Origin of the sequence: Amycolatopsis sp. lyj-112, assembly GCF_046549055.1 — a bacterium.
Classification (GTDB): Bacteria; Actinomycetota; Actinomycetes; order Mycobacteriales; family Pseudonocardiaceae; genus Amycolatopsis.
Window position 1 is genome coordinate 169,766 of sequence record NZ_JAJPWS010000001.1, and the last position, 225,571, is coordinate 395,336.

Annotated in this window: 205 protein-coding genes, 1 tRNA gene, 5 pseudogenes and 1 riboswitch (1 of these 212 only partly in view); of the genes and pseudogenes, 113 read left to right on the forward strand and 98 right to left on the reverse strand. The window is 68.7% G+C overall.

The genetic code is table 11. The features are described from left to right. Nucleotides 1-163: 163 nt before the first annotated feature. The 3 genes from ACLJRL_RS00790 to ACLJRL_RS00800 are packed head-to-tail and all read right to left on the reverse strand — an operon-like array spanning nt 164 to nt 2,166. Nucleotides 164-406, reverse strand: a complete 243-nt coding sequence (locus ACLJRL_RS00790) for a helix-turn-helix transcriptional regulator (protein ID WP_410654019.1) — start codon at nt 404-406, stop codon at nt 164-166. 3 nt (nt 407-409) lie between these two features. Then, entirely contained in the window at nt 410-1,261 is an 852-nt protein-coding gene (locus ACLJRL_RS00795) for an ABC transporter permease (RefSeq protein ID WP_410654020.1), read from the reverse strand. Next, on the reverse strand, nt 1,258-2,166 hold the full coding sequence (locus tag ACLJRL_RS00800) for an ABC transporter ATP-binding protein (RefSeq protein ID WP_410654021.1): 909 nt from the start codon (nt 2,164-2,166) through the stop codon (nt 1,258-1,260). The genes ACLJRL_RS00795 and ACLJRL_RS00800 overlap by 4 nt, the downstream gene beginning before the upstream one ends. A 98-nt stretch (nt 2,167-2,264) precedes the next feature. Between ACLJRL_RS00800 and ACLJRL_RS00805 the strand changes: the two genes are divergently transcribed. The 3 genes from ACLJRL_RS00805 to ACLJRL_RS00815 are packed head-to-tail and all read left to right on the forward strand — an operon-like array spanning nt 2,265 to nt 5,487. Then, the gene (locus ACLJRL_RS00805; RefSeq protein WP_410654022.1) at nt 2,265-3,365 is read left to right on the forward strand and encodes a precorrin-3B synthase; all 1,101 of its coding nucleotides are present in this window, start codon (nt 2,265-2,267) and stop codon (nt 3,363-3,365) included. Continuing rightward, complete coding sequence (locus ACLJRL_RS00810) at nt 3,362-3,985, forward strand: precorrin-8X methylmutase (RefSeq protein WP_410654023.1); 624 nt, start codon at nt 3,362-3,364, stop codon at nt 3,983-3,985. The genes ACLJRL_RS00805 and ACLJRL_RS00810 overlap by 4 nt, the downstream gene beginning before the upstream one ends. Continuing rightward, nucleotides 3,982-5,487: a precorrin-2 C(20)-methyltransferase gene (locus tag ACLJRL_RS00815; protein WP_410654024.1), complete on the forward strand. Its 1,506-nt coding sequence runs from the start codon at nt 3,982-3,984 to the stop codon at nt 5,485-5,487. The genes ACLJRL_RS00810 and ACLJRL_RS00815 overlap by 4 nt, the downstream gene beginning before the upstream one ends. Before the next feature lie 70 nt (nt 5,488-5,557). Here ACLJRL_RS00815 and ACLJRL_RS00820 read toward each other — a convergent pair whose 3' ends face one another. The 6 genes from ACLJRL_RS00820 to cbiE form a co-directional block, all read right to left on the reverse strand. Beyond that, entirely contained in the window at nt 5,558-6,547 is a 990-nt protein-coding gene (locus tag ACLJRL_RS00820; RefSeq protein ID WP_410654025.1) for a hypothetical protein, read from the reverse strand. Nucleotides 6,548-6,719: 172 nt separating this feature from the next. Beyond that, complete coding sequence (locus tag ACLJRL_RS00825) at nt 6,720-9,851, reverse strand: arabinosyltransferase domain-containing protein (protein ID WP_410654026.1); 3,132 nt, start codon at nt 9,849-9,851, stop codon at nt 6,720-6,722. Nucleotides 9,852-9,884: 33 nt separating this feature from the next. After that, a complete protein-coding gene (locus ACLJRL_RS00830) occupies nt 9,885-10,631 on the reverse strand; it encodes a cobalt-precorrin-6A reductase (protein ID WP_410654027.1) in 747 nt (248 codons plus the stop codon). Then, nucleotides 10,628-11,623, reverse strand: coding sequence for a Gfo/Idh/MocA family protein (locus ACLJRL_RS00835; RefSeq protein ID WP_410654028.1), 996 nt, complete (start codon nt 11,621-11,623; stop codon nt 10,628-10,630). The genes ACLJRL_RS00830 and ACLJRL_RS00835 overlap by 4 nt, the downstream gene beginning before the upstream one ends. 13 nt (nt 11,624-11,636) lie before the next feature. Continuing rightward, nucleotides 11,637-12,398, reverse strand: coding sequence for a precorrin-4 C(11)-methyltransferase (gene cobM / locus ACLJRL_RS00840; protein ID WP_410654029.1), 762 nt, complete (start codon nt 12,396-12,398; stop codon nt 11,637-11,639). Continuing rightward, nucleotides 12,395-13,546 carry a precorrin-6y C5,15-methyltransferase (decarboxylating) subunit CbiE gene (cbiE, locus tag ACLJRL_RS00845; protein ID WP_410654030.1) on the reverse strand — a complete coding sequence of 384 codons (1,152 nt, stop codon included), beginning with the start codon at nt 13,544-13,546 and terminating at the stop codon, nt 12,395-12,397. The genes cobM and cbiE overlap by 4 nt, the downstream gene beginning before the upstream one ends. A 61-nt stretch (nt 13,547-13,607) precedes the next feature. Here cbiE and ACLJRL_RS00850 point away from each other — a divergent pair, with 61 nt between their 5' ends. From ACLJRL_RS00850 to cobC, 4 genes are read left to right on the forward strand one after another with little or no spacing between them, the layout of a single operon-like run. Continuing rightward, entirely contained in the window at nt 13,608-15,575 is a 1,968-nt protein-coding gene (locus tag ACLJRL_RS00850; protein WP_410654031.1) for a putative cobaltochelatase, read from the forward strand. Further along, nucleotides 15,575-16,189 (forward strand): cob(I)yrinic acid a,c-diamide adenosyltransferase, encoded by a 615-nt coding sequence (gene cobO, locus ACLJRL_RS00855; protein WP_410654032.1) that lies wholly within the window; start codon nt 15,575-15,577, stop codon nt 16,187-16,189. The genes ACLJRL_RS00850 and cobO overlap by 1 nt, the downstream gene beginning before the upstream one ends. Nucleotides 16,190-16,194: 5 nt before the next feature. Then, nucleotides 16,195-17,517 carry a cobyrinate a,c-diamide synthase gene (locus ACLJRL_RS00860; protein WP_410654033.1) on the forward strand — a complete coding sequence of 441 codons (1,323 nt, stop codon included), beginning with the start codon at nt 16,195-16,197 and terminating at the stop codon, nt 17,515-17,517. Beyond that, nucleotides 17,510-18,517, forward strand: a complete 1,008-nt coding sequence (cobC, locus tag ACLJRL_RS00865) for an Rv2231c family pyridoxal phosphate-dependent protein CobC (RefSeq protein ID WP_410654034.1) — start codon at nt 17,510-17,512, stop codon at nt 18,515-18,517. The genes ACLJRL_RS00860 and cobC overlap by 8 nt, the downstream gene beginning before the upstream one ends. Nucleotides 18,518-18,708: 191 nt before the next feature. Here cobC and ACLJRL_RS00870 read toward each other — a convergent pair whose 3' ends face one another. Then, entirely contained in the window at nt 18,709-19,794 is a 1,086-nt protein-coding gene (locus ACLJRL_RS00870; protein WP_410655116.1) for a DUF222 domain-containing protein, read from the reverse strand. A 485-nt stretch (nt 19,795-20,279) separates the two neighbouring features. Here ACLJRL_RS00870 and ACLJRL_RS00875 point away from each other — a divergent pair, with 485 nt between their 5' ends. Next, nucleotides 20,280-20,912: a hypothetical protein gene (locus ACLJRL_RS00875; RefSeq protein WP_410654035.1), complete on the forward strand. Its 633-nt coding sequence runs from the start codon at nt 20,280-20,282 to the stop codon at nt 20,910-20,912. Here ACLJRL_RS00875 and ACLJRL_RS00880 read toward each other — a convergent pair. From ACLJRL_RS00880 to ACLJRL_RS00895, 4 genes are read right to left on the reverse strand one after another with little or no spacing between them, the layout of a single operon-like run. Then, nucleotides 20,893-21,201 carry a hypothetical protein gene (locus ACLJRL_RS00880; RefSeq protein ID WP_410654036.1) on the reverse strand — a complete coding sequence of 103 codons (309 nt, stop codon included), beginning with the start codon at nt 21,199-21,201 and terminating at the stop codon, nt 20,893-20,895. The two genes, ACLJRL_RS00875 and ACLJRL_RS00880, sit on opposite strands and share 20 nt — an antisense overlap. Before the next feature lie 51 nt (nt 21,202-21,252). Beyond that, entirely contained in the window at nt 21,253-21,999 is a 747-nt protein-coding gene (locus ACLJRL_RS00885; RefSeq protein ID WP_410654037.1) for an adenosylcobinamide-GDP ribazoletransferase, read from the reverse strand. After that, the gene (gene cobT, locus ACLJRL_RS00890) at nt 21,996-23,015 is read right to left on the reverse strand and encodes a nicotinate-nucleotide--dimethylbenzimidazole phosphoribosyltransferase (RefSeq protein WP_410654038.1); all 1,020 of its coding nucleotides are present in this window, start codon (nt 23,013-23,015) and stop codon (nt 21,996-21,998) included. Before cobT ends, ACLJRL_RS00885 begins: the two co-directional genes overlap by 4 nt. Nucleotides 23,016-23,023: 8 nt before the next feature. Beyond that, nucleotides 23,024-23,629, reverse strand: coding sequence for a bifunctional adenosylcobinamide kinase/adenosylcobinamide-phosphate guanylyltransferase (locus ACLJRL_RS00895; protein ID WP_410654039.1), 606 nt, complete (start codon nt 23,627-23,629; stop codon nt 23,024-23,026). A gap of 36 nt (nt 23,630-23,665) precedes the next feature. Here ACLJRL_RS00895 and ACLJRL_RS00900 point away from each other — a divergent pair, with 36 nt between their 5' ends. Both ACLJRL_RS00900 and ACLJRL_RS00905 read left to right on the forward strand, forming a co-directional pair. Next, nucleotides 23,666-24,598, forward strand: a complete 933-nt coding sequence (locus ACLJRL_RS00900; RefSeq protein WP_410654040.1) for a cobalamin biosynthesis protein — start codon at nt 23,666-23,668, stop codon at nt 24,596-24,598. Next, entirely contained in the window at nt 24,595-26,052 is a 1,458-nt protein-coding gene (locus ACLJRL_RS00905; RefSeq protein ID WP_410654041.1) for a cobyric acid synthase, read from the forward strand. The genes ACLJRL_RS00900 and ACLJRL_RS00905 overlap by 4 nt, the downstream gene beginning before the upstream one ends. Nucleotides 26,053-26,085: 33 nt before the next feature. On the opposite strand, the pseudogene ACLJRL_RS00910 reads toward ACLJRL_RS00905, so the two are convergent. After that, nucleotides 26,086-26,655: pseudogene (locus ACLJRL_RS00910) on the reverse strand (TetR/AcrR family transcriptional regulator); the annotation flags it as partial. Nucleotides 26,656-26,705: 50 nt separating this feature from the next. Here ACLJRL_RS00910 and ACLJRL_RS00915 point away from each other — a divergent pair. Next, a complete protein-coding gene (locus ACLJRL_RS00915) occupies nt 26,706-27,515 on the forward strand; it encodes an SDR family NAD(P)-dependent oxidoreductase (RefSeq protein WP_410654042.1) in 810 nt (269 codons plus the stop codon). 148 nt (nt 27,516-27,663) lie between these two features. Here the strand turns inward: ACLJRL_RS00915 and ACLJRL_RS00920 are convergent, their stop codons facing one another. Together ACLJRL_RS00920 and ACLJRL_RS00925 are read right to left on the reverse strand one after the other, a co-directional pair. Then, nucleotides 27,664-28,443 carry a CbtA family protein gene (locus ACLJRL_RS00920; protein ID WP_410654043.1) on the reverse strand — a complete coding sequence of 260 codons (780 nt, stop codon included), beginning with the start codon at nt 28,441-28,443 and terminating at the stop codon, nt 27,664-27,666. 14 nt (nt 28,444-28,457) lie between these two features. Continuing rightward, complete coding sequence (locus tag ACLJRL_RS00925; RefSeq protein WP_410654044.1) at nt 28,458-28,664, reverse strand: CbtB domain-containing protein; 207 nt, start codon at nt 28,662-28,664, stop codon at nt 28,458-28,460. 207 nt (nt 28,665-28,871) lie between these two features. Here ACLJRL_RS00925 and ACLJRL_RS00930 point away from each other — a divergent pair, with 207 nt between their 5' ends. After that, nucleotides 28,872-29,765, forward strand: coding sequence for an ROK family protein (locus ACLJRL_RS00930; protein ID WP_410655117.1), 894 nt, complete (start codon nt 28,872-28,874; stop codon nt 29,763-29,765). Here the strand turns inward: ACLJRL_RS00930 and ACLJRL_RS00935 are convergent. The 4 genes from ACLJRL_RS00935 to gltB all read right to left on the reverse strand — a co-directional run bounded on the left by ACLJRL_RS00935 (nt 29,755) and on the right by gltB (nt 38,514). Next, nucleotides 29,755-30,540, reverse strand: coding sequence for a DeoR/GlpR family DNA-binding transcription regulator (locus ACLJRL_RS00935; protein WP_410654045.1), 786 nt, complete (start codon nt 30,538-30,540; stop codon nt 29,755-29,757). The genes ACLJRL_RS00930 and ACLJRL_RS00935 overlap by 11 nt on opposite strands. Nucleotides 30,541-30,840: 300 nt before the next feature. Beyond that, nucleotides 30,841-32,244, reverse strand: a complete 1,404-nt coding sequence (locus ACLJRL_RS00940) for a Dyp-type peroxidase (protein ID WP_410654046.1) — start codon at nt 32,242-32,244, stop codon at nt 30,841-30,843. Between the two features lie 284 nt (nt 32,245-32,528). Next, nucleotides 32,529-33,980 carry a glutamate synthase subunit beta gene (locus ACLJRL_RS00945; protein ID WP_410654047.1) on the reverse strand — a complete coding sequence of 484 codons (1,452 nt, stop codon included), beginning with the start codon at nt 33,978-33,980 and terminating at the stop codon, nt 32,529-32,531. Beyond that, nucleotides 33,973-38,514, reverse strand: coding sequence for a glutamate synthase large subunit (gltB, locus tag ACLJRL_RS00950; protein ID WP_410654048.1), 4,542 nt, complete (start codon nt 38,512-38,514; stop codon nt 33,973-33,975). The genes ACLJRL_RS00945 and gltB overlap by 8 nt, the downstream gene beginning before the upstream one ends. Nucleotides 38,515-39,064: 550 nt before the next feature. On the opposite strand from gltB, the gene ACLJRL_RS00955 reads away from it, so the two are divergent. Then, the gene (locus ACLJRL_RS00955) at nt 39,065-39,694 is read left to right on the forward strand and encodes a YigZ family protein (protein ID WP_410654049.1); all 630 of its coding nucleotides are present in this window, start codon (nt 39,065-39,067) and stop codon (nt 39,692-39,694) included. Between the two features lie 126 nt (nt 39,695-39,820). Here the strand turns inward: ACLJRL_RS00955 and ACLJRL_RS00960 are convergent, their stop codons facing one another. From ACLJRL_RS00960 to ACLJRL_RS00970, 3 genes are all read right to left on the reverse strand, one after another. Continuing rightward, nucleotides 39,821-40,387: a GNAT family N-acetyltransferase gene (locus tag ACLJRL_RS00960; RefSeq protein ID WP_410654050.1), complete on the reverse strand. Its 567-nt coding sequence runs from the start codon at nt 40,385-40,387 to the stop codon at nt 39,821-39,823. Nucleotides 40,388-40,427: 40 nt separating this feature from the next. Further along, a complete protein-coding gene (locus ACLJRL_RS00965; protein ID WP_410654051.1) occupies nt 40,428-40,694 on the reverse strand; it encodes a hypothetical protein in 267 nt (88 codons plus the stop codon). Between the two features lie 141 nt (nt 40,695-40,835). Beyond that, on the reverse strand, nt 40,836-41,315 hold the full coding sequence (locus ACLJRL_RS00970; RefSeq protein ID WP_410654052.1) for an Lrp/AsnC family transcriptional regulator: 480 nt from the start codon (nt 41,313-41,315) through the stop codon (nt 40,836-40,838). 111 nt (nt 41,316-41,426) lie between these two features. Between ACLJRL_RS00970 and ACLJRL_RS00975 the strand changes: the two genes are divergently transcribed. Then, complete coding sequence (locus ACLJRL_RS00975; protein WP_410654053.1) at nt 41,427-42,500, forward strand: Glu/Leu/Phe/Val dehydrogenase dimerization domain-containing protein; 1,074 nt, start codon at nt 41,427-41,429, stop codon at nt 42,498-42,500. On the opposite strand, the gene ACLJRL_RS00980 is transcribed toward ACLJRL_RS00975, so the two are convergent. From ACLJRL_RS00980 to ACLJRL_RS01015, 8 genes are all read right to left on the reverse strand, one after another. Then, on the reverse strand, nt 42,442-43,692 hold the full coding sequence (locus tag ACLJRL_RS00980) for an ABC transporter substrate-binding protein (RefSeq protein WP_410654054.1): 1,251 nt from the start codon (nt 43,690-43,692) through the stop codon (nt 42,442-42,444). The genes ACLJRL_RS00975 and ACLJRL_RS00980 overlap by 59 nt on opposite strands. Then, complete coding sequence (locus tag ACLJRL_RS00985) at nt 43,689-44,858, reverse strand: branched-chain amino acid ABC transporter permease (RefSeq protein WP_410654055.1); 1,170 nt, start codon at nt 44,856-44,858, stop codon at nt 43,689-43,691. Before ACLJRL_RS00985 ends, ACLJRL_RS00980 begins: the two co-directional genes overlap by 4 nt. Then, entirely contained in the window at nt 44,851-45,729 is an 879-nt protein-coding gene (locus ACLJRL_RS00990; RefSeq protein WP_410654056.1) for a branched-chain amino acid ABC transporter permease, read from the reverse strand. Before ACLJRL_RS00990 ends, ACLJRL_RS00985 begins: the two co-directional genes overlap by 8 nt. Next, nucleotides 45,726-46,502: an ABC transporter ATP-binding protein gene (locus ACLJRL_RS00995; protein WP_410654057.1), complete on the reverse strand. Its 777-nt coding sequence runs from the start codon at nt 46,500-46,502 to the stop codon at nt 45,726-45,728. Before ACLJRL_RS00995 ends, ACLJRL_RS00990 begins: the two co-directional genes overlap by 4 nt. After that, a complete protein-coding gene (locus ACLJRL_RS01000; protein WP_410654058.1) occupies nt 46,499-47,308 on the reverse strand; it encodes an ABC transporter ATP-binding protein in 810 nt (269 codons plus the stop codon). The genes ACLJRL_RS00995 and ACLJRL_RS01000 overlap by 4 nt, the downstream gene beginning before the upstream one ends. Nucleotides 47,309-47,499: 191 nt before the next feature. Continuing rightward, complete coding sequence (locus ACLJRL_RS01005; RefSeq protein WP_410654059.1) at nt 47,500-48,270, reverse strand: lytic polysaccharide monooxygenase; 771 nt, start codon at nt 48,268-48,270, stop codon at nt 47,500-47,502. Between the two features lie 32 nt (nt 48,271-48,302). Then, a complete protein-coding gene (locus ACLJRL_RS01010; RefSeq protein ID WP_410654060.1) occupies nt 48,303-48,929 on the reverse strand; it encodes a response regulator in 627 nt (208 codons plus the stop codon). Continuing rightward, entirely contained in the window at nt 48,914-50,098 is a 1,185-nt protein-coding gene (locus ACLJRL_RS01015; RefSeq protein WP_410654061.1) for a GAF domain-containing protein, read from the reverse strand. Before ACLJRL_RS01015 ends, ACLJRL_RS01010 begins: the two co-directional genes overlap by 16 nt. Before the next feature lie 94 nt (nt 50,099-50,192). On the opposite strand from ACLJRL_RS01015, the gene ACLJRL_RS01020 reads away from it, so the two are divergent. Next, nucleotides 50,193-52,958 (forward strand): FAD-binding and (Fe-S)-binding domain-containing protein, encoded by a 2,766-nt coding sequence (locus ACLJRL_RS01020; RefSeq protein ID WP_410654062.1) that lies wholly within the window; start codon nt 50,193-50,195, stop codon nt 52,956-52,958. Here the strand turns inward: ACLJRL_RS01020 and ACLJRL_RS01025 are convergent. Beyond that, nucleotides 52,955-53,767, reverse strand: a complete 813-nt coding sequence (locus tag ACLJRL_RS01025; protein WP_410654063.1) for a helix-turn-helix domain-containing protein — start codon at nt 53,765-53,767, stop codon at nt 52,955-52,957. The genes ACLJRL_RS01020 and ACLJRL_RS01025 overlap by 4 nt on opposite strands. Before the next feature lie 170 nt (nt 53,768-53,937). On the opposite strand from ACLJRL_RS01025, the gene ACLJRL_RS01030 reads away from it, so the two are divergent. Next, nucleotides 53,938-54,957, forward strand: coding sequence for a serine hydrolase domain-containing protein (locus tag ACLJRL_RS01030; protein WP_410654064.1), 1,020 nt, complete (start codon nt 53,938-53,940; stop codon nt 54,955-54,957). On the opposite strand, the gene ACLJRL_RS01035 is transcribed toward ACLJRL_RS01030, so the two are convergent. Next, nucleotides 54,926-55,486, reverse strand: a complete 561-nt coding sequence (locus tag ACLJRL_RS01035; RefSeq protein WP_410654065.1) for a hypothetical protein — start codon at nt 55,484-55,486, stop codon at nt 54,926-54,928. The two genes, ACLJRL_RS01030 and ACLJRL_RS01035, sit on opposite strands and share 32 nt — an antisense overlap. A 51-nt stretch (nt 55,487-55,537) precedes the next feature. Here ACLJRL_RS01035 and ACLJRL_RS01040 point away from each other — a divergent pair, with 51 nt between their 5' ends. Both ACLJRL_RS01040 and ACLJRL_RS01045 read left to right on the forward strand, forming a co-directional pair. Continuing rightward, nucleotides 55,538-56,113 (forward strand): TetR/AcrR family transcriptional regulator, encoded by a 576-nt coding sequence (locus ACLJRL_RS01040; protein WP_410654066.1) that lies wholly within the window; start codon nt 55,538-55,540, stop codon nt 56,111-56,113. Nucleotides 56,114-56,225: 112 nt separating this feature from the next. Continuing rightward, entirely contained in the window at nt 56,226-57,431 is a 1,206-nt protein-coding gene (locus ACLJRL_RS01045) for a cytochrome P450 (protein WP_410654067.1), read from the forward strand. Nucleotides 57,432-57,467: 36 nt separating this feature from the next. Here the strand turns inward: ACLJRL_RS01045 and ACLJRL_RS01050 are convergent. Continuing rightward, nucleotides 57,468-57,926 (reverse strand): annotated as a pseudogene (locus tag ACLJRL_RS01050) (aminoglycoside phosphotransferase family protein); the annotation flags it as partial. A gap of 71 nt (nt 57,927-57,997) precedes the next feature. Then, nucleotides 57,998-58,564 (reverse strand): TetR family transcriptional regulator, encoded by a 567-nt coding sequence (locus ACLJRL_RS01055; RefSeq protein ID WP_410654068.1) that lies wholly within the window; start codon nt 58,562-58,564, stop codon nt 57,998-58,000. Nucleotides 58,565-58,689: 125 nt separating this feature from the next. Here ACLJRL_RS01055 and ACLJRL_RS01060 point away from each other — a divergent pair, with 125 nt between their 5' ends. The 3 genes from ACLJRL_RS01060 to ACLJRL_RS01070 are packed head-to-tail and all read left to right on the forward strand — an operon-like array spanning nt 58,690 to nt 61,371. Continuing rightward, entirely contained in the window at nt 58,690-59,880 is a 1,191-nt protein-coding gene (locus ACLJRL_RS01060; protein WP_410654069.1) for a cytochrome P450, read from the forward strand. Between the two features lie 2 nt (nt 59,881-59,882). Then, on the forward strand, nt 59,883-60,098 hold the full coding sequence (locus tag ACLJRL_RS01065; RefSeq protein ID WP_410654070.1) for a ferredoxin: 216 nt from the start codon (nt 59,883-59,885) through the stop codon (nt 60,096-60,098). A 52-nt stretch (nt 60,099-60,150) separates the two neighbouring features. After that, on the forward strand, nt 60,151-61,371 hold the full coding sequence (locus tag ACLJRL_RS01070) for a GNAT family N-acetyltransferase (protein ID WP_410654071.1): 1,221 nt from the start codon (nt 60,151-60,153) through the stop codon (nt 61,369-61,371). A gap of 143 nt (nt 61,372-61,514) precedes the next feature. On the opposite strand, the gene mtnA is transcribed toward ACLJRL_RS01070, so the two are convergent. Beyond that, a complete protein-coding gene (gene mtnA / locus ACLJRL_RS01075) occupies nt 61,515-62,486 on the reverse strand; it encodes an S-methyl-5-thioribose-1-phosphate isomerase (RefSeq protein WP_410654072.1) in 972 nt (323 codons plus the stop codon). Nucleotides 62,487-62,539: 53 nt separating this feature from the next. Here mtnA and ACLJRL_RS01080 point away from each other — a divergent pair, with 53 nt between their 5' ends. Beyond that, the gene (locus tag ACLJRL_RS01080) at nt 62,540-62,947 is read left to right on the forward strand and encodes a RidA family protein (protein ID WP_410655118.1); all 408 of its coding nucleotides are present in this window, start codon (nt 62,540-62,542) and stop codon (nt 62,945-62,947) included. A 51-nt stretch (nt 62,948-62,998) separates the two neighbouring features. On the opposite strand, the gene ACLJRL_RS01085 is transcribed toward ACLJRL_RS01080, so the two are convergent. From ACLJRL_RS01085 to ACLJRL_RS01100, 4 genes are read right to left on the reverse strand one after another with little or no spacing between them, the layout of a single operon-like run. Beyond that, on the reverse strand, nt 62,999-63,466 hold the full coding sequence (locus ACLJRL_RS01085; RefSeq protein ID WP_410654073.1) for a YfbM family protein: 468 nt from the start codon (nt 63,464-63,466) through the stop codon (nt 62,999-63,001). 9 nt (nt 63,467-63,475) lie between these two features. Next, on the reverse strand, nt 63,476-64,270 hold the full coding sequence (locus tag ACLJRL_RS01090; protein ID WP_410654074.1) for a PIG-L family deacetylase: 795 nt from the start codon (nt 64,268-64,270) through the stop codon (nt 63,476-63,478). A gap of 57 nt (nt 64,271-64,327) precedes the next feature. Then, nucleotides 64,328-65,017 (reverse strand): dienelactone hydrolase family protein, encoded by a 690-nt coding sequence (locus ACLJRL_RS01095; RefSeq protein WP_410654075.1) that lies wholly within the window; start codon nt 65,015-65,017, stop codon nt 64,328-64,330. Then, nucleotides 65,014-65,898 carry an arginase family protein gene (locus tag ACLJRL_RS01100; RefSeq protein ID WP_410654076.1) on the reverse strand — a complete coding sequence of 295 codons (885 nt, stop codon included), beginning with the start codon at nt 65,896-65,898 and terminating at the stop codon, nt 65,014-65,016. The genes ACLJRL_RS01095 and ACLJRL_RS01100 overlap by 4 nt, the downstream gene beginning before the upstream one ends. Before the next feature lie 87 nt (nt 65,899-65,985). On the opposite strand from ACLJRL_RS01100, the gene ACLJRL_RS01105 reads away from it, so the two are divergent. Further along, nucleotides 65,986-67,338 carry a TrpB-like pyridoxal phosphate-dependent enzyme gene (locus ACLJRL_RS01105; protein WP_410654077.1) on the forward strand — a complete coding sequence of 451 codons (1,353 nt, stop codon included), beginning with the start codon at nt 65,986-65,988 and terminating at the stop codon, nt 67,336-67,338. A 77-nt stretch (nt 67,339-67,415) separates the two neighbouring features. Here the strand turns inward: ACLJRL_RS01105 and ACLJRL_RS01110 are convergent, their stop codons facing one another. The 4 genes from ACLJRL_RS01110 to araD all read right to left on the reverse strand — a co-directional run bounded on the left by ACLJRL_RS01110 (nt 67,416) and on the right by araD (nt 73,750). Continuing rightward, complete coding sequence (locus ACLJRL_RS01110; protein WP_410654078.1) at nt 67,416-68,630, reverse strand: GGDEF domain-containing protein; 1,215 nt, start codon at nt 68,628-68,630, stop codon at nt 67,416-67,418. Between the two features lie 140 nt (nt 68,631-68,770). Beyond that, nucleotides 68,771-69,988 (reverse strand): MFS transporter, encoded by a 1,218-nt coding sequence (locus ACLJRL_RS01115; RefSeq protein ID WP_410654079.1) that lies wholly within the window; start codon nt 69,986-69,988, stop codon nt 68,771-68,773. A gap of 88 nt (nt 69,989-70,076) precedes the next feature. Next, nucleotides 70,077-71,879, reverse strand: coding sequence for a VanW family protein (locus tag ACLJRL_RS01120; RefSeq protein WP_410654080.1), 1,803 nt, complete (start codon nt 71,877-71,879; stop codon nt 70,077-70,079). Nucleotides 71,880-72,031: 152 nt separating this feature from the next. Beyond that, entirely contained in the window at nt 72,032-73,750 is a 1,719-nt protein-coding gene (gene araD, locus ACLJRL_RS01125) for an L-arabinonate dehydratase (RefSeq protein WP_410654081.1), read from the reverse strand. Between the two features lie 35 nt (nt 73,751-73,785). Here araD and ACLJRL_RS01130 point away from each other — a divergent pair, with 35 nt between their 5' ends. Genes ACLJRL_RS01130 through ACLJRL_RS01140 form a run of 3 tightly spaced genes read left to right on the forward strand, consistent with a single transcriptional unit; the run spans nt 73,786 to nt 75,962 of the window. After that, entirely contained in the window at nt 73,786-74,442 is a 657-nt protein-coding gene (locus ACLJRL_RS01130; RefSeq protein ID WP_410654082.1) for a GntR family transcriptional regulator, read from the forward strand. 2 nt (nt 74,443-74,444) lie between these two features. Further along, complete coding sequence (locus tag ACLJRL_RS01135) at nt 74,445-74,948, forward strand: metallophosphoesterase family protein (RefSeq protein ID WP_410654083.1); 504 nt, start codon at nt 74,445-74,447, stop codon at nt 74,946-74,948. 18 nt (nt 74,949-74,966) lie between these two features. Continuing rightward, nucleotides 74,967-75,962, forward strand: coding sequence for a PHP domain-containing protein (locus tag ACLJRL_RS01140; protein ID WP_410654084.1), 996 nt, complete (start codon nt 74,967-74,969; stop codon nt 75,960-75,962). Nucleotides 75,963-76,055: 93 nt separating this feature from the next. On the opposite strand, the gene ACLJRL_RS01145 is transcribed toward ACLJRL_RS01140, so the two are convergent. From ACLJRL_RS01145 to ACLJRL_RS01155, 3 genes are all read right to left on the reverse strand, one after another. Then, nucleotides 76,056-76,907, reverse strand: coding sequence for a chitosanase (locus ACLJRL_RS01145; RefSeq protein WP_410654085.1), 852 nt, complete (start codon nt 76,905-76,907; stop codon nt 76,056-76,058). 151 nt (nt 76,908-77,058) lie between these two features. Beyond that, on the reverse strand, nt 77,059-78,225 hold the full coding sequence (locus tag ACLJRL_RS01150) for a saccharopine dehydrogenase family protein (protein ID WP_410654086.1): 1,167 nt from the start codon (nt 78,223-78,225) through the stop codon (nt 77,059-77,061). Nucleotides 78,226-78,244: 19 nt separating this feature from the next. Continuing rightward, the gene (locus tag ACLJRL_RS01155; RefSeq protein WP_410654087.1) at nt 78,245-78,886 is read right to left on the reverse strand and encodes a GOLPH3/VPS74 family protein; all 642 of its coding nucleotides are present in this window, start codon (nt 78,884-78,886) and stop codon (nt 78,245-78,247) included. 203 nt (nt 78,887-79,089) lie between these two features. On the opposite strand from ACLJRL_RS01155, the gene ACLJRL_RS01160 reads away from it, so the two are divergent. The 6 genes from ACLJRL_RS01160 to hrpA all read left to right on the forward strand — a co-directional run bounded on the left by ACLJRL_RS01160 (nt 79,090) and on the right by hrpA (nt 87,941). Then, nucleotides 79,090-80,565, forward strand: a complete 1,476-nt coding sequence (locus tag ACLJRL_RS01160; RefSeq protein WP_410654088.1) for an APC family permease — start codon at nt 79,090-79,092, stop codon at nt 80,563-80,565. Next, nucleotides 80,562-81,134 (forward strand): GNAT family N-acetyltransferase, encoded by a 573-nt coding sequence (locus ACLJRL_RS01165; RefSeq protein WP_410654089.1) that lies wholly within the window; start codon nt 80,562-80,564, stop codon nt 81,132-81,134. Before ACLJRL_RS01160 ends, ACLJRL_RS01165 begins: the two co-directional genes overlap by 4 nt. 107 nt (nt 81,135-81,241) lie before the next feature. Next, a complete protein-coding gene (locus tag ACLJRL_RS01170) occupies nt 81,242-81,505 on the forward strand; it encodes a hypothetical protein (RefSeq protein WP_410654090.1) in 264 nt (87 codons plus the stop codon). 42 nt (nt 81,506-81,547) lie between these two features. Beyond that, a complete protein-coding gene (locus ACLJRL_RS01175; protein WP_410654091.1) occupies nt 81,548-82,765 on the forward strand; it encodes a cation:proton antiporter in 1,218 nt (405 codons plus the stop codon). Between the two features lie 13 nt (nt 82,766-82,778). Next, entirely contained in the window at nt 82,779-83,942 is a 1,164-nt protein-coding gene (locus ACLJRL_RS01180) for a lactate 2-monooxygenase (protein ID WP_410654092.1), read from the forward strand. Nucleotides 83,943-84,059: 117 nt separating this feature from the next. Beyond that, nucleotides 84,060-87,941, forward strand: a complete 3,882-nt coding sequence (hrpA, locus tag ACLJRL_RS01185) for an ATP-dependent RNA helicase HrpA (RefSeq protein WP_410654093.1) — start codon at nt 84,060-84,062, stop codon at nt 87,939-87,941. Between the two features lie 133 nt (nt 87,942-88,074). Here the strand turns inward: hrpA and ACLJRL_RS01190 are convergent, their stop codons facing one another. Continuing rightward, a complete protein-coding gene (locus ACLJRL_RS01190) occupies nt 88,075-89,781 on the reverse strand; it encodes a bifunctional 3'-5' exonuclease/DNA polymerase (protein ID WP_410654094.1) in 1,707 nt (568 codons plus the stop codon). Nucleotides 89,782-89,931: 150 nt separating this feature from the next. Between ACLJRL_RS01190 and ACLJRL_RS01195 the strand changes: the two genes are divergently transcribed. Then, nucleotides 89,932-91,569, forward strand: a complete 1,638-nt coding sequence (locus ACLJRL_RS01195) for an acyl-CoA synthetase (RefSeq protein ID WP_410654095.1) — start codon at nt 89,932-89,934, stop codon at nt 91,567-91,569. Here ACLJRL_RS01195 and ACLJRL_RS01200 read toward each other — a convergent pair. Then, on the reverse strand, nt 91,566-92,555 hold the full coding sequence (locus tag ACLJRL_RS01200; RefSeq protein ID WP_410654096.1) for a hypothetical protein: 990 nt from the start codon (nt 92,553-92,555) through the stop codon (nt 91,566-91,568). The genes ACLJRL_RS01195 and ACLJRL_RS01200 overlap by 4 nt on opposite strands. A gap of 257 nt (nt 92,556-92,812) precedes the next feature. Between ACLJRL_RS01200 and ACLJRL_RS01205 the strand changes: the two genes are divergently transcribed. The 5 genes from ACLJRL_RS01205 (at nt 92,813) to ACLJRL_RS01225 (ending at nt 97,536) form a co-directional block, all read left to right on the forward strand. Continuing rightward, nucleotides 92,813-94,042 carry a S8 family peptidase gene (locus tag ACLJRL_RS01205; protein WP_410654097.1) on the forward strand — a complete coding sequence of 410 codons (1,230 nt, stop codon included), beginning with the start codon at nt 92,813-92,815 and terminating at the stop codon, nt 94,040-94,042. 98 nt (nt 94,043-94,140) lie between these two features. Beyond that, nucleotides 94,141-94,893: an SDR family oxidoreductase gene (locus ACLJRL_RS01210; protein ID WP_410654098.1), complete on the forward strand. Its 753-nt coding sequence runs from the start codon at nt 94,141-94,143 to the stop codon at nt 94,891-94,893. Then, nucleotides 94,890-95,954 (forward strand): phosphotransferase family protein, encoded by a 1,065-nt coding sequence (locus ACLJRL_RS01215; RefSeq protein ID WP_410654099.1) that lies wholly within the window; start codon nt 94,890-94,892, stop codon nt 95,952-95,954. The genes ACLJRL_RS01210 and ACLJRL_RS01215 overlap by 4 nt, the downstream gene beginning before the upstream one ends. Further along, nucleotides 95,954-96,610 (forward strand): histidine phosphatase family protein, encoded by a 657-nt coding sequence (locus ACLJRL_RS01220; protein WP_410654100.1) that lies wholly within the window; start codon nt 95,954-95,956, stop codon nt 96,608-96,610. The genes ACLJRL_RS01215 and ACLJRL_RS01220 overlap by 1 nt, the downstream gene beginning before the upstream one ends. 8 nt (nt 96,611-96,618) lie before the next feature. Continuing rightward, a complete protein-coding gene (locus tag ACLJRL_RS01225) occupies nt 96,619-97,536 on the forward strand; it encodes an SMP-30/gluconolactonase/LRE family protein (RefSeq protein WP_410654101.1) in 918 nt (305 codons plus the stop codon). A 10-nt stretch (nt 97,537-97,546) separates the two neighbouring features. Here ACLJRL_RS01225 and ACLJRL_RS01230 read toward each other — a convergent pair whose 3' ends face one another. Then, nucleotides 97,547-98,017 carry a VOC family protein gene (locus tag ACLJRL_RS01230; protein ID WP_410654102.1) on the reverse strand — a complete coding sequence of 157 codons (471 nt, stop codon included), beginning with the start codon at nt 98,015-98,017 and terminating at the stop codon, nt 97,547-97,549. 62 nt (nt 98,018-98,079) lie between these two features. Here ACLJRL_RS01230 and ACLJRL_RS01235 point away from each other — a divergent pair, with 62 nt between their 5' ends. Beyond that, entirely contained in the window at nt 98,080-99,021 is a 942-nt protein-coding gene (locus ACLJRL_RS01235; protein WP_410654103.1) for a helix-turn-helix transcriptional regulator, read from the forward strand. Nucleotides 99,022-99,071: 50 nt separating this feature from the next. Here ACLJRL_RS01235 and ACLJRL_RS01240 read toward each other — a convergent pair whose 3' ends face one another. The 6 genes from ACLJRL_RS01240 to ACLJRL_RS01265 form a co-directional block, all read right to left on the reverse strand. After that, nucleotides 99,072-99,536: a carboxymuconolactone decarboxylase family protein gene (locus ACLJRL_RS01240; protein WP_410654104.1), complete on the reverse strand. Its 465-nt coding sequence runs from the start codon at nt 99,534-99,536 to the stop codon at nt 99,072-99,074. Nucleotides 99,537-99,611: 75 nt separating this feature from the next. Continuing rightward, on the reverse strand, nt 99,612-100,682 hold the full coding sequence (locus ACLJRL_RS01245; RefSeq protein WP_410654105.1) for a glycoside hydrolase family 88 protein: 1,071 nt from the start codon (nt 100,680-100,682) through the stop codon (nt 99,612-99,614). 88 nt (nt 100,683-100,770) lie between these two features. Beyond that, nucleotides 100,771-101,364 (reverse strand): FadR/GntR family transcriptional regulator, encoded by a 594-nt coding sequence (locus tag ACLJRL_RS01250; RefSeq protein ID WP_410654106.1) that lies wholly within the window; start codon nt 101,362-101,364, stop codon nt 100,771-100,773. Beyond that, complete coding sequence (locus ACLJRL_RS01255) at nt 101,361-102,356, reverse strand: ABC transporter permease (RefSeq protein ID WP_410654107.1); 996 nt, start codon at nt 102,354-102,356, stop codon at nt 101,361-101,363. The genes ACLJRL_RS01250 and ACLJRL_RS01255 overlap by 4 nt, the downstream gene beginning before the upstream one ends. Before the next feature lie 38 nt (nt 102,357-102,394). Beyond that, nucleotides 102,395-103,927 (reverse strand): sugar ABC transporter ATP-binding protein, encoded by a 1,533-nt coding sequence (locus ACLJRL_RS01260; RefSeq protein ID WP_410654108.1) that lies wholly within the window; start codon nt 103,925-103,927, stop codon nt 102,395-102,397. Nucleotides 103,928-103,947: 20 nt separating this feature from the next. Beyond that, nucleotides 103,948-104,922: a substrate-binding domain-containing protein gene (locus tag ACLJRL_RS01265; protein ID WP_410654109.1), complete on the reverse strand. Its 975-nt coding sequence runs from the start codon at nt 104,920-104,922 to the stop codon at nt 103,948-103,950. A gap of 342 nt (nt 104,923-105,264) precedes the next feature. On the opposite strand from ACLJRL_RS01265, the gene ACLJRL_RS01270 reads away from it, so the two are divergent. After that, nucleotides 105,265-106,407: a CapA family protein gene (locus ACLJRL_RS01270; protein ID WP_410654110.1), complete on the forward strand. Its 1,143-nt coding sequence runs from the start codon at nt 105,265-105,267 to the stop codon at nt 106,405-106,407. Between the two features lie 153 nt (nt 106,408-106,560). Here ACLJRL_RS01270 and ACLJRL_RS01275 read toward each other — a convergent pair whose 3' ends face one another. Both ACLJRL_RS01275 and ACLJRL_RS01280 read right to left on the reverse strand, forming a co-directional pair. After that, nucleotides 106,561-107,586: a family 2 encapsulin nanocompartment cargo protein polyprenyl transferase gene (locus ACLJRL_RS01275; RefSeq protein ID WP_410654111.1), complete on the reverse strand. Its 1,026-nt coding sequence runs from the start codon at nt 107,584-107,586 to the stop codon at nt 106,561-106,563. Nucleotides 107,587-107,597: 11 nt separating this feature from the next. Further along, entirely contained in the window at nt 107,598-109,013 is a 1,416-nt protein-coding gene (locus ACLJRL_RS01280; RefSeq protein ID WP_410654112.1) for a family 2B encapsulin nanocompartment shell protein, read from the reverse strand. Nucleotides 109,014-109,456: 443 nt separating this feature from the next. Between ACLJRL_RS01280 and ACLJRL_RS01285 the strand changes: the two genes are divergently transcribed. Continuing rightward, nucleotides 109,457-110,221: a hypothetical protein gene (locus ACLJRL_RS01285; RefSeq protein WP_410654113.1), complete on the forward strand. Its 765-nt coding sequence runs from the start codon at nt 109,457-109,459 to the stop codon at nt 110,219-110,221. Nucleotides 110,222-110,225: 4 nt separating this feature from the next. Continuing rightward, on the forward strand, nt 110,226-111,485 hold the full coding sequence (locus tag ACLJRL_RS01290; protein ID WP_410654114.1) for a DUF6923 family protein: 1,260 nt from the start codon (nt 110,226-110,228) through the stop codon (nt 111,483-111,485). Nucleotides 111,486-111,491: 6 nt separating this feature from the next. On the opposite strand, the gene ACLJRL_RS01295 is transcribed toward ACLJRL_RS01290, so the two are convergent. Continuing rightward, on the reverse strand, nt 111,492-112,508 hold the full coding sequence (locus tag ACLJRL_RS01295) for an autoinducer 2 ABC transporter substrate-binding protein (protein WP_410654115.1): 1,017 nt from the start codon (nt 112,506-112,508) through the stop codon (nt 111,492-111,494). 239 nt (nt 112,509-112,747) lie between these two features. Between ACLJRL_RS01295 and ACLJRL_RS01300 the strand changes: the two genes are divergently transcribed. Further along, nucleotides 112,748-112,876, forward strand: coding sequence for a hypothetical protein (locus ACLJRL_RS01300; protein WP_410654116.1), 129 nt, complete (start codon nt 112,748-112,750; stop codon nt 112,874-112,876). Nucleotide 112,877: 1 nt separating this feature from the next. Here the strand turns inward: ACLJRL_RS01300 and ACLJRL_RS01305 are convergent, their stop codons facing one another. The 3 genes from ACLJRL_RS01305 to ACLJRL_RS01315 all read right to left on the reverse strand — a co-directional run bounded on the left by ACLJRL_RS01305 (nt 112,878) and on the right by ACLJRL_RS01315 (nt 118,859). Then, nucleotides 112,878-114,098 (reverse strand): glycoside hydrolase family 88 protein, encoded by a 1,221-nt coding sequence (locus tag ACLJRL_RS01305; protein ID WP_410654117.1) that lies wholly within the window; start codon nt 114,096-114,098, stop codon nt 112,878-112,880. A gap of 445 nt (nt 114,099-114,543) precedes the next feature. Next, nucleotides 114,544-115,770: a hypothetical protein gene (locus tag ACLJRL_RS01310; RefSeq protein WP_410654118.1), complete on the reverse strand. Its 1,227-nt coding sequence runs from the start codon at nt 115,768-115,770 to the stop codon at nt 114,544-114,546. A gap of 122 nt (nt 115,771-115,892) precedes the next feature. Next, a complete protein-coding gene (locus ACLJRL_RS01315) occupies nt 115,893-118,859 on the reverse strand; it encodes an AfsR/SARP family transcriptional regulator (protein ID WP_410654119.1) in 2,967 nt (988 codons plus the stop codon). Nucleotides 118,860-119,001: 142 nt separating this feature from the next. Here ACLJRL_RS01315 and ACLJRL_RS01320 point away from each other — a divergent pair, with 142 nt between their 5' ends. Then, nucleotides 119,002-119,658: an SH3 domain-containing protein gene (locus tag ACLJRL_RS01320; RefSeq protein ID WP_410654120.1), complete on the forward strand. Its 657-nt coding sequence runs from the start codon at nt 119,002-119,004 to the stop codon at nt 119,656-119,658. A 43-nt stretch (nt 119,659-119,701) separates the two neighbouring features. Next, on the forward strand, nt 119,702-121,273 hold the full coding sequence (locus ACLJRL_RS01325) for an alkaline phosphatase D family protein (RefSeq protein WP_410654121.1): 1,572 nt from the start codon (nt 119,702-119,704) through the stop codon (nt 121,271-121,273). A gap of 10 nt (nt 121,274-121,283) precedes the next feature. On the opposite strand, the gene ACLJRL_RS01330 is transcribed toward ACLJRL_RS01325, so the two are convergent. Continuing rightward, nucleotides 121,284-122,288: an ArsR/SmtB family transcription factor gene (locus tag ACLJRL_RS01330; RefSeq protein WP_410654122.1), complete on the reverse strand. Its 1,005-nt coding sequence runs from the start codon at nt 122,286-122,288 to the stop codon at nt 121,284-121,286. A 142-nt stretch (nt 122,289-122,430) separates the two neighbouring features. Then, entirely contained in the window at nt 122,431-123,594 is a 1,164-nt protein-coding gene (locus ACLJRL_RS01335) for a glycoside hydrolase family 105 protein (protein ID WP_410654123.1), read from the reverse strand. 277 nt (nt 123,595-123,871) lie between these two features. Between ACLJRL_RS01335 and folP the strand changes: the two genes are divergently transcribed. After that, the gene (gene folP, locus ACLJRL_RS01340; RefSeq protein ID WP_410654124.1) at nt 123,872-124,738 is read left to right on the forward strand and encodes a dihydropteroate synthase; all 867 of its coding nucleotides are present in this window, start codon (nt 123,872-123,874) and stop codon (nt 124,736-124,738) included. Nucleotides 124,739-124,763: 25 nt separating this feature from the next. On the opposite strand, the gene ACLJRL_RS01345 is transcribed toward folP, so the two are convergent. Continuing rightward, nucleotides 124,764-126,284, reverse strand: coding sequence for a sensor histidine kinase (locus ACLJRL_RS01345; RefSeq protein WP_410655119.1), 1,521 nt, complete (start codon nt 126,282-126,284; stop codon nt 124,764-124,766). 258 nt (nt 126,285-126,542) lie between these two features. Between ACLJRL_RS01345 and ACLJRL_RS01350 the strand changes: the two genes are divergently transcribed. The 4 genes from ACLJRL_RS01350 (at nt 126,543) to ACLJRL_RS01365 (ending at nt 130,299) form a co-directional block, all read left to right on the forward strand. Then, a complete protein-coding gene (locus ACLJRL_RS01350; RefSeq protein ID WP_410654125.1) occupies nt 126,543-127,604 on the forward strand; it encodes an ABC transporter substrate-binding protein in 1,062 nt (353 codons plus the stop codon). Between the two features lie 16 nt (nt 127,605-127,620). Further along, entirely contained in the window at nt 127,621-128,403 is a 783-nt protein-coding gene (locus ACLJRL_RS01355) for an ABC transporter ATP-binding protein (protein ID WP_410654126.1), read from the forward strand. Next, nucleotides 128,390-129,283: an ABC transporter permease gene (locus ACLJRL_RS01360; protein ID WP_410654127.1), complete on the forward strand. Its 894-nt coding sequence runs from the start codon at nt 128,390-128,392 to the stop codon at nt 129,281-129,283. Before ACLJRL_RS01355 ends, ACLJRL_RS01360 begins: the two co-directional genes overlap by 14 nt. An 86-nt stretch (nt 129,284-129,369) precedes the next feature. Continuing rightward, the gene (locus ACLJRL_RS01365) at nt 129,370-130,299 is read left to right on the forward strand and encodes an acyl-ACP desaturase (RefSeq protein ID WP_410654128.1); all 930 of its coding nucleotides are present in this window, start codon (nt 129,370-129,372) and stop codon (nt 130,297-130,299) included. Nucleotides 130,300-130,389: 90 nt separating this feature from the next. Here the strand turns inward: ACLJRL_RS01365 and ACLJRL_RS01370 are convergent, their stop codons facing one another. After that, nucleotides 130,390-132,087 carry a DEAD/DEAH box helicase gene (locus tag ACLJRL_RS01370; RefSeq protein WP_410654129.1) on the reverse strand — a complete coding sequence of 566 codons (1,698 nt, stop codon included), beginning with the start codon at nt 132,085-132,087 and terminating at the stop codon, nt 130,390-130,392. Nucleotides 132,088-132,399: 312 nt separating this feature from the next. On the opposite strand from ACLJRL_RS01370, the gene ACLJRL_RS01375 reads away from it, so the two are divergent. Both ACLJRL_RS01375 and ACLJRL_RS01380 read left to right on the forward strand, forming a co-directional pair. Beyond that, the gene (locus tag ACLJRL_RS01375) at nt 132,400-133,740 is read left to right on the forward strand and encodes a serine hydrolase domain-containing protein (protein ID WP_410654130.1); all 1,341 of its coding nucleotides are present in this window, start codon (nt 132,400-132,402) and stop codon (nt 133,738-133,740) included. Between the two features lie 25 nt (nt 133,741-133,765). Beyond that, nucleotides 133,766-135,496, forward strand: coding sequence for an acyl-CoA dehydrogenase (locus tag ACLJRL_RS01380; protein WP_410654131.1), 1,731 nt, complete (start codon nt 133,766-133,768; stop codon nt 135,494-135,496). 69 nt (nt 135,497-135,565) lie between these two features. Here ACLJRL_RS01380 and ACLJRL_RS01385 read toward each other — a convergent pair whose 3' ends face one another. Beyond that, nucleotides 135,566-137,962: a Tex family protein gene (locus ACLJRL_RS01385; RefSeq protein WP_410654132.1), complete on the reverse strand. Its 2,397-nt coding sequence runs from the start codon at nt 137,960-137,962 to the stop codon at nt 135,566-135,568. Between the two features lie 162 nt (nt 137,963-138,124). On the opposite strand from ACLJRL_RS01385, the gene ACLJRL_RS01390 reads away from it, so the two are divergent. Then, a complete protein-coding gene (locus tag ACLJRL_RS01390; protein ID WP_410654133.1) occupies nt 138,125-139,612 on the forward strand; it encodes a chitinase in 1,488 nt (495 codons plus the stop codon). 280 nt (nt 139,613-139,892) lie between these two features. Then, nucleotides 139,893-141,599: a BTAD domain-containing putative transcriptional regulator gene (locus tag ACLJRL_RS01395; RefSeq protein ID WP_410654134.1), complete on the forward strand. Its 1,707-nt coding sequence runs from the start codon at nt 139,893-139,895 to the stop codon at nt 141,597-141,599. Between the two features lie 89 nt (nt 141,600-141,688). On the opposite strand, the gene ACLJRL_RS01400 is transcribed toward ACLJRL_RS01395, so the two are convergent. The 3 genes from ACLJRL_RS01400 to ACLJRL_RS01410 all read right to left on the reverse strand — a co-directional run bounded on the left by ACLJRL_RS01400 (nt 141,689) and on the right by ACLJRL_RS01410 (nt 146,019). After that, nucleotides 141,689-143,356, reverse strand: coding sequence for an FAD-dependent oxidoreductase (locus tag ACLJRL_RS01400; RefSeq protein WP_410654135.1), 1,668 nt, complete (start codon nt 143,354-143,356; stop codon nt 141,689-141,691). Next, nucleotides 143,353-144,822 (reverse strand): flavin-containing monooxygenase, encoded by a 1,470-nt coding sequence (locus ACLJRL_RS01405; protein WP_410654136.1) that lies wholly within the window; start codon nt 144,820-144,822, stop codon nt 143,353-143,355. The genes ACLJRL_RS01400 and ACLJRL_RS01405 overlap by 4 nt, the downstream gene beginning before the upstream one ends. Before the next feature lie 93 nt (nt 144,823-144,915). After that, a complete protein-coding gene (locus ACLJRL_RS01410; protein ID WP_410654137.1) occupies nt 144,916-146,019 on the reverse strand; it encodes a winged helix DNA-binding domain-containing protein in 1,104 nt (367 codons plus the stop codon). A 77-nt stretch (nt 146,020-146,096) separates the two neighbouring features. Between ACLJRL_RS01410 and ACLJRL_RS01415 the strand changes: the two genes are divergently transcribed. Continuing rightward, a complete protein-coding gene (locus tag ACLJRL_RS01415) occupies nt 146,097-147,125 on the forward strand; it encodes an AraC family transcriptional regulator ligand-binding domain-containing protein (RefSeq protein WP_410654138.1) in 1,029 nt (342 codons plus the stop codon). On the opposite strand, the gene ACLJRL_RS01420 is transcribed toward ACLJRL_RS01415, so the two are convergent. The 3 genes from ACLJRL_RS01420 to ACLJRL_RS01430 are packed head-to-tail and all read right to left on the reverse strand — an operon-like array spanning nt 147,052 to nt 149,470. Further along, complete coding sequence (locus ACLJRL_RS01420) at nt 147,052-147,717, reverse strand: TetR/AcrR family transcriptional regulator (protein WP_410654139.1); 666 nt, start codon at nt 147,715-147,717, stop codon at nt 147,052-147,054. The genes ACLJRL_RS01415 and ACLJRL_RS01420 overlap by 74 nt on opposite strands. A gap of 28 nt (nt 147,718-147,745) precedes the next feature. Further along, the gene (locus ACLJRL_RS01425) at nt 147,746-148,954 is read right to left on the reverse strand and encodes a helix-turn-helix domain-containing protein (RefSeq protein WP_410654140.1); all 1,209 of its coding nucleotides are present in this window, start codon (nt 148,952-148,954) and stop codon (nt 147,746-147,748) included. 18 nt (nt 148,955-148,972) lie between these two features. Then, the gene (locus ACLJRL_RS01430) at nt 148,973-149,470 is read right to left on the reverse strand and encodes an NUDIX domain-containing protein (protein WP_410654141.1); all 498 of its coding nucleotides are present in this window, start codon (nt 149,468-149,470) and stop codon (nt 148,973-148,975) included. Nucleotides 149,471-149,634: 164 nt separating this feature from the next. Between ACLJRL_RS01430 and ACLJRL_RS01435 the strand changes: the two genes are divergently transcribed. The 3 genes from ACLJRL_RS01435 to ACLJRL_RS01445 all read left to right on the forward strand — a co-directional run bounded on the left by ACLJRL_RS01435 (nt 149,635) and on the right by ACLJRL_RS01445 (nt 151,400). Then, nucleotides 149,635-150,111, forward strand: a complete 477-nt coding sequence (locus tag ACLJRL_RS01435) for a glycine-rich domain-containing protein (protein WP_410654142.1) — start codon at nt 149,635-149,637, stop codon at nt 150,109-150,111. A 6-nt stretch (nt 150,112-150,117) separates the two neighbouring features. Further along, nucleotides 150,118-151,023: a phosphotransferase gene (locus ACLJRL_RS01440; RefSeq protein ID WP_410654143.1), complete on the forward strand. Its 906-nt coding sequence runs from the start codon at nt 150,118-150,120 to the stop codon at nt 151,021-151,023. A 98-nt stretch (nt 151,024-151,121) separates the two neighbouring features. Further along, complete coding sequence (locus ACLJRL_RS01445) at nt 151,122-151,400, forward strand: hypothetical protein (protein ID WP_410654144.1); 279 nt, start codon at nt 151,122-151,124, stop codon at nt 151,398-151,400. A gap of 4 nt (nt 151,401-151,404) precedes the next feature. Here ACLJRL_RS01445 and ACLJRL_RS01450 read toward each other — a convergent pair whose 3' ends face one another. Genes ACLJRL_RS01450 through paaI form a run of 3 tightly spaced genes read right to left on the reverse strand, consistent with a single transcriptional unit; the run spans nt 151,405 to nt 153,682 of the window. Beyond that, nucleotides 151,405-151,998, reverse strand: a complete 594-nt coding sequence (locus tag ACLJRL_RS01450) for a TetR/AcrR family transcriptional regulator (RefSeq protein ID WP_410654145.1) — start codon at nt 151,996-151,998, stop codon at nt 151,405-151,407. Then, a complete protein-coding gene (gene paaK / locus ACLJRL_RS01455) occupies nt 151,995-153,278 on the reverse strand; it encodes a phenylacetate--CoA ligase PaaK (protein WP_410654146.1) in 1,284 nt (427 codons plus the stop codon). The genes ACLJRL_RS01450 and paaK overlap by 4 nt, the downstream gene beginning before the upstream one ends. Next, nucleotides 153,275-153,682, reverse strand: coding sequence for a hydroxyphenylacetyl-CoA thioesterase PaaI (paaI, locus tag ACLJRL_RS01460; protein WP_410655120.1), 408 nt, complete (start codon nt 153,680-153,682; stop codon nt 153,275-153,277). Before paaI ends, paaK begins: the two co-directional genes overlap by 4 nt. Before the next feature lie 203 nt (nt 153,683-153,885). Here paaI and paaZ point away from each other — a divergent pair, with 203 nt between their 5' ends. The 6 genes from paaZ to paaE are packed head-to-tail and all read left to right on the forward strand — an operon-like array spanning nt 153,886 to nt 159,618. After that, entirely contained in the window at nt 153,886-155,916 is a 2,031-nt protein-coding gene (gene paaZ, locus ACLJRL_RS01465; protein ID WP_410654147.1) for a phenylacetic acid degradation bifunctional protein PaaZ, read from the forward strand. Next, entirely contained in the window at nt 155,913-156,872 is a 960-nt protein-coding gene (gene paaA, locus ACLJRL_RS01470; protein ID WP_410654148.1) for a 1,2-phenylacetyl-CoA epoxidase subunit PaaA, read from the forward strand. The genes paaZ and paaA overlap by 4 nt, the downstream gene beginning before the upstream one ends. Then, nucleotides 156,869-157,153 (forward strand): 1,2-phenylacetyl-CoA epoxidase subunit PaaB, encoded by a 285-nt coding sequence (gene paaB, locus ACLJRL_RS01475; protein ID WP_410654149.1) that lies wholly within the window; start codon nt 156,869-156,871, stop codon nt 157,151-157,153. Before paaA ends, paaB begins: the two co-directional genes overlap by 4 nt. A gap of 1 nt (nt 157,154) precedes the next feature. Continuing rightward, nucleotides 157,155-158,051: a 1,2-phenylacetyl-CoA epoxidase subunit PaaC gene (gene paaC / locus ACLJRL_RS01480; protein ID WP_410654150.1), complete on the forward strand. Its 897-nt coding sequence runs from the start codon at nt 157,155-157,157 to the stop codon at nt 158,049-158,051. Beyond that, a complete protein-coding gene (paaD, locus tag ACLJRL_RS01485; protein ID WP_410654151.1) occupies nt 158,045-158,533 on the forward strand; it encodes a 1,2-phenylacetyl-CoA epoxidase subunit PaaD in 489 nt (162 codons plus the stop codon). The genes paaC and paaD overlap by 7 nt, the downstream gene beginning before the upstream one ends. A gap of 5 nt (nt 158,534-158,538) precedes the next feature. Beyond that, nucleotides 158,539-159,618, forward strand: a complete 1,080-nt coding sequence (gene paaE, locus ACLJRL_RS01490) for a 1,2-phenylacetyl-CoA epoxidase subunit PaaE (RefSeq protein ID WP_410654152.1) — start codon at nt 158,539-158,541, stop codon at nt 159,616-159,618. A gap of 106 nt (nt 159,619-159,724) precedes the next feature. Here the strand turns inward: paaE and ACLJRL_RS01495 are convergent, their stop codons facing one another. Then, nucleotides 159,725-160,642 carry an ATP-binding cassette domain-containing protein gene (locus tag ACLJRL_RS01495; RefSeq protein WP_410655121.1) on the reverse strand — a complete coding sequence of 306 codons (918 nt, stop codon included), beginning with the start codon at nt 160,640-160,642 and terminating at the stop codon, nt 159,725-159,727. Between the two features lie 150 nt (nt 160,643-160,792). Beyond that, nucleotides 160,793-161,290: pseudogene (locus ACLJRL_RS01500) on the reverse strand (ATP-binding cassette domain-containing protein); the annotation flags it as partial. A 119-nt stretch (nt 161,291-161,409) separates the two neighbouring features. On the opposite strand from ACLJRL_RS01500, the gene ACLJRL_RS01505 reads away from it, so the two are divergent. After that, nucleotides 161,410-162,498, forward strand: a complete 1,089-nt coding sequence (locus ACLJRL_RS01505; RefSeq protein ID WP_410654153.1) for a dihydrofolate reductase family protein — start codon at nt 161,410-161,412, stop codon at nt 162,496-162,498. Between the two features lie 203 nt (nt 162,499-162,701). Here ACLJRL_RS01505 and cobN read toward each other — a convergent pair whose 3' ends face one another. Next, nucleotides 162,702-166,283, reverse strand: a complete 3,582-nt coding sequence (gene cobN, locus ACLJRL_RS01510; protein ID WP_410655122.1) for a cobaltochelatase subunit CobN — start codon at nt 166,281-166,283, stop codon at nt 162,702-162,704. Nucleotides 166,284-166,375: 92 nt separating this feature from the next. Then, a riboswitch (cobalamin riboswitch) is annotated at nt 166,376-166,445 on the reverse strand. Nucleotides 166,446-166,868: 423 nt separating this feature from the next. Here cobN and ACLJRL_RS01515 point away from each other — a divergent pair. The 8 genes and pseudogenes from ACLJRL_RS01515 to ACLJRL_RS01550 all read left to right on the forward strand — a co-directional run bounded on the left by ACLJRL_RS01515 (nt 166,869) and on the right by ACLJRL_RS01550 (nt 173,697). Next, on the forward strand, nt 166,869-167,609 hold the full coding sequence (locus ACLJRL_RS01515; RefSeq protein ID WP_410654154.1) for a class I SAM-dependent methyltransferase: 741 nt from the start codon (nt 166,869-166,871) through the stop codon (nt 167,607-167,609). After that, a complete protein-coding gene (locus ACLJRL_RS01520) occupies nt 167,590-168,684 on the forward strand; it encodes a FecCD family ABC transporter permease (RefSeq protein WP_410654155.1) in 1,095 nt (364 codons plus the stop codon). Before ACLJRL_RS01515 ends, ACLJRL_RS01520 begins: the two co-directional genes overlap by 20 nt. Further along, the gene (locus tag ACLJRL_RS01525; protein ID WP_410654156.1) at nt 168,684-169,472 is read left to right on the forward strand and encodes an ABC transporter ATP-binding protein; all 789 of its coding nucleotides are present in this window, start codon (nt 168,684-168,686) and stop codon (nt 169,470-169,472) included. The genes ACLJRL_RS01520 and ACLJRL_RS01525 overlap by 1 nt, the downstream gene beginning before the upstream one ends. Beyond that, a complete protein-coding gene (locus ACLJRL_RS01530; RefSeq protein WP_410654157.1) occupies nt 169,469-170,452 on the forward strand; it encodes an ABC transporter substrate-binding protein in 984 nt (327 codons plus the stop codon). Before ACLJRL_RS01525 ends, ACLJRL_RS01530 begins: the two co-directional genes overlap by 4 nt. A 5-nt stretch (nt 170,453-170,457) precedes the next feature. Then, complete coding sequence (locus ACLJRL_RS01535) at nt 170,458-171,519, forward strand: cysteine synthase family protein (RefSeq protein WP_410655123.1); 1,062 nt, start codon at nt 170,458-170,460, stop codon at nt 171,517-171,519. Next, the gene (locus ACLJRL_RS01540; RefSeq protein ID WP_410654158.1) at nt 171,516-172,718 is read left to right on the forward strand and encodes an ATP-grasp domain-containing protein; all 1,203 of its coding nucleotides are present in this window, start codon (nt 171,516-171,518) and stop codon (nt 172,716-172,718) included. The genes ACLJRL_RS01535 and ACLJRL_RS01540 overlap by 4 nt, the downstream gene beginning before the upstream one ends. Nucleotides 172,719-172,844: 126 nt before the next feature. Beyond that, nucleotides 172,845-173,045: pseudogene (locus tag ACLJRL_RS01545) on the forward strand (SDR family NAD(P)-dependent oxidoreductase); the annotation flags it as partial. A gap of 61 nt (nt 173,046-173,106) precedes the next feature. Beyond that, on the forward strand, nt 173,107-173,697 hold the full coding sequence (locus ACLJRL_RS01550) for an SDR family NAD(P)-dependent oxidoreductase (RefSeq protein WP_410654159.1): 591 nt from the start codon (nt 173,107-173,109) through the stop codon (nt 173,695-173,697). 1 nt (nt 173,698) lies between these two features. Here ACLJRL_RS01550 and ACLJRL_RS01555 read toward each other — a convergent pair whose 3' ends face one another. The 4 genes from ACLJRL_RS01555 to ACLJRL_RS01570 form a co-directional block, all read right to left on the reverse strand. Next, nucleotides 173,699-174,283, reverse strand: coding sequence for a hypothetical protein (locus ACLJRL_RS01555; RefSeq protein WP_410654160.1), 585 nt, complete (start codon nt 174,281-174,283; stop codon nt 173,699-173,701). Between the two features lie 61 nt (nt 174,284-174,344). Next, nucleotides 174,345-174,722, reverse strand: a complete 378-nt coding sequence (locus ACLJRL_RS01560; RefSeq protein WP_410654161.1) for a RidA family protein — start codon at nt 174,720-174,722, stop codon at nt 174,345-174,347. 49 nt (nt 174,723-174,771) lie between these two features. Next, nucleotides 174,772-175,473: an ankyrin repeat domain-containing protein gene (locus tag ACLJRL_RS01565; RefSeq protein ID WP_410654162.1), complete on the reverse strand. Its 702-nt coding sequence runs from the start codon at nt 175,471-175,473 to the stop codon at nt 174,772-174,774. Beyond that, nucleotides 175,473-176,018 (reverse strand): GlcG/HbpS family heme-binding protein, encoded by a 546-nt coding sequence (locus ACLJRL_RS01570; RefSeq protein WP_410654163.1) that lies wholly within the window; start codon nt 176,016-176,018, stop codon nt 175,473-175,475. Before ACLJRL_RS01570 ends, ACLJRL_RS01565 begins: the two co-directional genes overlap by 1 nt. Before the next feature lie 197 nt (nt 176,019-176,215). Here ACLJRL_RS01570 and ACLJRL_RS01575 point away from each other — a divergent pair, with 197 nt between their 5' ends. Together ACLJRL_RS01575 and ACLJRL_RS01580 are read left to right on the forward strand one after the other, a co-directional pair. Further along, nucleotides 176,216-177,376 carry a sensor histidine kinase gene (locus ACLJRL_RS01575; RefSeq protein WP_410654164.1) on the forward strand — a complete coding sequence of 387 codons (1,161 nt, stop codon included), beginning with the start codon at nt 176,216-176,218 and terminating at the stop codon, nt 177,374-177,376. Further along, on the forward strand, nt 177,373-177,999 hold the full coding sequence (locus ACLJRL_RS01580; protein ID WP_410654165.1) for a response regulator: 627 nt from the start codon (nt 177,373-177,375) through the stop codon (nt 177,997-177,999). Before ACLJRL_RS01575 ends, ACLJRL_RS01580 begins: the two co-directional genes overlap by 4 nt. A 242-nt stretch (nt 178,000-178,241) precedes the next feature. Here the strand turns inward: ACLJRL_RS01580 and ACLJRL_RS01585 are convergent, their stop codons facing one another. From ACLJRL_RS01585 to ACLJRL_RS01600, 4 genes are all read right to left on the reverse strand, one after another. Continuing rightward, on the reverse strand, nt 178,242-178,997 hold the full coding sequence (locus ACLJRL_RS01585; RefSeq protein WP_410654166.1) for a hypothetical protein: 756 nt from the start codon (nt 178,995-178,997) through the stop codon (nt 178,242-178,244). A gap of 29 nt (nt 178,998-179,026) precedes the next feature. Next, nucleotides 179,027-179,152, reverse strand: a complete 126-nt coding sequence (locus ACLJRL_RS01590; RefSeq protein WP_410654167.1) for a hypothetical protein — start codon at nt 179,150-179,152, stop codon at nt 179,027-179,029. A gap of 125 nt (nt 179,153-179,277) precedes the next feature. Then, nucleotides 179,278-179,350, reverse strand: a tRNA-Arg gene (locus tag ACLJRL_RS01595). Between the two features lie 65 nt (nt 179,351-179,415). Beyond that, entirely contained in the window at nt 179,416-179,853 is a 438-nt protein-coding gene (locus tag ACLJRL_RS01600; protein ID WP_410654168.1) for a MarR family winged helix-turn-helix transcriptional regulator, read from the reverse strand. 75 nt (nt 179,854-179,928) lie between these two features. Here ACLJRL_RS01600 and ACLJRL_RS01605 point away from each other — a divergent pair, with 75 nt between their 5' ends. Together ACLJRL_RS01605 and ACLJRL_RS01610 are read left to right on the forward strand one after the other, a co-directional pair. After that, nucleotides 179,929-181,056: an epoxide hydrolase family protein gene (locus ACLJRL_RS01605; protein ID WP_410655124.1), complete on the forward strand. Its 1,128-nt coding sequence runs from the start codon at nt 179,929-179,931 to the stop codon at nt 181,054-181,056. Between the two features lie 151 nt (nt 181,057-181,207). Then, nucleotides 181,208-182,125, forward strand: coding sequence for a cation diffusion facilitator family transporter (locus ACLJRL_RS01610; RefSeq protein ID WP_410654169.1), 918 nt, complete (start codon nt 181,208-181,210; stop codon nt 182,123-182,125). Nucleotides 182,126-182,135: 10 nt separating this feature from the next. Here the strand turns inward: ACLJRL_RS01610 and ACLJRL_RS01615 are convergent, their stop codons facing one another. Both ACLJRL_RS01615 and ACLJRL_RS01620 read right to left on the reverse strand, forming a co-directional pair. Then, nucleotides 182,136-182,852 carry a DUF305 domain-containing protein gene (locus tag ACLJRL_RS01615; protein ID WP_410654170.1) on the reverse strand — a complete coding sequence of 239 codons (717 nt, stop codon included), beginning with the start codon at nt 182,850-182,852 and terminating at the stop codon, nt 182,136-182,138. 8 nt (nt 182,853-182,860) lie between these two features. Beyond that, a complete protein-coding gene (locus ACLJRL_RS01620) occupies nt 182,861-183,652 on the reverse strand; it encodes a DUF3105 domain-containing protein (protein ID WP_410655125.1) in 792 nt (263 codons plus the stop codon). 204 nt (nt 183,653-183,856) lie between these two features. On the opposite strand from ACLJRL_RS01620, the gene argS reads away from it, so the two are divergent. The 7 genes from argS (at nt 183,857) to ACLJRL_RS01655 (ending at nt 193,330) form a co-directional block, all read left to right on the forward strand. Further along, a complete protein-coding gene (gene argS, locus ACLJRL_RS01625) occupies nt 183,857-185,512 on the forward strand; it encodes an arginine--tRNA ligase (protein WP_410654171.1) in 1,656 nt (551 codons plus the stop codon). A gap of 3 nt (nt 185,513-185,515) precedes the next feature. Then, nucleotides 185,516-186,946, forward strand: a complete 1,431-nt coding sequence (gene lysA, locus ACLJRL_RS01630; protein ID WP_410654172.1) for a diaminopimelate decarboxylase — start codon at nt 185,516-185,518, stop codon at nt 186,944-186,946. 3 nt (nt 186,947-186,949) lie between these two features. Continuing rightward, nucleotides 186,950-188,260 carry a homoserine dehydrogenase gene (locus ACLJRL_RS01635; RefSeq protein ID WP_410654173.1) on the forward strand — a complete coding sequence of 437 codons (1,311 nt, stop codon included), beginning with the start codon at nt 186,950-186,952 and terminating at the stop codon, nt 188,258-188,260. Further along, complete coding sequence (thrC, locus tag ACLJRL_RS01640) at nt 188,257-189,318, forward strand: threonine synthase (RefSeq protein ID WP_410654174.1); 1,062 nt, start codon at nt 188,257-188,259, stop codon at nt 189,316-189,318. The genes ACLJRL_RS01635 and thrC overlap by 4 nt, the downstream gene beginning before the upstream one ends. Next, nucleotides 189,315-190,196, forward strand: coding sequence for a homoserine kinase (thrB, locus tag ACLJRL_RS01645; RefSeq protein WP_410654175.1), 882 nt, complete (start codon nt 189,315-189,317; stop codon nt 190,194-190,196). The genes thrC and thrB overlap by 4 nt, the downstream gene beginning before the upstream one ends. A gap of 419 nt (nt 190,197-190,615) precedes the next feature. Further along, entirely contained in the window at nt 190,616-192,724 is a 2,109-nt protein-coding gene (gene rho, locus ACLJRL_RS01650; protein ID WP_410654176.1) for a transcription termination factor Rho, read from the forward strand. A gap of 75 nt (nt 192,725-192,799) precedes the next feature. Continuing rightward, nucleotides 192,800-193,330: an AAA family ATPase gene (locus tag ACLJRL_RS01655; RefSeq protein ID WP_410654177.1), complete on the forward strand. Its 531-nt coding sequence runs from the start codon at nt 192,800-192,802 to the stop codon at nt 193,328-193,330. A gap of 41 nt (nt 193,331-193,371) precedes the next feature. Here the strand turns inward: ACLJRL_RS01655 and ACLJRL_RS01660 are convergent, their stop codons facing one another. Further along, nucleotides 193,372-193,917: a CHAP domain-containing protein gene (locus ACLJRL_RS01660; protein WP_410654178.1), complete on the reverse strand. Its 546-nt coding sequence runs from the start codon at nt 193,915-193,917 to the stop codon at nt 193,372-193,374. 222 nt (nt 193,918-194,139) lie between these two features. Here ACLJRL_RS01660 and rpmE point away from each other — a divergent pair, with 222 nt between their 5' ends. The 3 genes from rpmE to ACLJRL_RS01675 all read left to right on the forward strand — a co-directional run bounded on the left by rpmE (nt 194,140) and on the right by ACLJRL_RS01675 (nt 195,919). Beyond that, a complete protein-coding gene (gene rpmE, locus ACLJRL_RS01665; RefSeq protein ID WP_410654179.1) occupies nt 194,140-194,367 on the forward strand; it encodes a 50S ribosomal protein L31 in 228 nt (75 codons plus the stop codon). 97 nt (nt 194,368-194,464) lie between these two features. Then, on the forward strand, nt 194,465-195,535 hold the full coding sequence (gene prfA / locus ACLJRL_RS01670; RefSeq protein ID WP_410655126.1) for a peptide chain release factor 1: 1,071 nt from the start codon (nt 194,465-194,467) through the stop codon (nt 195,533-195,535). A gap of 6 nt (nt 195,536-195,541) precedes the next feature. Continuing rightward, nucleotides 195,542-195,919 (forward strand): SCO4402 family protein, encoded by a 378-nt coding sequence (locus tag ACLJRL_RS01675; RefSeq protein ID WP_410654180.1) that lies wholly within the window; start codon nt 195,542-195,544, stop codon nt 195,917-195,919. Here the strand turns inward: ACLJRL_RS01675 and ACLJRL_RS01680 are convergent. From ACLJRL_RS01680 to ACLJRL_RS01690, 3 genes are all read right to left on the reverse strand, one after another. Then, nucleotides 195,916-196,653 carry a hypothetical protein gene (locus ACLJRL_RS01680; protein WP_410654181.1) on the reverse strand — a complete coding sequence of 246 codons (738 nt, stop codon included), beginning with the start codon at nt 196,651-196,653 and terminating at the stop codon, nt 195,916-195,918. The genes ACLJRL_RS01675 and ACLJRL_RS01680 overlap by 4 nt on opposite strands. 18 nt (nt 196,654-196,671) lie before the next feature. Next, complete coding sequence (locus ACLJRL_RS01685) at nt 196,672-198,105, reverse strand: hypothetical protein (RefSeq protein WP_410654182.1); 1,434 nt, start codon at nt 198,103-198,105, stop codon at nt 196,672-196,674. Between the two features lie 67 nt (nt 198,106-198,172). Beyond that, entirely contained in the window at nt 198,173-198,943 is a 771-nt protein-coding gene (locus ACLJRL_RS01690) for an alpha/beta fold hydrolase (RefSeq protein ID WP_410654183.1), read from the reverse strand. 59 nt (nt 198,944-199,002) lie between these two features. Between ACLJRL_RS01690 and ACLJRL_RS01695 the strand changes: the two genes are divergently transcribed. The 18 genes from ACLJRL_RS01695 (at nt 199,003) to ACLJRL_RS01780 (ending at nt 215,042) form a co-directional block, all read left to right on the forward strand. After that, nucleotides 199,003-199,350 carry a MerR family transcriptional regulator gene (locus tag ACLJRL_RS01695; protein ID WP_410654184.1) on the forward strand — a complete coding sequence of 116 codons (348 nt, stop codon included), beginning with the start codon at nt 199,003-199,005 and terminating at the stop codon, nt 199,348-199,350. 7 nt (nt 199,351-199,357) lie between these two features. Continuing rightward, a complete protein-coding gene (locus ACLJRL_RS01700; protein WP_410654185.1) occupies nt 199,358-199,906 on the forward strand; it encodes an HD domain-containing protein in 549 nt (182 codons plus the stop codon). Nucleotides 199,907-199,990: 84 nt separating this feature from the next. After that, on the forward strand, nt 199,991-200,857 hold the full coding sequence (gene prmC / locus ACLJRL_RS01705; protein ID WP_410654186.1) for a peptide chain release factor N(5)-glutamine methyltransferase: 867 nt from the start codon (nt 199,991-199,993) through the stop codon (nt 200,855-200,857). A 183-nt stretch (nt 200,858-201,040) separates the two neighbouring features. After that, nucleotides 201,041-203,026, forward strand: a complete 1,986-nt coding sequence (locus tag ACLJRL_RS01710; RefSeq protein ID WP_410654187.1) for a M6 family metalloprotease domain-containing protein — start codon at nt 201,041-201,043, stop codon at nt 203,024-203,026. Between the two features lie 132 nt (nt 203,027-203,158). Beyond that, nucleotides 203,159-203,809 carry an L-threonylcarbamoyladenylate synthase gene (locus ACLJRL_RS01715; RefSeq protein ID WP_410654188.1) on the forward strand — a complete coding sequence of 217 codons (651 nt, stop codon included), beginning with the start codon at nt 203,159-203,161 and terminating at the stop codon, nt 203,807-203,809. Between the two features lie 86 nt (nt 203,810-203,895). Next, the gene (locus ACLJRL_RS01720) at nt 203,896-205,047 is read left to right on the forward strand and encodes a glycosyltransferase family 4 protein (RefSeq protein ID WP_410654189.1); all 1,152 of its coding nucleotides are present in this window, start codon (nt 203,896-203,898) and stop codon (nt 205,045-205,047) included. Between the two features lie 100 nt (nt 205,048-205,147). Then, nucleotides 205,148-205,603, forward strand: coding sequence for a hypothetical protein (locus ACLJRL_RS01725; protein ID WP_410654190.1), 456 nt, complete (start codon nt 205,148-205,150; stop codon nt 205,601-205,603). A gap of 378 nt (nt 205,604-205,981) precedes the next feature. Next, nucleotides 205,982-206,779 carry a F0F1 ATP synthase subunit A gene (gene atpB, locus ACLJRL_RS01730; RefSeq protein WP_410654191.1) on the forward strand — a complete coding sequence of 266 codons (798 nt, stop codon included), beginning with the start codon at nt 205,982-205,984 and terminating at the stop codon, nt 206,777-206,779. 59 nt (nt 206,780-206,838) lie between these two features. Beyond that, nucleotides 206,839-207,093 (forward strand): ATP F0F1 synthase subunit C, encoded by a 255-nt coding sequence (locus ACLJRL_RS01735; RefSeq protein WP_044852450.1) that lies wholly within the window; start codon nt 206,839-206,841, stop codon nt 207,091-207,093. 33 nt (nt 207,094-207,126) lie between these two features. After that, the gene (locus ACLJRL_RS01740; RefSeq protein ID WP_410654192.1) at nt 207,127-207,690 is read left to right on the forward strand and encodes a F0F1 ATP synthase subunit B; all 564 of its coding nucleotides are present in this window, start codon (nt 207,127-207,129) and stop codon (nt 207,688-207,690) included. Between the two features lie 6 nt (nt 207,691-207,696). Continuing rightward, nucleotides 207,697-208,527 (forward strand): F0F1 ATP synthase subunit delta, encoded by an 831-nt coding sequence (locus ACLJRL_RS01745; protein WP_410654193.1) that lies wholly within the window; start codon nt 207,697-207,699, stop codon nt 208,525-208,527. 54 nt (nt 208,528-208,581) lie between these two features. Beyond that, nucleotides 208,582-210,219 (forward strand): F0F1 ATP synthase subunit alpha, encoded by a 1,638-nt coding sequence (atpA, locus tag ACLJRL_RS01750; RefSeq protein WP_410654194.1) that lies wholly within the window; start codon nt 208,582-208,584, stop codon nt 210,217-210,219. Nucleotides 210,220-210,230: 11 nt separating this feature from the next. Then, nucleotides 210,231-211,169 carry a F0F1 ATP synthase subunit gamma gene (locus tag ACLJRL_RS01755; protein WP_410654195.1) on the forward strand — a complete coding sequence of 313 codons (939 nt, stop codon included), beginning with the start codon at nt 210,231-210,233 and terminating at the stop codon, nt 211,167-211,169. Then, nucleotides 211,169-212,596, forward strand: a complete 1,428-nt coding sequence (atpD, locus tag ACLJRL_RS01760) for a F0F1 ATP synthase subunit beta (protein WP_410654196.1) — start codon at nt 211,169-211,171, stop codon at nt 212,594-212,596. Before ACLJRL_RS01755 ends, atpD begins: the two co-directional genes overlap by 1 nt. Nucleotides 212,597-212,710: 114 nt before the next feature. Continuing rightward, complete coding sequence (locus ACLJRL_RS01765; RefSeq protein ID WP_410654197.1) at nt 212,711-213,076, forward strand: F0F1 ATP synthase subunit epsilon; 366 nt, start codon at nt 212,711-212,713, stop codon at nt 213,074-213,076. A 25-nt stretch (nt 213,077-213,101) separates the two neighbouring features. Then, nucleotides 213,102-213,536, forward strand: a complete 435-nt coding sequence (locus ACLJRL_RS01770) for a DUF2550 domain-containing protein (RefSeq protein WP_410654198.1) — start codon at nt 213,102-213,104, stop codon at nt 213,534-213,536. A gap of 42 nt (nt 213,537-213,578) precedes the next feature. Then, the gene (aroA, locus tag ACLJRL_RS01775) at nt 213,579-214,814 is read left to right on the forward strand and encodes a 3-phosphoshikimate 1-carboxyvinyltransferase (RefSeq protein ID WP_410654199.1); all 1,236 of its coding nucleotides are present in this window, start codon (nt 213,579-213,581) and stop codon (nt 214,812-214,814) included. Nucleotides 214,815-214,889: 75 nt separating this feature from the next. Next, complete coding sequence (locus ACLJRL_RS01780; RefSeq protein ID WP_410654200.1) at nt 214,890-215,042, forward strand: hypothetical protein; 153 nt, start codon at nt 214,890-214,892, stop codon at nt 215,040-215,042. A 70-nt stretch (nt 215,043-215,112) separates the two neighbouring features. On the opposite strand, the gene ACLJRL_RS01785 is transcribed toward ACLJRL_RS01780, so the two are convergent. Next, nucleotides 215,113-215,685 carry a cob(I)yrinic acid a,c-diamide adenosyltransferase gene (locus ACLJRL_RS01785; protein ID WP_410654201.1) on the reverse strand — a complete coding sequence of 191 codons (573 nt, stop codon included), beginning with the start codon at nt 215,683-215,685 and terminating at the stop codon, nt 215,113-215,115. A gap of 61 nt (nt 215,686-215,746) precedes the next feature. Between ACLJRL_RS01785 and murA the strand changes: the two genes are divergently transcribed. Continuing rightward, nucleotides 215,747-217,021, forward strand: a complete 1,275-nt coding sequence (murA, locus tag ACLJRL_RS01790; protein ID WP_410654202.1) for a UDP-N-acetylglucosamine 1-carboxyvinyltransferase — start codon at nt 215,747-215,749, stop codon at nt 217,019-217,021. Here murA and ACLJRL_RS01795 read toward each other — a convergent pair. Next, complete coding sequence (locus ACLJRL_RS01795) at nt 217,018-217,644, reverse strand: LysE family translocator (RefSeq protein ID WP_410654203.1); 627 nt, start codon at nt 217,642-217,644, stop codon at nt 217,018-217,020. The genes murA and ACLJRL_RS01795 overlap by 4 nt on opposite strands. 145 nt (nt 217,645-217,789) lie before the next feature. On the opposite strand from ACLJRL_RS01795, the gene ACLJRL_RS01800 reads away from it, so the two are divergent. The 6 genes from ACLJRL_RS01800 (at nt 217,790) to ehuA (ending at nt 223,628) form a co-directional block, all read left to right on the forward strand. Beyond that, nucleotides 217,790-218,368 (forward strand): hypothetical protein, encoded by a 579-nt coding sequence (locus tag ACLJRL_RS01800; protein WP_410654204.1) that lies wholly within the window; start codon nt 217,790-217,792, stop codon nt 218,366-218,368. A 90-nt stretch (nt 218,369-218,458) separates the two neighbouring features. After that, nucleotides 218,459-220,480, forward strand: coding sequence for a protein meaA (locus tag ACLJRL_RS01805; RefSeq protein ID WP_410654205.1), 2,022 nt, complete (start codon nt 218,459-218,461; stop codon nt 220,478-220,480). Nucleotides 220,481-220,597: 117 nt separating this feature from the next. Continuing rightward, nucleotides 220,598-221,491 carry an ectoine/hydroxyectoine ABC transporter substrate-binding protein EhuB gene (gene ehuB, locus ACLJRL_RS01810; protein ID WP_410654206.1) on the forward strand — a complete coding sequence of 298 codons (894 nt, stop codon included), beginning with the start codon at nt 220,598-220,600 and terminating at the stop codon, nt 221,489-221,491. A 13-nt stretch (nt 221,492-221,504) separates the two neighbouring features. Then, nucleotides 221,505-222,200, forward strand: a complete 696-nt coding sequence (gene ehuC / locus ACLJRL_RS01815) for an ectoine/hydroxyectoine ABC transporter permease subunit EhuC (RefSeq protein ID WP_410654207.1) — start codon at nt 221,505-221,507, stop codon at nt 222,198-222,200. After that, nucleotides 222,200-222,856 carry an ectoine/hydroxyectoine ABC transporter permease subunit EhuD gene (gene ehuD, locus ACLJRL_RS01820; RefSeq protein ID WP_410654208.1) on the forward strand — a complete coding sequence of 219 codons (657 nt, stop codon included), beginning with the start codon at nt 222,200-222,202 and terminating at the stop codon, nt 222,854-222,856. The genes ehuC and ehuD overlap by 1 nt, the downstream gene beginning before the upstream one ends. A 7-nt stretch (nt 222,857-222,863) precedes the next feature. Then, on the forward strand, nt 222,864-223,628 hold the full coding sequence (gene ehuA / locus ACLJRL_RS01825) for an ectoine/hydroxyectoine ABC transporter ATP-binding protein EhuA (protein ID WP_410655127.1): 765 nt from the start codon (nt 222,864-222,866) through the stop codon (nt 223,626-223,628). 67 nt (nt 223,629-223,695) lie between these two features. Here ehuA and ACLJRL_RS01830 read toward each other — a convergent pair. After that, a pseudogene (locus ACLJRL_RS01830) lies at nt 223,696-224,040 on the reverse strand (DDE-type integrase/transposase/recombinase); the annotation flags it as partial. 216 nt (nt 224,041-224,256) lie between these two features. Next, a complete protein-coding gene (locus ACLJRL_RS01835) occupies nt 224,257-224,817 on the reverse strand; it encodes a cysteine hydrolase family protein (RefSeq protein ID WP_410654209.1) in 561 nt (186 codons plus the stop codon). A 72-nt stretch (nt 224,818-224,889) separates the two neighbouring features. Here ACLJRL_RS01835 and ACLJRL_RS01840 point away from each other — a divergent pair, with 72 nt between their 5' ends. Further along, nucleotides 224,890-225,571, forward strand: the 5' portion of a protein-coding gene (locus ACLJRL_RS01840) for a GlxA family transcriptional regulator (RefSeq protein ID WP_410654210.1). Its footprint extends 305 nt past the window's final position; only the first 682 of its 987 coding nucleotides appear in the window; its start codon is at nt 224,890-224,892; its stop codon lies off the right edge, out of view.

Sequence of the window (225,571 nt, forward strand, 5' to 3'; positions counted from 1 at the left end):
TTCGGTGTCGCGTACGAACGCGGCCCGAGCGAAGTCCTGCGCGTCGACGGCGGCTTCCTTGCGTCGCTGCTGCTCGGCGAGAGCGCCGAGCAGCAGCTCCTCGTCACCGATCCGGTCCCACCCAACCGCACCGCATGTCCGTGCGCCCGCTCCACAAAACCCGTCAAGCCGATCGCTCCGAAGAATCACCGATCCGCGGAAAAGGAGCGGTGGAGAAGATGATCTCCACCGCCACCTCGAAGAATCCCGCGATCCGCAGTGCGAGGAAGAGGCTCGGGCTGTACTCGCCGCGCTCGAGGTAGCCGATGGTCTGGTAGTGCACGCCCAGCGCATCGGCGAGCTCGCGGCGGGAGATGCCCCGTTCCGCTCGCAGCATCGCGATCCGGTTGTAAACGACTTCGCTCATGAGCTAGCCAATTCGCTGCATCGCCTTTTCTCGTCGTGCCGCCACCGAGGACCCGGACTCGCGCCGCGCCATCCGTCGCAGCACTACCGGGGCCAACGCCAATCCGATCACGGCCCAGGCGGCCAGGACGCCGAGGGTCTCCCAAGGCCGCCAGGACTGCCCGATCTCGATCATCACCGTCGAGTCCGGCAGCAGTGCGGAGCGCATGCCGAGGCCGAGCCAGTACATCGGGAACACCTGGCCGATGCCCTGCAGCCACTCCGGCAGTGCGGTGATCGGATAGAAGATGCCGGAGATCGCGCCGAGGCCCAGGGTGGGCAGCATGATCAGGCCGATACTGCGTGCGTTCGTGGTCAGGGAACCGAAGATCGCGCCGATCGGCATGGTGGCGAGCAGGCCGAGCGCCAGTACCCACAGCAGGCCCAGCCACGACGTCAGCCCGCCCGGCGCGATGCCGTCGAACAGGATCAGGCTGGGGATCAGCACCAGCAGCATCCCGATGACCGTGCCGATGGAGATCGTGACGACCTTGCCGACGAGGTAGCCGACCATGCCGTTCGGAGTGGCCTTGGCGCGCAGGAGCGTGCCGTCCTCGCGCTCGACGGCGAGGACGCCTGCCATGCCGAGCATGCCGCTGAACACGATCGACGCGCCCAGCACGCTCGGCACGGTCGCGGCGCCGAGCGAGAACTCCGTTCCCGGCAGTTTCGCGTCACGCATGAAGAACATGGCGACCACGAAGAGCGCCGGGAAGAGGAAGGTGTTGAACAGGTCCTCGCCGTTGGTCAGGGTCTGGCGCGTCTCGAGCCAGCCTCGTCGCACGCCCAGCCGGACACTGTGCTGGATCGCGTTCATCGCGCGCTCACCTCCACGAGGGGAGACTCGGCCTGGCGTACCAGGGTCATGTAGGTGTCCTCCAGTGATGCCCGGCGGACTTCGAGGTCGCCGATGGCGTCGCCGTGCTGTTTGAACAGTTCGTGCACGTACTTCGTCGATTCCGTCGTCGAGTGCACGAACCGCTGGCCGTCCAGCGTCCAGCGCACTTCGGCCTCGCCGGCGATCTGCCTGCTCAGCGCGTCGGCGGAACCGTCGGCGACGATCCGGCCGTGGTTCAGGATCAGGATCCGGTCGGCCAGCTTCTCGGCCTCGTCGAGGTCGTGGGTGGTCAGCAGGATCGTCGTGTCGTCGTCATCGGTCAGCCGGTGCACGAGTTCGTGGAACTCGCGCCGCGCCTCCGGGTCCAGCCCGGCGGTCGGCTCGTCGAGGAACAGCAGTTCCGGGCGGCCGACGATGCCGATCGCGACGTCGAGACGGCGCCGCTGCCCGCCGGAGAGCATCCGGACCTTCTTGTCCGCGTGCTCGGTCAGCCCGACCGCGGCGACCAGTTCGTCCGGATCCCATGGCCGTTTGATGCGATCCGTGGAGTACGGCGCGTAGTAGCCGCCGAGGTGCTCCAGCAGCTCCCGCACCCGCCATTTCGCGTGGTCACGCCAGGCCTGGAGGACGACCCCCAGCCGCGCCCTCCAGTTTTCGTCCGCGTGCGCCGGGTCGATGCCGAGCACGCTGACCTCGCCCTCCGAACGCATCCGGAAGCCTTCGAGGATTTCGATCGTCGTGGTCTTGCCCGCCCCGTTCGGCCCCAGCAGGCAGATCACTTCGCCCCGGTGTGCGGTGAGGTCGACGCCATGGAGGACGTCGTTGGTCCCGTACCGCATCCGGAGGCCCTTGGCGGAGATCATCACGTCTTGTGGATCTCTCATTGGCCACCCCCATCTCAGTGCTGCGACTGAATGTAGCACACATACTACATTTGATCAGATGGCTGCTCTCGTCAGAGGAGGCCATCTACAGTGAGCCCATGTCCACGAGTGCGCGTGCCCGAGCCGACGCGTGCCCCGGTGTTTTCGCCACGCACGACGCCGCCGACGGCCCGCTCGCCCGGGTCCGCCTTCCCGGCGGCGCGGTGACGTCGGCCCAGCTCACGGCCCTCGCGGACGCCGCCGACGACCTCGGCGACGGGGCTCTGCACCTGACCTCGCGCGGCAACGTCCAGCTCCGCGGCGTTCTCCGCCCCGGCCTCGCGACCAGGCTTTCCGCGGCCGGTCTCCTGCCCGCGCCGTCGCACGAACGCGTCCGCAACATCCTCGCGTCGCCGCTGAGTGGAATCGCCCAAGGTCTCGCGCAGGCGCTCGACAAGGCCCTGTGCGCCGTCCCTGAGCTGGCCGAGCTTCCGGGACGCTTCCTCTTCGCCTTCGACGGTGGAAGCGGCGACGTCGCCGGAGAAGGCGCTGACGTCTGCTGGCGCGACGGTGCGCTCCTGCTCGACGGCACCGACACCGGCCTGCGAATCAGCGAGGAGCACGCCGTCGAGGCCCTGCTCTCGGTCGCGCGCACCTTCCTGCGGATACGGGGGACGGCGTGGCGGGTCGGCGAACTCCCTGACCCGGAACCACTTCTCCGTGGCATATCGGGTGAAACGGTGAAACCGCAAGCCTTCGACACCAAGACCGGCCTGCCCATCGGGCCGATCGGCGACCACGCGATCGGGGTCGCGCCGGTCTTCGGCCGGTTGACCTCCGCTCAAGCGCGAGTGATTGCGAAAGCCGGGAACGCCGTGGTCACGCCCTGGCGATCGATCCTGGTCCTGGGAAAGCTCGACAGGGACGTGGGTCTGGTCGTCGATCCGAGCGCGTCTTCACTCGGCGTGAGTGCCTGTATCGGACGTCCTGGCTGCGCGAAGTCGCGCGCCGATGTCCGCGCCGACGCCGCGCGCATCGGCCGGACCCCTCGCGTGCATGTCTCCGGATGTGAACGGCGGTGCGGAAAACCCGCTCAAGAACACGTCGACGTGCTCGCGGCGGAAGACGGATATCTGGTCGACGGGACGTGGTTCCCGGCCGGCGATTTGGCGAAGGCGTTGGCGGCGAAGGACAGTGCCGAAGTGAAGGGACATCAGTGATCGACTACATCCGGGACGGGGCCGAGATCTACCGGCATTCGTTCGCCACCATCCGCGAGGAGGCGGATCTGGCGATCCTGCCCGACGACGTCGCGGTGCTGGCCGTGCGGATGATCCACGCGTGCGGGATGGTCGACCTGGTCGACGACCTCCGCTACAGCCTCGACGTCGTGGAATCCGGCCGCGTCGCCCTTGAGGCAGGCGCCCCGATCCTCTGTGACGCCAACATGATCGCGTCCGGGGTGACGCGCAAACGTTTGCCCTCGGCCAACGAAGTGCTGTGCACGTTGTCCGATCCGAAGGTGCCCGGACTGGCCGAGCGGATGGGCACCACGCGCTCCGCGGCCGCGCTGGAACTGTGGCGTGACAAGCTCCCCGGCTCCGTCGTGGCGATCGGGAACGCGCCCACCGCGCTGTTCCGGTTGCTGGAACTGCTTGATGAGGGCGTCGGGGCGCCGGCGGCGATCATCGGTGTCCCGGTGGGGTTCGTCGGCGCCGCCGAGTCCAAAGTGGAGCTCGCGCGGCGCGCCCCCGCGCCGTATCTGGTGGTGCACGGACGTCGTGGCGGCAGCGCGATGGCCGTCGCCGCGATCAACGCGATGGCGAGTGAGGTCGAATGAGCGGGCGGGGACGTCTTTGGGGTGTCGGGCTCGGCCCGGGTGACCCGGAACTGATGACGGTCAAGGCCGCGCGGCTGATCGGCGAGGCCGACGTCATCGCCTATCACAGCGCCAGGCACGGCCGGAGTATCGCGCGGTCGGTCGCCGAGCCGTACCTGCGGGACGGCCAGATCGAGGAAAAGCTGGTCTACCCGGTCACCACCGAGACCACCGATCACCCCGGCGGCTACGAGGGCGCGATCGCCGATTTCTACGAGCTGAGCGCGAAACGGCTCGCCGAGCACCTCGACGCCGGCCGCGACGTCGTCGTGCTGTGCGAGGGCGACCCGTTCTTCTACGGCTCGTACATGTACATGCACGAGCGGCTCGCCGACCGCTTCGAGGCGACCGTGGTGCCGGGCGTGACGTCGGTCAGCGCGGCGTCGTCGGTGCTCGGCCGTCCGCTGGTGCAGCGCGATGAGGTCCTCACCATCCTTCCGGGGACGCTGCCCGCGCCGGAACTCGCGCGGCGGCTGGCCGACACGCAGGCCGCCGCGGTGCTCAAGCTCGGCCGCACGTTCGGGAACGTCCGCGAGGCGCTGGCCGAGGCCGGGAAACTGGACGACGCCTTCTACATCGAGCGCGCGACGTGGGAGAAGCAGCGTGTCGAGCGGTTCGCCGACGTCGACCCGGAATCGGTGCCGTACTTCTCGCTGGCACTGCTGCCCAGCCCCGCCTACGCGGCGCGGCTCTCGGGAGAGCCGGAAACCCCCAAGGCCGCGGAAACACGCACCGGTGGCGAGGTCGTGGTCGTCGGGCTCGGGCCCGCCGGGCCGGACTGGCTGACGCCGGAGGCCACCGAGGAACTCGCGGCGGCCGAGCACATCGTCGGCTACGGGCCGTACGTCGCGCGGGTGCCGCAGCGCGCGGGCCAGCAACGGCACGCGTCGGGCAACCGGGTCGAGGCCGAACGCGCCGTCGAGGCGCTGGAACTGGCGTCGCAAGGTGCACGCGTCGCGGTGGTGTCTTCGGGCGATCCGGGGGTCTTCGCGATGGCTTCGGCCGTGCTGGAGCAGGTCTCGGCCGGGAACGGCGCGGGTACGCGGGTGCGGATCGTGCCGGGCGTGACCGCCGCGCAGGCGGCCGCGTCCCGGGTCGGCGCGCCGCTGGGACACGACTACTGCGTCCTGTCGCTGTCCGACCGGCTCAAACCGTGGGAGATCATCGAACGCCGCCTCGACGCCGCGGGTGCCGCGGACCTGGTGCTGGCGCTGTACAACCCGGCGTCCCGCACGAGGACGACGCAGCTCGCTCAGGCGCGTGACGTCCTGCTCCGCCACCGCGCGCCCGAGACGCCGGTCGTGGTGGCGCGCGACGTCGGCGGGCCGGAGGAGGACATCCGCGTCGTCACCCTCGGCACCCTCGATCCGTCTACTGTGGACATGCGGTGCCTGCTGATCGTGGGGTCGTCGAAGACCCGCGCCGAGGACGGCGTCGTCTGGACACCGCGCAGCTACGAATGACGGCCTGAGGAATGCGCGTGAGGGCCACCCTCAGGGACTCAGAGTCCCTCAGGGTGGCCCTCACGTCACGTCAGGCGGCCCTCGCCGCGATCCTGACGGCAGGACGCGGTCGCGCGGCGGCGGTTCGCCGAGCGGCCCGCAACTCTTCCAGCACTCCGGCGGGATCTTTGATGAGCTGGGAAGGCAAGGTCTGCACGACGACGATGCCCGCCTTCGCATACTGGTTGTTGCGTGCCAACGTCCGTCGATAACCATCGCGATAGAAGTGAAAGTCGACCGAGTCGATTTCCCAGGCGAGTGCCACGTCGTCCCACCAAGCGTCCGGACGTCCGACGTAGCCGCCGTCACTGTCGCGAATCTCGGGATTCCAGTGGCTCGGCTCGCTGGCAAGGCGGCGGCTGATGATCTTCGCCCTGGCTTCCGCGACGGAGCGGAGTTCCTTCCACTCGGCGAGAACTCTGCGCGGGATCGCGGTTCCGCGTGTGGTCCCTTCGTCCAGTTCCAGGGCGAGCGCCTCGGGGGTGGAGTGGCCGCTCTGTACGGCTTCGATCAAGAGGCGCCCGATCGGTTCGACCGTCCGAAGACGACGGCACGCATCCGTGGTGGCACGGGTCGGTGGAGCCAGCGGGACCTCATCGCGCGTCCACGCGTTCGGCAGCCTGCGAGTGCGTTCCACGGTCACGAACCCGGTGCTGAGGATTTTGTGTTCATGTGGGACGAGGACATGGATGCCTTGTCCCACAGGGAGTTCTCCAGCGCGCATCCCGTGACGGCGGCACGCCTCTGCTCCGGTTATCCGCGCTTGAGGTCCCGCGTACAGCAACGCGGCGATCACCAGTTCATCCTGAGTGGGCTGTGCTGCGTGAAGGAGAATAATCCCGGGTAGCAGTCGGCGCCATGGTCCGCCGGGCAGACATCTTCGGTAGATGAGCCGGCTGCTCATGTCGAGTGATTCGAGGGTCGCCGCCTTGATGACGCCGTCGCGGCTGCGCTGCTGGAGCAGTTCCGGGTGATCGGCCCACCGGCCACGTTTTTTCATGATCAAAGAATGGGCGGCCACCAGGAGCTCGCGCCAGACCCTCTTTCCTTGCCTGTGGATAACTCACCCCTTGTGGATAACTCCCCGGAATGCGCGTGAGGGCCACCCTCAGGGACTCAGAGTCCCTGAGGGTGGCCCTCACGCGCATTCCGCGAAGCCAAGCGGAGCGAAGTGACTACCAGCGGCGTTGCGACTACCGCGTCGGGTCCTTGCCGTTCGGCTGCCGCGGCCCGGGTCCCGGCGACCACCAGCCCGGCACGACCTTCTCGCGGTGGATGATCGTCGGCGCGATCCCCTCGGTGAACGGTTCCACCTGCAGCAGCTGTCCCCACGACTGGCTCGGCTGGCCGATCAGGTAGCTCGGCACCTCGGGTTCGTCGGCGACCTCTTCGAGCCAGCCGATCGGACCGCCGTTGGTGCTGGACGCCCAGTTCGCCTCGTCGGCGACGGCGCCCGCGGTGATGCGGTAGTCGGGCATCTTCGAGATGCCGTCGTGCGAGGTCACCGGCTGCACGCACGGGTAGACGAACGACGCGGGCCAGTCCACGTAGACCGGTTTCCCGGCGATCTTCTCGGTCAGCGTGGTGAACGTCGGCACGCGCGGCGCGGACGCGGCGATCCAGCCGTCCTCGGTGAGGTCGTTGTCGACGATGTTGATCCGCACCGACGTCGTCTCGGGCGGCAGGTCACGCAGGTTGATCCGGGTGTCGTTCCAGCCGTTGGTGCCCGCGCCCGGTGGAAGCGCGAACTGGCTGCGGAGGACCTTCACGCCTTCGCCGGTGTTCACGCCGTAGTCGAGGCTGACCGACGTCGGACGGCGAGAGGCGCCCGCGGTGGCGACCACGATCTGCCCGTCCCCGGGCTTCTCGGCGAGCGCGTACCAGTCGCTGCGCAGCCTTCCGGCGCGCGTTTCGGGGTCGAGGAAGTTGCTCCACATCGGCACTTCGTCAGGCTTGAACCCGTGCGGCGGCTCGGCGAGCGGGTCCTTGTCGTCCAGCGCGCGGGTGTGGAAGCCGGTCTGGACGCGGCCGTTGTCCTGTTCCGGATCGGGCAGCGGCGGGGTCGTCCCGGCGGGCGGCTCTTCCTTCTCCACCGGCACGGTCCGCTGTTCCGGCTGGGCCCGCAGGATGCTGGTCGCGGCGTCCCGTTCCACCATCACGTGGTCGGAGAGGTTGCAGCTCTTGCCGGACAGATGCCCGAAGTTCGCGGCGCCGAGGCTGTAGGAACCGGCCTGGTTGTGGATCGCCCAAGCCATGCTGACGAACTCACCCGTCGCCATCAGGCCGCAGACGACGACCAGCGAGAGCGACCCGAGCCGCAGCGACCGGCTCCGGCCTTCCTGCGGCCCGGCGGGCAGCCCTGGCCGGTGTGCGCGGACGTTCTCCACGAACGCGTACACGCCGGAGATCGCGGCCGCGACGAGCAGGATCGTCGACAGCGGGATCCCGCCGATCGACGGCGCCACCGCGGTCCACTGCACGCCGAGTTTCGAGACGAACCAGAAGGAGTTGGGCCCGGTCGCGGCCAGCGCGCCGACCACGAGCAGCCCGGCGAGGAACGCCGCCCGGTTGCGTCTCGAGCGCAGCACCGTCGAACTGGTCGCCAGCGCGGTCAACGCCGCCATGGCCGCGCCGACGGCGGCGAACGCGCCGAAGTGGTGCGTCCACTTGGTCGGGGTCAGCGCCAGCAGCAGGAAGAACAGCGCGACCGTGCCGATCAGGCGGCGGCTGGGGCCGAGCGAGGCACCGGGGATCCGGCCGCGGCGCAGCAGCACCACCAGGCAGGTCCCGGTGCACAGCAGCACGAGCAGCACCGGGAACCGGCGTGGCGCCGATCCGTCCGGCAGGCTCTCGAAGAGCAATTGGTAGCGCGCGAGTTCCTGGAACCACGAGAGGTTCGGGCCGACCTGGGTACGGATCCGGGTCGCCTCCTGCACGGTGGCGAAGGTCTGGTCGGCGAACACCACGACCAGCACCAGCAGCCCGGCGGCCAGCACCGGCGCGAGCACCGGCAGCCAGCCCTTCTCGGCGCGCTGGCGGACCAGTTTGAACAGCGGGCGGGCGGCGACCAGGAACGGCGCGACCGCGATCAGCCCGGTCGGTGTCGCGGCCAGCGTGAATCCGGCGGCGGTCAAGCCGAGGCAGAGCGGCAGCAGACGCCGGGTGACCAGCGTGCGCTCGACGGCGCAGATCGCCAGCAGCGAGCCCAGCGCGGCGACCGGTTCCGGACGGACCCCGTTGTTGAACGGCATCCACCAGACCAGGAACACGGCCGCGGCGGCCCAGCCGGCCGCGCGGCTCGTCCGGACCTGGGTGCCGAGGCGGGGCATGACCTCGCGGCTGATCAGCAGCCAGCTCATCACCCCGAGCAGGAACGACGGGAGCCGGATCCACGGCGGCACCGTGCTGACGTGCGACATCAGCTGGAACACGTGGTAGAACCAGCCGAACGGCGCTTCGGCGACGCCGAACCAGCGGTGATAGTTGGTCAGGTAGCCGGTGTCTTCGGCGACTCTCGACATCGTGAGGATGTAGCCGTCGTCCGAGGTGACCGGGCCGATGAAGACCCAGGCGCCGAGCGCGATGATCACCGTCGCGTCGCGGGCGGTCAGCCGCCACCAGCCGACCGGCGCCCAGCGCGGCGCGCGGCGGGCGGAACCGGAGTCCATCCGCCACACCGCGATCAGGCAGCCGATGAAGGCGAGCGCCGCGAGCGCCCCGACGAGGGATTTCCAGACCGTCGGCGAGGTCTGGTAGCGGGTGTCCGGGACGACCGAGACGTGCAGGCCGGTGATGGGGTCCTTGCCCGCGTTGATCGAGGAGTAGATCCCGACCAGCCGCGGCCGGACGTCGCCGTCGGCGTGGAACACGACGGTCTCGGCGACCGACAGCGTCATCTGGTTCGCGTCCGCCACCAGTTTGACGTCGCAGTTGGTCTGTGACGTTGACTGCTGTGACGTCGACTGAGGAGGCAGCGGCTGCTGCGCGATCTGCTGGCCCTGGCTCGAGGCGAGGAGCACGCCGTTGTCGATGCGCAACTGCAGGCCGACGCCCTTGCCCGCGCGCGGGTCGGTGCGGCCGTCGGGCACGGTGGAGAACAGGAGCGCCTGCCCCTGCGAACGCGCGTCCAGCGAACGGATGGCCGTGCACGGCACGTCGACGCGCAGGTCCTGCGCCCAGTACCCGGTCAAGGGCGCGTTGACGGAGCGGGTGTCGCCGCCCGTTGGCCAGACGACCTCCGCTGTGTCCTGCACTACCGGCAGAAAGGGGAAAGCCAACGCGCACAAGGCGGAGAGCAACCCCAGCGTGACAGCGATCAGACGCATCGACGCAACGCTAACGGGTCTGCTCCGAACGGCTTACGCAGGGATGCCCTTGGTCGTGACGCAGAGCCAGCTCAAGGCTTCCTGAACGGTCGATACGCTGGTCGTTCCCGATCTCGGAGGCCGGCGGACGACGATCACCGGGAGGCCGAGTTCACGGGCCGCGGTGAGCTTCGCCGCGGTCATCGCGCCACCGCTGTCCTTGGTGACCAGGACCTGGATGTGGTGCCGCTCCATCAGCCCGCGTTCCTTCGCCGGTTCGTACGGCCCGCGGTCCAGGAGGATCTCGTGCCGCCGGGGGATCGGCGCCTCGGGCGGGTCGACGCAGCGGATGAGGAACCAGAGGTCGTCGAGCCCGGCGAAGGCCGCCAGTCCCTGCCGTCCGCTGGTCAGGAACACACGTTCGCCGAGGCCCGGGAGCAGCCTCGCGGCGTGATCGAGGTCGTCGGCCCAGCGCCAGCTGTCGCCGGGCTGTTCCGTCCAGCCCGGCCTGGCCAGCCTGAGCAGCGGCGTCTTCGTCTCGCGCGCGGCCACGACGGCGTTGGCGCCGATGCGTTCGGCGAACGGATGGGTGGCGTCCACCATCGCGGTGACGTCGTTCTTGGTCAGCCAGCGAGCGAGCCCCTCGGGGCCGCCGAAGCCACCGACGCGGACTTCGCCCTCAGGCAGCTTCGGCCGTGCGACGCGGCCCGCGAGCGACGAGATCACGTGCTCGCCGCGCGCCACCAGTTCCTTCGCCAGTTCCCGGGCTTCGCCGGTGCCGCCGAGGACGAGGACCGTCATCGCGCGACGGCGTCGCGCCAGCGTTCGAGCGTGCGCAGGTTGGCGAGTGTTTCCGCCCAGGTGAGTTCGGGCGCCTGCCGGTCGGCGAGGTGCGTGGCGACGTGGTCGGCTTCGCGGGCGAAGAGGCCCTGCGTCGCCTCGACCTCGATCACCTCGGGCTCGCCACCCTCCGGCGTGAGGATGATCTGCGACGTCTTCGGCTTGCGCAGTTCGTGGATCCACGCCGGCTTCGGCACGTAGAGCTGTCCTTGCGAGCCGTACACACGGATGTGATCGTCCTGGGTCAGCCGGAATCCGCAGGCCAGCTGCGCGAGGATCCCGCCGGGCAGCCGCAGCAGACCGAAGGCGACCTCGTCGACGCCGTTCTCGTCGAGCTTCGCCATCCCGAGCACTTCTTCGGGCTCGACGACGTCTTGCCCGGTCGCCGCCTGCGAGACCAGGCGCGCGAGCGACGTGCAGTAACAACCGACGTCGAAGATCCCGCCGCCGCCCAGCGCCGGATCGGTCAGCCGGGGGACGACGAAGTTGTAGCTGAAGGCGACGTCGACGGCCTGGATCTCGCCGATGGCGCCGCAGGAGATCAGTTCCGCCAGCCGCCGGATCTGCGGGTGCAGCCGGTACATGAACGCCTCCATGAGGAAGACGTCGTTGACGCGGGCCGCTTCGATGACCTTTTCGGCTTCGCTGACCGATACCGTCAGCGGCTTCTCGCACAGGATGTGTTTGCCCGCCTCGGCCGCGCGGATCGCCCATTCGCCGTGCAGCGGATGCGGTGTCGAGATGTAGACCGCGTCGACGTCCGGATCGGCGAGCAGATCCTCGTAAGAGCCGTAGCACTTGGGGATTTCGAAGCGGCTCGCGAACTCGGCCGCCCGATCGCCGGAGCGCGCGGCGACGGCTTCGAGCCGGCCGTGCTTGCTCTCTTCGACGCCCGCCGCGAACTCGGCGGCGATCGTCCCGGCGGCCAGCAGGCCCCAGCGCAGGTTTCTCACAGTGACTCCGTCTTTACAGTGATTCCGGTTGACTAGCGCGATCACGGGTGGCCGAGTACAGGAAACTGTCGGGAAACCCTTCGGCGGCAAGGACTTCGCCGACGAAGATCATCGCCGCCCGGCTGATCCCGGCTTCGCGGGACTGGGCGGCGATGGTGCCGAGTGTCCCACGCAGCACCTGCTCGCCGGGCTGGCTCGCCAGCGCCACCACGGCCGCCGGGCAGTCCTCCTTATAGAAGGGCAGCAATTCGCCGACTACTTGCTCGATGCGGTTGATCGCCAGGTGCAGCGCCAGCGTGGTCCCGGTGCGCGCGAAGTTCGCCAGCGTTTCACCCGATGGCATGGCGGTGGACCGCGCCTGCGCCCGCGTGATGACCAGGCTCTGGCCCACCTCGGGAACGGTCAGTTCGCGGTTGAGGAGCGCGGCCGCGGCGGCGAACGCGGGTACGCCGGGGGTGACGTCGTAGGGCACGCCCGCCGCGTCGAGACGGCGCATCTGCTCGGCGACCGCGCTGTAGATCGAGGGATCGCCGGAGCAGAGCCGCGCGATCTCGTGGCCGTTTCGGTGTGCGTCGACCATGCGCTCGACGATCGCGGGCAGGTCCAGGTTCGCGGTGTCGATGAGCACTGCCTCCGGAGGGCAGTACTCCAGGAGCGCTGTCGGCGTCATGCTGCCGGGGTACAGGCAGGTTTCGCAGCGGGCGAGCAGGTCGCGGCCGCGCACGGTGATGAGGTCGGCGGCACCAGGGCCCGCGCCGATGAAGTGGACTGTCATGGCCTGCTCCCCGGTGTTCTGGTCCACTGCGTGACGACCCGCGCCGGGGTCCAGCCGGTGAATCCGCCCAGCGGGGCGGCCTGCTCGACGCCGACGCGGATCAGCTCGCCACCGTGTTCGGTGTAGGCGCGTGCCAAGGCCTGCTCGGATTCGAGCGTGACGCCGTGCGCCACCAGCCGCGCGCCGGTCGCCAGGCAGGCGTCCAGAACATCCGGAACGGTCAGCCCGCCGCCGAGAAAAATCGCGTGTGGCTTGGTCAGTCCATCGAGTGCTTCCGGCGCGGCACCGATCACCACTTCGAGTTCCGGGACGCCGAGGGTGTGCGCGTTCCGGGTGATCCGCGCCGCCCGCTCCGGTGACCGCTCGATCGCGATCGCCCGGTTCAGCGGATGCACCCGGGACCACTCGATCCCGACGCTGCCCGCGCCCGCGCCGACGTCCCACAGCAGTTCGCCGGGCGACGGCGCGAGCCTGGCCAGCGCGGACGCGCGGAGGTCGCGTTTGGTGAGCTGGCCGTCGTGCTCGAAGGCGTCGTCCGGCAGACCGGTCAGCGGCAGGGCGGGGCCGTCGGCCTCGATGGCGAACACGGTCAGCGAGCCTGGGCCGACCCGCTCGTCGGGGCCGCCGAGGTCGGACAGCGCGGTGACACGGCTTTGGTCGTAGCCGCGGGCTTTGAGCAGGTCACGCAGGTCGTCGGCGCTCGCCCCGAGCACGAGGATCCGGCGGCCCGGCGCCAGCGCACGGCTCACGCGGCCGATGGCGCGGCCGACGACGGTGACCACCTCGGTCTCTTCCGCCGACCAGCCGAGCCTCGCGCGGGCGAGTGTCACCGAGGAGAGCGCGGGCAGGATCTCGACGTCGTAGCCGCGCTGGATGAGCGTCGTGCCGATGCCGGACAGCAGGGGATCGCCGCTGGCCAGCACGCAGATCCGGCCCCTGTCCGCCAGGAAGTCGTCCAGGGTGGGGAGCAGGGGACTGGGCCACGGCTCGGTTTTCACCTCCGAGGGCAGGTACGCGAGTTGTCTCGGCGAGCCCACGACGACGTCCGCGCTCAGCACCGCTTCCCTGGCCTGCCCGGACAGGCCGGGCCAGCCGTCGGCACCGATGCCGACCACGGTGAGGGGTGATTTTTCGCGCACGTTCGTCACGCTAGACGACGGATTTCCTGTGCGATGATCGGCCGGAGGTCGTCGACGATGAGGGAGAGCTGTGAAGCCGTACCCGTTCACCGCCGTTGTGGGGATGCCGGATCTGCGCCTGGCGCTGGTGCTTTCCTCCATTTCTCCGGCCGTCGGCGGGGTGCTGGTGCGCGGTGAGAAGGGCACGGCGAAGTCGACGATGGTCCGGGCGCTCGCCGGCCTTCTGCCCGGTGTCGACGTCGTGGACGCGTGCCGGTTCTCGTGCGATCCCGTCGAGCCCGACCCGGCCTGCCCGGACGGCCCGCACGCCGAGGGCTCGCCCGCCCATCGCCGTCCCGCCCGGCTCGTCGAACTGCCGGTCGGCGCGGCCGAAGACCGCGTGATCGGCTCCCTGAACCTGGAACGTGCGCTGGCCGACGGCGTCACCGACTTCCAGCCCGGCCTGCTGGCCGCCGCGCATCGCGGGCTGCTCTACGTCGACGAGGTCAACCTCCTCCACGATCACCTGGTCGACACCCTGCTCGACGCCGCCGCCATGGGCCGCGCGACCGTCGAGCGCGAAGGCGTCTCGGTGTCGCACGCCGCACGCTTCGTCCTGATCGGCACGATGAACCCCGAGGAAGGCGAACTGCGCCCGCAGCTGCTGGACCGCTTCGGGCTCACCGTCGAGGTCGCCTCCAGCCGCGATCCCGAACTGCGCGTCGAGGTCGTCCGGAGGAGGCTCGCCTACGAGGCGGATCCCGACGGTTTCGCCGGCCAGTACGCCGCGGCAGACGCCGAACAGGCGGCCGACATCGAGGCGGCACAACGACTTCTGCCGACGGTGAAGCTGCCGGACGACGCGTTGCGGCAGATCGCCGAGGTCTGCGCGTCCTTCGAGGTCGACGGGATGCGCGCGGATATCGTGACCGCGCGGACGGCCGTCGCGCACGCCGCCTGGGCCGGGCGTACCGAGGTGACCACCGAGGACGTCCGGGTGGCCGCCCGGCTCGCGCTGCCGCACCGCCGCCGCCGGAATCCCTTTGACGCACCGGGAATTTCCGAGGAGCAGCTGGAGCAGGCGTTGCAGGACGCCCAGCCCGAAGATCCCGGTCCTGACGATGACGGCCCAGGTTCCGGTACCCCTCCTGAGGGTGGCGAGGCTTCGGACCCGCCGCCGTCGCCGTCGGAGGGTGATCAAGAGCCTCCGAACGGCGGTCAGGGCGGTGAGCAGAAGCCGGTCCGCGCCGGAGAAGCCTTTCGTGCCAAGCGTTTCGAGGTGAAGGGCACTGGAGAGGGCGCCGCCGGACGCCGGTCCCGGGCGATCACCGACAACGGGCGGACCATCGGTGTCCAGCCCGCCGGGATCAAGGACGGGCATCCGCATCTGCTGGCCACCGTCCGCGCGGCCGCGCCGCACCAGCGTTCCCGCGGTCGCAGCGGCGCCGGGCTCGTACTGCGTTCGCAGGACCTGCGGTTCGCCCGGCGAGAAGGGCGCGAGGGCAACCTGGTGCTGTTCTGCGTCGACGCGTCCGGGTCGATGGGCGCTCGCCAGCGGATGCGCGAGGTCAAGACGGCCGTGCTGTCCCTGCTGCTCGACGCCTACCAGCGACGGGACAAGGTGGGCCTGGTGACCTTCCGTGCCTCCGGTGCCGAACTCGCCCTGCCGCCGACGATCAGTGTCGACGCCGCGGCGTCCCGTTTGGACGGTCTCACGACCGGCGGCCGGACGCCTCTGGCCGAAGGACTTCTCGAAGCGGCAAGGGTTCTGCGCATCGAAGCCGTACGTGATCCGCAACGTCGTCCGCTGCTCGTCGTCGTCACCGACGGCCGCGCGACCAGCGGCGCCGACGCCGTCAAGCGGGCTCAGCAGGCGGCCGGGCTGCTGGCCGGGAACGTGACGTCGGTCGTGATGGACTGCGAGAGCGGCAAAATGCGGTTGGGGCTCGCCGCCGAACTGGCCGAACACCTGGGCGCGGAACACGTCCCGGTCACCGAGGTCGCCGCCGACACACTCACCGGTGCCGTCCACAGTCGGATTTCAGGAAGGGCAGCGTAATGCCCCAAGGCAAACCGGAAACAGTACCGGCCGACGGACTCACCACGCGTCAGCGCCGGAATCGCCCCTTGCTCGCCGTGCACACCGGTGAGATGAAGGGGAAGTCCACCGCCGCGTTCGGTATGGCGTTGCGGGCGTGGAACCAGGGCTGGTCGATCGGCGTGTTCCAGTTCGTGAAATCGGCGAAATGGAAGGTCGGCGAGGAAGCCGCGTTCCGCGCGCTCGGCAAGCTGCACGACGACACCGGCGAGGGTGGGCCGGTCGAATGGCACAAGATGGGCGAGGGCTGGAGCTGGGCACGCAAGTCCGGTTCCGAAGAGGACCACGCGACCAACGCCCGTGAAGGCTGGGCCGAGATCAAACGCCGCCTCGCCGCCGAGACGCACGACTTCTACGTCCTGGACGAGTTCAGCTACCTGCTCAAATGGGGCTGGCTCGAAGTCGACGACGTCGTCTCGACGCTGACCTCGCGGCCGGGTCACCAGCACGTGGTGATCACCGGGCGGTACGCGCCGCCGGAGCTGATCGAGGCGGCGGACCTGGTCGCCGAGATGACCAAGGTGAAGCATCCGATGGACGCCGGGCAAAAGGGCCAGCGGGGGATCGAGTGGTAGCTCGCGTGGTCATTGCCGCGCCCGGGTCCGGGCACGGCAAGACCACGATCGCCGCGGGGCTGATGGCCGCGCTGCGGGCTCGAGGGCTCGAGGTTTCCGGGCACAAGGTCGGGCCCGACTTCATCGACCCCAGCTATCACGCGCTCGCGACCGGTCGGCCGGCGCGGAACCTCGACCCGTTCCTGCAGGGCGAGGAGCAGCTGATTCCCTTGCTGCTGCACGGTTCCGCCGGAGCCGACGTCGCGGTCATCGAAGGCGTAATGGGCCTGTTCGACGGTGCGCTCGGCACCGAGGGCTATGCCTCGACGGCGCACGTCGCGCGGCTGCTGGACGCCCCGGTCGTGCTGGTGGTGGACGCTTCGGCCGCGTCGCGCAGTGTCGCGGCGACCGTGCTCGGGTTCGCGCAGTACGACACCAGCGTGCGGCTCGCCGGGGTGATCCTCAACAAGCTGGGTTCGCAGCGGCACGCGGACGAGATCGTCACCGCGCTGGAGGCGACCGGGGTTCCGCTGCTGGGAACGTTGTACCGCAACAAAGAGATCCACGCCCCGAGCCGGCACCTCGGTCTGGTCCCGGCGGCCGAACGGGCCGCGGAGTCGGCGCGGCTGCTGCCTGAACTGGCCGGGTGGATCAGCGAGGGCGTCGACCTCGGCGCTGTCATGCAGATCGCGCGCTCGGCTTCCCGCCTGTCGGGTGAGCCTTGGCGGCCAGTGTTTTCTCATGACGGCCCGCGCACCGTGGTCGCCGCCGCGGCCGGTCCGGCGTTCACCTTCCGCTACACCGAGACGGTGGAGTTGCTGACCGCCGCCGGTGTCGATGTCGTCGATGTGGATCCGTTGCACGACAAGGAACTTCCCGAGGGATGCGCCGGGTTGTACTTCGGTGGCGGCTTTCCCGAAGTGCACGCCGAAGAACTCTCGGCGAACGTCCCGCTGCGGACGGCGGTCGCGCGAGCCGTCAACGACGGGATGCCCGTCGTGGCGGAATGCGCCGGGCTGCTCTACCTGTGCCAGGACATCGACGGGATGCCGATGGCCGGCGTCCTCGACGCTTCGGCCCACATGACCAAACGGGGGAAACTCGGCTACCGCAAGGCTTTCTCTCCCGCGGACAACGTCCTGGCCGTCGCCGGTCAGCGCGTCACCGGTCACGAGTTCCACCGCACGGTCCTCGAACCTGGCAGCGGGCCGACCCCGGCCTGGGGCTGGGACCGCACGCCCGATGGCTTCGCTTCGGCGTCGCTGCACGCCTCCTACCTGCATGTGCACTGGGCCGGGTATCCCGAACTCGCCGAGCGGTTCGCCGCCGCGGTGCATGCTCATGGCTGACTACGATCTCTGGCACCACGGCGATCGCGAGGTCGGCGAGGGCTTGGTCGACCTCGCCGTGAACGTACGGCTTCCCGTGCCGCCGTCGTGGCTGCGCGCCGAACTTGCGGCCGCCTTGGACGATCTGGCCGCCTATCCGGACGTCACCGCCGCTGTCACCGCAGTGGCGTCCCGTCATTCGGTTCCGGTGTCCCAGGTTTTGGTGACTTCCGGTGCGGCCGAGGCTTTTACTTTGCTGGCCACGGCTTTGCGACCGTCGCTTGCGGTGGTCGTGCATCCGCAGTTCACCGAACCCGAAGCCGCTTTGCGCGCGGCCGGTCATCCGGTGCACCGGATGCTGCTCTCGCCTGACGACGGCTTCCGTTTGCGCGCTGTGCCTGAAGAAGCCGACTTGGTCTTCGTCGGCAACCCCACGAATCCGACCTCCGTGTTGCATCCGGCCGCGGACCTCCTCGCCTTGGGGCGGCCTGGCCGTCTGGTCGTCGTCGATGAAGCGTTCCTCGACGCCGTCCCCGGTGAGACCGAAAGCGTTGCGGGGCAACCCGGTTTCGCCGTCCTCCGGAGCCTGACGAAGACGTGGGGAATCGCGGGACTGCGGGCCGGATACGTCCTGGCGGATGAGTCCGTTGTGGACAGTCTGGGCGCGGTGCAGCCGCCTTGGTCGGTGTCGTCTCTCGCCGCCGTCGCCGTGGTGGCTTGTTGCCGTCCGGCGGCTTTGGAGGAAGCCGAAAAGCTCGCGGTCGCGGCCGAGTCGGATCGGGAGTACCTGGTGTCCGGGCTGACGTCGCTGGGTGTCGAGGTGCTGGGCGAGCCGCGGGGCCCGTTTGTGCTCGTACGGCTGCCCGGTGCGTCCAGCGTCCGGGAACGGTTGCGCGAAGCCGGGTTCGCTGTGCGACGCGGGGATACCTTCCCGGGGCTGGACTCGCGTTACCTGCGGATCGCCGTGCGGGACCGGGAGACGGTGGACGGTTTCCTCAAGGCACTCGCCGCTGCGATGTGAGGCGTCGGCCGGGTGGCGGTTTCACGTGACTGGACGGACGACACGTGTGACTGGACGGACGACACGCCCGCAGCCGGATCCCGCCCCGTGTCGTCCGTCCAGTCACGCGAAACCGCCGTCTGCGCACCGCCAAGCGGGATCGCAAACTCGCCCGACGTAGGTTCTTGGCCCTAAAGATCAGTACGAACCCGTCAGAAAGGCGGCGGCTCGTCGTCGGATTCAGGTCGTGGGTCGTGGAGTGGTTCCGGTGTGGCGGTGTAGGTGTGGCCGCTGGGGGTGGTGATGGTCATGCCGCCGTTGCCGGTGGGCTCTGCCGACCAGCCGGGTTCGTTGCGGAGCAGGTTGTGGATCTTGCAGTAGCCGTGGCAGTTGTGGTGGTTGGTCTTTCCGTTCTGCGCCCACGTAACGATGTGGTCGATCTCTGAGAACTCCGCCGGACGATGGCAGCCCGGCTGGGTGCATTCCCGATCCCGAGCCTTGATCAACCGCGCCAGCGACGCCGGTGACCGGTACTTGTCGGCACCGGCTTCCAAGAGCTGACCGGTGGCGGGATCAGTGATCAACCGCGACCACGTCGACTTAGGGTCCGAGGCGATCTCCCGAACGAGCCAGTCCGGGATGTGCCCGTATCCGGCGAGGAACGCGGGGTCGTTGCGGACACCGGTGAGGGTCAGGAAATCCACGTACACGTGAATGTGTGCCTTCGGCTTACCGTGCCCGTCTTCGGCCAACAAGCGTTCGGCGAACAGATCAGCCCGATGCTGATCCAACGTCTTGGACTTGTCAGCGTCCCGTCGAGTACGCGCACCACGATCGAGCGAGGCATAAACGGAACTCGCGATTTCCGAGGGGAGATATCCGGAGAGGGTGGACATGGTCTCGCCCTCATGCCCCAGCGACACATGACGCATCGCCCGTTTCTTCGCCGCCCGCTCGCGATACCCATCCCGGTCGTACTTCTGCACTGCCCAAGCGACCGAACTACGAATCGCACCCGGGTCACGGTCGGCGAGGCGAGACGACATGTGCTCATCGACCAGCCCGGCGACCTCGTCGGAGACTTCGCGGGTGAGCTGGGTGACCTTCGACGCCTTGAACAGATCGATATCCCCACAGTCCAACGCCGCCAACGTCTTCGGCAACCGAGACACCAGAGCACACGAGATTTCGAGCAACAGGAACGCTTGATTACGAGAGACCGAGAAGCGCAAAGCGACCTCCTCGGTCACCGATCTTCGCGACCCACCCCAGTCAGCGAACTCCGCTAACGCACGCACCTGACGACCCTGCGCCCGCCGAAGCACCAACTCCTCGGCGAACGAGGCTTCAAGGAAACGTGCCGCTTGAGTTTGATAAACGAGTTTGAGGTTCATGACAATAATCATAGTCGAACTAACGTTCGACTTCCAGGCTATTTGTGGACTTGATGCCGCTTTCCTCGACGGCAAGGGTGCAGCCAGATCCGCAGTACGAGCCCCGGGAATGCGCACCAGCATCACAAACCGTGTCGCCCGCTCCACCTCGGCCGCTCCGAGATCAACACTACGCCCCGCGACCATCGACCGCAGCCTGTGACCAATACCGCAGACGTATGTCCCCTGTGGACAGTCAGCGACCTGGCCCCGCCACCGACGACCCGCACAAGCAGTTCACCGACGACGGCGCCGCCAACCCGCCCACCCACACCCGCACGATGGATGCCGCCTGAGCCAGAGAAGGCCCATTCCGCCCGAACCAGACCCCGAAGTGGTTGGATGAGCCAGTGAACTTCGCGATCGGCGTCTTCGATCTCTTCGCCTACACCATCCCCGGCGCGCTGTACGTCGCGCTCTTCGGCTATCTCGGCACCAAGCTGCACATCATCACCGCGGCGAGCATCGGCGGCGTGCCGACGGTCGTGCTGGTCGTCGTGATCGTGGTGCTGAGCTTCCTGCTGGGCTATCTGGCGTACCCGCTCGGCGAGGCCATGGAGCGGATCGTGCCGCGCAGGCGGCAGCGGAACGCCGCCGAGGATTTCGTCCGCCGGACGCCGGCGGCGAAGGATCGCGCGTTCCTGAAGGAGAACCCGCACCTCTTGCTGTGTGCTCTGCAACTGCAGGACAAGGAGGTCGCGGTCGACGTCGCGCGGCTGCGTGCTTCGGGGCTCATGGTGCGTAACTGCGCGCCACCGCTGCTGTTCGGGGCGGTCGCCGCGATCGTCGAGATCTTCGCGGGCAAGCATCCGTTCATCGCCGCGGGAGTGGCGGTGCTGCTCCTGCTCGCGTCGGTCACGCTGGTTTCGCAGGGCCGCAAACTCGGTCTCTGGGCCGGGATGAAGACGTTCGAACTGTGCTTCTGGCTCCCCGAAATCGACGAGAAGCTGGCAACGGTCAACGCTAGTCACAAATCCGCTTGAACCCGGTTGCCCCAGGCCGCGAGTGGAACGTGACCTCGTGCCCGCGATCGTCCCGGAACACCGCCCGGCCCGGTTCCGGCAGGGTCATCGTGCCGCGCTGGTAAGGATTGTCCCAGCCGGGGGGAGCGCTGGACGCCTCGCCGATCAGCGGCCGGTCGGCCTCGAAGTAGATGCCGTCGACGAGTGCTTCGTCGACGCCGCAATGGGTGTACAGCTCGTACGGCAGCGCGCCCGCGGTCTGAAACCCCAACGCGGTCAGCAGAGCCATGAGCCACCTGAATACCGACATCGGACCTCCGTTCACCGCGTCCACGCGCGAACGGGCCGAGAGGTTGCCCCGTCAGAAGGACAAAGCCAGCAATGCCGCCGCGACGCCGATCTCGACGCAGCCTCCGAGAACGTCTCCGGTGATCCCGCCCAGCCGTTGCACACAGCGCGCCAGCAGCGCAGACGCGGCCAGGTAGGCCAGCGCCACCGCGACGAGCCCGCGCCACCAGGGAACCGCCAGCGCCGCCGAACCCGCGAGTACGGCGAACACCACCACGGCCGCCGCCACCGGCACCGCACCGGCGACCGTCGCGCCCAGACCCTCGGGCCGCGCCGAAGGCACACCGCGCGAACAGCACAGGGAAAGCACACCGCGCCCGGCGAGCACCGCGATCGCGGCGGCCGCGGTCCCGTGCCCGGCCGAGATCGCCCCGGCCAGCGCCCCGGTCTGGACGAGCAGCACCAGCACCAGCGTCGCGATCCCGGTCGGCCCGGAATCCCCGCGCCGCATGACTTCGAGCGCGCGCGTGCGGTCGTAGGAGGCACCCAGCCCGTCGGCCGTGTCGGCGAGACCGTCGAGGTGCAGCCCGCGGCTGCCCAGCGCCACCGCGCCCAAGGCCAGCGCCGCACTGGCGAAGGCGGGTAAGCCGATCGCTTCGCCCGCGAAGACGATCAGCCCGGCGACGGCCGCGAGCGGAACGACGGCCAGGGGAGCGAGCACCATCGCGGCCCCGGCCACCCGACGGTCGATCACCCCCGGCGCCGGCACCCGGATCGTGGTCAGGGTGCCGACCGACATCTTCAGTGCGTCGAAGATCAAGTCAGATCCGCCAGCAGACCCATATCCGCGAGGATCGCGCGCGCCGCTCGCAGCGTCGGCACCGCCTGGACGGCGCCGCTGCCCTCGCCGAGCCGCAGTCTGAGGTCGAGGATCGGCTCCAAACCGAGCGCCCTCAACGCGTACGCCTGCGAAGGCTCGGTCGACCGGTGTCCCGCAAGCCACCATTGTTCGGCGCCTGGTGCGATCTCCCGTGCCACGAGCGCGGCGGCACCGGAGAACACGCCGTCGAGCAGCACCGGCACCCCGCGCACGGCCGCCTGCACGAGGAAGCCCGCCGTCGCGGCGAGGCAAGCGCTGCCGAGCGCGGTCAGCAACGTGAAGGGGTCTTTCGCCGCATCGGCCCTGATCAACGCGGCCTCGACGACCGCCAGCTTCCGAGCCCGCCCGTCCTCGTCGATCCCGGTGCCCGTACCGACGACGTCTTCCGGGAAAAGGCCGAGCAGCGAGGCGACCACGGCCGCGCAGACCGTCGTGTTGCCGATCCCCATGTCACCGGGGATGAGGAGATCCGCGCCGCCGTCGACCTCCTCGTCCGCGATCGCCAGCCCGTGCTCGAACGCCTTCAGCGCTTCACCGGCTTCGAGCGCGTCCTCGACGTCGATCGAGCCGGAACCCCGCCGCACCTTGTGCGCGATGACCTCGGCCGGCACGTCCGAGCCGTCCCAGTCCACCGCGATGTCCAGCACCCGCACCTTCGCCCCGACCAGTCCGGCGAGGACGCCGACGCCGCTCTTTCCCGCGAGGAACACCCGCACCATCGCCGCGGTGACTTCGCGGGGATAGGCCGACATCCCGGAAACCCCGTGGTCTCCGGCGAAGACGACCACCCGGACGTCGTCCAGCGGGCGCGGCGGCACGACACCGTGCGCGGCGCTGAGCCACGCGGCCAGGTCTTCGAGCCGTCCGAGCGAGCCCAGTGGTTTGACCAGGCCGTCCAGCCGGGTCCGCGCGGCGGCCTCGGCGTCGGCGTCCGGGGTGGGGATGGCGAAACGCATGCGTACTCCTAAGGCAGGTCGAGCAACCGCCCGGCGACGACCAGCACGGTCCGGTCGGATTCGGCGGAGACCCGGTTGTTCAGCGCGCCCAGCACATCACGGAACACCCGCCCGGACACCGTTCCGGGCACCACACCGCTGCCGACCTCGTTGCTCACCGCGATCACCGGCACGTCGGCCTGCGCCCACGCCGCCAGGAAGTCCTCGAGGCGGTCGTCGAGCCGTCGCTCCCAGCCTCTGCGCTGGTCCCACGCGCCGACCTCGTCGAGCACGCGGCTGATCCAGGTACCGAGACAGTCGATGAGCAGCGGATGCGTCGCCGTGCGCAGCACCGTGGCCAGATCGGTGGTCTCGATCGTCTTCCAGTTGCCCGGCCGCCGCGCGCGGTGCGCGGCCACGCGAGCGGCCCATTCGGGGTCGTCGTCGCTCGGCGGCAACCCGGGCGCGACGTAGGTCAGGTGGGGGTGGCGGGAAGCGAGCCGTTCGGCGTGGTGGGACTTTCCTGAGCGGACGCCGCCCAGTATCAGCACCTTGCCGTCGTCGCGCGAGTAGCGGCGAAGTGCCCGCGCGAGGGTCTCCAGATACCCCGCGAGGCGGTGCGTCAGCTTGGTCATACCCCGCATTCTCGTGCACGCGCTACCGTTCGCCACGTGCCACTCCGACAAGCCGCCACCGCAGCCGGACTCGTTACCGGTTACGTCGCCGACGCCGTCTTCGGAGATCCACGAAAGGGACATCCGGTCGCCGGCTTCGGCCGCGCCGCGCAAGCCCTTGAACAGCGGGTTTGGGCCGATTCGAAGGTTCGGGGCGCCGGGTACACCGCCGCCTGCGCCGGGACGGTCACCGGTTTGGGGGTCGCCGCCCAAATCCTGACCCGAAAGCGTCCTTTCACCCGATTCGTCCTGACGGCGGCGTCCACCTGGGTGGTTCTCGGCGGCCGGGGGCTCGCGGCCGAGGGCACGCGGATGGCCAGACTGCTCGACGACGGCGATCTGCCCGGCGCGCGGCAGCGGCTTTCGCACCTCTGCGCCCGCGACGCCACCGGGCTCGACACCGAACAATTGGCGCGCGCGACCACCGAGTCGATCGCGGAGAACACCTCGGACGCCGTCGTGGCTCCGCTGCTGTGGGGAGCGGTCGCCGGGATCCCCGGCCTGCTGGGCTACCGCGCGCTCAACACGCTCGACGCGATGGTCGGCTACCGCTCGCCGCGGTACGCGAACTTCGGCTGGGCCTCCGCCAGGGCGGACGATCTGGCGAACCTGGTGCCGTCCCGGGTGGGCGCGGCGCTGACCGTGGCGGCCGCGCCGCTGGCCGGCGGTTTCGCGCGATCCGCGTTCCGGATCTGGCGCCGCGACGGAAAGCATCATCCGAGCCCCAACGCCGGCCAGGTCGAGGCCGCTTTCGCGGGCGCGCTCGGCGTCCGGCTGGGCGGGACGAACAGCTACGGCGGCCGCACCGAGCGCCGCGGTGTCCTCGGCGACGGCCGAGAGCCGGAGCCGGTGGACGTCCGCCGCGCCGTCCGGCTGTCGAAGGCCGTCGGTCTCGCCGCGCTGGCCGTCGCGGTGGCGGTCACGCGATGAGCGGGCTGCTCGTCGCCGGGACGACGTCGGACGCGGGCAAGAGCCTGGTCACCGCCGCCCTCTGCCGCTGGCTCGCGCGACAGGGCGTGCGCGTCGCGCCGTTCAAGTCGCAGAACATGTCGAACAACTCGATGGTGTGCTCGGACGGCGCCGAGATCGGCCGCGCGCAATGGCTTCAGGCACGCGCCGCCCGGGTCGAGCCCGAGGCCGCGATGAACCCGGTACTGCTGAAACCCGGCAGTGACCGGCGCAGTCACGTCGTCGCGCTGGGGAAACCGTTCGGCACGCTGGAGGCTGGGGAGTACGCGACCGGCCGGGCGGGCCTCGCCGAGATCGCTTTCGACACCTTCGCGTCCCTACAGCGGCGGTTCGACGTCGTGCTGTGCGAAGGCGCGGGCAGTCCCGCCGAGATCAACCTGCGCGAGGGCGACTACGTCAACATGGGGCTGGCACGGCGCTTCGGTCTGCCGGTGGTGGTCGTCGGCGACATCGACCGCGGCGGTGTGATGGCCGCGATGTTCGGCACGCTCGCCCTCCTCTCGGCCGAGGACCAGGCACTTGTTTCCGGGTGGCTGGTCAACAAGTTCCGCGGCGACGTCGGCCTGCTGCGGCCGGGCCTGGAGACGTTGGAGAAGCTCACCGGCCGCGAGGTCCTCGGCGTCCTGCCGTGGCTCGACCAGGTGTGGATCGACTCCGAGGACGCCCTGGCCGCGGCGGGCTGGGGCGCGACCGGTGGCTCGCTGCGCATCGCGGTGGTGCGGTTTCCCCGCGCCTCCAACGCGACCGACGTCGACGCGCTCGCCGCCGAGCCCGGCGTCTCGGTCATGCTGACGGCCGATCCGGACACGGTCCTTTCCGCCGATGTGGTGATCCTGCCCGGCTCTCGCGCGACCGTGGACGACCTGGCGTGGCTGCGGTCCCGCGGCCTGGCCGCCGCCGTCCAGGCGCGCGCCGAGGCCGGGCGGCCGGTCCTGGGGATCTGCGGCGGCTATCAGATGCTGGCCGCCGAGATCGAGGACGACGTCGAGTCCGGCGCCGGACTCGTGCCGGGACTCGGCCTGCTGCCGGCCCGGGTCTCGTTCAGCGCCGAGAAGGTGCTCGGCCGTCCATCGGGTGAATGGCGTGGTCAACCGGTGGAGGCGTACGAGATCCACCACGGCGTCGTCTCGGCCACCGGACCCGCCGAGTCCTTTTTGGACGGCCATCGGCGCGGCCCGGTGTGGGGCACCATGTGGCACGGCGCGTTCGAGAACGACGGCTTCCGCCGCGCCTGGCTGGGCGAGGTCGCGGACTGGTCACCGGCCGCCGGCGCCCCGGGGTTCGGCTCGCTGCGGGAGGGCATGCTGGACCGGCTCGCCGACGCCGTCGAAGAGCACGTCGACACCGAGGTGCTGCTGCGTCTGATCGAAACGGGCGCTCACGTCGACCTGCCCTTCGTTCCGCCCGGTGCCTGAACCGGGCCGTAGCGCGCGCAGCACCAGCCGGACCACCGACTCGGTGAACCCCTCGGTGAGGGGCCCGGTCCGCAGCAGCCACCGGTAGTACACCGCCCCGTAGAACAGATCCACGGCGGTATCGAGGTCGGCGTCGGCGATCTGCCCCGCCTCGGCCGCCTCCCGGAATCGTGCCCGGGTCACATCCAGCCACGGCCGCATGAGCCGCTCGTCCAGCTCCGCCGACAGCTTCGCGTCGCCCTGGATCGCGGTCAGCAGCGCGCGATAGAACGCCTCGTAACCCGGATCGGCCAGCGGGTCCACGGTGGAGCGGAGAACCGTCAGCAGATCGGCTTCGAGGTCGCCGGTGTCCGGGAACGTCAGCTCACCAGCCCCCTGCACCAGCGCCAGGTACGCGTCCAGCACGAGCGCGCCCTTGTCCTTCCACCACCGGTAGATCGTCTGCTTCCCGACGCCCGCGCGCGCCGCGATCGCCTCGACCGCCAGCTTCGGATAGCCGACTTCGCCGAGCAGTTCCGCAGTCGCGTTCAGGATGGCCTGCCGCGACCGTTCGCTGCGCCGGGCCGGATCCGGGGCCTTGACGTTTCCATCCATGCCTGCCATCGTAGCACCACGAGACGAGACGGTCCGTCTCGTTAAGTGGAGGAGTGGGAATGCGTACCTGGTTCATCACCGGTGCCGGCCGCGGCTTCGGCCGCCTCATCACCGAGCACGCCCTGAAGGCCGGGGACAACGTCGTCGGCACAGCCCGCCGCCCCGAGGCGCTGGACGACCTGGTGGCCGCGAGCGACGGCAGATTGGTCGTCCTGCCGCTCGACGTCACGGACAGAGCCGCGGTCTTCGCGACGGTCGAGCGGGCGGCCGAGGCGTTCGGGCGGCTGGACATCGTCGTCAACAACGCGGGCCACGGCCTGATGGGCGCGGTCGAGGAGGTCGGCGAGGCCGACGCGCGCGCCATCATGGAGACGAACTTCTTCGGCGCCCTCTGGGTCACCCAGGCCGTGCTTCCCGTGCTGCGCGAGCAAGGCGAGGGCCGGATCCTGCAGATGTCGAGCGTGAGTGGCCTGATGGCCGTGCCGACCATGGGGCTCTACAACGCGAGCAAGTTCGCCCTCGAAGGTCTCAGTGACGCGCTGGCCCAGGAGGTCGAAGGCTTCGGCATCCACGTCACCCTGGTCGAGCCGAGGATCTACGCGACCGACTTCATGGGCACCAGCTTGAAGATGTCGCCGAGGAGCACGGACTACGAACCCGTGCGCGCGGCGCTGATGGCGAAGTACGCCGGCGGTGTCCCCGGCGACCCGGTGAAGGTCGCCGAGGCCGTCCTGCAACTGGTGGCGAGTGACGCGCCGCCCCGCCGTCTTCTGCTGGGCGACGGGGACTTCGACGTCATCGTGGACCTGCACCACGACCGCGTCGAACAGTGGCGGTCGTGGGAATCGGTCAGCCGGGCTGCGGGCTAGTGTCGCGTGACCCCACTTGCCTTACGCCGCTGCGGCCCACGCGGCCCCTGGCCGCGTCGGAGAAAAGCCCGAGTACAACCCGGTACGAGCGGCTTTCCTCCGCCTTGCCAGGAACCACGTGGATCCACAGCGCCGCAAGGCAGCGGGATCACGCGACACTAGAAATTTCTTTGCGCGCCAACGCCTTCTCGACCAAGGCGCCGAAGGTCAAGCCGAGCACGGTCCACAGCACCAGCTGCGTGCCGACCGAGGCCAGCCGGAACTCCCACAGCGTGGAACCGGGGAACGACGAGGGGACTTCGTCGATCGATGGCAGCAGCGCCGCCGCCACCGCGATCAGCACGACGTAGCCGCCGGCGGCGATCAGCCCGCCACGCCAGGCACCGAGCTTGTCGGCCAGCTTCCGGCCGAACGCGGCGGCGAGGATGCCGACGAGCAAGGAAAGCGCGACGAAGCCGAAGTACAGCGAAGTCCGGCTCTCGATCGTGCCCGCCTGCCCCACCGCGGGCGGGTTCGCCGGGTACTTCAGGAACGGGACCAGGAACACGACCACGAACGCGCCGGCGGTGAGCAGAGCCGCGGTCACCCGCGGCCGCAGCGTGCCGAGCCGTCCGTAGACGAAGGCGAACGCGAGCGAGAACAGCCCACCGACGGCGACGCCGTACAGGCCGACACCGGTCAGCAGGCCGACGGTGCTCTGGACGCCACGAGTGACGAGCTCTTCTTCCTCGGCAGCCGGTTCGGCGGGGGCCGGGTCATGAGCAGCAGGGTCGTGAGCACCGGGATCACTGTGAGAGTGCGCGGCGGTGCCTTCGAGCCCGATGGCGGTATCCACCGAAGGCTCGCCGAAAAAGTAAGCGAAAAGGGTCGCCAAGACGCCAGCTATCAGGCCCGCGAGCATGCCGCGGACCAGCAAGGTCCTCATCATGGTGCGCGCGCCGCCTAGTGGCAGGGGAAGGCCAGCAGGTGCCGGCCGTCGTGGACGAACTCGTGGACGTACGAGTTCGCGAACACCGACACCGCACCCTGCTCGGCGCTGATGAAGAACAGCGTGATCAGGGAAAGGAGGATGACGAGCACCGCCCACGGCAGGATCTCGCGGACGGGGATCCGGATCGGGACGGGTACTGCGGTTACCGCTTGGGACATGGCGGTGGGACCTCCTCGGGCTAGCGCGGCCTCATCAGGGGTGACACGACGGCACCGGGTCTGGCTTCCCCGAACCGGCTGGTTCAGGGTCACAGTGGCGCGACCGCGCGGAATCTCACCGCGTTCCGGATACCGTCGTCTGGCCGGTCGAGCGTAGGTCTCCGCGAAGCATCCGGTCAATGTGACAATTCCTCCATGACACCTGCGGTGGCGGCACTCGATGTCGGCGGCACGTCCATCAAGGCGGCCTTGTACGACGCGGACCTGAAGGACCTGGCCAGCCTGCGCGAACCGACCGCGCGCGGAGCGGACGGCGAGGCACTGGCGGATCAGGTCGCGCGGATCGTGGAAACACTGGGGAAGCAGGCCGGGACGGGCACTCCGGACGCGGTCGGCGTGGTGATCCCGGGCATCGTCGACGAGGTCGACAGGGTGGCCCGGTTCTCGGCGAATCTCGACTGGCGGAACGTTCCGTTCGGCGAAATGCTCGACAGCAGGCTGGGCCTGCCGTTCGCGTTCGGGCACGACGTCCGCGCGGGCGGGCTCGCGGAGTTCCGCGTCGGCGCGGGCAAGGGCTGCACCGACGCCGCGTTCATTCCCGTCGGCACCGGGATCGCGGCCGCGCTCCAACTGGACGGGAAGCTGTACGCCGCGGGTGGGCTGGGTGGCGAGGTCGGGCATATCGACGTCGGTCACCGGCTGCTCTGCGGATGCGGCGCGACGGGCTGTCTCGAGGCGATCTCCTCGGCGTCGGCCATCGCCCGCCGCTACAGCGAGCACACCGGGCGACCGGCCGAAGGCGCCGAGCAGGTCGTCGACGCCGCCCGCCATGGTGACGAGGCCGCGATCTCCGTGGTCAACGACGCGCTCGACGGGCTCGGGCACGGCATCAAGACCCTGGTCACGCTGCTCGCACCCGAGGTCGTCGTGCTCGGCGGCGGCCTGTTCACCGCGGGCGACTACGTGCTCGAACCGGTGCGGTCGTGGCTGGCCGCGAACCTGACGTTCCAGCGGATGCCGGAACTGCGGATCGCGCAACTCGGTGACGAGGCGGGCAGGCTCGGCGCGGCCCTGCTGGCACTGGACCGGCTCAAGCGGTGACCACCCGCACGCCTTCCTCTTCGAAGGCGTGCACCCGATCGGGATCGGCGCGGCCGTCGGTGATGAGGACGTCGACATCGGCGGTGGCGCAGATCTTCGCGAAGGCGTGGCCGCCGAGTTTCGCGCTGTCGGCGAGTACGACGACCTGCCGCGCGCGGGCCGCCATCAGCCGGTTCGTGCTCGCGTCGCCCTCGTGGTGAGCCTGCGCGCCGTGCACCGGGTCGAACGCGTCCACGCCGAGGAACACCAGATCCAGCGAAATCTGGTCGAGGAACAGATGCGAGAGCGGTCCGCTCAGATCGAACGACTGCTGCCGCGCGACACCACCGGTCACCACGATCTTGATATTCGGCCGGACGGCGAGTTCGTGGGCGATATTGAGCGCGTTGGTCACCACGGTCAGCGCCGTGGCCCCGTTCGGCTCGCCCATTTCCGGACGCGTGGCGAGCGCGCGGCCCACTTCGGTGCTCGTGGTGCCTCCGTTGAGCCCGACGACCATGCCGGGATCGACCATCCGGGCGGCCGCCGCGGAGATCCGCTGCTGCTCCGGCGCGTTGCGCGCGGCCTTGTGCCGCAACGGAAGGTCGTAGGCGACGTTGCTCGCGACGGCGCCGCCGCGGGTGCGGATGACGAGGTTTCGCCCCGCCAGATGATCGAGGTCCCGGCGGATCGTCGCGGGGGAGACACTGAGGTCGCCCGCGGCGACTTCGACGTCGACCTTTTCCCGCTCCCCCACCATGTCCAGTAAGGCCGTCAACCGTTCATGCCGATTCATGCGAGCTCCCTCCCCGAAGCGCGACAATCGCTTACCGCACCCGACAAAGTACTACGCGTCGTGATACGGGTGGATCGAAGCAGGAGGTTGGGGAAATCTGAAGAGAGCGGGCGCCGGCCACCCCCAGTGTGACCGGCGCCCACAACGTGGCCGGTACGCCCAGGACCGGCCCAGTTCGGAGGATATCGGCCGCCGACTCCGCACCGATATCCGCTTTGCGTCCGTTCCGGTGACGTTTAGCGGATACCCGCCACTCGTTCACCGGAACCGGCCACAGCGTGTGAAGAATTCGGCGCTCCGTCAGCCCAGTTGGCGTAGGAAGGCCAGCGACGGCATGAAGAAATACTCGCCGCCCTTGAGCGTCACCGCCTGCGGGATCGGGTCGGCGGTCACCGTCCCTTCGCCCGCCCAGTCCGGGGTGTAGGCGGATTCCGGCCGGGGGCCCTGCCCGATGACCGGATCGAGACCTGGTGGCTTGAACCCGTCGGGCGTGATCGGGAAGGACGGGTTGTTCGCCCAGACGGCCTGCGTGAACTCGAACTGGTTGCCCAGCACGGAGTTGAACGCCATGAACAACAGGCCGACCCCGCCGCTCGGGCGGGCGGACGGGGGCAGATCGGCGTTCGGGTCGTCCGGACGCTCGCCGTAGGGAACGCCGCGCCGGGCCATCAGGTGCAGGCGTTCGCCCGCCGGATCTTCGGCGCCGCCGCTCCCACGCGGGTTCGTCTTCCGGATATGCGCCTGGAAGGGGCATTTCGCTCCGCCGGCGTCGCTTCCGTAGTTGAAGTTGTTCGGTACCGGGCTTTCCACACCGTCTTCCCGTTGGGCGGTCAGCGGTGTGCCGTCCTCGAACCGGCCGACGAGCATCGCTCCCGCACGTTCGCGGTCGTCGCCGGAAAGACCGAGGGTGTCGGCCAGATCCTCTTCCGACTGCTTGAATCGACGGACATTCTGTTCCAGCTTGCGGAAAACGAAGTAACTGCCGAAATGGACGGCCGGATCGGGGGCCGCGGAATCCGCGACGAGAACCTGGTTCAGCGGGGCGGTGGGATCCCATGCGGTGATCCCGTCCGTTCCGGCTTCTTCCGCGCGGATGTCCTCGACGAGGAAGATCGGCTGGCTCCGCCCATCGACATAACCGAAATGTTCGATACCTTCGCCTTGGCCGTTCACCCGGCCGAGTCCGGTTTCCTCGGCGACCACGGAAATGGTCGGCGGAATCAGTGCCAGAACCTCGTTCCGACGCGCGGTCATCGCCGCGTCGGCGGCGTCGCCGATGATGACGACGGCGTGGATCTCGTCGTGGTATCCGCCGTCGAAGGTGGAGCGTGGCGGGTCGTTCAGTTTCTCGCGGGTCTCTTGGGTGCGCATGCCGAGAAGGAACGATTCGTCTTGCGGTGCCTGGATTTCCAGGTAGCCGTAGCCCGCCGCGGTCAGCCCGATGCCGACGTACGGCGACCCCTTCACGCCACCCGCCTTGAACTGGTCGACCTCGGTCAGATGCGTTTTCGCGGACTTCATCAGCGGGACGAGCGAGGAGAGAAACGGCCTCGCACTCCCGACTTCGGTGAATCTGAGGAACAGCGCCGAAAAGTGATCGCGGGCGTGTGCTTTGAGGATGTTCGGCTGCAATTCTTCGAGCATCTTCGCAGCGTCGCCGGTCGCCTGCTTCCATTCCAAGGGCGCGCTCAAATCGATGGTCATATCAGGAACCCCTCCCTGGGAACCCGCGCACCGGCCCCGGCAGGTCTTGCCCGGTCCCCACCGCTGTGCGGGTCTTTCTCCCCTGATACAACCGATACCGAAAGGTCGCTGTAATCACCCGTAAGTACCCCCTTTCGGGCGCTTTATCACCCGAAAGAACCAGTGCCCAAACACAAGTAGTCCTCTAATCGCGGTGGTTGCACGCGCAACTACCGCAACTAGAGGACTACTTGCGAGGCCTCAGGGGGCCTTAGGCCCTGGGCCTTAGGCCCTACGCCCTAGCCCTAGGACATCGGCCGATCGGTGGGGGCGATCGGGGAAGGGAGGACGTCGCGTCCGGTGAGGTACGCGTCGACCCCGGCCGCGGCGGAGCGGCCTTCGGCGATCGCCCACACGATGAGCGACTGGCCCCGGCCCATGTCCCCGGCCACGAACACGTTGTCGAGGCTGGTCTTGAACGCCTTGTCGCGGGCGACGTTGCCGCGCGGGTCCAGTTCGACGTCGAGCGCCTCCAGCAGGCCTTCCCGCTCCGGGCCGACGAAGCCCATCGCGAGCAGCACCAGCTGCGCGGGCAGTTCCTTCTCGGTGCCCTCGACCGGGACGAACTTGCCGCCCTCGCTGCGGACCTCGACCAGCTTCAGCGCGCGCACACGCCCGTCGGCGTCGGCCGCGAACTCCTGGGTGTTGACGGAGTAGAGCCGCTCGCCGCCCTCTTCGTGCGCGGAACTGACGCGGTAGATCATCGGATACGTCGGCCAGGGGTGCGCGTCCGACCGCGAAAGCGCCGGCTTCGGCATGATCTCCAGCTGCGTCACCGACTTCGCGCCCTGGCGGTGCGAGGTCCCGACGCAGTCCGCGCCGGTGTCGCCACCGCCGATGACGACGACGTCGAGGCCTTCGGCGCTGATCGGCGACACCTCGAGCTCGCCCGCGGCGACCCGGTTGGCCGGCGGGAGGAACTCCATCGCCTGGTAGATGCCGTCGTGTTCACGACCGGCGATCGGCAGGTCACGCCACGCCGTCGCGCCGCCGGCGAGCACCACCGCGTCGTAGGCGGACTTCAGTTCCTCGGCGGTGATGTCGACGCCGACGTTCACCGAGGTCCGGAATTCCGTGCCCTCGGCCCGCATCTGGTCCAGACGGCGGTCGAGGCGCTGCTTCTCCATCTTGAATTCGGGGATGCCGTAGCGCAGCAGCCCGCCGATCTTGTCGGCCCGCTCGAAGACCACGACGTTGTGGCCCGCGCGCGTGAGCTGCTGCGCCGCGGCGAGTCCCGACGGGCCGGACCCGACCACCGCGACGCTCTTGCCGGTCTTGACGACCGGCTCCTGCGGCGTGACCCAGCCTTCCTCGAAGGCCCGGTCGATGATCGAGATCTCGACCCGCTTGATGGTGACGGGATCGTCGTTGATCCCGAGCACACACGCCGTCTCACACGGCGCCGGGCAGAGGGTCCCGGTGAACTCCGGGAAATTGTTGGTCGCGTGCAGCCGCTCGGCCGCCTCACGCCAGTCGTCGCGCCAGGTGAGGGTGTTCCACTCGGGAATGAGGTTCCCGAGCGGGCAGCCCTGGTGACAGAACGGGATGCCGCAGTCCATGCAGCGTCCGGCCTGCTTCTGGAGCTTCGTCGTCGCGAAGTCCTCGTACACCTCGCGCCAGTCCATCAGGCGCAGGTCGACGGGACGGCTCTTCGGCGTCTCGCGAGTGGTGGTCAGAAAGCCCTTGGGGTCAGCCATGTGCGGCCTCCATGATCGCCTCGTTCACGTCACGCCCGTCCCGTTCGGCATCAGCCTGCGCCGCGAGCACGCGCTTGTAGTCCTTCGGCATGACCTTGCCGAACCGGTCGGCGGCGGACTCCCAATCGGCGAGCAGCGCCCGCGCGACCGCGGATTCCGTTTCGTCATAGTGCTTTTCGAGTGCTTCGCGCAGGAAGTCCACATCGGACGAATCCAGCGGGTCGATGTCGACCATCTCCGGGTTGACCCGGTGCGCGGGCAGATCCAGCACGTAGGCCTGGCCACCGGACATCCCGGCCGCGAAGTTCCGCCCGATACCGCCGAGCACCACGATCCGGCCACCGGTCATGTACTCGGCGCCGTGGTCGCCGACGCCTTCGACGACGGCCAGCGCGCCGGAGTTACGCACGCAGAACCGCTCGCCGACCTTGCCGCGAATGAAGATCTCGCCGCTGGTCGCGCCGTAACCGATCACGTTGCCGGCGATGATGTGCTCTTCGGCGTTGTACCGCGCCTCGTGCGGCGGGCGCACGATGAGCCGTCCACCCGAGAGGCCCTTGCCGACGTAGTCGTTGCCGTCGCCGTAGAGCCGCAGCGTGATGCCCTTGGGCACGAACGCGCCGAACGACTGACCCGCGGTACCGGTGAAGGTCACGTCGATCGTGTTGTCCGGCAGGCCTTCGCCGCCCCACCGCTTGGTGAGCTCGCTGCCGAGCATGGTGCCGACAGTCCGGTTCACGTTGCGGACCGGCAGTTCCAGCCGCACCTTGTCCCCCGAGGACAGTGCGCCCTCGGCCAGCTGGATCAACGTGTTGTCGAGTGCCTTGTCCAGCCCGTGGTCCTGCACCGTCTGCTGGTGGCGGAAGGTCCGCGGCGCGAGCTCGGGCACGTGGAAGATCGGCGACAGGTCGAGCCCGGCGGCCTTCCAGTGATCGACGGCCTTGCGCTTGTCGAGCACCTCGGCGTGCCCGACGGCTTCGGCGATGGACCGGAAACCCAGTTCCGCCAGGTATTCCCGGACTTCCTGGGCGATGAACTCGAAGAAGTTCACCACGTACTCGGCCTTGCCGCTGAACTTCTCGCGCAGCTTGGGGTTCTGCGTCGCGACGCCCACCGGGCAGGTGTCGAGGTGACACACGCGCATCATGATGCAGCCCGAGACCACCAGCGGCGCGGTCGCGAAACCGAACTCCTCGGCACCGAGCAACGCGGCGATGATGACGTCGCGGCCGGTCTTGAGCTGGCCGTCGGTCTGCACCACGATCCGGTCGCGCAACCGGTTGGCCAGCAACGTCTGCTGCGTCTCGGCGAGCCCGAGTTCCCACGGTCCGCCGGCGTGCTTGATGGACGAGAGCGGGGAGGCGCCCGTGCCGCCGTCGTGCCCGGAGATGAGCACGACGTCCGCGTGTGCCTTGGAAACGCCCGCCGCGACCGTGCCGACGCCGACCTCGGACACGAGCTTCACGTGGATGCGCGCGGCCGGGTTGGCGTTCTTGAGGTCGTGGATCAGCTGGGCCAGATCCTCGATCGAGTAGATGTCGTGGTGCGGCGGCGGGGAGATCAGCCCGACACCCGGCGTGGAGTGCCGCGTCTTCGCGATCCACGGGTACACCTTCGCGCCGGGCAGCTGCCCGCCCTCGCCGGGCTTCGCGCCCTGCGCCATCTTGATCTGGATGTCATCGGCGTTGACCAGATACTCACTGGTGACACCGAACCGGCCGCTGGCGACCTGCTTGACCGCACTGCGGCGTTCGGGGTCGTAGAGCCGGTTCGGGTCTTCGCCGCCCTCACCGGTGTTCGACTTGCCGCCGAGGCGGTTCATCGCGATGGCCAGGGTTTCGTGCATCTCCGCCGAAATCGAACCGTAGGAGATCGCGCCGGTGGCGAACCGCTTGACGATCTCGGAGACCGGCTCGACCTCTTCGATCGGCACCGGGGTCCGGTCCTGGTACTTGAAGTCGAACAGCCCGCGCAGCGTGTACAGCTTCTGGGCCTGGTCGTCGACGGACTTCGTGTACTCCTTGAAGACGTCGTATTTCCCGGCGCGGGTGGAGTGCTGCAGCTTGAACACCGTCTGCGGGTTGAACAGGTGTGGTTCGCCCTCGCGACGCCACTGGTAGTCCGCGCCGGTCTCCAGCTCACGGTGGTTCGCGCGGAACCCGTCCCGCGGGAACGCACGGCGGTGCCGTTCGGCGACCTCCAGCGCGAGCGTGTCGAAGCCGATGCCGCCGAGGCGGGAAGTGGTGCCGGTGAAGCAGTCCTGGACGACCTCGGCGCCGAGCCCGACCGCTTCGAAGATCTGCGCACCGGTGTAGGAGGCCACTGTGGACACTCCCATTTTCGACATCGTCTTGCGGACGCCCTTGCCCAGCGCCTTGATCAGGTTCGCGGTGGCCTGCTTCGCGGTGACGCCGGGGATCAGGCCGCGGTCGGCCATCTCCTCGACGGTCGCCATCGCCATGTAGGGGTTGACCGCGGCGACGCCGTAGCCGATCAGCAGCGCGATGTGGTGCACCTCGCGCGCGTCGCCCGCCTCGACGATGAGGCCGACCTGCGTGCGGGTCTTCTCGCGCACCAGGTGGTGGTGCACCGCACCGGTGAGCAGCAGCGACGGGATGGACGCGTGGTCCTCGTCGACCCCGCGGTCCGACAGCACGATCAGACGAGCGCCCTCGGCCAGCGCCGCGGACACCTCCGCGCGGATCTCGTCGAGCCGCCGCACGAGCGCCTCGCCGCCACCGTGGACGTCGTAGGTGCCGTGCACGGTGACCGACTGGAACTCGGGCAGGTCGCCGTCGTCGTTGACGTGCACCAGCTTCGCGAACTCGTCGTTGTCCAGCACCGGGAACGGCAGCACGATCCGGCGGCACGACGACGCGTCGGCCTCCAGGAGGTTCGGCTGCGCGCCCAGCTGGGTGCCGAGCGCGGTGACCAGTTCCTCGCGGATCGCGTCCAGCGGCGGGTTGGTCACCTGGGCGAAGAGCTGGATGAAGTAGTCGAAGATCAGCCGCGGGCGGCTCGACAGCGACGCGATGGGCGAATCGTTGCCCATCGAGCCGATCGGCTCCGCGCCGGTGCGGGCCATCGGTTCGAGCAGGACGTCGAGTTCCTCTTCGGTGTAGCCGAAAGCCTGCTGACGGCGCACGAGCGCGGCGTGCAGCGGGATCTCACGCTCGCGTTCGGGAAGCCCGTCCAGGGGGAGCAGACCGTCTTCGACCCACTCGTCGTACGGGTGCTCGGTGGCGAGCTGGTCCTTGACCTCTTCGTCCTCGATGATCCGGCCGGCGGCGGTGTCCACGAGGAACATGCGGCCCGGTTCCAACCGTCCTTTCCGGACGATCGTGGACTGGTCCAGCTCCAGGACGCCGACCTCGCTGGCGAGCACGACGAGGCCGTCTTCGGTGACCCAGTACCGCGCGGGGCGCAGGCCGTTGCGGTCGAGCACCGCGCCGATCTGGGTGCCGTCGGTGAAGGACACCAGCGCGGGGCCGTCCCACGGCTCCATCAGCGTCGAATGGAACTCGTAGAACGCGCGGCGCGCGGGATCCATCTCCTGATGGTTCTCCCAGGCCTCCGGGATCATCATCAGCACCGCGTGCGGCAGCGGCCGTCCGCCGAGGTGGAGCAGCTCCAGGACCTCGTCGAAGGACGCCGAGTCGCTCGCGCCGCGGGTGATGACCGGGTAGATCCGCTTGAGATCGCCGGGGATCAGTTTGGATTCGAGCAGCGCCTCACGCGCGTCCATCCAGTTCCGGTTGCCGCGCAGGGTGTTGATCTCGCCGTTGTGGGCGACGTACCGGTACGGGTGCGCCAGCGGCCACGACGGGAAGGTGTTGGTGGAGAACCGGGAGTGCACCAGGCCGATGGCACTGGTGACGCGCTCGTCGGTGAGGTCGGCGAAGAACTTCCCGACCTGGGGCTCGGTGAGCATTCCTTTGTAGACGATCGTCCGCGAGGACAGGCTCGGGAAGTAGACGTCGTCCTCGACCAGGTCGTGCTCGGCGCGCTTGCGGACCACGAAGGCCGCGCGCTCGAGCTCGAGGCCGGACAGCGCGTCCTGTCGCCCGGACAGGAAGAGCTGGCTGAAATGCGGCATCGTCTCGGCCGCGCCCGTACCGACGTGTTCGGTGTGGACGGGCAGATCACGCCAGCCGAGCACGCGCATGCCTTCTTCGGCGGCGATGCGCTCGATGGTCGTCATCGCCCAGCCGCGCCGTTCTTCCGACTGGGGAAGGAAAGCCGTGCCGACGGCGTACGCGCCGGGCTCGGGCAGCGCGAAGCCGACGACGTCGCGATAGAACTCGTCGGGGACCTGGATCAGGATCCCGGCGCCGTCACCGGTCTCCGGGTCGGCGCCGCGGGCGCCACGGTGTTCCAGGTTCCGCAGCGCGATCAGCGCCTTGGAGACGATGCCGTGATCGCGCTTTCCGGAGAGGTCGGCGACGAACGCGACACCACAGGCGTCATGTTCGAACTGCGGGTCATACAAGCCTTCGGGGGCTTCGCTGCCCTTGTTGCTGGCACGGTGGGTCACGGCTGGCCGCCTCCCAAGGCGTCGGCGCGACCGGTACCACTCCGTTCGGGTGGTTCACAGGTGAACCGGTTAACAGAGTGGTCCGGGACCGCGATGGGTCAGTCGAGAGGGAACGATCCTGCCCGCGAAACGGGGGCAGGCATCGTGAAGCCGCACTGCATTGGGCGGCCGATGCGTCTATCGGTACTGCGTGTGCGCTGGCTGCCGTCGGGCCGCTGTGGTGGGTGGCTGACGGGCGCACGTGTTACTCCCGGGTTCGCCGGTCTTATGACGATAGTGTGAAATCGCTGTTATCGACATACGTCGCTTGCTCGGGGTGGGAAATGCCACGCGGGCGTTGACTTCAAACATCATCTGCCCACTGACTGGAACGATGTGTCCACTGAGTGGGGCATCAGGCCGCTGACCTGCGTAAACAATCGCTCACGTCGCCCAAGAGTGTGACCTGGATCGCGCGTTCGAGTGAGGATCACGGGTATCCGGCTACCTGACGTGATCGTCGAATCGCCCGAACGGCAGAGCGGATGCCCGGGTTTGAGAGGCTTGGCCGATGGCGGATCGTTACCTGACCGTGGCGGGCACCGGGGTCCACGAGATCGAAATCCGGCGTTCGCGGTTCCTGTGCGCCCTCGCGCCGGTGACCTCGGAAGAGGCCGCTCGTGAGGTGATCGCGGCCCGGCGGAAGGCCGATCCGGCGGCCCGGCACCACTGCCACGCGTTCGTTCTGGGCGCCGACGGCCGCGTCCAGCGCTCCAGCGACGACGGCGAGCCCGCGGGGACGGCGGGCACTCCGATGCTGGAGGTGCTCCGCCGCCGGGAACTGACCGACACGGTCGCGGTGGTGACCCGCTACTTCGGCGGGGTGCTGCTCGGCGCGGGCGGCCTGATCCGCGCGTACGGCCAGGCCGTCTCCGAGGCCGTCGACGTCGTCGGGGTGCGGGAGTACCGGCGGCTGCGGCTGGTCGAGGTCGTCGTCGACTACGACCGGGCCGGCCGGCTCGAGAACGACATCCGCTCGTCCCCGTACCTCCTGCACGCGACGCGTTTCGAGGACGTCGCGCATTTCGACGTGGGTCTCCCGCCGGATCAAGGGGACGCGTTCCACTCCTGGCTCGCGGACCTGACCGGCGGAGAGGCCATCACGGCCGAGACCGGGGAGACCTGGCTCCCCACCCCGTGATCAGACACGGAACTCACGTGATCAGACGGACGACACGCGTGATCAGCCGAGTCCGCCGTTCAAACACGTGAGTTCGCCGTCTAGTCACGTGAGTTCCGCCTCTGATCACGGGTGTTCGCCGGTGGATCACGGGTGGGGGCGGGCCTGCCACTCCTCCAGCGTGATCGCGTACTCGACCTCGCCGTGTTCCGTTCCGGGGATCGGGTCCTCGAAGTCCTGGTGATAGGTCCGGACGTGCCGCATCCCGATCTTCTCCATCACCCGGCGCGACCCGAGGTTCACCGCCATGGTGCCCGCCCAGACCCGTCGCGCCCCGAACTCGGTGAAGCCCTTCTCCAGGAGCGCGAGTGAACCCTCGGTGGCGTAACCCTTGCCCCAGGAGGACCGGTTCAGCCGGTAACCCAGTTCCGGGTCGTCCGTCCGATGACCGCGCAGCGGCCGGAAATGGAACCAGCCGAGGAATGCGCCCCCGGATTTCTCGATCGCCGCCCAGAATCCGTAACCGGGGAAACGCTCGTAGTAACCGAGAAATGCGGGAAGGTCGAGCTTTTCGATCTCCGCCCGGTCGGCGGGTTCGCCCCCATTGAGGAACCGCATGACTTCGGGGTCGTCGTAAAGCGCGAACAGGTCGTCGACGTCGGCCTCGGTGAACTGCCGCAGCAGGAGCCGCTCGGTCTCCAGGAACACGCGCATCGGCAGATCGTGGCGCCCCATCGCGCCCCGGGCAACCGCTTTATGCGGCCAGCGTCGGCGCCGCTACCGCCAGTGCGGCCACCCCGGCCTCGGTGAGCAGGGCGGGCACGCGTTCGCCCCACCTGCCGTCCCGCGCCGGTGCGACCAGGCCGAGATGGGCCAGGCGGTGCGCGGTGTGCTGGTCGCAGCAAGCGAGACCGTCGACGAACAGGTCCGGCTCGCGGCTGCAGCTGATTTCGGCGTGGCCCTCGGCCACCGCTCTCAGGGTGGCCCGCTCACGATGGTTCAGCTCTGTCCGAACGTCCATGGCGCGCCTCCTTTCTGTTCCGCTCTGAACAGTCAAACCCATACCCCCGACAGTTTCCGTCTCCTCGGATGCGAAGTCTTGGATTTAGGGCGGATTCAGGGGTGGCGAGTCGCGTATTCAAGGGGTGAACGGTGCTCACCCCTACGGGTAATCGCCTGGTATTCGGAGCGGCAGCGGTTCCAGCTCGGTCTTGCGCAGGTGCCGGAAAATGATCGAACTGCGGAAACTGACGATCTCTTTCCGCGGGGAAAGCCTGTCGACGAGGAACGAGTGGAACTGGTCGACGTCCTGTGCGGCGACGTGGATCAGGAAGTCGTCGCTCCCCGCGGTGACGAAGACCGAAAGGACCTCCGGGAGGTCGGCGACGAACCGCTGGAAACCGTCGACCACCTCCCGGCTCAGCGGCCGCACCTGCACCGAGACGAGCGCCTGCACACCGCGGTTGAGGCTGCGCAGGTCGATATCCGCGTGATACCCGCGGATCACGCCGCGTTCCCGCAGCAGCCGCGTGCGTTCCAGGCAGGTCGACGGCGCGATGCCGACCTTCCGGGCGATGTCGCGGTTCGACTGCCGCGCATCCGCCTGGAGTTCCCGGATGATCGCCGAATCAAGTTCGTCCACGATGATCCTTTCCCTCGGTCTGCCGAATATCGTTCGATAGACGCCCAATAGGCCTGACGATCAGCCTAACTTCGGTTGCAAGTCCGAACATTTGCACTGGAGGGAAGCGGAATGTCCGTACAGAACTGGGAGCACGAGAACCTGATCGTCCGGCGGGGGCGCCGTTCCGGGGTGACCACGATGATCGCCGTGCATTCCCGCGTGCTCGGCCCGGCCGTCGGCGGCTGCCGCTTCAAGACCTACCCGGACATCCACGACGCGATCGCCGACGTCTTGCGGCTGTCCGCGGCGATGACCCGCAAATGCGCCGTCGCGGGGCTGGGCTTCGGCGGCGGCAAGAGTGTCGTGGCACTCGATCGGGTGCCGACGCCCGCGCAGCGGCGTGACATCCTGCTCGACCACGCCGACCTGATCGCGTCACTCGACGGTGCGTACATCGCCGGACCGGACGTCGGCACCGGCCCGGACGACATGCTCGTGCTGCGTGAGCGGACACCGCACGCGTCGTGTGTGCCGGAGGAGCACGGCGGCACCGGATCGTCGAGCGGGCCGACCGCGGCAGGCGTCCTCGCCGCGCTCCGGGCCGGGGCGAGGACCGTCTTCGGTGACGCGTCGATGAAGAGCCGCAAAGTGGTCATCAGCGGCTACGGCTCGGTCGGCGCGCGTCTGGCCACCGATCTGGTCGCCCAAGGCGCCGACGTGACGGTGTCCGATGTGGACGAACGGCGCCTCGCCGCGGCCGAGGAGCAGGGCTTGAGCTGGGTGCGGCCGGAACAGGTGCTCGGGCTCCCCGCCGACGTCCTCGTCCCGGCGGCCGTCGGCGGGGTGTTCGGTCCCGGAACCGAGGTGGCCGCGCCGCTCGTCGTCGGCCCGGCCAACAATCAGCTGACCACCGACACGGTGGCCGACGACCTCGCCGCGAGGGGCATCGCCTGGATACCGGATTTCGTCGCGAGCGCCGGCGGAGTCGTCTACACGCACGGCCGCGAAAGGGAGAAGCTCACGCACGACGAAGCGCGAGCCCGGGTCGAAACCCTGGAAGCGATCACGCAAAAGATCCTCGACGCCGCTTCGGCCAACGGCACCACGCCGTTGGCCGAAGCGGACGCACTGGCTGAAGCCCGGCTCACTTCTGGTGCGGGGCCACGTACTCCTTCGCCTCAGGCGCCTCGAACAGCGGCTTGACGTAGCGGACCCCGCCCTCGGCCGACGCGTCCGGCGTCGCCGCGTACACCTGGCGCGTCGCCGGGGTGCCCGCCTTCGAGAAGTCCAGCGCCGCCACCAGATCCTCGGTGCTCGCCGACGTCGTCTGCTTCAAGGCCGAGGCGATGCCCTCGCGCGTGAGGTCCTTGTTCTCGCAAGCCTTCTTCAGCACGGCACCCCACACTTCACCGACCGCGTAGCCATAGGGGATCCCGCCGTTCGGGGTCTCCTTGTACGCCGCCTTGTACTTCGCCGCGACGTCCTTGGCCTTGGGGATGTCGGCGGAGAACGGGACGCTGCTGGCGACGATCGTCAGCTTGTCCAGCGCGTTGGCCGCCGGGCTCTTCAGCAGCACCGGGTCGAACACCGGGTTGTTGCCGAGCACGGGAACGTTGAGCCCGAGCGCCTTGTTCGCCGCGAGCGCGGACCCGGTCTGCGCCGGGGTGGTGGTCAGGACGATGGCCTTCACGCCGTCGCCCTTGAGGCCGGTGACGATATTGGTGAGGTCGTTGTCGGTGGAGGTGATCTTGACTTCCTTGACCGTCAGATTGTGCTTCTTCGCGTAGAACTGCGAGCCGCGAAGGCCGTTCTTGCCGTACTCGCCGTCGATGTAGACGTGCCCGATCGTGTCGCCGTCCTTCACCAGGCCCTGTTCCTGGAAGTACGACAGGCCGTCGATGATCTCCAGGTCGTAGGTGGTCCCGACGATCATCACGTACGGGTTGTCGAGCAGTTCCGAAGACCACGACGCGGGCGCGGCGACGGTCTTGTCCGAAGCGATGTTCTGCTTCAGCGCGGCGACCACCGGGGAGCCGAGCAACTGGACGAACCCGAGCACCTTCGGCTCGATCTGCGGGTACAGCGTCTTCGCCGTGTCCGCCTTGTAGCCGTGGTCGACGGTTTCGAGTTTGACCTGGCGACCGCACGCCCCTCCTGCGGCGTTGAAGTCCTTGGCCCACAACTCGTTCCCCTGCGTGATACCGAGCCCGAGGTTCTTGAACACCCCCGTCTTGTCGGTCATCACGCCGAGGGTGATCTCCGAGGCCGTCACTCCTTTGCCGGTCTTGATGCCCGAACCGTCCGCCCCCGAGGACCCCGAGTCGCCCGCCTTCGTGCTGCACGCCGCCAGCGCGAGGATCGCCGCCAGCGCGACGGCCGGATATGTTCGCTTCATATGCCTTGCTCCTCCGGGAGGTGAGGGGTTTTAGAGGGGGTGAGACGCCGGGTGATCCGGCGTCCGATCGCGGCGAGCCCGCCGGGTTCGAAGAGCACCACGAGGATGATCGCGGCGCCGTAGACGAACGAGCTGACCAGGATCGGGGTCAGCGCGCCGTCCCCGGTTCCGGAAAACCAGCCGAGATCGACGGAATACAGCGAAAGCACCTGCGGCAGCCCGTTGACGATCAGCGCGCCCACGAGCGCGCCGGGTACCGAACCGAGCCCTCCGATGATCACCATGGCCAGGAAGGCGATGGAGATGTTGATGCCGTACGTGCCGAATTCGCTTTCGTCGGGTTTGAGGATGTCGAACCAGAGCACGGTCATCGCGCCCGCGAGTCCCGCGTAGGCCGAGGAAACCGCGAACGCGCCCGCCTTGGCCCTCGTGACGCTGACGCCCATCACGGACGCGGCGGCTTCGTTGTCCCGCACCGCCCGCCACGACCGGCCGACCCGGCTGGACACGGCGGCACGGGCGATCACGAACGCGAGGACGGTCAGCAGCAGGAACAGGTACCAGACCCGCTCCGCCTGCCGGATCGGGACGCCCATCAGCTCGATTTCGGGGCCGTCGTTGGTGAACGGGAAACCGAACAGGGAGAACGGCGCCGGCGTACGCCCAGTGGACGTCCCGCCGGTCAGTGTCTCGGCGGACTGTCCTAAGTAGAGCCCGAGGAACACCAGCGACAGCGACGCGACGCCGAGGTAGATCCCGCGCAGCCGTCCGGAAACCGGCGCGAACGCCAGTCCCAGCAGGGCCGCGATGGCCACCGCGCCGATCAGGGACAGGCCGGGGTCGAGCCCCAGGCCGAACACCCGCTCGTCGTCGGTCGGTCCGGAAAGGACGGTGTAGCCGGTCGCGCCGGCGAGCAGGAAGAACGCGTGCGCCAGCGACAACTGCCCGGCCTGGCCGACCAGCAGCGTCAGCCCGATCGCGCCGACCCCGCCGATCATCATGTACTGCCCGGCTTTCAGCCAGGCGGCGTCGAGGTACAGCGGGACCGCGAGCAGGACGACGAGCAGCGCGACCCAGGCCAGTGCTTTGACCAGCCGTCCCCGATCGCGTTTCGCGGGCGGCCGCGGCGGGGCCGCGGCGGGGGATTTCACGGCGGTGTCAGACACGTGTGCTCTCCCTTGTCCCGAACAACCCCGACGGCCGCACCACCAGGACCACGAGCATCACCAGGAAGACCGCGCTCTTGGAGAAGTCGAACGACACGTACTGCGCGGACAGTGCTTCGACCAGGCCGACGACCAGCCCGCCGACCACCGCGCCCGCCGTCGAGTCGAGCCCGCCGAGGATGGCCGCGGGGAACGCCGCGAGCGCGATGGAATGCGTGCCGCGGGACAGTCCCGCGCCGGAGAAGTCCTGGGTGGCGATGAAGAGCACCGCGACCCCGGCGAGCACACCGGCGACCACCCACGCGGTCGCCGTCACCCGGGAACTGCGGATGCCCATCAGTGCGGCGGCTTCCTTGTTCTCGGCCTGCGCCCGCATCGCGATACCCCAGTTCGAGTACTTGAACGCGAGGGTGAACGCGGTGATCAGCACGGCGGCGACGACCAGCGCGACCAGATGCGTGCGGAACAGCGTGATCCCGCCGAGCTGGAACGGCTGCGCGTCCCAGGCGTCGCCGAGGAACGGCAGCGTGACACCGAGGCGTCGCACGATCTCTTCGGTGATGATCACGTCGAGGCCGATCGTCAGCAGCGCCAGGCTGTTCGCGTCCGCGTGCCGTGAACGCGAAAGCAGAAGCCGTTCCAGGAGCAACGCGAGCAGTCCGGCCGACACGATGCCGACGAGCGACGCGCCCGCCCAGCCGAGCGATTCCCGGGTCACGACGACCAGGTAGCCGCCGAAGAGGACGAGCGAGCCGTGCGCGAAGTTGACCACCTCGGTGGCTTTGAAGATGATCACGAAACCCAGCGCCAGCAACGCGAACACCGCGCCCTTGCCGAGTCCGTTGACCACGAGTTGCAGGAAAGTGTTCACGCGCTGGCCTCCGTGCCGAGGTATGCCCTGATCACGTCCGGGTCCGACTGGATTTCGGCCGGTGTCCCGTCGGCGATACGCCTGCCGAAGTCCAGGACGGTGACCCGGTCCGCGATGCCCATCACCAGCCCCATGTCGTGTTCCACGAGCAGGATCGAGATGCCGAGTTCGTCGCGGACGTCGCGGATCGTCCCGGCCAGTTCGGCGGTCTCGGTCGCGTTCATCCCGGCCGCCGGTTCGTCGAGCAGCAGCAGGACGGGTTCGACGGCGAGCGCGCGGGCGAGGTCGACGCGTTTCACCGCACCGTAGGGCAGTGCCCCGACCGGGATGTCGACCAGCGCGCCGATGCCGAGGAAGTCGCAGATCTCCCGGGCCCGCGCGGAATGCCGCCGTTCGGCCCGGATCGTCCAGGGCAGGCGGAGACCGCAGGAGAGGAACCCGCCCTTGGTCAAGGCGTGGCGGCCGAGCATGACGTTGTCGAGCACGGTCGAGCCGGGGGAGAGCGCGGCGTTCTGGAACGAGCGGCCGACGCCGAGACCGGCCAGCCGGTGCGGCGGGAGTCCGGAAAGGACGGTGTCGCCGAGCCGGACGCTGCCGGTGTTCGCCCGGTAGAGCCCGCTGATCACGTTGAAGCAGCTGGACTTCCCGGCGCCGTTCGGGCCGATCAGCGCGTGCAGCGAACCGGAGCCGACGGTGAAGGAGACGTCTTCGAGCGCCCGGATCCCGCCGAAGCGCAGGGTCACGTTCGCGACATGCAGTTCCGGCGGGGTCATCCGGCCCACCTCGTCAGGGTCCGGCCCGCGCGGCGCTTGCGGGCGTTTTCGGCCTCGGCTTCGGCGGTGGCCTGCGATTCCGCGTGACCGCCGAGGTAGAGCCGCTGGACGTCCTCGCTCGCCGCGAGTTCGGCCGTCGTCCCGGCCAGCGCGACCCGGCCGACTTCGAGGACGATCGCGTGATCGGCCACCCGCAGCGCCATCACCGCGTTCTGCTCGACCAGGACCACGGCCGTGCCCTGGTCGTGGATTTCGCGGATGATGGCGCCGATCTGTTCGACGATCTTCGGCGCGAGACCGAGCGACGGTTCGTCGAGCAACAGCAGGCGCGGGCCGGACATCAGTGCGCGGCCGATCGCGAGCATCTGCTGCTCGCCGCCGGAAAGCAGGCCTGCCCGTTGTTTGGCGCGCTCGGACAGGACGGGGAACAGTTCGTCGACGCGTTTGCGGGCGGCGACGCGCTGCTCGGGGGAGCGGGCGCCGATCCCGCCCGCCCGCAGGTTCTCCTCGACCGTCATCCGCGCGAAGACCTGACGGCCTTCGGGGACGCCGACGACGCCGAGCCCGACGATGCGGGCCGGGTCGAGTTTGCCCAGGGGTTTGCCGTCGTAGCGGACCTCGCCGGCGGAAATCGAGCCCCGGTGCATGCGCAGAGTCCCGGAGATCGTCCGCAGCAGGGTCGACTTCCCGGCGCCGTTGCTGCCGAGGACGGCCAGTACTCCATCAGGTGAAACGTCGAGGTCGATCCCGTGCAGTGCGGCCACCGAACGGCCGTACCGCACCTGAAGGTCACGGACACTGAGCAAGCGGCCTCCTCCGTCCGTGTGACACGAGTCACGATCGGTGGCGGTCATCCTGCGTGGGCACCTAGCTGCGCGTTACCCCCACCTGGAGACCCCGGAGGACACAAAACGGACACGGCGCAAGTAGTCCTCTAGTCGCGTTAGATGCACGCGCAACTACCGCAACCAGAGGACGACTTGCGCCGTGGCTCGGGTCAGGTGCGGCGCCGCAGGCGGAGGAGCACGAAGATCGCGGCGACGGCGGCGAGGATCGCTCCCGCCGCCCAGGGGAAGAGGTTGCTCCCCTCGCTGGGCTCGGATACCGAGGCCGCGGCGATCGCCTGAGAAGCGCTGGTGACAGGGGCGGCTGTGGTGGTGAAAGGGGCGGTGGTGGTGACGGGAGCGGACGGAGCCGGCGTCTCGGTTTCCGTGACCGCGAAATCCACGTCGGAGCAGGAGTAATACGTGTCCGGCGTGTCCGAGTTCTGCCAGATCGTGTAGATCAGGTGACGGCCGCTCTTGCCCGCCGGGAGCTTGCCTTCGAGGACGTACGAACGGCCGCGCGTGTCCGGGTCGGTGACCGTCAGGAACGGTTTCGTCTCCAGATTCGACCACTTCAGCGGCCGTGTCGCGTCGTAGCCGTCCTTCGTGACGTACAGCCGGAAGGTGCCCTTGTGCGGGATGGTCTCCCGGTAGCCGAAGGTGAAGTCCGCACCGGCCGACATCGCCGTCGCGGGCCCGTTCGCGTCGGGCTCGTCCAGAGCCGAGTACCTCGCGATACCCGCGCTGCACAGCTTCCCGTCCGGGATCCGCTGCCGGTCCTTGCCGCCGACGTCGGCGACCCGCACGTTGTCCCAGTCGTCGATCCCTCTGGCCACCGCCCGGCTGGCGGGGCTGTCCATCGAGCCGTGCGCGGACGCCGGGGTCGCGAACAGGACCAGGAACGGAACGACGGCGACCACGGCCAGGCTGCGGAATGAGGTCATGCCTCCAGGCACGGACGCGGTCCCGGCGCGGTTCAGAGAAGGCCGGCTTCGCTCGCCTTCCCGATGGCTTCGACGCGGTTGCGTGCCCCGAGTTTGTGCAGCGCGGACTGCAGATAGGTCTTCACCGTGTTCCGGGCCAGCCCGGTGGACTCGGCGATCTCCGGGTTCGTCTGACCCTGCGCCGCCAGCCGCAGGACCTCGTACTCGCGCCGCGTGAGGCCGCTGCGGGCCAGCGCGTCGGACCGCTGGCCGTCGTCGGGGAAGATCCGCGGGTCGACGACGCGCTCACCCTTGAGGACCTGCCGCAACGCCGCCACCAGGTTCGTCCCGGCGACGTCCTTGAGCAGGCAGCCGTGCGCGCCGGAGTCCAGCGCGGCCCGCACGCCCTGATGGTCGCCGTGCGCGGTGAACACCACGATCCGCCCGGTGGGGTGCACCTGCCGCAGTTCGGCGATGACCTCGGGCGCGAGCATGTCGGGCAGCCGCAGATCCAGCAGGATCAACGCGGGTTTCAGCTCGGCCGCGCGCTGGATCGCGGTCCGGCCGGTCTCGGCCGAGCCGATCACCGTCATGGCCGAGTCGTAGCGCAGCAGCAGGCTCACCCCGTCGCGGACCACCGGATGGTCGTCCACGACGAGCACCGTCACCGGCGGCGGCACGGTTCCGGCACCCAGGCGCGCAGCGTGCAGCCGTCTTCTTCGTCGCGGACCAGGCTGACCCGGCCGCCGAGCCGCGCGGCGCGTTCGGCCAGCGCTCGCAAACCCATCCCGGTGCCCGGCTCCGCCTCGTCATCGGTGCGATGGCGGGTGCCGTCGTCGGCGACGACCACCTGGACCCCCTCGTCACTGGGCAGCAGGCTGACCACGACCGACAGCGCGTCCGCGTGTTTCTCCACGTTGAGCAGGCCTTCCCTCACGGCTCCCACCAGCAGTCCGGTGCGTTCGGCGTCCAGTTGCGGCACCGGGGCGAGCTGGACGAACCGCGCCGGGACACCGCAGCGCGCCTGGAACGAGCGGCAGTGCTCGGCCAGTTCCACCGGCAGCGCACGTTCCGGGGTCGATTCGGACAGCGCCAGCAGCGACTCGCGCAGCGCCCGGGACGCGGCGGACACGTCGCCCTCCAGCCGCCGGAGCCGCGATTCGAGCGCCGGGTTGTCGCTGATGTCCTCGTGCAGGTTCCGCACCTGGACGCCGATGGAGAACAGCAGCGCGCCGACCGAATCGTGCAGCGCGCTCTGCATGCGGAGCCGCTCGGAGGACAACGCCGTCTCGCGGGCGGATTCGGCGACCGTCGCGAGTTTCAGCGCCCGCCCGGCCTCGCCGGCGATGTCTTCGAGGGACTTCACCGCGTCGTCGCCGAAGTCGCGAGGTTCGCGCATGGCGGCGTAGGCGATGGCCACCGTCTCGGTCTTACCGCCGACGTTGCTCACGATCGGGACGGCGATCATCGCGGCGAGACCCTCGCCGCGCACCTGCGCGTCGAACTGGTGGGTGATGCTCGGCGAGCTGACGTAGTCGTTGACCCGGACCGGCCTGCCCAGCGCGAGCACACGGCCGCCGATGCCCTGGCCGATCGGCACGGCGAGGTCCTGCAGCGCGTCCGTGCGGGTGCCCGACATCCAGCGGATCACCGCCTGTTCGGGCCCGGTCAGCTCGGCGACGAAACCGGAGTGCGTGCCGATCGTCTCGCGGATCAGCCGCGCGGTGCCGTTGAGCGCGGCGACCCGGTCGAGGGTGGCGAGGAGCTCTTCGTGCTCGCGCAGAAGCCCGCCGAGCACCGCACTGTGCTCGGCGGCGTGTTCCTCCGCGACCTGGCGTTTCGCCGTCACGCGCTCACGATCGCACACCGGACGTGCTTTCCGACACACCCGAGCGGAGAGGTTCGCCGATGCGCTCCCGGGCTCGGTTGTCTTGAATGGACCCGTGGAGATCCTGGCCGACGCCGCGACACTGGCGCTGTACACGACCGATGCCTCCAACTACCGGCACGTGCCGCGGGGCGTGGTGCTGCCTCGGAGCGTCGATGAGGTGATCGAGGCCGTGGCCGCCTGCCGCGAGTCCGGGCTGCCGGTGATCGTCCGGGGCGGCGGCACCAGCGTCGCCGGCAACTCGTGCGGGCCGGGCGTCGTGATCGACACGTCCCGCCACCTCGGGGGAGTGCTCGACTTCGATCCGGCGTCGAAGACCGCGCGAGTGGCGCCCGGCACCGTCCTCGACCACCTCCAGGCGCTCGCCGCGCCGCACGGGCTCCGGTTCGGCCCCGACCCGTCGACGCATTCGCGGTGCACCCTCGGCGGGATGATCGGCAACAACGCGTGCGGGTCCCACTCGGTCGCCTGGGGACGCACGGTGGACGTCGTGCGGGAACTGGACGTGCTGCTCTACGACGGCACCCGGCTCACCGTCGGCCCGACCTCACCGTCCGAAGTGGACGCCCGCGCGGCGATGCCCGGAACCGAAGGCCGGGTCTTTTCGGAACTGCGCGCGCTCGTCCGGGACAACCTGGCGTTGCTGCGCACCGAACTGTCCGCCTGGGGCAGGCGAGTGTCCGGGTACGGCCTGGAACACCTGTTGCCGGAGAACGGTTTCGACGTCGCCAAGGCGTTGGTCGGCAGTGAGGGCACCTGCGTGACCGTGCTCGAAGCGACCGTCTCGCTGGCCGAGGTGCCGAAGCGCAAGGTGCTCGCGGTGCTCGGCTTCGAGTCCGACATCGCCGCGGCCGACGCCGTCCCGGCGATCCTGCCGTGGTCGCCGCTGACCGTGGAGGGGGTGGACGCCGAACTCGTCGCGCTGCTGGAACCCGGCCGCGCCGACGGGCTGCCGCCGGGCGGTGCCTGGTTGTTCGTCGAGATGGACGATCCGGAGAAGGCGCGAGGGCTCATCGACGCGCTGCGGGGCGCGCTGACCGGGTCCACGCTGCTCGACGACGCGGCCGCGCAGAAGCGGCTGTGGCGGATCCGGGAAGAGGGCGCCGGTCTCGCGACGCGGCTGGCCGGCGGCGAGGAGGCCTGGCCCGGTTGGGAAGACGCCGCCGTCCCGCCCGAGCGTTTGGGCGCCTACTTGCGCGAGTTCAAGGAACTGATGCGCGCGCACGGCCGCAAGAGCGTCGTCTACGGCCACTACGGCGAGGGCTGCCTGCATCTGCGGCTCGACTTCGATCTGCTTTCCCCGCAAGGGATCGCCGGGTTCCGCTCGTTCCTCGAAGAGGCTGCGGACCTCGTCGCCGCGCATGGCGGCTCGTTGTCCGGGGAACACGGCGACGGCCAGGCCCGGTCCGAACTGCTGCCCCGGATGTACAGCCGCGAAATGCTCGGGCTTTTCGCGCGGTTCAAGGCGATCTTCGACCCGGCGGGGATGATGAACCCCGGTATCCTCGTCGAGCCGAGGGCGGTCGACGCCGATCTGCGGGTGCGGCGCGCGCCGCTGGAGATCGAAGACGTCACCGCGCTCGCGTATCCGGAAGACCAGGGGAGTTTCGGGCAGGCGATGCGGCGCTGCGTCGGCGTCGGGAAATGCCGCGACACCACCGGTGCGGGCGTGATGTGCCCGAGTTACCGCGCCACCCGCGAGGAGAAGCACTCGACGCGGGGTCGCGCGCATCTGCTGGCCGAGATGGTGAACGGCGAGATCATCACCGACGGCTGGCGTTCGAAAGAGGTCGCGGAGGCGCTGGACCTCTGCCTTTCGTGCAAGGGCTGTCTTTCCGATTGCCCGGTCGATGTCGACATGGCGACCTACAAGGCGGAATTCCTGCACCAGCACCACAAAGGACGGTTGCGCCCGGCGTCGCACTATTCGATGGGCTGGCTGCCGTTGTGGCTCCGCGCCGCGGCACTGGCGCCACGGCTGGCGAACACGACGTCACGACGGTTTTCCGGGCTCTTGAAGCGGTTCGGCGGGATCGCGCCGGAACGGGACCTGCCGACGTTCGCCCGGACGCCGTTCACCCGGCGCCGCGAGGATCTCCGGCGTTGGGCGACCGGGGCCCGGCCGGTCGTGCTGTGGCCGGACTCCTTCAACAACTACCTCACCCCGGACGTGCTCGACGCCGCCGCCGAGGTGCTCACCGCGGCCGGGTACGACGTCGTCCTGCCCGATCGCGGTGTCTGCTGCGGCCTCACCTGGATCTCGACCGGACAGCTCGACGTGGCCAAGAAGGTGTTGCGGCGCACGGTTTCCGTCCTCGAACCGTATCTCCGGGCCGGGTACCAGGTCGCCGGGCTGGAGCCGAGCTGCACGGCGCTGTTCCGCAGTGATCTCCCGGCGCTGCTGCCGGACGATCCGACGGCGAAACTGCTCGCCGGGCAGACCCGGACGTTCGCCGAACTGATCGAGGACTCGCCGCTCGAATTCCGCTCCCTGGACGTCGAAGCGCTCAGTCAGGTCCACTGTCATCAGCACGCCGTCCTCGGCTTCGACGCCGACGAGGCGGCGATGAGCTCGGCGGGCATCCGCAATTCCACAATGGACTCGGGCTGCTGCGGACTGGCGGGCAACTTCGGCTTCGAACGCGGGCACTACGACGTTTCCGTCGCCTGTGCCGAAGACCGGATGCTGCCCGCGATCCGGGCCGCGGCCGAGGGCACGGAAGTGGTCGCCGACGGGTTCAGCTGCCGGACCCAGATCGAGCAACTGGACGGGCGCAAGGCGCTGCACCTCGCGGAACTCCTCCGGCGCGCGCTGCGCTAGAGCCTGTCCGGACCGGCGGCTTCGGCGATCGCGTTGCCGACGCGCTCACGCGGCCAGCCGAGTATGCCGGCCGCCCTGGCCGTCGCGCCGGGATCGGCCTGGACCAGGGCGGCGAGCACGGTCAGCGCGTCGTCCCGCGCGGCGGCGCCGGGGCTGTTCGCCATGGCGTCGGTGACGGTCGCGAAAAAGCGGCTCATCCGGTCCAGCCGCGCCCCGGCGGGTGAGGTGCGGTCGAAGAGTTCGGCGCCATCGTGGGCGGTGTCCGCCCAGGTCGCGTTCGTGCGGGCGCTCGCGAGCCACGCGCGGAGCCAGACGTCGTCATCGATGAAGTACCACTCGCGCCTTCCTCGATGTGCGCGCTGGACGACCTCCAGCCCTTCGAGGTAAGCGACGGCTTTGGACACCGAGGCTGGGCTGACCTGGAGCAGCCGGACCAGTTCGGCCGAAGTCAGCCCACCCGAATTCGTCGTGACCAGTCGCGCGAGCACCCGCGCGGCCATCCGAGGCAGGCCGCTCTGGACCATCATCTCGGCGAAGCGGTCCGCGTAACCCCGGACCGCGGCTGGTTCGTCGGCCAGCGGGTCCGAAGTGGACGGAGGGGCTCCTCCGCCCCTCCTGCCCCGCCAGGCGGTGGCGTGCCGGGCGTGGTTCGCCCGGTAACCGCGGCGCCCGCCGTTGCGGGCGACTTCGCGGCTGATGGTCGACGTGGGCCTGTCCAGATCACGCGCGATTTCGGCGAACCCGAGGTTCCCGGCCAAACCCGACGCGATCCGCTCACGGTCTTCTCCGGTGAGTCTTCCCGATGCCACCGGGCCAGTGTGCGTCAGCAGGCCTGTCAACGCAACGTCGTTGCGTTTCGCGGGAAGGTCAATGCAATAAAACGAAGCTATTGCTGGCTATTCGACGGATCGGTGTCTTCGTAGCGTTGACAGTCGAGGAAAGACAAACCTAGCGTTCGTGGTGACTGAAAGGGGGCGACATGATCAAGAGCGCAGTACGGCGGGAACTCGACCGAGCGATGACCGAGGGCGGGATGCCCGGCATCCTCGTCGAAATCAGCGAGGGGGCGGCCATCTGGTCCGATGAGCGGAAACGCTTGCCCGAGGACAGGTTCCGCATCGGAAGCATCACCAAGACGTTCACCGCCACGGTGCTCCTGCAGCTGGTGGCCGAGAACAGGGTGGGGCTCGACGACCCGGTGGGGAAGTGGTTGCCCGGGCTGGTCGAAGGGAACGGTCACGACGGGGATGAAATCCCCCTCCGGCGGCTGCTCGACCACACCAGCGGGATCGCCAATTACACGGAGGATCCCGAGGCGCTGAGCGAGTACGAGACCTACACGCCGCGGCAACTCGTCGAGATCGCCCTACGGCGTCCGGCCGCCTTCGAGCCCGGTGCGGGCTGGGCGTACTCGAACACCAACTACGTGCTGGCCGGGATGATCGCGGAGCGGGTCACCGGACGGGATCTCTCCACCGAGATCGCCACGCGGATCACCGTCCCGCTCGGCCTGAGCGGGACTCGCCTTCCGCAGGCGGGCGACGAGAAGCTCGGCGAGCCGCATTCCCGTCATCACACGAAGCTGTTCTCACCCGATCCCGCCGCCGAGATCCACGACGTCACCGAACTGGAGCCGAGTCCGTACTGGGCGGCGGGCGGGATGGTCTCGACGGCCGGTGACCTCAACCGGTTCCTCGGTGCGTTGCTGGGCGGGCGGCTCCTGCCGCCGGAGCAGCAGCGGGCGATGTTCACCACGATCCCGACCAAGGATTGGCTGCCCGCCACGACGTACGGTCTCGGCGTCTCGTCGGTGACCCTGCCGGACGGCACCGAGTTGTGGGGGATGGGCGGCGCTCTGTTCGGTTCGTGGTCCTACGTCTACGGTTCCCGCGACGGCGGGCACCTGCTCGCGGTGAACGTCAACGGCGACTGGACCTCCGGACCGTGGGACGATCCGAGCGGGATCTTCACCGACCTGCTGGTGGCGGAGTTCTGCTGAACCGGTGGTCCCGTTCGGCGTACTTCTTCAGTGTCAGCAGCTGTTTCCGCATCATGACCAGGTCGCCCCAGCCGAGCAGGAACTCCTTGAGGCGGCCACGGAATCCCTTCGAGGTCACGACGATGCGGCACAGCATCCGGCAGGTGTCCGCGTCGATCGGCTCGACCGAGTAGGTCACCGCCACCGGGCCGAACAGCTTTTCCGATTTGGCGAAGGAGCGGCCGGTCAGGCTGTGCCCGGGATCGACCTCGGTCAGGAGGAAGACGATCAGGGTGTCGCCGGGAGCGAGCTCGTCGGCGCCGGGGGTGAGTGTGCGCGGGCTGCGCTTGCCCAGGTTGTCGAGCAGGTCGTAGCTGTAGGGCGCGACCGAGATCTGGCAGAGCCAGCGATAGGCGAGCGCGGCGGGCGCGTGCACGGTGACAGCGCGGTCGAAGAGGGCGACGGGCCTGTTCAGCAGGGTGTCCGCCGGTTGCGGGCGCGAGCGTTCTTCCGGGGTCGCGCCCCAGTTCGCGGGTGATCCGAAAGGCATGGTGGCCTCCGTACGGTGCCGTATGGTTTTCCATACGGTAGCGTATGCCACGTGGTCAGGAAAGGCGTGGTCGGGAAAAGGAAGCTCGCCCGGGAGGACTGGGCGGACGCGGCACTCGATGCCCTGTGCGAAGGCGGCGTCGCCGCGATCGCCGTCGAGCCCCTCGCGGCGAAACTCGGGACGACGAAAGGCAGCTTCTACTGGCATTTCGCGAACCGGGACGCGCTCGTCGAGGCCGCCGTGCGGCGCTGGGCCGAGCAGGACACCGAGTCGCTCATCACCTTGCTGGACGGCATCTCCGACCCCGAGCGGCGGCTGCGGGAGCTCTTCGAACTCGTCTTCGGGGCGAAGGACGACGAGCTGGCGGAACTGGCTCTCCTGGCGCACGCCGGCGACCCGGTGATCGGCCCGCTCCTGGCCGAGGTCACCGCCCGGCGGGTCGAGTTCATCGTCCGCTGTTTCCGGGAAATGGGCTGTCCCGAGGACGAGGCGAGACATCGCGGTCTGTTGGCCTACACCGCTTTCCTCGGCCTGATCCAGGCGCAGCGGGCGAGCGGCGGGGCGCTGTTGCCGATGGCCGATCGACCCGGGTATCTGGCCTTCCTGCGGGGGATTATCACGCGCTGAGAAGGATCTTCTGCCCGATAGGGCGGCCGAGCGGGTGGAGTTCCGCGTCCGCACGGGGCAATCGCGTGGCCGGAGTCTTCCGGCGCCCGGCCCGGCCGCTCATCATCGGCCCATGACAGCCACGTATCCCGCGGCGAAGGCCGACCCCGCGGTCCCGATGGGCGCGATCTACGCCGAGTATCCGCCGATGTCCAGGGTCGTCTTCCCGAGCGGTTGCGAAGGCTGGCTGGTGACCCGCTACGAGGACGTCCGCCTGGTGTTCTCGGACGCGCGGTTCTCCCGCGACCTGCTCGGCCCGGGCGCGCCGTGTCTCATCGAGCCGGGAGACTTCTCCACCGGCGAGCACAGCATCCTGAACATGGACCCGCCGGATCACACCCGGCTGCGGAAATTGTCGGCGCAGGCCTTCACCGTCCGCCGGATCGCCGGACTGCGGCCGCGGATCCAGGAGATCGCCGACGATCTGCTGCGCGCGATGGCCGAGCACGGGCCGCCCGCGGATCTCGTGGAGATGTTCGCCTTCCCGCTGCCGACCGCGGTCATGTGCGAAATCCTCGGCGTCCCGTTCGAAGGACGGGAACGGTTCAAGCAGTGGTCGCGGGTGATCGTCACGCCGATGGCGCACACCCCCGAGGAGGTCGCGCGAGCGCGTCGCGATGGCGCCGGCGATATGACCGCGCTCGTCGCCGTCAAGCGGAAGAACCCGGGCGAAGACCTGTTGTCCGCCCTCGTGCACGCCCACGACGAAGACGGCGATCGCCTCACCGAGCCCGAACTGATCGACCTGGCCACTCAGCTTCTGCTGGCCGGGCACGAAACGACGGTCAGTTTGATCGCGACCGGGATCGTGCTGCTCTCGGGTCATCCGGACCAGCTGGCCGCGCTGCGCTCGGATCCCGGGCTGACCCCGACCGCCGTCGAGGAGATCATGCGCTTCGACGGCCCGGCCGACGCGTCGCTGCTTCGCGTCGCGCTCGAAGACGTCGAGGTAGGCGGAGTCCTGGTGCGGCGCGGGGAAGCGGTGCTCGCCCATACCGGCGCGGCGAACCGGGACGAGAACGCGTTCCCGGGTGCCTCACGGTTCGACATCGGGCGCCGGAACGCGCCACAACTCGGCTTCGGGCACGGCGTCCACTTCTGTCTCGGCGCCGCGCTCGCCCGGCTCGAAGGGGAGATCGCGCTGCGAACCCTGCTCGACGGGCTTCCGGGACTCGATCTGGCCGTGCCGCCGTCGGAAATCCTGTGGAGACCGCCGCTTTCGATCCGCGGTCCCGAAGCCGTCCCGGTGACGTGGACGGCTACCACCAAGCGCGGCTGAGGCCAGGCATCGTCGCGCGAACTCGTCGTCAGGCGTGCTTCCGTATCCGGCGAGCAGCCGCCGCAGGAAGTCCTTGTCCCCGCCGGAAACGAACAGGCCGACGGCGACGAAGTCGTACTCGGCCGCGCCGCGCATCGCCGGTTCGAAGTCGAAGAGCCCAGTGAGCCGCCAGCGTTCGCCGTCGTGGGCGACCATCAGGTGGTCGCGCATGAACTCGGTGTGCAGCGGGACGACGGGCGGGGCGCCGAGGACGTCCAGCCGCGGGTCGCGCAGGGAATGCAGCGCGGCCAGCGCCTCGCCGAGTTCCGGGGCGAGCAGCTGTTTGTCCTCTGTGGACAGCCGTGGCCAGGCGTCCTTCAGTGTCTCGCCACGCACGCGCTCCATGAGCACGTAACCCCAGCCGTCCTGCTCGCCGGCGCGCTCGACCCCGGGCGTCGGGATCGGCAGTTTGCCGTGCAGGGTCTCGAGCATCGTCCGCTCGGTGAGGAGTTCGCCGAGATGGACCGGCGGGCGGGAACGGGGTCACGGAGCCGACCGTAGATCAGCGAGTGGGGCGGGCGATCGAATTACCCGCTGCGTTCCAGCAGCGTCCGCGCGGCGCCGAGCACGAGACGGCAGACGTCCTCCGGATCCGCGCTGGCCAAGGGTTCTTTGCCGGTGATCTCGCGGACGAGGCCGATCCCGAGCAGCCAGGCCAGGATGAGGTCGGCCCGCAGGGCGGCGTCGTCGGCGTCGGTGAGCGTGGCCAGGACCTGCGCGTATTCCTCGCCGAGTTGCCGCCGGACGGCGGCCGCGGCGCTGTCGTGCCCTGTCGAGCGCAGGTACGCGTCGAGCGCCCGGTCGCGGCCGGTGTCGGATTCGAGCATGCTGCGCAACGCCGTGCCGAGCAGTTCGTCCGGCGGGGTGCTGGCGAGCTGTTCCCGCCCGCCGCGCGCCATGACCTCTTCGAACAGTGCGTCCTTGGAGCCGAAATACCGGAACAGCAGCGCCTGGTTGACCCCGGCGTGCTTCGCGATGTCGCGCACGGTCGTCCGGTCGAAGCCGCGCTCGGCGAACAGGTCCGCCGCCGCGTCGAGCAGCGCGGCCCTCGTCGCGGCCGCGTCGCGCTTGCGCACCTGCGGTTCTGCCGTCATGGAGCCTCCTGGTCCGCACAGGCTAACCGGACGTCGCACGGTAGGCGCATTGACGCTCACCGTGATCATGGCTAGCGTTGTAAGCGGCTGCTTACAAACTGCGAAACCGGGGGGTTTCCGGACAAATGACCACCACGAACACCGAACCTGTCGCCTACCCGTTCAACGAAGACGCAGGTCTCGACCTCAACGAGGCCTACGCCGTCGCCCGTGACACCGACGGCATGATCCGGGTCCGCCTGCCCCACGGTGAGCCCGCTTGGCTCGCCACCCGCTATGCCGACGCGCGTTTCGTGCTCGGTGACCGGCGGTTCTCCCGGGCGATGGCCACCGAGAAGGACGAGCCGCGCATGGCACCCGGCAGGCGTCCCGGCGGGATCCTGGCCATGGACCCGCCCGACCACACCCGGCTGCGCACGCTGGTCGCGAAGGCGTTCACCATGCGCCGCGTCGAGTTGCTGCGGCCGCGGGTCGCGGATCTGTCGGCCGGGCTGATCGAAGACATGAAGGCCAAGGGCCAGCCCGCCGACCTGGTCGAGGACTACGCGCTGCCGATCCCGGTCGCGGTCATCTGCGAACTGCTCGGCGTGCCCGTCGAGGACCGGCCGAAATTCCGCGTGTGGAGCGACGCGGCGTTGTCGACCAGCCCGTTGACCACCGAACAGATGATGGCCAACCAGGAAGAGCTGCGGGCGTACATGCACGTGCTCGTCGAGGAGCACCGCGCCCAGCCGCAGGACGATCTGATGACCGCGCTGATCGAAGCGCGCGATGTCCGCGACAGGCTCAGTGAGCTCGAACTGGTCGACATGTGCATCGGCATCCTGATCGCCGGGCACGAGACCACCGCCAGCCAGATCCCCAACTTCGTCTATGCCCTGCTCGAACAGCCGGAACAGCTGGCACGCCTGCGCGACGACCTGGACCTCATCCCGCCCGCCGTGGAGGAACTGCTCCGGTTCGTCCCGCTGGGCGCGGGCGCCGGGTTCGCCCGCTATGCCACCGAGGACATCCAGGTGGGTGACGTGCTGGTCAAGGAAGGCGAGCCGGTGATGGTCGCGATCGGCGCCGCCAACCGGGACGCGCTCCAGTTCACGACGGCGGAAACCCTCGAATTCGGCCGGGAGGCCAATCCGCACCTCGGTTTCGGCCACGGCGTCCACCATTGCCTCGGCGCACCGCTGGCCAGGCTGGAACTGCAGGAGGCGTTGCGCGCCTTGCTGCGCGATCTGCCCGGGCTGCACCTCGCCGGGGATATCGTGTGGAAGACGCAGATGCTGGTGCGGGGACCCCGCTCCATGCCGATCGGATGGTGACCATGAGCTGGAATGTCGAGGTCGATGGCGGAACGTGCATCGGCTCGGGGATGTGCGCTTCGCTGGTGCCTGAGGTCTTCGAACTCGAAGGCGCCACGGCGACGGTGATCGCGGGTGAGGTGAAGCCGGACGAGATCGTGCTCGACGCCGCGGATTCCTGCCCCGCCATGGCGATCGAGGTGATCGAGAAGGGCGAGGTGATCGGGCCACGGCCTTAGGTTCGCCCTTTAATCTGTGGCGGCCGTCGGCGAAGGAGCGTAGGACGACGGGGTGAGTGACGACAGTTTGACCATCCGCACCCTGACGACCGACGACCTGCCCGCGTTCGCGGAGATGCTGGCCGGCGCGTTCCTCTCCGATCCGTCGGACGGGATGAAGCACCGCGAGGAGCTGGTGTTCGAACCCGATCGTTCGCACGGCGTCTTCGACGGCGACGAACTGATCGGGGCCGGGCAACTCCTCACCCGGAAGATCACGGTGCCCGGAGCCGGGCAGACCCCGCTCGCGGCGGTGACGTCGGTCGGCGTGGCTCCGGGACATCGCAGGCGCGGTGCGCTCACCCGGGTCATGCGGGCCCAGTTGCACGGCCTGCACGAGGACGGCGGCGAAGCGATCGCCGCGCTCTGGGCGTCCGAATCGGTCATCTATCCCCGCTTCGGCTACGGCCTCGCGGCGCAGCTCTACCGCGCGAAGGTGCACGGGAAGTCGGCGTTCCGGCCCGGCGTCGAACTCGAAGCCGAGCGCGTGCGCGAAGTCGGCCGCGAGAAGGCGATCCCGTTGATCAAGGCGATCTACGACAGGGAAGCGCCGCTGCGGGTCGGCGCGCTCGACCGCCCGGACTCGACGTGGGAGTTCATCCTCGACGACCCGGAGTACCGCCGTCATGGCGCGACCGCGCTGAAGTTCGCCGTCCTGCCGGACGGCTACGCGCTCTACCGGGTGAAGAGTGACTGGCACGAGGAAGGGCCGCGCGGGACCCTGGACCTGGTGGAACTGGTCGCGACCACGCCGCAGGCGTACGCGACGCTGTTCCGCTTCCTGCTCGACTACGACCTGATCGGCACTGTCGAGTTCTTCGCCGCCCTCGACGAACCGCTCATCCACATGCTGGCCGACCCGCGCAAGATGTCTCGGGCCGGCGGCGATTCGCTGTGGCTCCGGCTCGTCGACGTCGACCGAGGGCTGGTGACACGCCGCTACGGTGCGCCGGCGGATCTGGTCTTCGGTGTCCAGGACGACTTTTGCCCGTGGAACACCGGGAATTGGCGGCTGGTCACCGACGCGGACGGGAACGCCGAAGTGACCCGCGTGGCGGACGCGCCGGATCTCGATCTGGACGTGATCGACCTCGGCGCGATCTTCCTCGGCGGCACCCGGCCGAGCACGCTGGCCGCGGCCGGGCGGATCCGGGAGCGGACCGCTGGAGCGGTTTCGAAGGCCACGGCGGCGTTCGCCACCGACCGGGAGCCGTCCTGCCTGGAGACGTTCTAGCTTTGAGGGTCGCGTCGTCAGTCTCTTGCCCCCTTTTCGGTGAAGGGCGCGGTTCGTGTGTCCAGACAGCGAACACGCGTGATTGGAGACCGAACACGCGTGATTGGAGGCGGAACTCAGGCACGAATTTGCGGCTCACAACACTAGCCGTTCGGCTTCAGCACGCCCTGCTCGGTCACGACGGCGGTGATCAGCCCGTGCGGCGTCACGTCGAAGGCGGGGTTGAACACCTTCGCTCCCTCGGGTGCGACCCTCTTTCCACCGAAGTTCAGGATCTCGCCGGGATCGCGTTCCTCGATCACGATCCCGGCGCCGTCCGGCGCGGTGGTGTCCACAGTGGACGAAGGAGCGACGACCACGAACGGGATCCCGTGGTGCGCCGCCGCGATCGCCAGGCCGTAGGTGCCGATCTTGTTGGCGACATCGCCGTTGGCGGCGATCCGGTCGGCGCCGACGAGCACGGCGTCGACCAGGCCGCGGGCCATCGCGGCGGCGGCCGCGCCGTCGGGCTGGATCCGGTACGGGACACCGGCTTCGGCCAGCTCCCAGGCCGTCAGCCGGGCGCCCTGCAGCAGCGGGCGGGTTTCGTCGACCAGGACCGAGTCGACCAGACCTCGGGCGTGCAGATGCCAGACGACGCCGAGCGCGCTGCCCCAGGCGACCGTCGCGAGATGGCCGGCGTTGCAGTGGCTGAGCAGCCGCAACGGCCGCCGCTCGCAGTGCTCGAGCACCACCTCGGCCGCCAGCCGGGAGGCCTCGTAGTTGATCCGCTCGTCCTCGTCGAGGATCGTGAGCGCCTCGGTGAGGACCGCGTCCGGCCCCTCCGGGAGCTTCGCGAGCGCGCGGGACACACCCCAGCTCAGGTTGACCGCGGTCGGCCGGGCCTTGGCGACGCGGTCCGCCTCGGCCTCGACGTCACCTCCGGCACGGACGGCGAGCACCACGCCGAGCGCGCCCGCCGCGCCGAGCGCCGGAGCGCCGCGGACGGCCAACCGGCCGATGGCGTCGACGAGTTCGCTGACCGAGCGCAGTTCGAGCACGCGATACTCGGCGGGCAGCACGGTCTGGTCGATGATCGCGACGGCGTCGCCGGTCCAGTCGATCGTCCTGCGCATCGCTTCGCTCTCCCAAGAAAACCAGTTGGCCGACCGTGACGTGCTCGGTGAAGATGCGGTTCGTGACCATTCAACGCCAGCATCCGCCCGGTCTGCACCCCACTCCCACCTACCACCACGTCACCATCGTCGAAGGACGGCGGGACGTCCACCTCGCCGGCCAGTGCCCGCTCGCCGAAGACGGCAAGGTCGTCGAGGGCGATGTTCTCGCCCAGGTCGACCAGGTCGTCGCGAACACCGCGGCCGCGCTCGCCCACGCCAAGGCGACCCCGGCCGACGTCGTGCGCACGGTGATCTACGTGGTGACGCCGGACGCCGACGTGCTTTCGGCCGTGTGGGACCGGTTCGTCGAGTCGGAGATCGGGGAGGCCTTCACCACCGCGAGCACCCTGCTCGGCGTCTCGCAGCTCGGCTACCCCGGGCAGCTCGTCGAACTCGACGTCACCGCCGCTACGGCCTGACCCTCGCCGCGATCCGGCACCGTTCGCGGGTGGGTGCCGGATCGCGGACGGTCAGGTGATGATGGTGACCACGACGTCACCGGCCTTCGCGGCGCCGGCGAAGAAGACCACCAGATCGTCGTAGTTGCCCCGCACGTAGTCCAGCGCGTCGGGCTCGTCCCAGATCGACGGGTAGATCTGCTGTTCGGCCAGCTCCGCGAGCTCGACGCCCTGCGAGAGTTGATCGAACCCGGTCCGCGACAGCTCCGTGGACACCGTCCGCACCTCGTCCGGGCTCAGATACCGCGCCGGTCCGTAGCCGTTGTCTTCCCCCAGCGGCGTTCCGCCCAGTACGAAGTCGATCTCGAATCCGGCGCGTGCGGCCAGGAACGACAAGGCGTGCCACGCCTTGTCGATGTCCGTCCCGCGCGAGGTGTCTTCGACCTCCGTGGCCTCCTCGATGGCCGTCCAGATCCGATCGGGGTCTTCGATCAGCTCACGGAGGCCTTCCGGCGTGACGCGCACGTACTCGCCGCACATACCCATCGGCTACAGGCCCGCCATGATGTCGGTCTCGGTGATCCCCGGCCCCTGACCGGCGCGGATGAACCACTCGATGCCGAACGCCTGCGCGAACCCCGCGTCGGGCATCGCGAGGAAGAACGAATCCTCACTGATCTGGCTGGCGTGCGCGCGCATCGCGGCCCGCTTCTGGGGCAGGTACTCGGTGACGTCGACCCGCGCGGTCAGCACCGCCTCCGGCTTGCCGAACTCCACGCCGTCCTCGAAATCAGGCACATCCTCGGGCTTCATCTGCCCGGTCTGTACCGCTTCTTCCATGCCGCGGCGCATCTCGTCCTGGTTGCTCGTGGCCTGGTAGACCCGCGGCGTGCCGGCCAGTTCGGCCGCGCGCATGCCGACGCGGTAGACCTGGATGTGGTCCGGATGCCCGTAACCGCCGTTGTCGTCGTAGACGGTCAGGACGTCGGCCTCCTCCTCGCGCAGGATCTCGGCCAGCCGCAGCGCGGCCTCCTCGACGTCCGCCTGCCAGAACGTGCCCGGCACGTCGTTGCGCGGCTCGCCCATCATGCCGGAATCGGTGTACCCCAGGAATTCCACGCGCTTGGCGCCGAGGACCTCGGCCGAGGCGTTCGTCTCCTCGACACGCCGCTGCCATAGCTCCTCCCCGTCGTCGAGGAACCCGTCCGGCACCTCACCGACCTCGCCCCTGGTCGCGACGACGAGCACGACACGGTGACCTTCCTCGAAGGCCTTGCGCATGACGCCGCCCGCGACGATGCACTCGTCGTCGGGATGGGCGTGAAAACTCACCAATGTGGCCATGATGGGGAAACTACCGGGAGGCACCGACATATTCCGGCGGCGCTGATTCGCGTTCCCTCAGGCGGGGAAGGTCCGCCCCAGGAACTCCAGCGTCAGTTCCCAAGCCGCCGCGGCGGGCTCCGGCTGATGGAACATCGGCGCCACGTGGTTGTGGAACGCGTGCCCGGCCCCCTCGTGGATGGTGATCTCGGCACCGGGATGCGCCTCGACCGCGTCGGCCAGCTTCCGAACGCCCTCGACGGGAATGTAGGGATCCGCGCCCCCGAACTGGAACTGGATCGGGCAGCTGATCTTGTCCAGCAACGGGATTTGCCCCGGCACACCCGAGCCGTAGTACGAGACGGCGACGTCCGGGTCGCCCTCGGCGGCGGCCGCGTAGGCCATCGAGCCGCCGAGGCAGAAGCCGAAGACACCGGCGCGGCCGCCGGATTCGGGCAGGGCGCGCAGCATCGCCAGGGTCGCGAGGACGTCGGTGACGGCGAGTGCGGGGTCGAGCTTGCCGGCGACCTCCATCGACGCCGAGACCCCGGCTTCGTCGTGGGTGGCCGACCAGCCGGGAGCGATCCGCCAGAACAGTTCGGGCACGGCGACGACGTAGCCGAGTGCGGCCAGGTCGGCGGCGACGGACTTGAGGTAGTCGTCGAGGCCGAAGATCTCCTGGATCAGCACCAGACCGGGGCCGGAGCCGGATTCGGGCAGCCAGAGCGGGGCGTCGAACGAGCCGTCGGCGACGGTCACTTTCGTCATCGAGTTCCTTCCAGAGAGCGTACGAGCGAGTCCGTCACCAGCGCGGCTTGAGTGCCGTCGGGGTCGAGGTCGGGATCGAAGATGGTCAGTTCCAGCCCGGCCGCGCCGGGGATCGCGATCAGGCCGCGAAGAAGCTCGACGAGCGCGTCCGGGCTGAGGCCGCCGGGGTCGGGACTGTCCACGGCGGACACGAACTCCGGATCGAGGGTGTCGATGTCGATGTGGATCCAGAAACCGTCCAGCGGCGCGAAAATCTCGCGTGCGGCGGCCAGGGCACCGGCCGTGCCCCGGGCCATGATCTCCTGGCTGGTCACGATGCGGAGCCCGGCCTCGCGCGCTTCGTCGGATTCCTCGTCGCGCACGCCCAGCACGAGGACGTCCTCGTCGCGGACGTACGGCGCCAATCCGTCCACATCGGCCAGTTCGGGGGCGCCCCGGCCGGTCACGACGGCGAGCGCTTCGCCGCCGACAGAGGCGACGTGGTCGGAGTTGCCGAGGTGCCGGAAGTCGTCGTGACCGTCGAAGTAGACGATCCCGAAGCGGCCTTCGCGGCGCAGGGCCAGCATCGCGGCGAGCGCGATCGAGCAGTCGCCGCCGAGGACGACCGGGAAGCCGCCGTCCGCGCGGATCTTCGCGAGCCGTCCGGCCAGCAGCGTCGTGTAGTCCGCGATGCCGGCCGCGTTGCGGGCACCGCTTTCGGGCGACCAGTCGGGCAGGTACCGCGGCGGGGTGACCACGCCGCCGTCGGTTGCGCCCAACCGGGTGAGCAGGCCGTGGTCACGCAGCGCGCCCGGCGCCTTGTAACAGCCCGGGACCACTCCTTCGGCGGGAGGACGTAGTCCGAGATTGGACGGTGCGTCCAGTAGTACGAGATTCCCCATGCCCACACCGTAGTAGTGACGCCTGGTGCCACGCTGTCCGTCCCTTTAGGTTGAAGGGCGGTCCCCAGGCTCGATGTAGGAGGCTTGATGGTGGAGCGGACGAAGTACATCCTCGACGAAGCTGATATGCCGACCAGGTGGTACAACGTCATCCCGGATCTTCCGGAGCCACCACCGCCTCCCCTGCATCCGGGGACGCGGGAGCCGGTCGGCCCGGACGACCTCGCGCCGCTGTTCCCGCAGGCGCTCATCGCCCAAGAGGTCACCACCGACCGTTACGTGGACATCCCCGAAGAAGTCCAGGACGTCTACCGGCTTTGGCGGCCGTCGCCGCTGTTCCGGGCGCGGCGCCTGGAGAAGGCACTCGGCACGCCCGCCCGCATCTACTACAAGTACGAGGGGGTCAGCCCGGTCGGCTCGCACAAGCCCAACACCGCGGTGCCGCAGGCGTTCTACAACGCGGCGGAGGGCGTCACCAGGCTGACCACCGAGACCGGCGCCGGTCAATGGGGGAGCGCGCTCGCCTTCGCCTGCGCCACCTTCGGGCTGGAGTGCGAGGTGTGGCAGGTCCGCGCTTCGTATGACCAGAAGCCGTATCGCAAGCTGATGATGGAGACCTTCGGCGCGACGGTGCACCCGAGCCCGTCCGAACTGACCGAGTCCGGCCGCGCGATCCTGGCCGCCGACCCGGCGTCGCCCGGGAGCCTCGGCATCGCGATCAGCGAGGCGGTGGAGCAGGCCGCGCAGGCGGAGAACACGCGCTACGCGCTGGGCAGCGTGCTCAATCACGTGCTGCTGCACCAGACGATCATCGGGGAAGAGGCGCTCAAGCAGTTCGAACTGGCCGGGGAAACCCCGGACGTGCTCGTCGGCTGCACCGGCGGCGGCTCGAACTTCGGTGGGCTGGCCTTCCCGTTCCTGCGGGAGAAACTCGCCGGGCGGATGGACCCGGTGATCCGCGCGGTCGAACCGGCCGCGTGCCCCTCGCTCACCCGGGGGAAGTACGCGTACGACTTCGGGGACACCGCCGGATTGACGCCGTTGCTGAAGATGCACACGCTGGGTCACGACTTCATCCCCGACCCGATTCACGCCGGTGGCCTGCGCTACCACGGGATGTCGCCGCTGATCTCGCATATCTACGAACTCGGGCTGATCGACGCGATCGCCGTCGGACAGCAGGACTGCTTCGCCGCCGGAGTGCGGTTCGCCCGCACGGAGGGCATCATCCCGGCGCCCGAGCCGACGCACGCGCTCGCCGCGTGCATCCAGGAAGCGTTGCGGTGCAAGGAAACCGGCGAGGAGAAGGTGATACTGACCGCGCTCTGCGGCCACGCGCACCTCGACCTTCCGGCGTACGGCGCTTACCTGGCGGGAGACATGGTGGACAACGCGCTGCCCGACTCCGTCCTCGAGAAGTCGCTCGCCGGCCTTCCCTGATCGCTGCCAGTGTCATGAAAGGGTCTTTCAGGACAAATCTTGTCCTGAAAGACCCTTTCATGACATGCGAAAGCGGGTCAGCCGGTCACCTGGTAGCCGGAGGTCCGGTTCCGCCCGGTGTTCTTCGCCTCGTACAAAGCCCGGTCCGCGACGGCGATCAGGGCGTCGAGGTCGGTCACACCCGGCCGGTCGGCGAGGCCGATCGACACGGTCACGTGCTCTGGCAGGTCGTCGGCCCGGTTCGCCACGCTCGAGCGGATCCGCTCCGCGATCGCGTGCGCGTGGACGGCGGGGGTGCCGGGCAGCAGGACGACGAACTCCTCGCCGCCGAACCGCCCGACCAGGTCGGTGCCGCGCACCTCGGTGCGCAGCGTTTCCGCGATGGCGGCGAGGTACCGGTCGCCGACCAGGTGCCCGTGCCGGTCGTTGATCAGCTTGAACCGGTCGACGTCGAGCATCAGCAGGCTGGTGTGCCGGTTCGCGCCCCGCGCCCGGACCAGTTCGTCGGTCGCGGCGTCGCGCCACGCCCTGGCGTTGAGCAGGCCGGTCTTCGCGTCGCTGCGTGCCTGCCGCTTCAGTTGCCGCAGCAGCACGCCGCGGTGCAGCACCAGCGTGATCCCGACGATCAGCACCAGCACCGCGGGCCAGTCCCGCAGCGCCCACGCCACCACGACGCCGAGCGCGATCGTCGCCGCCTCCAGGCTGTACTCGAACGGCTTCGCCAGCGCGTCGCGGAGCTTGTCATGCGGGGTGCCGTAATACACCGCGATGGTCATGAAGACCGTGTTGACCAGCAGGAACACCGCCCCGGCTCCGGCGATCACCGCCAACGACCGCAGGTCACGGGGGAGGACGTCGAACGGGACGGCGTACTCGGCGAAGAAGATGGTGGCCACGAAGCCCGAGAGAACGGTCGCCGACATGGAGAACGTCCGCCGGAACAGCGGGTTCGGCTGTCCGCGGAACCAGCGATAGAAGAACGACAGTGCGATGACCAGCGCGGCGAGCCCCGGGTGGAGGAGCAGGATCGCGGCGAAGGTCCAGACACTGTCGAGGGAAATGTGCGGTGTACCGGCGAATCTCTCGCGCACCCGCTCGACCGGCCGGGACAACTCGGTGTACAAAACTATGCAGGTGATCAGCACCGTGAACGGGACCGCGTCGCCCGAAGTGAGGGGGACGCGGAGAAAAGTCCAGGCGCATCCGACGATCGCCGCGACGTCCACCAGGAGGACGAAGCCGATCAAACCTCGATTGGGCAACCGCCACAGCGCCCAATTCGTTAGCGCCACGGTGACGAACGTAATCGGTTGGATACTCGGTGTCACTACGCTGTATGGGTAGGCGTGGGTGCACCACGCGTGACCGGGATCGGAACTCAGGAGGGGGTGGGTCCCATGCGCGGGCAGAACTGGTGAACGTCCGGTTCCGGTCAAAGGGGGTGAAGAGGGGCCACTTGGCGCCATGCCCGGGTGGCCGGAACAGCCACTACGAGACCGGCGAGTGCGATGACCGAGACCGTCGTCGCGGGTGAGCCGAGCACGCCGACGAGCAGGCCGCCGGCGACCAGCCCGATTCCCTGCACGGCGATGAGTCCCGACCCGGCGAGGCCGAAGGCCTGGCCTCGTTCGGTGTCGGGGACCAACCGCATGAACGTGGTGCTCGCGGTGACCTGGTACGCCGCGCACATCCCGGACAGCACCAGCAGCGCGGCGGCGTAGGGGAGCGGGGGCCGGAACCAGAACGCCACCAGCGGCAGGATCGCGCCGAGCGCCAGGATCCCGACCAGCCGCAGCCGCATTTCTGGCCGCACCAGACGGCCGAGCACGAACACCCCGAGCACGATCCCGGCCGGATGCGCCGCGAGCAGCAGCCCCGCCGTCACCGCGCCACCGCCGATTTCGGCGGCATAGGGCACGGCCAGGCCTTCCGGCACGATGACGAACCCCGCCAGCCACGCCAGGCCGACCAGCGCGCGCAGCCGCCGGTCGCGCCAGATGGTGCGCGCGCCGGCCGAGAGCCGGCGCAGCGTCGACGTCGGACGGCTGGCGGCGTCGGCGCCGGACACGGGACGGGCGCGGACACCCAGCCGCAGCACGACGGCGGAGATGCCGAACGTCACCGCGTCGAGGGCGAGCCCGCGGCCGGTCCCGACCGCTGCGATCACCGCGCCGCCCAACGCGAATCCGGCCAGCTGGCCGATCTGGTTGGTGATCTTCAGCAGCGATTGGCCGAGGACGTACTGATCCCCGGCCAGCACCGACGGCAGGACGGCCGCCTGCGCGGCGGTGAACGGGGCGTTGGCCAGTTGCACCACCACCAGCACGACGGCGAGCGCGGGCAGCGGGATACCGGGGATCGCCAGCACCGCGACCAGGATCGCCCGGACGACGTCGGAGCAGACCATCACGGTACGGCGGGGGAACCGGTCGGCCAGGCCGCCGAGCAGCGGCCCGCCGATCAGGTCGGGCAGGTAGGTGAGCGCGTAGGTCAGCGCGGGCCAGGTCGCCGAGCGGGTTCTTTCGAAGACCAGCACCGACAGCGCGACCCTGGCCACCTGGTCGCCGAGGATCGATTGGAGTTCCGCGAACCAGATCGCCCGCAGTTCGCCGACCGCGAGCACCTGCCGGAAGGTCGCCTTGCTGTCCACGAGGTGCTCACCCCCGTCACGTGCCCGGTTTCACCGCATCACGCAACGTACCGCACCGGACGCGCTCGGTGAACGCGTCCGGGGTGAATTACTCCGTACCGCAGGTGATCTTCGGCTGCGGGTTGTAATGCACGTTGCGGGTGTGGCGCCGGATTTCGCGGCCGCTCGAAGCGTCCTTGATGACCCGGGTGTCGCTCGTGGTGAAGCCGGGGGCGCCGTTGCTGGGCTTGCAGTTCTCGGCGGGGCCGGGCTTGGTCGGCGGGTCGGACGGGTTGGTGCGGCCGCCCGGCACCGATTCGACGGTGTACTTCTTGGTGCCCCACAGCCGGATCGTGATGTCCGACGGCGACCAGATGGTCTGGATCGCGACGCCGGTGTCACCGTCGTTGGTGAACTTCAGGTCGATCACGCTGCCGCCGTTGTGGTTCTGGAACACCGTCGCCTCGCGCGCGGCGGGGTAGCGGCTGATGTAGTAGCTGTGTTCCTTGTGCTCGGTGTCCTTCATGCCCGCGAAGTACCCGGCGTTGTACAGCGTGGTCGCGAACTGCGAGATCCCGCCGCCGACCTCCCGGCCGGGCGCGCCGTCCTTGATGACACCGGCCTCGACGTAGCCCTGTGCCGCGCCGCGCGGACCGGTGAACCCGTTGAGGCTGAACGTCTCGTTCGGCTTCACGATGGCGCCGTTGACCTTCTGCGCCACGACCCGGATGTTCGTGCCCGAGTCCGCGGCGAAGCCACCGGTCTTGAACTCGCTGACGACCTCTTTGATGCCGAGCTGGTTCGCCTGCTCGGTGGTCACCTTCGCCGGGGTCTTCTTGTAGGTGACCGGCAGCTCGCGGGTCCCGACGCGCTTGAAGACGTCGATCGCGGGCTTGAGGCTCGGCTCCCAGTCGACGACGTTGGCGTCCTCGGACGGCTGGACGGTCGGCTTGCCGCCTTCGAAGACGATCTGCGCGTCCTTGCCCTCCTTCTCGGTGGACTTCAGCTGCGGACCCGCGGCCTCGATGATCTTGTTGTTGTCCACCTTCGGGTTCAGGACACCGCCGTCGGCGGGCTCGAAGGTCAGCGCGTTCGCGATGGCGTCGGGTTTGAGGATCGCGTCCTTGCCTTCGCCCTTGACGACGACGGGCGCCGCGACGGCGGGCTTCGCGACCTGCTCCAGGGCGGCGTGGACGGCCTCCGCGGAGACCTTGACCGGGGTCTGGGTGACCGCGAGGGTCAGCGGCTCACCGGTGGCCCAGCGGTCGAGGATGGTCTTCTTGGCGGCTTCGAGGTCGAGCTTCTGCCCGGTCTTCGGCTCGACGGCGACCGGCTTGGCCTCCTCGAACCGGATGGTGCCTTCGACCGGGTCGCGGTCGATCTTGTCGCGCAGGCCTTCCAGCGCCGAGGAGAGCTTCTCGTCCTCGGTGTGGGTGACGACGCCGACCTCGGTGGTGGAGAAGAGCGACGCGATCCGCGTGAACGGGTTCAGCGGCTGGTCGCCGGCCTGGTCGAGGGTGGCGGGCCAGTCGAGGCGCAGACCGGCCGCGGTGGGCGCCAGCGACTCCTGGGCGTCGCCCGCGACGAGCTTCACCGGGCGGGTCAGGCGCGGCTCGATGCCACCCCGGAGCTCCTTCTCGGCCGCGGAGCGGTCCATCCCGCCGACGTCGACCCCGGCGACGGTGACGCCGCGCGGGACGCTGCCCTGGGAGACCAGGACGTCGACGGCGTACACGGCGACCAGCAGGCCGAACACGCCGCCGCCGATGAAGGCGACCTTGCGATAGCTGCGGCGGCGCTTCGGTGGCGCCGGTTCCTCGGGCGTGGCAGACTCCCCGAACCCGGGCGTGACGACCGGGAGAATGTCCGTCTGCTCGGCATGGGACTCGGGCCAGCGCGGTTCCTGCGGCAACTCTCCACCCTCCACAACCCGGCGAGGTCGCCGGACGGCACAAACGAACATCCGGGCCTTCTGCGCGTACCGGACGTGCGTTCAAGATACGGGGCGCCGTTTGTGGTCTTGCAACTCGCCCGGTTGGGTGAGCGGGTAACTCGTCCGGGTGGTCACTGGGCGTCAGGTTCCGGGTTTTCACCCACTCTGGCGAGGAAATCGAAGTCACAGCCGGTATCGGCTTGCGTGATGTGTTCGGTGTAGAGCGCTCCGTAACCCCTTTCGTAGTGCGGAGCGGGCGGTGTCCACTCGGAACGCCGGCGTTCCAGTTCCTCGTCGTCGACATCAAGGCTCAGCCGCCGGGCGGCGACGTCCAGCGTGATCGGATCGCCGTCGCGGACCAGCGCCAGCGGACCGCCCACATGGGACTCCGGCGCCACGTGCAGCACGCAGGCGCCGTAACTGGTGCCGCTCATCCGGGCATCGGAGACGCGGACCATGTCGCGGACTCCCTTGGCCAGCAAGTGATCGGGCAGCGGAAGCATCCCGTACTCGGGCATGCCGGGGCCGCCGAGCGGGCCGGAACCGCGCAGTACCAGCACGGAATCCTCGGTGATGCCGAGTGCTGGATCGTTGATGCGCTTCTTCAGGTCCGTGTGGTTCTCGAACACCACCGCGGGCCCGGTGTGGGCGAGCAGACGCGGTTCCGCGGCGATGTGCTTGATCACCGCTCCCGAGGGCGCCAGATTGCCGCGCAGCACCGCGACACCCCCTTCGGCGGCGAGCGGGTTGTCGCGGGTGCGGATGACGTCGTCGTTGTGCACGCGCGCGTTTTCCAGTGTCTCGCCGAGGGTTCTGCCCGTGACGGTGACGCGATCGGTGTGCAGCAGATCGGTCAGCCGCGAGAGCAGACCGGGAAGCCCTCCCGCGTAATAGAAGTCCTCCATCAGCCAGTCCCCGCCCGGCCGGATGTTCGCCAGTACCGGGACGCGGCGCGCGATCGCGTCGAAATCGTCCATGGACAAGGGAATCTGCCCGCGGCCCGCCATCGCGATCAGGTGGATGACGGCGTTGGTGGAACCGCCGAGTGCCAGCACGGTGGTGATCGCGTCGGCGTAAGCGCGTTCGTCGAGGATCTTGGTGATCGTGAGGTCTTCCCACACCATGTCGACGATCCGCGCACCGCTCGCCGAGGCCATCCGGTGGTGCGCCGAATCGACGGCGGGGATCGACGCTGCGCCGGGCAGGGTCAGGCCGAGCACTTCGGCGACCGACATCATCGTCGAGGCGGTGCCCATCGTCATGCAGGTACCGGGAGAGCGGGCGAGCCCACGCTCCAATTCGGACAGTTCCTCGTCGCCGATGAGCCCGGCACGCTTGTCGTCCCAGTACTTCCACATGTCGGTACCGCTGCCGAGGACCTCGTCGCGCCAGTGCCCGCGCAGCATCGGCCCGGCGGGCACGAAAAGGGCCGGGAGACCCGCGCTCGCCGCGCCCATCAGCAATGCCGGGGTGGTCTTGTCGCAGCCGCCCATGAGCACCGCGCCGTCGATCGGATAGGACCGCAGGATCTCCTCGGTCTCCATCGAGAGCAGGTTGCGGTACAACATCGGCGTCGGCTTCTGGAAGGTCTCCGAAAGCGTCGCGACCGGGAACTCCAGCGGGAAACCGCCCGCCTGCCACACCCCGCGCTTGACCTGTTCCGCGCGCTCGCGCAGGTGCATGTGGCAGGGGTTGATGTCGCTCCAGGTGTTGAGGATCGCGATGACCGGTTTCCCGAGGTGCTCCTCCGGGTTGTAGCCGAGTTGCCTGCTGCGCGCCCGGTGGCTGAATCCGCGCAGTTCGTCGCCGCCGAACCAGCGGTGACTGCGGAGGTCCTCAGGTTTCCTCATGACCACGATTATGGCATCTCATATATGATTGGCTGATGTCTTCGACCTTCAGCCTTCCTGCCTCCCGTACCGAAGTGGTGCTCGAGGAGATCCGCCGCGGCATCCTCACCCGGGAGCTGGTGCCCGGGCAGCCGCTGGTCGAGGCCGAACTCGCGCAGCGGCTCGGGGTGTCGAAGACGCCGGTCCGCGAGGCGCTGAAGGTGCTGTCGAACACGGGCCTGGTCACGTTCAGCCCGTACAAGGGCGCGTCGGTGTGCGTGGTCGACGCGGAACTCGCGAGGTCGGTCTACGACATCCGCATGGTGCTGGAGCCCGAAGCCGTCCGCCGATCGGTGGAACGCCGCTCGCCGGACCTGCTCGAAGACGCCGCGGAGGCGCTGAAAGAGGCGTCGGCGGCGATCTCGGACAAGGACCAGGCCGCGCTCAGCCTGCTCAACCGGCGGTTCCACCGCGCGCTCTACAGCGGCTGCGGCAACCCGCTGATGGTCTCGATGCTGGACGGTCTCAAGGACCGCGCCGCCCTGATCAGCGTCGTCGGCTGGGAGGCGAATCCCAGCTGGCGCAAGGAGTGGAACGAGCACAAGGCGGTGCTGGCGGCGGCGAAGAAGGGTGATGCCGATGGTGCGGCCGGGCTGCTGCGCGCCCATATCGGCGACTTCCTGGACCGCATCCTCGGCGCCTTCGAGGACTAGCCATGCGCCTGCTCCTGATTTCGGACACCCACCTGCCGCAGCGCGCCAAGGCGCTGCCGGAGCGGATCTGGCGGGAGGTCGAGGCGGCGGACGTCGTCGTCCACGCCGGCGACTGGGTCGAGGCCGGCCTGCTCGACGAACTCGAAGCTCGCGCAAAGCGGCTCATCGCGGTCTATGGCAACAACGACGGGCCGGACCTGCGGGAGCGGTTACCCGAGATCGCGCGGGCCGAACTCGACGGTGTCCGGCTGGCGGTCATCCACGAAACCGGCGCCAAACAGGGTCGCGAGCGCCGCTGCGACGAGCTCTTCCCGGACGCCGACGTCCTCGTGTTCGGGCACAGCCACATCCCGTGGGATTCGGTCACGCCGAAGGGGCTGCGCCTGCTGAACCCGGGATCGCCGACCGACCGGCGGCGGCAGCCGTTCTGCACCTACCAGACCGCTGAAATCCGGGACGGCGAGTTGCTCGATGTGGCTCTGCTGGAGCTGCCGCCGCGCCGGTGACGGGGTAGACAGGTAGCCATGGAACCGGCGCAGGCGTTGAGGGAGATCGCGTTCCGGCTGGAGCGCGCGGGCGAGCCGACCTACCGGGTTCGGGCCTTCCGGCAAGCGGCCGAGGTGATCGCCAAGGTCGAGCCGGACGACCTGCGCAAACGCGCCAAGGCCGGCACCCTGACGGCGTTGCCGAATATCGGTAAGGCGACCGCGGCCGTCGTCGAAGACGTGCTCGCCGGACGGCGTCCCGCCTACTTCGAGAAGCTCGGCGAGCCGAAGCTGCCCGACGGCGGTCCGATGCGGGCGGCGCTGCGAGGGGACTGCCATACCCATTCGGACTGGTCGGACGGCGGGAGCCCGATCGACGAGATGGCCGAAGCCGCGCGTTCGCTGGGCCACGAATGGATGGTGCTGACCGACCATTCGCCCCGGCTGACCGTCGCCAACGGGCTCTCGGCCGAGCGGCTCCGACGGCAGATGGACGTCGTCGCCGAACTGAACGAGACGATGGCGCCGTTCCGGATCCTGCACGGCATCGAGGTCGACATCCACCTCGACGGCACGCTCGACCAGGAGGAAGAGCTGCTCGCGCAGCTGGACTTCGTCGTCGCCAGTGTGCATTCGAAGCTGCGGATGCCCGCGAAGGAGATGACCCCGCGGATGCTCGCGGCGGTGCAGAACCCGCACGTCCGGGTGCTCGGGCACTGCACCGGACGGCTGGTGATGGGGGCACGCGGGAAACGGCCGGAGTCGGAGTTCGACGCGGAAGCCGTGTTCACCGCCTGCCGGGACAACGGGGTCGCCGTCGAGATCAACTCACGTCCCGAACGCCGGGATCCGCCGACGCGGCTGCTGAACCTGGCCGTCGACCTGGGTTGCGACTTCGCGATCGACAGCGACGCGCACGCGCCCGGCCAGCTGGATTGGCTGGCCTACGGCTGCGTGCGCGCCACCGAGCTGGGAATCGAGCCGGACCGGGTGATCAACACGCGGACCGCCGAAGACCTACTCGCGTCCCGCTGACCTGGTTCTCAGTCCGTGAAGGCCTCCTTGAGGGACTCAGAGTCCCTCAAGGAGGCCTTCACGGACTTGATTCGCGGACAGTGCGGGGTGCGGTCAGTTGATCTCGAACGGGTCGCCGTAGACCTTCCACTTCAACGGCGTGTGCAGGTCGAGGTTGCCGTCGTTGAGCCACACCAGTTGAGCGGTGTCGATCCGCGACGTGTCCGCGTGCGCCTCTTCCTGCTTCATGATCACGCGCCGCGCGTCGAGGAACGCCTTGAGGTACGTCGTTTCGTCGCCGCCCTGGGACGGCGGCCGGGCCTGCTGGAGCGCGGTGGAGCGGATCCCGCCGAAGCTGTCCGGACTGGTGCCCGGCCCGTGCATCACGATGGCGTCGTAATAGATGAATTGTCCCAGTGCGCCCAGGCCGTCCGATTTCGCCTGATTCACCGACGGGTCGAAATAGACGCGGTCGCGTTCGCTGTTCTGCGCGGCCTGGAAGTCCGAACGGCCCGCGGCCTCTCGCCACGCGTTTTCGAAACCGCTGCCGAGGCCTTCGTGTGATTCGGTGCCGTCGACCGCGCGCAAGGCCGGGAGGTACTGCGCGAGCGGGTTTCCGGGGACGGAATTCGTGTAGCGCTCGACGAGTTCGAGCATGTCGCCGGTGCCGGAACAGAAGCCGATGATGCCGGCGGTGTACCCGCGGCCGTCACCGATGTCCTCGATGTAGGAGTACTGCGCTTTCCAGTCCAGCGAAGAGTTTTCCGCGCTGGAGACGATCTGCATCGCGATCTCCTTCTTCTCCGGGGAGGCGAGGTCGCCACCGGAGGCGAAGATCGACGCCGTCGCCGGGGCGGGCTCGGCGGAGGCGAGTGAGGTGATCGCGACGGGGCCGGAAACGGCGAGGGCGAGCACGGAGACCGCGCCGAGAGCGCGGCGCATCGCGGGCCGCAGGGCGTTACTCATGAAAGGTGTCCCTTTCCACAGAGAATTGTCAATTTCTGTCAGGTGTAACTGCGGCGTGGGCACACGATAACCATGAGTTAAAGGGCGCCACAAGACCCGCGTCCGGACAGAACGGGACGCGAATACCGACGAAAGGAGCTTGCGCGGACGGCTAAAGGGTGGCGAAGCGGAGGCCCGCGTCGCTGAGCCTGCCGATCAGTGCGTGCCCCATCGCGGCGGCCGTCGTCACCTGGCCCGCGGTCTCGGGTAGGTCGTCCAGCGCCAGGCACAGGGCGGATTCGCCGAGCATCTTCGCCGTCTCGCCGTAGCCGGGGTCGCCGCCGGAAACCTCGGTCACGACGCGCTCCCCACCGCTCTCGGCGTGGAACCGCACGGAGAACCACGACCGTGCTCGCCGTTCCTCGTCCGGGCCGCCACCGGGCTTCAGCAGATTCGACAACGCCCGCCGCGCGGGCGGCACCTGGGCCACGGCGAAGACGAGACCCATCCCGGCGGCGCCGGCGGCCACCACCGGAAGCCGTTTGACCGCGGCGAAATGCCGGTAGGTGAAGTCCGGTCCGTACCCCTCCGATGCGGCCGCCGAGCGTGCGACGACCATCGGGTCGATGGTCGGCAGCGGCACCGCCCAGAAGCCGTCCGGGTTGCGATGAGGGTTGCCGAGCGGGGCGCGCACCTTCCGGCCGGTGGGACGCGGTTCGGCCGAAGCGCGTTCCCGTGCGGCGCGAATGCTCGACGGCAACCGGGAAAACGCCGTCAGCGCGGAGAGGAACGTTCCCCCCGAAGGCATCCCGCCCGCGCGGACATAGCCGTCGATCCGCATCGGTTTCCCTTGCGGCAGCTGGGAAATCGTGTACAGCACGCCGAGATCGTGCGGGATCGAATCGAAGCCGCAGGCGTGCACGAGCCGTGCCCCGGTCTCGGCCGCGCGGGCATGGTGGGCGAGGTACATCTTGTCGACGAACTCGGGCTCGCCGCACAGGTCGGCGTAGTCGGTCCCGGCGGCCGCGCACGCGGCGACCAGAGGTTCGCCGTAGTGGATGTACGGGCCGACAGTGGTGGCGACGACCTTTGTGGACTCGGCGACCTTCCGCAGGGAATCCGCCTCGGAGACGTCGGCGTGCAGCAGCGGCAACGAGGCCAGGTCCGCGTTCACCGCGGAAAGCCTTTCCCGCAGGGCTTCCAGTTTGCCCCGGTCACGCCCGGCCAGCGCCCAGCGCAGGCCCGGAGACGCGGTGCGGGCGAGGTACTCGGCGGTCAGGCCACCGGTGAACCCGGTGGCACCGAACAGCACGACGTCGTGATCACGGCCGGTGGGCATGCGTCCACACTACCGCCGGTCACCGTCTGTCGCCGGTGTAGACGACGGCGGCGCACACCGCCTCGACACCGGAGATCAGGTCGGCAGGCGCCCGGGGGAGTTCGCGGTGGGTGGCCTCGGCCCAGGCCAGCAGCCCGGCGCGGTCGAGTTCCGGTTCGCAGAGATCGTCGAGCCCGATGGTCCAGGCCAGTAACGCCAGGCAGACCGAATGCGGCTCCGGCTGTTCGGTTCCCAGCACGGCGGCCCTGGCCTTGCTGCGCGCGGCCGTCGACATCAGCAGATCCCGCGGCGGGTACCGGTGGTTTTTCCGGATCAGGCCCCGATCGGTCTCGCGGTTGATCACTCCTGTGGCGAGCAGATTGTTCGCCACCGTTTCCCCGAGATCCTGCCGGAGATGGTCGACCCATTCCCGGACGCTGTGCGGCTCCCGTTCGGCGAGGATTTCCGAGAACACCCGATCGGCGACGGGATGACCTGGCCGTTGGCGCGAAAGCGGCCGGATTCGCTTGCGTTCCACGGTGATCCGCTCGGCGAGGAGGAGATCGCAGAGAGCGGAACCGGCCATTCCGATTCCCAGTCCCGTGCGCCGCAGCGCCGGTTTTCCGGTGAACTCGTCATGGGCGAGGAAGAACAGGGAATCGACCAACGTCAGCCGACGCATGAAATGGCACGCCTCCCGGCGTTTCGAGTGCGGGACGGCCAAACTAGCGGTACTCGGCGGACCACCGCGCACCGAGGTCCGTTTTTAGCCTGAACGGACGCATCTGGCCGAGTGTCCCGGCCCTAAGGTGGTATGGCCTTCACAAGATCAAGAACGCGAACTCCGCGTTCGACTCCACTCCGACGTCCGGGGGGACGGGTTTCATGGGTACGCACACGCCGCGGCGACGCCTCGGTCATCGGCGGCTCGGCGCCGCTCAGATCGTCTTCTTCGTGGTGGCCGCGGCTGGGCCGCTGTTCGCCATCGCGGGCGGGGTCCCGACGAACTACGCGGTCACGGGCAGTATCGGTGTGCCGCTGTCGTTCCTTCTGCTGGCACCGATCCTGGGTCTCTTCGCGGTCGGCTACGCGGCGATGAGCCGGTACATCACCAACGCGGGCGCGTTCTATCCCTACGTCGCCAACGGGATCGGCAAATCCACCGGCGCCGGGATCGCGTTCGTCACGCTGATCACCTACAACGCCATCCAGATCAGCATCTACGGCCTCTTCGGCTGGTCGGTGTCGACCTGGCTGGGTTCGCTCACCGGGTCCGCGCCGCCGTGGTGGCTGTGCGCGCTGGTGATGGTGGTGATCGTCGGCCTGCTCGGCGTGCTGCGGATCGATCTCAACGCCAAGGTCCTCGGGATCGCGCTGTGCCTGGAGGTCGCCGTCGTCGCGATCATCGACATCGCGTTGTTCGCGAATCCCGCGGGCGGCACCGTTTCGTGGGTACCGCTGGAGCCGTCGAGCCTGTTCACCACCGGGGTGGGCGCGGTGTTCGCGTTCTCCGCCGCGGCGTTCATCGGCTTCGAAGGTGCCGCGACCTACGGCGAGGAGGCCCGCGAACCCAGCCGCACGGTGGGCCGGGCGACGTACGCCGCGATCGGCCTCACCGCGGTGCTCTACGTCGTTTCCTCCCTCGCGCTGGCGGTCGGCACGGGGCCCGGCGAGATCGTCAACGCCGCCCACGCCCAGGGGCCGGACCTGGTGTTCAACCTGGCCTCCCAGCATCTCGGCGGCACGTTCTCCGACGTCGCCTACACCCTTTTCGTGACCGGCCAATGCGCGGCGCTGCTGAGTTTCCACAACGCCGTCGCGCGGTACTTCTTCGCGCTCGGCCGCGAGGGGCTGCTGCCGCGCTCGCTCGCCAAGACCGGTAAGCGCACCGGGGCACCGGCGGCCGGGTCGCTGGCTCAGACCGCGCTCGCCTTCGTGGTGGTGGCCGCGTTCGCGCTCGCCGGCCGCGACCCGGTCACCGAACTGTTCACCTGGCTCGGTGCCACGGCGTCGACCGGGGTCGTGGTGATCATGATCGCCGTCTCGCTTTCGGTGATCGGCTTCTTCAAACGCCGCCGTCAGGCCGAAAACGTCTGGCGCCGGTGGATCGCGCCCGGCTTGGCGATCCTCGCGCTCTCGGCGGTCCTCGGGCTGATCCTGCTCAACTTCGACCTGCTGCTCGGCCCGGCGGGCGGTTTCCTGCTGCGGTGGGGGCTGCCCGGGCTCGTGGTCCTCGCGGCGCTGGCGGGCTTCCTGCGCGCGGAAGTGCTGCGCACCCGTGATCCCGAGACCTACGCCGGCATCGGCGGCCCGCTCGACGACGAACACGAACGCAAGCCGGTCGCGAGGACGGGCCGATGATCATCCGCGCCGCCGCACCGTCCGAAGTGGACACAGTGGTCGACGTGCTGTGCGAGGCCTTCCACGAAGACCCGGTCAGCGGATGGATCTTCCCTGACGAAGAGCGCCGCGTGATGGCGCACTCGATCTTCTTCCGCACGATGGTGCGCGGAGTTCTCGCGATGGGAGGTGACGTCGATGTCACCGACGACCTGTCGGCCGTGATCCTCTGGAGTCCGCACGCCGCGGGAGGCGAGCCGGACGGCGGCGCGTTCGCCGGGCTCGCCCAGGCGGAACTGGGGCGGCTCGGCGAGTTGTTCGAGCTGATGACGAGGGCGGGCCCCGACGGGGAGTATCACCACGCGCAGTTCATCGGGGTGCGGACGAGCGGCCAGCGAAAGGGGATCGGCGCACGTTTGATGCGACACGGGCTCGACCGCTACAGCGCCGAAGGCCTGCCCGCGTACTTGGAGGCCAGTACGCCGGAGAGTGCGAAGCTGTACCGGCGACTGGGTTTTCGTGATCATGGAGCGGTGTTCGCGGCCGACGGCGGACCGCCGATGCGGCCGATGTGGCGCGACCCGGCCTGAGACGACGTGACCGATCTCTCGTCGATTTGTCTACAAAGGACTGGTAAAGTCGCGGGCAGATGACGACGTGCCGTGCCCCCGCCACACGGCACCGTTCCGTCTTCTTCTTGCTCGCACTGCTCGTCTTCGCCTTTGTCACGCCCACCGTTCCGCACGGCCACGGCGGCGCGGGCGGAGATGATCCCGTCGCGGTCTTCGCGACCCATCCGCTGCCGGCTTTCCATGCCGCGCAAGCAGTTCCTCTCGCCGATGTGCCCGCCGAAACGACGGCCATCGACCTTCCCGACGCCGGACCCGCCTCGCAAGAGGGCGAACCCGTCGTCGTCAGCCGCGCGGTACCGCAAGCCTCCGCGCGCGCCCCTCCGCGCTGATCGGTGTTCCCATCCCCGTATCAGCCTTAATCGGAGGTCTCCATGAGTTCCGGTCACGCTTTGCTGGCCGTAGGCGGGGCATTCCTCGCCGCCGGTGTGATCGCCAGAGCCGGCGCCCGGATCGGGCTGCCCACCATTCCCCTGTTCATGCTGGCCGGTTTCGTCTTCGGCCCCAACACCCCCGGACTGTCCCTTGTGGACAACCCGGGTGATCTCGGCGTCCTCGCCGGGCTCGGTCTCGTCTTCCTCCTGTTCTACCTCGGCCTCGAATTCTCGCTCGACGACCTCGCCAAGGGCGGGCGCAAGCTCGTCTGGTCCGGGCTGATCTACCTGCTCCTCAACATCGGCGGCGGGCTCGCCTTCGGCTTCCTGCTCGGCTGGGGGACCAGGGAAGCGCTGGTCATCGCCGGTGCGATCGGGATCTCGTCGTCGGCGATCGTCACCAAGCTGCTGCTCGAAGCACGCCGGATGAACAACCCGGAATCCCGGCTGATCATGGGCATCATCGTGATCGAGGACCTGTTCCTCGCGCTGTACCTGGCGTTGCTGCAGCCGGTGCTCTCGGGCGCCGGGAGCTTCGGGTCAGCCATGGCCGACTTCGGCAAGGCGTTCGGGTTCCTGATCGTGATGGCCGCGCTCGCCCGCTGGGGCGGCCGCGTGGTGTCGAAGCTGTTCGGGTCGGCCGACGACGAACTGCTGACCGTCTGTTTCGTCGGTGTCGCCGTCATGGGCGCCGCCGTCGCCGAAGAGGTCGGGGTGTCCGACGCCATCGGCGCGTTCATGGTCGGCATGATGCTCGGCGGTTCGAAGGTCGCCCCGCGTATCCACAAACTGGTGCTCCCGCTGCGCGACGCGTTCGGAGCGCTGTTCTTCTTCATCTTCGGGCTCAGCATCGACCCGAACGCCGTCGGCACGGTGGTCGTGCCGGTGCTGATCGCGGTGGCGCTGACGGTCGTGCTGAACCTGGTCGCCGGCGCGCTGGCCGCGCGGCTGCACGGGTTCGACCGCCAAGCCGGGGTGAACATCGGGCTGACCGTGCTCACCCGGGGTGAGTTCTCGCTGGTGCTCGCCACGATGGCGACCGCGGCCGGGCTGGACTCGCGGGTCGCGCCGTTCGTCGCCGGCTACGTCCTCCTGCTGGCCGTGATCGGTCCGGTCGCGGTCATCCGGTCGGAGAAACTCACCTGGTTGCTACCGGCGAGTATTGTCCGCGGTGGTTCGACTCGCCGAGGCCGCGAAAAGCCGGCCAAGGCGACGTGACGAGGAGGCCTGGGTGACAGAGCGGTTCGGCGGCTACCAGAACGAGATCTACCTGCAGGGACTCGGCGGCACCTTCCCGCCTTGCTCCACCGACGCCACGAAGCTGGAGGCGTCGGCGCGGGAGGTTCTGGAGCCGGGACCGTTCTGGTACGTCGCGGGTTCGGCCGGTTCGGGCGCCACCGCGCGCGCGAACCGGGAGGCGTTCGACCGCTGGCGCCTGGTGCCGCGGATGCTCACCGGGTCGACCGACCGCGATCTGTCCACCACGGTGCTCGGGACCCGGATGCCGGCGCCGGTGCTGCTGGCGCCGGTCGGCGTCCAGTCGATCGTGCACGAGGGCGCGGAACCGGCGGCCGCGCGGGCGGCGGCGTCGGTCGGCCTGCCCTACATCATGTCGACGGCGTCCTCGACGAGCATCGAGGACGTCGCCGAGGCCAGTGGCGGCGGTTCGCGCTGGTTCCAGCTGTACTGGCCGAGCGACAACGACGTCTGCGCGAGCATCCTGGCGCGGGCGAAGGCCGCCGGCTTCACCACGCTCGTGGTCACTCTCGACACGTGGACCCTCGCGTGGCGCCCGAACGATCTTGACCAGGCGTATCTGCCGTTCATCAAGGGACTCGGGCTCGGTGTCCCGCTGAGCGACCCGGTGTTCCGCGGGCTGCTCGACAAGACGCCCGAAGAGGACGCGCCGACCGCGATCCTGCGCTGGATCTCGATGATCACCGGCACCGACAGCACCTGGGACCGGCTGCCGTTCCTGCGTGAGCACTGGGACGGGCCGATCGTCCTCAAAGGTATCCAGCACCCCGACGACGCGCGCCGCGCTGTCGACGCCGGGATGGACGGGATCGTCGTGTCCAACCACGGCGGACGCCAGGTCGACGGCGCCGTCGGCTCGCTCGACATGCTCCCGGAGATCGCGGGCGCGGTCGGGGAGCAGATCGAGGTGCTGTTCGACTCCGGCATCCGCACCGGCGCCGACATCGTCAAGGCGCTCGCGCTCGGGGCGAAGGCCGTGCTGGTGGGGCGGCCGTGGGTGTACGGGCTCGCGCACGCCGGGGAGGAAGGCGTCCGGCATGTGCTGCGGAGCCTGCTCGCCGACCTCGACCTGACCCTGGGCCTGTCCGGTCACCGGAGTATCGCCGATCTCACTCAGGCGGGGCTCGCGCGCTCCTGACCCTCGCAAGTAGTCCTCTGGTCGCGGTAGTTCGTATCGCCAACCACCGCGACCAGAGGACTGCTTGCGGATATCCGGAAGCTTCGATCGTCACGCACGGCTATCCTGGTGCCGGTCATGGCTTCCACACCTTCCCCCCTCGGCGCTCTGCGCGCTCGTCTCCCCGAATTGATGGCGCGCGACGAGCATCGCCTCCGGCGCCGGCTCGACGGTGCCCGGAAAGCGCGCAACGCCGAATCCCTCGCCGCCCAGCTCGAGGCCGACATCGAGGCCGCCGAACTGCGGGTCACGCGCCGCCGTGACGGCGTCCCGAAGATCTCGTATCCCGAAGAGCTGCCGGTCAGCCAGCGCAAGGACGACATCGCCGCCGCCATCCGCGACCACCAGGTGGTGATCGTCGCGGGGGAGACCGGGTCCGGGAAGACGACCCAGCTGCCGAAGATCTGCCTCGAACTCGGGCGCGGGATCCGGGGCCAGATCGGGCACACGCAGCCGAGACGGCTGGCCGCGCGCACGGTCGCCGACCGGATCGCGAGCGAGCTGAACACCGAACTCGGCGAGGCCGTCGGCTACAAGGTCCGGTTCACCGACCAGTCCGGCCAGGGCACGCTCGTCAAACTGATGACCGACGGCATCCTGCTCGCCGAGATCCAGACCGACCGGATGCTCCGGCAGTACGACACGCTGATCATCGACGAGGCGCACGAGCGCAGCCTCAACATCGACTTCATCCTCGGCTACGTCAAACAGCTTCTGCCGCGCCGTCCCGACCTCAAGGTGATCATCACCTCGGCGACGATCGACCCGGAGCGGTTCTCCCAGCACTTCGACGACGCTCCGATCGTGGAGGTCTCGGGCCGGACGTATCCGGTGGAGGTCCGCTACCGGCCGATCGTCGACCCGGACGACCCCGGTGCCGACCAGGATCGCGACCAGACGCAGGCCATCTGCGACGCCGTCGACGAGCTGCAGTACGAGGGCCCCGGCGACATCCTGGTGTTCCTGTCCGGGGAGCGGGAGATCCGCGACACCGCGGACGCACTGTCCAAACAAGACCTCAGGAACACCGAGATCCTCCCGCTGTACGCCCGGCTTTCGTCGTCGGACCAGCATCGCGTGTTCCAGCGCCACACCGGCCGCCGCGTCGTGCTCGCCACCAACGTCGCCGAGACGTCGTTGACCGTGCCGGGCATCAAGTACGTCGTCGACCCCGGCACCGCCCGGATCTCGCGCTACAGCCACCGCACCAAGGTCCAGCGGCTGCCGATCGAGCCGGTGTCGCAGGCGTCGGCGAACCAGCGCAAGGGGCGCTGCGGGCGTACGTCCGACGGCATCTGCGTCCGGCTGTACTCCGAAGACGACTTCGACGCCCGGCCCGAGTTCACCGATCCGGAGATCCTGCGGACCAACCTCGCGTCGGTCATCCTGCAGATGACCTCGCTCGGCCTCGGCGACATCGCGGCGTTCCCGTTCGTGGAGCCGCCGGATCGCCGTCAGGTCACCGACGGCGTCCAGTTGCTGCAGGAACTCGGCGCCTTCGACATGACCGACGGCAAGAAGCTCACCGAGACCGGCCGCAAGCTCGCCCTGCTCCCGGTCGACCCGCGGATGGCGCGGATGGTGCTGGAGGCCTCGCGCAACGGCTGCGTCCGCGAAGTGATGATCATCGCCGCCGCACTGTCCATTCAGGACCCGCGTGAGCGGCCCGCGGAGAAGCAGCAGGCGGCGGACGAGCAGCACGCGCGGTTCGCGGACAAGACGTCGGACTTCCTGGCGTACCTGAACCTGTGGGAATACGTCAGCGAGCAGCAGAAGACGTTGTCCACCAACCAGTTCCGCCGGCTCTGCCGCAACGAGTACCTGAACTACCTGCGCATCCGCGAATGGCAGGACATCTTCAGCCAGCTGCGCCAGCTGGCCAAACCGCTCGGCATCACGCTCAACGCGGGCGACGCGGTGGATCCGCAACGCGTGCACACCTCGCTGATCGCCGGGCTGCTGTCGCACATCGGGCTCAAGGATCCGGCGAAGGGTGACTACCTCGGGGCACGCGGAGCGAGGTTCTCGGTGTTCCCCGGTTCGGCGCTGTTCAAGAAGCAGCCGCGGTTCGTGATGTCGGCCGAACTGGTCGAGACCTCGCGCCTGTGGGGCCGGGTCAACGCGCGGATCGAGCCGGAATGGGTCGAGCCGCTCGCCGGTCACCTGGTGAAGCGGAACTACTCCGAGCCGCACTGGGAACGTAAACAGGGCGCGGTGATGGCCCTGGAAAAGGTGACCCTGTACGGGGTCCCGCTGGTCGCCGACCGCCGCGTCAACTACGGCCGGGTCGATCCGGAGCTGAGCCGCGAACTGTTCATCCGGCACGCGCTGGTGGAAGGCGACTGGGAGACCAGGCACCAGTTCTTCTCCGAGAACCGCGCGCTGCTCGACGAGGTCGAGGACCTGGAGAACCGGGCGCGCCGCCGCGACATCCTCGTCGACGACGAGACGCTGTTCGAGTTCTACGAGCAGCGCGTCCCGGCCGACGTCGTCTCCGGCCGGCATTTCGACAGCTGGTGGAAGAAGGCGCGGCACACCCAGCCCGATCTGCTGAGCTTCGAGAAGACGATGCTCATCAACGAGACCGCGGGTGGCGTGCGCGAGGCCGACTACCCCGACTTCTGGACGCAGGGCACCCAGACCTTCAAGCTCACGTACCAGTTCGAGCCAGGCGCGGACGCGGACGGTGTCACCGTGCACATCCCGCTGCCGGTGCTGAACCAGGTCACCCCGGACGGTTTCGACTGGCAGGTACCGGGTCTGCGCGAAGAACTGGTGACGCAGCTGATCAAGTCGCTGCCCAAGACGATCCGGCGCAACTTCGTCCCGGCCCCCGATCACGCGAAACTGGTGCTGTCGCGGGTCGGCCCGGCCGAGGGGCTGCTGCTGCACGCCGTCGCCGACGAACTGGAGGCGCTGCGCGGGGTCACGATCCCGGACGACGCCTGGGAGCTTCCGGCGGTGCCGGAGCACCTGAAGATGACCTTCCGCGTGGTCGACGTCCGCGGCAAGAAGGTGTCCGAGGGCAAGGACATCGAGGCGCTCAAACGGGATCTGAGCGGTCAGGTGCGGGCGACGATCTCCAAGGCGGCCGACAGCATCGAGCGCGCGGGCCTGACCACGCCGGCGTTCGGGGAACTGCCGAAGGTGTTCGCGAGCAAGCAACGCGGCCACGACGTCAAGGCGTACCCGGCGCTCGTCGACGAGGGCGGCACCGTCGCGGTACGGCTGCTGGACACGCCGGGGCAGCAGGAACAGTCGATGTGGGCGGGCACGCGGCGGATGCTGCGGCTGAACCTGCCGTCACCGATGAAGTTCATCTCCCGCAACCTGGGCAACTCCTCGAAACTCGTGCTCAACCGCAATCCGCACGGTTCGGTGGCGGCACTGCTCGAAGACTGCGTCGACTGCGCCGTCGACGAACTCGTGGCCGTCAACGGAGGCCCGCGCTGGGACGAAGCCGGTTTCGCGGTCCTGCTGGAAAAGGTGCGCGCCGGGCTGAACGCCGGCGTGCTCGACGTCCTGGGGAACGTCGAGAAGATCCTGCGCGCGGCCAACGACGTCGAGACACGGCTGTCCGACACCCGAGGCCCGGCGGACTCGCTCGCGGATATCCGGGCGCAGCTGGACGGGCTGGTGCACAAGGGTTTCGTCACCGAGACCGGACAGGGCAGGCTGAAGCACGTCGTGCGGTACCTGCGCGGGATCGAGCGGCGGCTGGAGAAACTCCCGACCGAGCCGACCCGCGACATCCAGCGCACGGGCGACGTCGCGTGGCTTCGCAACGAGTATCAGACCGCGCTCGACGCGTCGCCCCCCGGGACGAGTTCTTCCGCTCTGCGGGAGATCCGGTGGATGATCGAGGAGCTGCGGGTCAGCTTCTTCGCCCAGACCCTCGGTACCGCACACCCCGTCTCCCTGAAACGTGTCATCAAGGCCCTCGACGACGCCGCCTCCTGATCACGCGAGTTCCGCCTCCGATCACGCGTGTCGTCCGTCTGATCACGCGTAATCGCCACGGAAGGCGAACTCGCGTGATTGAACGGACGACTCGCGTGATTGAAGGCGGAACTCGCGTGATTGAAGGCGTGGTTCACTTCGCGTCGGCGTAGGTGTCGACGGCGGCGATGTGCAGCGGGAACCGCACCGGGCACGCGGCGCCGAACAGCATCCGCGCGGCCTCCGTCATGCTGTCCACAATGGACTGCGAGACCTCGTCCGCGAATTCGGCCGGGGTGTGCACAAGGACCTCGTCGTGCTGGAAGAACACCAGGTGCGCGGGAGAGGGGAGGCGGCTGCGCAGGGTCGCCAGTAGGACCGCGGTCATATCCGCCGCGCTCGCCTGCACGACGAAGTTCCGGGTGAACCGGCCCCAGCCGCGCGACGCCTGCCGTGCCTTGGTCTCGGCCGCCTCGTCCTCGGCGACCCCGCCGGTCAGCGCGCGCCAGGCCTCCGACGGCGCGGGTGAGGTCCTGCCCAGGCGGGAGCGCACCCGTTCACCGCGTTCCCCGGCCTGCGCGGCACGCTCCACATAGGACACCGCGTCCGGGAACCTGATCCGCAGCAACGCGAGCAGCGGCCCGGCCTCGCCGGACGTGCCGCCGTACATCGCCGACAGCATGGCGATCTTCGCCCGGTCGCGGTCGTTCCTGTCGTCCCACACGGGCACCGGCGCGCGGCGCACGCCGGAGAACATCGCCTCGGCGAGGCTCGCGTACAGGTCCGTCGCGGCGGCGACGTCGGCCAGTTTGCGGTCGCCCGACAGCGCCGTCAGCACCCGCGGCTCCAGCTGGGCGGCGTCGGCGACGACCAGTTTCCAGCCCGGATCGGCGCGGACACAGGTGCGCAGCATCTTCGGGATCTGCAGCGCGCCCCCGCCGCGGCTCGCCCAGCGCCCCGACACCACGCCGCCGACGACGTAGTGCGGGCGGAACCGGCCGTCGTGCACCCATTCGTCGAGCCACGTCCAGCCGTTGGCCGAGTGCAGCCGCGCGAGTTCCTTGTACTCCAGCAGCGGCGGGACGGCGGGGTGGTCGATGTCGCGCAGCAGATACTTCCTGGCCGACGTGACCTCGATGCCTTCGCGCCCGAGCGCCCGGACGACGCTGGCGGGGGCGTCCGGGTTGACCGGACGGCCGCCGAACGCGGCGCTGATCTTCGCCGCCAGTTCGACCAGACGCTTGGGCCGCTGCCCGGCAGGGACCCGGGGCCCGAGCTGGTCGGCGAGCAGGTTCAGGTGCAGATCCGCTCGCCACGGCAGCCCGTCGGCCGACATCTCCGCGGCCGCCAGCGCGCTCGCCGACTCCGCCGCGAAGAGCAGCCGAAGTCGCTCTGGGTGTTCCGTGAGGGCGACCCGTTTCTCCTGCTCGGCCAGCACACGGCGGGCGGCCTCGACCACGGTGACGCCGGCGGGCAGCCGCGGGCCGCGCGTCTCGAACAGCGTCGGCTGGTCGTCTTCGGCCCACAACGGCGGCTCGTCGGCGGGCGCCTCTTGCCCGTTCGCCCTGGCCAGCGCCGCGCGCAGGCTCCGCGACTCCTTCGGTCGGCCCTCGTGGGCCAGCAGCAGTCCCTCGATCAGCGCCAGATCGTGGCACCGGCGCACGCGCACCCCGGCCTTGATCAACGCCGGATACGTCCCCTCGACGGACGGGAACACCCAGCGTGGCGTGCGGGCGGCCTCCAGGCTCCGCACCTCGTCGGCGAACCGCGTGAGATCCAGTCCTCGACGCAGGGGCTCACCGGGAATCGAGATGGCGAAATCGCCGTCCTCCTCTTGACCCGCGATCGCCTGCACACTCACATTGTGGTGGTCACCACCGACATTTCTCCTCACCTGAGGCCTAGTGCGCCCGAGCGACCGGTCAGCTACTGTCGAGTAGCAACGCCATACCGCCGGTACGCGAACGTCGGTGGCATGGCGTCTCGCCGCAGCAGCAACGGAGGTGCCCGGATGAGAAACCCCACCGGCCTCGCCACCATGGTGGCGGGCAAGGTGACCGAGACCGTGCGCAGCATCGACGTGATGCGGCAGGCGGGACTGCTCCCGATCCCGCGCGTCGACGAAGGGCTGCGCTCGCTGGTCACGGTGCGGAAGTGGGGCCCGTTCGCCGGGGCGACCATGATCGCCGCCCGCCGCGACCCGACCGCGACCGGCATCATCGACGAGCTCGGGCCGCTGACCTTCAAGCAGCTCGACACGCAGTCGAACGCGCTGGCCAGGGCCTGGGCGGAGCGCGGGCTCGGCCCGGGTTCGGTGATCGCCGCGCTGTGCCGGGACCACCGCGGCCTCGTGCTGACGATGCTCGCCTCCGGCAAACTCGGCGCCAAACTGCTGCTGATGAACACCGGGTTCGCCAAACCGCAGCTCGCGGACGTCGCGAAGCGCGAAGGCGTCACGGCGCTGGTGTACGACCAGGAGTTCACCGACCTGCTGGACGCGGTCGAGGGCGACCTCGACCACTACCTCGCCTGGGTCGACTCGGACTCGAAGCTCTCCGGTCACGAGATCCCGATCATCACCGAACTCGTCGCCAGCACCGACGACCGCCCGTGGCCAGCGCCGGCGAAACCGGGCGGGTTCATCCTCCTGACCAGCGGAACCACCGGCACGCCGAAGGGTGCGCCGCGGCCGCACACCTCCGCGCTCGCGTCGGCGCAGTTCCTCGACCGCATCCCGCTGAGGACCGGCGAAGCGACCTACATGGGCGCGCCGCTGTTCCACGGCACTGGGTTGTCGCAGTTCATCCTGTCCTTCGCGCTCGGCTCGAAGGTCGTCATGCGGCGGAAGTTCGTGCCCGAGGAGACGCTGCGCGGAGTCGCGGAGAACCGCTGCACCACGCTGGTGCTGGTGCCCACGATGCTCCAGCGGATCGTCGACCTGCCCGAGGAGATCCGCGCCAAGTACGACACGTCGTCACTGCGGATCATCTTCCTCGCGGGGTCCGCGCTGTCCCCGGACCTCGGGAACCGCGCGACCGCCGCGTTCGGCGACGTCGTCCATAACCTCTACGGCTCCACCGAGGTCGCGGTGGCGACGGTCGCGACGCCCGAGGACTGGCGGAAGGCGCCGGGCACGGTCGGCCGCGCGCCGGTCGGCTGCAAGGTCGCGCTGTACGACGAAAAGGGCGGCAAGATCACCGAGCCGCACGTCACGGGCCGGGTGTTCGTCGGCAGCGGGCTGAGCTTCCAGGGCTACACCGACGGCCGGAACAAGGAGATCATCGACGGCCTGCTCTCCAGCGGCGACGTCGGGCATTTCGACGAGGACGGCCTGCTCTTCATCGACGGCCGCGACGACGAGATGATCGTCTCCGGCGGCGAGAACGTCTTCCCGATCGAGGTGGAGAACCTCCTCGTCGAGCGTGAGGACGTGCTCGAAGCGGCGGTCATCGGAGTCGAAGATCCCGAGTTCGGCCAGCGGCTCAAGGCGTTCGTCGTCCGGGCCGACGGCGCGGATCTCGACGTCGAGGCCGTGCGCGAGTATGTGAAGGCCAACCTCGCCCGGTACAAGGTGCCGCGCGATGTGGAGTTCCTCGACGAGCTACCGCGCAACGCGACCGGGAAGGTGCTGCGCAACAAGCTGCACTAGTACTCCCAGTCGATGCCGAAGACCCCGGGGCCGAAGTCGAGCGCGACGGCGTGGACGCCGTTGTTCTGGTCGGGTTTGAGCTCCCGGCGGTCGAGCGGCGATGTTCCCTGGCGCAGGTCCGAGGTATGTTTTCCCGCCAAGGGCCCATGTGCGGAGTACTGCCAGCACTTCGCCGGCACGGTGTCCGGGTCGAAGCGGACCTCCAGCAGGTACTCCCGCACCGGGCGCCGGAACTCGCGATAGTGCGTGTTCCGGCACTCCGGGTACGGCGGTCCGGGGTTCGTCAGCGAGTACTCGATCAGGTGGGTCTCGCCGCGGTCGATGGGCCGGTCGAAGAGCAGTTCGGCCACGGTGAGCCCGTGTTCGGCGTCGACCTCGGCGCGGCCGACGTGGCAGTTGCGCAAGGTGTCCAGCACCGGCGGGCCCGCGTCGGGATCGCCCTGCGCGTAGACCAGCAGCCAGCGGTCCTGACCGTCCGCGCCCGCCTGGAACACCGCCCGCGCGGTGACGGCGCGCTGCCCGCCGTCCGCGGCGATGTCGCACAGGTCGTGCAGGCCGACCAGTTTCAGCTGATGGTGTTGCTCCAGCGCGTTGGGTGCGCCGACCTTCTCCAGGAGCGCCTGGAGCGCTTCGAGCGGGAAGGTCAGCGGCTGGTCGGTGGTGGCGCGGCTGCGGCGGGACGATGCCCCGCGCGGCCGCGGCGGCGGCAGCAGGCTGAGCAGCGACCCCGCGGGCACCGCCAGAACTTCCTCGATGACCCGGACGGCGGACAGCGAACTCTGCCGTTCCGGCTGACGTTTGCCCGATTGCCAGTAACTCAGCGCTGTCACGCTCACCGACGCGCCCCGAGCGAGAAGCCGGGCTTGGATCCGGTCGAGACTGAGCCCGCTGGTCGCGATCGCCGATCGCAAGGCCGTGGCGAATGCCGTGCGCGGCTGGCCGTCATCGTCCATGCTCACCCGGTCCGCCGCGTTCCCCGCCACCATATGCTGTCCGACCGCCCCCGCCTGCTGATCCTCGACCTTCCGGTTGATAACAACACGAATAACTTTATCAGTCTGAGGTAACGCTCCAGGAGCGCTGTCTGCCAGGTGAAAACGACTTTCCGGACGAGCGCCACTACTCCTTTCGGCCTAGTACTGGTAACTGTGAATCATTGCCCGCGACCTGGCGCACCGGTTTGCATGGCTCCAGCAACGATCATCCTCCCGGGTGATCCGCACGGCGCGGCAGGAAGGGAACCATGAGCAAGTCCCGGAAGAACCTGAAGTCCCGAAAGACCCGGAGCGGCTTGATGGCGGGGGTCGCCCTCGCGGGTGTCACCGCGGCGGTCGCCACTTTCGGTGCTGGGGCGGCGCAGGCCGACCAGCAGGCTCAGATCCGTGGTGCGGGTGAAGCCAACACGGTCGCAGGCAGTTACATCGTCGTGCTCAAGCCCACCGCGGTCGGCGAGATGACCGCGAGCGTCGCAGCCAAGGCCGAGGGCCTCACCGGCGAGTACGGCACCACCCTGTCCCGCACGTTCGGTGCGGCGCTCAACGGCTTCTCGATCAAGGCCGACGAAGCCGCGGCGAAGCGGCTCGCCGCCGACCCGCAGGTCGCCTACGTCGTGCAGAACAAGACCTTCAAGATCAGCGAGACGCAGGACAACCCGCCGTCGTGGGGGCTGGACCGGGTCGACCAGGCCGACCTGCCGCTCGACAACAAGTACACCTACCCGACGAAGGCCGACAACGTCACCGCCTACGTCATCGACACCGGTGTCCGCGGCTCGCACAAGGACTTCGGTGACCGCGCGACCGGCGGCAAGGACTTCATCGACAACGACGACACCCCCAACGACGAGCACGGCCACGGCACGCACGTCGCCGGCACCATCGGCGGCACGGACCACGGCCTGGCCAAGGGCGTCAAGATCGTCGGCGTCCGCGTGCTGGACGCCAACGGCAGCGGCACCACCGAAGGTGTCGTCGCCGGTGTCGACTGGGTCGCGGCGAACGCCAAGGGCCCGTCGGTCGCGAACATGAGCCTGGGCGGCGGCGCGGACGACGCCCTGGACGAGGCGGTCAAGGGAGCCATCGGCAAGGGCGTGACCTTCGCGCTCGCGGCGGGCAACGAGTCCTCCGACGCCGGCACCACGTCGCCGGCCCGGGTCAAGGAGGCCATCACGGTGGCCGCCAGCGACAAGACCGACAAGCAGGCCAGCTTCTCGAACTACGGCGCGGTCGTCGACCTGTACGCCCCGGGCGTCGACATCACGTCGTCGTGGGCAACCGGTGACGACGCCACGAACACCATCAGCGGTACCTCGATGGCGGCTCCGCACGTCGCCGGTGCTGCCGCGCTCTACCTCTCGGCCAACCCTGACGCCACCCCGGCCCAGGTCGCCGAAGGTCTGGTCGCGGCCTCCGCCGACGGCAAGATCAGCAACCCGAGCTCCGGCACGGCGAACAAGCTGCTCCAGGTGAAGTAACACTCCACAGGACAGGCGGCCCCCGACAACCCCAGGCGTCGGGGGCCGCCTCTTGTCCAGGGAGCGCCGGACTTGTTACCAACGGGTACGCTCCAGCCATGGTCCTGCGGAAGAACATCCTGATCACCGGTGCGAGCTCCGGGCTCGGCGAAGGAATGGCCCGGCAGTACGCCGCCCGAGGCCGCAATCTGGCCCTGGCCGCCCGCCGTCTCGACAAGCTCGACACGCTCGCCGCGGAGCTCAAGAAGTCTTATCCCGGGATCACCGTGGTCACCCGGAAGCTGGATGTGAACGACCACGATCAGGTCTTCGCCGTCTTCGAGGAGTTCCGTGAGGAGCTCGGATCCCTCGACCGCGTGATCGTGAACGCGGGGCTCGGCAAGGGACAGCCGATCGGCTCCGGCCGGTTCGACGCCAACCGCCAGACCCTCCAGACGAACTTCCTCGCCGCGGCCGCCCAGATCGAGGCCGCCGTCGGCATCTTCCGCAAGCAGAAGGAAGGCCACCTCGTGGTCGTCTCCTCCTTCTCCGCGCTTCGTCCCTTCCCCGGCAACCTGACCGCGTACGCCGCCTCCAAGGCAGGCGTCTGGGCGTTCACCGAGGGCACCCGGATCGAGCTGATGAAGACCCGGATCAAGGTCACCACGCTGTTGCCCGGGTTCATCGAGTCGGAGATGAACGAGGACATTTCGAAGGTCCCGCTCGGCACGAAGGCGGAACCTGGCGCGCAGGCGATGGTCAAGGCGATCGAATCGGAGTCCGCGAAGGCGTTCGTCCCGTCGTGGCCCTGGAGCGTGCTCGCGAAGGTGTTCCGGTTCGTCCCGGCGTCGGTGCTGAAGAAGTTCGCATGACCTTGGGCGCGGACAAGACCGTCGAGGTACGCGGCGAGGACTCGTTCGACCCGGCCGCGGTGCACGCCTGGCTCGCCGGGCGGGTACCCGGGCTCGGCGACGTGCCGCCCTCGGTTCGCCAGTTCCCCGGTGGCGCCTCGAATCTGACGTACCTGCTGACCTATCCGGACCGGGGGCTGATTCTGCGCCGCCCGCCGGCCGGGCACAAGGCGGCGTCCGCGCACGACATGCGCCGCGAGTTCCGTGTCCAAAAGGGATTGCGGCCCGTTTTCGGCTACGTGCCCGAGGTTCTCGCCTTCTGTGACGACGAAACCGTGCTCGGCGGCGACTTCTACGTGATGGAACGGCTCGAAGGCCTGATCCTGCGCGGAGATCTGCCCTCGGGCCTCGACCTGTCGCCCGAGGCCGCCCGCGAGCTGTGCGGCAAGGTCGTCGACAGGCTCGTCGAACTGCACGCCGTCGACGTCGAGGCCGCCGGGCTGGCCGACCTCGGCAAGGGCGCCGGCTACGTCGAACGCCAGGTGCGCGGCTGGTCGGAGCGGTTCGGCAAGGCGCGCACGGAGAACGCCCCGGACGGCGCCGAGGTGATGGCGTGGCTGAAGGAGAACCAGCCCGCCGAAGTCAAGATCTGCTTGATCCACAACGATTACCGGCTCGACAACCTGGTGCTCGACGACGACCTCGACATCGTCGGCGTGCTCGACTGGGAGATGGCCACGCTCGGCGATCCGCTGATGGAACTGGGCAGCACGCTGGCGTACTGGGTGCAGGACGAGGACGACGACGTCATGAAGCTCAGCCGCCGTCAGCCGACGCACGTCCCCGGGATGTTCACGCGTGAGGAGTTCGTGCGGCGGTACGCCGAGCGGTCCGGCCTGGAGATCGGCGACTGGACGTTCTACGAGGTGTACGGCCTGTTCCGGCTCGCCGTGGTGATCCAGCAGATCTACTTCCGATTCCATAATGGACAGACGACGAATCCGGCCTTCAAGGACCTGTGGCAGTTCGTCGGCTACCTCGACGGGCGCTGCCGCCGGATCATCGCGAAGGGACACGCGTAGTGGGTGCGATCTACCTGGTCCGGCACGGGCAGGCGTCGTTCGGCGCGGAGAACTACGACCAGCTCTCGCCACGCGGGTTCGAACAGTCCACTGTGGTCGGTGAGGAACTGCGGCGGCGCGGCGTCGAATTCAGTCAGGCTCGATCCGGTTCCCTGGCCCGCCAACGGGATACGGCCGCGACGGCGTTGAAGGTGCTCGGCTCCGGGATCGCCGTCATCGAGGACGAGCGCTGGAACGAATACGACCACATCGACATCGCGAAGTACCACGCCGGCGGGGTGCAGCAGACCGATTCGCGGGCGTATCAGGCCGCGCTGGACGGCGCGCTGAGCGCGTGGGTCGCGGCGGGCGAGAGCGGCCCCTGCGCCGAGACCTGGCCCCGGTTCCTGGAGCGGGTCACGGGCGCGCTGGCGGACGTGGTGGCGTCGCTCGGCAAGGGCGAACATGCCGTGGTCTTCAGCTCCGGCGGGGTGATCGCGACGGTCTGCGGCGCGCTCCTGGGCACGCCCGAGGCCGGGCTGCTGAAACTGAACCGGGTCACCGTGAACGCGGGCATCACCAAGCTGGTGTCCGGTCGCGGCGGGGTGACCATGCTGTCGTTCAACGAACATCCGCACTTCGAGGCGGAAGCCGCGGAACTGCTCACTTACCGATAGGAGACGCGATGCCGTTCGGCGAGGTCACGGTCATCCCGGTCAACGGGCACGGTCCCGAGGACGTCCTGGTCGACGACGAGGGGCGGATCTACACCGGCGTCGACGACGGCCGCATCCTGCGCGTCGCCCCGGACGGCAAGCGGATCGACGTCCTCGGCGACACCGGTGGCCGTCCGCTGGGGCTGGAATTCTTCGGCGACGACCTCCTGATCTGCGACGCGAAAGCCGGCTTGCTCACCATGCCGCTCGACGGCGGTGAGGTGACGACGCTGGCCACGCGCGCCGCCGGACTGGACTTCGTGTTCTGCAACAACGCCGCGGTGGCCACCGATGGAACGGTCTACTTCACCGATTCGTCGAGGCGCTTCGGTATCGAGAAGTGGCGTGACGACCTGATCGAGCAGACCGGCGGCGGCCGTCTGCTGCGGCGGACCCCGGACGGGAAGATCGAGCAGCTGGCCGACGGATTCCAGTTCGCCAACGGCGTCGCGCTGCCGCCCGACGAGTCCTATGTGGCCATCGCGGAAACGGGTGCGTACCGGGTGAGCCGGATCTGGCTGACCGGCGAGCGGGCGGGCACCCGCGACGTGTTCGTCGATGACCTGTGGGGCTACCCCGACAACATCTCGACCGGCGGCGACGGGCTGATCTGGGTGACCGTGGCGAGCCCGAAGGTGCCCGCGCTTTCGCTGATCCAGAAGCTTCCCGCGCCGCTGCGCGCCGGTGTCCGCGCGCTGCCGACGTCGTTGCAGCCCTCGCCCCTACGGGAATGCGGGGTGCTGGGCGTGGCGCCGGACGGGAAGATCGTGCACGAACTACGCGGCGAGATCGACGGCTTCCATGTGCTGGTCGGGGTCCGCGAACGGGCCGGGACGCTGTACTTCGGGTCGCTGGAGGACAACGCGATCGCCGTCACCACAGTCTGAGTTCCTGACCTCAGTCCAGGCAGAACTCGTTGCCCTCCGGGTCGGTCATCACGATGAAGCCGTGGCTCAGCGGGGGCTCGGGCTCGTGGCGGCGAACGCGTTTCGCCCCCAGGGCTACCAGCCTGTCGTGCTCGGCCTCGAGCGCCGCCATCCGCTCGTCGCCGTGCAGCCCGGGCGCCGCGCGAATGTCGAGGTGGACGCGGTTCTTGGCGACCTTGTCCTCGGGGACCTGCTGGAAGAACACCCTCGGGCCGTGCCCTTCCGGGTCCTGGACGGCCGAACTGGAGTTGCGCTGATCCACGGGCACACCGACCCGTTCGAGGAATTCGTCCCACGCGGCGAGCGGGTCGGCGCCCTCCGGCAGTTCGACCCCGGGCGGCGCGGGGTGGACGTAGAACAGGGCGTCGCGCCAGAAGGACGACAGCGCCCGCGGGTCGTGGGCGTCGAAGGTGACCTGGATTTCGCGGCTCTTGCGGTTCATGCCGCCACTCTGGCAGCCCAAGCGGACAGGATCGGTCCGCTATCTCTGGGAGAATGGGTGATATGGAGGAAGAGCGGGGTACGACCGAGCGGGTGCTGACCCTGCTCGGGCTGCTGCAACAGCGCCCGGTCTGGACCGGCCCCGAACTCGCCGAGCGGCTCGGCGTCACACCGCGCACGGTGCGGCGCGATGTCGAGCGGCTGCGTGCGATCGGCTATCCGGTGCAGGCCAGCCAAGGGACCGGCGGTGGTTACCAGCTCGGGCCCGGGCAGGACATGCCGCCGTTGCTGCTCGACGACGAGGAGGCGATCGCCACTGCGGTCTCCCTCCTCGCGGGGGCGGGTGACGGTGATGCCGCGCTCCGGGCCCTGACGAAACTCGACCGGGTGCTGCCGACCCGCCTGCGGCACGAGGTGCGCGCGTTGTCCGGGTCGGTCGTGTCCTTCGACGGAGGCCGGACGCCTGTCGACCCGGAAATGCTGATGACGCTGGCTCGAGCTTGCCGGGACGAGGTCGAGGTGGGTTTCAGCTACCTGGCCGGGTCTTCGGGGCAGCGGCGGGTCGAGCCTTATCGACTCGTCGCTTCGGACCGGCGCTGGTACCTGCTCGCCTACGACCTCGACCGGGACGACTGGCGTACCTTCCGCGTCGATCGGATGAATGAGGTGACCGCCCGGTCTTGGCGCTTCCGTCCGCGGGCCGCGCCTGACGCGGCGTCATACGTGCAGGAGAGCGTGGCGAGCCGGGTTTACGCGCACCAGGCGCGATTCCTCGTCCACGCGCCGGCGGAGACGGTGCGCGCGCAGATTCCGGCGTCGGCGGCGGTGGTGCGGGCGCGGGGTTCGCGGTGCGAAGTGGTGAGCGGGGCCGCGGACCTCGATTTCGTGCTCATGCATGTGGTGCTGCTGGGGCATTCGTTCGAGGTGATCGAGCCTGCCGAGTTGAGGAAGCGATGCCGGGTCTTGGCCGAGAGGTTGTCCGCAGCCGGCGGCCCCGGTCCGTGAAGGCCTCCTTCCCTACCCTCAAAGTAGGGAAGGAGGCCTTCACGGACTGCTCAACGCTGGTACTCGCCACCCTGCTGCCGGGTGATGACGCCCAGCCGGTTGCTGGCGTTGATCAGGGCGATCAGGCACGACAACGCGGCGAGCTGCTCCTCGTCGTAGTGCGTCGAGGCCTGCGCCCACGCCTCGTCCGTGACACCGCCGGCCGCGTCGGCGATGTGGGTGCCCTGTTCGGTCAGTTCCAGCGCGGCGCGTTCGGGGTCGGTGAAGACCGTGGACTCCCGCCAGGTCGCCACCAGGTTGATCCGCACCGGGGATTCCCCGGCGTGCGCGGCGTCCTTGGTGTGGATGTCGGTGCAGAAGCCGCAGCCGTTGATCTGGCTCGCGCGCAGCAGCACCAGATCCTTCGTCGCGGTCGGCAGAACCGGGTCGGTGAGGATCACCCGGCTCGCCGAGGCGAGGTACTTCATGGACTTCGCCGCGAGCGGGCTGCCGGTGAGGTTCAGTCGGGTTTCCATGGTGTGCTCCTTGAGGTGTCCTGAAAGGGTCGACCACAAGACACCGGCACCCGCCACGGTGTGACAGGCGAAGTATCAGGAGCAGCCGGGAGTCAGCTTCGCCACCTGTTGCCCGGCGATCAGGAACGCCCCGACCCCGTAGGCGCCCGTGTCGCCGGCGCGGGAGGGACCCGGGCCGGAGGCGACGGGCTGCACGTAGCCGAGGAAACCGTCCGCGCGCAAAGCCTTGGTGGACAGCGCTTCCCAGGCCTTGTCGATGGTGCGCCGGTACTTGCCCGCGTCGAGGATCCCGGCGTTGACACCCCAGGCGAGGCCGAAGGTGAACAACGCGGTGCCGCTGCTCTCCGGTCCACTGTGGTGCCACGGCCGCAGCAGATCCGTGTTCCAGAAGCCGTCGTGCCGCTGCAGCGACCTCAGTGTGTTCGCCATTTTCTTGAACACCCGCGTGTATTCCGGCCGTCGCGGGTCGTCGGACGGCAGGACCTGCAACACCTTCGCCAGCGCGGCGAGCGCCCAGCCGTTGCCGCGCGACCAGAAGGCGTTACTGCCGGCGTCTCGGCGCCAGAGGCCCACCTCCGGGACGAACAGCTTCTTTTCCGCCGAGCGGAACAGTTTCTGCATCGCCGCCAGCGTCGGTTCGCTGTCGTCCATGACGCCGATCCGGGCCAGCGACGGCATCGCCATGTTCAGCGCGTCCACATAGTTCCAGTAGGAGGTGTTCCCCTTCTCGACACTGGCGACCTCGTCGGCGACGCGCTTGCGGACGTCGGCGATCACCGGGGCGTCGGGATGGAACGAGTACAGATCGAGGTACGCCTCACCGGCGGCCTGGTGGTCCGGGAAGAACGGGCGCTTGGGATCGCTTCGCAGCAGGTACTTGTTGTCCTGCGCCCAGGGGAGTGTCTTGTGGTTCGAGACACCGGTGGTGCGCACCAGCGCGAGGTTCCCGACGTGGAAGGTGCCGTTCTGCCACGAGTTCGCCGCGAGATCGGTCCCGTTGGCGACCCAGTGGTCGCCCGCCGCGATCATCGGCTTCGCCACCGGGCACTCCGCCGGGGCCGCGGCCACCGCGGGCGCGGTGAGCAGTCCGGCACCGAGCGCCGCCGCGGCGAGCAGAGTGACCCGGCGAATTCCGGGGTAACGCATGAAGCGTCCTCCTCGAGCACTTCGCGGCGGCGGTGAGCTTCCGTGGCCGGAGACCCGGAATCGAGAATGGTGTGTACCACTGAGAGTGTCAAGATGCCGGTGAGCGGTACGGCGCAACGGTTTCCATCAACCGGCGGGTCGCCGATTCCGCGCCGTCGGCGTTCTTCGCCAGCACCATCGTCACCACGCGGGAATGGGCGACCAAGGCGCCGTCACCGGGGATCTCCTCGAGCGCCGCCACGACCGGAACGTGCAAGCGCGCGATCAGGGCATTGCCGGACGCGCGATACAGGGCGACGTGAAAAGCGCGGTCGGCTTCCTGGAACGCGTGGAGGTCGACGGCCTCGGTCATCAGTTCGAAGGCTGCCGCCAGTACCGCGAGCTCGTCCGGGCGACGGTGCCACGCCGCCATTCCCGCCGCCTGAGGTTCGATCGCCATCCGCAGTTCGCGCAGTTCGGCCAGATACCCGTGGCCGTCGGGCCCGGCGCCCCGCCAGGCGATGACGTCCGGGTCGATCGCGTCCCAGTGTTCCGGCGGCCGTGTCCAGGTGCCGACTCGCGGCCGCGCGGCCGACCATGCCCTTGGATTCCAGTACCCGCAACGCTTCCCGGACCACCGTGCGTGACGCCGGGCGACGATCAGCCTGCCCAGTTCGTCGACGATCCGGGCGTGCAGGGTCACTCGGGCAGACCGACTCGGCGTTCCCCGCTGCGGACCTGCTGGAGCACCACGGCGATGACGAGCAGCGTCCCGTAGGCCACGTTCTGCCAGAACGGATTGATGCCGAGCCCGGACATCCCGTTGTTCAGCACGCCGAGGATGATCACCGCGAGCACGGTGCTGATGATGGATCCCCGGCCGCCCTTGAGCATCGTCCCGCCGAGCGCGGCGCCGGTGACGGCGAGCAGCTCCAGCCCTTCGGAACCGGACGTCGGCTGCCCGGACCCGGTGCGCGCGGTGATCAGCAGGCCCGCGATCGCCGCGACCACGCCGACGAGCGCGTAGACGCCGATGATGTAGCGGTTGATGTTGATCCCGGCCAGCCGGGCGGCGGTGTCGTTGCCGCCGATGGCGTAGATGTTGCGGCCGATGTCGGTGTAGCGCAACAGGAAGTGCAGCACCGCCGCGACGATCAGGAACACCCACACCAGCGTCGGCAGCCCGGCGATGGATCCCTTGGCCAGGAAGATGAACAGGTCGTCGGCGCCGGTGTAGCCCTGCGCCTTGCCGTCCGAGATCACCTGCGCGATGCCCTTGTACGTCGCCAGCATCGCCAGCGTCGCGACCACGGGGTTGACCCGGCCGAAGATGATGATCATGCCGTTCACCAGGCCGCAGACGATGCCGATGCCGATCGCGGCGAGGATGCCGACCGCGGAACTCCCGGTGGAGGTGAACACCATCGCCGACACCACCGACGCGAGCCCGGCCATCGACCCGACCGAGATGTCCAGCGCGCCCAGGATGATCACCAGGGTCTGCACCAGGGAAAGCAGGCCCATGATGGTGATCGCGCTGCCGATCAGCAGCAGGTTGTTGGTGCGGAAGAAGTTCTCGTTCAGCGAGCTCATCAGGATCACCAGCGCGAGCAGGGTGAGCAGCAGGCTGGAGTTCTGCACGCCGATCGCGCTCAGCACCCGGCGTGCCGGGGACACGCGTGTTTCAGCGGGCACGGCCTTCTCCTGAGCTTCGCTGGGTCGAGTGGGGGTGCTCACGAGGCGATCTCCTCGGCGTCTTCGGTGGCGGGGATGGCCAGGGTCAGCACGGCTTCTTCACTCGCTTCGTCGCGACTGATCTCGCCCGCCACCCGGCCGCCGCGCATGACGACGATCCGGTCGGCGAGGCTCAGCACCTCGGGCAGATCGGACGAGATCACCAGCAGCGCGATGCCTTCGGCGGCGAGGCCGTCGATGATCCGGTAGATCTCGGCCTTGGCGCCGACGTCGACACCCCGGGTCGGCTCGTCGAGGATCAGCAGTTTCGGGCGCCGCGCGAGCCAGCGCGCGAGCACTGTCTTCTGCTGGTTGCCGCCGGAGAGCTTGCGGACCTCCTGCTCCATCGACGGCGTCCGCACACGCAGTTCGCGCACGTACTCTTCGACGAGTTCCCGTTCCTTGGCCCGCCGCACCACCCGGAACCGGCGCAGCCTGTCCAGCACGGCGATGGAGACGTTGTCCCGCACGGAACGCTGCATCAGCAACGCGTCGGTCTTGCGTTCCTCCGGCGCGAACCCGATCCCGGCCTTGACCGCGTCGCCGGGCGTGCGGGCGCGCAGCCGTTTCCCGTCCAGTTCCACGGTTCCCGAGCGCACCGGCAGGTCGCCGACGATCGCGTGCGCGAGTTCGGAGCGCCCGGCGCCGACCAGGCCGGCGAGGCAGACGACCTCGCCGGCGCGGACTTCTAGCGAGATACCCGTGACGTCGTCGGTGGTGACATCGTCGAGCCGCAGCACGACCCGGCCGGTCTCCTGCGTGCTCCGGCGCTCCAAAGTGGACAGATCGCGGCCGATCATCATGCGCACCAGCTGGTTCTCGTCGGTGCTCGCCGCCTCCTGGACCCCGATCAGCTTGCCGTCGCGCAGTACCGCCACCCGGTCGGCGAGCTGGAAGATCTCCTTCATCCGGTGGGAGACATAGACGACCGCCACCCCGCTGTCGCGCAGCCGCCGGATCAACGCGAACAGCGCGTCGACCTCGTGTTCCGACAGCGACGACGTCGGCTCGTCGAACGCGATCACCTTCGGCGGCGTCGCGGCGGTGAGCACCCGCAGGATCTCGACCAGCTGGCGTTGCGCGGCGGAAAGCCTGCCGCCGAGCGTCGCCGGGTTCAGCACGCCCTCGAACCCATACTCCCGCAACGCTTCCTGCGTCGCGCGGTGCAGGGTCCGGCGGTTGACCAGACGGCCGTGCGTGGGGAGTTCGCCGACGAAGACGTTCTCCGCCACCGAAACGTGCGGGATGATCTCCGGCTCCTGGTAGATCACCCGGACTCCGGCGGCCATCGCGGCGCGCGGGGTGTCGAACGAGACCGGGCGGCCGTCGATCGTCAGGTGCCCGTCGTCGGGACCGTGGTCACCGGACAGCACCCGCAGCAGGGTGGACTTGCCCGCGCCGTTCTCGCCCATCAGCGCGAGGATCTCGCCGGGCTGGAACTCCAGCGTGACCCCGTCGAGCGCGGTCACGCCGGAGAACCGTTTGCTGATCCCTTCGGCGGTCAGCACCGCCGCGGGTTCGGATGTGGCCATTCAGACGCCTCCGCGCGCGATCAGATGCAGTTGACGCCGGCCTGCTTGTAGTTGTCCTTCGTGACGATCTGGGTCTTCGCGATCGTCTCGGGCGGCAGTTCCTTCGAGTTCTTCACCTTGTCCACGAGCAGCTGGATCGCGGTGCGGCCGACCTCGGCACCGGAGATGAACAGCGCGGACTTGTTCCCGCTTTCCTTGCCCGCCGCCCAGTCCTTGCAGGTCAGGTAGGCGCCGAGGCCGACGCCGAGGATGTCGGCCGGAGCGACGCCCGAGTTCGCGAGCGCGGTGACGGCGCCGGTCTCGTTCTCGTCGTTGCAGCCCCAGACCACCCAGTGCTTGACGCCCGGGTTCGAGCCGATCACCGCGCCGGTGCGGTTCTGCGCGTCGACGGGGGTGTTGTCGGTGCCGACCTCGATCACCGGGATCTGTGCACCGGCATCTTTGTCGAAGGCGGCCTTCGCGGCGGTGACGCGGTCCGAGCAGACGGTCAAGTCCTGCTTGTAGGCGCTGATGATCTTGGTGTCGGCCGCGGTCCAGCCCGCCGCCTTGAACAGTTTCGCGGCCTCCTTGCCGACCGAGTCGCCCATCTGGGAACCGTTGAAGCCCACGAACGCCGACTTCGTCCCGCCGCCGTCCTTGATCACGTCGTCGGAGGCGATGATCGGGATACCCGCGCTCTTGGCCTTGTCGATCACCTGCGGGCCGATGGCCTGGTCAGGGACCACGATCGCGATGCCGTTGGCGCCTTGGGCGACCGCGGCGTCGAGTTCGGTGATCGCCTTGTTGGCGTCCTGCCCGAGGTTGACGACCTTGAGTTCGACGCCCAGTTCCTTGGCCTTCTCCTGCGCGCCCTGCGCCTGCTCGACGAAGTACTGCTGGTCGCCTTGTTTCTGCAGGTAGAACAGGGTGATCTTGCCGCTCGCGGGCGCCTGTTGCTGGGGCGCGGCGGTGTCCTTTCCGGAGGAGCAGCCGGCCAGGGCGAGACCGGCAATCAAACAAGAACCAACAATGCGCCAGGGCAGGGACCTGTGCGGATCTGTGGACATGAAGAGCTCCCAGTGGGACCGAGGACGAGGCGAAGGCCGTGTGACTCGTATTACAAAACACTCTTTCGAGTGACGTCAAGGCTGGGCCGGCCGTCGCTCAGGGGGCTGTGGTCGTACTAATCGACTGTCTTCCGATGTAGGAAGCTGATTCAGGCCCGAGCGGTCGTGTGGAACTTGTCGCGAATTTGTCCGGTGATTCTTGTTGACTGTGGTTGAGTGTTGGACTCCGTCTGGCGTAGGGCAAGATGGGCCGGGCTGTCACCCGAAAGAGTTAACCGACCGAGGGAATCGATGATCAGCACCCGCGCCCGCCAAGCTTCCGCTCTCCTCGGTGCCGCCGTGCTGCTCGCCTCGTGCAGTGCGACTCCCGACCAGCCGCCCGCCGCGTCCGACGCCCCGTCGTCGTCGGCGAGCCAGGCGCCCGACGGTTCGTTCACCGTGGTCGCGACCGGGGACGTGCTGATCCACCCGGCACTGACCGAACAGGCTGAGTCGGACGGCAAGGGGAAGATCGACTACCGGCCGCTGCTGGCCGGGGTGAAGCCGCTGATCTCCGGCGCCGACCTCGGTATCTGCCACCTCGAGACCCCGCTCGCCCCGCAAGGCGGCCCGTACAGCGGATACCCCTCCTTCAGCGCGCCGCCCGAGATCGTCGACGCGCTCAAGGACACCGGGTACGACACCTGCTCGACGGCGTCCAACCACACGATCGACCAGGGTTCGGACGGCGCGAAGCGGACGCTCGACAAACTCGACGAGGCCGGGATCAAGCACACCGGTTCGGCGCGGTCGGCCGAAGAGGCGAAGAAGCCGCTGATCGTCGACGTCAACGGGGTCAAGGTCGCCCAGATCTCCTTCGCCTACGGGTTCAACGGGATCAAGGTGCCCACCGGGAAACCCTGGCTGGTCAACCAGATCGACCCCGAAGACGTGATCGCCGAGGCCAAGGCCGCCCGCAAGGCCGGGGCGCAGGTCGTCCTGGCGAGCCTGCACTGGGGCACCGAGTATCAGCACGAGCCGAACGCGGAACAGCGCCAGCTGGCGAAGAAACTGCTCGGCGACGACTCGATCGACCTGATCATCGGCCACCACGCGCATGTCGTGCAGCCCTTCGAGCAGATCAACGGCAAGTGGGTCGCGTACGGCCTCGGCAACCACGTCGCCCGGCATTCGGAACCGAAGGGCTCGACCGAACAGGGTGCCGCGGCGCGGTTCCGGTTCGTGCGCGACGGCGAGCGCTGGAAGGTCGACAAGGCGGAGTACGTCCCGACCCTGGTCCAGCTCGGACCGCCGATCCGGCTGCTCGACCTGACCGCGGGCAAGGCGGACGATGCCGGGACGGAAGCGCTCAAGGTCGCGGCACTCAAGGACACCGACGAGGTCGTGCTCAGCCGAGGCGCCGGTGACCAGGGGCTGACCCGCCCCGGGCGCTGAATCCCTCTGCCGGACTCGGGTGTGCGGCGTCTGATCACGCGAGTTCCGTGTCTGATCACGCGAGTACGGTGTCGCGTCACCGCAGGGATCGCATGGTCGAAAGGCGTGGGTGGACCGGGCCCTTCCACCGGCCCGGGCCACCCACTTCCCTGCTCAGAACTGCCGCCGCGCCACCAGCCTCGCGAGCGCCACGAGTTCGATGCCTGGGCGGGGCACCGGATTCGCGACGGCCAGGTGGTGCAGCGCTTGCGCCAAGAGCGTGTCGGCCTGCTCCTGGCTCCACGCCCGGCCGCCCGCCCGGTCGACCAGTTCCGCCGCGTGGGGCAATTCCGCGGCCTCGAGGTCGTCCCGGCGGTACAACGTGTCCAGCTCCCGCCCGGCGTCCGTCCCGGAGTGCAGCGCGGCCACCACCGGCAGGGACTTCTTGCGGTTGGCGAGGTCCGAGTGGACCGGTTTCCCGGTCACCGCCGGATCGCCCCAGATCCCGAGGAGATCGTCGATATGCTGGAACGCCAGTCCGAATGCCTTTCCGTACTCGGTCAGCCGGTCGATCTGATCCTCCCTCCCTTCTCCGGCGAGCGCTCCGAGCGTGCAGGACGCTCCGAGCAGCGCACCGGTCTTCCCCTCTGCCATCCGGATGCATTCGGCGGTGTCGACGTCACCGCGCTGTTCGAACCTCAGATCCGCGCTCTGCCCTTCGAGCAGGTCGATCACGGCCGTGCTGAGCACGCGCAGCGCGGTCGGCCCGAACGGGGACAGCACCTCGAAGGCCTGGGTCAGCAGGGCGTCCCCGGCGAGGATCGCGGCGCCGGTGCCGAAGACGGTCCAGGCCGTCGGGCGGTGCCGCCGGGTGGTGTCGCGGTCCATCACGTCGTCGTGCAGCAACGAGAAGTTGTGCACCATCTCCACCGCGACCCCCACCGGGACGGCGACCTCGGCGTCGCCGCCGACCGCTTGGGCGGTCAGCAGGGCGAGGGTCGGCCGCAGTGCCTTCCCTCCGTCCGAAGTGGACGGACGGCCGCGCTCGTCCCACCAGCCGAAGTGGTAACCGGCGATCAGCCGCATCGACTCGGGCAGCTTGCCGACGGCTTCCCGCAGCGCCGGCTCGATCAGATTCCGGCTCCAGGTCAGGACTTCGCCGGCGGGCCGGGCACCGCCGCGGGTGTCGATGGTCGTCAAGGGACTTCCTCTCAGCCTTCTCGCCCGAGTTCGGCGTGTTCCAGGATTCCGAGCGCGTCGGGTACCAGCACCGCCGCCGAGTAGTACGCGCTGACCAGGTAGGAGATGAGCGCCTGCCCGCTGACCCCCATGAACCGGACGTTGAGCCCCGGCTGGTATTCGTCGGGCAGCCCGACCTGGTGCAGGCCGACGACGCCTTGGGCCTGTTCGCCGGTCCGCATCAGCAGGATCGAACTCGTGCGGGTTCCGGTGACGGGGATCTTGTCGCACGGCAGGATCGGGATCCCGCGCCAGGCGGGCACCTGGTTGCCGTCCAGATCGACGGACTCGGGGTAGAGACCTCGTTTGCCGCACTCGCGGCCGAACGCGGCGATCGCCCGCGGATGCGCGAGGAAGAACCCAGGGTCCTTCCACACCAAGGAAAGCAGTTCGTCGAGGTCGTCCGGCGTCGGCGGGCCGGAGCGGGTGTGGACGCGCTGGGAGAAGTCGGCGTTGTGCAGCAGGCCGAAATCGCGGTTGTTGATCAGTTCGTGTTCCTGGCGCTCACGCAGCGCCTCGATGGTCAGCCGCAACTGCTGCTCGACCTGGTTCATCGGCTGGTTGTAGAGGTCCGCGACCCGGCTGTGCACCCGCAGCACCGTCTGCGCGAGGCTCAGTTCGTACTCGCGTGGTCCGGTCTCGTAGTCCACGAACGTGCCCGGCAGGTGCGGCTCGCCGTCGTGACCCGACGCGACTTCGATCTGTGCCTCGCCGTGCTCGTTGCTCGCCGGTGAGGTGCCGGAGGAGAACGCGGCGAGGTGTTCGCGTAGTTCCTCGGATCGGCCCAGAACCTCGGCAAAAGCACTGCGCGGCAAGGAAAGCGCGGTGCAGGCGGTGGCCGCCCGCGCGGTGAACTCCCAGCTCGCGTCGTCTTCGAACAGCACCTGCGAGCCGAAGTGCCCGCCGCCGGCCAGGACGCCGAGCACGGTCTGGTCGCCGTATTCGCCGACGCCGACCTTCTCGATCTTGCCGTGCGCGATCAGGAAGACACGGTCGGCTCGGTGGCCGAACTCGACCAGTGCGTCGCCTGGGGAGAATTCCCGCTGGATAAAGCGGCTGGCGAGTTCGACGAGCACGTCCTCGTCGCCGAAACCACGCAAGGGTGGGAGTTCACCCAGTTCCGCCGGGATCACCCGGACCTCGGAGCCGGTGGAAGTGAAGGTCACCCGGCCGTCGCCGACCGCGTAGCTCAGCCGGCGGTTGACCCGGTACGCGCCACCGGAGACCTGGACCCACGGCAGCACCTTCAGCAGCCACCTCGACGAAATGCCCTGCATCTGCGGCACGGACTTGGTGGTCGTGGCCAGGGTCCGGGCGGCCGCCCTGCCGAGACTCTGCTGCGGGTTTTCCGCCGTGGAGGCGGCCGTACCCGGGTCGGTGACTGTCACAGAGAAATCCACCTATCGTCTGTTTTCGTCAATTCGTGAATGCTCATTCGAGAGGGGCGGACGCAAAGTCAACATAGCAAGCGGGGGTGCCGACACAAACACTCGATCGGGTCTGCGGATACTTTCACCTGTTTGCCGGATTGGTCCTCATGGACGCGCTCGGCACGTCCGTTCGGCCGGAAATTTCCTGGCGAACGTCGGTATACGGTGGCCTCGGTGACATCCCGTGGCCGGTCCTCACCCGGTCGTGAAGTCCCCATATCTCCAGTGGTGACGTCACTTTCCTGCGTGTGTCCGAAAGTGTTTCGCGGATTGAGAAATTGGGCCGAGACGGTGATGTCTGCCGCGTTCATTGCGGCCGCGTGGATGAATTGATTCAACCGGTCTATTCGCGGACTCGATCGCCAACTAGTTTCAGCAGTCTTCGCAGGGGAAGGGTTCGAATGGGCATTTACCTGACCGGAATCGCCTGGGTCGCCGGTGCGGCCGTCGTCGCGGGCTTCGTCGGCTACCTCGTCCGCAGGTTCGGCTGGGACGAGGGGCGACGGGACAACAACGACGCCGCCGGCCAGGTGTTCACCATCGTCGGCGGGCTGCACGCGGTACTGGTGGCGTTCATCCTGATCTCCCTGTTCGACTCCACGAGCGCGGCGCGGGAAGGTTCGTATCACGAGGCGGACAGCCTGGTCGCCGCCGTCTGGGCCGCGGATTCGCTGGGCACGGAGGTCAAGGACGAGGTCCGCAAGATCAGCGCCGAGTACATCGCCACGGTCGAGCAGCAGGAGTGGCCGCGGATGGCCGAGGGTGGCGAGACCGTCCCCGACATCGGCTGGACGCAACTCGACCAGCTGCGTAAGGCGGTGGAGAAGGCGCCGACGGACGACGACTGGGTCCGCGAGCGGAAGGCCGAGGCGACCACCCAGCTCTGGCAGGTCTACGAAGCCCGGCAAGCCCGGCTGACCACGGTCGAGGGCAGCCGCGTCGGCGGTGTGGTCTGGTTCGCGCTCATCCTCGGCAGCCTCATCTCCGTCCTGCTGCCCAACCTGTTCGGCGGCACCCGGCTCGCCGCACACCTGGTGATCGTCTCGACCCTGGCCGGCACGATCACCTTGCTGCTGTTCGCGATCTATCAGCTGCAGAACCCGTTCGGCGGCGGAGTACGGATCCCGCCCGACGCGTTCGTCGCCGCGATGGCCAGGATCACCTGAGCCCGTGGGCACTGATCACGGGGGCACTGTGGACAGGGGCACTGTGGACGGGCTGACGCGGGCGGCGGCGACGGTGGCCGTCGCCGGGCTGGTAGGCGCGTCCGCGCTGCTGGCCCCGATGACCGCGCGCGCCGCCGAGAGCTGCCTGGTGGTCCAGGCCGAAACCGGGTCGCACGGGAAGTCGAAGCTGCGCTGGCTCGACGTGGGTTCGGGAACCACCCTGCGGGTCGCAGGCTCCGGCTACCGGCTCAACGCGATGGGCTACTCCGCCACCCAGGACCTGGTCTATGCCGTCGCGGAAGGGCTGAGCAAGGGTGCGCACGCGGTGACGATCGACCGCGACGGGCGCACGCGAGACCTCGGCCCGATCACCCGCGCCGGGAACCGGCTCCCGGTGTGGAGCCCGGTGGCGGGGGCGACCGCCGGCGCGATCGGCGGGAATTCCTGGTACCTGCTCAGGAACGGCACTCTGTACACAGTGGACCTGACGCCGGGACAGCGGTACCTGCGGGTGATCAAGACCGTGTTCCTGCGGCCGATCACCCTCGCCCACGACGTCAACGACTTCGCCTACCACAACGGCCTGCTCTACGGCGTTACGACGACCTGGCGCGGAAAAGGCGTCGTCGTCACCATCGATCCGGCGACCGGCAAGGTCCGCGAAGGGGACGGTTCACGGTTCCCGCCCGCCGAGACCTACGGCTCGGTGGTGCTCGGCCGCGACGGCGCGCTGTACGCCACGGCGAACCGGATCGGCGGGCGCAGCGTGCTGTACCGGCTGGACCGCGGCGGGCAGGCGACGGAGGTGCGCACGGACGGGCCACTGGCGGGTTCGGATGCCGCGGGCTGCCTCACCGCTCCCGAGGTCCCTGAGCCGCCGACGCCTACTCCGACACCCACGCCTTCACCTTCGCCGAACCCCACGCCTTCGCCGAACCCCACGCCCACACCGTCGCCGAACCCGACTCCGACTCCGACTCCGACTCCGAAACAGAGTCCTAGCCCGACACCCACGCCGACACCCACGCGGTCGCCGAGTCCGACGGCCACTCCCGCCCCCGCGGTGATCGCGCCGCGCGCCCTGCCGACGCCCACCCCCGCCGCACCGAAACCGGCCCGCTCGGCGGCACCCCGGGAACGCGAGGTCGCGGAAGAGACGGACAGCGGTGCCCGGACGAAGGAGAAACGACGGTGGAGCCTGACCGCGCTGATCCTGGTGCTCGGCGGCGGAGCCGCGGCGGGTGCCGTCCGGCGGTCCCGATGAAGTGCCTCAGTACTTGAACTGGTCCACGTTCTCGCGGGTGATCAGCAGCGGGTCGCCCAGCAGCACGGTCTTCGTGGTGGGGTCGAATTTGATCGCCGGCAGTTCCAGGTTGACCTTGTTCGTCCGGTCGAGCGGCTTGCCATCGGCGATCTGCTTGCCCGCCCAGGCGGTCAGGTAGCCGAGCGATTCGACGTTCCACAGCACCGAAAGCGAGGCCGAGCCGTCCAGCAGGTACGGCTTGATCGCCTGCGGCGTCCCGACGCCGACGGTGAACACGCGCCCGATCTTCTGCTGCGTGCGGACCGCCTCGGCGACACCGGGGGCCGACGTCGTGCACTCGCCGACCAGGCCGGTGAGGTCGGGATGCTTGACCATCAGGTCCTTGGCCAGCGCGGCCGCGGTGTCCTTGTCCTCGCCGGCGTAGACCGTTTCGACGAGTTGCGCGCGGGGATACCGGGTAGCGGTATACGAGCGCTGGACGGCGATCCACGCGTTGAGGTTCTCGGCGGTCTCGCCGCAGGAGACGATCGCGTACTTGCCCGCGCCGCCCATCTTGAGCATCAGCGCGTCGGTGAGCGCCCTGCCGATGCCGTCCGGGGTCGCCTGGTTGACGAAGAGTTCGCGATCGCTGTTCGGTGCGTCGGTGTCCGAAGTGATCACATGGACGCCCTTGGCCCGGGCGTCGGTGATCACCGGGGCCATCGCCTTCGGATCGTTCGGGGCGATCGCGATGACGTCGACCCGCTGGTCCACCAGACCGCGCACGATCGAGGCCTGCGCGGCGGGGTCCACTGTGACCGGTCCGACGGAGGTCCATTCGACACCGAGCTGCTTGGCCGCGGCCTGCCCGCCGGTGTTCATCGCCTCGAAGTAGGGGATGCCCGCGACCTTCGGCACGAACGCGATCCGGACGGGTTTGGCGGCCATGCCCGCCGGTTCGCGGGAGTCGCAGCCGTTCAGCCCGAACACCACGCCCACTATGAGCACAGCCGCTACCACGAGCGTCTTGGTCGGGCCTCGCATCTCCACCCCATAGTCACGGAACTGCCGGTACTCGCCGAATCGGTCTGCGCGCGGTAGGAGACCTCCGGCGAAACTAAGGTCTCCGGTTACCGCGGTCAACGGTAGGTAGGCAAAGGGTTACGGAAGTGAGTTCATCCTCCTGGTCCGATTACCGAAGTGGCCTATCGGTGTGACGGTCAGCGATCGGAATGGCGCGCGCCACTCGGCCAAGTATACGGGTGGGGGGTATATTGGCGACCATGGACGAAACACGGCGTGGAGCGAGCTGGTCGATGGCGGCGTCGGCGACCCTGCACTGCCTCACCGGCTACGCGCTCACGATGCGGGGGCTCGGGCACGCGAAGGTCCACGAGCACCACGCCCGCTGACCTAGACGCTGGAGAGGTCGATCGCCTTGTCGATCTCCTTCGGCATCAGCACCCGCAGGATGCCCTCCAGCAGGTAGTAGTCGCCGTAGGGCAGCGAGATCTCGACGCCGTCCTCGGACGGGCGGTTGCGGGTCCCTCGCGCCATGATCGCCTCGGCGCGGGTGGACTTCGTCGTCAGGCAGGTGTCGCACAACGCGGTGAGGATCCGGATCGCGGCTTCGCGGTAGTGAGGCCGGTTCGCGACCTTCGCCAGGTCGAGCAGGCCGCACGCCATCACGGCCCCGGCGGAGGAGTCCTTGATGTCGTGCGGCGCCTGCGGGGCGAGGTAGTCCCACACCGGGACGTTGTCCGGGGTCAGCGCGCGCAGCGCGAAGTCGGCCAGCCGCTGCGCGGTCCGCAGGAAGAGCGGGTCGCCGGTGCGCCGGTACATCGTGGTGAACCCGTAGATCGCCCAGGCCTGCCCGCGCGACCAGCACGACGACGGGCCGTAGCCCTGCACGGAGTTCGGGCCGATGTCGGCGCCGGTGTCCGGGTTGAAGTCGAACACGTGCGGGGTCGATCCGTCGGGGCGCAGGAAGACCCGCTCGGTGGTCTTCGCGTGCGAGACGGCGATGTCGAGATACTTCCGGTCGCCGGTCTGCTTGCTCGCGAACGCCAGCAGGTCGAGGTTCATCATCGTGTCGACGATGACCCGGCCGGCGTTGCCCGGCGTGCCCAGCGCGCCCCAGGCGCGGATGAACTTCCCTTTTTCGTTGTACCGCGGGATGAGCGACGCCGCCGCGTTGAGCGCGCCGGTGCGCCACTTCTCGTCGCCGGTGAGCCGCCAGCCGGTGACCCAGGATGGATAGAACAGGAATCCGAGATCGTGATCTTTCGTCTCGTGCTGGCGCGGCGCGAGCTTTTCCGCGGACGTCATCGCGAGCGTCCGAAATTGCGGATCGCCGCTGTAGAGCGAGGCCAGCCACAATGTGCCGGGCCAGAATCCGCCGATCCAGCCGCCGTTCTGGGAATAGGTCCATTTCTCGAACCGGGTGATCTCCGGAAAGGCCGTCACGCCGGGCGCGACGGCACGCAGCTTGCTCACCGCGTAGTCGGCCGTTCGGCGGAAAGCCTTGAGCCCGGCGGCTTCTTGCTCCGCCGCACCGGCGGCGGGAGTGATCGTCGTGGCCGCGACGGCGGCGCCGGCAGCGGTGGTCAACAGGGTTCGCCGGGAAACGCTCACAAGGCCCCGCCATTCGTCAGTGGGAAATGTGTCACGGGAGTTTCGCACGGCGGTTACGCATTTGTGAAGGGCGTTCATGGTTGTGAATAAAGCGTCGCTCAGTGGGACATGGTGAGGAGTAGGGCAGCGTGATGGGGTGTGTGGAAATAGGGACACTCAACGTCCCTATTTCCACACAGGTCCGTACCGCGGAACCGATACAGGGGGCCACTTTGACCGGGCCAGGACTCTGGCTGGGCCTGACCGCGGGCCGGAGGTGGCCGGCTTGTGACTGTGTGGATTTTGGGACATCTGACGTCCCAAAATCCACACAGTCACGCAACCTTGGCCTTGGGACTCACGGACCAAACCGCATCCAGAACACGGATCGTTTTGCCTTACCTCTCGATAAAACAAGCGAAGGCCCGGCGCAATGGGGGTGCGCCGGGCCTTCGCGATCAGGGGGTCACGCGCACTTGGGCGCGACGGGCAGGTCCGATCCGGTCTGGAGGTAGGTGTCGGAGACGTAGTGCCCCGGGCCGATCCGGTCCCAGATGTTGCTGGTGCCGAACTTGCCGGTGACGGTCTCACCCTCGACGTAGCACTCGATGATGACCTTCGCGCGGTTCGCCGCGAGGCCCTTGACCGACGCCGTGGTGCTCGCCGAGGACCGCACGTTCATCGGGTCGCCCGCCGTGCTGATGACGCCGGTGGGGCCGGAGCCGGTCCACAGGTAGGAGACGTTGACCCAGCCGTTGTCGGACATCTTCAGGCCGTCCCAGAAGGTGCCGTCCGCGAGGTCGATGCCCGCCGGGTTGGCCACCTTGCGGCCGAACTCGTCCTTGCCGCCGTTGTAACCGTCCTGGTACGCGGCCTGTGCTTCGGGCTTGCCCTGCGGCAGGTTCTTCCACATCTGGCGGGTGGCCGACGGGTTCCAGTAGTCGTCCTTGGTGTTCCACGGGCCGACGTCCCATACCGGCGCGTACTCGCAGCGGCTGTTGTCGGTGCGGCAGACCCGGACGGTGTAGTCGCCGGTGTTCTTGGGCGCCAGGCCGCGGCGTGAGGGCAGGGCGACGAAGTGGTCGCGGGACTTGATCACGTGCCCGTTGGCGGTGGTGCCGCCGGTGAGGCCTTCCCGAGTGCCGAAGACCTTGTAGGTCAAGGCGGCCGCGGCGGCGCCGACGTCGTTGGTCTGCGGGCCGAGTTCGCCCTTCAGCGTGATGTCGCGGACCTTCGCGGTCGCGCCGTCGACGGCGCTGACGAGACCGACGCGCACCTGAACGGTGGAAACCGACTTCGGCAGCTGGGCAGCGCCCGCCTCGGCGGGTGTCCACTCCGTCCAGTCGTGGGCGTTCAGCTTGCCGCGGACGTCGACCTCGACGGCGGTGCCCTTCGGCGCGTCCGCGGTGACGGCGGCGCTGACCCGGTTCACCGGCTTGCCGAGATTCTGCTCCGCCAGCAACAGATAGCCCTGGGAGCCGATGGCGCCGGGTTTTCTGTTCGCCGGGTCGTTCAGCAGGCTGAGTACTCCGCCGTCGCTGCGGACGTTGACGTCGTCGCCGTCCACAGTGGACAGGTCGGCGTGCCAGTCTCCTTCGGGCGCGGCGTTCGCGGGGTTCGCGGCGAGCGCGGTGACGGCCCCCGCGGCCAGCATTGCCGCCATGGCGCGGCGAGCCCTCACAGTCCGGACCATTCCGGTCTCCCTTCAAGCACTCTCGGTTGCTACGAAAGGGAGCTTCTCCGGACCGTGTACACGATCGATACAAACGCAAGTCGGCACCGGATCGCGATCCGGTGCCGACTTGGGGAAGATACTCAGGCGGTGGCGGGATTCCCGTAAGAGGCCTCGGCGGACTCCTGTAACCGGGAAGCGAGCGCGGATTCCTGTGGCCGCGCGGAAAGTTCTCGCCACAAAGCCAGTGCGCGTTCCGAATAGGTCCGCGACCGTTCGTGCTGGCTCAGTGCCTCGTGCAGTTCGCCGAGCATCTGAGACACCTCCGCCTCGGACCGGCGGTCGCCGTTGCGCCGGTGCACGCTCAGCGAATTGACCAGAAGCAGTTGCGCGTGGGCCAGATCCCCGCTGTGCAGATAAAGTTCGCCGAGGTTCTGGTTCGCGTAACCGACGCAGTGGTCGTCGCCGAGTTCGTTGAAGATCGCGATCGCCCGGTCGACGCGTTCGCGCGCGCCGGCCAGATCTCCCAGGTGCTGCTGGAGCATCGCGAGCCGTTTCAGCGCGTGCGCCTCCCGATGCCGGTCCCCGATCTCCGCCGACTGTTCGAGTGCTTCAGTGAACCAGCGTTCCGCGTCGGCGAACCGGTGCCGGGCCAGCCACACCGCCCCGATCGCGATCCGCGCGACGGCCTCGCCGTGCGGATCGCCCGCCGCGGAGAACTGGTCCAGCGCCGCGTGACAGTGATCGAGCGCGACGGTGTCCTCGCCCTTGATGCGCAGGACGGTGCCGAGCCCGGCCAGCGCGATCGCGGCGCCCTGCGCGTCGCCGATCTTGTCGAACAGCAGTTGCGACTGTTCGAACGCGGTCTGCGCGTCGGCGTAACTGTCCTGGTACAGCTGGATCTGGCCGAGATTGCGCTGGATGATCGCCTCCCCGCGGACCTCGCCGGACCGGCGGGCGGCGGCGAGTGCCACGGCGTGGGTGTGCAGCCAGTCGTCCTGGTGCCCGCGCTGGTCGAAGTACGGCGCGAGCGCGGCGGCCAGCCGCCAGGCCAGCGCGTCGAACCCGAGTTCGGCGGCCAGCGAGACGGCGGCGACACAGGTGTGCCGTTCGGCGGCGAACCACGCGGCCGGGTCCTCCACCAGATCCGCGGTACCCGGCGGGAGGTTCGGATGGCCGGCGGTGTCGTCCCGGTAGATCCCGAAGAAGTCGATCGGCATCCGGTCCGCGGCTTCCACCGCGAGCGCGAGATATCCCTCCAGGACCCGTTTCGTGGCGTCGCGGGCCTTTGACGGGACGTCCTGCGCGCGCAGTTCGACCGCGTAGCACCGCAACAGGTCGTGCAGCCGGTAGCGGGGCTGGCCGGTGCCGTCGGAGCCGACGAGTTCGACGAGGTGGGCGTCCACCAGGACGTCCAGGACGTCCTCGGCGAGGTCGCGGCCGAGCAGCGCCGCGACCACCCAGGCGGGGAACTGCACCGAGCCGAGCCCGCCGAGGCCGCGGAACGCGGTCGCCGCCGACATCGGCAGAAGGTCATAGCTGAGCGTGACACTGGCGCGGACGGCGAGATCACCTACGCGAAGTTCGTCGAGTCTTCGTCTCTCGTCCCGAAGCCGGTCCGCGAGCACGCGGAGGGTCCAGCCCGGCCGGTGCGTCAGCTTCGCCCCGGCGACCCGCAGCGCCAGTGGCAGATACCCGCACTGGCGCAGGATCGCGGTGGCGCATTCGGGTTCGGCGGCCACCCGCTCCGAGCCCACGATGCCTTCGAGCAGCTTCGCGGCTTCGGACTCGGGAAGGAGATCGACGTCGACCGGGGTGGCCCCGGCCAGATCCGGCATCCGCACCCGGCTGGTGATCAGCACCGCGCAGGTACCCGCCCCGGGCAGGAGCGGCCGGACCTGCGCCGCGCCGGCGGCGTCGTCGAGGACGACGCACATCCGCGTTCCCGCCAGCCGGGACCGCAGCAGGGCCGCGCGTTCGGCGAGATCACGCGGCAGGCCCGCGTCCGGGACGCCCAAGGCACGGAGCAGCTCGGCGAGCACGCTCATCGGGGGCCGGGGCGAGGACGACGTCCCGGCGAGATCGACGTGCAACTGCCCGTCGGGGAAGTCCTCCCGCACCGCGTGCGCGACCCGGATCGCGACCGAGGACTTGCCGACCCCCGGCGCCCCGGACAGTACTGCGATCGCGGGTTTTCCCTGCTCACGACGTTTGCGGAAGAGGCCGACGAGGTTGCCGACCACCCCTTCGCGGCCGGTGAAGTCCGGGAGGTCCAGCGGGAGCTGGCAGACCGGCGCCATCGGTCGCGTGATCGCCACGGCCACGGTGTTCGGAGAGGCGGTGTTCGGAGCAGCGGCGGACGCCTGGGCCAATGAAGCCCGTAGCTCCCGTAACCGCGGCCCCGGCTCGGTGCCGAGTTCCTCCGCCAGCACCTTCCCGGCCGTTTCGTAGGCCTCGATCGCGTCGGTGGTGCGGCCGTCGGCCCGCAGCGCGACGATCAGCTGATGCCAGAGTTCCTCGCGCAGCGGATGTTCGGTGACCAGGCCGCGCAGCTCGGCGACGGCTTCGGCGGTGCGGCCGAGTTCGATCCTGGCCCGCAGCCGCTGCTCGGAGACCGCGAGCCGCAGTTCCGTCAGCCGGGCCACGGTCGCGCCCCAGCCATGGTCGTGGGGGAGTCCTTCGAGGACTTCCCCGCGCCACAGCGCTTCCGCCTGATCCAGCAGGCCGAGCGCGGATTCGGCTTCCCCCCGGCCGAGCGCGTCCTGTGCCCGGGCGGCCAGTTCGCCGAACGTGCTGTGGTCGATCTCCTCCGGGCCCGCCTTGAGGATGTACCCGGACGCCCGGCTGCCGATCCGTTCCCCCAGCTCGGGATGACCGTCGGCGAGGCGTTTGCGGAGTGAATGGACGTAGGTGCGGATGTTCGCCGCCGCGGAGCGGGGAGCCGACGAAGGCCACAGGACCTCGATCAGCAGTTCCGTCGAGACGACGACGTTGGGCTGGAGCAGCAGAGCAGCGAGCAGCAGACGAGGTTTGGGGCCGCCGAGCGGCACCACCTGCCCGTCCACCGCGACTTCGAGCGGACCGAGAACGCGAAACCCGAGAATAGTCACCTAAACCGCCAATACGGCAGGAGCCCCATATCGGCTGATCGTATTGCCGCCCGGCCATGGTTGGCTAGATCCATTCGCATGCATGTGCAGACACCTGTCCGGTTTGTACGGGACGTGTACGACGCCGGTTGACGCTTGAGTGATGAAGCGTTCAAGTATCCGGCGGGCTGCCGGTTTCTTCCTCGTGCTGGCAGTGGCGGGTTCCCTCGGGCTCGTCGGTGCTTCTCCCGCCTTCGCCGCGGCGACCGGGACGGTCAAGACGGCGGGCGATCCGCTGAACGTGCGTCGTGCGCCCAGCACCAGTTCCACGCCGGTGCGCACGGTCGCGAACGGTGCCACGGTGACCATCGACTGCCAGACGATCGGGACCGAGGTCACCGGTCCCTATGGCAAGACGACGTTGTGGGACTACGTTCCCGCGCTCGGTGGTTACATTTCGGACGGATATGTCTACACGGGCACCGATCAGCGGATCGCGCCCGACTGCGGTGTCGGTTCCAGCAGCGCCGAGTGCTCCACCGGCGTCTGTGCGGGCGAGGGGCAGTTCCGTTCATCGGATGCTCATTTCCTGGTCTACGACAGGAATGCCGACGGCAAGTCCGCCGTGGTCGCCTACTGGCTGAAGGGTGGCGCCGGACCGTTCTACGTCTGGGCTTCCGGCGGCAACGGCACGCACGTCGACAAGGCCGTGCCGGTCGCGAAGGGCTCGTGGGTCTACTACAAGGTCTGCGTCGCCAACGCCGCCGCCAACCCGGCCCTCGAAGCCTGCAGTGGCGGCATCACCGATTACGCCGCGTGAAATCCCTTCTCTTTTCTTTTCTTCTTCGAAAGGTTGAAATTTCATGGGTCAGGTGAATCGGCGGGCGGTCCTTCTCGGCGGAGCGGCGGCGGTGTCGGCCGCGGCCATATCGTCGACGCTGCCCACGTGGGCGAACGCGAGAACGATGGCGGCCGCGCCCGCAATCCACGATCCGTTCCAGCTCGGCGTCGCCTCGGGCGACCCGCTGCCGGACGGCGTCGTGCTGTGGACCCGGCTCGCCCCCGCCCCGCTCAATCCCGACGGCTTCGGCGGGATGCCGGACGCTTCGTACACAGTGGACTGGGAGATCGCGAACGACCAGACGTTCTCCTCGATCGCGCAGAAGGGCACCGCGACCGCGGCCCGCGCTTCCGGGCACAGCGTGCACATCGAACCCACCGGTCTCGCGCCGGGCCGCGAATACTTTTACCGCTTCAAGGCCGGTGGCCACATCTCCCCGGTCGGCCGCACCCGGACAGCGCCCGCCGCCAACGCCGCCGTCGATCAGCTGAAGTACTGCTTCTCCTCCTGCCAGCACTGGGAGGAGGGCTGGTACCACTCGTACAAGGGAATGCTCGCCGACAACCCGGATCTGGTGCTCTTCCTCGGCGACTACATGTACGAGAGGAAGTCCGGCCGGGTGGCCGCCGAGCGCAACCCGCGCAAGCTCGCGTTCTCCGACGACGTGGTCTCGCTCGCGCAGTACCGCGCGCGGCACGCCCAGCACAAGACCGACGCGGACCTGCAGAACGCGCACGCGATGGCGCCGTGGATCGTGGTCTTCGACGACCACGAGGTGATGAACAACTGGAACAGCACGGGCACCCCGGCGTCGGCGGCGCGCAAGACCGCCGGTTTCCAGGCGTTCTACGAGAACATGCCGATCCGGTCCACCGCCAAGCCGAGCGGCGCGACGATCCGGCTGTACCGCCAGTTCGGCTGGGGGAACCTCGCCCGGTTCCACATGCTCGACACCCGGCAGTACCGCAACGCCCAGGTCGCCGACCCGTCCGGCTCGGCGGGTCCGGCATGCTCCGAGACGCGGGCGACGTCGCGCAGCATCCTCGGCACCGCGCAGGAGGCGTGGCTGCTGAAGGCGCTGGAAACGCAGCCGGCGAAATGGGACTTCCTGGGCCAGCAGGTCTTCTTCGCCACCCGGGACGGCGACGGCAACAAGGCGACCTGTGAGGGGCCCGATTCTTGGCAGGGCTACGAGGCTTCGCGTGACCGCATCGCCAAGGGCATCGTGGACCGCAAGGTGCCGAACCCGATCGTGCTGACCGGCGACGTCCACCGGCACTGGGCGGCGGATCTGCGGCGCGACTACTTCAACCACAGCGACCCGGTCTTCGGTTCGGAACTGGTGACGACGTCGGTGACGAGCAACAGTGACACCGCCACCGATCCGTCGTCGGCCTGGCTCGCGAACAACCCGCACGTCAAATACTGCCGCGGCAAACGTGGCTATGTGCGGGTGACGGCGTCGCAGTCGCAGATGCGGGCGGACTTCATGACGGTTTCGGACACCACCGAGCGCGACTTCTCGAAGGTGACCTTGGCCGCGGACCGCAGCTACGTCGTCGAAGCCGGAAAGCCGGGCCTGCAGCGGGTCTAGTGACGCGACACTAGGACAAGAGATCCACGAGGGCGTCACCGCGAGGGGTCCGGACCACGAGGACCACCTGCCCTTCGCGGTGGCGCTGGATCAGCCCGGCCGAGACGAGCTGTTCGCAGTGGTAGGTCGCGGTGCTCGCGGCGCAGGAGAGAAGGTTCGCGATCTCGCCCATCCGGGCCGGCTTTTTCAGGTGCCGCAACAGTTTCGCGCGGTGGGCACCGACGACCAGGTCGAGTCCTTCGACACCGGGACGAGGTTCGGACCGGCCGTTCTCGAGCAGGCCGTCCAGCCCGGGCAGCGGATAGCCGATCCAGATGGCGTCCTCCTCGTCGAAGTTGGACACCACCGATCGGGAGCCCGCGATCATCGGGACGAGGATCAGTTTGCGGCCGCGGGTCCGGTACTGCGCCGGTTCCGCGTCCGGCAGCAGCAAGGACCCGTTGCTGAACCGGAAATGCGGCCGCAGCAGGCCGAGGACGGCGTCGGTCCCGCCGCGCACCGAGGCGACGCCGATCCGCTCGATCTCGCGGTCGAGCAGCGGACGCGCCTTGGTCCACAGGTTCTCGGTGGCGAGCCTGGTCGCGGCGAAGGCGTCCGCGAGCGAGGCGACCCAGCGCCTCGGCTGGTCCGCGGCCGGGCGCCAATGCGAGGGAAGCTTGTCACCGAAGACCTCTTCCAGGCCCTTCAGGACCTCGGTCTCGGTCAGGTCGCGCAGCATTTCCGCCTGGCTGGCGGCGGAAGCGTCCTTGGCAGGACTGATCGGCACGATGAAGTCGGGTTGTACGGAGGTGCCCCGCCGCGTGAGCGTGCTCGCCGCGCGGTAGGCCTGCTCGGGAATCGCCGAGGTCACCTGCCGGCGCCATGGGGCCGGCAGGCCGCGGTCGTAACCGCCGACGACCTCGACCAGTACCGAAACCAGCGAAATATGCGGCGAAACCGCCACGCTGACCGGGATCGTGCTGGTATCACCGAGTTCGAGCCGGGTAAAGGAGGCCTGGGGCGGCGTCTCTCGCATCCGGTCGTTCCCTCCTGGGAGTGGGCATCGCAGCACGCGATGTTAGCGCCTCCCGTCAATACCCGGCACTGCCCGTAAAAGAACCGAAGGGCGCTTTCCCGCTTCTGAACTGGGAAAGCGCCCTTCGGCCGGTGCGGCGATCTCAGCAGGCGAGTTGCTCATTCATGATGAGGAACGCGCCGAGACCATGGAAATCGTTGGTATTGCGCTTGCGTGCGTAGTAATACGCCGTGTCTCCGACATTCGTGCCCTCGGAGATGTTCTCGATATTCGCCAGTCCGCCCGAATCGACCGAAACCTGGGAAAGCACACCGGAGTAGCCCTTCGCGGCCACCGGCCGGTACTCCGAACCGATGTATCCACGTTGCGCCGCCCGCGAAAGCAGGAAGGTGTACATCGCCGAAGCCGACGTCTCCAGCCAGTTGCCCCCGTCGCCGCCGCGGTCGACGATCTGGAACCAGCGTCCCGACGCCTTGTCCTGCCACCGGGTGTAGCCGGCGGCGAGGAACCGGACGATGTCGACGAGACGCCGTCGCCGGGGATGCCCGGCGGGCAGGATCTCCAGGAGGTCGATCGTCGCCATCCCGAGCCAGCCGATCGCGCGGGCCCAGTGATACTGCGAATGCCGCCCGGTGCCGGTGGCCCACGGTTCCGAGCCGTCCTCGTCGTAGGCGTGGTACAGCAGGCCCTTGGCCGGTTCCTTGAGGCGGTCGAAGTAGACGACGATGTTCTTCGCGGCCTCTTCGTAGCAATAGCCGGAATCGCCGAACGTCTTGCCGTACAAGGCAAGGAACGGCTGGGACATATAGACACCGTCGGCCCACAGCTGCCCGGCCTTGCTCGTGGCGTGGAACATCCCACCGTCGGATGTCCGGGGATAGGACGGGAACTTCTGCCGGAGCTGTCCGGCCGCCGTCTTGTACTTCGCCAGCCCGGTTTCGTTGTACAGCAAGGGGAACATCTGCCCGGAGCGCATCGCGTCCAGGTTGGTGAAACCGTTGGAGATCCCGCTGTCGGTGACGAACCGGTCGTACCAGCCGAGTATGTAGTCGAGATAGGACTTCTCGCCGGTGCGCCGGTACACCAGGTACTGGCCGTAGAGATACAGGCCGCGGGTGTAGCCCCAGCCGCCGAGCGTGGCCGGGGTGAAGCGCTTCATCGTCGAGTCGACGACCGCCCGGGACCAGTCCACCGGAGCGGCCGAGGCGGCCGGTCCGCCCACGGCGAGCGCGCCGAGCGCCCCCGCCGTGCCCGCCAGCACTGTCCGCCGCGAAAGGCGTCCGAGGTGTAAAGGTTCTGGGGACATTCGAGGCCCTTCCTGCACCGGGGAACCGGAGGAGTAGGTGGCCGGGATGCCGATCCGCCGTCCGTCGACATCCCGACCAGCTCTGGGGCGACCGTGTCGCCGGAGCGAATTTCCTTACGGGACAACGTCTACTCGCCTTCTCGCGAGCGAGTCAAGAGAGATCCGATCTCTTGCTTCATATATCAGATACGCAACCCGAATGGGCGCTCCCGGTCTCCGGGACGGTCCCGATAGGCGGCACTGTGCCCGGGCGGGCCCGCTCTTCTACGATCGGTGGGTGAACGAACTGACCTTCCGCGGTCGCCGCGTCGCCTCCGACCGTGCCCTGGTCATGGCGATCGTCAACCGCACCCCGGATTCCTTCTACGACAAGGGGTCGACCTTCACCGACCCGGACGCGCTCGCCGCCGTCGCGCGGGCGGTGGCGGAGGGGGCCGACATCGTCGACATCGGCGGGGTGAAGGCCGGCCCGGGCGCGGAGGTCGACGTCGAGGAAGAGATCCGACGGGTGGTGCCGTTCGTCGAGCGGATCCGCGAACTGCACCCGGACCTGGTGATCAGCGTCGACACCTGGCGGCACGAGGTCGGCAGGCGGGCGGCCGAGGCGGGCGCGGACCTGATCAACGACACCTGGGCGGGCGCCGACCCGCGGCTGGCGGAGGTCGCGGCGGAGTTCGGCACCGGCTACGTCTGCTCGCACACCGGCAACGCCGTCCCGCGCACCCGGCCGTTCCGCGTGCACTACCCGGACATCGTCGCGGACGTCGTCGCCGAGACGACGGCGCACGCCGAAGCGGTGGTCGCGCTCGGTGTCCCGCGCGAGGGCGTGCTGATCGATCCGACACACGACTTCGGCAAGAACACCTGGCACAGCCTCGCCCTGCTGCGGCACGCGCGGGAACTCGCCGACACCGGCTGGCCCGTGCTGATGGCACTGTCCAATAAGGACTTCGTCGGGGAGACGCTCGGCGTGGAACTCGCGGAGCGGGTCGACGGGACGCTCGCCGCGACGGCGTGGGCGGTGGCCGAGGGCGCGAAGGTGTTCCGGGTGCACGAGGTGCGGCGGACCCGGCAGGTACTGGAGATGATCGCGTCGATCCAGGGCGTACGGCCACCGGCCCGCGCGATCCGCGGCCTGGCCTGAACGCAACTAGAAGACTAAACGCGCGTCAGCAGTCCAGCGGGATCGCGGCGGAGACCGTGCTCCCGAAGCCGGGTTCGCCCAGCACGGTGAGTTCGCCGCCGAGCGCGCGGACGCGGTCGCGCAGGCCGTGCAGCCCGGACCCGCCGTCGATGTCGGCCTTGCCGGTGCCGTCGTCGCAGACGTCCACCCGCAGGCCGGTCTCCTCGACGCCGATCGTCACGCGGACTTCGTTCGCCTGCGCGTGCTTCAGCGCGTTGGTGACCGCCTCGGAGACCACGAAGTACGCCGTCGCCTCGACGGCGCCGCTGAGCCGGGGCACGTCGGCGCCGGACAGGGCGACCGTGAGCGGGATCCGGGCCAGCAGTGAGCGGACAGCGGGAATCAGCCCGGCCTCGGTGAGGATGGCCGGCCGCAGTCCCCGCGCGAGTTCGCGCAGTTCGGTGACGGTGGCCTGGAGTTCGTCGATGGTGCCGGCCAGCAGCGCCGCGACCTCCGGGGTCAGGTCGCCGCCGAGACGCCGTTCGGCCATCCGAAGCAGCAGCACGACGCTCACCAGCCGCTGTTGCGCGCCGTCGTGCAGGTCGCGCTCGACCTGCCGCCGTTCGTCGTCGGCGGCGGCCACGATCCGGGCACGGGAGGCCTGCACCTCCGCCAGGCGTTCCTCCAGTTCCGCGGCGAGCCGCTGGTTGTCCAAGACCAGCCCGGCGGCGGCGTTCAGCGCGTCGATCGACCGGCTGTCCTTCCACACCTCGTCGTCCTGCACGAGCGCGGCCAGCCCGGAGCCGTCGCGTTCCAGCAGGAGCCGGATCATCTCCGCGTTGCCGACCCGCGCCCGCAGCACGCCGATCAGGAACGCGAGCGGCCAGAGGCAGAACGAGATCCGGTAGACGTCCAGCAGCGGGTCGGAGACCGGGTGCCCCGAGCCGAGGGCGCTGCCGACCGTGGAGGTGACCGCGCCGAGCAGGGCGATGGCGACGACGGGGGAGAGCAGCCGTCGTTGCGGGAGCCGTCCGGCGAGCCAGCGGTAGAGCAGCACCACGACGACGCCGGCGCCGATCACCGCGCCGACCAGTTCCAGCAGCCGTTTGACCAGCTGCTCGGCCTCGGGCGAGGCCGCGATCACGGCGAGGTTCTTCGGATCGTCGTTGACCAGCAGGCCGAGGACGGCCGCGCCGAAGACCACGCCGTACGCGGAGAAGACGAGCACGCGTTCCCAGCGGGACCGAAGCCGTCCGTGCGGGAAGGCGAGGACGAGGTGGGCGATCACCGGGCTGGACGCGGCGGGCAGCGCCAGCCCGAGGGTGTGCGTGAGCGGGTCGGTGGAGAACTGGAGGTCCTCGGCGAACAACGCGAGCCCGGCCAGTGCGATGAGCAGGCCGATGGGATTCGACGCGCGGCGCACATGGGCGACGGCGCCGGCGAGGAGGAAGAGGAACCCTGTCGAGGTGGACAGCGTCGTGTCGAGCACGGTGTGGGAGCCGTCGGCGATTTTGAGCGTCATCGCCAGCACACCCAGCCCGACGCCGACGGTCAGCACGAGCGCCATCGCGACGGTCCGGGGGTGCTGCACCACTCTGGGTGATTCGTCCGTTCGGCTCGCCCCGTTACACCGGGAGGGCGCTCGATCGGACGAGAGGGGCATGGGACGACCGTCCTGACATGTGGAACAAGTGTTCCGCCTGGTGTCAAGCTTTCTCAGGATCTTTCCCGTCATTCGGATGGCGATGCAGGCACGTGGGTGAACATGCGACTCTCGCGCCATCACCCGAAGGCCGAGCTGTATCCCCCGAAAGGCGACACCTCCGTGAACACCCACCACAGAACCCGCTCCCTGGCCGCGGCTCTCGCCGCCCTCGCGCTGGCCGGCGGGCTCGCGGGGTGTTCACGCGCGGACGGTGGCGCCGCTCCGGCGGAGCAGAAGAGCCAGGGTGCGGCGGCCGAGGTGCGGCTCGGGTATTTCCCGAACGTGACGCACGCCCCCGCGCTGATCGGGACGAAGAAGGAGTTCTTCGCCAAGGAACTGGGCGCGACGAAGCTCACCACCCAGACGTTCAACGCCGGGCCCGAAGAGGTCAACGCGCTGCTCGGCGACTCGCTCGACATCGCCTTCATCGGTTCCGGCCCGGCGATCAACGCCTTCACCAAGTCCAAGGGCGCCATCCAGCTCGTCTCCGGCGCCGTCTCCGGTGGCGCGCAGCTGGTGGTGAAGCCCGAGATCGCCACGCCCGAGCAGCTCGCGGGCAAGAACATCGCGACGCCGTCACTGGCGAACACCCAGGACGTCGCGCTCAAGAAGTTCGTCGCCGAGAAGAAGCTTCCCGACGTCAAGATCACCAACCTCGACAACCCGAAGACGTTCGACGCCTTCAAGAAAGGCGAACTCGACGGCGGCTGGCTGCCCGAGCCGTGGTCCTCGCGGCTGGTGCTCGACGCGGGCGCCAAGGTCCTGCTGGACGAGAAGACCCTGTGGCCGGAAGGCAAGTTCCCGACCACCGTGGTGATCGTCCGCAGCGAGTTCCTCCAGCAGCACCCGGAGACCGTCACCGCCATCCTCAAGGGTGAGCTCGCCGCGATCGAATGGGCGAAGACCAACCCCGCCGAGGCGAAGACGGTGGTCAACGGGGAACTCAAGGCGCTCGCGGGCAGCACGCTGAACGACGCCGTCCTCGACCGCGCGTTCTCCGGTATCGAACTCGGCATCGACCCGATCGCGTCGACGTTCGCGCAGCTCGCCCAGGACTCGGTGACCGCGGGCGTGGTGAAGTCCGCGGTGGACCTCAAGGGGTTCGCCGATTTCGGCCCGCTCAACGCCGTGCTCTCCGAGCAGGGCAAGCCCGGCGTGAACGCGCCCGGCCTCACGAAGTGACCGGAGGGGATCAGCGATGACCGCCACCTTGGAACCCGGCCTGTCCACCAGTGTCGCCGTGCGTCTCGACGGGGTCCGGAAGGTGTTCGGCGCAGGAGGCCGCGCCGTCGTGGCCCTCGACGGGATGGATCTGACGGTCGCTCCCGGCGAGTTCGTCTGCCTGCTCGGCGCCTCCGGCTGCGGCAAGAGCACGCTGCTGAACCTGGTAGCCGGCCTCGACGCGCCGACGGCGGGCTCGATCACCCTCGAAACCTCCCGTCCCGCGGTGATGTTCCAGGAGGCCGCGCTGATGCCGTGGCTGACCGCGGCCCGCAACGTGGAACTCCCGCTGCGGCTGGCCGGGTTCGGCCGGGCCGAACGCCGGGAGAAGGTGACCGAACTGCTCGAACTCGTCCGCCTCGCCGGGGCGGGCGACAAGCGGCCGCACGAGCTGTCCGGCGGGATGCGCCAGCGCGTCGCGCTCGCCAGGGCGCTGGCCGCGACCTTGCGCGTCGGCGGCGACCAGGAGCAGGCACTCCTGCTGATGGACGAGCCGTTCGCCGCGCTCGACGCCATCACCCGCGACGTCCTGCAGGGCGAGCTGCTGCGCGTCTACCGCAGCACCGGGACCTCCGTGCTGTTCGTGACCCACGACGTCCGCGAGGCCGTGCGGCTCGGCCAGCGGGTCGTGCTGCTCTCGTCGCGGCCGGGCCGGGTCGTGCGTGAATGGCGCGACGTCCAGGCCGGCGACACCGAAGAACTGACGCTGGAGATCACCGGTCATCTCCGGGAGGTGATCAGTACCCATGCCGCGGCTTGACCGCCCGGACGTCGAGACGTCTGCGGCGGACGAAGCGGTCGGAGCGGGTCTCGACTCGCTCGACACACCGGCCGGGGAGCGCCGGGAAAGCCGGGGGAAGCGGTTCCTGCGCGGATTCGTGCCGCCGGTGGTGTTCCTGGCTCTCCTGGTGGTGCTGTGGCAGCTGTTGTGGGCCGCCGCGTTCTGGCCGGAGGCCATGCTGCCCTCGCCGCTCGCGGTGTGGGACGAGATCGCGGCCATCACGACCGACGGCGAGATCTTCGGCTTCGTCTGGACGTCGGTGCACCGCGCCGCGCTGGGCTTCCTCATCGGCGTCGTCATCGGGACCCCGCTCGGCCTGCTCGTGGCGAAGGTTCGGATCGTCCGGGCGGCGGTCGGGCCGTTCCTGACCGGGCTGCAGAGCCTCCCGTCGGTGGCCTGGGTGCCGGCGGCGATCCTGTGGTTCGGGCTGAACGACGCCTCGATCTACTTCGTCGTGCTGCTGGGCTCGGTGCCTTCGATCGCGAACGGCCTCGTCTCCGGTATCGACCAGATCCCGCCGATCCTGCCGCGCGTCGGCCAGGTGATGGGGGCGAACCGGTTCGCGTCCGCCCGCCACATCCTGCTGCCCGCCGCGCTGCCCGGCTTCCTGGCCGGGCTCAAGCAGGGCTGGGCGTTCTCGTGGCGTTCGCTGATGGCCGCGGAACTGATCGCGCTGTCCCCGGCGCTGGGCAAGGGGCTCGGCGCCTACCTGAACGAGGGCTCGTCGTTCAACAGCATGGAAGGCGTGATCTCGGCGATCTTCCTGATCCTGCTGGTCGGCGTCGGTATCGAACTGATCGTGTTCCGCCCGCTGGAGCGGTCGGTCCTGAGGGCGCGTGGCCTGACGGCCTCCCTCTAGTCACGTCCTGGTCCTCGCCTACCTACGACACCGTAAGTTACGGTGTCGTAGGTAGGCGTTTTCCGTACGCTGGAAGGACGAAACGTATGACGGTCCCCGAAACCACCAGGCTGATGCTCGAACTCGAGGGGACGGTCGAAGAAAACCTCAACCGGCACCTCTCGGTCGCCAAGGAATGGATGCCGCACGAGTTCGTGCCGTGGAGCGAGGGTAAGAACTTCGCCGAACTGGGCGGCGAGCCGTGGGATCCCGAGCAGTCGAGGGTGTCGGCGATCGCGCGGACCTCGCTGGAGGTCAACCTCCTCACCGAGGACAACCTGCCGAGCTACCACCGCGAGATCGAGCGGGCCTTCGGGCGCGACGGCGCGTGGGGCACCTGGGTGCACCGGTGGACGGCGGAGGAGGGGCGGCACGGCATCTGCATCCGCGACTACCTGCTGGTGACCCGGGCGGTGGACCCGGTCGAGCTGGAACGGATGCGGATGGAGACGATGCAGGCGGGATACGACAGTGGCGACAAGCCGCTGCTGAACGTCTTGGCGTATGTGTCGTTCCAGGAGCTGGCGACGCGGCTTTCGCACCGCAACACCGGCCGGTACACGCAGGATCCGCTGTGCGAGAAGCTGCTCGCGCGGGTCGCGATGGACGAGAACCTGCACATGCTGTTCTACCGGAACCTGGCGCAGGCGGCGCTGGAGATCGAACCCGACGCGATGATGCGCGCGATCACCGACGAGGTCGTCCAGTTCCAGATGCCGGGTGCGGTGATCCCGAGCTTCGTCCGGAAGGCCGCGATGATCGCGAAGGCGGGGATCTACGACCTGCGGATCCACCACGACGAGGTGATCTGGCCGCTGCTGCGGCAGTGGAAGGTGTTCGAGCTGGAAAATCTCGGCGAGGTCGGGGAGAAGGCCCGCGACGAACTCGACGTCTTCCTCAAGGGACTCGACACCCAGGCGTCCCGGTTCGAAGAGCGCCGGGCAGCCGCCGCTGCCCGCGCTGCCGCAAAAGCGTGACTCGCGTGCCCGAACCCCGCACTAGCGTGATTGAGGCCGTAACTCACGAGTTACGGCCTCAATCACGCGAATCACGTCGTTGATCACGCGTTAGCGCGAGCGACGGCCACCCGCGCGGGTGCCCGCGGAGAACGCGGCGGCACCGCCACGGCGGGCCGGGGCCCCACCGGACTGATTACGAGACTGGGACTTGGCTGCTCCGGCACCGGCGCCACGGCGGGGCTGCGACTCGCTCGCCCCGCGACGGGCCTGGCCGCCCTTGCCGGAACCGGCGCCTTCACGACGTCCGCCGGCGTCGGCCGCCGCGCGACGACCCTGACCGGTGGGAGCGCCGCCACGGCGGTCACCGTCGCCCTGGGGCTGACGCGAACGGCCTCCCGATGAATCACCAGCACCACCGGAGCCGTTCGAGCCGCCGGAGCCATGGGAGTTACGGCGGCGGGTGCCGCCGGAGGCACCACGGCCACCGGTGGCGATCCGGACCCGGCCGGCCCGGTTACCGCGGCCGCGGTTCGCCGGACGCTCTTCTTCCTCATCGCCCTTGCCCAAGATGGCCGCGCCGCTGGCGGAGACCTTCTTCGGCCGGGTGTCCACGATCGGACGCCGCGGAGACGCGTCGAACGTCCGCTCGCCCGGGGCCAGCTCCGCCAGCAGCGGGTGGCCGGGGCCGAGCTGCGTCGTGGTCGGCTTGATGCCGGCCTTGCGGGTGAGGTCGCGGACGTCCCTGACCTGCTCGTCGGTCATCAGCGTGACGACGGTGCCGGACGCGCCGGCGCGCGCCGTGCGGCCGGAGCGGTGCAGGTACGCCTTGTGCTCGACCGGCGGGTCGGCGTGGATGACGAGCGTGACGTCGTCGACGTGGATACCGCGAGCGGCGATGTCGGTCGCGACCAGCGTCTTCGCCGCGCCGGAGGAGAACGCCTCCAGGTTGCGCGTGCGCGCGGTCTGGCCGAGGTTGCCGTGCAGTTCGACCGCCGGGACACCGGAGGCCATGAGCTTGCGCGTCAGCTGCTTGGCGCGGTGCTTGGTGCGGGTGAACACCAGCGTGCGGCCCGGCGCCGCGGTGAGGTCGATCAGCACCGGCAGGCGGTGGGTCTCTTCCAGGTGCAGCACATGGTGCTTCATGGTCGAGACCGGCGACTGGGCCGAGTCGACGCTGTGCGTGACCGGGTTGGTCATGAAGCGCTTGACCAGCACGTCGACGCCCGCGTCGAGGGTCGCGGAGAACAGCAGCCGCTGGCCGCGTTCCGGGGTCTCGGCCATGATGCGCCGGACGTCGGGCAGGAAGCCGAGGTCGGCCATGTGGTCGGCCTCGTCCAGCACGGTGATCTCGATGTTGTCGAGCTTCGCCTCACCCTGGCGCATGTGGTCGGCGAGCCGGCCGGGGCAGGCGACGACGATGTCGACGCCGTCACGCAGGCGGGTGATCTGCGGGTTGGGGCTGACGCCGCCGAAGATGGTGGTGACCTTGAGGCCGAGCGGCTTCGCCAGCGGAAGGAACGACGCCTCGATCTGGGTGGCCAGTTCGCGGGTCGGTGCCAGGACCAGCGCGCGCGGGCGGCCGGGGCGGCGGCGCGTCGGGCCGGCGGCGAGCCGGGCCAGGACGGGCAGCACGAAACCGTAGGTCTTGCCGGAGCCGGTGCGGCCGCGGCCGAGGACGTCGCGGCCGGCCAGCGAATGCGGCAGCGTGGCGGCCTGGATCGGGAACGGGCTGGTGACGCCCTGGGCGGCCAGCGACTCGACGAGCGTCTGGGGCAGGCCGAGTTCGGTGAAAGTAGGTGTGCTCATAAGCGTATGGGCGCAACGGCGCCCGAAGTCTCCGTAAGGTGAGAAAACGGTTGTCCTGCCCGGCGCAGACCTCGGGGGGCCGCGGCGCGTGGTCTTCGACAACGAGACGCGGCCCGAGGCAGAACTGAGCGGACCGCAAGGCCAGTATACGGCCTCGGTGATCGGGAACGCGACGTGATATCCCCCGCACCCCGTCGGAGGCTTGCCGGAACCGACGAAGCGGACGGTCGATGTTCGTCGCTTTTGACGAGTCCGGCGCCCCTGACGTGGTGAACGCTGGCGGTATCAGCCCCGGCGTGAAAGGTGACGCGAGTGTCGAAGAGCGTTCAGGAACTCCAAGGCCTGCTCGACGAGTGGGCGCGCGAGGCGAGCGTCCCCGGAGCCGTGGTGGGTATCGCTCACGACGGTGCGGAATCGGTGTTCGCCACCGGGGTGTCCAGTGTGGACACCGGATTGCCGGTCGACACCGAAACGCTGTTCATGATCGGCTCCACCAGCAAGACCTTCGCCGCGGCGGCGGTACTGGCACTGGTCGAAGATGGCCTGCTGGACCTCGACAAGCCAGTCGTCGAATACCTTCCCGGGCTCCGGCTGGCCGACCCGGTCGCGCGGAAGACGGTCACCACAAGGCATTTGCTCACTCACTCGGCCGGGTTCCTCGGTGATGTGGACTTCACCACCGGCTGGGGCGACAACGCCCTCGCCCTCGCGATCGAGCAGTTCGGTGATCTGCCGCAGGTGTTCCCCGTCGGCGAGATGTTCTCCTACTGCAACGCCGGTTTCCAGCTGGCCGGCCGGGTCGCGGAGGTCGTCGCGGGCATCCCCTTCGAGGACCTGGTCCGCACCCGGCTGCTCGAACCGCTCGGCATGACCTCGTCGTACTACCTGCCGTGGGAGGTGCTCACGCGCCGCCACTCCGTCGGCCACACGCTGCGTGAGGAAGGGCCGGTCGTCGAGCACGCCGTGGGCCTGACCCGGGCGGACAGCGCGAGCGGTGGGCTGTGGTCCACGGCGGCCGACCAGCTGAAGTGGGCCCGGTTCTTCCTGACCGGGGAGTCGGCGGGCGAGGCACCGCTCAGCGACGAGACCCGGGACCTCCTGCGGGCACCGCAGCGCAAGGCCGCGCTGCCGTTCGAAGAGGTCGGGCTGAGCTGGCTGCGCACGAGCCACGGCGACGCGCGCCTGGTGCGGCACGGGGGCAACGTCGCCAACCTGCAGGTTTCGGAGTTCGTCACGCTGCCGGAGGCGAATTTCGCGGTCACCGTGCTGACCAACAGCGCGGGCGGCGGCGTGCTGGGCCCCAAGATCGTCGACTGGTGCCTGGAGAACCTGGTCGGACTGCCCTCGATCGCGAGCGCCACGGCCCTGCCGCCGTCGTCGCCCGGCCAGTACACCGGGCGGTACGAGACCGGTGACCTGGCGTTCGAGATCACCGACCGCGACGGCGCGCTGTGGGCGCAGATGGTCGTGAACATCGAGGACGTCCCGTCGCCGCCCGCCTTCGAGGTCGTTTTCGTGGGTGAAGACGTGCTGGCCAGGGCCGCCGACACCCGCAAGGCCGCCGCGCGATTCCTGCGCGACGAGCGGAACCGGGTGACTTCGGTCGAGTTCGGTGGCCGGACGGCGAGGCGGCGCGCTACGGTTACCGGGTAGTAACTTCGGCTGACCAGGAGTGACGATGAGCGAAAAGGCGACCGCGTTGTTGCTGAACCCGGGTGGGTACGACCCACGGCATTTCGACCCGGAGACGCGTCGCCTGCTGCGTGCCACCATCGAGTGGTTCGAACAGCGTGGCAAGCGCAAGCTCGTCGAGGACTATCACGAGCGGACCTTCTACGCGGACTTCATCGAGTTCGCGGGCAAGGAAGGCCTGTTCTCGACGTTCCTCACTCCCGGCGCCGCCGCCGAGGGTGACCCGGACAAGCGCTGGGACACCGCCCGGGTCGCGGCGCTGTCGGAAATCCTCGGTTTCTACGGCTTGAACTACTGGTACCCCTGGCAGGTCACCATCCTCGGCCTCGGCCCGGTGTGGCAGAGCGCGAACGAGGCCGCCCGCAAACGCGCGGCGGACTCGCTCGCGGCCGGCGGCGTCGCCGCGTTCGGACTGTCCGAAAAGGAGCACGGCGCCGACATCTACTCGTCGGACCTCGTGCTCACGCCGGACGGCAAGGGCGGTTACCGCGCCAACGGGTCGAAGTACTACATCGGCAACGGGAACTGTGCGCGCACGGTGTCGGTGTTCGGCCGGATCGAAGGTGTCGAGGGCCCGGACCAGTACGTGTTCTTCTACGCCGATTCCGAGCACCCGAACTACCACGTGGTGAAGAACGTCGTGCCGTCCCAGATGTACGTCGCCGAGTTCCGGCTCGACGACTACCCAGTGTCCGAAGAGGACATGCTGCACGTCGGCGCCGAGGCGTTCAGCGCCGCGCTGAACACGGTCAACATCGGCAAGTTCAACCTGTGCTTCGGCGGCATCGGGATGTCGACGCACTCGCTGTACGAGGCGATCACCCACGCGCACAACCGGGTGCTCTACGGCAACAAGGTCACCGATTTCCCGCACGTACGCAGGGGATTCGTCGAGGCGTACACGCGGCTTGTCGCGATGAAGCTGTTCTCCGACCGCGCGGTGGACTACTTCCGCAGCGCGAATCCGGACGACCGCCGGTACCTGCTGTTCAACCCGATCACCAAGATGAAGGTGACCACCGAGGCGCAGAAGGTCATCGGCCTGGTCGCGGAGGTGGTGGCGGCCAAGGGTTTCGAAGCCGACACCTATCTCGCGATGTCGAAGAACGACATCGACGGCCTGCCCAAGCTCGAAGGCACCGTCGCGGTGAACCTCGCGCTGATCGCGAAGTTCGTGCCCGCGTACCTCTTCGCGCCGCAGGCCTACGAGCCGGTGCCGACCCGCACCGACGCGGCCGACGACGAGTTCCTGTTCCGCCAGGGCCCCGCGCGCGGGCTGGGCAAGGTGCGGTTCCACGACTGGCGCGAGGCCTACGCCAAGGCGTCCGCGATCCCCAACGTCGCCCGGTTCACCGAGCAGGCCGAGGCGCTGGTGAAGCTGTTCACCGACGCCGCCCCGGACGAGGCGCAGCAGAAGGACCTCGACTTCGGGCTCGCGCTGACCGAGCTGTTCACGCTGGTCGTCTACGGGCAGCTGGTGCTGGAGCAGGCGGAGATCACCGGTATCGAGACCGAGGTCGTCGACCAGATCTTCGGTGTCCTCGTGCAGGACTTCAGCGTCGCCGCCATCGATCTGCACGGGAAGTCGTCCTCGACCGAGGCGCAGCAGGCGCTCGCGCTGGCGTCGGTGCGGAAGCCGGTCGTCGACGCGGCCCGCTTCGACCACGTGTGGTCGCTGGTCCGGGACCTCTCCGGCGCCTACGCGATGAACCCCTAGCTCTTTGCGCGTGAAGGCCCCCTTCCCTCGGCTCAGCCGAGGGAAGGGGGCCTTCACGCGCAAAGGGACCTACTTGCCGTAACCGGCCTTGCGGAGCGCGTCCGCGAGCGAGCCGCTGCCGCCGGAGTTCCCACCCCGGTCCCGGCCGCCACCGCCGCCCTGACGCTGTCCGCCGCCTTGCCGCTGTCCGCCACCCTGACGCTGACCGCCTTGACGCTGGCCGCCACCACCCTGGCCGCCGCCGCCTTGGCCCTGCTCGCGGCTGGAGCGGCCGGGTTCGTCGTCGAGGCGCAGCGTCAGCGAGATGCGCTTGCGCGGCACGTCGACTTCCAGCACCTTCACCTTGACGATGTCGCCGGGCTTCACGACCTCACGCGGGTCCTTGACGAAGTTCTTCGACAGCGCCGAGACGTGCGCGAGCCCGTCCTGGTGCACGCCGACGTCGATGAACGCGCCGAACGCGGCCACGTTCGTCACGACGCCTTCCAGCCGCATCCCCGGCTTGAGGTCGCCGATCTTCTCGACGCCCTCGGCGAAGGTCGCGGTCTTGAACGCCGGACGCGGGTCGCGGCCCGGCTTGTCGAGTTCGGCGAGGATGTCGGTCACCGTCGGCAGGCCGAAGGTCTCGTCCACGAACTCCGACGGCTTCACCGCCTGCAGGGTCCGCGAGTTGCCGATCAGCGAGCGGAGGTCCGTGCCGGTCGAGGACAGGATCCGCCGCACCACGGGGTACGCCTCCGGGTGCACCGAGGACGAGTCGAGCGGGTCGTCGCCGTCCGGGATCCGGAGGAAGCCCGCGCACTGCTCGAAGGCCTTGGGGCCGAGCCGTGCGACCTCCTTGAGCGCGGTCCGCGAGCGGAACGGCCCGTTCGAGTCGCGGTGCGCCACGATGTTCTCCGCCAGCCCGGTCGTGATTCCGGAGACGCGGGTCAGCAGCGGCGCCGACGCGGTGTTGACGTCCACACCGACGGCGTTCACGCAGTCTTCGACGACGGCGTCGAGCGAACGTGACAGCGAGACCTCGGAAAGGTCGTGCTGGTACTGCCCGACACCGATCGACTTCGGGTCGATCTTCACCAGTTCGGCCAGCGGGTCCTGCAGCCGCCGCGCGATGGAGACGGCGCCGCGCAGGGAGACGTCCATGCCCGGCAGTTCCTGCGACGCGAACGCCGACGCCGAGTACACCGACGCGCCGGCCTCGGAGACGACGGCCTTGGTCAGCTTCAGTTCCGGGTGCTTCTTGATCAGCTCGCCGGCCAGTTTGTCGGTCTCCCGCGACGCGGTGCCGTTGCCGATCGAGACCAGGTCCACCTTGTGCCGGGCGCACAGCGCGGCGAGTTCGGCGATCGACTGGTCCCACTTGTTCGCGGGCTGGTGCGGGTAGATCACGTGGGTGCCGACGACCTTGCCGGTGTCGTCGACGACCGCGACCTTCACACCGGTGCGGAAGCCCGGGTCGAGGCCCATCGTGGCGCGGGTGCCGGCCGGGGCGGCGAGCAGCAGGTCGCGCAGGTTCGCGGCGAACACGCGGACGGCGTCGTCCTCGGCCGACTGGCGCAGCCGCATCCGCAGGTCGATGCCCAGGTGCAGAAGGATCTTGGTGCGCCAGGCCCAGCGCACGGTGTCGCCGAGCCACTTGTCGCCCGGGCGGCCCTGGTTCGAGACGCCGAACTTGTGCGCGATGCGGGTCTCGTAGTCGGTCGGCCCGGTGCGCGGCTCTTCGGTCGGCTCCTCGGACTCCATTGAGAGGTCGAGGACCTCTTCCTTCTCCCCGCGGAACATGGCGAGGATCCGGTGCGAGGGGAGCTTGGCGTAGGGCTCGGAGAACTCGAAGTAGTCGGAGAACTTCGCGCCCTCGTCGGCCTTGCCGTCGCGGACCTTCGAGGCCAGACGGCCCTGCGACCACATCTTCTCGCGCAGTTCGCCGATCAGGTCGCCGTCCTCGGCGAAGCGCTCGACGAGAATCGAGCGGGCGCCGTCGAGCGCGGCCTGCGGGTCGGCGATGCCCTTGTCGGCGTCGACGAAGACCGCGGCGGCGGCGTGCGGGTCGGTGTTCGGGTCGCTCAGCAGCCCGTCGGCGAGCGGTTCGAGACCGGCCTCGCGGGCGATCATCGCCTTCGTCCGCCGCTTGGGCTTGTACGGCAGGTAGATGTCCTCGAGCCGGGACTTGGTGTCCGCGGCCATGATCGACGCTTCGAGCGCCTCGTCGAGCTTGCCCTGGCTGCGGATCGACTCCAGTACCGCGCCCCGGCGTTCCTCGAGTTCCCGCAGGTAGCGGAGGCGTTCTTCGAGGGTACGCAGCTGGGTGTCGTCCAGCATCCCGGTGACCTCTTTGCGGTACCGGGCGATGAACGGCACGGTGGATCCGCCGTCCAGCAGGTCGACGGCCGCCTTGACCTGCCCTTCGCGCACACCGAGTTCTTCGGCGATCTTCTGCTCGACTGTCTGCAGGCCCTGCACGCTCACTCCCACGCTCCTGAAATCCGCCCTCGGGTGCTCTCGGACCCTGCATTCTGCCGCTCCCGCCGAGCCGACTTTCGTATGGCCTCCCCTAACCGAACCCTTGACAGCTGTATTGGTCTAGTCCATTTTGATGTGGCCGACATCACCCGTTCGTGGAGGCCAGCTGTGAAAGTCAAGCCGAAACACGCGTTCCTCGCCCTGCTGTCGTCACTGGCCGTGTGCCTGGGGGTGACTTTCGCGGTCTCGGGCAGTGCCTCGGCCGCCAACATCCTGACCAACCCTGGGTTCGAACTCGGGACCACGAGCGGCTGGACCTGCTCTGGAGGGGCCGCGGTGGTCACGACACCGGTCCACTCGGGCAGCCGCGCGCTCAGCGCCACCCCGGCAGGCCAGGACAACGCCCGCTGCACGCAGAGCGTGGCCGTCAAGGCCAACACCGCGTACACGCTTTCGGCCTGGGTGCAGGGCAGCTACACCTACCTCGGCGTCACCGGCACCGGGTCGGGGGACAAGAGCACCTGGACCCCGGGTGGCGGCAGCTGGACCCAGCTCTCGCTGACCTTCACCACCGGCGCCTCCACCAGCGTCGACATCTACCTGCACGGCTGGTACGGCCAGCCCGCGTACTTCGCCGACGACGTCAACCTCGACGGCCCCGGCGCCCCGCCGACCACGACCACGCCGACCACCACGACGAGCAACCCGCCGACCACGACCACCAGCAACCCGCCGACGACCACGACGAGCACGCCGCCCACGGGCAACCTGCCGAAGCACGTGATCACCGGGTACTGGCAGAACTTCTACAACGGCGCGAAGGCACTCAAGCTCGCTGACGTCCCCACGAAGTACAACGTCATCGCGGTGTCCTTCGCCGACGCGACGGCCACTCCGGGCGCGGTCACCTTCACCCTCGACTCGGGCCTGTCGAGCCAGCTCGGCGGCTACACCGACGCGCAGTTCAAGGCCGACATCAAGACGGCGCAGGCACGCGGCCAGAAGGTGATCCTCTCGGTCGGCGGTGAGAAGGGCACGATCCGCGTCGACTCCTCGGCCGCGGCGACCAACTTCTCCAACAGCATGAAGTCGCTCATCTCGACGTACGGCTTCGACGGCGTCGACATCGACCTCGAAAACGGCGTCAACGCGACCTACATGGCGCAGGCGCTGCGCAGCATCCACGCGGCGGGCGGCACGGTCATCACCATGGCGCCGCAGACGATCGACATGCAGAACCCGGCGGCGGAGTACTTCAAGCTGGCGCTGAACGTCAAGGACATCCTGACGATCGTCAACATGCAGTACTACAACAGCGGCACGATGCTCGGCTGCGACCAGAAGGTCTACTCGCAGGGCACGGTCGACTTCCTCACCGCGCTGGCCTGCATCCAGCTGCAGGCCGGTCTGCGCGCCGACCAGGTCGGGCTCGGCCTGCCCGCCTCCGGTTCGGCCGCGGGCGGTGGCTACCAAGCGCCCGGCAACACCGTCAACGCGCTGAACTGCCTGGCGAAGGGCACGAGCTGCGGTGCGTTCAAGCCGACGACGACCTACCCGGCGATCCGGGGCGCGATGACCTGGTCGATCAACTGGGACGCCTCGCAGAACTACGCGTGGTCGAACACGGTGAGCGCGGGCCTGGCCGGCCTGCCGTGATGATCCGCCGCTAGTAGCCACTAGACCGGGGCGGGTGCCGGCGTCGCGCGGGCGACGGCACCCGCCCCTTCCATTTCCCCCGCGGGAGGGATGTCCCTCGAAGCTCCGGGTCATGAAGGGGATCGCTGCGGCGGAGGGGGCGACGTAGCGGGAGCCCCTTCATGACACCCCCGGGCGTGACCGCGATCGGCAAGACGCGTTGTCACGTGGCTTACACTGCTTTCCCTGGGGTGGGGGAACGATGTGAATTCGTTGAATCCGCTGGTGGGGGTATTCGCGAATGACGGTGGAATTCGGAGTTCTGGGGGCTCTCGAGGCGAAATCCGGTGGTGTTCCGCTGGATTTGGGCCACGCGCGGCAGCGTTCCGTGCTGGCCGTTCTGCTCGCCGAGGCCAATCTGCCGGTTTCGCTCGACCAATTGGCATACCGCGTCTGGGGTGACCGGCCGCCGTACCGCGCGGCGGGAACGTTGCGCAGTTATCTGTCCAGACTGCGGACGACGCTTCCCGAAAGCGCGATCGAACGCGGCCCGGGGACGTATTCGCTGCGCGTCGACCCTGAATCCGTCGACCTCCTGCGCTTCCGCCGCCGGATCGCCGAGGCGCGGAGGGAAAGCGACGACGTCGCGGCGGCCGCGTTGTTCGCCGAAGGGCTCGGTCTTTGGCGAGGTGAGGCTTTCGCCGGGCTCGATTCACCGTGGCTGGCGGCGATTCGCGAAGTCGCCGAATCCGAACTTCACGCGGCGCGGCTCGACAGCACCGACGTCGAACTGCGGCTGGGCAGGCACGCGGAACTGCTGAGCGTGCTTTCCCCGCTGGCCGAACAGAACCCGTTCGACGAACGGCTCGCCGCACACCTGATCCTCGCGCTCTACCGCAGCGGCAGGCAGGCGGACGCGCTGGAGCATTACGAGAAGACGCGTCGCGAACTCGCCGATTCGCTCGGCACGGATCCGGGACCTCGGCTGCGGCGGCTCCATTTGCTGATCCTGGGGTCCGATCCCGAACTCGACCTGCCCGCCGAACGGGAAACCGTGCCGGTGCGGGACACGGCGGCCGAACTCGCGCTCGTCCGGGCCGTCGCGGTGCTGCTCATCGTCGTCGCGGAAGGCGGTTTCGTCGCGGCGGCGAACCGGGTGCTGAGCAAGGCCGAACTCATCGCCGACGAGGTGGACCTGCTGGAGAGCCGGATCGGCGGACCGCTGCTGGACCGGGACGGGTTCACCCTGACCGCGCTGGGGGAGACGCTCAAGGAGGGCGTCGGCGGCGGTATCGCGGGCGTCGGCGCGGCGATCGCGGAAAGCCGCGCCGCGGCCCGTCGGACCGGGGGCCGCCTGCGGATCGGCTATGTCGCGAGCATCGGGGGCGACTTCGCGGCGAAACTGGCGTCGGAGTTCGAGCGGCGCACCCCCGGCTGCCGGGTCAGCCTGACCCCGACCCGGATCGGTACCGGGACGACAGGGCGCGAACTGCTCGCCGAGGACGACCTCGATCTGGTGCTGCACTGGTCGCCGGGCGGCGACGGGCAGGCGCTGGCGCTGCCCGGGCTCAGCGTGGGGCCGGTGATCCGCGAGGTGCGGCGGGCCGTGGTCGTCCCGGCCGGGCATCCGCTGGCGAGCCGCACCTCGATCAGCGTCGAGGACCTCGTGGACGTCGAAGTGATCGACCCCGGCAAGGCGCTGAGCCCGCTCGCCCGCGACCTCTGGACCCCGCCGGTGACGCCGTCCGGACGGCGCCTGAAACTCACCCAGGACGACCTGACCGAACTGGTCGGCCGCCGCTCGATCAGTGCGGAAGACGTCCTCCCGCTGGTGGCCCGGGGTTACGGGGTGCACCTGACGGTCGCGTCGCTGCTGGACCGGTACCCGTTCCCCGGGCTGGCCCTGGTCCCGGTCCGCGATCTGCCGCCGATGGTCGTCGTCCCGGTCTGGCGGACCGCCGAAGAGACCCACCTGATCCGCGCCTTCGTCGCTTCCCTGACTCCCTAACCCCTCGCGTTTCGTCCTCTAGTTGCGGTCCTTGCGTGTGCAACTACCGCAACCAGAGGACGAAACGCGAGGGGTTCAGAGGGCGGGGTTCAGAGGGGCGTGAGGGGCAGGCGCAGGGCGGCGGGAGCCTCCGGAGGCACGACGGGCTTGAGCGGAGCGACGGGCGAAAGCCGCCGGTAAGGGGCGCCGGGCAGCGGCCGCGGGTCGGCCTCGCCTTTGTTGGGCCACAACGACATCGCCCGTTCCGCCTGCGCCGTGATGGTCAGCGACGGGTTCACCCCGAGGTTCGCCGAAATCGCCGAACCGTCGGCGATATGCAGACCCGGGTAGCCGTGCACCCGCTGATACGGGTCGACGACGCCGGTCTCGGGGCCGTCGCCGATCGCGCAGCCGCCGATGAAATGGCCGGTGATCGGGATGTTCGCCAGATCGGTCCACGCGCCCTGAGCGAGCCCGCCGATCTTCTCCGCCACCCGCCGGGTGACCTCGTGCCCGGCCGGGATCCAGTCGGGGTTGGGGTCGCCGACGCCCTGTTTCGTGGTCATGTGGCGACCGAAGAGCCCGCGTTTCGTATACGTGGTCACGGAGTTGTTCAGTGTCTGCATCACCAGCAGGCCGACCATCCGCTCCGACCAGTGCCGCCGATTGTGCAGCCGCACCAGATGCCGCCAGTTGCGCCGCAGTTCCCGCAGGCCCAGCACCCAGCGCCGTTTGCCCGGCTCGCCGTCGACGAGCACCGTCGTCAGCAGGCCCATGAAATTGCTGCCCTTGCCGTAGCGCACCGGCTCGACGTGGGTCACCGCGTCCGGGTGGATCGACGACGTGATCGCGACGCCGCGGGTGAAGTCGGTGTCGTCGCGCAGGGAACGCGCGGCGAGGACGGCCTCGGAGTTCGTCCGGGCGAGCAACCCCAGGCGCGGAGACAGCTCCGGCAGGGTGCCCGAGTCCTTCAGCGAATGCAGAAGCCGTTGTGTGCCCAGCGAAGCGGCGGCGAACACGACCTGCTCGGCGGTGAACGTCTGCTTCCGCTTGCGCACCCACCGTCCCGTTCGGACGGTGTCGACAGCGTAGCCGCCGTCTATCGGCCGCACCGAGGTGACGGTGGTCAGCGGATGGACTTCCGCTCCCGCTTTCTCGGCCAGGTAAAGATAGTTCTTGACGGTCGTGTTCTTCGCGCCGACCCGGCAGCCGGTCATGCACTCGCCGCAGTGCGTGCACGGCTTCCGCTCGGGGCCTTCGCCACCGAAGAACGGGTCGACGTCTCGCTTGCCGAAGTAGACGCCGACCTGCGTCGGCCGGTAGGTGCCGGCGATGCCCATGTCTTCGGCGACCTCGCGCAACACCTTGTCCGCCGGGGTGACCAAGGGGTTCTCGACCACGCCGAGCATCCGTTTGGCCTGGTCGTAATGGGGCGCGAGTTCGGCCTTCCAGTCGGTGATCCGCGCCCACTGCGGGTCGTCGTAGAAGGTGTCCGGGGGTTCGTAGAGCGTGTTCGCGTAGACGAGCGATCCGCCGCCGACACCCGCGCCGCTCAGCACGAAGGTGTTCTTCAGCAGCGTCAGCCGCTGGATGCCGTAGCAGCCCAGTTTCGGGGCCCACAGGTACTTCCGCAGCCGCCACGACGTCTTCGCGAACTCGTCGTCGGCGAACCGGCGGCCGGACTCCAGCACGCCGACGCGGTAGCCCTTCTCGGTCAGCCGCAACGCGGTCACGCTGCCGCCGAACCCGGAGCCGATCACCAGCACGTCGTAGTTCATCGCGCACCCGCGGTCCGGTAGTCGCCGAGATCGAGCTGTTTGGTCCGGCGGTCGTATTCGGTGACCAGCCCCGGCCAGTTCGTGGTCACGCGGCCGTTGTCCTGGCGGTACCAGCTCGCGCAGGTCGTCCAGACACTGTGCGCCAGCCGTTGCTGGACCTCGGTGTCGTAGCGCTGTTCCACTTCGGGGGCGACGTCCATATAGGACACTTCGGGACGGCTGAGGTGTTCGACGGCCTGGCGGATGTAGCGGGCCTGGCGCTCGATCATGTAGATGATGGAGCCCGCGCCCAGGTTCGTGTTCGGGCCGTAGACACAGAACAGGTTCGGGAAGCCGGGCACGGTCATGCCGAGATACGCCCGCGCACCGCCGGACCACGCTTCGGACAGCGACCGGCCGCCGAGGCCTTGGACCTTGAGTTCGCCGAGGAAATCCGTTGCCGCGAAACCGGTTCCGTAGACGATGACGTCGGCTTCGTGCTCGACACCGTCTTCGGTGAGGACGCCGGACGGCGTGATCGCGCTGATGCGGCGGGTCTCCACCGCGACGTTGTGCTGCGCGAGCGCGGGCAGGTAGTCGTTGGTGAACAGGATCCGCTTACAGCCCAGCGGATAGTCCGGCGTGAGTTTCTCGCGCAGCGCCCGGTCCTTGATGTGCTTCCGGCGCAGCTGTGCCGTACGCAGCTCAAAGACCTTGGCCAACAAAGGATACTGTGTCATCGCATAGGTCGCGTACTCGGCGAGGAGGAAGATCCGGAGCCTGCCCAGCAACTGGGTGGCAGGCAGCCGGCGGAACAACCGCTGCTGCCAGCGCCGGTAGCGAGTGTCCTTTTTGGCCATGATGTAGGGCGCGGTGCGCTGGAACACGGTCAGCTCACCGGCCTGGCGCTGGATCTCGGGCACGAACTGGATCGCGCTCGCGCCGGTGCCGATCACGGCGACCTTCTTGCCGCGCAGGTCGACGTCGTGGTCCCACCGTGCGGAGTGGAAACTCGGGCCCTCGAAGGTGTCCTGGCCGGGGATCTCCGGCAGGACCGGCCGCGAAAGCTGCCCGACGGCCGGCACGAAGACGTTCGCCTCGTAGGTCTCGCCGCCGGCCGTCTCGACACGCCAGAGCCCGCGCGCTTCGTCGAAGGCGGCGCCGGTGACCTGGGTGCCGAACCGGATATGCGGTTCGAGGCCGTATCGCCGCACGACGCGTTTGAGGTACTCGTGGATGTCGGGCTGCAGCGAAAACCGCTTCGGCCAGTCGGGATTGGGCTCGTAGGAAAACGAGTACAGCGGCGACGGGATGTCGCAGCCCGCGCCAGGGTAGGTGTTCTCCCGCCAGACGCCGCCGGGTTCGCCGGCGCTCTCCAGGATGGTGAAGTCGTCGAATCCGGCGCGTTTGAGCTCGATCGCCGTCCCGACCCCGCCGAACCCCGTGCCGACGATCAGGACGGACGGCTTCGCTGACCCAGTGCTCATGCCGAACGAAGTTACCCAGCGGTCAGCGTGTCCGGAAGTACACGACCGGCCAGTGAATCGAGAATTCCGGCCACGCCTCTCCCGGTCACGCCCTTAGAGGACTACTTGCACAGAATGGGTCTCGGCCTTGGGGTGGGCCCAGCGCAGGAGCCGGTCGGCGGAGCTTTCGAGGGCGGCCAGATCGCGTTTCGGGACGCGTTCGAACGGCGTGATGAGCAGCGTCGCGACCTTCTTCGCGATCTTGATCTCCCAGAGTCCCCTTACCGTCCCGTCGACCAGGATGGTGCCCTTGACCAGGCCGTTCTGGGTGATGACGACCTTGCGGTGCTCGTCGCTGATCACCCGGGTGCGGTCGGCGTAGGACAGGATGGTCTGGTCGAACGGGCCCAGCAGCAGCGGCGGCGCGGGAGTGTCGGCGTCCGGTCGCGGCGCCTCGGGCAGGTCGAACAGTTCGCGCCCGTTCTCGTCGCGGAACACCCGCAGCTCGGGACGCAGCCGCTCGGCCACCTCACCGAGTTTCGTGATCCCCGCCCAAGTCTGTGCGTCCTGCACGGTGGCGGGCCCGAACGCGGCCAGGTAGCGCCGGAACATCCGCTCGGGTGACGGTGTCGCGTCCGGTTCGGTGCCGATCCAGTCTCCGGCGGTCTGATACGTCGGCTGTCCGGATTTGCCCCAGATGCCCCGCGGCGGGATCTGCACCAGCGGAAGCATCGCCCGCGCGACGTGCACCAGCGCGGACGGCCTCGCGCTCGCCCACTGCTTCGCGAGTTCCGCGCCGAGTTCAGCGGCCGACAGTGGCCGCTCGCCGAGCAGTTTGCGGGCGGTGCGGGCGATCTCCTGGTGGTCGAGACCGGAGATCTCCGGGCCGAACTCCGTGTTGGCGAGCACGGCCCGGTCGTAGAGGGTCTGGACGACCGGCCGCCAGGCCAGCGCGTCCGACGGCGTCACCAGATGAACCGTGCCGCGCATCAGCGCGATCCGCACCACGCTCTTGTCCAGCAGCAGTTTCGCCAGGTCGTCCTGGGTGAACCCGTTCAGCCGTGTCCACAGCGCGAAGTACGGCGGGTTCGGTGCCTGCGCCTGAAGCCCGGCGAGGTGCTCGACGGCCTCGAGCGCCGTCAGGTTCGAAGGCCGGAGCAACAGCTGCCGGGCCAGCATGGCGCGGTTCAGCGCGCGCCTGCTCAAGGTGTCGGACATGCCGTGATCCTAATCGGGATCAAGGACAGTTACGGTCCTCAATGCGGGGATCCCGGCCGGGATCCATAATCCCGGCCATGGAACTACCGCCGCCGGTGATCCGCGACTGGGACTACCCGCGTGGCACGGCGAGCATCGTGCTCATGGCCCGCTTCGCCGCCGAGAACGGTGTCGAGGAGTTGGCTGCTTTCGAGAACGCCCCCGTGGACGGCCAGGTCGACGCGCGCCAGGAACTCGCGGTGGTCCGCGACCTGGTCCGCGGCCTCGGCGGCGGGGACGACGTCGCGCTGCGGCTGAGCAGGCGCTACCGCGTCAGCGCGTTCGGCATCTTCGGCTTCGCGTGCATCAGCAGTCCGACCCTCGGCGACGCGATGCGCTTCGCCCTGCGATACCTGGACCTGAGCTTCACCTTCTGCATCCCGCACGTGAGCTTCGAAGCCGGGCGGATCGCGCTGACGATGGACGACAGCCGCGTGCCCGACGACGTCGCGCGCTTCCTGGTGCTGCGCGACCTCGGCGCCATCCACACCGTCATGCGGGACATCCTGCCGGACATCTCCTTGCGCTCCTTGGCCTTCCGGCACGAGAAGCCGTCCACTGTGGACGAATATGTGCGGACCTTCGGGCTGGCTCCCGGCTTCTCCGCTCCGACGCACGCCGCCACCTTGGACCCGCTTTTCCTGGAACAGGCGTTGCCGCAGGCCAACGATCAGACGGTCGCGGTCTGCGCGGCGCAATGCGATCTGCTGGTGTCCCGCAAACGCGAGCGGTCCGGGATCGCCCAGCAGGTCCGGGAACGCCTGGTGCGCCTCGGCGGCGTCGACGCCGGGATGGACGAGGTCGCCAAGCGTCTCGCGCTCAGCCCACGGACGCTGCGACGGCGCCTTTCCGAGGCCGGGACCGGCTATCGCGCCCTGTTGGACGAGGTCCGCCAGGCGCTCGCGGAGGAGATGCTCGACACCGGCGCGCTCAGCGTCGAGGACGTCGCGCTGCGGCTGGGCTACGCCGAGGCGTCGAGTTTCATCTACGCCTTCAAACGCTGGAAGGGGATGACGCCGGCGGCCTACGCCCGCCGGACCGCGTCGCGAGCACGGCCGGGTAGGTGACCCGCAGCAGATGCAGGATCGAATCGGTGAGGAAGACCCGCAACTCCTCCCGGCCGAGCGTGCCGCGGATCAGCCACTCCCGTGACGCGGCGCGCAGCATCCCGCCGTACGAACGGATCATCGCGCGGAGTTCCTCGCGGCCTTCGGCGATGTCGCTCATCAACGCGGCCGCCAGCACCCGGTCGGCGGCGATCTCGTCGGCCTCCAACATGATCCGCTCGATATCCGGGTCGCGGCCGACGGCCTCCTGCCCGATCGCGGTCAGCCACGCCTGCTCGTTGCGCTCCACCACTTCGATCCAGTGCAGGACACTGATCGCCAGCCGCTCCTCGGCGGTGGTGTCGGGCAGGTTCTCGATCACCGGCGCCGGCACGATCATCATCTGCCGGACGACTTCCAGGTACAGCTCGCGCTTGTCGCCGAAGTAGTGGTTGATCAGCGGCCGGGCGACCCCGGCGGCCTTCGCGATGTCCGACGTCGAAACCGAGGCGTAAGTGCCCGCGCCGAACAGCCGCCGCGCCGCGGCCAGGATCTCGGCACGCCGGGCGGCCGGTTCGAGGCGGCGCCGCCGGATCTCCGGGTCGGTGCTCATGGTCCGAGCGTAACTGTTTCCAGTGACCTCAGAGAACGCCGTAGTGGGCAGCGAGGTCTGCGAAAGGGCGCCCTCGTCTCCGGGTGGCCCTATCCACCATGTCGCGCATGACCATGATGCCGAGCGGCTGACGCTGAACCCAGTCGGGCGCGATATCCCGGGCCTCGCCCAAGAGTTTCGTGGCCTGCTGGTCGCGCCGGAGCAGAGCTGCCGCGTGGGCCAGATGAAGCCGGTGACCGGCTTCCCAGAACGGCGGGACGGGTCCTCGCGGCTCGGGGATTCCTTCCGCGAGCCGGAGTGCGGTTTCCGGGTCGCCCAGCCGGACAGCATGGTCCACGGTCTGGAGAGCGGCTACCCGAGGACCGAAGATGGCGGCTTCAGTCGCGTTGTCCCGTCCCGCTCGTACCGCAGCGGACCGGGCGACCGCGAGGAGATCATCGGCTCGTACACCGTTACCCGAGCGCAACGCGGCGTTGGCCGCGTTGAACAGCAGATTGCCGAACACGCCTGCTCTGGTGACGTCCCGATCGAGCATTCTGGGCTCGATCTCTTCAGCGGCTTTCACCGCGACGCGTTCGGCCTCCGCGGTGCGGCCCTGCTTGATCAAGGTCCAGACGAGATAGCGCAGCGAGATCGCGGAGTCGATCTCCGGATCATCGGACCCGCGAGCGGCGGCCAGCGCACGTTCGGCAGCTGTCCATGCGAGGTCGTCCATGTCCAGCCGCCCGGCGATTCCGGCACACAGGCGGTAAGCCGTGGACAGCAACCGCTGAGCCGCGGCGTTCGCGTCTCCAGTGGTCGCGTGGACGAGCCGGCGAGCATCGGTGAGCAGGATCGGCAGGGCGTGGAGCAAGTCGCTGTGGCGTCCGTCCACATAGGCCCGCCAGGCGGCGTGGCTTGCCATGGCCAGGCTGGGTCGGTCACTGACGTCGTCGGTATCGGTGAGGTCGTCGAGGCCGGGTATCTCAGCGCTCGCGGTGATCGCTTGCCGCAGCCGGGCGATTTCACCGTCGTACCCAGCGTGAGCGACAGGCATCAGTCCCGACAGCGCGTCCGGGGTCACCGCCAGCACTCGCGCGAGCTTGGCGATCGTGGCGGGCCGCGTGGTTCGCCGGTCTCCCCGCTCGATGCGACCCACGGTGTCGACCCCGACGGAGGCAGCCGCGGCCAACTCCTCTTGTGACAGGTTTCGCGCCTTACGGAAGCGCGCGAGGTTCTCCGCCAACGAGCTGGACATCGGCCCCCCCTGAGTGTGCTAGTCCCGGTTCGTCGCCACTGCCCGACCGGCCTCGCAGAACACGGTCCCCCCGGTGGCGACCGCGCGCAAGGCGGTGGTGATCCTCGCGTGGAGAGTGGGCTTCACCAGCTGCTCGGCCTCGTCCAAGGTGTAGAGGCCGACTGTCCGGATCTCCGGGTCGGTAGACCGGATACGTCGGACTTCGCCTTCGGTGACGAAGCCGCCGTCGAACACGAACGCCAAGCCCTCGGGCATCACTCCTTGCGTCCGAATGTGGTCGATGACCAGCAAGGTGCCGAGCCGGCGGATGATGCCCAGCTCTTCTTGGAGTTCACGTGCCGCCGTTGTCCACGGTGCTTCTTCTGCCTCGACCGCGCCTCCTGGGATTTCCCACTCGGGCTTGTACGTGGTCTCGACCAGCAGAACTCGCGACCGTTCGTCGCGGAGCAGCACGCCGGCGGCGGCGCGTTTCCGGTTGAGGGAGGCCGCGTATTCGCTGAAAGGGAGGAGGTCCACGGTGTCGCAGGCTACCGCCTCCGATCACTTCCCCCGTTCTCTGCTCGAGAGGCAGGGAACGGGGCGAGTGATCGAGGGAAAGCATGCCTGGAGGCCGTGTTTTCGCTGGTCAGCAAGGTCGATGCTGTGAAGGGTCACCTATCCGGTCAATCCGAGGAGTACCCGTGACCGCTGTCCTGGCCCCTTCCGCCACCGGCCGTACCCTGGTGTCCGGCGAGCTGTTCGATCGACTTGCCGGCCGGATCGTCGCCGAGGAGAAGCTGGATCGTCACTCGGCCGAACGCGTCGTCGACCAGTCACTGGCCTTTCTCGCCGCGTGCGCCCTCAACACCGGTGATCCCCTTGCCCCGAGCGAGCTGGTGGACATCGGCTGGCACACCTTCATCCTTCATACCCGCGACTACGCGATCTTCTGTGATCGGATCGCCGGCAGATTCCTCCACCATGTACCCACCGAGGCCGGTGACCCCGGAGCTTCAGGGGAAGCTGCCCACGCCACGCTGATGCGTACGGTCGCCGCCATCGAACGGGCCGGATACGCTGTCGATCCCGCGCTGTGGCCTGCCGTCAAGGGCGACTGTGACGTGAACTGCTCGCAGTGCAAGAACGGCTGCTCCGACGACCCGCCGCCCGCCGGATGAGGACGCATGCTCCACACCTGGAACCACCTGCCCCACACCGTGCGCGCCGCGATCGAAGCCGAGACAGGACCGGTGCGCCGCGTCGAAATACCGGAGGCCGGGCGTAACTCCGACTTCGCCGCGACCCTGCTCACGCGGCGGGGGACGGTGTTCTGCAAGGGCATCGTCGACGCCGGGGGCAAGCGGGCGAAGATGCACCGCCACGAGGCGGACGTCGCGCCGTACTTGCCCCCGGCGGTGGCACCGCGCCTGCTCTGGAGCATCGAAGTCGATGATTGGCTTTTACTCGGCTTTCAGCACATCACCGGTCACCACACTGATCTTTCGCCTGGATCGGCGGATCTGCCGCTGGTGGCCGAAGCCGTATCCACCATGGCTCGTGAACTGGCCGGCTGCACCGCACCGGGTGTCCCGGCGTTGTCCGAGAAAATGGCGTGGATGGCGGGCTGGCGACGGCTACGCCATCAGCCGCCCGCCGAACTGGATCAGTGGAGCCGGGACCGACTGGACCTTCTCGTGGACCTGGAGGCCAAAGGCATCGAGGCGGCTGCCGGGAACAACCTGATCCACACCGACTTGCACCAGTTCAACATCCTGGTCGGCGACCGGGCGTGGGTGATCGACTGGGCCTGGTCGCGAACCGGCGCGGCCTGGATCGACGTGGCACATCTGGTGGTCCGCCTCATTGGTCAGGGCCATAGCCCGGAAACCGCGGAGCAATGGGCGGCCGCCACCCTCGCCTGGCCCACCGCGTCGCCCGACGCGCTGACCGGCTTCTCCGTAGCCCTGCTGGGCATGTGGACCTACCTGCATCACACCGACCCGCTGCCGATGCGCGCGGGGCTCGCGACAGCCGCGCGGCAATGGGCCGAGCATCGCTTGGTTCTGGCCGAGCGTAACTGTTTCAAGTGAGCGGTTGCCGTTACTCAACCGGAATAACCCGCAGGTAACCCCTGGGGCCTTCGCGGCGACGTTCGGGACGGGGGCCCGGGTGTCATAGGTAGGGACGAATGAGCAGTGCTGAACGCGAGCCTGTCCGCCGGGTAGGCCGGTGGGTCAGTGTGCGGCTGCAGCAGCGTGACGTCCGGATCCAAAGTGACGCCGAGGACGAATGCGTCTCGTACGCGGGGATCGTGATCGCCAGTTTCGAGAACGGCGCCAAGGTCGGCGAGCACTGGATCCCGCTCGGTGTCGACCCTTCGGAGGCCGACGACGAACAGCTGATCCAGGAGTTGCGGGACGCGCTGATCTGGCAGGCGCGACGCCCGCCCAAGGCCGCGGGGGAGTAGCCGCCTATTGCGTCCGGAGACCGTCGAAGGCGATCTTGCAGACGGCGTCCGCGAGGTCTTCCCCGGTCGAGCCACGGCGCGGCCGGTACCACTCGATCAGCGAGTTCACCATGCCGTACAGCAGTCGCGCGGTGACGGCCGGATCGATGTCGGGCCGGACGTCGCCCTCGGTTTCGGCTTCTTTCACCAGCTCCGTCACCAGCCGGTCGAATTCGCGCCGGCGTGCCAGCGCCGCGCGCTCGACCTTGGTGTTGCCCCGCACGCGCAGCAGCAGGGTCACGAACGGGAGTTGCTCGACCAGTACGAGGACACTGCCCCGCACCAGATGCTCGAGTTTCTCGATCGCCTTGCCCTCGAAGGATTCCGTCTCGGCGGCGACGGCGAACAGGCCGTTCAGCGCGCGGTCGACGGCGAGCCGCAACAGCTCTTCCTTGCTCGGCACATGGTGGTAGATGGCGGATTTCGTGATCCCGAGCTTGCGGGAGAGGTCCTCCATGCTGGTGCCGTCGTAGCCGCGTTCGTTGAACAGCTTGACCGCGACCAGCAGCAGCGACTCGAGGTCGTAACCGGGGCGCCCCCGGCGGGCGGGGGTGGTCACCCGCGGTCCCGTTCGTCGAGCACGCGGCGCATCTTGCCCAGCGATCGCTCCAGGGTGTCCGGGTCGAGCACTTCGACGCCGACGGTCACGCCGACGCCGTCCTTGACCCCGGCGACCAGCCGGGCGGCGGCTTCCGCGCGCTGTTCGCCGGTCGCGTCCGGCCGTGCCTCGACGCGGACCGTCAGCTGGTCCATCCGGCCCCGCGTCGAACGGATCAGCTGGAAATGCGGGGCGAGCGCGGGGGTCACCAGCACGACTTCCTCGATCTGCGTGGGGAAGACGTTGACGCCACGCAGGATGATCATGTCATCGCTGCGCCCGGTCACCTTCTCCATCCGCCGGAACGCCGGCCGCGCGGTGCCCGGCAGCAGCCGGGTGAGGTCGCGCGTACGGTAGCGGATGATCGGCAGCGCCTGTTTGGTGAGCGAGGTGAACAGCAGTTCGCCGGTCTCGTCGATCGGTTTCTCGGTGAACGGGTCGATCACCTCGGGGTAGAAGTGGTCCTCCCAGATGTGCAGCCCGTCCTTGGTCTCGACGCATTCCTGCGCGACACCGGGACCCATCACCTCGGACAGGCCGTAGATGTCGACGGCGTCGATGCCGACACGTTCCTCGATCTCCGTGCGCATCTGCTCGGTCCACGGTTCCGCGCCGAAGATGCCCACCTTCAGCGAACTCGACTGCGGGTCGATGCCCTGGCGCTCGAATTCGTCGAGCAGGGTGAGCAGGTACGACGGGGTGACCATGATGATCTCGGGTTTGAAGTCGGTGATGATCTGCACCTGGCGCGCGGTCATCCCGCCCGACGCCGGAATCACCGTGCAGCCGAGTTTTTCAGCACCGTAGTGGGCGCCGAGGCCGCCGGTGAACAGCCCGTACCCGTAGGCCACATGGACCTTGTCGCCCGGCCGCCCGCCCGCCGCGCGGATCGAACGCGCCATCACCGTGGCCCAGGTGTCGATGTCCTCCGCGGTGTAGCCGACGACGGTCGGTTTCCCGGTGGTGCCGCTGGAGGCGTGGATCCGGCTGACTTCCGACTCCGGCACGGCGAACATGCCGAACGGGTAGTTGTCGCGCAGGTCCTGCTTGGTGGTGAAGGGGAACTTCGCCAGGTCTCCCAGCGCCTTGCAGTCGTCGGGGTGGACGCCGGCCTCGTCGAACTTCTTCCGGTAGAACGGCACGTTGTCGTAGGCGTGCCGCAGCGTCCACCGGAGGCGGCTCAGTTGCAGCGCCTGGAGTTCGTCGATGGTCAGGTTCTCGGCGTCGTCGCTGAAAGTCATCGGGTAGGGCCCTCTTTTGATGACACGAGCTGGATGGTGCGGCTGCGACCGCGGAATTCGGCGACGACCTCCGGCCCGTCGGGGGTCTCCCGGTGCACGGTGACGTCGTAGATGCCGTTGCGCCCGTAGCGGGTCCGCTCGGTGGCGGTGGCGATGAGGTGGTCGCCGAGCCGGCCGGCGGCGACGAAGGAGATCTCCGCGCCGGAGGCGACGGTGACCGGGCCATGGCTGTTGCAGGCGCAGGCGAACGTCGTGTCGGCGAGCAGGAAGATGTAACCGCCGTGGGCGATGTCGTGGCCGTTGACCATCGTCTCGGTGACCCGCATCGTGGCGACGGCGTGGCCCTCGGCGGCCTCGACCAGCTCGATGCCCAGCGCGCTCGACGCCAGGTCTCCGGCGAACATCGCGTGCGCCGCGTTGGTCGTCATCACACCACCTGGTTACTGACCGAATGGACGGTTGTTAAAGGTAGCCGCCAGTAAAGGCGCGACTTCGCGCAGATGTCAAGGGTCCGCCGCCGTCCGGGGGTTTGCAAGACCCTGGTCTCAAGCTACAGTGAATTACTGAACGGACGGTCTGTTAATCCCACCACTTGAAGGGTCGCCCCATGGCATTGCTGCGCAGCTACGTCTCCGGCGGATGGCACACGGCGGACAAGGACGGCGTACCGCTGCACGACGCCTCGACCGGCGAGGAGGTCGCCCGGGTCTCGTCCGACGGGATCGACTTCGCCGCCGCGCTGGAGTACGGCCGCCGCACCGGTGGCCCCGCGCTGCGTGAGCTGACCTTCCACCAGCGTGCCGCGCTGCTGAAGGCATTGGCCTCCCACCTGCGCGAACACCGCGACGAGCTGTACGCGCTGTCGGCGCGGACGGGCGCGACCAAGGGCGACTCGATGGTCGACATCGACGGCGGCATCGGCGTGCTGTTCGCCTACTCCAGCAAGGGCAAGCGCGAACTGCCGAACGACACCGTCTACGTCGACGGCAACGTCGAGCCGCTGAGCAAGGGCGGCACGTTCGTCGCCCAGCACATCGCCGTCCCGCTGCGCGGCGTCGCGGTCCAGATCAACGCCTTCAACTTCCCCGTCTGGGGTCCGCTGGAGAAGTTCGCGCCCGCGTTCCTCGCCGGCGTGCCGAGCCTGATCAAGCCGGCCAGCCAGACCTCGTACCTCACCGCGCGGCTGGTCGAGATCATCATCTCCTCCGGCATCCTCCCCGAGGGCACGCTGCAGTTCGTCGCGGGCAGCGTCGGCGACCTGCTCGACCACGTCACCGCGCAGGACCTCGTGTCGTTCACCGGCTCGGCGTCGACGGCGCAGAAGCTCCGCGCGCACCCGGCGATCGTGCGCAACTCCGTTCGCTTCAACGCCGAGGCCGACTCGCTGAACTGCTCGATCCTCGGCCCGGACGCCGAACCCGGCACCACCGAGTTCGACCTCTTCGTCAAGCAGCTGACGACGGAGATGACCGTCAAGGCCGGCCAGAAGTGCACCGCCATCCGTCGCGCTTTCGTCCCCGCCGGCCTGCTGGACGCCGTCGCCGAGGCCGCGAGCGCGCGGCTGGCGAAGACCGTCGTCGGCAACCCCACCGCCGAGGGTGTCCGGATGGGCGCCCTGGCGAGCCTGGAGCAGCGTGAGGAGGTCCGGCGGTCGCTCAAGGCGCTGCTGGACGTCGGCACGGTCGTCTTCGGCGACCCGGAGCAGGTCGAGGTCGTCGGCGCGGACGCCGAACGCGGCGCGTTCATCTCGCCGGTGCTGCTGAAGGCCGACCCGGAGCGCTCCGAGCCCCACGAGGTCGAGGCGTTCGGCCCGGTGTCGACGCTGCTGCCCTACACCTCCACCGAGCAGGTCATCGAGCTCGCCGCCCGCGGCGGCGGCAGCCTGGTCGGCTCCATCGTCACCGCGGACGCGGAGTTCGCCCGCGAGGTCGTGCTCGGCGTCGCGCCGTATCACGGTCGCCTGCTGGTGCTCGACGCCGACGACGCCAAGGAGTCGACGGGCCACGGCTCGCCGATGCCTCAGCTGGTGCACGGCGGCCCCGGCCGAGCGGGCGGCGGCGAGGAGATGGGCGGTATCCGCGGAGTGCTGCACCACATGCAGCGCACCGCCGTCCAGGGCAGCCCGAAGGTGCTCAGCGCGGTCACCGGCCGCTGGGTCACGGGCGCGCCGAGGACCGAAGGCGACGTCCACCCGTTCCGGAAGTCCTTGGCGGAGCTGAAGATCGGCGACTCCGTCGTCGCCGGGCCGCGCACGGTGCTGCAGTCCGACGTCGATCACTTCGCCGAGTTCACCGGCGACACCTTCTACGCGCACACCGATCCCGAGGCGGCCGCGGCGAACCCGCTGTTCGGCGGCATCGTGGCGCACGGGTACCTCGTGGTGTCGTTCGCCGCGGGCCTGTTCGTCTCGCCGGAACCCGGCCCGGTGCTGGCCAACTACGGCCTGGAGAACCTGCGGTTCCTCACCCCGGTCAAGGTGAACGACAGCCTCACGGTGACCCTGACCGCGAAGCAGATCACCCCCCGCATCGACCAGGAGTACGGCGAAGTCCGCTGGGACGCCGACGTGACCAACGCCGACGGCGACTCGGTCGCCAAGTACGACGTGCTCACCCTGGTGGCGAAGGAGCAGTCATGACAGCCACGGTTTTTGAGGGAACACAGCCCGAGGAAGACCTCGAACGGCACTTCGAGGCGACCATCGCGCACGACCAGCGGATCGAGCCGCGCGACTGGGTGCCCGAGGGCTACCGCAAGACGATGATCCGGCAGATCGCGCAGCACGCGCATTCGGAGATCATCGGCATGCAGCCCGAGGGCAACTGGATCACCCGCGCGCCTTCCTTGCGGCGTAAGGCGATCTTGCTCGCCAAGGTGCAGGACGAGGCCGGGCACGGGCTGTACCTGTACTCGGCGGCGGCCACGCTCGGCGCCGACCGCGCGGACCTGACCGACAAGCTGATCAATGGCAGGCAGAAGTACTCGTCGATCTTCAACTACCCGACGCTGACCTTCGCCGACGTCGGCGTGGTCGGCTGGCTGGTCGACGGCGCCGCGATCTGCAACCAGGTTCCGTTGTGCCGCAGTTCTTACGGCCCGTACGCCCGCGCCATGATCCGGATCTGCAAGGAGGAGTCCTTCCATCAACGGCAGGGTTTCGAGCTGCTGATGACGATGATGCGGGGCACTCCGGAGCAGCGGGAAATGGTGCAGGAGGCGGTGAACCGCTGGTGGTGGCCATCGCTGATGATGTTCGGGCCGCCGGACGCGGATTCACCGAACACCGCGCAGTCGATGGCGTGGAAGGTCAAGCGCCACACCAACGACGAGCTGCGCCAGCGTTTTGTCGACATGTCCATCCCTCAGGCCGAGGCGCTGGGCGTCACCTTCCCGGACCCGGACCTGAAGTGGAACGCCGAACGCGGGCACTACGACTTCGGCGCCGTCGACTGGGACGAGTTCAAGAACGTGTTGAAGGGCAACGGCCCCTGCAACGCCCAGCGCATCGCGCACCGGCGGCGGGCCCAGGAAGACGGCGCGTGGGTACGCGAAGCCGCTTCGGCGCACGCGGCGAAGAAGGAGGTCTCGGCATGAAGCACGACTGGCCGCTGTACGAAGTGTTCGTCCGCGGCAAGCGCGGCCTGAACCACGTGCACGTGGGGTCGCTGCACGCGGCCGACGACGAGATGGCGTTGCACCACGCCCGGGATCTGTACACCCGGCGCAACGAAGGCGTGTCGATCTGGGTCGTGCGCGCGTCGGACATCACGGCGTCCTCGCCGGACGAGAAGGACCCGTTCTTCGCGCCCAGCGGCGACAAGGTGTACCGGCACCCGACGTTCTACGACATCCCCGACACCGTTCCCCACATCTGACATGAGCTTCGACAACGCCTACGAGGCGATCACCGAGGAAAACGACTCGCGCTGGGCCTTCGGCACCGGGTTCGAGGATCCGCTGTCCGGTGTGGACACGACGGTTCCGTCCGGTGTGGACGGTGCGAAGCTGGCGGCCTACTGCCTGATGCTCGGCGACGACGCGCTGATCTTCTCGCACCGGCTGCAGGAGTGGTGCACGAACGCGCCCGAACTCGAGGACGAGGTCGCGATCGCGAACATCGCGCTCGACCTGCTCGGCCAGGCGCGGCTGCTGCTCGCTCGGGCGGGCAAGGCCGACGGGAGCGGGCGCTCGGAGGACTCCTACGCCTTCTTCCGGAGCGAGCAGGAGTACCGCAACGTCCGGCTCGCCGAACTCGAAGGTGGCCACTTCGGGCACTTGATCGCGCGGCTGATGGTGTTCTCGATCTGGCGGCTGGCGCTCTTGCAGCGGCTTGAGTCTAATGCCGCCTCCGCGGGGAAGAGCGCGTCGGCGGAGTCCTCTGTGGACCCGGTGCTGGCGGCCATCGCGGACAAGGGCGTCAAAGAGGTCGCCTACCACCGCGACTACGCGGCGCAGTGGGCCGTCCGGCTGGGCGATGGGACCGAACTGTCCCACGAGCGCATGCAGGAAGGCCTCGACGCCACCTGGCCTTACGTGGGCGAGCTTTTCGTGGCACACCAGGACGAGTTCGTCGACTCGCCCTCGCTGCGGCCGGAGTTCGACGCGATCCTCGACCAGGTGCTCGCCGCCGCGACCCTGACGCGGCCCGAGATCGGGGCCATCGCCGGCGTCTCCGGCCGGATGGGCCGCGACGGCGTGCACACCGAGCGGATGGGCTTCCTGCTGGCGGAACTGCAGAGTGTCGCCCGGGAACACCCGGAGGCGACATGGTGACCGCGTACGCCGTGGCGGCCACGGTCACCGACCCGGAACTGCCGATGCTCACCCTCGCCGACCTCGGCGTGCTGCGTGAAGTGTCCGAAAAGGACGGCCGGGTGGTCGTGGCGATCACCCCGACCTACACCGGCTGCCCGGCGATGGACACCATGCGCGACGACCTCGTGCACGCGCTGACCGGCGCCGGTTACGGCGACGTCGAAGTCCGCACCGTCCTGCAGCCGGCCTGGTCGACCGACTGGATCACCGCCGACGGCAAGCGGAAACTGGCCGAAGCCGGGATCGCGCCGCCGGGTGCGGCACCTCGGAGGACCGGTCCGATCCCGCTCACGTTGAGCCCGCCGGTGTCCACGGTCCGCTGCCCGAACTGTGGTTCGGCGGACACCGAAGAGCAGTCCCGGTTCAGCGCGACGGCGTGCAAGGCGTTGCGCCGCTGCAGGTTCTGCCTCGAACCGTTCGAACACGTCAAGGAGATCTAGTGACCGTGTCCTCTCCTGCGACCACGCCGCGCCGCACGGGTTTCCACACCCTGAAGGTGGCCGACGTCCAGCGCCTGTGCGACGACGCCGTCGCGGTGACCTTCGACGTGCCCGAAGACCTCGCGGAAACCTTTCGTTTCAAGGCGGGCCAGTCCCTGACGCTGCGCCGTGAGGTCGACGGCCGGGACGAACGCCGCTCGTACTCGATCTGCGCACCCGCCGGTGCGGCGCCGCGGGTCGGCGTGCGCGAGGTGCCGGGCGGGCTGTTCTCGTCGTGGCTGGTGCACGACGTGCGCGCCGGCGACGAGATCGAGGTCGCCGCGCCCACCGGGCACTTCACCCCCGACCTGGAAGCCGCCGGGCACCACGTCCTGGTCGCGGCCGGATCCGGGATCACGCCGGTGCTGTCGATCGCCTCTTCGCTGCTCAGTGATTCCGACGCGACGGTCACCGTGCTCTACGGCAACCGCCGCACCGACACCGTCATGTTCGCCGACGACCTCGCGGATCTGAAGGATCGCTACCCCGCGCGGCTCGAACTCGTGCACGTGCTCTCCCGCGAGCCGCGCGAGGCCGAACTCTTCACCGGACGTCTCGACGTGGAAAAGCTGCGGCGCCTGTGCACCGTGCTGATCTCGGTCGAAGATGTCGCGCACTGGTGGCTGTGCGGACCGTTCGACATGGTGACCGGCGCGCAGGAACTCCTGCGCTCCCTGGACGTCCCCGACGAGCAGGTGCACCAGGAACTGTTCTATGTGGACACTCCGCCGGAGCCGGTCCATCACATCGACCCGGCCGTCGTCGGATCGTCCAGCGAAGTCACGCTGGTCCTCGACGGCCGGTCGACGACGATGACGCTGTCGCGCAACTCCTCTCTGCTCGACGGCGCGCAGAAGTACCGCCCGGACCTGCCGTTCGCCTGCAAGGGCGGGGTCTGCGGCACCTGCCGGGCGAAGATCTGCGACGGCAAGGTGGACATGCGGCGCAACTTCGCCCTGGAGAAGGCCGAAATCGACGCCGGTTTCGTGCTCACCTGCCAGTCGGTCCCAGTTTCCGAAGCCGTCACCGTGGACTACGACGCCTAGACAGCGATCTCGCGTGATTGAACCCGTAACTCATGTGATCAGACCCGTAACTCGCGAGTTACGGGTCTGATCACGCGAGTTACGGGTCCAATCACGCGTGGTGCGGCTAGATTTCCAGCCACCTGGTGATGCCGAGGTCCTTCAGGAACGGCCGGTCGTGGCTAGCCACGATCAGCACGCCCCGGTAGGCCCGCAACGCTTCGGTGAGCCGCCGCACACTCGCCAGGTCGAGATTGTTCGTCGGCTCGTCGAGCAGCAGCAGTTTCGGCGTCGGTTCGGTGAGCAGCAACGTCGCCAGCGCCGCGCGGAACCGTTCCCCGCCGGACAGCGACGCCACACCGCGGTCGGCCGTCTTGCCCCGGAACAGGAACCGCGCGAGCCGTGCGCGGATCTCGTTGTCCGACAGCGACGGCGCGACCTCGCGCACGTTGTCCACAATGGACAGCGTGTCGTCGAGGACGTCGAGCCGCTGGGGGAGCAGCCGAGCGGGGACGAACAGCCGCACGTCACCCGACCTCGGGGGAAGTTCGCCGGCGATCGTGCGGAGCAGGGTGGTCTTCCCCGACCCGTTCGGCCCGACGAGCGCGATCCGTTCGGGACCCATGACATGCAGGTTCACCGGCGGGCCGAACCGTGGTACGGCATCGATCCGCAGCACGTCGTTGCCAGGGAACACGAGCGTTTCCGGCAGTTCGACACGGATCTCCGGGTCCTCGCGCACCAAATCCTCGGCGGCCTTCAACGTTTCGACGGCGTCCTCCAGCCTGCCGGTGTGCATGTTCCGGTACTTGCCCGCGGCGATCTGCGCGTCCTCCTGGCGTTTGCGCATCCGCCCCTTGGGTTCGCGTTTCTGGTCCCACATCTTCTGGCCGTAGCGGGCACGCCGGTCGAGGGCGATGTGTGCCTCGATCAGCTCCCGTTTCTGTCGTTTGACGTCGGATTCCGCCGCCCGGACATGTCTGCGCGCGGCCTCCTGTGCGACCTCGACGGCGTGTTCGTAGTCCGCGAGGTTGCCGCCGTACATGGTGACCTCGCCGTCGCGGACTTCGGCGATCTTGTCGACCAGTTGGAGCAGTTCGCGGTCGTGCGAGACCACCACGAGGACCCCGGCCCAGCCGTCGACCTCGCGGTGCACGAGTTCGCGTGCCCGGAGGTCGAGATTGTTGGTCGGTTCGTCGAGCAGCAGCACGGCCGGACGGCGCAGGAGCAGCGCGGCCAGCCCGAGCAGCGTGACCTCACCCCCGGAAAGGTCGCCCACCCGCTGGTCCAGGCGTACCGCGCCCAGTCCCAGCCTGTCGAGGATCGCGCGGGTGCGCTCCTCGACGTCCCAGTTGTCGCCGATGGTGCTGAAGTGCTCCTCGGCGGCCTCGCCGCTCTCGATGGCTCTGAGCGCGGCGCGGATCGCGGTGACACCGAGGACGTCGTCGACGCGACGGCCGGTGTCCAGCACCAGGTTCTGCGGCAGGTAGCCGATTTCACCCGGTGCGGTGATCGAGCCGGATCCGGGCCGCAGCTTGCCCGCGAGCAGCCTGAGCAGTGTGGACTTGCCGGATCCGTTGGTGCCGACGAGGCCGGTGCGGCCGATGCCGACGGTGAGCGAGAGGTTGTCGAACACCGGGGCGCCATCGGGCCAGGTGAAGGTGACGTCGGAAAGCGTCAGTGAAGTGGACATGAGACTCCCTGCGAAGGAGGTGCGGACAAGGGCGCAGGTTCGTCTCAGAAGATCACCGGGCCACGCTAACCGACCGGCGGCTCCGGTGCGACCGATTTTTCCGGGGCATACTGGCGGACGTGAGCGAACGCCCCCACGTCCTGCTGTCCGCCGCGGTCTCGCTGGACGGCTACCTCGACGACGCGACCGATACCCGGCTGGTGCTGTCCAATCAGGACGACTGGGCCAGGGTGGACGGCCTGCGCGCGGCGTCGGACGCGATCCTCGTGGGCGCGAACACCGTCCGCGCGGATGATCCCCGGCTGCTGGTCCGTTCGCCGGAGCTGGTCGCCGAGCGCGTCGCGGCCGGGCGTCCCGAGCAGCCGGTCAAGGTCACGATCACCCGCAGCGGGTCGCTCGATCCGGCGGCTCAGTTCTTCACCGTCGGCGACGCGGAGAAGCTGGTCTACGCGCCGCCCGGCGTGGTCACGGGCGTGAAGGCGACGGTCGTCGAGCTGGTCGATCTCCGTGAAATGCTGGCCGACCTGTTCGTGCGCGGCGTGCGACGGCTGATGGTCGAAGGCGGCGGCGCGATCCACACGCAGTTCCTCACCAGCGGCCTCGTCGACGAACTCCACTTGGCCGTCGCGCCGTTCTTCGTCGGCGACCCGCGGGCGCCGCGTTTCACCGGACCGGGCGCTTTCCCGCGCGGGTTGACACTGGCGGAGACGACGCAGCTCGGCGACATCATCGTGCTGGAGTACCACGCGACGCCGGAACCGTCCGAAGTGGACATTCTGCGGCTGCGCGAGACCATCGCGCTGGCCGATCTCTGCCCGCCCCGTACTTTCCGCGTTGGCGCCGTCATCACCGACGCCGACGGCGAGGTGATCTCGACCGGCTATTCGGGCGACGGCGATCCGGCGAACCACGCGGAAGAAGCCGCGCTCGCGAAACTCGAACCGGGCGATCCCCGGCTGGCGAAGGCGACGATGTACACCTCGCTGGAGCCGTGCAGCTCGCGGACGTCACATCCGCGAAGCTGCACCCAGCTCATCCTCGACGCGGGAATCCCGCGCATCGTGTTCGCCTGGCGGGAACCGTCGGTGTTCGTCGACTGCGTCGGCGCCGAGACACTGGAAGCGGCCGGACGCCGGGTGATCGAGGTATCAGCCCTCGCCGCCGACGTCCGCCGCGCGAACACCCATCTCCCGGGTGTCCACCCCTGATCTACTTGCAGGCGCCGCAGCAGCCGCAGCCCAGACCGGTACACGCCGAGCAGCAACCGTGGCGAAGCACGACCTTCAACAGGCGCTTGATCATCGCTGTCCTCCCGCATCCTTGACGTCCCACCGCCACCTGTCACGCTAAGTGGTCCGCGGGTCACAGGGGTACCGCCGGGCGGGCCACGGCGGCGCTCCAGCGGGTGACGTCAGGATTCGAGGTCCCCCTCCAACGATAAGTAGACCTCGCGCAGCTGAGCCAAAAGGTCGGCATCCGGCTCCGCCCAGAGCCCCCGTTCGGCCGCCTCGTTCAGCCGCTCGATGATGCCGCGCAACGCCCACGGGTTGGCCTTGCGCAGGAACTCCTGATTGACCTCGTCGAGCACGTAGGACTCGGTGAGCTTCTCGTACATCCAGTCGCCGACCACCCCGGCCGTGGCGTCGAAACCGAAGAGGTAGTCGACCGTCGCCGCCAGTTCGAAGGCGCCCTTGTAGCCGTGCTTGCGCATCGCGGCCAGCCAGCGCGGATTGACCACGCGGGCACGGAAGACGCGCGCGGTCTCCTCGCCGAGGGTGCGGGTGCGGACCGCGTCCGGAGTGGTGCTGTCGCCGACGTAGGACGCCGGAGCGGTGCCGGTCAGCGCGCGGACCGTCGCGATCATTCCACCGTGGTACTGGAAATAGTCGTCGGAGTCGGCGATGTCGTGCTCACGGGTGTCGGTGTTCTTGGCCGCCACCACGATCCGCTTGTACGAGTTCTCCATGTCCTCGCGCGCCGGCTTGCCGTCGAGATCGCGCCCGTAGGCGAAACCACCCCAGACCGCGTAGACCTCGGCGAGATCCTTGTCGTCACGCCAGTTCCCGGAGTCCATCAGCGGCAACAGTCCCGCGCCGTACGCGCCGGGCTTGGAACCGAAGATCCTCGTGGTGGCGCGACGTTCATCGCCGTGCGCGGCCAGATCCGCGCGGGTGTGGGCGCGGACGAAGTTCTGCTCGTCCGGCTCGTCCAGGTTCGCGACGACGCGCACGGCGTCGTCCATCAGCGCGATCACGTGCGGGAAGGCGTCACGGAAGAACCCGCTGATCCGCACGGTGACGTCGATACGCGGGCGGCCGAGTTCGGCGAGCGAGATCGCCTCGATCCCGGTGACCCGACGGGACGCTTCGTCCCAGACCGGCTGGACGCCGAGCAGGGCGAGGACCTCCGCGGCGTCATCGCCCGAGGTGCGCATGGCCGACGTGCCCCAGACCGACAGGCCGACCGAACGCGGCCAGTCGCCCGTGTCCTCCTTGTAGCGCCGAAGAAGCGAGTCGGCCAGCGCCTGCCCGGTCTCCCAGGCGAGGCGGCTCGGGATGGCCTTCGGATCGACGGTGTAGAAGTTGCGGCCGGTCGGCAGGACGTTGATCAGGCCGCGCAGGGGAGAACCGCTGGGACCGGCGGCGATGTAGCCGCCGTCGAGCGCGTGCAGGATCGCGTCGATCTCGGCGCCGGTGCCCGCCAGCCGCGGCACGATCTCGGTGGCGGCGAAAGTGAGCACCTGTGCGACATCCTGGTGTTCCGGTACGACGGCGACGACCTCGGCGACGGCGGCGGGGGACCAGTCACGGGCCTCCATCGCCTCGACCAGCCCGCGTGCCTTCTGCTCGATGGCGTCCACTTCGGACAGTGGTGTGTCGCTGTTCTCCTTGAGCCCCAAGGCTGACCGTAGTCCGGGAACGGCGCCCTGTTTGCCGCCCCACATCTGCTGCGCGCGCAGCATGGCGAGGACGAGGTTGATCCGGGCCTCACCTTCCGGTGCCGCACCGAGAATGTGCAGGCCGTCGCGGATCTGGGCGTCCTTGACCTCGCACAGCCAGCCGTCGATGTGCAGCAGGAAGTCGTCGAACTCCACGTCGTGCGGCCGTTCCTCGATACCGAGGTCGTGGTCGAGTTTCGCGGCCTGGATCAGCGTCCAGATCTGCGCGCGGACCGCGGGCAGTTTCGCCGGGTCCATCGCGGCGATATTGGCGTGCTCGTCGAGGAGCTGTTCCAGCCGCGCCAGGTCGCCGTAGCTCTCGGCGCGGGCCATCGGCGGGATGAGATGATCGATGATCGTCGCGTGCGCGCGCCGCTTCGCCTGCGCGCCCTCGCCCGGGTCGTTGACCAGGAACGGGTAGATCAGCGGCAGGTTGCCCAGGACGGCGTCCGGCGCACAGGAGTCCGAGAGCCCGGCCGTCTTGCCGGGGAGCCACTCCAGTGAACCGTGTTTGCCCAGGTGGACGACGGCGTGCGCGCCGAACTCCTGCTCCAGCCAGCGGTAGGCGGCCAGGTAGTGATGGCTCGGCGGGAGATCCGGGTTGTGGTAGATCGCCACCGGGTTCTCGCCGAACCCGCGGGGCGGCTGGATCATCAGGATCACGTTGCCGGACTGCAGCGACGCCAGGACGATGTCTCCGTTGTCGACATAGAGTTCGCCGGGCGCGGGACCCCAGTGCTCTTCCATCCCCTCACGCAGTTCCGCGGGGAGCTCGGCGAACCACTCGCGATACTTGGCGGCGGGCACGCGGATCGGGTTGCCGGACAGCTGTTCCTCGGTCAGCCACTCCGGATCCTGCCCGCCCGCGGCGATGAGCGCGTGGATCAGCGCGTCACCGTCCGGCTGCTCGGTGCCGGTGGGCTCGACGCCGGGGAACGGGTCCTCACCGAGGTCGTAGCCCTGATCACGCATCCGGCGCAACAGCTCGATCGCGGACGCGGGCGTGTCGAGACCGACGGCGTTGCCGACGCGCGAGTGCTTCGTCGGGTACGCGGACAGCATCAGTGCGATGCGGCGTTCCTGCGGCGGCGTGTACCTCAGCCGGGCGTGCGCGAGGGCGATCTTCGCGACCCGGGACGCCCGTTCGGCGTCCGGCACGTACTTCGGGAGGCCGTCGTCGTCGATCTCCTTGAACGAGAACGGGACGGTGATCAGGCGGCCGTCGAACTCGGGGACGGCCATCTGGTTCCCGGCGTCGAGCGGCGAGAGGCCGTCGTCGTTCCCCGCCCAGGTCTCGCGGTCGCTGGTGAGGCACAGCGCCTGAAGGATCGGGATGTCGAGCGCGGCCATCTCGGCGACGTCCCACGCCTCGTCGTCCCCGCCCGCCCCGACCTCGGACGGCCGGGTCCCCCCGGCGGCCAGCACGGTGACGAGGAGCGCGTCGGCCTTGGCCAGCTCGGCCATCATCTCCGGCTCGCGGGTGCGCAGAGACGCGCAGTGGATCGGGAGCGCGCGGCCCCCGGCGTCCTCGATGGCGTCGGAGAGGGAGTGGACGAACTCGGTGTTCCCGGACAGGTGATGCGCCCGGTAGTAGAGGATCGCGATGACCGGGCCTTCTTTTCGGCGGTTCTCGCGCTCGAGGACGCCCCACAACGGCTGGACGGCGGGCGGCTCGAAGCCGTCACCGGTGAGCAGGAGGGTGTCGCTCAGGAAGCGGTGCAGCTGCGTGAGGTTCTCCGGGCCGCCCTGCGCGAGGTACGCGTGGGCCTCCGCCGCGGTGCCCGCCGGGACCGTGGACAGCTTCATGAGCTGCGCGTCCGGCGTCTGCTCCCCACCGAGGACGACCACGTGCGCGCCGCTCGCGCGGACCGTGTCCAGGCCCTCTTGCCAGCTCCGCTCGGACCCGAGGATCCGGACGATGACGATCTGAGCGCCGTCGAGCAGCGCGGGCAGTTCGGCCAGGTCGAGCCGGGCGGGGTTCGCCAGCCGGTAGTCGGCCTCGCTGGCCCGCCCGCTGAGCAGGTCAGTGTCCGAAGTGGACAGAAGCAGGGTCATGCCGGCTCGAGGTTCGACTTCCCGCCGAGAGCTCATGGATACAGTCCTCACTCGGGGTGTCCGCGCCCCGGGTCGTGCGGTCGCGCCGGCCGGAGTTCCTGGCTTCCCCTGGTGCTCAGGGTGACAGTGGCGGGACCGCCCCGGAGTCTCACCGGGTTCCTCCACCGCCGACGCGCGGGTTTCCCGCTCACTCTCCGGTGCGGCTCGGCCCGGCGTCAAGGTGATGTGCCCGTCAGGAGGGCGATCTGATCGATGAGCTGCTCCCCGACCGCGCCTTCCGCAGCCGCGACAGCGGTCGCGGGAGCCAACCCGCACATCTGTCGAACACATGTTCGTAAGTTTATGCGACCTTGAAAACATGCGGATCATGCTGCCGGGGTAAATCGAAGCGTATGAATTCGAGTGCTCGATCGCGAGCGGTGGCCACCAAGGTCGCCTTGACCGGTCCAGACCACTCGTGCCCGGCACACAGCGTGGTGATCCGTGACCCCCTGATCACTCCGCGAGAAAGGTCGAATCACCGGGAACCGAAGACAGGATCTCGACGACTTGTGGGGCTGAACGCGACCCGGCGAGCGGAGTGAGATGCACTGGTACGAAGACGACGACCTATGGGTCGGCTTCGCGGACGTGATGTTCCCGCCGAGCCGGGCCGAAGAGGCCGAACGCCTGACGGCCACGTCACCGTTGCTCGAGGTCTCCGACGGCACAAAAGTGCTGGATCTGGCCTGCGGCCCGGCGACCCACGTCGTCGCGCTGGCGAGGAGAGGTGCCGACGTGACCGGCGTCGATCTCAGCCCCGCCATGCTCGAACGCGCTCGGGAGGCCTGTGAAAGCGCCGACGTCGCCGCCAAGCTGATCCAGGCCGACATGCTCGAGTACACCGAATCCGGCGCGTACGACCTGATCATCAACATGTACACGTCGTTCGGCTATTTCACCGACGCCGGCGACAACCTCACCGTGCTGCGCAACGCCTTCACCAGCCTCGCACCGGGCGGCACCCTGCTGATCGACGTGCTCGGCAAGGAAGTGCTGGCCGGCTGGGTCGGCCGCCCGAAAGTCGTCGACGTCGACGGCGGGACGGTGTTCATGCGAGACACCATCCTCGACGACTGGACGCGGCTCAAAACCGATTGGACCCTGGTCCGCGGCGGCGAGGCACGGCAGGCCTCGATCGTGTCGTACCTGTACAGCGCAGCGGAACTGAAAGCGCTGTTCGAGACGGCGGGCTTCACCCGCGTCGAGTGCTTCGGCGACTTCGACGGCTCGCCCTACGACAACCACGCGCGCCGGCTGATCGTGCGTGGTGTCCGTGCCGTCTGAAACCCTCCGCCTGTTCGCCGAGCCGGACGACGACACCGTCCGGTCACGCCGGCTCACCGGCCCGATAGTGCTGCTGTCCGCGGCGCTCCTGCTCTCCCTGATCGCGGGGATCGCGCTCGGCCCGACCAACGTCGCCCTGCCGGATGTCCTGCGCTACCTGGGAAAGGCGATCACCGGCGGCATCATCAGGGGTGACGAGGTCACCGGGTACTCGATCGTCTGGCAGGTCCGCACCCCGCGTGTGCTGCTCGCGGCCGTGGTCGGCGCCGGGCTGGCGGTGGTCGGCGTGGCGGTGCAGGCGCTGGTGCGCAACGCCCTCGCCGACCCGTTCGTGCTCGGGATCTCCTCGGGCGCCTCGGTCGGTGCCGCCGCCGTCGTCGTGTTCGGCCTGTTCGCCGGGCTGGGCGTGCTGGCCTTGTCGACGGCCGCGTTCCTCGGCGCGCTGGGCGCGACAGCGCTGGTGTACCTCGCCGCGCGCAGCCGTTTCGGCCTGACGCCGTTGCGGCTCGTGCTCACCGGGGTCGCCCTCACCTATGCCTTCCAAGCCGTGATGAGCGTGCTCGTCTACCTCTCGCCGAACGGGCAGGCCGCGCAGACCGTGCTGTTCTGGCTGCTCGGCAGCCTCGGCTCGGCGACATGGGCGTCCTTGCCGCTGGCCGCGCTCGGCGTGGTCGTGGCGATCGTGGTCCTGCTGCGCTACGGCACCGCGCTCGACGTCCTGTCCATGGGCGACGAGACCGCGATGAGCCTGGGCACCGACGCGGCCGCGTTGCGGCGCTGGCTGTTCCTGCTCACGGCGGTCGTCACCGGCCTGCTGGTGGCGGTGAGCGGGTCGATCGGGTTCGTCGGCCTCGTCCTGCCGCATGTGGTGCGGATGGTCGCCGGATCCGGGCACCGCCGCGTGCTGGCGCTCGCGCCACTGGTCGGCGCGGTCTTCCTGGTGTGGGTCGATCTGCTCGCGCGGACGCTGGTCGCGCCCGAGGAACTTCCGCTCGGCGTGATCACCGCGCTGATCGGGGTCCCGGTGTTCCTCGTGGTGATGCGCCGCCGCGGCTACGCGTTCGGGGGCCGCTGATGCTTTCTCTCAGCGAGTTGTCCGTCGACGTCGCCGGGTCGACGCTGATCCGCGCGCTGAACCTGGACATCGGCGCGGGCGAGGTCGTCGGCCTGCTCGGCCCCAACGGCAGCGGTAAATCGACGGCGTTGCGCTGCGTCTACCGGGCGCTGACGCCGTCCGCCGGAACCGTTCTGCTCGATGGCATCGATCTCGCGGAACAGGGGCTGCGTGACACCGCCCGCCGGATCGCCGCGCTCACCCAGGACAGCCGCGCGGACCTGGACTTCACCGTCGAAGAGGTCGTCGCGCTGGGCCGGTCGCCGCATCAGCGAGGCAACCTCAGGCTGTCCGCGCGTGAACGCGAATTATGCCGGGAAGCCTTGCGGCGAATGGACATCACGCACCTCGCGCAGCGCAGTGTGCTGACGCTCTCCGGCGGCGAACGACAGCGCGTCCTGGTGGCGAGGGCACTCGTCCAGGAACCCGAGGTGCTGGTCCTCGACGAGCCGACCAATCATCTCGACGTCCGTCACCAGGTGGAACTGCTGAAGTTCCTGCGCGACTGCGGGCTCACCGTGCTGGTCGCGCTGCACGACCTGAACCTCGCGGCCGCAGTCTGTCATCGGATCGCGTTGCTGCGCGGCGGATCGCTCGCCGCCTGTGGCACCCCGGCCGAAGTGCTCACGCCCGAAACCGTCCGCTCGGTGTTCGGCGTCGAGGTCACGCAGGTGACCCATCCCGGAACCGGTGCGCTGCAACTGCTGTACGACCTTCCCGCCGAAGAAACCGAGGGGATCCCACGATGAAGCCGTCCCGGACGACCGCGCTGATGGCCGCGGTCTTGCTCCTGAGCGCGTGCGGCGCGCAGGTCGAAGCAGGCCCGGCCGCACCGGCACAGGCCACGGTGACCAACTGCGGCGCGCAGGTCGCCTTCCCGGCGCCGCAACGTCCGGTGGCCTACGACGTTTCCGGCGCCGAGAAGATGTTCGCGCTCGGGCTCGCCGGCCGGATGCGCGGCTACGTCATGAACTCGCTCGGCGACCCGTCGATCGCCGGATCGCCGTGGAAGGACGATTACGCGAAGGTCGAGCGGCTCGGCACCTCGCGGGTGACGCGCGAGATCCTGGTCAACGCCAAGGCGGACTGGGTGATCGCCGGGTGGAACTCCGGGTTCAGCGAGGAACGCGGGATCACCCCGAAACTGCTGGACCAGGTCGGCATCCGCAGCTACCTGCACACCGAGACCTGCTGGGAGTACCCGGCCGCGAAGGCCGAAGTGACGCCGTTGGAGGCGCTCTACACCGACCTGCGCAACCTCGGTGACATCTTCGGCGTCCGCCAGCGGGCCGACGAACTGGTCACGGAACTCAAGGGGCGGTTCGACAAGGTACGGGCCGCGGCGCCGAAGACCGCGCCCGCGAAGGTGTTCGTCTACGACTCCGGCACCGATCAGCCTTTCACCGCCGGAAAACACGCCGCTCCCCACGACATCATCGAAGCGGCGGGCGGGACGAACGTCTTTCGCGATCTCCAGGACGGCTGGGGCAGCGTCGGCTGGGAAGCGGTCGTGAGGGCCGAGCCCGAGGTGATCGTCGTGGTGGACTACGCCGACCAGCCCGCGCAGGACAAGATCGCGTTCCTCAAGTCCTCGCCCCAGCTGAAGAACACGCCCGCCGTGCGCGACAACCGGTTCCACATCGTTTCCTACGGCGATCTCGTGAGCGGGCCGCGTAACGCGAGCGGCGCCGAATCACTGGCCACGTACCTGCGTTCGATCGGCCGGTGATCGCGATGCATCCGGCGCCGCTCGTCCACGAGCACGTCACCGACGCGATCAAGACGCCGGCACTCATCCGGCTCACCCCGAACGTCGTGCTGATCCGGTTCGAGACCCTCAAGGTCTACGCCGCACTGGGCGCGGTCCGGTCGCTGCTCGCCGACGGGATCGTCCGAAAAGGACAGACGCTGGTCGACAGTTCCAGCGGGATCTACGCGCTCGCGCTGGCGATGGCCTGCCACCGCTACGGCCTGCGCTGTCATATCGTCGCCTCCACCACCGTCGACCTCACCATGCGTTCGCAGCTGGAGATCCTGGGCGCGACGGTGGACCAGATGCCGCCGTCCGAAGACCTCAGGCTCGACCAGCGGCGCCGGGTCGCGCGCGTGCACGAACTGCTGGAGCGTCACCCGGACATGCACTGGATGCGCCAGTATCACGATCCCGTGCACTACCTGGGTTACGGCGAGGTCGCCGGGCTCGTCGCCCGCGCGCTGCCCGCCGGGCCGGTGACCGTCGTCGGAAGTGTGGGCACCGGGGCGTCGACCGGCGGTATCGCGCGGTCGCTACGCGAACGGGACCCGGGCGTCCGCCTGACCGGGGTCCAGCCGTTCGGCAGCGTCACCTTCGGCAGTGAGCGGTTCACCGATCCGGACGCGATCATCGCCGGTATCGGCAGCGCGATCCAGTTCGACAACGTCGATCACGAACTGTACGACCGGGTCCACTGGCTCGATTTCGTGCACGCCATGGCCGCGACGATCGGCCTGATGCGGGAGCACGCGGTGTTCGCCGGGCTTTCCACCGGCGCGGCGTACCTGGTCGCGGGCTGGGAGGCCGCGCGGAATCCGGACCGGACGCACGTCGTGATCGGCGCGGACACCGGGCACCGTTACACCGCGAGGGTGTTCGCCCGGCATCGTGAAGCGGTCGATCCGGCCGGGCTTCACCCGCGCGAGATCGGCTCGCTGGACGACCTCGCCCCGCCGTGGTCGGCGATGGACTGGCGCCGTCGCCGGTTCGGAAAGCCCACATTGCCGTCCATGCGGCCGTACCGGAAGGAGCGGGCGTCGTGACCGTCGTCCTGCTGGAAGCGCTCACCTTCGGCCTGGGCAGGCTCGCCGACGCGGCGGCCGAGGCCGGGCGGAAGGTGGTGCTGTTCACCGGAAACCGCGAGATCTATCGCTACGAACTAGGCACCCTCGGGCCCGGCAGGGTCGAGGTCGTCGACATCGACACCACCGGCATCGAGGCATGCGAGGCCGCGTTGCGCGCCATTCCGGACCTCGCCGGGATCATCAGCTCGACCGACACCTGGGCACTGCCCGGCGCGGAGCTCACCGCCCGCCTCGGGCTGCCGGGACCGGACGCGGCGGCCGTGCGGGTGTTGCGGGACAAGGGCGCGGTGCGCGACCTGCTGTACGAGCACGGTCTCACCCGGGGACGGCCGGTGCCGGTCATGGTCGCCGAAGAACTCGGGTTTCCCTTGGTGGTCAAGGATTCTTCGGGGACGTCGTCGCGCGGGGTGTGGCTCGTCCGCGACGCCGCCGAACTCGGTCGCGCCCGGCTGGAGGCGAAGGACACGCCGCTCAAGGGGCACCTGATCGCCGAGCCGTACTTCGCCGGCCCGCTCTACAGTGCGGAAACCGTTACCTGGCAAGGGCAGACCCGGTTGCTCGGGATCCTGTCGCGCCAGTTGTCGCCGGAACCCGTGCGACGTGAGGAAGCCGCCGCGTTCCCGGTCGCGTTTCCCGAGGCCGAGCACAACGAACTGGCCGAGTGGATCGGCCGTGTGCTCAAGGCGGCAGGGCACGAGCAGGGCTTCGCGCATACCGAATTCGTCCTCACCGCCGACGGCCCGGAGGTCGTCGAGATCAACATCCGGATCGGCGGGGCGATGCTCGGTGAGGCGCTGTGCCGGTCGTTGGACACCAACGTCTACACCGCGATGATCTCGATGGCGCTGGGGGAGGAACCCGCGTTGCTCACCCAGGATGTCGGCGGTGGCCCGGGAGTCGCGTTCGTCCTGGCGTACCCGGCCATCGAGGGCGTTTTGAAGGGCTGGTCCGGGCTCGACCGGCTGCCCGGCCTTCCCGGCGGGCCCGAGTGGTACCCGACGGCGAGCGCGGGAGGCGAGATCCGGCACCTGGCGGATCAACGGTCCTGCACCGGGATCCTGCTGGCCGAAGGACCGACCGCGGAACTCGCCCTGCACCGCGCGCTCGCCGCGGCGAGCGGGATCACTCCCGAGGTCGAGCCCTTCCCCGTAGTTTGAGAGTTTTCTCAGATGGATAGCCCTACTTTCTGTTTCAGGAAGTAGGGCTATCCATCTGGAGGGACTGTGGGCGAAGCAGTGGGCAGGCGTGCGGTACTCGGGGGCGCGGCGGCGGCCGGAGTGGCGATGCTGACGGCGAACACCGCCGTGGCGCAGGAGACTCAGCGAGGGAAGGGGCGCTTCGCGGGCAAGGTCGTGGTCGTCACGGGGGCGACGTCGGGAATCGGCCGGGAGACGGCCATCGCCTTCGCCGCCGCCGGTGCCAAGGTCGGTTTCTGTGGCAGGCGCGAAGATCTCGGCCGGGAGGTCGAGCGAGAAATCCGGCGCGTGGGCGGTGAAGCGACCTACGTCAAGGCGGATGTCCGCGTGCCCGAACAGGTTCAGGCGCGTGGACGGTGTCGTCCGCCGGTACGGCAGGCTCGACATCGCGTTCAACAACGCCGGGATCCATCTCGGCAAGCCGCTGCACGAGATCACGATCGACGACTGGGAAGACGTGCAGCGCACCAACGCGCGCGGGGTCTTCCTCGCGATCAAGTACGAGGTGCCGCATCTGCTGAAGGCCGGTGGCGGGGTAATCGTCTGCACGGCGTCCGCGCAGGCGGACCACACCCGGCCGGGGCACGCCGCCTACACCTCGAGCAAACGTGCCGTGCAAGGTCTGGTGCGCGCGGCCGCGCTGGACTACGGCGCCCAGGGGATCCGGGTGCTGTCGATCGATCCCGGCACCGTCGACACCCGGTTGGTACGCCCACCGGGTATCCCGGACGACCTGTGGGCGCAGTTCAAGAAGGCGTGGGGTCCGCTGAACGTCCACGGTCTGCCCAGGATGGGAGAAGCCCAAGAGATCGCTTCGGCCGTTCTGGCGTTGTCATCACCGGATTTCGCCTATCTGACCGGTACTTCCGTCCTGGTCGACGGCGGGTTGAACACCGGGCGGCCGATGACCATGCCGCCCGGGTTCACCCCGCCCGGCTGATTCAGGAGCCGGGAACGCACTTCTTGGCCTCCGCGGCGGCGGCCTTGATCTCCGGTGAGTCCATTTTCATCGAAGCGAAGGGATCGGTGTTCTCCGTCAACGGTTTCTGTGCCGCGTCCAAGGCCTTGAGGCCCGCGTCCATCGCGGCCTGGCTCTTGGACGCGTCCAGCTTCCGCTTTCCTTCGGCCGCCGCGTCCCGTGACGCGGCGAAACGGTCCACCATGGACTTCTTCGCCTCGTCGCCGCCCGGGATCGGTGACGAGGGCAGCGCGGTCAGCTCGTCGACGGCCTTGCCGGCGAGCCCCGCGCGGGCCCCGAGGTCCTCGCTCAGCCATTTCCGGGTCAGCTCGGTGCCCGACTGCTGTTTGCTCGCGAGGTCGTTGTTCGCCTTCATGTAGCCGAACACCGCGCCGCATATCCCGTCGAGCCAGGCCACCGTCTTCGCGTCCGGCTTGTTGGGCGCCGAGGACGGCGGCGTGACGGTGACCGTCGCCGGCGCCGGCGATGCTTGAGGCGCCTCCCCGGAACAGGCCGTCACCGCGAACAGGGCTCCCACCAGGGAAGCAAGTAGAATTTTCGTCTTCATCGGATCTCCCCTCCGCCGTGAACACGTCCAAGAGGAGCCGGGGGTTGCCCGGAGATGACTACTACTTCTCGATGGCGTAGGCCTCGATCTCGACCTTCATCTTCGGGTTGAGCAGCGCCGAAACCTCGACCATGGTGGCCGCGGGCAGCACGTCGCCGAAGGCTTCGCGGTGCGCCCGCGCCACCAGTTCGGCGTCCTTGATGTCGGTTACGTAGGTGACGGTGCGCACCACCGCGGCCAGGCTCGAATCGGCGTCCCGGAGCGCGGTCTCGATGATCGAAAGCACCGCCGCCGCCTGTTCATAGGCGTCTCCCGAGAGGAAAGGTTCCCGGGCGGTGGTCCCGGAAACGTGGATGTGCTCGTCGACGCGCACCGCCCGGCTGTAGCCGAACACCTTCTCGAAGTCCCCGCCTGAGGGGATGTTCACCCGCTGAGTCATGACCCGAACGAAAGCACATCCGGCGGGCGCGGGGAACCGGATTCGGGATTCAGCGGGCGCCCGCTTCGGTGAGGAGAGCGGCGACCTCCTTCTGGCCCCCGGTCCGCGCATGGGCGAGGGGCGTGACGCCCTCTTTGTCGGCGAGGTTCACGTTCGCTCCGGCGTCGAGGAGCGCCCGTACCACCTCTTGGTGGCGCTGCCCGCCGTCGCCGAGGATGACCGCTTCGAGCAACGCCGTCCAGCCCAGGTCGTTCACGTGGTCGACGTCGATCCCGCTGCCCGCCACCAAGCGCACGTACTCGACGTGTCCCCGTTCGGAGGCGGGGATCAGCGAGACGCCGCCGAACCGGTTGGTGATGGTCAGATCCGGCCGTGCCGTGAGCAGCAGGCGGGCCATCGGGACGCTTCCGGTGACGCCGGTGACCAGCCATGGTGTGTCGTGCCGCCCGTCGAGCGCGTTCGGGTCCGCGCCTGCCTTGACGAGGATCCCGGCGATCTCGACCTTGTCCTCGGTCACCGCGATCAGCAGCGGGGTCCGGCCGCCACCGTCACGGGCTTCGAGGTCGGTGCCCGCCTCGACCGCCGTCCGGACCTGGTTCGCGTCGCCTCGCGCGACGGCTTCGAGCAGTGGGACCACGGGAACTCCTTGTGAGCTGGACGGTGTGCTGGGCGGGGCGCCCGGCGCCTGCGGGGAGCAGGCGCCGAGCATGAGGGTGGCGAGCAGCACCGCGACCGCCCGCTTCCCGATCATCAGCGAAGTTCCCCGATGGCGCGCGAGCCCGCGGTGGCGAAACGCTCGTCGAGGTCGCCGCTGGGTGCACCGCCGACCCCGATCCCGGCGATGGGGCCGCCGTTCACGGCCACCGGCACGCCACCGGCGAGGAAGAGGGTGCCGGGGATGTCCCGCACGGTCGGGCCGTCCCCCTGGGCGTTCTTCACCAGCGCGGACGTCGGCTGGCCGAAGGAGACCGCGGTGAATGCCTTGCGCTTGGCGGATTCCTCGGTCTGCGGGCCCGCGCCGTCTCCCTTGAGCAGCACGCGCACGGCGCCCGACCGGTCCAGCACGGCCACGGTCACCCGCTGGCCTTCCTTCTCAGCGGCGTCGAGCGCCGCCTGCGCGGCCCGGGTGGCGGCGTCGATGCCCAGCACGCTGGTCTGCACCACGGCCTGCGGTGCGGGCGGCTGTGGCTTACGGTCCTGCGCCTGCGCCGCGCCCAGCCCGGTGGCCAGGGCGACGGTCGCGAGACCGGCCGTCATGCCGAGGACGAGCCGGGTGCGGGGGAGCTTCGCGTTCATGGTGTTCCTCTTTCGTGGAGGGCGTTCGTTCTCCTTCGACTCTCGCTTCCGGCGGGGCTGAGCGAATCGGGCGTGCGGAGCCTGGTTCGCCGTCGTCCGGTCGGTGGGGCCATCCACCGAACGATTGATGTGGCATATCCCCGCCCGTGCTTACGATCATCTGCGACGACGGGAGGACCGAGATGAGGTGGGGCGCCGTGTGGAGGCCGAGCGCGCAGCTGAACGCCGCCATGCACGCCGGGTTCTTCCTGCTGCTGGCCGCGTCGGCGGCGAGGTTCGTCGTGGCGCACGACCTGAGCGGGGCGACGCCGCTGATCCTCGCGCTCACCGGCGCTCTCGCGCTCGTCTACGTGGCGGGAGTGCTGAGCTGGAAGAGCCTGGGACGGCGCCGCCCGGTGTGGCTGGCCGTGGTGATCGCGATCTGGCTCGCGCTGGTGGTGGCCGCGCCGAGCTTCGCCTGGTGCGCGGTGCCGTTGTTCTTCGTCTGCCTGCAGGTGCTGCGGTCGCGCACCGTGGTCGTGGTGGTCGTCCTGCTGACCGTCGCGACCATCCTCGCCCAGCTGCGGATCGCGAGCGGCTTCGATCCGAGCATCGTCCTCGCGCCGGTCGCCGTCGCGCTGATGGCCACGATGACGTTCCTGCAGCTCGACCGCGACCGGGTGAAGCAGGCGGAACTGATCGGGGAACTCGTGCGCACCAGGGTCCATCTCGCGGAAAGCCAGCGCATGGCCGGCGTGGTGCAGGAACGGGAGCGGCTGGCGCGGGAGATCCACGACACCCTCGCGCAGGGGCTGTCGAGCATGCGGATGTTGTTGCAGGCCGCGCAGAGGTCCTGGACCACGGATCCGGAACTGGCGAAAGCACATGTGGCCCGCGCCGTCGACGCGGCGGGCGGCAATCTCGAAGAGGCACGCCGGTTCGTCCGCGATCTCAGCTCCCCGCGACTCGACGGGACGGACCTTTCCGGTCCCCTGCGCGAGCTGACCGAGCACGTGGCCGCCGCCGTCGGGCACGTCGTGCGCTTCGAGATCAGCGGAGAGCCGTATCCGCTGGCTCCGGCAGTCGAGGCCGGGCTGCTGCGGATCGCCCAGAGCGCGCTGGCGAACGTGAACGAACACGCCGAGGCGGAGGAAGCCGCGGTCACTCTGACCTATCTGGCGGACAGGGTCGTCCTCGATGTCCGAGACGACGGCGTCGGCTTCGATCCGACCGCGGCCCGCACGAGGGACGGCCGCGGTTACGGGCTGGGGATGATCGGCGAGCGGGTCACCGGGCTCGGTGGTGAGATGGTCGTCGAAAGCGCACCGGGCGCGGGCACCGCACTCGCGGTCACCGTGCCCACCAGGGAGGTTCGATGACGATCCGGGTGCTGATCGTCGACGACCATCCGGTGGTGCGGGCGGGGATCGCCGCGCTGCTGGCCGGAGAACCGGACATCGACGTGATCGGCGAATGCGCCGGAGCGGATGAAGCACTGCGGTTCGCGTCCGCGCAGAAGGCGGACGTCGTCTTGATGGACCTCCAACTAGGTGCCGGACCGGACGGCGTGGACGCGACAGAACGCCTGACCGCGCTGCCGGACCCGCCCAGGGTGCTGGTGCTCACGACCTACGACGCCGAAATCGACATCACCAGGGCGGTGGCCGCAGGCGCGACCGGCTATCTGCTCAAGGCGGGCCCGCCCGACGATCTCTTCCGGGGCATCCGCGCGGCCTCGCGCGGCGAGACCGCCTTGGCACCTCAGGTCGCGGCACTGCTGGTCGGGCGCATGCGCGATCCGGTGCCCGCCTTGAGTCCCCGGGAGACCGAGATCGTCCAGTTGCTGGCGCAGGGGCTGATCAACCGGCAGATCGCCGCGCGGCTGTTCATCTCCGAGGCGACGGTGAAGACCCATCTGGTCCACATCTACGACAAGCTCGGCGTCGACAGCCGGGCAGGCGCGGTGGCCGTGGCCACGGAACGGAGGATCATTCGCAGTTGACCTAGAGCGCGCTCCAAGACCTTGCGTCCGCGGGCATGACGACGACTCTGATCACCGGAGCGAACCAGGGACTCGGCTTCGAGTCCGCCCGACGGCGGACTGGACGTACTGGTCAACAACGCCGGTATCGCGCCGGAATGGGGCGACGTCGTGGTCGGTGCCGAGGACCTGACGGCTGACCTGATGCGGCTGACCTTCGAGACGAACGTGATCGGCGTGTGCGGGTCCTCCACGCGTTTCTCTCACTGCTGCGGCGTTCTCCAGCGCCGGTCGTGGTCAATGTCAGCAGTGGCCTGGCTTCGCTGAGCCGAGCCGCCACCGCGGGAACATCGGCGCGGGCGTACCCAGGTGTCGCTTATCCGGCGTCGAAGGCCGCGGTCAACATGATCACCGTGCGGTACGCGAAGGCGTAGCTCCTCAGCGAAGGTTCCGCGCGAATGGCCCGCGAAGCCGGCGATCGACCTGTCGTTGACCGCGCAGCCGGACGACGACGAGTTCCGGATGACGGTTCTCGTCGATGACCTTGCGGACGCGCGCCCGCATGATCGGGTGGTACCGCCAGGCGATTTTGACGATGTGCTCGCGATCGGTGAAGAACGTGCGCAGCGGACCTCGACATTGCCACCGGCGATTTTCGAGCCGCGCCCGGCGCGACGTTTCAGCGTCCGGACGACGACGCGGGTCACGGTCAGGGTCCGCGGGTGGTCAAGCCAGACCAGTGCGTCGAGCCGTCCGGTCAGCTGCTCCCGGACCTCTTCGCCCTGCCATTCGATGGCCCAGTCGTTCCCGGTGAGGAACTCCAGGACATCGGCCTGCCAAGTCTCCCGCACCGTCCATCCGGGCCCGTGGAAGAAGGACTCGAACTCGACGAACGGCAGACCCATCCGCTCGCACAGGATTCGGGCGAGCGTCGACTTGCCCGATCCGGCCGGGCCCGCCACCGCGATCCGCTGGATTCGTCGTGCGGGAAGGGGATCGTCCGGGCCGATGACCTGCATACCGGGATCCTAGGAAAGAAGCCGGTTTCTCAGTGAGCCGGGAGGTACTTCACCGCGGCCATGACGCCATAGACCAGGGCGGCCAGGATCAGCACGATCATCGCGATCAGGACGAGCAGTACCGCGCAGCCGCCGAACCCGTCGCGTTTGCGCATCTCGCCTCTTGGCCGTGGAAGGAGCCCCTGCCGTCTTCAAGGTAGCAACCTGAAGCAACGGCCGTGGTCTTCGTGCTTTCAGCGAAATTGCTGGAGAGAGGGGGTATTCCCCGGATTTCGTAGTGTGCCCTCGGCAGGATTCGAACCTGCGACACCTGCCTCCGGAGGGCAGTGCTCTATCCCCTGAGCTACGAGGGCGTTGCCGCCTGAGCGACGTTCGAAGCTTAGCGCATACCGTCAGGGGGTCTCGCGCGCGGTGGTCGTTAACCGTGGTGGTGTTCGACGAGGCGCGCGAGGAGCCGGGTCAGCTGCTCCCGTTCGGCGGGTTCCAGTGGGGCGAGGAAGACGTCCTGCCTGTCGCTGACCAGGTCTTCCAGGTGTTGGAGGCGCCGGGTGCCGGTGCTGGTGAGGGTGATCAGGTTGCGCCTGCCGTCGGCCGGGTCGGGGGCGCGTTCGACGTAGCCCGCGTCGGCGAGTTCGTTGATGACGGCGACGACGTCGCTGCGGTCGATCCCGGTGCAGCGGCCCAGCGTGGCTTGGCTCGACGGGCCGTTCTCGTCGATGGCGGCGAGGATCCCGTAGTGGTACCGACGGGCGCCGCTGCGGGCGAACTCGTCGATCGCGAGCCGGTGTGCCACGGTGGCGGCCTGGTTGACCAGCCAGCTGGCCTTGCTGCGAAGCCGGGCGGGGGCGGTGCTCATCGGGGCAGCGTACCGAACCGTTGGCGGAACCAATGAATCCTGTTAGCGTTGGTGTTGCCAACGAACTGGGAGGACATCGTGATCGAACCGTACGAGGTGCGGATCCCCGAATCCGCCATCACCGACCTGCGGGCGCGGCTGCGCGGCACGCGCTGGCCCGAACCGGCCACTGTGGACGATTGGGAACAGGGTGTCCCGCTGGGGTTCGCGCGGGAGCTGTGCCGATATTGGGCCGAGGACTACGACTTCGGCCTGGCGGGACGGGTCAACTCCTTTCCGAATTTCAAGACCACTGTGGACGGTCTCGGTATCCATTTCCTGCATGTCCGCTCGCCGGAGCCGGACGCGACCCCGCTCGTGCTCACGCACGGGTGGCCGGGCTCGGTCGTCGAGTTCCTCGAGGTACTGGGGCCGCTGACCGATCCGCGTGCGTACGGTGGCGATCCCGCGGACGCGTTCCATGTCGTGGCACCGTCTTTGCCGGGATTCGGCTGGAGTGACAAGCCGCCGGTGACGGGGTGGACGGTCGAGCGCATCGCGCGGGCGTGGGACGAGGTGATGGGGCGCCTGGGTTACGAGCGCTACGTCGCGCAGGGCGGTGACTGGGGTTCCGCGGTGACGAACACGCTCGCCAAGGTCGTCCCGGAGCGGCTGATCGCCGTCCACGTGAACATGGCGGGCGTCGTGTACGACGAGGGCGTGCTGGGTGCGCCGACACCCGCCGAAAAGAAGACGATCGGCGATCTGGTGCGGTTCCGCGCGGTCGGGTCCGCGTACGCGCAGCAGCAGGCCACGCGTCCGCAGACGATCGGTTACGGGCTCACCGACTCGCCGGCGGCACAGGCCGCGTGGATCGCCGAGAAGTTCTGGGAGTGGACCGACAACGACGGTTCGCCGGAGAGCGCGCTGTCCTGGCGGCGGATGCTCGACGCGATCTCCGTCTACTGGTTCACCGCGACGGCGGCGTCGTCGGCGCGGATCTATTGGGAGAACAAGGAGCGGGACCTCTCCGAGGTTGCGGTTCCTTCGGGGATCTCGATCTTCCCTCGCGAGATCATCCGGCCGTCGCGGCGCTGGGCGGAGCTGCGCTACACCGATCTTCGCTGGTACGAGGAGCTGCCCAAGGGTGGTCACTTCGCCGCGTTCGAGCAGCCCGAGGCGTTCGTCGGGCAGCTGCGGGGGTTCATCCGGTCACTGAGGTAGCGGTGCGTGTCGGTTTCAGGTTTCGGGAAGGCCCTCCTGGGGGATGGCTTCCTTGTGTGGCTTAAGACATGGTGAACTTAGGCTCACCTGTATTGCACATATGCGCATGTGACAATATATTCGGCCTGTCGACTTCACGAGAGGCGGAACAATGGGTCACGGGCACGGGCATGGAACGGCCTCGCCGTCGAGCGCGTCAGGCCGCTACCTGAAGAGCCTGACGATCGCCCTGTGCGTCGGTTTCGGATTCATGGTCATGGAGTTCATCGTCGGGTTCGCCACCGGCTCGCTCGCCCTGATCTCCGACGCCGCCCATATGTTCACCGACGTCCTCGGGGTCGGGATGGCGCTGGCCGCGATCATGCTGGCCCGGCGCAGCGGGCCGACCCACACTCGCACTTTCGGGTTCTATCGGGCCGAGGTGCTCGCGGCGCTGGGCAACGCGATCCTGCTGTTCGGCGTCGCGGGCTACGTCCTGTTCGAGGCGGTCGGCCGGATCAAGGACCCGCCCGTCGTGCCCGGCCTGCCCGTGCTGCTGGCCGCCGCGGCGGGTCTGGTCGCGAACATCGTTTCGTTCCTGGTCCTGCGCAAGGGCGCCGAGGAGAGCATCAACGTCCGGGGCGCCTACCTCGAGGTCCTCGCCGACCTGATCGGCTCCGTCGGCGTGCTGGTGAGCGGCGTGATCACGCTGACGACCGGCTGGCGCTACGCCGACCCGATCATCGGTGTCGCGATCGGCCTGTTCGTCCTGCCCCGCACCTACGCCCTCGCTCGCCGTGCGCTGCGGATCCTGTTCCAGCACGCGCCGAAGGGCGTCGACGTCGCCGGGATCGAGGCCGAACTCGGCGCGCTGAAGGGCGTCGAAGACGTCCACGACCTGCACGTCTGGACCCTGACGTCCGGGATGGAGGTCGCGTCGGCGCATCTCACGATCGCACCGACCGTCGAGCAGTCCGCGGTGCTGACGGAGGCGCAGAACCTGCTGTCGAGCCGCTACTCGATCGAGCACGCGACCCTGCAGGTGGAAGTGCCCCAATGCGCTCAGCGCTGCCGGGAACTCTCCTGGTAGGGGGAGGGCGTCAGTCAGGGAGCGGAGCGGCCCCGCGCTCCTGCAGCAGTCCCTTCATCAGGGTGATCTCGGCACCCTGCGAAACGAGCATGCTCCGCGTCAGCGACTTCACGTCGGCCACCGCGGTGTGGTCGTTGCCGTACTGCGCCATCGCCGTGCCGCCCACGTGGTGCCGCAGCATCAGCTGAAGGAAGAAGACGTCCATCTCCTTGCCGGTCAGCGACCGCAGCTTGGCCAGTTCGGCCGACGTCGCCATCCCGGGCATCGGCGCGCCGTTCGACGGCTGCATCCCGGAGCCGCCGTGCCCGGAGTGGCCGGCCATCGGCTCGGTCATCCAGGTCATGTAGGCGCCGGTCGCCTGCTCGGGCTGGCCCCAGAGGCCGAGCCAGCCCTTCATCCGGCCGACCTGGCCGGTCTGCGTCCGCTCGATGTCGAACGCGAGGGTCTTGATCGCCTGATCGGCCGTGTGGTCCCGCGCCCAGCCCGCCATGGTGACGGCCTGGAGGTGGTGCACCGACATGTCCTGCGCGAAGCCGACCTCGACCGATCCCGCTCCCGGGTTCGTGGGAGCGGGATCGGTGTCGATCAGCCGGGTCGTCAAGGCGCCGAGGCCGAAGCCGAGGATCAGCATGACGACCAGGGCGGCCCCGATCACCAGCCATCGGGACGTCGGCGCGCGCGGTGTTTCGCCGCCGGTTTCGTCGACGTACTGGAGATCGGGGTCCATCTGGCTCACTACTTGCTCGCGGGCGCCGAGGGCTGGGTGGCCGGGGGCTGCGACGGCTGCCCGGGCTGCCCGTCCTGCTGGGTGCCCGCGGTGCCCTTGTAGTCCATCGGTTTGGCGTCCGGCCCCGGCGGGGTCGGGTCGAACTCGCCCGGCTCGATCTGCGCGTCGCAGGTGGCGTCACGCTCGGGGTACGCGCCGTACGGGTTGGTGCGCAGCGCCGCGATGAACTGGTCGATCCGCTCGTCGGTGGCGCTGTCCAGCTTCAGCTGGTGGCCCCAGGACTGCAGCGAGATCGGCTTGTCGAGGTTCGGGTACGGCGACATCGTGGTGTACGGCTTGCCCTCGACACGGACCTTCAGCAGGTCGAGCGCCTCGCCGCTGATCTGCTGCGGGTTGTAGGCGATCCAGACCGCGCCGTGCTCGAGACCGTGGACCATGTTCTCGTTGCGCACGGCGTTCGGGTAGACGACACCGTTGCACGAGGCCCAGGCCTGGTCGTGCGGTCCGCCGTAGGGCGGGGTCTTGTCGTAGGCGACGCGTTCGGCGGCGGTGACGTGCACGCTGCCTTCGTACGTCGTGGTGGTCACGCCGTTGATCCGCTTGGAGGGATCCGGGTCCTGCTGCGAAGGCGCGAAGGCGGCGGCGGTCTCTTCCCGCGTCTTCTGCTCGCGCTTCGGCGCCGAGGCGACCATGTAGTAGGTGACCACGGAAGCGGCCAGGGCGACGATCGCGACGACCGCGATGATCGTGCCCCAGGGTGTGCCCTTCTTGGACACGACGGAACTACGGGCGGCCTTCATGGCGTCCTTCGACGACGCGCCCTTTTTTCTGGTTGTCCCGTTAGCCATGGCTCCTGCGTTCTCCGAAGGGGGTGGGTCCCTGCGCGGGCCAGTGTAGAGACCGGACGTCTGATCACCGTGAACAGTGTGAAGATCACCGGCTTGGCTCACACCTTCCGGCGGTCGCTGCGAAGCCGGGACCAGGTCACACCTAGAATTCCACGAGTGACTCCCGCAGCTCTCGCCGACCTGGTCCGTAACTCAGCCGTGCAGGTTCTCACCGCGCGCGGTCTCGACGACTCCGTGCTGCCGGAGAAGGTGACGATCGAACGTCCCCGCAACCCCGAGCACGGTGATTACGCGACCAACCTGGCGCTGCAGGTGGCCAAGAAGGCGGGCATGAAGCCCCGCGACTTCGCCGACGCGCTGGCCGAGGCCCTCGCGGCCACGGACGGGATCGACTCGGCCGAGGTCGCCGGGCCGGGCTTCCTCAACCTGCGGCTCGCCGCCGACGCGCAGGGCCAGATCGTCCAGCAGGTGCTCGACGCCGGCGAGCGGTACGGCCTCGGCGACGCGCTGGCCGGGGTCAAGATCAACCTCGAGTTCGTCTCCGCGAACCCCACCGGCCCGATCCACCTCGGCGGCACCCGCTGGGCCGCGGTCGGCGACGCACTGGGCCGCGTGCTGTCCGCGCAGGGCGGCCTCGTCACCCGCGAGTACTACTTCAACGACCATGGCGGGCAGATCCCCCGGTTCGTCGGGTCGCTGATCGCCGCAGCCAAGGGCGAGCCCGCCCCCGAGGACGGCTACGCGGGCGGCTACATCAACGACATCGCCGCCGAGGTCATCCGGCAGGAGCCGAGCGCGCTGTCGCTGCCGGACGAGGAACGCGCCGAGACGTTCCGCCGGGTCGGCATCGAGCTGATGTTCACCGAGATCAAGCAGAGCCTGCACGACTTCGGCACCGACTTCGACGTCTACTTCCACGAGAACTCGTTGCACGAGTCCGGCGCGGTCGCGTCCGCGGTCCAGCGGCTGAAGGACTCCGGGAACCTGTACTTCGAGGACGGCGCCTGGTGGCTGAAGACCAAGGAGCACGGCGATGACAAGGACCGCGTCGTCATCAAGAAGGACGGCAACCCGGCTTACGTCGCCGGCGACCTCGCCTACTTCCAGGACAAGCGCAAACGCGGGTTCGACCTCTGCATCTACATGCTCGGTGCGGATCACCACGGCTACATCGCCCGGCTGAAGGCCGCCGCGGCCGCCTTCGGTGACGACCCGGCCGTCGTCGAGGTGCTGATCGGCCAGATGGTCAACCTGGTCTCCGACGGCAAGCCCGTCCGGATGAGCAAGCGCGCGGGCACCGTGATCACCATGGAGGACCTCGTCGGGACCGTCGGTGTCGACGCGGCCCGCTACGAGCTGATCCGCTACTCGGTCGATTCCACTTTGGACGTCGACCTCGATCTGCTGCGCAAGCATTCGAACGACAACCCGGTCTACTACGTCCAGTACGCCCACGCGCGGCTGGCCTCGTTGCAGCGCAACGCTTCCGACCTCGGCCTCACGTCCGGCGGCGACGTCGACTTCGGACTGCTGACGCTGCCCGCCGAAGGTGACCTGATCCGGACGCTCGGCGAATTCCCGACCGTCCTCCGCCGGGCCGCACTGCTGCGCGAACCGCACCGTGTCGCCCGGTACCTCGAAGAACTCGCCGGTGCGTACCACAAGTTCTACGCCGTCGGCCGCGTGCTGCCCCAGGGCGACGAGGAGGCCACCCCCCTCACGTTCGCCCGGCTCGCGCTGTGCGAAGCCGTCCGCCAGGTGCTGGCGAACGGTCTCAACGTGCTCGGTGTCTCTGCTCCGGAACGGATGTAATCGATGGCTCACCCCGCGGGCCCCCGCCACGCCGACGTCTACCCCCACGCCGACGCTTCCGGTTTCCCGCCGTCGAGTGCCGACGAGCTCGACAGGCTGTACCCGAAAGTCTGGCCCCGCAACACTTTCCGCGGCGGAGACGGCGTCGTGCGCATCGCCGGCGTCGACGTCCGCGAACTCGCCGAGAAGTACGGCACGCCGCTGTTCATCGTCGACGAAGCCGACTTCAAGTCCCGCTGCGCCGACTACGCCGAGGCGTTCGACGACCCGGCGCTCGTGCACTACGCGTCCAAGGCGTTCCTGTCCATCGAGATCGCCCGCTGGGTGGCCGAGCAGGGGCTGAGCCTGGACGTCTGCAGCGGCGGCGAACTCGCCGTGGCGCAGCGCGCGAACTTCCCGGCCGAGCGGATCACCTTCCACGGCAACAACAAATCGGTCGCCGAACTCGAAGCCGCGGTCGAGGCCGGTGTCGGCACGGTCGTGGTCGACTCCTACTTCGAGATCGCGCGGCTGGCCGACGTCGCCGTCCGGAACGACATCGTCCAGGAAGTGCTGATCCGGGTCACCGTCGGCGTCGAGGCGCATACGCACGAATTCATCGCGACGGCGCACGAGGACCAGAAGTTCGGCTTCTCGCTGGCCTCCGGTGACGCGGCCGAGGCCGTGCGCCGGGTGCTCAACGCGCCGTCGCTCAAGCTGGTCGGCCTGCACAGCCACATCGGTTCGCAGATCTTCGACGCCGACGGTTTCGAGGTCGCCGCCCGCCGCGTGGTCGGCCTGCTCGCCGAACTGGCGAAGGAGCACGGCACCGACCTGCTCGACCAGCTGTCCATCGTCGACCTCGGCGGCGGTTTCGGTATCGCCTACACCGACAAGGACAACCCGCCGCCGCCCGCGCAGATGATCACGCAGATCCGCGAGATGGTGCGCAAGGAATGCGAGTACGCGGGCCTTCCGGTGCCGAGAATCGCCGGTGAACCGGGTCGGGCCATCGCCGGTCCCGGCACCATCACGCTGTACGAGGTCGGCACCATCAAGGACGTCTCGCTCGGCGACAACGCCGCCCGGCGCTACGTCAGCGTCGACGGCGGGATGAGCGACAACATCCGCACTGCGCTCTACGACGCGGTGTACGACTGCCGCGTCGTTTCCCGCTCCGCGGACGACGGTGACGGCCAGGTGGCCGCCGCGTTGTCCCGGGTCGTGGGAAAACACTGTGAATCCGGTGACATCGTCGTCCGGGACTGCTGGCTGCCCGACACCCTGGCACCCGGCGACCTGCTCGCCGTGGCGGCCACGGGGGCGTATTGCTACTCGATGGCCAGCGGGTACAACCGGCAGCCGCGGCCCGCGGTGGTGGCCGTGCGCAACGGCAGCGCCCGCGTGCTGCTGCGGCGGGAGACGACGGACGACATGCTGCGCCTGGAGGTCTAGCAAGTGTCTACTGTAGACGGACGCGTGATCAGGGTCGCCCTGCTCGGCTGCGGGACGGTCGGCGGTGAAGTGGTCCGGCTCCTCACCGAGCAGGCCGACGAGCTCGCCGCCCGGGCCGGCGCCCGGGTGGAGCTGGCCGGGATCGCGGTGCGGCGCCCAGACAAGCACCCCGAACTGCCACCGGAGCTGGTGACCTCCGACGTGACGAAGCTCGTCACCTCCGACGACGTCGACGTGGTCGTCGAACTGGTCGGCGGGGTCGAGCCGGTGCGGGAGTGGCTGCTCGACGCGCTCAAGGCCGGAAAAGCCGTTGTCACAGCGAACAAAGCGCTGCTGGCCGAGCATTCCGCGGAACTGTTCGAGGCGGCCGACGCGGCCGGTGTCGACCTGTATTTCGAGGCGGCCGTTGCCGGGGCGATCCCGTTGCTGCGCCCGCTGCGCGAATCGATGGCCGGCGACCGCATCACCCGCGTGATGGGCATCGTCAACGGCACCACCAACTTCATCCTCTCCGCGATGGACCAGACAGGCGCCGGTTACGCGGAGACGCTCGAAGAGGCCAGCAGGCTCGGATACGCCGAGGCGGACCCGACGGCCGACGTCGACGGCTACGACGCCGCGTCGAAGGCCGCGATCCTCGCCTCGCTCGCGTTCCACACCCGGGTGACCGCCTCCGACGTGCACCGCGAAGGCATCGCCGACGTCACGGCCTCGGACCTCGCCGCGGCGAACGTGCTGGGCCGGACGGTGAAACTGCTCGCCATCTGCGAGCGCGTCACGGCCGACGACGGCGTCGAATCGATTTCGGCGCGCGTGCACCCGGTGATGATCCCGCGCAGCCACCAGCTCGCGGGTGTCGGCGGCGCGTTCAACGCCGTCTACGTCGAGGCCGACGCGGCGGGCGAGCTGATGTTCTACGGACAGGGCGCCGGTGGCGCGCCCACCGCGAGCGCCGTGCTCGGCGACCTCGTCGCGGTGGCCCGCAACCGGGTCGTCGGCGGCCGCGGCCCGCGCGAATCCGCGCACGCCGCGCTTCCGGTGCGGCCGATGGGCCAGACGCCGACGCGCTACCACGTCAGTCTCGACGTGGCCGACCGCGCGGGTGTGCTCGCCCAGGTGGCGCTGGCGTTCGCCGCGCACGGTGTCAGCATCGCCGCGGTGCGGCAGCGGGACGCCAACGACACGGCCAGCCTGGTCGTGGTCACCCACCTGGCGCCCGACGCCGCCCTGAAGTCCACTGTGGACGATATTGCCGAACTCGACGTGGTGAACCAGGTCGTCAGCGTGATGCGCGTGGAAGGCGAAGACCAGTGATCTCCCAGCCCTGGCCCGGAATCATCCAGGCGTACCCCGACCGGATCCCGGTCCCGTCCGGCGCGAAGGTGATCACGCTCGGCGAGGGCAACACACCGCTGCTGCCCGCGCCGCATCTTTCGGACCTGACCGGCTGCGAGGTCTATCTCAAGGTCGAAGGCGCGAACCCGACCGGATCCTTCAAGGACCGCGGGATGACCGTCGCCATCACGCACGCGCTCGCGAGCGGGCTCCAGGCGGTCATCTGCGCCTCCACCGGCAACACGTCGGCCTCGGCCGCGGCCTACGCGGCCCGCGCCGGGCTCACCTGCGCGGTGCTGGTGCCCCAGGGCAAGATCGCGATGGGCAAACTCGCCCAGGCCGTGCTGCACGGCGCGCGGATCCTGCAGGTGGACGGCAACTTCGACGACTGCCTCGAACTCGCGCGCAAGACCGCGGTCGACTATCCGGTGACGCTGGTCAACTCGGTCAACCCGGTGCGTATCGCGGGCCAGAAGTCGGCCGCGTTCGAGATCTGCGACGCCCTCGGCAAGGCGCCGGACATCCACTGCCTGCCGGTCGGCAACGCCGGCAACATCACCGCCTACTGGGCGGGGTATTCCGAGTACGCCGGTGACGGTGTGGTGAAGAACACCCCGCGCATGTTCGGCTTCCAGGCCGCCGGCGCGGCCCCGCTGGTGCACGGCGAACCCGTGGCGGACCCGGACACCATCGCGACCGCGATCCGCATCGGCAGCCCCGCTTCCTGGGGTGCCGCGGTGAAGGCGAAGGACGCCTCCGCCGGGCTGTTCGAGGCCGTCACCGACGAGAAGATCCTCGAGGCGTACCGGCTCCTCGCCCGCAAGGAGGGCGTGTTCGTCGAGCCCGCCTCGGCGACGAGCGTCGCCGGGCTGCTCGCCACGGCCGCCGACGGACGCCTGCCGAAGGGCTCCTTGGTGGTCTGCACGGTCACCGGGCACGGCCTGAAGGACCCGGCCACGGCGCTGGAAGGCAACGTCGAGGTCGAGCCGCTCGCCGTCGACCCGACGGCCGTCGCCGCCGCGCTGGACCTGCGATGACGCTGATCACCGTCAAGGTCCCGGCGTCCTCGGCGAACCTCGGACCGGGGTTCGACACGCTGGGCCTCGCCCTCGCGCTGTACGACACCGTCGAGCTGCGGATCACCGACGCCGGGCTCAAGGTCGAGGTGATCGACGCCGGCGCGGGCGGGGTGGACGACGTCCCGACCGACGAGTCGCACCTCGTCGTGCGGGCCTTCCGGCGCGGCTGCGAACACTTCGGCATCCGGCCGCCCGGTCTGCACCTGCGGTGCTTCAACGCCATCCCGCACGCTCGCGGGCTCGGCTCGTCGGCCGCCGCCGTCGTGACCGGCGTCTCAGCGGCGTATGCGCTGGCTGAGAAGGCCCTGGACGACGACGCGCTGCAACTGGCCGCCGGGTTCGAAGGGCACGCCGACAACGCGGCGGCGAGCCTGCTGGGCGGCTTCGTGGTCGCCTGGAACGAGGGCGAGCGCTTCCGCGCCGAACGGCTCCAGCCGCATCACGACATCCGGCCCGTGGTCGCCGTCCCCGCGCTGCGCTCCTCGACCGACGCCACGCGCGGGCTGCTGCCCGCGCAGGTCCCGCACGCGGACGCGGCGTTCACCGCCGGCCGGGCGGCGCTCGCGGTGCACGCCCTCACGGCGCGCCCCGACCTGTTGCTCTCCGCTACCGAAGATCGGCTTCACCAGCACTACCGGGCGCCCGCGTACCCGGCGAGCAGCGAGCTGGTCCGCGCGCTGCGGGCCGAAGGGGTGGCCGCGGCCATCTCCGGGGCGGGTCCGTCCGTGCTCGCGCTGACCACGACCGGAGTACTCCCGGCGGGCATCGACGTCACATCGTTCGACGTCATCGAGTTGCCGATCGATCCGGGCGGCGTTCAGGTTGCGGCTCAGTAAAGCCTCGGTCACGTGCGGGACCCTGGCCCCGCCACGCGGGGGGTGGTTGTTGCACCCGGCCGTGGCGCGGACTACCCTCGGGGGCGTTCGATCACCGTGCGTTTCCGCACCCGGTGCCGGGCCAGGTGAACAGTGAGATCCTTGGCTCGCATCCTTCGTTGATCCGCCAGTTCCGCACACCGCCTGGCAAGCGGGAGTGGCGGAGGGACGCAGGCGGGTTCCCGGTTCCAGCGGTGCCGAATTCCGCTTCCTCCGTTTGGGGGAAGCAAACCCCTTGTGCTGGAGGCCTTCTAGCTGTGTTCAACACGGCCGAGGAGCTGCTCACCCGCATCGGGGGACAGATACGCCGTTTCGCAATCGGACGCGAACGGCGGTCCGCTGATCCGCCTGGAGGCGTGGATCGGTCAGGAAGGACATTTGTGAGCAACACCGATCTTTTGAGCGACGTCGAGGGTGGCGCCGCCGAGTCGAACGGCGTCGTCGCTCCCAAGCGGACGGTCGGCGGGTTGACCGGCAAGACCGTCGCGGAACTGCGCTCGATCGCTGGGGATCTTGGCATCGGCGAGACCACGGGTATGCGTAAGGGCGACCTGATCGCGGCCATCCGTGAGCGCCAGGGCAAGACCAAGCGCAAGACCCCCGCGGCGGCGAGCGAAACGCTTCCGCTCGAGGGGATCGAAGTACCACAGAAGGCTCCCAAGTCGGAGGCCCCGAAGCAGGCGGCTCCCAAGCAGGAGTCCCCGAAGGCCGAAGCGCCCAAGGCGGAGACGGCTCCGGCCGAGGCTCCGCGCGTGGAAAAGGCCGAGAAGGTTTCGGAGAACGGTTCCGCGCAGGCCGCCGAGCGCCCGGCGCAGCAGGAGAACCAGCAGGACGGCCAGTCGCAGCAGGAAGAGGGCGGCCGCAGCCGTCGTCGCCGCGGCTCGAACCGTGCCGCGGGTTCGCCCGAGCAGGGCGGCCAGCAGCGGGAGCGCGGTGAGCAGCGCGAGCGCGGCGACCGCAACGAACGCGGCGACCGCAACGAACGCGGTGACCGCAACGAACGCGGTGACCGTGCCGAGCGCGGCGAGCGTGCCGAGCGCAACGACCGCGGTGACCGAGGCGAACAGCCCGGCAACCGCCAGGGCAACCGGGACGGCGGCCGTGACGGCAACCGCGATGGTGGCCGTGACGGCAACCGCGAAAACCGGGGCCAGGACAGCCGGGGCCAGCGCAACCAGCCGCAGGGCGGCCAGGACAACCGTGGCCAGAGCCAGGGCCAGGGCCCGCAGGGTGACGACGACGAGGAAGGCGGCCGTCGCGGCCGTCGCTTCCGCGACCGTCGCCGCCGGGGCAGTGGCGGTGGACGGCCCGAAGCCGGTTCGCCGGACACCGAGATCCGCGAGGACGACGTCCTGCTGCCCGTCGCGGGCATCTTGGACGTGCTGGACAACTACGCGTTCGTCCGTACCTCGGGCTACCTCGCCGGGCCGAACGACGTGTACGTCTCGCTTTCGCTGGTCCGCAAGTACGGCCTGCGCCGTGGTGACGCCATCACCGGTGTCGTGCGCCAGCCGCGTGACGGCGAGCAGCAGCGGCAGAAGTTCAACCCGCTGGTGCGCGTCGACTCGATCAACGGCCTGGAGCCGAACGAGGCGAAGAACCGCCCCGACTTCACCAAGCTGACCCCGCTGTACCCGAACGAGCGCCTGCGCCTCGAAACCGAGTCGCACAAGCTCACGACCCGCGTCATCGACCTGGTGATGCCGGTCGGCAAGGGACAGCGTGCGCTGATCGTCTCGCCGCCGAAGGCCGGTAAGACCACGATCATGCAGGACATCGCGAACGCGATCTCCACGAACAACCCCGAGTGCCACCTGATGGTCGTCCTGGTGGACGAGCGTCCGGAAGAGGTCACCGACATGCAGCGGTCGGTGAAGGGTGAGGTCATCGCCTCCACCTTCGACCGTCCGCCGTCCGACCACACGTCGGTCGCGGAGCTGTCGATCGAGCGGGCGAAGCGGCTCGTCGAGATGGGCCACGACGTCGTCGTGCTGCTCGACTCGATCACCCGCCTCGGCCGTGCGTACAACCTCGCGGCCCCGGCTTCCGGCCGGATCCTCTCCGGTGGTGTCGACTCGACCGCGCTCTTCCCGCCGAAGCGTTTCCTCGGCGCGGCGCGCAACATCGAGAACGGCGGCTCGCTCACGATCTTCGCCACGGCGATGGTCGAGACCGGGTCCACCGGTGACACGGTGATCTTCGAAGAGTTCAAGGGCACCGGTAACGCGGAGCTCAAGCTCGACCGGAAGATCGCCGAGCGCCGGGTGTTCCCCGCGGTGGACGTCAACCCGTCCGGTACCCGCAAGGAAGACCTGCTGCTCTCGCCGGACGAGCTCGCGGTCACCCACAAGCTGCACCGGGTGCTGCACGCGCTGGACTCGCAGCAGGCGATCGACCTGCTGATCTCGCGTCTGCGCAAGACGAAGACCAACCTCGAGTTCCTCATGCAGGTCTCGAAGACGGCCCTCGGCTCGAACGACGACGACTGATTTTTCGAAGCGAAGGGGCCCTTCGCCGCATCTCATGCGGTGAAGGGCCCCTTCGTCACGTCCGGGGAGGACGAGATGGGTTCGGTACCGGGGCGGATCGTCGTCTACGGCGTCACCGGTTCGGGGAAGACGACCTTGGCCCGGAAACTGGCCGAGCGCACCGGGCTGCCGTGGCATTCGGTGGACGACGACCTCGCTTGGGAACCGGGCTGGGTGGCCGTGCCCGACGAGGAGCAACGGCGCCGGATCACCCTCTTGGTCGCTGAAGACCGCTGGATCATCGACGGCATGTTCTCCAGATGGCGCGACATCGCCTTGCCCCGGGCCGAACTGATCGTGGCGCTGGACTATCCGCGCTGGGTTTCGCTGAGCAGGCTGGTGCGCCGGACGGTGGTGCGCTGCGTCACCCGCCGCCGGATCTGCAACGGCAACGTCGAGACAGTGCGAGAGATCTTCTCGGGCGACTCGATCATCGTGTGGCACTTCCGGTCCTTCGCCCGCAAACGGCGGATCCTCCGCGGCTGGGAGGCCGACCCCGGGGTGCCTGTGGTGCGGCTGACCTCGCCGCGGAAGACAAGGCGTTGGCTCGCGTCTCGTGAGTGGTGATGACGGTTCTAACCGTCATTACCACTCACGAGGCAGGCGGCTCAGCGGTGCGGGCGGGCGGCCGGGGTCCAGCCGCGGTAGGCGTTGAAGTAGTGCACGCTCGACGCGTGGCCGATCTTGCCGCCGATGCTGGAGGCGTAGATCCCGCCGCTGCCGTCGGCGATGCCCACGTGGCCCCACTGGCTGATGTTCCAGTACACGAAGGCGCCCTTCGGCGGCGTCCCGGTCGTGTGCTTCGGGCTCGCGCCGTTCCAGTGGGCGTTGGCCGAGGCCCACACGCCGGTGGTGCCGTAGGCGTTCTCGACGGCCTTCTCGCAGAGGCCCTGGTAGGCGGTCGAGCCCAAGCGGTTCTTGAACCACTGGACCGCGCCGGCGGGCGTGCCGTCACCGGCACCCTGGATGGCGAGGTCGCCTTCGGACAGCGTGGTGAACGTGCCGGCCGCCGGGTTGATGTCGGCGGCGGTGATGGTGGCGCCCGCGTCGTGGGCGGCCGGAGCGGCCGAGGCGACCGGTGCCACGGCGAAGGCGGCGATGGCCAGCGCGGCGACGGACGCCGGCTTCGCGACCTTGGCGAGGATGGTGCGCATGTTCAGTACCTCCTGTTGAGGAATTACCAACAAGAGAACCATCGCGTGACTAAGTACAAATTTCGTACAACCGGGTGTGGATAGTTGATAACTCAACGTGTCGGAATATCGCGAGGGAGGGGTGCGTTAACCCCACTGCCAGCGCATCTGGCAAAATAAACCGCTGAAGTCCGGCACCGGTTCACCCCGCACGGGGACCCGGGGCCAACGAGAGAGGACCCCATGAAGAGCGGTATTCACCCCGAGTACGTGGTCACGAACGTGAACTGCGACTGCGGTAACACCTTCACCACGCGCAGCACCAAGACCTCCGGCAGCCTCCACGTCGAGATCTGCTCGAACTGCCACCCGTTCTACACCGGCAAGCAGAAGCTCATGGACACCGGCGGCCGCGTCGCGCGCTTCGAGGCTCGCTACGGCAAGCGCAAGAAGACCGAAGACGCCAAGTAGCTTGATCGACGGCGCCTACCCGCATGTTCGGGTAGGCGCCGTTTTTCATGGTTTTACCGCGTTTGCTTCAGTTCCGGTGCCGTAGAGAGGTGGAATGGTGGACTCGAGTTCGCTGAAGGGTCTGCTCGAAGAGCACGCCCGGCTGGAAGAGCAGCTGGCCGACCCGTCCGTGCACACCGACCAGGCACGCGCGCGCAAGCTCGGCCGCCGCTACGCGGAGCTGAGCCCCGTCATCGCGACGATCCGCGAGCTCGACACCGCCCGCGAAGACCTCGAAGCGGCGAAGGAGCTGGTGTCGGAAGACGCGGCCTTCGCGGCCGAGGCAGACGAGATCTCCGCCAAGATCCCCGTACTCGAGTCCAAGCTCACCGAACTGCTCCTGCCTCGCGACCCGTACGACGGTTCCGACGTGGTCATGGAGATCAAATCGGGTGAAGGCGGCGAGGAGTCGGCACTGTTCGCCGGCGACCTGCTGCGGATGTACCTGCGCTACGCCGAGCGTCACGGCTGGAAGGCCGAAGTCCTCGACTCCGTGGACTCGGACCTCGGCGGCTTCAAGGACGTCACGGTGTCCATCAAGAGCAAGTCGGCCGCCGTCGACGGCGTCTGGGCGCGGCTGAAGTTCGAGGGCGGCGTGCACCGCGTACAGCGCGTGCCCGCCACCGAATCGCAGGGCCGCATCCACACCTCCGCGTCCGGCGTGCTCATCTACCCCGAACCCGAGGACGTCGAGGTCGAGATCGACCCGAACGACCTGCGGATCGACGTCTACCGTTCGTCCGGCCCCGGCGGCCAGAGCGTGAACACCACCGACTCGGCCGTGCGCATCACGCACCTCCCGACCGGTGTGGTCGTCTCGTGCCAGAACGAGAAGTCGCAGATCCAGAACCGCGCCCGCGCCCTGCAGGTCCTGCAGGCCCGCCTCCAGGCGATCGCCGAGGAGCAGGCCGCCGCGAAGGCCTCGGACGCGCGCCGCTCGCAGGTCCGCACCGTCGACCGCTCCGAGCGTGTCCGCACCTACAACTTCGCCGAGAACCGCATCGCCGACCACCGAGTGAACTACAAGGCGTACAACCTGGACCAGGTCCTCGACGGCGACCTCGACAACGTGCTGGACGCGTTGATCACCGCGGACCGCGAAGAGCGCTTGGCCGCCCACGCCGGCTGATCTCTGATGACGGACGACGGTGTTGCGTATCCGGCGATGCGGGAGATGGTCGTCGATGCCGTCCGGGCCCTCTCGGATGTCGACTACCAGTGGCGTGAGTGGGTCCGGCGGGAGAGCGGTCCGGCGCTACAGGACAGCTTCACGATGCAGTTCAACGCGTTGGAAGATGTCCGAATGCTCGAAGAGCCGAAAGGCGCCCTCAGCGACATTTTGCGTGACGAGCGCGAGGTGGCGATCTTCGGTCCGCTGAACGACGCTTTGGAGAACCTGTTCGGCAAGCTGGGTACGGAGCTGTCGGACGAGGAGTATCTGAACTCGGCAGAATGGCCCCAGGTGGTGGACGCGGCCAAAGAGGCCTTGGCGGTCCTTCTGGAGAACCGCTAGCCGGGCTCGGTGTAGAACGGGTCGTCTTCCAGTCCGGTGTGGACGGCCCGGACGGACATGCCCACACTGGACAGACGGCCGGTCACCTCGTTGGTGACTCGGCTGAGCGCTTCGTCGCCGCTTTCTCCGGCGTCGGCCGGGAATGCCGACAACAGCACCGCTTCGCAAGGCCCTGCGTCCGTGCTGATCCGGATCAGCGACGCCGAAAGATCCGTCGCGGGCGGGCCGCAAAGGCGGACGGCGGTCTGCAGGTCCCCGGTGGGGACGAAAAGATGTACGCGCGAGATGACATCGGAGTCCGCGCGCGGGGTGAAATCGTGCCGCGGAACGTACGCCGGTTCACGCGGATCGGTGCCGCCGAATGTCGCCATAAGCGAATAAAGTGTGTAGCCGTCGGCCTTCGTGTCGTAAGCGTCGTAGCTTCCGTATTGGCCGGTTTCCGGGGTGCCATGGATTTCGAAGAATTCCGCATTCAGGCCGAAGTGGAAAAGCGCCGGTACCGCGGCACGATGCAAGGTGTCGGCAGGTTCCTCGCCGTCGGCGGGCGGTGTGCGATAACCGACGGAGACCGCGTAGCCCTTCCATCCGCCTTCGGGGTCCGCCCGGCAGATCTCCAGCTCGGAGGCCTCGAACTCGCCGATCAAGCGTTCACCAAGGGCCGCGGCCGCCGCGAAATCGTCGGATTCGATGTTCGCGGATATCCGCGTGACGGCTTCGGTTTCCCGGAGATCCATGACTGATTTCTTTTGGGTTCAGTGGGAAGAGACGGCCACTTCCGGTTCCGCCTCTTCGAGCGGAGCCGATTCTTCCTTACGTCGTGGCAGGAACGAGATCGCCACGAAGGACGCCGCCAGCAACGTCGGGAAGATCGTCAGCTGCTGGTGCTTGACGTTCTCGATGCCTTCCGCGAGCCCCGCCAACAGGAACTGGCCCATCGAGAACAGCAGGAACATCAAGATCAGGATTCCGACCTCGCGGCGTCCGGCGCGTTTCCGGAAGGCGCGGATTCCGCCCCAGGCGATGAGCAGCCAGATCGGCAGCAGCGCGAACAGCCCCAGCGGAGCGAGCCAGCCGGACACGGTGGACAGGATCGGGACCCGGTACTCCTTGGCCAGCGGCGGCTGCCCGGCGTGCTCGCCGAAGCTGCCGAGGTTCGGCACCCGCGCGGTCAAGGTCTCCTTCGCGGCCTTGTGCAGGATCTCGACGACGCGCACAGGGTGCGAAAGGTAGTACTGGGCCACGTTCCGGCGGCTGATCTTGTCGCGGAATTCTTGGTACTCGGCGAAATGCGGCGCCGAGTCGGAACCCCACCAACCGGTGCCGATGTACTTCGCGGAGTCGGGCGGTAGGCCCAGCGCCGCGAGGTCGCCGCTGGTGTCGTGTTTCCCGTCCACGATGGCGTTGAAGATGACGTGGTAGGTGTTCATCTCGCGGTACTCGGCGTTGGCCGCGTCGCCCTGGCCCTGGACCAGTGCGCTGCCCGCGCCGACGACGGCGAGCACGGCCAGCGGCAGTGCCCACCGGGCGAGGCCGCGGCTGGCCGCGGGCCGGACGAACAGCAGCGCGAGCGCCAGCAGCGGGATCAGCAGCAGCGTCTGCGACTTCGCGTTGATCCCGATCATCGCGCCGAGCACCGTGACAGCGGCGCCGGTGTAGCGCCACGGCCCGGTGCGGTGCATCAGCAGGAGCCCGCCGGCCAGGATCAGCATGCCGAGGAACGCGGCGCCTTCGCTCATCACGGAGGCGAAGTAGCCGAAGAAGGCGGAGTCCGCGGCGACCAGCAGCAGCGCCGCCGTGGCGATGACGCTGTTGCGGACCGAAAGGCGAAGACCCGTCACGATCGCGGCGATCCCGCCCGCGGCCAGCAGAACGCCCATCATGCCCACGACCAGCAGATTCAAGACCGCGGACGAGCCCAGAAGCTGACCGATCCCGGCGGCGAGCTTCTCGATCCAGCTCTGGCTGGAGATGTACTCGCTGACGCAGGGCGGGGCCTCGCCATAGGCGAAGCGGACGTAGAACTCGGAAGGCCGGTCGAGTTCCTTGGCACCGAGCTGGCACAAGATGCGCCAACCGTCGCCGTTGTCGGCCATGCCGATCGGCCTCGGAACCAGCCAGCGGATCAGAAGGACCCCGAGCGCGGCGACGAACACGCCCAGGGTGAGCCTGATTTCCCGGATCTTCACCCGCGTCACCTTAGAAGATTCCGCACGGTGATCGGTCCGTGGCCTCCTTGAACGGGCCAGAACGGGGCTACCCGGCCGTGGTGAGGAACTTCTGAATCGCTTCGAGCCATTCGTCGCGGGCTTCGGCACCGATATCGTGCCCGGCGTCGATCTCGACCAGCCGGGCGCCGGGGATGCCGGCCGCGAGCTCGCGGGAGTGCGACGGCGGGGCGAGGCCGTCCTGCATTGTGGCGATGACCAGGGTCGGGACCGAGATGCCCGCGAGTTCGGCGCGGGTGTCGACGCTCTCGACCAGCCCTACATGCTCGAGTGTGCCCTCCGGGACGAACCCGACGAGCCCTTCGATGGCCGCTTCCAGCTCGGCCGGGGTGAGCGCGTTCAGGTACTTCTCGCCGGAGGCGGCGAAGATGAGGAACTTTGCCAGCAGCTTCGGGTCGCCGCCGAGCAGTTCACGCCAGATGTCGACGGCCAGCTGGAGGCGGTTGTCCGGCTTCGCGAAGCCGGAGGTCAGGATGAGCCCGGTGACCCGCTCGGGATGCCGGGTCGCGGCCCGCACGGCGACGCCGGTGCCCACGGAGTAGCCGAGGATCGCGAAGCGCTCCAGCCCGGCGTCGACGGCGATGGCGACCAGTTCGTCGGCGACGGCGTCGAGGTCCAGCGGTCCGGTGCTGCGCGGGGTGGCGCCCGTACCCGGGTAGTCGGGGCCCACGACGGTGTGAGTGCGGGCGAGGTCGTCGAGGATGGTGCCGAAGTTGCCTTCCACGCTGCCGCCGCCACCGTGGGCGAGCAGCAGGCCGGGACCGGAACCGCGGACGAGGTGCGCGAAATGATTCGTCATGGCGGCGACGTTAGGTACTGACATCGGTGTGAAGGTCAATCACGGATGACGGGGGTCACATGCTGATCGGCGAACTGTCCCGGCGGACGGACGTGAACCAGCGGCTGCTGCGCTACTACGAGGAGCAGGGACTGCTGGCGTCCCGGCGCGACTCCAACGGTTACCGCGTCTATGAGGAGGACGCCGTGACCACGGTCCGGCAGATCCGCGGGCTGCTCGGGGCGGGACTGAGCAGCCAGGTGATCGCCAAGGTGCTGCCTTGCGCGAACGGGGAACTGCCCGAGCTGGAGCTGTGCCCGACGGTCGTGGCGGAGATCCGGCGAGAACTGGCCGCGATGGACGACCGCATGGACACTCTCCGGCAGCGGCGCGGGACACTGGCCGGATATCTGACCGCCGACGCGTAGGAGAAGTGTGGAAGCCCTGGCGAAGTTCGGGTTCGAACTGGGTGTGCTCAAGCGGATCCGGCGTGCGGGCTGGTGGCAGGCAGGGGTCCGCGATCCCGAGTCGGTCGCCGAGCACACCACCAGGGTCGCGCAGCTGGCCGGGCTCTTGGCGGCCGAGGGCGGGGCCGACCCGGCTCGCGCGGCGTATCTCGCGCTCTGGCACGACACGCAGGAGACGCGAACGGGCGATCTTCCGCACACGATCAAGGGTTTCGTCGAGAAGCCGGACCCGAGGGCGATCACCGCGGCCCAGACGGCGGCGCTGGGGGAGTCCGCAAAGGACTCAGTGCGCGACGCCGTCGACGAGTACGAGTCCGCGGAGAGCCCGGAGGCGTTGTACGCACGCGATGCGGACAAGCTCGAGATGTTGCTTCAAGCCGTCGAGTACCGCGATATCGGCGTACGGAACGTCGACGAGTGGATCGCTTCGGCGATGAAGAGCCTCCAGACCGACTTGGCCCGGCGAGTGGCCGAAGCGGCGCTGACGTTGTCGTCGCTCTCGTGGCGGGTGCGCTGAAAGGAATCGATACCCTGAGCCCGCGTGTATCGACCACGGCACGCGTGCCCCGTGTGTCACGCTTGACGATGTGAAGGAACCCCAGTGAATCGGCAGCCGTTGCGCCTCGCCATCATGGAAGCGACCCGAATCCTCACCGAGGCCGGCGTGGCATCGCCCCGGTCGGACGCGGAGATCATCGCCTCCCATGTCCTCGGCGTCGATCGCGGCCGCCTGCCGATGGTGCCGCTGGTGGACCCACCGGTCATCGACGCGATCGGCCAGCTGGTGACGCAGCGCGCCAAGCGGATCCCGCTGCAGTACCTCACCGGGTGGGCCGCGCTCGGCGACATCACCGTCAACGTCGGCGCCGGGGTCTTCGTCCCGCGCCCGGAGACCGAACTGCTCCTGGAATGGGGCCTCAAGCTGCTGCACGGGCGCGAGTACCCGGTGGTGGTCGATCTGTGCACCGGTTCCGGCGCGCTGGCGCTGGCCGTGCAGCACGCGCGACCGGACGCCGTCGTCTACGCCGTCGACATCGACTCCCAGGCGCTCGCCTGGGCCCGGCACAACGCCGACGTCCACGCCGACGCCGGTGACACGCCCATCCGGCTGTATTCCGGCGATGTCGCCGACAGCACGATGTTCGCCGAGCTCGACGGGCTCGTCGACCTGGTCCTGTGCAACCCGCCGTACGTGCCCGAAGGCACTCCGGTGCCCGCGGAAGTCGCCGATCACGACCCGGCGCGCGCGGTGTTCGCGGAGGAGAGCGGGCTGGCGGTGATCCGGCACGCGATCGCCGCCGCCGCGCGCCTGCTGCGGCCCACCGGCGGCATGGCGATCGAGCACGACGACACGCACGGTTCCGCCGTTCCGGCGCTGGTGCGGGCACGGCGCGTGCTGACCGAGGTGCAGGGCCACATCGACCTCGCGGGACGCCCGCGTTTCGTCACCGCCATCCGCGTCTCCTGACCTCCTGCCCCCGCGTTTCGTCCTCTGGTTGCGGTACTTGCGCGTGCAACGACCGCGAGTAGAGGACTAAACGCGACGATAGTTAGCGGGACTCACGACTTCCGGCGGTGCCCAGGGCAAAGCCCACCTCCTAACGTCGATCACGGCCGCCTGATCGGCGGTCCGACTGGGAGGTGTACCCCGATGCGATCGTCTCTCCGACGAGCCCCACTCAGAACACTCGCGATTCTCGCCACCGTTGTACTGCTGCCGGGTCTTCTCGCGCAGCCCGCGTCCGCCGCGGCGCCCGCGAAGGGCTGGCCCGCCGCCATCGACGGGTCGACCTGGGAGAACCAGGACCACATGACGTGGGGCGACTACCGCAAGCCGCCCGGCACGAACTGGGCCGACCCCGCGTTGAAGCCGACCAAACGGACGTTCAAGGGCGCCGTGGTGCTCGCCGACTACCCGGACCAGGAGTTCGCGGTCACCCAGGCCCCGCACTCGACGGTCTTCGGCAACCCCGGCCCCGCCGCCAGCAACATCCCCCGGGGCGGCGTCGCGAAGTTCTACCAGGACTTCCTCAACAAGCCGCAGGCCCTCAACCAGGGGCACACGATCAACGAGTACTGGATGGAGGACTCCGGCGGCAGGCTGGGCGTCGACCTGACCGCGTTCGGGCCGTACCGGCTGCCCGGCAAGTCCTTCGAGTACGGCATGGAGTTCCAGCCGGACGCCTGCCCGCCCACCGCGAACTGCAAGCGTGACCTGCGCACCGACGCGGGCGCGGCCTGGCGCGCGGACGTGGGCGACGTCGCCAAGCAGTTCGACTTCATCTTCTATCTTTCCGCCGGCCAGGACGAGAGCGCGACCTGGCAGGAATTCGGCGTGATGAAGTTCGGCGAAAAGGAGAACGTGACCGACGAATTCGGTCCCGGCGTCGCCGGAATGCCGAATGCCGCGGCCACCCGGTACGTCCCGTGGACGTCGTGGAAATCGGCGGCGAGCATCTGGCCGAACGCGGTCACCGGTTCCTCGACCCAGGCGGAAAGCTCGGGCCAGGCGGTTTACGCGCACGAATTCAGCCACATTCTCGGGATCGGCGACAACTACAACAACCCGTTCGGCAATCCGCCGTCCCGGGCGTACACCGGGCCGTGGGAGATGATGTCGCGCGGCACGTTCAACGGTCCGGGCGGACCGCACACGCGCTGGCAGATCCCGGCCACGCAGGGCGGTTCGATGGGGGCGCACCACATGCTGCGCACCAAGATGAAGCTCGACATCATCGACCCCGAGGACGTGCTGAAACTCGACCGCGACCAGCTCGCCAAGACCGGGCCGGTTTCGACGCGGATCACCGCGCGGTCGGTGCTGCCGGGTCAGGGCGCCTACAGCGGGATCAACATCGCGCTCACCGGCGGGGACCTTTCGCCGAAATGCGACCGGTCGAAGGATCCGTTCTGCGACGGCGGTGGCTACAACAATTACACCGTCGAGGTCGTCGACCGGATGGGCAGCGATTCCTTCGCGCCGGATTCCGGCGTCATCATCGCGAAGACGAAGAACCAGGACAACGCCCCGTTCGAATGGATCGTCGACGCGAATCCGGCCGACATCGGCATGACCGACTACAAGAAGCCCGACGGCACGGCGGTACCGATCACCATCGGCGACTACCGCCAGCTCAACGATGCCGCGTTCAAGGCGGGCACCGGTTCGGCGAGCAAGTACGAGCACACCGACGAGGCGAACCGGCTGAAGTTCCTGGTCTCGGACGTCGAGCGCGACCGCAAGGGCGTGCTGTCCTACGTCGTCACGGTGGCCTCGCTCGACGGCGCCGGCACGCAGGCCCGGGGCGTCTCGTTGTGGCCGTCGGCCCCCGCGTTCGCCAGGAACGGGCTCGCGAGCTGCTCGTTCCCGGTGCTCAACACGGGTAACGCCAAGGGTGCGGTGGCGCCGTACAACACCGACACCTACCGCCTGAGCGCGTCCACCAACGCCAAGGGCTGGGAGGTCCGGCTGCCGAACGAGCTGTCCACCGTCCCCTTCGGTGGCCGTTCCTCGGCGACGGCGCACGCCAAACGGGCCGCGGGCGGTGACCACGTCGCGCACGTCAAGCTGACCGCGACGTCGATCGCCGATCCGGCCAAGACGGCGACGTCGTTCTGTGCCGCTTTCGCCTTCTGACCGAGGGCTTATGTCATGAAAGGGTCTTTCAGGACGTACAGCGCTGATTCAAAGCGTGTCCTGAAAGACCCTTTCATGACACCCCGGAGGTGAGGGCCACGCCGTCGCGCGGCAGGGCTAGGCTCAGGCGCCATGAGCGCGGTGTACGACTGCAGCAAGCGTGATTCCCGGGCCGACGGGCTCGCCGCGGCGGCGAGCGCGGTGCGCTCCAGCCGCCTGGTGGTCCTCCCGACCGACACGGTCTACGGAATCGGCGCGGACGCCTTCGACGGCGGCGCCGTCCAGTCCCTGCTCCGGGCCAAGAACCGCGGCCCGGACATGCCGGTCGGCGTCCTCGTCGGCTCCTGGTCCACTGTGGATGGACTGGTGCTCGGCGTGCCGCCGCAGGCCCGCGCGCTCATCGAGGCCTTCTGGCCCGGTGACCTCTCCATCGTGCTGCCGCACGCGCCGAGCCTGCAGTGGGACCTGGGTCAGTCACGCGGAACGGTGATGCTGCGGATGCCGCTGCACCCGGTCGCGTTGGAACTCCTCCGTGACGTCGGCCCGATGGCGGTCTCGAGCGCGAACGTCTCCGGCCAGCCTCCGGCGTCCACCGCGCAGGACGCGGTCGACCAGCTCGGTGACAGCGTCGCGGTGTACCTCGACGGTGGCTCCACCGGCGAACCCGTTCCGTCCTCGATGGTCGATCTCACCGGTGACGAACCGGTCGTCCTGCGGGAGGGCGCGGTCAGCCGCGCGGCGATCGCGGAAGTACTGGGAGTGTCCGCCGAGTCACTCGCCTGATCCCGAGTCCTAGTACCGTTCGCCGCCGTATCTCCCTGGCGCGGTAGCGTGTTCAGGTGACTTGGACCTCGGCGGCGTAACGCACCATGCCTCCTACGCAAGGCCTCCCGATCCGGGAGTACCTCCTCGTCGCCCTTACCGCGGCGGCAGTTACCTTCCTGCTCACCGGCGTCGTGCGACGGGTCGCCATCCGGATCGGCGCGATCGCGAACCCGCGGGCCCGGGACGTCCACGTCACCCCGATCCCGCGGATGGGCGGTATCGGCATCTTTCTCGGTGTCGCCGCCGCGATGGGGCTCGCGCACCAGTTGCCCGCGCTGAGCCGGGGTTTCGACTTCTCGTTCGACTCGCTGGGCGTGCTGCTCGCCGCCGGCGTCATCTCCCTGATCGGCGCGCTCGACGACCGGTTCGAACTGGACGCCTGGACGAAGCTGGCCGGTCAGGTCATGTGCGCCGGGATCCTGGTCATCTTCGGTGTGCAGTGGGTGTCGTTCTGGGTGCCGTGGGGCGGGGGCGACAACTCCTTCGGCCAGGTCTTGGTGCTGGACAAGAACCAGGGCGCGTTGCTGACCGTCGTGCTGGTGGTCGTCATGGTCAACGCGATGAACTTCGTCGACGGCCTCGACGGGCTCGCCGGCGGCCTCGGGTTCATCGCCGCCGCCGCGACGTGTTCCTTCTCGCTCGGCCTGCTCGACTCCTCGGGCGGTGACGTCGGCGCGTACCCGCCCGCCCTGATCGCCGCCACGCTCGCCGGGGCCTGTCTGGGTTTCCTGCCGTACAACTTCCAGCCCGCGAAGATCTTCATGGGCGACTCGGGCTCGATGATGATCGGCCTCATGCTCGCGGGCGCGACGACGTCCGCGTCGGGCCGCGTGCCCTATCCGCAGTTCAGCGGCAAGGACGCGCTCGCGTTGCTCTCGCCGCTCGTGGTGGTCGCCGCGGTGCTGTTCGTGCCGCTGCTCGACCTGATCATGGCGGTCATCCGCCGGACCCGCCGGGGCGAGAGCCCGTTCGCCGCGGACAAGATGCACCTGCACCACCGGCTGCTCGAAATCGGCCACTCCCAGCGCCGTGCGGTCCTGCTCATCTACTTGTGGGCCGGGCTGCTCGCGTTCGGCGCCGTTTCGGTGACGTTGTTCGACGATGTCGCGGTTTTCTGGATCGTCGGCTTCGGCTTTTTGCTGGCGACGCTGGTGTCGGTCGTCCCCAGACTGCGGTCGCGTAACCGGACCGCCTGAACGGCGAGACTGGACCGCCTGAATGGCAGAAACAGACTGCCTGAAAGGCGCGATCGGGACGGGCCTACACTGGTCGGCTGAGACGACCAGGGAGTTTTCTGTGAGCGAGACCGAAAAGACCGTCGAGGCGGAGGAGAACCCCCACGCCAAGGTGGTTCTGCAGGCGGCCAACGCGATGATGAAGGCCTCTCTGATGCTGGTTCCGCCCGCGGTGCTCGTGTGCGTCGTGGTCTTCACCATCCTCAAAGGACTCCCGGGCTTCACCGGCTCGGCCATCGGCGGCGTGCTCGCCCTTGTTTCGGCACTGGCGACGCTGGGCCTCATGCGCTTCAGCGCGGGCATGGACCCGATGTTCGTGATGGTGATCGCTCTCGGTGGTTACGTGCTCAAGATCCTCGTCCTCTTCGCGGCGCTGAGCCTGCTTCGCGGCGTGTCCGCGATCCACCCGATGGCGCTGGGCGTCACCATGATCGTCGCCATTCTCGTGGCCGCCGCCGTGGAGTTCGCGGCGTTCCGCAAGACCAAGATCCCGACGATCATCCCCGCCTCCCGCTGATCGCGGGACCGAGGTCCTGACCTGGTACGGGACCTAGGTCCTCGGCCGATCGGTGGCAATGTAGTACGCCTGTACGGCGCCTGGGAACCGGCTGATATGGTCCGCATATGGGCGGCGGCCTCGGTCGCCGGCTCCTGATGACGAACCCCGAACAGCAGTGTGGCGACGGTGTTGAATCGTCCCTTCTTACCCGCTGGTAGGCGTCTGTCTCCCGGGAGCACTGCATCGAGAATCCTCGTGTGCGGAACGTGAAGCCGTGTTCAGCACATCGTGGGGTGCCGCCTCCGACGGCCCGATACGTGTCGGGTACGTTAAGTCCAGATCGTGACGATTCCCCCGGCGGAGTGAACGCCGGCCGGGAGAACCGGAAGGAGCCCAGTGGGCGCGCTGGTACTAGCCGAGGGTGCGGAGTTCACGCCGCCTGGCGTAAAAGACTTCAACCTACCGCCGTTGTTCGGCTCCGGCTATTGGTTGAGCTTCACCAAGCCGATGTTGCTGGTGGTCATCTCTCTGATCATCCTCATCACCTACTTCATGGTGTCGTCGCGCAGGTTGAAGGTCGTCCCGGGTAAGGGACAGTTCATCGCCGAATCGATTTACAACTTCGGCCGCAACAACATCGCGCGGGAACAGATCGGCTCTGCTGACTTCAAGCCGTTCATCCCGCTGGTCCTGGGACTGTTCAGCTTCATTCTGGTGAACAACCTCTTCGGGATCATCCCGTTCTTTCAGTTCCCGACGATGGCGCGTATCGGCTTCCCGGTCGCCCTCGCGTTCCTTGTCGTTTACCCGGTGTATCACTTCGTCGGTTTCAAACGCCACGGCTTCAAGGGTTACCTGAAGAAGGAACTGGCGCCCGCGGGCATTCCCGGGTTCGTTCTGCCGCTGTACTCCACCATCGAGTTCGCGCAGAAGTTCTTCATCGCGCCGGCCACGCTGGCCATCCGAGTCTTCGCGGCGATGTTCGCCGGGCACCTGATCATCATGGTCTTCACGCTCGGCGGGAGCTTCCTGCTGACCGAGGGCGAAGGCATCGTGAAGGTCGCGTCGCCGGTGGCATTCCTGTTCGCCATCGCGATGACCTTCCTGGAGGCATTCATCCAGGTCCTGCAGGCCTACATTTTCGCACTGCTGTCCGCAGGGTATATCGGCGCCGCGCTGGCGTCGGAGCACTGAGAACACCAAAGCCCCCGATCCGCGTGAGTCGCGCGGACCGAGTTTGAAGGGAAACGCACGTGAGCAACATCGTTCTTGCGCAGGCTGCCGAGGCCGCTACCAACATCAACCCGGGTCTCGCCGCCATTGGTTACGGCCTCGGCGCGATCGGCCCCGGTATCGGTGTGGGTCTGATCTTCGCCGCCGTCATCAACGGCACCGCCCGTCAGCCGGAGGCCCAGGGCAAGCTGCAGAGCATCGCCTTCTCGACCTTCGTGCTGACCGAGGTGTTGGCGCTGATCGGTATCGTCATCTACTTCCTCGCCTCCGCCTAGGGCTGAGTTCCGCTCATCGCTTAAGGAGACGTTGTGCTGAAGACCGACTTGGTGTTGGCCGCCGAGGCGCCCAACCCGATCGTGCCGCACGTTCCCGAGCTCATCCTCGGTTTCATCGCCTTCCTTCTGCTGCTGTTCGTTCTGAAGAAGTACGTCGTCCCGCGTTTCGAGACGGCCTTTGAAGAGCGGACCAAGCTGATCGAGGGCGGCATCGAGCGAGCCGAGAAGGCGCAGGCCGAAGCCGAAGAAAACCTTGCGCAGTACAAGGCGCAGCTGGCGGAAGCCCGTTCCGAGGCCGCGAAGATCCGCGACGACGCCCGGCTCGAAGCCGAGCAGATCAAGGCGGAACTGCGGGCCGACGCCGAGGCCGAGTCCCAGCGCATCGTCGCCCAGGGGCAGGCTCAGCTGCAGGCCCAGAAGGCGCAGATCATCGCCGAGCTGCGCGCCGAACTCGGCCGTAACTCCATCGAGCTGGCCAGCCGCATCGTCGGCGAGTCGCTCGCGGACGACGCGCGCCGCCACGGCACCGTGGACCGGTTCCTTGCCGAATTGGAGACCGCCGGTGCCAACGGTGCCGGTCACGGAGCGGGGAAGTAGACCAGAATGACGCTGCATGCTGCGAGCCGTGAAGCGCTCGACCTCGCCGAGAATCGTCTCGGCGAGGTTCTGGCCGCCGCGGGTACGGACCCGACTGTGTCCTCCTCGCTCGGCGACGAGTTGCTTTCGGTCGTCGCCCTGCTGGACCGGGAGATCGGCCTGCGCCGGGCCGTCGCCGACGGTTCGTCCACGCCCGAAGCCCGAATCGGCCTCGCCCGCGGGATCCTCGCGGGCAAGGTTTCCGAACCGGCCCTGCAGGTGCTCGACTCCGTGGCGGGCAGCCGCTGGTCGAGCCCGCGTGAACTCTCCGACGGGCTCGAGGCCCTCGGCCGCTCGGCGCTGCTCACCAGTGCGGAGAAGTCCGGGAACATCGACGCTGTCGAAGACCAGTTGTTCCGGGTCAGCCGTATCGTTGCGGGTGAACCGGAGCTCGAACGGGCCCTGGCCGACCTGGCCGCTCCCATCGAGGCGAAGCGGACCCTCGTCCGCAATCTCTTCGCCGACAAGGTGGACGTGGTCACCGAGACCCTCGTCGAGCAGGTCGTCCTGCGCGCCAAGGGACGCGGGGTCGGCAACGCCCTCGAGCAACTGGTCCAGCTGGCCGCGGAACGTCGCGAACGCTCGGTCGCCCAGGTGACCAGCGCGAGCGCGCTGTCCGACGAGCAGCAGGCTCGGCTGAGCGAGAAGCTCAACGCCCTTTACGGGCGGCAGCTCGCGCTGCACGTCGAGGTCGACCCGTCGCTGGGCGGCGGGCTCATCGTCCGCGTCGGCGACGAGGTCATCGACGGCAGCACCGCGGGGCGGATCGACTCCCTGCGTCGCCGGCTGGCCGGCTGACCCACCCACAACGACTTTGCACACTGGCACGAACGAAGCGAGAGCGGGAACGAAATGGCGGAGCTGACGATCTCCTCGGATGAGATCCGTAGCGCGATCGAGAACTACGTCTCGAGTTACGCCCCGGACGTGAGCCGGGAAGAAGTCGGTGTCGTCATCGACGCCGGTGACGGTATCGCCCACGTAGAGGGCCTTCCTTCCGCGATGGCCAACGAGCTGCTCGAGTTCCCCGGTGGGGTCCTCGGCGTCGCGCTGAACCTGGACGCGCGTTCCATCGGTGTCGCGATCCTCGGTGACTTCGAGACCGTCGTCGAAGGCCAGCAGGTCAAGCGGACCGGTCAGGTCCTCTCGGTCCCGGTCGGCGAGGGCTACCTCGGCCGCGTGGTGAACCCGCTGGGCGCCCCGATCGACGGCCTCGGCGAGATCGAGACCACCGAGCGCCGCCCGCTGGAGGTCAAGGCCGCTTCGGTGGTCGAGCGCCAGCCGGTGGCCGAGCCGCTGCAGACCGGTATCACCGCGATCGACGCGATGACCCCGATCGGCCGTGGCCAGCGTCAGCTGATCATCGGTGACCGCAAGACCGGTAAGACGGCCGTCGCGGTGGACACGATCATCAACCAGAAGGCCAACTGGGAGACCGGCGACCCGAAGAAGCAGGTTCGCTGCATCTACGTCGCGGTCGGCCAGAAGGGCTCCACGATCGCCGCGGTGAAGAAGGCCCTCGAGGACGCCGGCGCGATGGAGTACACCACCATCGTCGCGGCCCCCGCGTCGGACTCCGCCGGCTTCAAGTGGATCGCGCCGTACACCGGTTCGGCCATCGGCCAGCACTGGATGTACGAGGGCAAGCACGTCCTCATCGTGTTCGACGACCTGACCAAGCAGGCCGACGCCTACCGCGCGATTTCGCTGCTGCTGCGTCGCCCGCCGGGCCGTGAAGCCTTCCCCGGCGACGTCTTCTACTTGCACTCCCGTCTCCTCGAGCGTTGCGCCAAGCTCTCGGACGAGCTGGGCGCGGGCTCGCTGACCGGTCTCCCGATCATCGAGACCAAGGCGAACGACGTGTCGGCCTACATCCCGACCAACGTCATCTCGATCACCGACGGTCAGTGCTTCTTCCAGTCGGACCTCTTCAACGCCGGTCAGCGCCCGGCCATCGACGTGGGTATCTCGGTTTCCCGCGTGGGTGGTGCCGCGCAGGTCAAGGCGATGAAGGACGTTTCGGGTTCGCTCCGGATCGACCTGTCGCAGTACCGCGAGCTGGAGGCCTTCGCGGCCTTCGCTTCGGACCTCGACGAGGCGTCGAAGGCGCAGCTCGAGCGCGGTGTCCGGCTGTACGAAGTGCTCAAGCAGCCGCAGTACTCCCCGATCCCGGTCGAGGAGCAGGTCGTCACGGTGTACCTGGGTACCAAGGGGCACTTCGACACGGTTCCGACCGAGGACGTGCGTCGCTTCCGTGACGAGTTCGTCGACTCCACCCGCCGTAAGCACGGCGAGCTGCTCAAGGACATCCGCGAGTCGGGCAAGTTCTCCAAGGAGACCGCTTCCGGGCTGGTCGACGCGGTGGACGAGTTCAAGAAGGAGTTCACCACCTCCGAGGGCAAGAGCCTGGTCGAGGTCTCCGACGCGATGGCCGCCGAGAAGGTCGGGCAAGAGACCGTCAAGGTCAACAAGCCCGCGCCGAAGAAGTGAGCTGGTAGCTCATGGCCGCACAACTCCGAGAACTCCGGTCGCGTATCAAGGCGACCAAGTCCATCGGCAAGATCACCAAGGCGATGGAGCTCATCGCGACCGCGCGCATCACCAAGGCGCGTGCGAAGGTCGCGGCGTCCCGGCCCTACGCGGACGAGATCACGAACGTGCTCTCCGCGTTGGCCAGCGCCTCGTCGAACCTCGACCACCCGCTCCTGGTCGAGCGTTCGAACCCGAAGCGCGCGGCGGTCCTCGTGATCACCAGCGACAAGGGCCAGTGCGGTGGGTACAACTCCAACGTGCTGAAGGCGACCGAGGGGCTTCTCACGCTGCTGCGTGAGCAGGGCAAGGAGCCGGTGCTGTACGTGACCGGCAACAAGGGCCTGAGCTACTACCGGTTCCGTGGCCGCGAGGTGACCGAAGGCTGGACGGGTTTCTCCGACCAGCCCGGTTACGTCAACGCCGCGGGTGCCGGTGAGCTCATCGTCGAGTCGTTCCTCAACGGCGCCGACGACGAGGCGGGCAACGCCGACGGCATCCTCGGTGTCGACGAGATCCACGTCGTCTACACCGAGTTCGTCTCGATGCTCACCCAGCGTCCGGTCGCCAAGCGCGTCGCGCCGCTCGAGGTCGAGTACACCGAAGACGAAGAGGAAAAGCCCGCCGGCCTGCTCCCGAGCTACGAGTTCGAGCCCAATGCCGAAAAGCTGCTCTCCGCGTTGCTGCCGAAGTACATCAACACGCGGATCTTCGCGGCCATGCTCGAGTCGGCCGCGTCGGAACTCGCCGCGCGCCGTACCGCGATGAAGGCCGCGTCGGACAATGCGAACGACCTGGTGAACACGTTGACGCGGGAGGCGAACCAGGCCCGCCAGGCGCAGATCACCCAGGAGATCAGCGAAATTGTTGGTGGCGTGGACGCGCTCACCGCTGCAGGAAGTGATGACTGATGACCAGTACTGAAACCCCGCGTGCCAAGGGGCGCATCGTCTCGGTGACCGGCCCGGTCGTCGACGTCGAATTCCCGCGCGGTTCCGTTCCCGACCAGTTCAGCGCGCTCAAGGTCGAAATCGAGTTCGAGCAGCTGCGCAAGACGGTGACCCTCGAGGTCGCCAGCCACCTCGGTGACAACCTCGTCCGCACCATCTCGCTCCAGCCGCAGGACGGCCTGGTGCGGGGTGCCGAGGTCACCAACACCGGTGGTCCCATCACCGTTCCGGTGGGCGACAAGGTCAAGGGCCACGTCTACAACGCGCTCGGCGAGTGCCTCGACGAGCCCGGCTACGGCGAGGACCTCGAGCGCTGGGGCATCCACCGCAACCCGCCTTCCTTCGACCAGCTCGAGGGCAAGACGACGATGCTGGAGACCGGCCTCAAGGTCGTCGACCTGCTGACCCCGTACGTCGAGGGCGGCAAGATCGGCCTGTTCGGCGGTGCCGGCGTCGGCAAGACGGTGCTCATCAAGGAGATGATCACCCGTGTCGCCCGGAACTTCGGTGGCACCTCGGTGTTCGCCGGTGTCGGCGAGCGCACCCGTGAGGGCAACGACCTCTTCCTGGAGATGTCCGAGGACGGCGTCATCAACGACACCGCCCTCGTCTTCGGCCAGATGGACGAGCCGCCCGGCACGCGTATGCGCGTCGCGCTGTCCGCGCTGACCATGGCGGAGTACTTCCGCGATGTGCAGAACCAGGACGTGCTGCTGTTCATCGACAACATCTTCCGGTTCACCCAGGCCGGTTCCGAGGTGTCGACCCTGCTGGGCCGCATGCCTTCGGCCGTGGGTTACCAGCCGACGCTGGCCGACGAGATGGGTCAGCTCCAGGAGCGGATCACCTCGACCCGTGGTCGTTCGATCACCTCGATGCAGGCGATCTACGTCCCCGCGGACGACTACACCGACCCGGCCCCGGCGACGACGTTCGCCCACCTGGACGCCACCACCGAGCTTTCGCGTGGTGTCTTCCAGAAGGGCATCTTCCCGGCGGTGGACCCGCTGGCGTCGACGTCGACCATTCTCGACCCGGCCATCGTCGGTGAGGACCACTACCGGGTGGCCTCCGAGGTCATCCGGATCCTGCAGAAGTACAAGGAACTGCAGGACATCATCGCGATCCTCGGTATGGACGAGCTCTCGGAAGAGGACAAGCTGACCGTTCAGCGCGCGCGCCGCATCGAGCGGTTCCTGTCGCAGAACATGCTGGTCGCCGAGGCGTTCACGCAGATCCCGGGCTCGACCGTGCCGCTGTCGGAGACCATCGAGTCCTTCGACCGCATCACCAAGGGCGACTTCGACCACTACCCGGAGCAGGCGTTCCTGGGTATCGGTGGCCTCGAAGACCTCGAGAAGAAGTACAAGGAAATCACCAAGAAGTGATGTTCCGATGAGCGGCGGGATCAGTGTCTACTGTGGACGCTGGTCCCGTCGTTCGCTTACTGGGAGCCTTGACTATTACACTCGGTGCCAGCACCTGAGGTGAAGGGAAGCTACGTGGCTGAGATTTCTGTCGAGCTGGTAGCCGTCGAGCGCCGTCTCTGGTCCGGTACCGCCACGTTCGTGGTGGCACAGACCACCGAGGGCGAGATCGGCATCATGGCCGGTCACGAGCCGGTACTTGGACAGCTCGTCGAGGGTGGCGTCGTGAAGGTGACGACCACGGACGGCGAAACGGTGTGCGCAGCGGTGCACGGCGGTTTCCTGTCGGTCACCGCGACCGGCGTGAGCATCCTCGCCGAGAGCGCTGAGCTTTCGGACGAGATCGACGTCGAAGCGGCCAAGAAGGCGTTGAGCGGCGAAGACGAGCAAGAGCGGGCTCGGGCGACCGCCCAGCTTCGCGCGGCCGGTCAGTCGGTCTGACCGGGCAACGGGCAGGGGCCGGGCCGTGGAAATCGCCGTGGGTGTTCTCGGGGCCCTGACCATCCTGGCCGTCGTCGTGGCCTGGTATTCGCTGAGATGGGTCCGGATGCGCCGCGGTGGTGGCGTGAGCGTCGCACTGCGGTGGCGTCCGGACGAGGCGCGGTCCAGCTGGCATCTGGGGCTGGGCCGCTACGAAGGCGACGAGTTCGTCTGGTTCCGGGTGTGGAGCCTGCGCAACGGCCCGGACCGGGTCTTCCAGCGGGCCAGCATGGAGATCGCGGACCGGCGCGACCCGTCCGGCACCGAGGCGTACGCCGTCCCCGAAGGCTCGATCGTCCTGCGGTGTGAGTCCGCCACGCAGGAGGCGATCGAGATCGCGATGGGCCCGGGTGCCCTCACCGGCTTCCTCTCCTGGCTCGAGTCGGCCCCACCGGGACGCCGTCTTCCCCGCGCTTCCTGAGTATCTGAATCGGTTCCGCGGGCACGCCGTATGCTCGCGCCCGTGACCATCGTCGACATCCCCGGTTCGAAGTCGATCACCGCCCGAGGCCTGTTCCTCGCGGCCGCCGCCCACGGCACGACCGTGCTGAGCAGGCCGCTGCGTTCGGACGACTCCGAGGGCTTCGCCGAAGGCCTGCTGAAGCTCGGCTATCAGATCTCCCGCACTTCCGGCGAGTGGACCATCGAGGGCAGGCCCGAGGGCCCGGCCGCCGACAGCGCCGACGTCTTCTGCCGCGACGGCGCCACCACAGCACGCTTTCTGCCGGCCCTGGCCGCCGCCGGGCACGGGACCTTTCGCTTCGACGCGTCCGAGCAGATGCGCGCCCGTCCGTTGGGGCCGCTCACCGACGCCCTGCTGGAACTCGGCGTCGACCTCACCTTCGAAGGCTCGCCGGGCCACCATCCGCTGGTGGTGCGGGCCGCCGGGATCAAGGGCGGCGACCTCACGCTGGACGCCGGCCTGTCGTCGCAGTTCCTGACCGCGTTGCTGCTGGTCGGCCCGCTGACCGCGGAGGGACTGCGGATCACCGTCACCGACCTCGTTTCGGTGCCCTACGTCGAGATCACCATCGCGATGATGCGGCGCTTCGGCGTCGAGGTCGTCCGGGACGGCGACACGTTCATCGTGCCGCCCACGCCGTACCAGGCGTGCCGCTACGAGATCGAGCCCGACGCTTCGACGTCGAGCTACTTCTTCGCCGCGGCGGCTCTGACCGGGCGTTCGGTGACGATCCCGGGGCTTTCGGCCGGCGCTCTGCAAGGTGATCTGGGCTTCGTCGAGGTCCTGCGGCAGATGGGCGCGGACGTCGAGGTCGGCTCGGACGCCGTCACCGTGACCGGCACCGGCGGACTTCGCGGTGTCACGGTGAACATGCGCGACATCTCCGACACCGTGCCGACGCTCGCGGCCATCGCGCCGTTCGCGGACGGGCCGGTGCGGATCGAGGACGTCTACAACACGCGGATCAAGGAATGCGACCGGCTCGCCGCCTGCGAGGAGAACCTGCGCGCGATGGGCGTCTCGGTGGAGACCGGCCGGGATTGGATCGAGATCCGGCCTTCGTCGCCTACGGGGGCTCTCGTGAAGTGCCGACGGGACCACCGGATCGCGATGGCGTTCAGTGTCACGGGGCTGCGGACGCCGGGCATCACGCTCGACGACCCGGGATGCGTGAAGAAGACGTTCCCCGGTTTCCACGACGCCCTCGCGCGGCTTCGCGGCACTTGGGGGGTTTGAGTCGTGCACATGAGATCGTCATCGACCGGCATTTCTACCGGGCTCCCGACGTGATCCACGTCTATTCTTCCGAACATGACCCAGAGCGAGGACACGAACCGCTGGAGCCATCTTCCCGAGCACGGGTCCCTTGAGGACACGATCACGATGAAGGCCATCGATCCCGGCAAGGACGGGACCCCGGAAGTTGACCTGAAGCGCCACTGGGCGACTCAGGAGCAGGGCTGAACCAAGAGCTGAAGGACGCTTTCGCCGCATCTGATGCAGTGAAAGCGTCCTTCGCCGCGTCTTGCGCGGTTCAGCTCGCGCCGCCCGGCTGCCAAAGGATGTCGCCGTCCGGGTTCGCGAGCCGGGACAGGATGAACAGCAGGTCCGAAAGCCGGTTCAGGTACTTCAGCGCCAGCTGGTTCGTGGCGGCCTCTTCGGCCTCGTAGAGCGCCCAGCCGGAGCGCTCCGCCCGCCGCGAGACCGTGCGGGCCTGGTGCAGGAAAGCCGCCCCCGGGGTGCCGCCCGGCAGGATGAACGACGTCAGCTTCGGCACGCGTTCGTTGAACTCGTCGCACCAGCCTTCGAGCCGTTCGATGTACCGCTCAGTGATGCGAAGCGGTTCGTACGGCGGGTTCTCCACGATCGGCGCGCACAGATCCGCGCCGACGTCGAAGAGATCGTTCTGTACTCCACGCAGGACGCGCGTGATCTCCTCGGACAGGCCACCCATCGCGAGCGCGAGCCCGATGACGGAATTGGCCTCGTCGACGTCGGCGTAGGCGCCCAGCCGGGGCGACGTCTTCGGTACGCGGGAGCCGTCGCCGAGCGCCGTGGTGCCGTTGTCGCCGACCTTCGTGTAAACGCGGTTGATACGAACGACCATGAAGCCGACTCTACCGGCCCGGCGTAAGGCAAATCCGGATGAGAGGGCATGATTGGCGCCCATGAGCGAGCACTTCGACGTGCACGGCGGAGCACGGCTGGTCGGCGAGGTCGACGTGGTCGGGGCGAAGAACAGCGTCTTGAAACTGATGGCCGCGGCCCTGTTGGCCGAGGGCACGACGACCATCACGAACTGCCCCCAGATCCTCGACGTCCCTCTGATGGGCGATGTCCTGCGCAGCGTGGGCTGCGACGTCGTCATCGACGGCGACACCGCCAAGATCACCACCCCGGCCGAGCTTTCGCACCGGGCCGATTCGGCCGCGATGGGCAAACTGCGTGCCTCGGTCTGCGTGCTGGGACCGCTGGTCGGACGGCTGAAGCGGGCCGTCGTCGCGCTGCCGGGCGGTGACGCGATCGGCTCCCGGCCACTGGACATGCACCAGAACGGCCTGCGCAAGCTGGGCGCCACCAGCACCATCGAGCACGGCTGCGTGGTGGCGAAGGCCGACGGCCTGCGCGGCGCGCAGATCTGGCTGGACTTCCCGAGCGTCGGCGCCACCGAGAACATCCTGATGGCCGCAGTCCTCGCCGAGGGCACCACGGTCATCGACAACGCCGCGCGCGAGCCCGAAATCGTCGACATCTGCACGATGCTCATCGAGATGGGCGCGAAGGTCGAAGGCGCCGGCACGTCGACCCTCACGGTCGAAGGCGTCGAGAAGCTGAACCCCACCGAGCACCGCGTGATCGGCGACCGGATCGTGGGCGCGACCTGGGCGTTCGCCGCCGCGATGACCCGCGGCGACCTGACCGTGCGCGGGGTCAACCCGCACTACCTGGACCTGGTCCTCGACAAGCTCGGCCTGGCGGGTGCCGAGGTCGAGACGTTCGGCGACAAGGGTTTCCGCATCATCCAGAAGGAGCGCCCGAAGGCCGTCGACTGGGTGACGCTGCCGTACCCCGGCTTCGCGACCGACCTGCAGCCGTTCGCGGTGGCGCTTTCGGCGGTGTCCGAAGGCACCTCGATGATCACCGAGAACATCTACGAGGCACGGTTCCGGTTCATCGAAGAGATGATGAGGCTCTCCGGCGACGCGCGTACCGACGGCCACCACGCCGTCGTCCGCGGCGTCGAGAGGCTCTCCAGCGCACCGGTCTGGGCCGCGGACATCCGCGCCGGGGCCGGGCTGGTGCTGGCCGGGCTGTGCGCGGACAGCGTCACCGAGGTCTGGGACGTCTTCCACATCGACCGCGGCTACCCGCATTTCGTGGAGAACCTGAACCGGCTCGGTGCCCGCATCGAGCGCGTTTCGGGCGAGCCCGAGCGAGCCTAGCCTTCGAGCGCGAGGGCGGCGCCGAAGCCGACCAGAGCCGTGCCGGTGACGCCGTCGAGTGCCCGGCGGACCTTGCGGCGCTCCAGCCAGGTCCGGACGCGGTGCACGAAGAACAGCAGGACCATCAGCCACAGCGAACCCAGCACCGCGACGGTGTAGGCGAGCAGCAGCGCGTCCCACGTCGACGTCGTCGCGGGGTCGAGGAACTGCGGCAGCACCGACAGGTACAGCACGAGGACCTTCGGGTTCGTGATGTTGGAAAGGAAGCCTTCGCGGAAGCGGCGGAACCCGCTCGCGCGCTGGTGCTTCACCGCAGCGACGCCGGTGTAGTCGCCGCGCCACGCGCCGCGCAGCGCCTGGAAGCCGAGGAAGACCAGGTAGGCGGCGCCGAGCCACTTGAGCGTCACGAACACCGGCTGCGACTGCGCGATGACGACCCCGAGGCCGAGCGCGGCGGCGCTGCCCTGGACGGCGTTGCCGGCGAAGATCCCGGCCGTGGCCAGGAAACCGCCGCGGGTGCCGCCGGACAGCGAATTCTTGAGCATCACCATCGTGTCCGGGCCGGGGGCCAGGACGATCAAGAGGACGATGATCAGATAGCTGCTGTACGAACTCCACGTCACGTATGCACACGTTAGATGCCGTGTCCGCGCGAGTCTCACGGATTTCGGTCACAGTGGCGGCGGCCGCGGTAGGTCCGTTCGGCCCGGAAAGCACCCGACGTTCGGACACTGCCACCGGCTCCCGCGGCGGGTAGTGTGCCTTGGCATGCATGAGGGGCAGATCGACCTCCTTCCAGGCGAACGGGTCATCTGGGCCGGGACGCCGGTGCGCAGGCCGCTCTTCAACCCCGGTGACTACTTCAACGTCCCGTTCGGTGTGCTCTGGCTGGGCGGCGTCACCGCGTTCTTCTTCTACAACCACGACACGGCGTTCCATATGGCCGCGTGGATCGTGCTCACCGTCGCGGGCGTGTTCCATCTCGTCGGCAGGCCGCTCGTCCGGTACCTCAGGCTCGCCTCGACGACGTACGCGGTGACGGACAGCCGGGTCATCGCGACCAGTTCGCTCACTCGCCGCAAGGAAGAGACCGCGTCGCTGGCGGAACTCCCCGACCCTGTCATCACGCCGGGGCCGGGCAAGACCGGGACGATCACGTTCGGCAGGCTCGGCGTGCTGGCGTGGGCGTCGGCGAACTACGGCACCGGCCAGGGGAAGGACCGGAAAGCTCCGGTCATCCTGGTGGGGGTCAGCGACGTCGCCAAGGTGCGCGAGAGGCTCGTGAGGGCCGTTGACGAGGCACGACAGCGCCAGACGCCCCCGAAGGCCGACGCCGTCGGAGAATGACCCGACTGTGTTCGATTCAACTGCGCGGCCGATGTTACCGGCCGGTATACTCGGACGGTCGTCCAGCAGTGTCCGACCCGGAGGTGCACCGTGCCCTATCCCACGGACCGTGAACGGGACCGCCCCTGGGTGATGCGGACCTACGCCGGTCACTCGTCCGCGGCCGCGTCCAACGAGCTGTACCGGCGCAACCTCGCCAAGGGGCAGACGGGACTTTCCGTCGCCTTCGATCTGCCCACGCAGACCGGCTACGACCCGGACCACCAGCTCTCCAAGGGCGAAGTCGGCAAGGTCGGCGTCCCGGTCTCGCATATCGGCGACATGCGGCAGCTCTTCGACGGCATCCCGCTCGCCGAGGCCAACACGTCGATGACGATCAACGCGCCCGCCATGTGGCTGCTGGCGCTCTACGTCTCCGTGGCCCGTGAGCAGGCCGAAGCCGAGGGCCGAGACGTGGACGAGGTGCTGGCCAAGCTCACCGGCACCACGCAGAACGACATCATCAAGGAATACCTCTCCCGCGGTACCTACATCTTCCCGCCGGGCCCGAGTCTCCGCCTGATCACCGACATGATCGCGTGGACCGTGCACCACGTGCCGAAGTGGAACCCCATCAACATCTGCAGCTACCACCTGCAGGAAGCCGGGGCGACGCCGACGCAGGAGGTCGCGTACGCGCTGTGCACCGCCATCGCCGTCCTCGACGCCGTCCGGGATTCCGGGCAGGTCGAAGCGGCCGACATGGCCAAGGTGGTCGCGCGGATCTCGTTCTTCGTCAACGCGGGTGTGCGCTTCGTCGAAGAGATGTCGAAGATGCGCGCGTTCACCGCGCTCTGGGACGAGATCACCCGGGATCGTTACGGCGTAACGGATCCGAAGGCGCGGCGGCTGCGCTACGGCGTCCAGGTGAACTCGCTGGGCCTCACCGAGGCGCAGCCCGAGAACAACGTCCAGCGCATCGTGCTGGAAATGCTCGCGGTCTCGCTGTCGCGCGGTTCCCGAGCCCGCGCGATCCAGTTGCCTGCCTGGAACGAGGCGCTCGGCCTGCCGCGGCCGTGGGACCAGCAGTGGGCGCTGCGGATGCAGCAGGTGCTGGCCTTCGAGACCGATCTGCTGGAGTACGAGGACATCTTCGACGGCTCGCACGTCATCCAGGCCAAGGTCGACGAGATCATGGCGGGCGCGCGCGAGGAGATCGCGCGGGTGCAGGACCTCGGTGGCGCGGTCGCGGCCGTCGAGAGCGGCTACATGAAGTCGCAGCTCGTCGCCGCGCTCGCGGAAAACCGGCGTGGCATGGAGAACGGCGAGCGGATCCTGGTCGGGGTCAACAAGTTCGAGACCACCGAGCCCTCGCCGCTGCAAGCCGAAGGCGCCAAGGCGATCGAGACCATCGACCCGGCCGTGGAGAAGCAGGCCGTGAGCGCCATCGAGGAATGGCGCGCGCACCGCGACAACGCGGCCGCCGAGGCATCGCTGGAGAACCTGAAGGCCATCGCGAAGACCTCGGAGAACCTTTTCGAAGCCACGCTCGACTGCGTCCGCGCCGGTGTCACCACCGGGGAATGGTCCTGGGCCCTGCGCGACGTGTTCGGCGAATACCGCGCTCCCACCGGGGTTTCCGCGTCGGCCGCGGCGGGTGAAGGCAGCGAAGAGATCCGCCGGGTCCGTGGCCGGATCAAGGCGACGAGCACCGAAATCGGTGAGCGGCTGCGGATCCTGGTCGGCAAGCCCGGTCTCGACGGGCATTCCAACGGCGCCGAGCAGGTGGCCGTGCGGGCGCGCGACGTCGGCTTCGAGGTGGTGTACCAGGGAATCCGGCTGACTCCGGACCAGATCGTCGCGGCCGCAGTCCAGGAGGGCGTGCACGTGGTCGGGCTGTCGGTGCTTTCCGGGTCGCACCTCGAGGTCGTGCCTCAGGTCGTGGACGGCCTGCGGGCGGCCGGCGCGGGCGACATCCCGGTCATCGTCGGCGGCATCATCCCGCCCGACGACGAGAAGCTCCTGCTGGAGCGCGGGATCGCGCGGGTCTTCACGCCCAAGGACTACGAACTCACCGGAATCATGGACGGAATCGTGAGTTTGGTCCGGGAGCGCCACGGCCTGAGCACTTAAAGTCACCGTAAATCTCGGTACCGTAACGGCAGTTGGTGCGTGACCCGCTCACACTGCCCTGGCAAAGGTACCCACCTACGTTTCGATTAAACCGATTAATCGAAAAGAGGTGCTGCTATGACGCACGGCGAGTGGTCAAGGCGGGAGTTCTTCCGGCGGTCGGCCGTCCTGGGTGCGGTCACGATCGGCGGTCCGGTTCTGCTGTCCGCGTGCACGTCGACGTCATCAGGCGATGCGTTGCAAGCGGCCAAGGAAGCCAAGAAGATCAAGATCGGCATCGCGAACGAAGCACCCTACGGTTTCACGGATCAAGCCGGCAAGGTCACCGGCGAAGCGCCGGAGGTGGCGCGCGCCGTCTTCAAGGCGATGGGCATCGACAACGTCGAGGCCAGCGCCGTTTCCTTCGATCAGCTGATCCCCGCGCTCAACGCCAGGCAGTACGACATCGTCGCGGCCGGGATGAACATCAAGAAGGAACGCTGCGACGCGGCGGCCTTCTCGATCCCCGACTACTCGGCGCTGACGGCTTTGCTGGTCCCGAAGGGAAATCCGCAGCAGATCCTGAAGTTCGAGGACATCGCGGCGAAGAAGGTCAAGGTCGCCGTGCTCTCGGCCGCGGTGGAAAAGGGGTACGCCACCGATTCCGGTGTCGCCGAGGACCAGATCATCACCCTCGATTCGCAGGACAACATGCTCCGCGCGGTCACCGACGGCCGGGTCTACTGCGCCGCGCTGACCGACATCTCGCTCAAGGACGTGCTGCTGAAGAACCCCGGCGCGGCGGCCGAGGTCACCCAGGGCTTCGACCCGATCAAGAACGGCCAGCCGGTGGTTTCCGCCGGTGCGTTCGTGTTCCGCAGGGACGACAGCCCGTTGCGTGAGGCGTTCAACGCCGAACTCAAGAAACTGCACGACAGCGGGGAATGGACCCGGATCGTGACACCGTTCGGCTTCTCGGCGGACAACCTGCCGAAGGCCGAAGTCACCACCGAGAAACTCTGCGCGGTGTAACGGGGCTGACGTCATGTCGTCGTCGGTATCGCATATCATCACGTCCGTCCTCAGTGGACTGACCGCGACCGTCACCGCCGCGCTCGGCGGGATCGCGCTCACCGTGGTGCTTTCCCTGGTCGCCGGGCTCGCACTGAGATCGCCGTCCCGGGTGGTGCGGGGGATTTCCCGCGTCTACGTCGAGATCTTCCGTGGCACGTCGGAAGTGGTCCAGTTGTTCTGGCTGTTCTTCGTGCTGCCGGTGCTCGTCGGTTTCCAGCTGGTGCCGATGTTCGCCGGGATCCTGGTGCTGGGGCTCAACCATGGGGCCTACGGCGCGGAAATCGTTCGCGGAGCGGTGAATTCGGTTCCGCGCGCGCAGTTCGAGGGCGCTGTCGCGCTCAATCTGTCGCCCGCTCAGCGGATGCGACGGGTGATCCTGCCGCAGGCGTTCGCGGAAATGCTGCCACCGTTCAACAACCTGTTCATCCAGTTGCTGAAGAGCACCGCCCTGTTGTCGTTCATCGCCGTTCCGGAGATGGCGCGCCAAGGTGAACTGCTGCGGCCGGTGTTCGGCGCCGAGATCGGCTGGATCTACGGCACCGAACTCGTGCTCTACCTCCTGCTCGCCGTGCTCATCACCACCGGGATGCGGGCGCTGGAACGGTTCTCGGCGCGACGGCTCGGCAGAGCGCCGGCCAAGATGACGGCCACGGCGGGGGGTGTGTGATGGACTGGAGCTGGGAAGCGGCCTACGACTCGATTCCTTTGCTGCTCGAAGGTCTGCTCGTCACCGTCGAGATCACCCTGCTCGCCTCGGTGGTCGGCTACGCGCTCGGCCTGGCGTTCGCCTTGGTCCGGCGCGCGAAGATCCCGGTGCTGTCCCGGGCGGTCTGGCTGTTCATCGAGTTCGTCCGCAGCACACCGTTGCTGATCCAGGTGTTCGCGATCTTCTACCTGGTACCGCCTTTGACGGGGTTCACGATGTCGCCGTTCGTCACCGGTGTGGTGGCGCTCGGCGTGCATTACGCGACCTACGCCGCCGAGGTCTACCGGGCCGGGATCGAAGCCGTCCCGAAAGGACAGTGGGAGGCCGCGACCGCGCTGAACCTACCCCGATCCCGGGTGTGGACGGCCGTCGTGCTCCCGCAGGCCGTCCCGCGGGTGCTGCCCGCGCTGGGCAACTACACGATCTCGATGTTCAAGGAGACCCCGTTGCTCCTGGCGATCGGAGTCGTCGATGTGCTGGCCAGAGCGAAGGAGGTCGGCGCCGAAACGTTCCGCGTCATCGAGCCGTACACCCTGGCCGGGGTGCTGTTCCTGCTGGTGAGCCTGCCGGCTTCGATTCTGGTGAGAAGGTTGGAGCGTCGTGCCGCCCACAGTTGATTCCCCGATGATCCGGTTCTCGCAGGTGGTCAAGTCCTACGGTGACCACGTTGTGCTGCGAGACCTCGATTTCACCGTCGCGCCAGGGGAATTCGTCTCGCTGATCGGGCCGAGCGGGTCCGGGAAGACGACGATCCTGCGGCTGCTGATGACCTTGGAGAAGGTCGACGGCGGCACCATCGAGGTCTGCGGCGACTACCTGAGCCATATGAAGCGCGGTGAGAAGCAGGTGCCCTCGGACGAGAAGTACCTGCGGGACGTGCGCAAGCGGATCGGCATGGTGTTCCAGCAGTTCAACCTGTTCCCCAACATGAACGTGCTGCGCAACATCACCGAGGCGCCGATCCACTCGCTCGGCGTCCCCCGTGAGGAGGCCGAGGCGCGAGCCGTCGACCTCCTGGACATGGTCGGGCTTACGGACAAGCAGAACGCGCATCCCACGCGGCTTTCGGGCGGCCAGCAGCAGCGCGTCGCGATCGCACGGGCACTGGCGATGCGGCCGGACGTGCTGCTGCTGGACGAGGTCACCTCGGCACTCGACCCCGAACTGGTCGCCGACGTCCTGCGTGTGCTGCGCGAGATCGCGGCGTCCACCGACATCACGATCCTCTGTGTCACGCATGAGATGCAGTTCGCGCGGGACGTGTCGGATCGCGTGATGATGTTCGACCAGGGACAGGTGCTGGAGGACGCCGCGCCGGACAAGTTGTTCAACGATCCCGATCACGCCCGGACGCGGCGGTTCCTCAAGGCGGTGATCGACCGCGCCTAGTTGTACTGACCTGAGAGGTTGGGGACGCGGCTGGCGGGTGGTTGGCCGTTGAGTGCGGTGTGGCCGCGGGGCGGGTGCGTTTGTGGGTGATGCCCGCGTCGCGCAGGGTGTCGCGCCAGAGGTGGGATTTGTGCATGCGCCGTTGTCGGTGAGCACTCGTGGGACGGTGATTCCGTTGCTGGTGAAGAAGGTCTGTACTCGTTGCCAGAACGCGGCCGCGGTGTCTTTCTTTTCGTCGGGCAGGATTGCGCTGTAAGCCAGGCGGAATGGTCGTCGACCGCGTTGTGCAGGTAGCTGTAGCCGACATGGCTGTTGCCGTTGCCGTCCAAGGTCTTGCCTGGTGTGCGGGTGGGTGTCGCTGCCCGGCTTGGCGGCCGGTGACCCGGTGCCCGCCTCCGTCGGGGATGTTGCCCTGGGCATGCCATAACGGCGCAGGACCGCGTGCACCGTGTAAGTGGCTTGCGGTGTCGTCACGGGGAGCCTGGCCAGGTTGGTGACTGTGTGGATTTTGGGACATCTGACGTCCCAAAATCCACACAGTCCCCGCGTTTCGGTCCCCATCGAGGTCGCAAGCCGCGACCCGGTGCGCCGTCGCCCTCACGCACTTCCGGTGGAGCCTTCATGCGACTCAGAGGCTGCCGAGGATCTCCTTCGTCGAGGTGACCGTGGCGAACCCGCCACCGTGCAGGTTCGTCGCGGTCGCCTTGGACAGTTCGTCGGCGGTGAGGACGCTCCCGTCCGGCCCGGCGAGGTCGAAGGTGAACGTCGCGTCGAGGGCGAAAGTGACGTCGTAGCCGAGGTTCCCGCCGACGCGCGCGGTGGTCTCGCAGCAGAAGTTCGTCTGGATCCCGGCGAGCACGAACGACGTGATGCCCCGCGTCTTCAGCCAGCCGTCGAGATCGACGTCGCCGTGGAAGGCCGAGTTGACCTTCTTGCCGAACACCAGATCCGCGCGCACGCCGTCGAGTTCGGGCTTGAAGTGGTTGCCCTCCTGGCCGGGCTGCAGCGACGAGCCGGGTTTGACCGAGTCGTGGTGCACCAGCACGATCGGCAGCCCGCGCTCCTGGTAGGCGTCGACGAGCGCCTTGATGTTGGCTTCCGCGCCGGGGTTGTTGCGCGGTCCCCAGACAGGCTTGTCGAAGCCGCGCTGGACGTCGATCACGAGCAGGGCCTTGGTTTCAGTGGTCATGACATCGAGTCTCGTGCGCGCGATGGCCGCAAGGGGAGTGGCAGAAGACGCGCGATGCGGTACTTTTCTGCCATGCGAACCGTGGGCGTTCTCCTCCTGCCGGGCAGCCGGGCCTTCGACCTGGGCGTGATCGGCGAGGTCTGGGGTGTCGACCGGACCGACAGCGGTATCGGGCCGTTCGAGGTCCGCCTGTGCGCGCCGGGCCGTGCGCGGATCGCGGTCCGGCCGTTCGGGCAGATCGAGGCGACGCATGGGCTCAACGGGCTCGACGGCTGCGATCTCGTCCTCGCGCCCGGCCGGGTCGAGCCGCTCGCCGAGGTGCCCGCGGCCGCCGTCGCCGCGCTCCGCAAGGTGCACCGGGCCGGGATCACCGTCGCGTCGCTGTGCTCGGGCGCGTTCACCCTGGCCGCGGCCGGGCTGCTCGACGGCCGTTCGGTCACCACGCACTGGCGGCTGCTGGACGACCTCGAAACCGCCGCGGCGTCGGCCATAGTCCAGCGCGACGTGCTGTTCACCGACGAGGGTGACGTGCTGACGTCGGCCGGTGTGGTCGGCGGCCTCGACCTGTGCCTGCATCTGGTGCGCCGCGAGCACGGCGCCGAGGTCGCGGCCGCGCTCGCCCGGCGGCTGGTGATGCCGCCGTCGCGAGAAGGTGGACAGCGGCAATATGTCGACAACCCGTTGCCGCCCAAGCCGTCCCGGCCGAGTGTGTCGTCCACAATGGACTGGGCGTTGGAGCGGATCGCCGACGACA

What these genes read in the sequence shown, in the direction of transcription:
- ACLJRL_RS00790 (WP_410654019.1), bottom strand. Translation starts at nt 406, where the DNA reads ATGAGCGAAGTCGTTTACAACCGGATCGCGATGCTGCGAGCGGAACGG.
- ACLJRL_RS00795 (WP_410654020.1), bottom strand. Translation starts at nt 1,261, where the DNA reads ATGAACGCGATCCAGCACAGTGTCCGGCTGGGCGTGCGACGAGGCTGG.
- ACLJRL_RS00800 (WP_410654021.1), bottom strand. Translation starts at nt 2,166, where the DNA reads ATGAGAGATCCACAAGACGTGATGATCTCCGCCAAGGGCCTCCGGATG.
- ACLJRL_RS00805 (WP_410654022.1), top strand. Translation starts at nt 2,265, where the DNA reads ATGTCCACGAGTGCGCGTGCCCGAGCCGACGCGTGCCCCGGTGTTTTC.
- ACLJRL_RS00815 (WP_410654024.1), top strand. Translation starts at nt 3,982, where the DNA reads ATGAGCGGGCGGGGACGTCTTTGGGGTGTCGGGCTCGGCCCGGGTGAC.
- ACLJRL_RS00825 (WP_410654026.1), bottom strand. Translation starts at nt 9,851, where the DNA reads ATGCGTCTGATCGCTGTCACGCTGGGGTTGCTCTCCGCCTTGTGCGCG.
- ACLJRL_RS00830 (WP_410654027.1), bottom strand. Translation starts at nt 10,631, where the DNA reads ATGACGGTCCTCGTCCTCGGCGGCACCGGCGAAGCCCGGGAACTGGCG.
- cobM (WP_410654029.1), bottom strand. Translation starts at nt 12,398, where the DNA reads ATGACAGTCCACTTCATCGGCGCGGGCCCTGGTGCCGCCGACCTCATC.
- cobO (WP_410654032.1), top strand. Translation starts at nt 15,575, where the DNA reads ATGCCCCAAGGCAAACCGGAAACAGTACCGGCCGACGGACTCACCACG.
- cobC (WP_410654034.1), top strand. Translation starts at nt 17,510, where the DNA reads ATGGCTGACTACGATCTCTGGCACCACGGCGATCGCGAGGTCGGCGAG.
- ACLJRL_RS00880 (WP_410654036.1), bottom strand. Translation starts at nt 21,201, where the DNA reads ATGTCGGTATTCAGGTGGCTCATGGCTCTGCTGACCGCGTTGGGGTTT.
- cobT (WP_410654038.1), bottom strand. Translation starts at nt 23,015, where the DNA reads ATGCGTTTCGCCATCCCCACCCCGGACGCCGACGCCGAGGCCGCCGCG.
- ACLJRL_RS00895 (WP_410654039.1), bottom strand. Translation starts at nt 23,629, where the DNA reads ATGACCAAGCTGACGCACCGCCTCGCGGGGTATCTGGAGACCCTCGCG.
- ACLJRL_RS00905 (WP_410654041.1), top strand. Translation starts at nt 24,595, where the DNA reads ATGAGCGGGCTGCTCGTCGCCGGGACGACGTCGGACGCGGGCAAGAGC.
- ACLJRL_RS00915 (WP_410654042.1), top strand. Translation starts at nt 26,706, where the DNA reads ATGCGTACCTGGTTCATCACCGGTGCCGGCCGCGGCTTCGGCCGCCTC.
- ACLJRL_RS00920 (WP_410654043.1), bottom strand. Translation starts at nt 28,443, where the DNA reads ATGATGAGGACCTTGCTGGTCCGCGGCATGCTCGCGGGCCTGATAGCT.
- ACLJRL_RS00925 (WP_410654044.1), bottom strand. Translation starts at nt 28,664, where the DNA reads ATGTCCCAAGCGGTAACCGCAGTACCCGTCCCGATCCGGATCCCCGTC.
- ACLJRL_RS00935 (WP_410654045.1), bottom strand. Translation starts at nt 30,540, where the DNA reads ATGAATCGGCATGAACGGTTGACGGCCTTACTGGACATGGTGGGGGAG.
- ACLJRL_RS00940 (WP_410654046.1), bottom strand. Translation starts at nt 32,244, where the DNA reads ATGACCATCGATTTGAGCGCGCCCTTGGAATGGAAGCAGGCGACCGGC.
- ACLJRL_RS00945 (WP_410654047.1), bottom strand. Translation starts at nt 33,980, where the DNA reads ATGGCTGACCCCAAGGGCTTTCTGACCACCACTCGCGAGACGCCGAAG.
- ACLJRL_RS00955 (WP_410654049.1), top strand. Translation starts at nt 39,065, where the DNA reads ATGGCGGATCGTTACCTGACCGTGGCGGGCACCGGGGTCCACGAGATC.
- ACLJRL_RS00960 (WP_410654050.1), bottom strand. Translation starts at nt 40,387, where the DNA reads ATGCGCGTGTTCCTGGAGACCGAGCGGCTCCTGCTGCGGCAGTTCACC.
- ACLJRL_RS00965 (WP_410654051.1), bottom strand. Translation starts at nt 40,694, where the DNA reads ATGGACGTTCGGACAGAGCTGAACCATCGTGAGCGGGCCACCCTGAGA.
- ACLJRL_RS00975 (WP_410654053.1), top strand. Translation starts at nt 41,427, where the DNA reads ATGTCCGTACAGAACTGGGAGCACGAGAACCTGATCGTCCGGCGGGGG.
- ACLJRL_RS00980 (WP_410654054.1), bottom strand. Translation starts at nt 43,692, where the DNA reads ATGAAGCGAACATATCCGGCCGTCGCGCTGGCGGCGATCCTCGCGCTG.
- ACLJRL_RS00995 (WP_410654057.1), bottom strand. Translation starts at nt 46,502, where the DNA reads ATGACCCCGCCGGAACTGCATGTCGCGAACGTGACCCTGCGCTTCGGC.
- ACLJRL_RS01005 (WP_410654059.1), bottom strand. Translation starts at nt 48,270, where the DNA reads ATGACCTCATTCCGCAGCCTGGCCGTGGTCGCCGTCGTTCCGTTCCTG.
- ACLJRL_RS01030 (WP_410654064.1), top strand. Translation starts at nt 53,938, where the DNA reads ATGATCAAGAGCGCAGTACGGCGGGAACTCGACCGAGCGATGACCGAG.
- ACLJRL_RS01035 (WP_410654065.1), bottom strand. Translation starts at nt 55,486, where the DNA reads ATGCCTTTCGGATCACCCGCGAACTGGGGCGCGACCCCGGAAGAACGC.
- ACLJRL_RS01045 (WP_410654067.1), top strand. Translation starts at nt 56,226, where the DNA reads ATGACAGCCACGTATCCCGCGGCGAAGGCCGACCCCGCGGTCCCGATG.
- ACLJRL_RS01055 (WP_410654068.1), bottom strand. Translation starts at nt 58,564, where the DNA reads ATGACGGCAGAACCGCAGGTGCGCAAGCGCGACGCGGCCGCGACGAGG.
- ACLJRL_RS01060 (WP_410654069.1), top strand. Translation starts at nt 58,690, where the DNA reads ATGACCACCACGAACACCGAACCTGTCGCCTACCCGTTCAACGAAGAC.
- ACLJRL_RS01065 (WP_410654070.1), top strand. Translation starts at nt 59,883, where the DNA reads ATGAGCTGGAATGTCGAGGTCGATGGCGGAACGTGCATCGGCTCGGGG.
- mtnA (WP_410654072.1), bottom strand. Translation starts at nt 62,486, where the DNA reads ATGCGCAGGACGATCGACTGGACCGGCGACGCCGTCGCGATCATCGAC.
- ACLJRL_RS01080 (WP_410655118.1), top strand. Translation starts at nt 62,540, where the DNA reads ATGCGGTTCGTGACCATTCAACGCCAGCATCCGCCCGGTCTGCACCCC.
- ACLJRL_RS01085 (WP_410654073.1), bottom strand. Translation starts at nt 63,466, where the DNA reads ATGTGCGGCGAGTACGTGCGCGTCACGCCGGAAGGCCTCCGTGAGCTG.
- ACLJRL_RS01090 (WP_410654074.1), bottom strand. Translation starts at nt 64,270, where the DNA reads ATGGCCACATTGGTGAGTTTTCACGCCCATCCCGACGACGAGTGCATC.
- ACLJRL_RS01095 (WP_410654075.1), bottom strand. Translation starts at nt 65,017, where the DNA reads ATGACGAAAGTGACCGTCGCCGACGGCTCGTTCGACGCCCCGCTCTGG.
- ACLJRL_RS01100 (WP_410654076.1), bottom strand. Translation starts at nt 65,898, where the DNA reads ATGGGGAATCTCGTACTACTGGACGCACCGTCCAATCTCGGACTACGT.
- ACLJRL_RS01105 (WP_410654077.1), top strand. Translation starts at nt 65,986, where the DNA reads ATGGTGGAGCGGACGAAGTACATCCTCGACGAAGCTGATATGCCGACC.
- araD (WP_410654081.1), bottom strand. Translation starts at nt 73,750, where the DNA reads ATGAGGAAACCTGAGGACCTCCGCAGTCACCGCTGGTTCGGCGGCGAC.
- ACLJRL_RS01130 (WP_410654082.1), top strand. Translation starts at nt 73,786, where the DNA reads ATGTCTTCGACCTTCAGCCTTCCTGCCTCCCGTACCGAAGTGGTGCTC.
- ACLJRL_RS01135 (WP_410654083.1), top strand. Translation starts at nt 74,445, where the DNA reads ATGCGCCTGCTCCTGATTTCGGACACCCACCTGCCGCAGCGCGCCAAG.
- ACLJRL_RS01140 (WP_410654084.1), top strand. Translation starts at nt 74,967, where the DNA reads ATGGAACCGGCGCAGGCGTTGAGGGAGATCGCGTTCCGGCTGGAGCGC.
- ACLJRL_RS01145 (WP_410654085.1), bottom strand. Translation starts at nt 76,907, where the DNA reads ATGAGTAACGCCCTGCGGCCCGCGATGCGCCGCGCTCTCGGCGCGGTC.
- ACLJRL_RS01150 (WP_410654086.1), bottom strand. Translation starts at nt 78,225, where the DNA reads ATGCCCACCGGCCGTGATCACGACGTCGTGCTGTTCGGTGCCACCGGG.
- ACLJRL_RS01155 (WP_410654087.1), bottom strand. Translation starts at nt 78,886, where the DNA reads ATGCGTCGGCTGACGTTGGTCGATTCCCTGTTCTTCCTCGCCCATGAC.
- ACLJRL_RS01160 (WP_410654088.1), top strand. Translation starts at nt 79,090, where the DNA reads ATGGGTACGCACACGCCGCGGCGACGCCTCGGTCATCGGCGGCTCGGC.
- ACLJRL_RS01165 (WP_410654089.1), top strand. Translation starts at nt 80,562, where the DNA reads ATGATCATCCGCGCCGCCGCACCGTCCGAAGTGGACACAGTGGTCGAC.
- ACLJRL_RS01175 (WP_410654091.1), top strand. Translation starts at nt 81,548, where the DNA reads ATGAGTTCCGGTCACGCTTTGCTGGCCGTAGGCGGGGCATTCCTCGCC.
- hrpA (WP_410654093.1), top strand. Translation starts at nt 84,060, where the DNA reads ATGGCTTCCACACCTTCCCCCCTCGGCGCTCTGCGCGCTCGTCTCCCC.
- ACLJRL_RS01195 (WP_410654095.1), top strand. Translation starts at nt 89,932, where the DNA reads ATGAGAAACCCCACCGGCCTCGCCACCATGGTGGCGGGCAAGGTGACC.
- ACLJRL_RS01200 (WP_410654096.1), bottom strand. Translation starts at nt 92,555, where the DNA reads ATGGTGGCGGGGAACGCGGCGGACCGGGTGAGCATGGACGATGACGGC.
- ACLJRL_RS01205 (WP_410654097.1), top strand. Translation starts at nt 92,813, where the DNA reads ATGAGCAAGTCCCGGAAGAACCTGAAGTCCCGAAAGACCCGGAGCGGC.
- ACLJRL_RS01210 (WP_410654098.1), top strand. Translation starts at nt 94,141, where the DNA reads ATGGTCCTGCGGAAGAACATCCTGATCACCGGTGCGAGCTCCGGGCTC.
- ACLJRL_RS01215 (WP_410654099.1), top strand. Translation starts at nt 94,890, where the DNA reads ATGACCTTGGGCGCGGACAAGACCGTCGAGGTACGCGGCGAGGACTCG.
- ACLJRL_RS01225 (WP_410654101.1), top strand. Translation starts at nt 96,619, where the DNA reads ATGCCGTTCGGCGAGGTCACGGTCATCCCGGTCAACGGGCACGGTCCC.
- ACLJRL_RS01230 (WP_410654102.1), bottom strand. Translation starts at nt 98,017, where the DNA reads ATGAACCGCAAGAGCCGCGAAATCCAGGTCACCTTCGACGCCCACGAC.
- ACLJRL_RS01235 (WP_410654103.1), top strand. Translation starts at nt 98,080, where the DNA reads ATGGAGGAAGAGCGGGGTACGACCGAGCGGGTGCTGACCCTGCTCGGG.
- ACLJRL_RS01240 (WP_410654104.1), bottom strand. Translation starts at nt 99,536, where the DNA reads ATGGAAACCCGACTGAACCTCACCGGCAGCCCGCTCGCGGCGAAGTCC.
- ACLJRL_RS01245 (WP_410654105.1), bottom strand. Translation starts at nt 100,682, where the DNA reads ATGCGTTACCCCGGAATTCGCCGGGTCACTCTGCTCGCCGCGGCGGCG.
- ACLJRL_RS01260 (WP_410654108.1), bottom strand. Translation starts at nt 103,927, where the DNA reads ATGGCCACATCCGAACCCGCGGCGGTGCTGACCGCCGAAGGGATCAGC.
- ACLJRL_RS01270 (WP_410654110.1), top strand. Translation starts at nt 105,265, where the DNA reads ATGATCAGCACCCGCGCCCGCCAAGCTTCCGCTCTCCTCGGTGCCGCC.
- ACLJRL_RS01285 (WP_410654113.1), top strand. Translation starts at nt 109,457, where the DNA reads ATGGGCATTTACCTGACCGGAATCGCCTGGGTCGCCGGTGCGGCCGTC.
- ACLJRL_RS01295 (WP_410654115.1), bottom strand. Translation starts at nt 112,508, where the DNA reads ATGCGAGGCCCGACCAAGACGCTCGTGGTAGCGGCTGTGCTCATAGTG.
- ACLJRL_RS01300 (WP_410654116.1), top strand. Translation starts at nt 112,748, where the DNA reads ATGGACGAAACACGGCGTGGAGCGAGCTGGTCGATGGCGGCGTCGGCG.
- ACLJRL_RS01310 (WP_410654118.1), bottom strand. Translation starts at nt 115,770, where the DNA reads ATGGTCCGGACTGTGAGGGCTCGCCGCGCCATGGCGGCAATGCTGGCC.
- ACLJRL_RS01320 (WP_410654120.1), top strand. Translation starts at nt 119,002, where the DNA reads ATGAAGCGTTCAAGTATCCGGCGGGCTGCCGGTTTCTTCCTCGTGCTG.
- ACLJRL_RS01325 (WP_410654121.1), top strand. Translation starts at nt 119,702, where the DNA reads ATGGGTCAGGTGAATCGGCGGGCGGTCCTTCTCGGCGGAGCGGCGGCG.
- ACLJRL_RS01330 (WP_410654122.1), bottom strand. Translation starts at nt 122,288, where the DNA reads ATGCGAGAGACGCCGCCCCAGGCCTCCTTTACCCGGCTCGAACTCGGT.
- ACLJRL_RS01335 (WP_410654123.1), bottom strand. Translation starts at nt 123,594, where the DNA reads ATGTCCCCAGAACCTTTACACCTCGGACGCCTTTCGCGGCGGACAGTG.
- ACLJRL_RS01345 (WP_410655119.1), bottom strand. Translation starts at nt 126,284, where the DNA reads ATGGCGCTCGTGCTGACCGTCGGCGTCGGGCTGGGTGTGCTGGCGATG.
- ACLJRL_RS01355 (WP_410654126.1), top strand. Translation starts at nt 127,621, where the DNA reads ATGACCGCCACCTTGGAACCCGGCCTGTCCACCAGTGTCGCCGTGCGT.
- ACLJRL_RS01360 (WP_410654127.1), top strand. Translation starts at nt 128,390, where the DNA reads ATGCCGCGGCTTGACCGCCCGGACGTCGAGACGTCTGCGGCGGACGAA.
- ACLJRL_RS01365 (WP_410654128.1), top strand. Translation starts at nt 129,370, where the DNA reads ATGACGGTCCCCGAAACCACCAGGCTGATGCTCGAACTCGAGGGGACG.
- ACLJRL_RS01370 (WP_410654129.1), bottom strand. Translation starts at nt 132,087, where the DNA reads ATGAGCACACCTACTTTCACCGAACTCGGCCTGCCCCAGACGCTCGTC.
- ACLJRL_RS01380 (WP_410654131.1), top strand. Translation starts at nt 133,766, where the DNA reads ATGAGCGAAAAGGCGACCGCGTTGTTGCTGAACCCGGGTGGGTACGAC.
- ACLJRL_RS01395 (WP_410654134.1), top strand. Translation starts at nt 139,893, where the DNA reads ATGACGGTGGAATTCGGAGTTCTGGGGGCTCTCGAGGCGAAATCCGGT.
- ACLJRL_RS01400 (WP_410654135.1), bottom strand. Translation starts at nt 143,356, where the DNA reads ATGAACTACGACGTGCTGGTGATCGGCTCCGGGTTCGGCGGCAGCGTG.
- ACLJRL_RS01405 (WP_410654136.1), bottom strand. Translation starts at nt 144,822, where the DNA reads ATGAGCACTGGGTCAGCGAAGCCGTCCGTCCTGATCGTCGGCACGGGG.
- ACLJRL_RS01410 (WP_410654137.1), bottom strand. Translation starts at nt 146,019, where the DNA reads ATGTCCGACACCTTGAGCAGGCGCGCGCTGAACCGCGCCATGCTGGCC.
- ACLJRL_RS01415 (WP_410654138.1), top strand. Translation starts at nt 146,097, where the DNA reads ATGGAACTACCGCCGCCGGTGATCCGCGACTGGGACTACCCGCGTGGC.
- ACLJRL_RS01420 (WP_410654139.1), bottom strand. Translation starts at nt 147,717, where the DNA reads ATGAGCACCGACCCGGAGATCCGGCGGCGCCGCCTCGAACCGGCCGCC.
- ACLJRL_RS01425 (WP_410654140.1), bottom strand. Translation starts at nt 148,954, where the DNA reads ATGTCCAGCTCGTTGGCGGAGAACCTCGCGCGCTTCCGTAAGGCGCGA.
- ACLJRL_RS01440 (WP_410654143.1), top strand. Translation starts at nt 150,118, where the DNA reads ATGCTCCACACCTGGAACCACCTGCCCCACACCGTGCGCGCCGCGATC.
- ACLJRL_RS01445 (WP_410654144.1), top strand. Translation starts at nt 151,122, where the DNA reads ATGAGCAGTGCTGAACGCGAGCCTGTCCGCCGGGTAGGCCGGTGGGTC.
- paaK (WP_410654146.1), bottom strand. Translation starts at nt 153,278, where the DNA reads ATGACTTTCAGCGACGACGCCGAGAACCTGACCATCGACGAACTCCAG.
- paaI (WP_410655120.1), bottom strand. Translation starts at nt 153,682, where the DNA reads ATGTTCGCCGGAGACCTGGCGTCGAGCGCGCTGGGCATCGAGCTGGTC.
- paaZ (WP_410654147.1), top strand. Translation starts at nt 153,886, where the DNA reads ATGGCATTGCTGCGCAGCTACGTCTCCGGCGGATGGCACACGGCGGAC.
- paaA (WP_410654148.1), top strand. Translation starts at nt 155,913, where the DNA reads ATGACAGCCACGGTTTTTGAGGGAACACAGCCCGAGGAAGACCTCGAA.
- paaB (WP_410654149.1), top strand. Translation starts at nt 156,869, where the DNA reads ATGAAGCACGACTGGCCGCTGTACGAAGTGTTCGTCCGCGGCAAGCGC.
- paaC (WP_410654150.1), top strand. Translation starts at nt 157,155, where the DNA reads ATGAGCTTCGACAACGCCTACGAGGCGATCACCGAGGAAAACGACTCG.
- paaD (WP_410654151.1), top strand. Translation starts at nt 158,045, where the DNA reads ATGGTGACCGCGTACGCCGTGGCGGCCACGGTCACCGACCCGGAACTG.
- ACLJRL_RS01495 (WP_410655121.1), bottom strand. Translation starts at nt 160,642, where the DNA reads ATGTACGGCGGCAACCTCGCGGACTACGAACACGCCGTCGAGGTCGCA.
- cobN (WP_410655122.1), bottom strand. Translation starts at nt 166,283, where the DNA reads ATGACCCTGCTTCTGTCCACTTCGGACACTGACCTGCTCAGCGGGCGG.
- ACLJRL_RS01515 (WP_410654154.1), top strand. Translation starts at nt 166,869, where the DNA reads ATGCACTGGTACGAAGACGACGACCTATGGGTCGGCTTCGCGGACGTG.
- ACLJRL_RS01525 (WP_410654156.1), top strand. Translation starts at nt 168,684, where the DNA reads ATGCTTTCTCTCAGCGAGTTGTCCGTCGACGTCGCCGGGTCGACGCTG.
- ACLJRL_RS01530 (WP_410654157.1), top strand. Translation starts at nt 169,469, where the DNA reads ATGAAGCCGTCCCGGACGACCGCGCTGATGGCCGCGGTCTTGCTCCTG.
- ACLJRL_RS01535 (WP_410655123.1), top strand. Translation starts at nt 170,458, where the DNA reads ATGCATCCGGCGCCGCTCGTCCACGAGCACGTCACCGACGCGATCAAG.
- ACLJRL_RS01555 (WP_410654160.1), bottom strand. Translation starts at nt 174,283, where the DNA reads ATGAAGACGAAAATTCTACTTGCTTCCCTGGTGGGAGCCCTGTTCGCG.
- ACLJRL_RS01560 (WP_410654161.1), bottom strand. Translation starts at nt 174,722, where the DNA reads ATGACTCAGCGGGTGAACATCCCCTCAGGCGGGGACTTCGAGAAGGTG.
- ACLJRL_RS01565 (WP_410654162.1), bottom strand. Translation starts at nt 175,473, where the DNA reads ATGATCGGGAAGCGGGCGGTCGCGGTGCTGCTCGCCACCCTCATGCTC.
- ACLJRL_RS01570 (WP_410654163.1), bottom strand. Translation starts at nt 176,018, where the DNA reads ATGAACGCGAAGCTCCCCCGCACCCGGCTCGTCCTCGGCATGACGGCC.
- ACLJRL_RS01580 (WP_410654165.1), top strand. Translation starts at nt 177,373, where the DNA reads ATGACGATCCGGGTGCTGATCGTCGACGACCATCCGGTGGTGCGGGCG.
- ACLJRL_RS01585 (WP_410654166.1), bottom strand. Translation starts at nt 178,997, where the DNA reads ATGCAGGTCATCGGCCCGGACGATCCCCTTCCCGCACGACGAATCCAG.
- ACLJRL_RS01590 (WP_410654167.1), bottom strand. Translation starts at nt 179,152, where the DNA reads ATGCGCAAACGCGACGGGTTCGGCGGCTGCGCGGTACTGCTCGTCCTG.
- ACLJRL_RS01600 (WP_410654168.1), bottom strand. Translation starts at nt 179,853, where the DNA reads ATGAGCACCGCCCCCGCCCGGCTTCGCAGCAAGGCCAGCTGGCTGGTC.
- ACLJRL_RS01610 (WP_410654169.1), top strand. Translation starts at nt 181,208, where the DNA reads ATGGGTCACGGGCACGGGCATGGAACGGCCTCGCCGTCGAGCGCGTCA.
- ACLJRL_RS01615 (WP_410654170.1), bottom strand. Translation starts at nt 182,852, where the DNA reads ATGGACCCCGATCTCCAGTACGTCGACGAAACCGGCGGCGAAACACCG.
- ACLJRL_RS01620 (WP_410655125.1), bottom strand. Translation starts at nt 183,652, where the DNA reads ATGAAGGCCGCCCGTAGTTCCGTCGTGTCCAAGAAGGGCACACCCTGG.
- lysA (WP_410654172.1), top strand. Translation starts at nt 185,516, where the DNA reads ATGGCTCACCCCGCGGGCCCCCGCCACGCCGACGTCTACCCCCACGCC.
- thrB (WP_410654175.1), top strand. Translation starts at nt 189,315, where the DNA reads ATGACGCTGATCACCGTCAAGGTCCCGGCGTCCTCGGCGAACCTCGGA.
- ACLJRL_RS01655 (WP_410654177.1), top strand. Translation starts at nt 192,800, where the DNA reads ATGGGTTCGGTACCGGGGCGGATCGTCGTCTACGGCGTCACCGGTTCG.
- ACLJRL_RS01660 (WP_410654178.1), bottom strand. Translation starts at nt 193,917, where the DNA reads ATGCGCACCATCCTCGCCAAGGTCGCGAAGCCGGCGTCCGTCGCCGCG.
- rpmE (WP_410654179.1), top strand. Translation starts at nt 194,140, where the DNA reads ATGAAGAGCGGTATTCACCCCGAGTACGTGGTCACGAACGTGAACTGC.
- ACLJRL_RS01675 (WP_410654180.1), top strand. Translation starts at nt 195,542, where the DNA reads ATGACGGACGACGGTGTTGCGTATCCGGCGATGCGGGAGATGGTCGTC.
- ACLJRL_RS01680 (WP_410654181.1), bottom strand. Translation starts at nt 196,653, where the DNA reads ATGGATCTCCGGGAAACCGAAGCCGTCACGCGGATATCCGCGAACATC.
- ACLJRL_RS01690 (WP_410654183.1), bottom strand. Translation starts at nt 198,943, where the DNA reads ATGACGAATCATTTCGCGCACCTCGTCCGCGGTTCCGGTCCCGGCCTG.
- ACLJRL_RS01695 (WP_410654184.1), top strand. Translation starts at nt 199,003, where the DNA reads ATGCTGATCGGCGAACTGTCCCGGCGGACGGACGTGAACCAGCGGCTG.
- ACLJRL_RS01710 (WP_410654187.1), top strand. Translation starts at nt 201,041, where the DNA reads ATGCGATCGTCTCTCCGACGAGCCCCACTCAGAACACTCGCGATTCTC.
- ACLJRL_RS01715 (WP_410654188.1), top strand. Translation starts at nt 203,159, where the DNA reads ATGAGCGCGGTGTACGACTGCAGCAAGCGTGATTCCCGGGCCGACGGG.
- ACLJRL_RS01720 (WP_410654189.1), top strand. Translation starts at nt 203,896, where the DNA reads ATGCCTCCTACGCAAGGCCTCCCGATCCGGGAGTACCTCCTCGTCGCC.
- ACLJRL_RS01745 (WP_410654193.1), top strand. Translation starts at nt 207,697, where the DNA reads ATGACGCTGCATGCTGCGAGCCGTGAAGCGCTCGACCTCGCCGAGAAT.
- atpA (WP_410654194.1), top strand. Translation starts at nt 208,582, where the DNA reads ATGGCGGAGCTGACGATCTCCTCGGATGAGATCCGTAGCGCGATCGAG.
- ACLJRL_RS01755 (WP_410654195.1), top strand. Translation starts at nt 210,231, where the DNA reads ATGGCCGCACAACTCCGAGAACTCCGGTCGCGTATCAAGGCGACCAAG.
- atpD (WP_410654196.1), top strand. Translation starts at nt 211,169, where the DNA reads ATGACCAGTACTGAAACCCCGCGTGCCAAGGGGCGCATCGTCTCGGTG.
- ACLJRL_RS01780 (WP_410654200.1), top strand. Translation starts at nt 214,890, where the DNA reads ATGACCCAGAGCGAGGACACGAACCGCTGGAGCCATCTTCCCGAGCAC.
- ACLJRL_RS01785 (WP_410654201.1), bottom strand. Translation starts at nt 215,685, where the DNA reads ATGGTCGTTCGTATCAACCGCGTTTACACGAAGGTCGGCGACAACGGC.
- murA (WP_410654202.1), top strand. Translation starts at nt 215,747, where the DNA reads ATGAGCGAGCACTTCGACGTGCACGGCGGAGCACGGCTGGTCGGCGAG.
- ACLJRL_RS01800 (WP_410654204.1), top strand. Translation starts at nt 217,790, where the DNA reads ATGCATGAGGGGCAGATCGACCTCCTTCCAGGCGAACGGGTCATCTGG.
- ehuB (WP_410654206.1), top strand. Translation starts at nt 220,598, where the DNA reads ATGACGCACGGCGAGTGGTCAAGGCGGGAGTTCTTCCGGCGGTCGGCC.
- ehuC (WP_410654207.1), top strand. Translation starts at nt 221,505, where the DNA reads ATGTCGTCGTCGGTATCGCATATCATCACGTCCGTCCTCAGTGGACTG.
- ehuD (WP_410654208.1), top strand. Translation starts at nt 222,200, where the DNA reads ATGGACTGGAGCTGGGAAGCGGCCTACGACTCGATTCCTTTGCTGCTC.
- ehuA (WP_410655127.1), top strand. Translation starts at nt 222,864, where the DNA reads ATGATCCGGTTCTCGCAGGTGGTCAAGTCCTACGGTGACCACGTTGTG.
- ACLJRL_RS01835 (WP_410654209.1), bottom strand. Translation starts at nt 224,817, where the DNA reads ATGACCACTGAAACCAAGGCCCTGCTCGTGATCGACGTCCAGCGCGGC.